At 52.9% G+C, this 197673-nt stretch carries 163 protein-coding genes and 1 tRNA gene; 74 read left to right on the top strand and 90 right to left on the bottom strand.

Annotated features, from left to right (window positions below):
• The first annotated feature begins 158 nt into the window (after nt 1-158).
• From H7U12_RS14575 to H7U12_RS22680, 4 genes are all read left to right on the top strand, one after another.
• Nucleotides 159-740 (top strand): Crp/Fnr family transcriptional regulator, encoded by a 582-nt coding sequence (locus H7U12_RS14575; RefSeq protein WP_186639257.1) that lies wholly within the window; start codon nt 159-161, stop codon nt 738-740.
• Nucleotides 741-896: 156 nt separating this feature from the next.
• Nucleotides 897-1772 carry a pirin family protein gene (locus H7U12_RS14570; protein ID WP_186639254.1) on the top strand — a complete coding sequence of 292 codons (876 nt, stop codon included), beginning with the start codon at nt 897-899 and terminating at the stop codon, nt 1770-1772.
• Nucleotides 1773-2236: 464 nt separating this feature from the next.
• Nucleotides 2237-2584 carry an NAD(P)-binding domain-containing protein gene (locus tag H7U12_RS22685; protein ID WP_241749401.1) on the top strand — a complete coding sequence of 116 codons (348 nt, stop codon included), beginning with the start codon at nt 2237-2239 and terminating at the stop codon, nt 2582-2584.
• Nucleotides 2585-2598: 14 nt separating this feature from the next.
• A complete protein-coding gene (locus tag H7U12_RS22680) occupies nt 2599-2817 on the top strand; it encodes an NAD(P)-binding domain-containing protein (protein WP_241749399.1) in 219 nt (72 codons plus the stop codon).
• A gap of 192 nt (nt 2818-3009) precedes the next feature.
• Here H7U12_RS22680 and H7U12_RS14560 read toward each other — a convergent pair whose 3' ends face one another.
• Together H7U12_RS14560 and H7U12_RS14555 are read right to left on the bottom strand one after the other, a co-directional pair.
• Nucleotides 3010-3810: an SDR family oxidoreductase gene (locus tag H7U12_RS14560; protein WP_186639252.1), complete on the bottom strand. Its 801-nt coding sequence runs from the start codon at nt 3808-3810 to the stop codon at nt 3010-3012.
• A 31-nt stretch (nt 3811-3841) separates the two neighbouring features.
• On the bottom strand, nt 3842-5650 hold the full coding sequence (locus H7U12_RS14555) for a glycoside hydrolase family 15 protein (RefSeq protein WP_186639250.1): 1809 nt from the start codon (nt 5648-5650) through the stop codon (nt 3842-3844).
• Between the two features lie 386 nt (nt 5651-6036).
• On the opposite strand from H7U12_RS14555, the gene H7U12_RS14550 reads away from it, so the two are divergent.
• The 7 genes from H7U12_RS14550 (at nt 6037) to H7U12_RS14520 (ending at nt 13360) form a co-directional block, all read left to right on the top strand.
• Complete coding sequence (locus tag H7U12_RS14550; RefSeq protein ID WP_186639247.1) at nt 6037-6627, top strand: hypothetical protein; 591 nt, start codon at nt 6037-6039, stop codon at nt 6625-6627.
• A 398-nt stretch (nt 6628-7025) separates the two neighbouring features.
• The gene (locus tag H7U12_RS14545; RefSeq protein ID WP_186639245.1) at nt 7026-8219 is read left to right on the top strand and encodes a serine hydrolase domain-containing protein; all 1194 of its coding nucleotides are present in this window, start codon (nt 7026-7028) and stop codon (nt 8217-8219) included.
• A 215-nt stretch (nt 8220-8434) separates the two neighbouring features.
• Nucleotides 8435-9829, top strand: coding sequence for an MATE family efflux transporter (locus H7U12_RS14540; protein ID WP_186639243.1), 1395 nt, complete (start codon nt 8435-8437; stop codon nt 9827-9829).
• A gap of 415 nt (nt 9830-10244) precedes the next feature.
• The gene (locus H7U12_RS14535; protein ID WP_186639241.1) at nt 10245-10592 is read left to right on the top strand and encodes a hypothetical protein; all 348 of its coding nucleotides are present in this window, start codon (nt 10245-10247) and stop codon (nt 10590-10592) included.
• Between the two features lie 250 nt (nt 10593-10842).
• Complete coding sequence (locus H7U12_RS14530; RefSeq protein ID WP_186639239.1) at nt 10843-11853, top strand: aldo/keto reductase; 1011 nt, start codon at nt 10843-10845, stop codon at nt 11851-11853.
• A 66-nt stretch (nt 11854-11919) separates the two neighbouring features.
• Complete coding sequence (locus tag H7U12_RS14525) at nt 11920-12840, top strand: helix-turn-helix domain-containing protein (RefSeq protein ID WP_186639237.1); 921 nt, start codon at nt 11920-11922, stop codon at nt 12838-12840.
• Nucleotides 12841-12964: 124 nt separating this feature from the next.
• Entirely contained in the window at nt 12965-13360 is a 396-nt protein-coding gene (locus H7U12_RS14520) for a glyoxalase superfamily protein (RefSeq protein WP_186639234.1), read from the top strand.
• 10 nt (nt 13361-13370) lie between these two features.
• Here H7U12_RS14520 and H7U12_RS14515 read toward each other — a convergent pair whose 3' ends face one another.
• Nucleotides 13371-14291, bottom strand: a complete 921-nt coding sequence (locus tag H7U12_RS14515; protein ID WP_186639232.1) for a M90 family metallopeptidase — start codon at nt 14289-14291, stop codon at nt 13371-13373.
• An 817-nt stretch (nt 14292-15108) separates the two neighbouring features.
• Here H7U12_RS14515 and H7U12_RS14510 point away from each other — a divergent pair.
• The 3 genes from H7U12_RS14510 to H7U12_RS14500 all read left to right on the top strand — a co-directional run bounded on the left by H7U12_RS14510 (nt 15109) and on the right by H7U12_RS14500 (nt 17520).
• On the top strand, nt 15109-16167 hold the full coding sequence (locus tag H7U12_RS14510; protein ID WP_186639230.1) for an SDR family oxidoreductase: 1059 nt from the start codon (nt 15109-15111) through the stop codon (nt 16165-16167).
• Between the two features lie 225 nt (nt 16168-16392).
• On the top strand, nt 16393-16848 hold the full coding sequence (locus H7U12_RS14505) for a DUF1801 domain-containing protein (RefSeq protein ID WP_186639228.1): 456 nt from the start codon (nt 16393-16395) through the stop codon (nt 16846-16848).
• Nucleotides 16849-16974: 126 nt separating this feature from the next.
• Nucleotides 16975-17520: a dihydrofolate reductase family protein gene (locus H7U12_RS14500; protein WP_186639225.1), complete on the top strand. Its 546-nt coding sequence runs from the start codon at nt 16975-16977 to the stop codon at nt 17518-17520.
• A 411-nt stretch (nt 17521-17931) separates the two neighbouring features.
• Here the strand turns inward: H7U12_RS14500 and H7U12_RS14495 are convergent, their stop codons facing one another.
• A complete protein-coding gene (locus tag H7U12_RS14495) occupies nt 17932-18810 on the bottom strand; it encodes a c-type cytochrome (protein WP_186639223.1) in 879 nt (292 codons plus the stop codon).
• A gap of 231 nt (nt 18811-19041) precedes the next feature.
• Between H7U12_RS14495 and H7U12_RS14490 the strand changes: the two genes are divergently transcribed.
• The 4 genes from H7U12_RS14490 to H7U12_RS14475 all read left to right on the top strand — a co-directional run bounded on the left by H7U12_RS14490 (nt 19042) and on the right by H7U12_RS14475 (nt 22403).
• Nucleotides 19042-19548: a GbsR/MarR family transcriptional regulator gene (locus H7U12_RS14490; protein ID WP_186639221.1), complete on the top strand. Its 507-nt coding sequence runs from the start codon at nt 19042-19044 to the stop codon at nt 19546-19548.
• 76 nt (nt 19549-19624) lie between these two features.
• Nucleotides 19625-20632: a TIGR01777 family oxidoreductase gene (locus tag H7U12_RS14485; protein ID WP_186639219.1), complete on the top strand. Its 1008-nt coding sequence runs from the start codon at nt 19625-19627 to the stop codon at nt 20630-20632.
• 5 nt (nt 20633-20637) lie between these two features.
• A complete protein-coding gene (locus tag H7U12_RS14480; RefSeq protein WP_186639216.1) occupies nt 20638-21612 on the top strand; it encodes a hypothetical protein in 975 nt (324 codons plus the stop codon).
• Complete coding sequence (locus H7U12_RS14475; protein ID WP_186639214.1) at nt 21609-22403, top strand: class I SAM-dependent methyltransferase; 795 nt, start codon at nt 21609-21611, stop codon at nt 22401-22403. Before H7U12_RS14480 ends, H7U12_RS14475 begins: the two co-directional genes overlap by 4 nt.
• A gap of 140 nt (nt 22404-22543) precedes the next feature.
• Here H7U12_RS14475 and H7U12_RS14470 read toward each other — a convergent pair whose 3' ends face one another.
• Nucleotides 22544-24649 carry a sensor histidine kinase gene (locus tag H7U12_RS14470; protein WP_241749391.1) on the bottom strand — a complete coding sequence of 702 codons (2106 nt, stop codon included), beginning with the start codon at nt 24647-24649 and terminating at the stop codon, nt 22544-22546.
• A 279-nt stretch (nt 24650-24928) separates the two neighbouring features.
• Entirely contained in the window at nt 24929-27724 is a 2796-nt protein-coding gene (locus H7U12_RS14465; RefSeq protein ID WP_186639212.1) for an outer membrane beta-barrel protein, read from the bottom strand.
• Between the two features lie 542 nt (nt 27725-28266).
• Between H7U12_RS14465 and H7U12_RS14460 the strand changes: the two genes are divergently transcribed.
• A complete protein-coding gene (locus H7U12_RS14460; protein ID WP_186639209.1) occupies nt 28267-31260 on the top strand; it encodes a M16 family metallopeptidase in 2994 nt (997 codons plus the stop codon).
• 545 nt (nt 31261-31805) lie between these two features.
• On the opposite strand, the gene H7U12_RS14455 is transcribed toward H7U12_RS14460, so the two are convergent.
• The 5 genes from H7U12_RS14455 to yjjX form a co-directional block, all read right to left on the bottom strand.
• Nucleotides 31806-32996 carry an NRAMP family divalent metal transporter gene (locus H7U12_RS14455; protein WP_186639207.1) on the bottom strand — a complete coding sequence of 397 codons (1191 nt, stop codon included), beginning with the start codon at nt 32994-32996 and terminating at the stop codon, nt 31806-31808.
• 4 nt (nt 32997-33000) lie between these two features.
• Nucleotides 33001-33771 carry a LamB/YcsF family protein gene (locus H7U12_RS14450; RefSeq protein WP_186639205.1) on the bottom strand — a complete coding sequence of 257 codons (771 nt, stop codon included), beginning with the start codon at nt 33769-33771 and terminating at the stop codon, nt 33001-33003.
• Nucleotides 33768-34769, bottom strand: coding sequence for a 5-oxoprolinase subunit C family protein (locus tag H7U12_RS14445; protein WP_186639202.1), 1002 nt, complete (start codon nt 34767-34769; stop codon nt 33768-33770). The genes H7U12_RS14450 and H7U12_RS14445 overlap by 4 nt, the downstream gene beginning before the upstream one ends.
• Nucleotides 34759-35490 carry a 5-oxoprolinase subunit PxpB gene (gene pxpB, locus H7U12_RS14440; protein ID WP_186639199.1) on the bottom strand — a complete coding sequence of 244 codons (732 nt, stop codon included), beginning with the start codon at nt 35488-35490 and terminating at the stop codon, nt 34759-34761. Before pxpB ends, H7U12_RS14445 begins: the two co-directional genes overlap by 11 nt.
• 80 nt (nt 35491-35570) lie before the next feature.
• Nucleotides 35571-36119, bottom strand: a complete 549-nt coding sequence (yjjX, locus tag H7U12_RS14435; RefSeq protein WP_186639196.1) for an inosine/xanthosine triphosphatase — start codon at nt 36117-36119, stop codon at nt 35571-35573.
• A gap of 178 nt (nt 36120-36297) precedes the next feature.
• Between yjjX and H7U12_RS14430 the strand changes: the two genes are divergently transcribed.
• Nucleotides 36298-38898: a M1 family metallopeptidase gene (locus H7U12_RS14430; protein WP_186639194.1), complete on the top strand. Its 2601-nt coding sequence runs from the start codon at nt 36298-36300 to the stop codon at nt 38896-38898.
• A gap of 161 nt (nt 38899-39059) precedes the next feature.
• Nucleotides 39060-39767, top strand: a complete 708-nt coding sequence (locus tag H7U12_RS14425) for a YceI family protein (RefSeq protein WP_186639192.1) — start codon at nt 39060-39062, stop codon at nt 39765-39767.
• A gap of 313 nt (nt 39768-40080) precedes the next feature.
• On the opposite strand, the gene H7U12_RS14420 is transcribed toward H7U12_RS14425, so the two are convergent.
• On the bottom strand, nt 40081-40989 hold the full coding sequence (locus H7U12_RS14420; RefSeq protein WP_186639190.1) for an alpha/beta hydrolase family protein: 909 nt from the start codon (nt 40987-40989) through the stop codon (nt 40081-40083).
• 220 nt (nt 40990-41209) lie between these two features.
• Between H7U12_RS14420 and fabF the strand changes: the two genes are divergently transcribed.
• Entirely contained in the window at nt 41210-42454 is a 1245-nt protein-coding gene (gene fabF, locus H7U12_RS14415; RefSeq protein ID WP_186639188.1) for a beta-ketoacyl-ACP synthase II, read from the top strand.
• 212 nt (nt 42455-42666) lie between these two features.
• On the opposite strand, the gene H7U12_RS14410 is transcribed toward fabF, so the two are convergent.
• Nucleotides 42667-43728: a proline iminopeptidase-family hydrolase gene (locus tag H7U12_RS14410; RefSeq protein WP_186639186.1), complete on the bottom strand. Its 1062-nt coding sequence runs from the start codon at nt 43726-43728 to the stop codon at nt 42667-42669.
• A gap of 514 nt (nt 43729-44242) precedes the next feature.
• Here H7U12_RS14410 and H7U12_RS14405 point away from each other — a divergent pair.
• The gene (locus H7U12_RS14405) at nt 44243-44761 is read left to right on the top strand and encodes a transposase (RefSeq protein WP_186639184.1); all 519 of its coding nucleotides are present in this window, start codon (nt 44243-44245) and stop codon (nt 44759-44761) included.
• A gap of 74 nt (nt 44762-44835) precedes the next feature.
• Here H7U12_RS14405 and H7U12_RS14400 read toward each other — a convergent pair whose 3' ends face one another.
• Nucleotides 44836-45675 carry a CPBP family intramembrane glutamic endopeptidase gene (locus tag H7U12_RS14400; RefSeq protein ID WP_186639182.1) on the bottom strand — a complete coding sequence of 280 codons (840 nt, stop codon included), beginning with the start codon at nt 45673-45675 and terminating at the stop codon, nt 44836-44838.
• A gap of 133 nt (nt 45676-45808) precedes the next feature.
• Nucleotides 45809-47476 carry an energy-dependent translational throttle protein EttA gene (ettA, locus tag H7U12_RS14395; RefSeq protein ID WP_186639180.1) on the bottom strand — a complete coding sequence of 556 codons (1668 nt, stop codon included), beginning with the start codon at nt 47474-47476 and terminating at the stop codon, nt 45809-45811.
• Nucleotides 47477-47730: 254 nt separating this feature from the next.
• On the opposite strand from ettA, the gene H7U12_RS14390 reads away from it, so the two are divergent.
• From H7U12_RS14390 to H7U12_RS14375, 4 genes are all read left to right on the top strand, one after another.
• Nucleotides 47731-49047, top strand: coding sequence for a DUF349 domain-containing protein (locus H7U12_RS14390; protein WP_186639178.1), 1317 nt, complete (start codon nt 47731-47733; stop codon nt 49045-49047).
• A 49-nt stretch (nt 49048-49096) separates the two neighbouring features.
• Entirely contained in the window at nt 49097-49885 is a 789-nt protein-coding gene (locus H7U12_RS14385; protein WP_186639176.1) for an outer membrane beta-barrel protein, read from the top strand.
• A 168-nt stretch (nt 49886-50053) separates the two neighbouring features.
• Nucleotides 50054-50275 (top strand): DUF2795 domain-containing protein, encoded by a 222-nt coding sequence (locus H7U12_RS14380; RefSeq protein WP_022821757.1) that lies wholly within the window; start codon nt 50054-50056, stop codon nt 50273-50275.
• A gap of 86 nt (nt 50276-50361) precedes the next feature.
• Entirely contained in the window at nt 50362-51087 is a 726-nt protein-coding gene (locus H7U12_RS14375) for an ABC transporter ATP-binding protein (protein WP_186639174.1), read from the top strand.
• 6 nt (nt 51088-51093) lie between these two features.
• Here H7U12_RS14375 and H7U12_RS14370 read toward each other — a convergent pair whose 3' ends face one another.
• The 4 genes from H7U12_RS14370 to queA all read right to left on the bottom strand — a co-directional run bounded on the left by H7U12_RS14370 (nt 51094) and on the right by queA (nt 56669).
• On the bottom strand, nt 51094-51702 hold the full coding sequence (locus H7U12_RS14370) for a hypothetical protein (protein WP_186639172.1): 609 nt from the start codon (nt 51700-51702) through the stop codon (nt 51094-51096).
• An 81-nt stretch (nt 51703-51783) separates the two neighbouring features.
• Complete coding sequence (locus H7U12_RS14365; RefSeq protein ID WP_317170778.1) at nt 51784-52527, bottom strand: 2-C-methyl-D-erythritol 4-phosphate cytidylyltransferase; 744 nt, start codon at nt 52525-52527, stop codon at nt 51784-51786.
• Between the two features lie 117 nt (nt 52528-52644).
• Nucleotides 52645-55221 carry a PAS domain S-box protein gene (locus tag H7U12_RS14360; protein WP_186639167.1) on the bottom strand — a complete coding sequence of 859 codons (2577 nt, stop codon included), beginning with the start codon at nt 55219-55221 and terminating at the stop codon, nt 52645-52647.
• Between the two features lie 401 nt (nt 55222-55622).
• Complete coding sequence (gene queA / locus H7U12_RS14355) at nt 55623-56669, bottom strand: tRNA preQ1(34) S-adenosylmethionine ribosyltransferase-isomerase QueA (RefSeq protein ID WP_186639165.1); 1047 nt, start codon at nt 56667-56669, stop codon at nt 55623-55625.
• Between the two features lie 235 nt (nt 56670-56904).
• Here queA and H7U12_RS14350 point away from each other — a divergent pair, with 235 nt between their 5' ends.
• The 8 genes from H7U12_RS14350 (at nt 56905) to uvrA (ending at nt 66338) form a co-directional block, all read left to right on the top strand.
• On the top strand, nt 56905-58161 hold the full coding sequence (locus H7U12_RS14350) for an ABC transporter permease (RefSeq protein ID WP_186639163.1): 1257 nt from the start codon (nt 56905-56907) through the stop codon (nt 58159-58161).
• Nucleotides 58162-58268: 107 nt separating this feature from the next.
• Nucleotides 58269-59132, top strand: coding sequence for an LOG family protein (locus H7U12_RS14345; RefSeq protein WP_186639160.1), 864 nt, complete (start codon nt 58269-58271; stop codon nt 59130-59132).
• A 222-nt stretch (nt 59133-59354) separates the two neighbouring features.
• Nucleotides 59355-59855, top strand: coding sequence for a hypothetical protein (locus H7U12_RS14340; RefSeq protein WP_186639158.1), 501 nt, complete (start codon nt 59355-59357; stop codon nt 59853-59855).
• A gap of 308 nt (nt 59856-60163) precedes the next feature.
• Nucleotides 60164-60691 (top strand): DUF2975 domain-containing protein, encoded by a 528-nt coding sequence (locus H7U12_RS14335; protein WP_186639156.1) that lies wholly within the window; start codon nt 60164-60166, stop codon nt 60689-60691.
• Nucleotides 60692-60694: 3 nt separating this feature from the next.
• Entirely contained in the window at nt 60695-60901 is a 207-nt protein-coding gene (locus H7U12_RS14330) for a helix-turn-helix domain-containing protein (RefSeq protein WP_123133250.1), read from the top strand.
• A gap of 92 nt (nt 60902-60993) precedes the next feature.
• Entirely contained in the window at nt 60994-61623 is a 630-nt protein-coding gene (locus H7U12_RS14325) for a PepSY-associated TM helix domain-containing protein (RefSeq protein WP_186639154.1), read from the top strand.
• A gap of 135 nt (nt 61624-61758) precedes the next feature.
• Nucleotides 61759-62877, top strand: a complete 1119-nt coding sequence (locus H7U12_RS14320; RefSeq protein WP_186639152.1) for an alanine racemase — start codon at nt 61759-61761, stop codon at nt 62875-62877.
• Between the two features lie 428 nt (nt 62878-63305).
• The gene (gene uvrA, locus H7U12_RS14315) at nt 63306-66338 is read left to right on the top strand and encodes an excinuclease ABC subunit UvrA (RefSeq protein ID WP_186639150.1); all 3033 of its coding nucleotides are present in this window, start codon (nt 63306-63308) and stop codon (nt 66336-66338) included.
• 141 nt (nt 66339-66479) lie between these two features.
• Here the strand turns inward: uvrA and H7U12_RS14310 are convergent, their stop codons facing one another.
• From H7U12_RS14310 to rpoN, 13 genes are all read right to left on the bottom strand, one after another.
• Nucleotides 66480-66734 carry a hypothetical protein gene (locus tag H7U12_RS14310; RefSeq protein WP_186639148.1) on the bottom strand — a complete coding sequence of 85 codons (255 nt, stop codon included), beginning with the start codon at nt 66732-66734 and terminating at the stop codon, nt 66480-66482.
• Between the two features lie 156 nt (nt 66735-66890).
• Entirely contained in the window at nt 66891-67610 is a 720-nt protein-coding gene (locus H7U12_RS14305) for a DUF4142 domain-containing protein (RefSeq protein WP_186639145.1), read from the bottom strand.
• Between the two features lie 280 nt (nt 67611-67890).
• Nucleotides 67891-68739: a DUF4142 domain-containing protein gene (locus H7U12_RS14300; RefSeq protein WP_186639143.1), complete on the bottom strand. Its 849-nt coding sequence runs from the start codon at nt 68737-68739 to the stop codon at nt 67891-67893.
• Nucleotides 68740-68867: 128 nt separating this feature from the next.
• On the bottom strand, nt 68868-69098 hold the full coding sequence (locus H7U12_RS14295) for a hypothetical protein (RefSeq protein ID WP_186639141.1): 231 nt from the start codon (nt 69096-69098) through the stop codon (nt 68868-68870).
• A gap of 93 nt (nt 69099-69191) precedes the next feature.
• A complete protein-coding gene (locus H7U12_RS14290; RefSeq protein ID WP_186639139.1) occupies nt 69192-69863 on the bottom strand; it encodes a DUF4142 domain-containing protein in 672 nt (223 codons plus the stop codon).
• 83 nt (nt 69864-69946) lie between these two features.
• Nucleotides 69947-70525: a DUF4142 domain-containing protein gene (locus H7U12_RS14285; RefSeq protein WP_186639137.1), complete on the bottom strand. Its 579-nt coding sequence runs from the start codon at nt 70523-70525 to the stop codon at nt 69947-69949.
• Between the two features lie 286 nt (nt 70526-70811).
• On the bottom strand, nt 70812-71282 hold the full coding sequence (locus H7U12_RS14280) for a hypothetical protein (RefSeq protein ID WP_186639135.1): 471 nt from the start codon (nt 71280-71282) through the stop codon (nt 70812-70814).
• Nucleotides 71283-71291: 9 nt separating this feature from the next.
• Nucleotides 71292-71477: a hypothetical protein gene (locus tag H7U12_RS14275; protein ID WP_186639133.1), complete on the bottom strand. Its 186-nt coding sequence runs from the start codon at nt 71475-71477 to the stop codon at nt 71292-71294.
• A 145-nt stretch (nt 71478-71622) separates the two neighbouring features.
• Complete coding sequence (locus H7U12_RS14270) at nt 71623-73281, bottom strand: beta-N-acetylhexosaminidase (RefSeq protein ID WP_241749389.1); 1659 nt, start codon at nt 73279-73281, stop codon at nt 71623-71625.
• 136 nt (nt 73282-73417) lie between these two features.
• Nucleotides 73418-74974 (bottom strand): M28 family metallopeptidase, encoded by a 1557-nt coding sequence (locus H7U12_RS14265; protein WP_186639130.1) that lies wholly within the window; start codon nt 74972-74974, stop codon nt 73418-73420.
• Nucleotides 74975-75081: 107 nt separating this feature from the next.
• A complete protein-coding gene (locus tag H7U12_RS14260) occupies nt 75082-75813 on the bottom strand; it encodes a hypothetical protein (protein WP_186639128.1) in 732 nt (243 codons plus the stop codon).
• Between the two features lie 155 nt (nt 75814-75968).
• Nucleotides 75969-76589 carry a hypothetical protein gene (locus tag H7U12_RS14255; protein WP_186639126.1) on the bottom strand — a complete coding sequence of 207 codons (621 nt, stop codon included), beginning with the start codon at nt 76587-76589 and terminating at the stop codon, nt 75969-75971.
• Between the two features lie 150 nt (nt 76590-76739).
• Nucleotides 76740-78221, bottom strand: coding sequence for an RNA polymerase factor sigma-54 (rpoN, locus tag H7U12_RS14250; RefSeq protein WP_186639124.1), 1482 nt, complete (start codon nt 78219-78221; stop codon nt 76740-76742).
• Between the two features lie 223 nt (nt 78222-78444).
• Between rpoN and asnS the strand changes: the two genes are divergently transcribed.
• The 5 genes from asnS (at nt 78445) to H7U12_RS14225 (ending at nt 83926) form a co-directional block, all read left to right on the top strand.
• Nucleotides 78445-79833, top strand: coding sequence for an asparagine--tRNA ligase (gene asnS, locus H7U12_RS14245; RefSeq protein ID WP_186639122.1), 1389 nt, complete (start codon nt 78445-78447; stop codon nt 79831-79833).
• Between the two features lie 583 nt (nt 79834-80416).
• Nucleotides 80417-80923: a hypothetical protein gene (locus tag H7U12_RS14240; RefSeq protein ID WP_186639119.1), complete on the top strand. Its 507-nt coding sequence runs from the start codon at nt 80417-80419 to the stop codon at nt 80921-80923.
• A gap of 571 nt (nt 80924-81494) precedes the next feature.
• Nucleotides 81495-82343 (top strand): hypothetical protein, encoded by an 849-nt coding sequence (locus H7U12_RS14235; protein WP_186639117.1) that lies wholly within the window; start codon nt 81495-81497, stop codon nt 82341-82343.
• Between the two features lie 446 nt (nt 82344-82789).
• Nucleotides 82790-83269 (top strand): GNAT family N-acetyltransferase, encoded by a 480-nt coding sequence (locus tag H7U12_RS14230; RefSeq protein ID WP_186639114.1) that lies wholly within the window; start codon nt 82790-82792, stop codon nt 83267-83269.
• Nucleotides 83270-83413: 144 nt separating this feature from the next.
• Nucleotides 83414-83926, top strand: coding sequence for a DUF4252 domain-containing protein (locus H7U12_RS14225; protein WP_241749414.1), 513 nt, complete (start codon nt 83414-83416; stop codon nt 83924-83926).
• Nucleotides 83927-84032: 106 nt separating this feature from the next.
• Here the strand turns inward: H7U12_RS14225 and H7U12_RS14220 are convergent, their stop codons facing one another.
• On the bottom strand, nt 84033-86906 hold the full coding sequence (locus tag H7U12_RS14220; RefSeq protein WP_186639110.1) for a CHASE domain-containing protein: 2874 nt from the start codon (nt 86904-86906) through the stop codon (nt 84033-84035).
• Between the two features lie 128 nt (nt 86907-87034).
• Nucleotides 87035-88384 carry an FAD-dependent oxidoreductase gene (locus H7U12_RS14215; RefSeq protein ID WP_186639107.1) on the bottom strand — a complete coding sequence of 450 codons (1350 nt, stop codon included), beginning with the start codon at nt 88382-88384 and terminating at the stop codon, nt 87035-87037.
• A 104-nt stretch (nt 88385-88488) separates the two neighbouring features.
• On the opposite strand from H7U12_RS14215, the gene H7U12_RS14210 reads away from it, so the two are divergent.
• Entirely contained in the window at nt 88489-88992 is a 504-nt protein-coding gene (locus tag H7U12_RS14210; RefSeq protein WP_194362547.1) for a methylated-DNA--[protein]-cysteine S-methyltransferase, read from the top strand.
• 332 nt (nt 88993-89324) lie between these two features.
• Here the strand turns inward: H7U12_RS14210 and H7U12_RS14205 are convergent, their stop codons facing one another.
• From H7U12_RS14205 to H7U12_RS14190, 4 genes are all read right to left on the bottom strand, one after another.
• On the bottom strand, nt 89325-89942 hold the full coding sequence (locus H7U12_RS14205; RefSeq protein ID WP_186639105.1) for an alpha-ketoglutarate-dependent dioxygenase AlkB family protein: 618 nt from the start codon (nt 89940-89942) through the stop codon (nt 89325-89327).
• A gap of 16 nt (nt 89943-89958) precedes the next feature.
• On the bottom strand, nt 89959-91275 hold the full coding sequence (locus H7U12_RS14200; RefSeq protein WP_186639103.1) for a cation:proton antiporter: 1317 nt from the start codon (nt 91273-91275) through the stop codon (nt 89959-89961).
• A 264-nt stretch (nt 91276-91539) separates the two neighbouring features.
• Complete coding sequence (gene kynU, locus H7U12_RS14195) at nt 91540-92811, bottom strand: kynureninase (RefSeq protein WP_186639101.1); 1272 nt, start codon at nt 92809-92811, stop codon at nt 91540-91542.
• 93 nt (nt 92812-92904) lie between these two features.
• Nucleotides 92905-93954, bottom strand: coding sequence for an amidohydrolase family protein (locus H7U12_RS14190; protein WP_186639099.1), 1050 nt, complete (start codon nt 93952-93954; stop codon nt 92905-92907).
• A gap of 230 nt (nt 93955-94184) precedes the next feature.
• Here H7U12_RS14190 and H7U12_RS14185 point away from each other — a divergent pair, with 230 nt between their 5' ends.
• Nucleotides 94185-94568: a RidA family protein gene (locus H7U12_RS14185; protein WP_186639097.1), complete on the top strand. Its 384-nt coding sequence runs from the start codon at nt 94185-94187 to the stop codon at nt 94566-94568.
• Nucleotides 94569-94992: 424 nt separating this feature from the next.
• On the top strand, nt 94993-95727 hold the full coding sequence (locus H7U12_RS14180; protein ID WP_186639095.1) for a YebC/PmpR family DNA-binding transcriptional regulator: 735 nt from the start codon (nt 94993-94995) through the stop codon (nt 95725-95727).
• Between the two features lie 178 nt (nt 95728-95905).
• Here the strand turns inward: H7U12_RS14180 and H7U12_RS14175 are convergent, their stop codons facing one another.
• Both H7U12_RS14175 and H7U12_RS14170 read right to left on the bottom strand, forming a co-directional pair.
• Nucleotides 95906-96403, bottom strand: a complete 498-nt coding sequence (locus H7U12_RS14175) for a YxiG-like protein (RefSeq protein WP_186639092.1) — start codon at nt 96401-96403, stop codon at nt 95906-95908.
• A gap of 98 nt (nt 96404-96501) precedes the next feature.
• Nucleotides 96502-97032, bottom strand: a complete 531-nt coding sequence (locus H7U12_RS14170; RefSeq protein ID WP_186639089.1) for a 3-hydroxyanthranilate 3,4-dioxygenase — start codon at nt 97030-97032, stop codon at nt 96502-96504.
• Between the two features lie 314 nt (nt 97033-97346).
• On the opposite strand from H7U12_RS14170, the gene H7U12_RS14165 reads away from it, so the two are divergent.
• The 3 genes from H7U12_RS14165 (at nt 97347) to H7U12_RS14155 (ending at nt 102680) form a co-directional block, all read left to right on the top strand.
• A complete protein-coding gene (locus H7U12_RS14165) occupies nt 97347-98135 on the top strand; it encodes an SDR family oxidoreductase (RefSeq protein WP_186639086.1) in 789 nt (262 codons plus the stop codon).
• 499 nt (nt 98136-98634) lie between these two features.
• On the top strand, nt 98635-100077 hold the full coding sequence (locus tag H7U12_RS14160) for an aldehyde dehydrogenase (RefSeq protein WP_186639083.1): 1443 nt from the start codon (nt 98635-98637) through the stop codon (nt 100075-100077).
• Between the two features lie 404 nt (nt 100078-100481).
• Nucleotides 100482-102680 (top strand): S9 family peptidase, encoded by a 2199-nt coding sequence (locus H7U12_RS14155; RefSeq protein WP_186639081.1) that lies wholly within the window; start codon nt 100482-100484, stop codon nt 102678-102680.
• 537 nt (nt 102681-103217) lie between these two features.
• Here H7U12_RS14155 and H7U12_RS14150 read toward each other — a convergent pair.
• From H7U12_RS14150 to glmM, 4 genes are all read right to left on the bottom strand, one after another.
• Nucleotides 103218-104180 carry an L-threonylcarbamoyladenylate synthase gene (locus tag H7U12_RS14150; protein WP_186639079.1) on the bottom strand — a complete coding sequence of 321 codons (963 nt, stop codon included), beginning with the start codon at nt 104178-104180 and terminating at the stop codon, nt 103218-103220.
• 116 nt (nt 104181-104296) lie between these two features.
• Entirely contained in the window at nt 104297-104740 is a 444-nt protein-coding gene (locus tag H7U12_RS14145) for a hypothetical protein (protein WP_186639076.1), read from the bottom strand.
• Nucleotides 104741-104775: 35 nt separating this feature from the next.
• Nucleotides 104776-105918 carry a cysteine desulfurase family protein gene (locus H7U12_RS14140; protein WP_186639073.1) on the bottom strand — a complete coding sequence of 381 codons (1143 nt, stop codon included), beginning with the start codon at nt 105916-105918 and terminating at the stop codon, nt 104776-104778.
• 179 nt (nt 105919-106097) lie between these two features.
• Nucleotides 106098-107492 carry a phosphoglucosamine mutase gene (glmM, locus tag H7U12_RS14135; RefSeq protein ID WP_186639071.1) on the bottom strand — a complete coding sequence of 465 codons (1395 nt, stop codon included), beginning with the start codon at nt 107490-107492 and terminating at the stop codon, nt 106098-106100.
• 693 nt (nt 107493-108185) lie between these two features.
• On the opposite strand from glmM, the gene mazG reads away from it, so the two are divergent.
• Entirely contained in the window at nt 108186-109010 is an 825-nt protein-coding gene (gene mazG, locus H7U12_RS14130) for a nucleoside triphosphate pyrophosphohydrolase (RefSeq protein WP_186639068.1), read from the top strand.
• Nucleotides 109011-109173: 163 nt separating this feature from the next.
• On the opposite strand, the gene H7U12_RS22675 is transcribed toward mazG, so the two are convergent.
• Nucleotides 109174-109356, bottom strand: coding sequence for a hypothetical protein (locus tag H7U12_RS22675; RefSeq protein ID WP_241749387.1), 183 nt, complete (start codon nt 109354-109356; stop codon nt 109174-109176).
• Here H7U12_RS22675 and H7U12_RS14125 point away from each other — a divergent pair.
• From H7U12_RS14125 to H7U12_RS14100, 6 genes are all read left to right on the top strand, one after another.
• Nucleotides 109325-110113 carry a MotA/TolQ/ExbB proton channel family protein gene (locus H7U12_RS14125; RefSeq protein WP_241749379.1) on the top strand — a complete coding sequence of 263 codons (789 nt, stop codon included), beginning with the start codon at nt 109325-109327 and terminating at the stop codon, nt 110111-110113. The two genes, H7U12_RS22675 and H7U12_RS14125, sit on opposite strands and share 32 nt — an antisense overlap.
• A 27-nt stretch (nt 110114-110140) precedes the next feature.
• On the top strand, nt 110141-110746 hold the full coding sequence (locus tag H7U12_RS14120) for an ExbD/TolR family protein (protein ID WP_186639062.1): 606 nt from the start codon (nt 110141-110143) through the stop codon (nt 110744-110746).
• Between the two features lie 15 nt (nt 110747-110761).
• Nucleotides 110762-111301 (top strand): ExbD/TolR family protein, encoded by a 540-nt coding sequence (locus tag H7U12_RS14115; protein ID WP_186639060.1) that lies wholly within the window; start codon nt 110762-110764, stop codon nt 111299-111301.
• Nucleotides 111301-112125 carry an energy transducer TonB gene (locus H7U12_RS14110; protein WP_186639058.1) on the top strand — a complete coding sequence of 275 codons (825 nt, stop codon included), beginning with the start codon at nt 111301-111303 and terminating at the stop codon, nt 112123-112125. The genes H7U12_RS14115 and H7U12_RS14110 overlap by 1 nt, the downstream gene beginning before the upstream one ends.
• A 385-nt stretch (nt 112126-112510) precedes the next feature.
• The gene (locus tag H7U12_RS14105; RefSeq protein WP_186639055.1) at nt 112511-113458 is read left to right on the top strand and encodes a PstS family phosphate ABC transporter substrate-binding protein; all 948 of its coding nucleotides are present in this window, start codon (nt 112511-112513) and stop codon (nt 113456-113458) included.
• A gap of 296 nt (nt 113459-113754) precedes the next feature.
• Nucleotides 113755-114993 carry a tetratricopeptide repeat protein gene (locus H7U12_RS14100; protein WP_241749378.1) on the top strand — a complete coding sequence of 413 codons (1239 nt, stop codon included), beginning with the start codon at nt 113755-113757 and terminating at the stop codon, nt 114991-114993.
• A 362-nt stretch (nt 114994-115355) separates the two neighbouring features.
• Here the strand turns inward: H7U12_RS14100 and H7U12_RS14095 are convergent, their stop codons facing one another.
• The 13 genes from H7U12_RS14095 to H7U12_RS14035 all read right to left on the bottom strand — a co-directional run bounded on the left by H7U12_RS14095 (nt 115356) and on the right by H7U12_RS14035 (nt 127371).
• A complete protein-coding gene (locus H7U12_RS14095) occupies nt 115356-116426 on the bottom strand; it encodes an RluA family pseudouridine synthase (protein WP_186639050.1) in 1071 nt (356 codons plus the stop codon).
• 93 nt (nt 116427-116519) lie between these two features.
• Entirely contained in the window at nt 116520-117134 is a 615-nt protein-coding gene (locus H7U12_RS14090) for an OmpH family outer membrane protein (RefSeq protein WP_186639047.1), read from the bottom strand.
• Nucleotides 117135-117153: 19 nt separating this feature from the next.
• A complete protein-coding gene (locus H7U12_RS14085) occupies nt 117154-117843 on the bottom strand; it encodes an OmpH family outer membrane protein (RefSeq protein WP_186639045.1) in 690 nt (229 codons plus the stop codon).
• Nucleotides 117844-117872: 29 nt separating this feature from the next.
• Complete coding sequence (locus H7U12_RS14080) at nt 117873-120455, bottom strand: BamA/OMP85 family outer membrane protein (protein ID WP_186639042.1); 2583 nt, start codon at nt 120453-120455, stop codon at nt 117873-117875.
• A complete protein-coding gene (locus H7U12_RS14075) occupies nt 120455-121201 on the bottom strand; it encodes an isoprenyl transferase (RefSeq protein WP_206683931.1) in 747 nt (248 codons plus the stop codon). Before H7U12_RS14075 ends, H7U12_RS14080 begins: the two co-directional genes overlap by 1 nt.
• Before the next feature lie 59 nt (nt 121202-121260).
• The gene (gene porG / locus H7U12_RS14070) at nt 121261-122058 is read right to left on the bottom strand and encodes a type IX secretion system protein PorG (RefSeq protein WP_186639038.1); all 798 of its coding nucleotides are present in this window, start codon (nt 122056-122058) and stop codon (nt 121261-121263) included.
• A 28-nt stretch (nt 122059-122086) separates the two neighbouring features.
• Entirely contained in the window at nt 122087-123049 is a 963-nt protein-coding gene (locus tag H7U12_RS14065; RefSeq protein ID WP_186639036.1) for a DUF6089 family protein, read from the bottom strand.
• A 150-nt stretch (nt 123050-123199) separates the two neighbouring features.
• Nucleotides 123200-124078: an NAD kinase gene (locus tag H7U12_RS14060; RefSeq protein ID WP_186639033.1), complete on the bottom strand. Its 879-nt coding sequence runs from the start codon at nt 124076-124078 to the stop codon at nt 123200-123202.
• Nucleotides 124079-124154: 76 nt separating this feature from the next.
• On the bottom strand, nt 124155-124820 hold the full coding sequence (locus H7U12_RS14055; RefSeq protein ID WP_186639030.1) for a CBS domain-containing protein: 666 nt from the start codon (nt 124818-124820) through the stop codon (nt 124155-124157).
• Nucleotides 124810-125580: an alpha/beta fold hydrolase gene (locus H7U12_RS14050; protein ID WP_186639027.1), complete on the bottom strand. Its 771-nt coding sequence runs from the start codon at nt 125578-125580 to the stop codon at nt 124810-124812. The genes H7U12_RS14055 and H7U12_RS14050 overlap by 11 nt, the downstream gene beginning before the upstream one ends.
• Before the next feature lie 35 nt (nt 125581-125615).
• Entirely contained in the window at nt 125616-126191 is a 576-nt protein-coding gene (locus H7U12_RS14045) for an anthranilate synthase component II (RefSeq protein ID WP_186639024.1), read from the bottom strand.
• 195 nt (nt 126192-126386) lie between these two features.
• Nucleotides 126387-126896, bottom strand: coding sequence for a CvpA family protein (locus H7U12_RS14040; RefSeq protein ID WP_186639021.1), 510 nt, complete (start codon nt 126894-126896; stop codon nt 126387-126389).
• Nucleotides 126897-126909: 13 nt separating this feature from the next.
• Nucleotides 126910-127371, bottom strand: a complete 462-nt coding sequence (locus H7U12_RS14035) for a GatB/YqeY domain-containing protein (protein ID WP_186639018.1) — start codon at nt 127369-127371, stop codon at nt 126910-126912.
• Nucleotides 127372-127489: 118 nt separating this feature from the next.
• On the opposite strand from H7U12_RS14035, the gene H7U12_RS14030 reads away from it, so the two are divergent.
• The 4 genes from H7U12_RS14030 to H7U12_RS14015 all read left to right on the top strand — a co-directional run bounded on the left by H7U12_RS14030 (nt 127490) and on the right by H7U12_RS14015 (nt 130709).
• Entirely contained in the window at nt 127490-128206 is a 717-nt protein-coding gene (locus H7U12_RS14030; RefSeq protein WP_186639016.1) for a pyridoxine 5'-phosphate synthase, read from the top strand.
• A 70-nt stretch (nt 128207-128276) separates the two neighbouring features.
• Entirely contained in the window at nt 128277-128855 is a 579-nt protein-coding gene (locus tag H7U12_RS14025; protein ID WP_186639014.1) for a hypothetical protein, read from the top strand.
• 42 nt (nt 128856-128897) lie between these two features.
• Nucleotides 128898-129665 carry an alpha/beta fold hydrolase gene (locus H7U12_RS14020; protein WP_186639012.1) on the top strand — a complete coding sequence of 256 codons (768 nt, stop codon included), beginning with the start codon at nt 128898-128900 and terminating at the stop codon, nt 129663-129665.
• Nucleotides 129666-129989: 324 nt separating this feature from the next.
• On the top strand, nt 129990-130709 hold the full coding sequence (locus tag H7U12_RS14015; protein WP_186639010.1) for an SAM-dependent methyltransferase: 720 nt from the start codon (nt 129990-129992) through the stop codon (nt 130707-130709).
• A gap of 380 nt (nt 130710-131089) precedes the next feature.
• Here H7U12_RS14015 and H7U12_RS14010 read toward each other — a convergent pair whose 3' ends face one another.
• The 8 genes from H7U12_RS14010 to H7U12_RS13975 all read right to left on the bottom strand — a co-directional run bounded on the left by H7U12_RS14010 (nt 131090) and on the right by H7U12_RS13975 (nt 139042).
• The gene (locus tag H7U12_RS14010; protein ID WP_186639007.1) at nt 131090-132490 is read right to left on the bottom strand and encodes a murein hydrolase activator EnvC family protein; all 1401 of its coding nucleotides are present in this window, start codon (nt 132488-132490) and stop codon (nt 131090-131092) included.
• Nucleotides 132477-133238, bottom strand: coding sequence for a DUF4292 domain-containing protein (locus H7U12_RS14005; RefSeq protein WP_186639005.1), 762 nt, complete (start codon nt 133236-133238; stop codon nt 132477-132479). The genes H7U12_RS14010 and H7U12_RS14005 overlap by 14 nt, the downstream gene beginning before the upstream one ends.
• Nucleotides 133231-134289 carry a tetratricopeptide repeat protein gene (locus tag H7U12_RS14000; protein WP_186639003.1) on the bottom strand — a complete coding sequence of 353 codons (1059 nt, stop codon included), beginning with the start codon at nt 134287-134289 and terminating at the stop codon, nt 133231-133233. The genes H7U12_RS14005 and H7U12_RS14000 overlap by 8 nt, the downstream gene beginning before the upstream one ends.
• A complete protein-coding gene (locus tag H7U12_RS13995; protein WP_186639001.1) occupies nt 134256-134987 on the bottom strand; it encodes a tetratricopeptide repeat protein in 732 nt (243 codons plus the stop codon). The genes H7U12_RS14000 and H7U12_RS13995 overlap by 34 nt, the downstream gene beginning before the upstream one ends.
• Nucleotides 134988-135004: 17 nt before the next feature.
• Nucleotides 135005-136012 carry a sugar phosphate nucleotidyltransferase gene (locus H7U12_RS13990; protein ID WP_186638999.1) on the bottom strand — a complete coding sequence of 336 codons (1008 nt, stop codon included), beginning with the start codon at nt 136010-136012 and terminating at the stop codon, nt 135005-135007.
• A 123-nt stretch (nt 136013-136135) separates the two neighbouring features.
• The gene (gene dut / locus H7U12_RS13985; protein ID WP_186638997.1) at nt 136136-136582 is read right to left on the bottom strand and encodes a dUTP diphosphatase; all 447 of its coding nucleotides are present in this window, start codon (nt 136580-136582) and stop codon (nt 136136-136138) included.
• A gap of 19 nt (nt 136583-136601) precedes the next feature.
• Complete coding sequence (locus H7U12_RS13980) at nt 136602-138101, bottom strand: lipopolysaccharide biosynthesis protein (protein ID WP_186638995.1); 1500 nt, start codon at nt 138099-138101, stop codon at nt 136602-136604.
• A 158-nt stretch (nt 138102-138259) separates the two neighbouring features.
• Entirely contained in the window at nt 138260-139042 is a 783-nt protein-coding gene (locus H7U12_RS13975; protein WP_186638993.1) for an enoyl-CoA hydratase/isomerase family protein, read from the bottom strand.
• Nucleotides 139043-139278: 236 nt separating this feature from the next.
• Between H7U12_RS13975 and H7U12_RS13970 the strand changes: the two genes are divergently transcribed.
• On the top strand, nt 139279-139707 hold the full coding sequence (locus tag H7U12_RS13970) for a hypothetical protein (protein WP_206683930.1): 429 nt from the start codon (nt 139279-139281) through the stop codon (nt 139705-139707).
• Nucleotides 139708-140417: 710 nt separating this feature from the next.
• Here the strand turns inward: H7U12_RS13970 and infB are convergent.
• The 5 genes from infB to H7U12_RS13945 all read right to left on the bottom strand — a co-directional run bounded on the left by infB (nt 140418) and on the right by H7U12_RS13945 (nt 148449).
• Nucleotides 140418-143693: a translation initiation factor IF-2 gene (infB, locus tag H7U12_RS13965; RefSeq protein WP_186638988.1), complete on the bottom strand. Its 3276-nt coding sequence runs from the start codon at nt 143691-143693 to the stop codon at nt 140418-140420.
• A 170-nt stretch (nt 143694-143863) separates the two neighbouring features.
• On the bottom strand, nt 143864-145126 hold the full coding sequence (gene nusA / locus H7U12_RS13960) for a transcription termination factor NusA (protein WP_186638986.1): 1263 nt from the start codon (nt 145124-145126) through the stop codon (nt 143864-143866).
• A gap of 7 nt (nt 145127-145133) precedes the next feature.
• Nucleotides 145134-145607 carry a ribosome maturation factor RimP gene (locus tag H7U12_RS13955; RefSeq protein WP_186638984.1) on the bottom strand — a complete coding sequence of 158 codons (474 nt, stop codon included), beginning with the start codon at nt 145605-145607 and terminating at the stop codon, nt 145134-145136.
• Nucleotides 145608-146049: 442 nt separating this feature from the next.
• On the bottom strand, nt 146050-148212 hold the full coding sequence (gene feoB, locus H7U12_RS13950; RefSeq protein ID WP_186638982.1) for a ferrous iron transport protein B: 2163 nt from the start codon (nt 148210-148212) through the stop codon (nt 146050-146052).
• Between the two features lie 3 nt (nt 148213-148215).
• The gene (locus H7U12_RS13945; protein WP_186638979.1) at nt 148216-148449 is read right to left on the bottom strand and encodes a FeoA family protein; all 234 of its coding nucleotides are present in this window, start codon (nt 148447-148449) and stop codon (nt 148216-148218) included.
• 165 nt (nt 148450-148614) lie between these two features.
• Between H7U12_RS13945 and H7U12_RS13940 the strand changes: the two genes are divergently transcribed.
• Nucleotides 148615-149364 (top strand): Bax inhibitor-1/YccA family protein, encoded by a 750-nt coding sequence (locus H7U12_RS13940; protein ID WP_186638977.1) that lies wholly within the window; start codon nt 148615-148617, stop codon nt 149362-149364.
• Between the two features lie 505 nt (nt 149365-149869).
• Here the strand turns inward: H7U12_RS13940 and H7U12_RS13935 are convergent.
• A complete protein-coding gene (locus tag H7U12_RS13935; protein WP_186638974.1) occupies nt 149870-152341 on the bottom strand; it encodes a bifunctional UDP-N-acetylmuramoyl-tripeptide:D-alanyl-D-alanine ligase/alanine racemase in 2472 nt (823 codons plus the stop codon).
• A gap of 246 nt (nt 152342-152587) precedes the next feature.
• On the opposite strand from H7U12_RS13935, the gene H7U12_RS13930 reads away from it, so the two are divergent.
• The 5 genes from H7U12_RS13930 (at nt 152588) to H7U12_RS13910 (ending at nt 160048) form a co-directional block, all read left to right on the top strand.
• Nucleotides 152588-153493 carry an EamA family transporter gene (locus H7U12_RS13930; protein ID WP_255897492.1) on the top strand — a complete coding sequence of 302 codons (906 nt, stop codon included), beginning with the start codon at nt 152588-152590 and terminating at the stop codon, nt 153491-153493.
• A 185-nt stretch (nt 153494-153678) separates the two neighbouring features.
• A complete protein-coding gene (locus H7U12_RS13925; protein ID WP_186638972.1) occupies nt 153679-154137 on the top strand; it encodes a hypothetical protein in 459 nt (152 codons plus the stop codon).
• Nucleotides 154138-154869: 732 nt separating this feature from the next.
• A complete protein-coding gene (locus tag H7U12_RS13920; protein ID WP_186638970.1) occupies nt 154870-157944 on the top strand; it encodes a SusC/RagA family TonB-linked outer membrane protein in 3075 nt (1024 codons plus the stop codon).
• Nucleotides 157945-157957: 13 nt separating this feature from the next.
• Entirely contained in the window at nt 157958-159481 is a 1524-nt protein-coding gene (locus tag H7U12_RS13915) for a RagB/SusD family nutrient uptake outer membrane protein (RefSeq protein WP_186638968.1), read from the top strand.
• Between the two features lie 147 nt (nt 159482-159628).
• On the top strand, nt 159629-160048 hold the full coding sequence (locus H7U12_RS13910; protein ID WP_186638965.1) for a hypothetical protein: 420 nt from the start codon (nt 159629-159631) through the stop codon (nt 160046-160048).
• Between the two features lie 109 nt (nt 160049-160157).
• On the opposite strand, the gene gloA2 is transcribed toward H7U12_RS13910, so the two are convergent.
• The 3 genes from gloA2 to H7U12_RS13895 all read right to left on the bottom strand — a co-directional run bounded on the left by gloA2 (nt 160158) and on the right by H7U12_RS13895 (nt 164317).
• Nucleotides 160158-160547 carry an SMU1112c/YaeR family gloxylase I-like metalloprotein gene (gene gloA2, locus H7U12_RS13905; protein ID WP_186638963.1) on the bottom strand — a complete coding sequence of 130 codons (390 nt, stop codon included), beginning with the start codon at nt 160545-160547 and terminating at the stop codon, nt 160158-160160.
• A 65-nt stretch (nt 160548-160612) separates the two neighbouring features.
• Entirely contained in the window at nt 160613-163279 is a 2667-nt protein-coding gene (locus H7U12_RS13900; RefSeq protein WP_241749376.1) for a DUF5686 and carboxypeptidase regulatory-like domain-containing protein, read from the bottom strand.
• 174 nt (nt 163280-163453) lie between these two features.
• On the bottom strand, nt 163454-164317 hold the full coding sequence (locus H7U12_RS13895; protein ID WP_241749374.1) for a DMT family transporter: 864 nt from the start codon (nt 164315-164317) through the stop codon (nt 163454-163456).
• 167 nt (nt 164318-164484) lie between these two features.
• Here H7U12_RS13895 and H7U12_RS13890 point away from each other — a divergent pair, with 167 nt between their 5' ends.
• Nucleotides 164485-164967 (top strand): regulatory protein RecX, encoded by a 483-nt coding sequence (locus tag H7U12_RS13890; protein ID WP_186638961.1) that lies wholly within the window; start codon nt 164485-164487, stop codon nt 164965-164967.
• Nucleotides 164968-165411: 444 nt separating this feature from the next.
• Here H7U12_RS13890 and H7U12_RS13885 read toward each other — a convergent pair whose 3' ends face one another.
• On the bottom strand, nt 165412-166050 hold the full coding sequence (locus tag H7U12_RS13885) for a DUF4230 domain-containing protein (protein WP_186638959.1): 639 nt from the start codon (nt 166048-166050) through the stop codon (nt 165412-165414).
• 154 nt (nt 166051-166204) lie between these two features.
• On the opposite strand from H7U12_RS13885, the gene H7U12_RS13880 reads away from it, so the two are divergent.
• From H7U12_RS13880 to H7U12_RS13870, 3 genes are all read left to right on the top strand, one after another.
• The gene (locus H7U12_RS13880) at nt 166205-167338 is read left to right on the top strand and encodes a hypothetical protein (protein ID WP_186638956.1); all 1134 of its coding nucleotides are present in this window, start codon (nt 166205-166207) and stop codon (nt 167336-167338) included.
• A 61-nt stretch (nt 167339-167399) separates the two neighbouring features.
• Nucleotides 167400-168056 (top strand): hypothetical protein, encoded by a 657-nt coding sequence (locus H7U12_RS13875; protein WP_206683929.1) that lies wholly within the window; start codon nt 167400-167402, stop codon nt 168054-168056.
• A gap of 77 nt (nt 168057-168133) precedes the next feature.
• Nucleotides 168134-168538, top strand: coding sequence for a hypothetical protein (locus tag H7U12_RS13870; protein ID WP_186638952.1), 405 nt, complete (start codon nt 168134-168136; stop codon nt 168536-168538).
• Here the strand turns inward: H7U12_RS13870 and H7U12_RS13865 are convergent.
• The 5 genes from H7U12_RS13865 to H7U12_RS13845 all read right to left on the bottom strand — a co-directional run bounded on the left by H7U12_RS13865 (nt 168535) and on the right by H7U12_RS13845 (nt 173916).
• On the bottom strand, nt 168535-169434 hold the full coding sequence (locus H7U12_RS13865) for a 1-aminocyclopropane-1-carboxylate deaminase/D-cysteine desulfhydrase (RefSeq protein ID WP_194362546.1): 900 nt from the start codon (nt 169432-169434) through the stop codon (nt 168535-168537). The two genes, H7U12_RS13870 and H7U12_RS13865, sit on opposite strands and share 4 nt — an antisense overlap.
• A gap of 26 nt (nt 169435-169460) precedes the next feature.
• Nucleotides 169461-170264: a cation transporter gene (locus H7U12_RS13860; RefSeq protein ID WP_186638946.1), complete on the bottom strand. Its 804-nt coding sequence runs from the start codon at nt 170262-170264 to the stop codon at nt 169461-169463.
• A gap of 121 nt (nt 170265-170385) precedes the next feature.
• Nucleotides 170386-172821: a YfhO family protein gene (locus H7U12_RS13855; RefSeq protein ID WP_241749372.1), complete on the bottom strand. Its 2436-nt coding sequence runs from the start codon at nt 172819-172821 to the stop codon at nt 170386-170388.
• A 46-nt stretch (nt 172822-172867) separates the two neighbouring features.
• On the bottom strand, nt 172868-173164 hold the full coding sequence (locus H7U12_RS13850; RefSeq protein WP_186638944.1) for a DUF4834 family protein: 297 nt from the start codon (nt 173162-173164) through the stop codon (nt 172868-172870).
• A complete protein-coding gene (locus H7U12_RS13845) occupies nt 173164-173916 on the bottom strand; it encodes an FkbM family methyltransferase (RefSeq protein WP_186638942.1) in 753 nt (250 codons plus the stop codon). The genes H7U12_RS13850 and H7U12_RS13845 overlap by 1 nt, the downstream gene beginning before the upstream one ends.
• 147 nt (nt 173917-174063) lie before the next feature.
• Between H7U12_RS13845 and H7U12_RS13840 the strand changes: the two genes are divergently transcribed.
• The 4 genes from H7U12_RS13840 to H7U12_RS13825 all read left to right on the top strand — a co-directional run bounded on the left by H7U12_RS13840 (nt 174064) and on the right by H7U12_RS13825 (nt 180947).
• A complete protein-coding gene (locus tag H7U12_RS13840; protein WP_186638940.1) occupies nt 174064-176526 on the top strand; it encodes a TIR domain-containing protein in 2463 nt (820 codons plus the stop codon).
• A gap of 129 nt (nt 176527-176655) precedes the next feature.
• Complete coding sequence (locus H7U12_RS13835; protein ID WP_186638937.1) at nt 176656-178209, top strand: glucuronyl esterase domain-containing protein; 1554 nt, start codon at nt 176656-176658, stop codon at nt 178207-178209.
• A gap of 471 nt (nt 178210-178680) precedes the next feature.
• The gene (locus H7U12_RS13830) at nt 178681-179916 is read left to right on the top strand and encodes a serine hydrolase domain-containing protein (RefSeq protein WP_186638935.1); all 1236 of its coding nucleotides are present in this window, start codon (nt 178681-178683) and stop codon (nt 179914-179916) included.
• Nucleotides 179917-180032: 116 nt separating this feature from the next.
• A complete protein-coding gene (locus tag H7U12_RS13825; RefSeq protein WP_186638933.1) occupies nt 180033-180947 on the top strand; it encodes a pirin family protein in 915 nt (304 codons plus the stop codon).
• 360 nt (nt 180948-181307) lie between these two features.
• Here the strand turns inward: H7U12_RS13825 and H7U12_RS13820 are convergent, their stop codons facing one another.
• From H7U12_RS13820 to H7U12_RS13790, 7 genes are all read right to left on the bottom strand, one after another.
• Nucleotides 181308-182786 carry a glycoside hydrolase family 30 protein gene (locus H7U12_RS13820; protein WP_186638931.1) on the bottom strand — a complete coding sequence of 493 codons (1479 nt, stop codon included), beginning with the start codon at nt 182784-182786 and terminating at the stop codon, nt 181308-181310.
• Between the two features lie 138 nt (nt 182787-182924).
• Nucleotides 182925-184358: a glycoside hydrolase family 30 protein gene (locus tag H7U12_RS13815; RefSeq protein WP_186638929.1), complete on the bottom strand. Its 1434-nt coding sequence runs from the start codon at nt 184356-184358 to the stop codon at nt 182925-182927.
• Between the two features lie 139 nt (nt 184359-184497).
• Nucleotides 184498-185967, bottom strand: a complete 1470-nt coding sequence (locus tag H7U12_RS13810; RefSeq protein ID WP_186638927.1) for a glycoside hydrolase family 30 protein — start codon at nt 185965-185967, stop codon at nt 184498-184500.
• 240 nt (nt 185968-186207) lie between these two features.
• Complete coding sequence (locus tag H7U12_RS13805; RefSeq protein WP_186638925.1) at nt 186208-187914, bottom strand: SusE domain-containing protein; 1707 nt, start codon at nt 187912-187914, stop codon at nt 186208-186210.
• A 171-nt stretch (nt 187915-188085) separates the two neighbouring features.
• On the bottom strand, nt 188086-189570 hold the full coding sequence (locus tag H7U12_RS13800; RefSeq protein WP_186638923.1) for a RagB/SusD family nutrient uptake outer membrane protein: 1485 nt from the start codon (nt 189568-189570) through the stop codon (nt 188086-188088).
• A gap of 11 nt (nt 189571-189581) precedes the next feature.
• Nucleotides 189582-192863 carry a TonB-dependent receptor gene (locus H7U12_RS13795; RefSeq protein WP_241749370.1) on the bottom strand — a complete coding sequence of 1094 codons (3282 nt, stop codon included), beginning with the start codon at nt 192861-192863 and terminating at the stop codon, nt 189582-189584.
• Nucleotides 192864-193000: 137 nt separating this feature from the next.
• Nucleotides 193001-194038, bottom strand: coding sequence for a FecR family protein (locus tag H7U12_RS13790; RefSeq protein ID WP_186638921.1), 1038 nt, complete (start codon nt 194036-194038; stop codon nt 193001-193003).
• A 258-nt stretch (nt 194039-194296) separates the two neighbouring features.
• Between H7U12_RS13790 and H7U12_RS13785 the strand changes: the two genes are divergently transcribed.
• Nucleotides 194297-194866, top strand: a complete 570-nt coding sequence (locus H7U12_RS13785; protein ID WP_206683928.1) for an RNA polymerase sigma-70 factor — start codon at nt 194297-194299, stop codon at nt 194864-194866.
• A gap of 142 nt (nt 194867-195008) precedes the next feature.
• Here H7U12_RS13785 and H7U12_RS13780 read toward each other — a convergent pair whose 3' ends face one another.
• Nucleotides 195009-195944 (bottom strand): hypothetical protein, encoded by a 936-nt coding sequence (locus H7U12_RS13780; protein ID WP_186638917.1) that lies wholly within the window; start codon nt 195942-195944, stop codon nt 195009-195011.
• A 42-nt stretch (nt 195945-195986) separates the two neighbouring features.
• Nucleotides 195987-196062, bottom strand: a tRNA-Gly gene (locus H7U12_RS13775).
• A 179-nt stretch (nt 196063-196241) separates the two neighbouring features.
• On the opposite strand from H7U12_RS13775, the gene H7U12_RS13770 reads away from it, so the two are divergent.
• Nucleotides 196242-197414: an alpha/beta hydrolase gene (locus tag H7U12_RS13770; protein ID WP_186638915.1), complete on the top strand. Its 1173-nt coding sequence runs from the start codon at nt 196242-196244 to the stop codon at nt 197412-197414.
• Nucleotides 197415-197673 lie beyond the last annotated feature (259 nt).

The following is a 197673-nucleotide window of genomic DNA, read 5'->3' as shown; positions in this document are numbered from 1 at the left end:
AAACCTATATAAACGTTTAGTTCTCCTCTCCCATTTCAAATATAGGAAATTGCACTCTCGCAGATGGGCAAATATAAAGGTGTAAACGCCAGCCTCGGCCGACGGCCTCCGCCGCCGTTACACGAGTCCGTTGACCATAACAATATCAAACTCTCCCTATGCACTCCTCTCTCTTCGCCTACATCGCCCAATACACCCAAACCACGCTCACCGAGGAGGAGCAGGAGTTGATTCAACGTGCCTTCCACCCGAAGAAGCTCCGGAAAAAGCAGTACCTGTTACAGGAGGGAGACATCTGCCGACACATGGGGTTCATCGTGCGCGGGGCCATGCGGCAGTACAGCGTGGACGATAAAGGCGCGGAGCACATCGTGCAGTTGGCCATAGAAAATTGGTGGGTGGGCGACCGCGAAAGCTACCTCATGCTCACGCCTTCTTTGTACAACATTGATGCCTGGGAAGACACCGAGGTCCTGCTCATTGAGAAAGCCGATCTGCTGAACCTCTACCAACAGGTACCCGCCATGATGCAAATGGCCCGGCAGATGGATGACCGCCATTCCATGGCTTCCCAGCGCAGAATCAATGCCGCCATCAGCTTCTCCGCAGAAAAGCGCTATGCAGAGTTTGTAGACTGCTACCCTGAGTTTCTGCAGCGCTTTCCGCAGCACCTCATTGCCTCGTACCTGGGCATCACCAAAGAAACCCTGAGCCGCATCCGGAAACAACAGGCCATGTAAGGTAGCCCGGCACTTCCCTGCCTTAAGGTTGTTGACATTTGTCAACGGTTTATTTTATTCTACATCATCGTCTGGCAGCAGGTCTTTGCCGCACCTTTGTATCGTTCGGAAGGGGAAAATAGCAAGCCCTTCTACCACCCTTAAAACGATACAGCCATGAAAAAAGAAGTAAGTTTCTCTACCAGAGGCCAACGCGCCGACATAGGCGATCTGACCATCTACCGCATTGTGCCTAACCGCTACGCCCAGGCCGTGGGACCCTTCGTGTTCCTGGACCACATTGCGCCCAAAGTGCACGCCGCAGATGCCCCCCGCATGAAAACCGGAACCGGTGCCCACCCGCACAGAGGCATTGCCACCCTCACCTATTTGCTGCAGGGTGAAGACGAGCATTTTGACAGCGCCGGCCACCACGCCAAAGTGACCTCGGGCGGTATTCAGTGGATGAAAGCGGGTAACGGCGTTATCCATGACGAGAATCTGAACCCCGATCCTCAAGATGAGAGCCGCACCACGCACGGACTGCAGTTCTGGGTGAACCTTCCATCCAAAAACAAAGCCGAAGCGCCGGAGTACCTCGCCATCCAGGCCGAAGACGTGCCGCAGAAAACGCTGGACCAGAACCGGGGCTGGATAAAGGTAGTGGCTGGCCAATATCAAGAGTTGGTTTCGCAGATCCCGAGCTATACGGAGCAGTTCATCTACCACCTACACCTGGAAACGGGCCAAACGTTCTCCCTGGACACCACGCCCGGCCTGGAGTACGCCGCCTTCTTACTGGAAAGCAACTCGGTGCTCAATGACACGCCTTACCACGCCGGCGAGTTCCTGGAATTTGACCGCAAAGAGGGCATCATTGAACTGACCAACCCATCTGCCCAGGCCATTGACGTGATCATCTTCGGCGGTGAGCGCTACCAGGAACCCATCGTGGCGGAAGGTCCCTTCGTGATGAACTCCAAAGCCGAGATCGCTGAAGCCTACCGCGATTTCTTCAACGGCAAGTACGGCCAGATTGTGTACCCTAACTAAGCCGTAGGCAAGGAATTTCTCCTAAATTCTACCCTCCTGAAGGATCACACGCTTCTGTCATACTGAAAGGAACTTGTGGGCGAACGGTAGTAGTGTCAAGCAGTGCTACTACCGTTCAACTCAGGTTCTTCGGACACGTATTCCGTCCCCCTTTGAAGGGGGTAGGGGATGAAAGGCCTGTACAATACAGGATCACAGTTCTAAGAGCAATACCGCTTCTGCCGCAAATGGAAATGCCATGATCAGTAAGAGTGGTCATCCCCCTACCCCCTTCAAAGGGGGACAATCTGATACAGTGGAAGTATTAATGGCTCATTCAGATATGGAGCAAACTGCAAGAGTGTTCAATTACTGCCTTTCTAGTTCGCGCACAAGATCTTTCCAAGATGACAAAAATAGAAATGCAGCTCGTTTCTGAGCCATTTTTACAAACAAACCATTAACCAAATCAAAAATCAGAAACCATGAAAACCATAGGAATAATAGGAGCCGGAAAAATAGGAAAAGCGTTTGCCCAGCACGTAGCCAAGGCGGGGTATAACGCCATCATCAGTAACAGCCGCGGGCCGGAATCTTTGCAGCCGGTAGTGGAGGCCATTGGTCACGGCATCAAAGCCGGAACGGTGACGGAAGCGGCCGCAGCAGACATCGTGTTTCTGGCGGTGCCGTGGAACAAACTGGAAGAAGCCGTTTCTGGCGTGGAGAGTTGGGAAAACCGTTTGGTCATAGACGCCACCAATGCGGTGTTACCCGGCTTTGTGCCCGCCGATCTAGGTGGCAGGCGGCTCTGCTGCCGGGCACCAAAGTGGTGAAGGCCTTTAACACCTTGCTAGCTGCCGTACTGGCGTCTAATCCCCAGGAAGAGGGAGGCAGTCGTGTAATTTTCTATTCCGGCAATGACGCGGAAGCAAAAAAGACGGTGCTGGAGGTGATCAACCGCATCGGGTTTGCGGGAGTTGACTTAGGCAGATTAGACGAAGGCGGACGTTTGCAGCAATTTCCGGGCGGACCGTTGCCAGCCTTGAATCTGGTGAAGCTGAAGTAAGTTAACCTAGGAACTGACCGAATCAGGAAGTAAGAATTCCAGATGAACGGAAGACCCTTTCCCTTTAATTTTAAAAACAAACTTTAAACCACAATCTGCTTCCTTAGCTAAAACAAACCCCAAATCGCCTCACCAGTACTCCTGATGAGGCGATTTGAGCTTCTTTTTCCAAAACTAGCCTGAAAACAGACCTCAGCCGTTGTCCACGAAACCGGGGTATAGGGTCATGCCGCCGTCAACGTAGATGGTGGTGCCGGTGATGTAGTCGCTCTCCGGCGAGGCCAGCCAGTTAGCGACTTTGGCCACGTCCTCGGGTCGGCCGATGCGCTTGTACGGGATCAGCTTCATCAGTTCCTTCTTCTTTTCCTCGTCCTGCCACACATCGGCGTTGATGTCCGTGGCGATGGCCCCCGGCGAGATGCCGTTCACGCGTATCTTTTTAGGGGCTACTTCCAGGGCCAGTGATTTCAGAAGCATGAGAATACCGCCTTTAGACGAGGCGTAGTTCACGTGCCCGGCCCAGGGAATGATGTCGTGCACCGAGCTCATGAAGATGATGTTGCCTTTGGCTTTGTCCTCGGGCGAGGGCGTGGGCTTCTGGTCGAAGATCTTGATGGCTTCGCGGGCGCACAGGAAATAGCCGGTGAGGTTGGTGGTCATCACCTTGTTCCATTGCTCCAGCGTCATCTCAGAAAAGGCACTGTCTTTCTGGATACCCGCGTTGCTCACCAGCACGTCTACGGTGCCAAAAGCGTCCAGGGCCTCCTGAAACATGCGGCGCACGTCTTCTTCCTTGCCTACATCGGCTTTGCAGATAATGCCTTTGCCGCCGCCGGCTTCTACCTGTTGCAAGGTATTGCGAGCCTCTTCTTCATCGCTGTGGTAATTGATGATGACGTTGGCGCCCTGCTGCCCGAAGGCGACGGCGATTCCTTGCCCGATACCCGAACTGGCGCCGGTCACTAATACGGTTTGTGCTGTCTGTGTTGCCATGGTTTTCTGTTTTATAGTGGAGGAAACTCTCTTACTCTTTTCGTTTATTTAACTGCCGGTCCAGGTTATAGGCCGCGCTGATGAGGCCCAGGTGCGTGAACGCCTGCGGAAAATTGCCCAGATGCTCGCCCTGAAAGCCCAATTGCTCGGCGTACAACCCCAGGTGGTTGGCATAGCCCAGCATCTTCTCAAAGTAGAACCGCGCCTTCTCTACCTGCCCCGCCCGCGACAGACATTCTACGTACCAGAAAGAGCACATAGAGAAAGTACCCTCGTGGCTCACAAACCCATCGGGCGCGGCCATGTCTTGCCGGTAGCGGTATACCAATGAGTCTGAGACCAGTTCTTCTTCAATGCGTTTGAGCGTAGACAGCCAGCGCGGGTCTGTGGGACTGATGAACCGCACCAAGGGCATTAAAAGCGTGGAAGCATCTACCGTCTGCGCCCCGGGGTACTGCATGAAGGCCTGCTTTTCCTCGTCCCAGAACTCGGTGAAGATGCTGTCAAAGATCTTGTCGCGCTCTATGCGCCATTCTTCCTTCAAGGGGAAAGACCGTTTCATGCCCATTCTAATGGCTCGGTCAAACGCCACCCAGCAGAGCAGCCGCGAATACAGGAACTTCTTCCGGCCGCCGCGCACTTCCCAAATACCCTCATCGGGCTGGTTCCAGTTGAGTACGAGCCAGTCCAGGTGTTTTTCCAGGCTTTTCCAGAAATCATATGAAATCGGGTCGCCGTACTTGTCTGAGAGATACACTGAGTCCAGCAGCTCGCCGTAGATGTCCAGCTGCAATTGGGCATAGGCATCGTTGCCTATGCGCACCGGCGAAGAGTTTCGGTAGCCTTCCAGATGCGGTAATTCTTCTTCCTTTAATTGCCGGTCGCCGTCCAGGGAATACATAATACCCAAACGGTCATCGGTTTTCATGCTCTGGCAAACGGCTTCCACCCAATGCATGAAGTTGCCCGCTTCTTTGGTGTACCCTAGCCTAATCAAGGCATACATGGAGAAAGAGGCATCCCTAATCCAGGTGAAGCGGTAATCAAAATTGCGGCCTCCCCCAATGCTCTCGGGCAGGCTGAAGGTAGGTGAGGCCACAATGGAGCCGTACTTGTGCGAGGTGAGCAGTTTCAAGACCAGCGCCGAGCGGTTCACCATGTCCAGCCAGCGGCCGGTGTAGGTAGACTGGGCTATCCAGTTCTTCCAGTAATTGACGGTCTCAAACAGACTCTGCGTCACGAAGCCTTCCAGATCCTGGCCTTTGGCGTGCTCCTGGCCCACGTGCTCCAGAATGAAATCGGCGGTTTGGCCCTGGCCCAGCGTGAACTCCATGCATACATCGGTGCCCGTCACCTGCAAAGGCACGGAGCTCAACAGGCGCAGCACCGTAGCGTTTTCGTCTTTACAGGCAAAGAGCACCTCCTGGTCAGAGACCTGCTCCACGGTATGCTCGCTGCGGCCGTAGTTGAAACGGGGCATGCATTTGATCTGGTACTTCACCTCGCCCCTTATGGTGGCCACCCGGCGCACCAGTTCCTTGCCGCTGTACAGTTCCTCTACAGGCATAAAATCGGTGATCTCGCCCACGCCTTCTTCTGACAGAAAGCGGGTCAGCAGTACGTTGGTGTCGGGCAGGTAGAGTTGTTTCGTTTTTCTTTCCTTGAACAGCGGCTCAATCAGGAAGCAGCCGCCTTTCTCCTTGTCCAGCAGGGCCGCAAACACACTGGGCGAATCAAAGTTGGGGAAGCACATGAAATCAATGGACCCGTTCAGGCCCACTAGGGCCACCGTGTTCAGGTCGCCAATGATCCCGTAATTCTCTATAGGCTGATAAGGCATGTAGGCTAGAATAGAAGGTACGCCACCCAGAAAGCAGAAGGACGGCAAGTGCTAGTAAATACTGTCATTGCCCCGCAAGTGTTCGGGTAGTCAGGTGATTTCTGCCTGAAGCCACCGGTCTGTTTTGGCCTTGCTTTCCAGAAAAGAGCCCTAAAACGTGCCCGTCAGGTTTCTTTGGCTAACCGGCAACCAGCACTTTCTCCAAGTATTTGAACTAACCTTTTGAAAGTCAATTAGATCTTGTAACTTGAATCTGTATAAACGAGACCTCCGTTGCTGCAAGCCTATCATTTTCTGGCTTGAGAAGATCACCCCTGGATTTTGCCTCTTCCGGGCTGATTCCATAAAATTCACGGCCAACTTTTTTACCGTCAAACCGCTCGCTCATGCGAAACAAATTCAACCCCGTTGCCGCTTTAGCCCTCTTTGCTTCTCTCTTGGTGGCCTCGTCCTGTGCGCCCGATGATGCGCCAGAAGATCAGTCACCCAGCATTGCAGGGCTCTACAGATTTGCCGCGATGAACTCAGCGGAAAAAGTTGATCTGAACAAAGACGGGAAAGCCTCCACCAACTTGCTGGAAGAAATAGACGATTATAACTTTCAGTACCCCGTCGCCAAACTGGAACTCCGGCCCACCAAGTACAACAACTCAGGTTATCAACTCATTGACATCTTCTTCCCGCATCCAAACCTCACCTCTTACACTGATTCAAACGCGCGGGCGATTGTTTTACACACCAACAACTCCCTTAACGGCACCGGCTACACCTATACTTTTGATGAACGCACCAAAGCTATTGAGATCGTGCGGCCCGCTCACCACCAGAAAACCGAGGAAGAATGGGGTAGATTAAACAGCCTTACCATTCTGGGCACCAATCAATTGACAGCAAACGTCACCAAAACCTATTATGATTTTCAGACGAACAACTGGCGGAAGTTGAACATCACCGTGGTGTATGAGAAAGTGGAATAAGGAAATAGGCCTGGCTAATGATGCCGAGTGCTGGTGATCTACTTTTTTATTTCCTCAAGTTGCACCTTATGCAGGCTGGATACATGTATAGCGCTCCTCAACCCACCCCTACCCCTCCCAGGAGGGGAATACCAGATTATGTAGAAGTCTCGCCAAGGCTTTCCCCAGTACGTTAGTAGAAAATCCCCTCCTCGGAGGGGTAGGGGTGGGTTGACTTTGAACGAAGTAAGTAAAGCGCAACTGGTATTATCTCGTCAGATGCATGCGTCATATATAATGAGTTATCGGCCTGTTTTCAGGAAAGTAGGGTAAAACAGGCAGTACTGGCCTGAGCTCCTGGAATGGCCTTTCATGTCCGGGTGCTTTTCTTGTAAGACGTTTACCAAAGCTCTGCTTCTATGCTGAAACAACTACTTCTTTTTTTCTGCTGTCTTTGTCTCAACTGGTCAGCCAATGCCCAAACCATTACCCGGCTAGACAAAAGCACCATTACCACCCAAACGCTGGAGGCCAAAGTGCAGCAGCTCATGCAGGCGGCGCAGGTGCAGGGTTTGGCGGTGGCGGTGTTTAACCAGAACAAGGCGGTGTACCAAAAAGCCTTCGGGTACAAGAATGCTGTCACCAAAGAACCGCTCACTCCTACCACCAACATTTACGGGGCCTCGTTGAGCAAAGCGGTGTTCGCGGTGCTGGTGATGGAACTGGTGCAGGAAGGCAAGCTGGACCTGGATAAGCCGCTGCAAAGCTACCTGCCCCAGCCCATCTACGCCTATCAACCCACCACCAAATGGCAAGACCATTATGAAGACCTGAAGCAGGACACATTGTACCACAAAATCACCGCCCGCATGTGCCTGGCGCATACCTCGGGGCTGCCTAACTGGCGCTGGGATTTACCAGATCAGAAGCTGCGGGTTCTCTTTCCGCCGGGGCTCAAGTACAGCTACTCCGGTGAGGGGTTGGTGTATTTGCAGACGGTGCTGGAGAAAATGCTGGGTTTACCGCTGGAAGAAATGATGCAGCAGCGCATTTTCAAACCGGTGGGCATGGCGAACTCCTCCTACACCTGGCAGCCCCGGTTTGAGCAAGACTACAGCCTGGGGCACCGATCTGACGGATCGCTCTATGAGAAAGACAAAGACAACGAGGCCCGCGCCGCCAGCACCCTGGAAACCACGCTGCAGGACTACACGCGGTTCTCCCAGGCCGTGCTGCAGAACCGCCTCCTGAAACCGGCCACTACCCAAGTCCTATTCACGCCGCAGATCCGCATCAAATCAAAACAGCAATTTGGGCCCTTGCGGCTTCAGGAAACCACGGACAATGACGCTATTCAGCTGAGCTACGGGTTGGGCTGGGTTTTATTAAAGTCACCGTACGGCACGGGCGCGTTCAAAGAAGGCCACGGCGACGGATTTCAGCATTACTCCATCCTGTTCCCCGAAACCGGCACCGGCATCCTGCTCATGAGCAACAGCGACAACGCCGAGAGCATCTTCCGGGAGTTGCTGGCCTTCGCCATCGGTGATACCTTCACACCCTGGTACTGGGAAAATTATCTGCCGTACTTGCAGAAAAAACCCGGCGAGTAGCCTTATCCCGCAAGCCGGGCAGAGACGTTTTGGGCCTGGTTTCAGGAAAATGCCCTAAAAGCAGGTCATGGTTCAGGCAAGAAACAGAAGGGCAGATTATGTCGTAAAACGCCCGCTAAATGTCGGGGTGGCACCATGCCGGGGGGGCGGTAAAAGTGTAGGTTTGTCTTATCGTCCCGACACTTCTTCTACTTCTATCCCGTATCTTCCCCCCTATGAATTCGCGTCAAGAGTTTTTTCGCCTGATCTGGGCCGCCGTGAAAGGCCAGGAGCAGGACTATACCCGCCTGAGGCTGAAAGAATCCATTGTGCTGCTGGCCACGCCCATGATTCTGGAGATGCTCATGGAGTCTCTGTTTGCTGTGGTGGACATCTTTCTGGTGGGCCGATTGGGCTCGTATGCGCTGGCCACGGTGGGCCTCACCGAGTCTATCCTGATGATTGTGTACTCCGTGGGCATGGGCCTGAGCATGGCCGGAACCGCTTTGGTGGCGCGGCGAGTGGGCGAAAAGAACTACCAGGCGGCGGGCACTACCACCTTCCAACTGCTGGCGACCGGCGGCATACTGGCGGTCATCGCCAGCGTGCTCACCTTTACCTTCGCCCCGGAGATTCTCCGCCTGATGGGGGCCGATGCCGAGGTGATCTCCAAAGGTGTGGGCTACGCCCGCATCATCTTCGCGAGCAACCTCATCATCATCCTGCTCTTCCTCAGCAACGGGGCTTTCCGGGGAGCCGGGCTCCCGCACCTGCCCATGCGCACGCTGTGGCTGGCCAACGGCATCAACATTGTGCTGGCGCCGCTCCTTATCTTCGGGTGGGGACCTTTCCCGGTTTTGGGGTTAGAAGGCGCAGCCTGGGCCACCAGCATCAGCCGGGGCATTGGTGTGCTCTATCAGTTGTACCACCTCTTCCATGGCAAGCACCTGCTCAAGATTACCCGCGATAACATGGTGCTCAGTGCTGCCGCCGTCCTTCGGATCTTGAAGGTATCGGTGGGGGGCATGGGCCAGTTCCTGATTGACTCGGCCAGCTGGATCTTTCTTACCCGCATTGTGTCTGAGTTTGGGAGCAATGCCCTGGCGGGGTACACCATCGCGTTCCGGGTGATCATGTTCACGCTGCTCCCGGCCTGGGGCCTGTCTTCGGCGGCGACCACGTTGGTGGGGCAGAACCTGGGGGCCGGGAAACCCCGCCGGGCCGAAATCTCCGTCTGGCTCACGGCCCGGTACAACATGACGTTTCTGGGGTTGGTGACGGCGGCCTTCTTTTTCTTCGGGGATCACGTGGCCAGCCTTTTCACCCAGGTACCCGAGGTGATTTCCATTGCTTCGGCGGGGCTGAAGATCATCACGCTGGGCTACATCTTCTTTGGGCTGGGCATGGTCATGGTGCAGGCCTTTAACGGCGCCGGTGATACCCGTACGCCCGCCTACATCAACATTGCGGTGCTCTGGCTCTTGGAGATTCCGCTGGCGTACGGGCTGGCCATTCACCTGGGCTACGCGCAGACCGGCATCTTTGTGACCATCGCTTTCTGCCACTCGCTGCACGCGCTCATCAGCTGGTGGCTGTTCCGGAAAGGCCGCTGGAAGACGGTGCAGGTGTAAGGCGCTCCTTCTGCGAACGTGCTGTGTTTTAGGGCTGTTTTCTGAAAATCGGGCTTAAAACATAAGAGCGCAATTGCTATAACATCCGCTTGCCTGGCTTCTCCGCCTGCTTTTCAGCGCTTGTCTCAAAGAATTTTTTCTTTGGCGTTCACCACCTCCGCCTTATTTTTCACAGGCGCTAAACAAGCGCGGGTTTCCGTGGTTTCCATCTCATGGGCTTTAGACGTTCTACTCGCTGGTGGTTAGCTCACTCCCCCGCTTACCGCATCCTCTCCCCCCTAGTTTGAACCTGTGCCCCATGGAAAAACTTAGCCAACCTAAGAAATAACCGCTCTCCTAAAGCCAGCCATCCGGCACTCGCGCGCATGATCTGATCTTAAGATTTACCCAACTCCATCCATCTGACTCCCACCTTATGAAAAACTTCTGTTTGGCCGCATTGACGCTCTTGGGCATAACCTCTTGCGCCTCCCTCAACTCCACTACTTTCCTCAAGCCCAACAACACCTTTGTCTTAGGCAAAAATGAGCACGGCGCTTTTCAGGTGAATTTGAAAAACACCTCTCCAAACACCCTGTCCATCTACCAGGCTCCTTTAAACGGAGGCAAACATTCTACGCTCCACATAAAGCCTAACCAAAGGGCCAGCCTTAAGGTAGACAAAAACACCGCACTGGTGATCAGCAACCCCTCCCCTGATACCGCTTCTGTGAGATTGAGGGTCACCGGCGATTTAGGTCTTTCCATGACGTACAACAAGTAAGGGCAGGGCGTTTCTGGGCTATTTTCCACAAAACGCCCCTAAAACGTACTTGACAAACACAGGCGCTTTACAAGAACACAAGCCAAACAAGAGAACCGTTGACCCTTCTCTTCTTCCTTACAACGCCTTACCGCCGGCAACCTTCCTTCTTTTGGATACAACCACCAGAGATTGGGTTACTTTTTTGGCGGCGGGCTTCCAGACCTTTGTCTTACTCAATCAAAGACACACGTTTAAAAAAGGTAAAAACATGGAAAGTTTGCGAAAAACCGCGTTAGGAAACCAAGGACTGGTGGTGCCGGTATTGGGCTTGGGTTGCATGGGCATGACCCAGATTGCCGGTGCCGATATTTATGGCCAAGCCAACGAAGCCGAATCCATTGCCACCATCCACCGGTCACTGGAACTGGGCGGCAACTTCTTAGATACCGCCGATCTTTACGGACCGCTGGAGAATGAACGGCTGATTTCCAGAGCCACCAAAGGGAACCGCGAGAAATACATCATTGCCACCAAGTTCGGATTTGAGATAGACGATCAGGGACAGATGACCTGGCAGATCAACGGTCGCCCCGACTACGTGCGGAAGGCGGTGGAACGCTCCCTCCGGAACCTGAACACCGACTACATCGATCTGTACTACCTGCACCGCCTGGACCCCAACACGCCCATTGAAGACACCGTAGGGGCCATGGCCGATCTGGTGAAGGAAGGCAAAATTGGGTACATCGGGCTCTCCGAGGTTTCGTCCGAGACCATTAGAAAAGCGCACGCCGTGCACCCGCTAACCGCCGTGCAAAGCGAGTATTCGCTGTTTGAGCGGGAAGTGGAAGAAGCCGGTGTTTTGGACACGTTGGCAGAACTGGGCATCGGGTTTGTGCCGTACTCGCCGCTGGGCCGCGGCTTTATCTCCGGTGACATTAAAAGTCCGGATGATTTCGCTCCGGATGATTTCAGGAGAGGCATGCCCCGTTTCCAAGGCGAGCAGTTCTACAAAAATCTGGAGCTGGTGCAGGCCATCAAAACCCTGGCAAATGAAAAGGAAATCACTTCTGCCCAACTGGCCCTGGCCTGGGTTCTGGCCAAAGGCTTCGTTCCCATTCCGGGCACTAAACGGGTAAAAAACCTGGAGCAGAACATCGCGGCCACGCACCTTACCTTAACCCCCAAGGACATGGCCCGTCTGGAGGAAATTATCCCGCTGGGGACTTCCACCGGCATGCGGTATGATGCCGTTTCCATGTCCATGATCAACCTCTAAAAGCAAAACGGTGCGGGAGGCTTTTCCAAAAACTTCCCGTACCTTTTCTTTCCATTTCTCCAGACGATGAAAAAGCAGACCAACCCGCCGTACATCATCCAATCCGTCTCTGAACTGCATCGGCTGCTGGGCATCCCACAGCCGGAACATCCGTTGGTGAGCATGATCCAACTGAGCGACCTGCACGACACCTGCCGCATCATGGAGGGTAGCTTTATGTACAGTTTCTACTCTGTCTCCATCAAGAAAGGCTTTCACGGGAAACTGAAGTACGGGCAGCACTACTATGATTTTGACGATGGCGTGATGACGTTTTTCTCGCCCGGCCAGGTAATCTCCACCGATGCCTCGGATGAAATGCCCCCCTCAGGTTGGTGGTTGGTCTTCCACCCGGATTTTATCCGAAACTATCCGCTAGGCAAGAAGATAAAGGAGTACGGGTTCTTCTCTTACGCGGTGAACGAGGCGCTGCACTTGTCTGAGAAGGAAGAGGCGGTGCTGGACAACATCCAGCAGAACATCGCCGCGGAATATACCTCGGTGATAGATGCTTTCAGTCAGGACGTGATGGTGTCCCACATAGAGGTACTGCTCAATTACGGCAACCGGTTCTACAACCGCCAGTTCCTTACCCGCAAAAGCACCCACCATGACCTGCTGGTGAAGCTGGAGACGGTGCTGGACGAGTACTTCCGGCAGGGCCAGGCCGAGGTGACGGGTTTGCCCACGGTGCAGTATGTCTCCGATAAACTGAACCTCTCGCCCAATTACCTCAGCGACATGCTGCGCAGCCTCACCGGCCAAAGCACGCAGCAGCACATCCAGCACAAACTGATTGAGAAAGCCAAGGAAAGCCTCAGCACCACGTCTTTGACGGTAAGCGAGATTGCCTACCAGCTGGGCTTTGAATATCCGCAGTCGTTCAGCAAATTGTTCAAGAGCAAAACCAAGGTGTCGCCGCTGGCGTTTCGGCACTCGTTTAATTAAACTGCACCAGAAACGCGTTTCGGCACTCGTTTAACTAAAACGCCCTCAAAACGCGTTTCTGTAACCGCACCTGCTCCGCTTGGCCTTGCCAGACGTGCCAGGGTGACACCTAATTCCTTTGCCCATGGCCATTGCAAGACCTATCTTCCGGATTTTCGATTATCAAAAGGCTACCGAGTTCTACATAGACTGGCTTGGATTCCGGGTAGAGAACGAGCACCGTTTCGGGGATAATTTCCCGGTTTACCTGCAGATTTCACGCGGCGATCTCAAACTGCATCTATCTGAGCACCACGGCGACTGCTCCCCGGGGGCCCGCATCCACATAGAGGATTTCACCGGCCTGGAAGAATACCATCAGAAACTCACCGCCAAAGACTACCGCTACAACAAACCCAGCCTGCAAAAAGCTTTCTGGAACCCCAACGTCATCTGCATGGAAGTAATTGATCCGTTTGGCAACCGGATGACGTTCACCGAGGAACTCAGCCAGGAACCTGCCCAAAACGAACTTGCCTGAGCGCCACAGCTTACGCCGCTGATTTCTTGGGCAGGCAGCAGTTCTTGTACTTCTCTCCGCTGCCGCAGGGGCAGGGTTCGTTGCGGCCCAGGCGCTTGCCGTAGGGGTTGAGCAGTTCCCTAAAGTTAAGCCCGAAACGCCGCTTGGGGTTCTGCTTAAAAATGCGGGTGAGCATGGCGTACAGGCGCGGGTGCTTTTCGGCCATCTGGCCCGGTTTCTCGAAGAAGTACTCGGTACTCACGGCGAAGAACTCGGCCTCGTTGGTAGCGCCGTACGGATTGATGTCTGATTCTCCCTTTTTGATTTGTTTGATCTTGCGGTCTACCAGTTGCTGCCAGGGCAAGACCATGTCTTCGGGAAGGTACGCGCCGGGCGTGCCGTTGATCTCGCCGTCGGCCTGGTCCAGCATGTGCGCGAACTCATGGATGCCCACGTTCTGGCGGTCGGCCATGTCGTTGAAGCCACGCTCCAGGGCGGGTTTGGAGAGCGTCACGTAATGGTCGTTCTGGAAGGGGTTCACGCGGCCCAATACCTCAGAAACCGCCTCGCTGTCTTCGTCCTTGAACCGCTGCAAACTGCCCGGGAACACCAGTACCTCGCCCAGATTCGTGTACTCCCAGTCCTGCAACCCGAACGTGGGGATGATGGCGCTGGCCGCCACCAATACCTTGGTGGTATCATCAATAACAGTCTCAATGCCCGTAATGCGCTTCTCTGACAGAAACAACTGTACCATCTTCTCGAAGCTCTGTTTTTCTTCGTCAGTTTTCAAGGTGTGGTAGAAACCTACGCGGTCGGTGAGGATCTTACGCCACTCCGCCGGAAACTCCTGCGCCATCACTTTCTTCCTTCTCCGGTTCTTGCGGGTAGCCCACCGGTAAAACACGCCGCACACCACTACCACCACTACTATAAAAGCGATCATTCCCATAGACGCTTCCAACGTGGAAACGGCAAGAAAGATGCTTGTTGTTGGTTGGAGTAAAATAGTGGATTGACGTGAATTTGAGAGTTCCCATGCCTTCCGTTTCTTGGGAAGGGAGATGATTACTTGTGCTGATGATGGATCTTCTATGGCGCAAGTCACGGAAGTAACTTCCGCGCCATAGAATGTGAAAGTTTACACGCATTCCGTCCCCCTTGGAAGGGGGTAGGGGGATGACCTTAGCGGAAGAAGAACCGACAGAAACAGCCATAGAACAATTTGTACCGATTCTCAGGAACGCCATGATCAGCACGAGTAGTCATCCCCCTACCCCCTTCCAAGGGGGACGAAATATGTGCCTCAGCCTGGAAGCACTTCTATAGCTGGTTCAAGTTTCCAACTTGGACCTAAAATGAGCTGAAGTTTTCAACTTCAGTGAGCCGCGAGGCTCAAAATATGCAGTAATGGCAATGCTTTCTTGAAGGAAACAAACCATCGAAATAGAACTTAACGGCCCTGCCTTCAAGGGGGACGGAATGCGTGCCTCAACTCTAACGTCTGTTTTGGCCTTGTTTTCAGAAAAACGGCTTCATAACGCGAACGGCAGATACGCTTCTTACATGCTTTTCTAGCTTGCCACAATATCCTTCCAGGATGACCGTAAAAACAATTAAAAAGGAAGAGATGCTTGTTTCTGACCTTGTACTGACTTCGTTTCAGAAATCTTTCTACCCAAAAGGAAACTGCTTTTCCTGCCGCGGAAATTGGTTAAATGGAACGCAGCCTCGTATTCTGAGGAAGTACGTTTTGAAAAGGAATCACTATGAAGCAGAGAAAAACAGCTTTGGTAGCCGGAGGCAACGGCATCATCGGCCGAAATCTAACCGAATACCTGACCCAGAAAGATGATTGGGAGGTCATTGTCACCTCCAGAACGCCGCTCAACTTTGACACCCCGGCAAAATTTGTGGCGCTGGACCTGCTGGACCCTAACGCCGTGCAGGCCCAGGCCGAGGCACTGAAAGCCGTTACCCACGTGTTTTTCGCCTCTTACATTGAAAACAAAACGCTGGCAGACCAAACCCGCGTGAACCTGGCTTTGATAGAAAACCTGGTGAACGGCATTGAACAGGTGGCCCCAGATTTTGAGCACGTCACGTTCATTCAGGGGGGCAAGGCGTATGGCGCGCATTTGGGCATCTATAAAACTCCGGCCAAGGAAACCGATTTACGCACCTTTCCGCCTAACTTTTACTTTAGCCAGGAAGATTTTCTGCGCACCGCCTCACAGGGCAAGAAGTGGAGCTGGACCGCCCTGCGCCCCGATATTGTGATTGGGTTCACCATTGGCAATCCTATGAACTTGTCTAACCTCATTGCCGTGTACGCCAGCCTCTGCAAAGAGCTGGGCGTGCCCATGCGTTTTCCGGGTCCGCCCAAAGCGTACAAGGTGGTGGTGAACGTGACCGGCGTGGATGTGCTTTCCAAGAGCATGGAATGGGCGGCGGTGAGCGAAAACACGCGGGAGGAAATCTTCAACATTACCAACGGCGATGTGTTCCGGTGGGAACAGGCCTGGAAGAAGTTCGGGGAGTTCTTTGGCGTGGAGATTGACGAGCCGCAAACCTTCTCGCTGCAGGAATATATGGCCGACAAAGGTCCGCTCTGGGACGAGATGGTGCAGAAATACGGTTTGGCGCCGCACCCGCTGGACAAGTTGGTGCAATGGGGTTTCGGGGATTTTATCTTCAACACCGTCTATGACGCCTTCATGGACGTGAACAAGGCCCGGCGCTTCGGCTTTCACGAGATGCACATAGACAGCATTGACCACATGCTCCACACGTTTCAGCAACTCAGAGACAATAAGATCATTCCGTAAACGATCAGCCTTCCCTGCTGCGAGTTGATGCGCTGAGCAAAGGCTCTGTTTCGGGCACGTTTTTCTGAAAACGTGCCCGAAACAGAGCCTTTCTATTATGGAAACACCAGAGCGCCGCCGCCTTTGGTGGCTGTGTACATTCTGCTAACTTTGAGAGGTGCCTCGGGATGTTCTTTTACTTCGGCCGGAGGCCTTTGTTTGTGTTCATTTTACTTCTACCAGCTTATGCAATCTACCGCTTTCAGCCCGCAAGAATACCTGGACACGCTTCCGGAAGACCGAAAACAGGCGCTTTCCGCGTTGCGGGAGGTGCTTTTGGACAACCTTCCGGCGGGCTTTTCTGAGGAGATGAGCTACGGCATGATTGGTTACGTGGTGCCGCATTCGCTGTACCCGGCCGGGTACCACTGCGACCCCAAATTGCCCCTGCCGTTTCTGAGCATCGCGTCGCAGAAGAATTTTATTGCCGTTTACCACATGGGCTTGTATGCCAACCCCGAACTGCTGGCGTGGTTCACCGATGAGTACCCCAAGCACAGCAAAACCAAGCTGGACATGGGCAAAAGCTGCATCCGGTTCAAGAAACCCAATCAGATTCCGCTGGCCTTGTTGGGCGAACTGGCCGCTAAAATGACGCCGCAGCAATGGATTGAACTCTATGAGGCGGTACTGAAAAAATAACGCGCGTTCCCCTTCCTGAAAGTATACAAAGCCGTTTTGAGGCACTTTTTAGGAAATCGGCCCTAAAACCGCGGGTGCGTTTTCCCCTTGAGCCCCTTTCTTTCACTTCTAACCCCCAAAATCTGCATGAGAAAAGTAGTTCTTTTTATCGCCATGAGCCTGGACGGGTACATTGCCAAAGAAGACGACAACATTGATTTCCTGAACCAGGTGGAAAGGCCCGGCGAGGATTACGGTTACGCGGCGTTTCAGCACACCGTAGACACGCTCATCTGGGGCCGCCGCACCTATGACAAAATCCAGTCTATGGGCCTGCCGGAATTCATGCACAAAGACAAGAAATGCTACGTGCTCTCCAAAACCAGAACTGGCCAGGACGAAAACGTGGAGTTCTACAACGGCCACCCGAAGGACCTGATCGCCTCCCTGAAACAGCAGACGGGCAAAAACATCTACTGTGACGGTGGTGGCGAAATAGTGGCCGCCCTGCTCCAGGAGCGCCTGATTGACCAGCTCATCGTCTCGGTGATTCCGCATTTGCTGGGCAGCGGCATCCGGTTGTTCAGAGACGGCCGGCCCGAGCAGCCAATCACGCTCACCAGAAGCAGCACGTTCCCGTCTGGGCTGGTGCAGCTGTGGTATGACTGCGTTCCCGAAAACCAGGCAAAGTAACCTTTGATGGGCAGATAGTCTCTGCGGCTTCAGGATAAAATTCCTCCTCTTGAGGCCAGAGCAGGCGCTTACTTTTAAAAGCACTTTTCGCGAAGAGAGGCACCCAATAATCCGGAGGCAGTTGCGTTTCTGGAATGGCTTCGGCCACCAAAGAGTTTGTTCATTGTGAGACGTCGTACGTTCCTGTCCGGCCCTCGCATTCTAAATAAGAGCCCGGAATGTTTCCGGGCTTTTTTTCTAAAAACAGGCTCAGAACTCCACTAACCATTACGCCTCCACCCTTTCCCAGAAATCTTTTCACCCAGCAAGCCCCGTTTTCGGCTGCTTTTTGGAGAAAGAAGCCGAAAACGGGACTTGTTCTGCTAACGCACTTTTACTCTAGGGCAGCCGTCTGAATGAAACAAGCCCTGCTTATTGCAGCGATAGGCAGTAGTGGTAAAGCGAGGCGAGTTCTTTGTCGGTGTACTGGGCGGTCATCTGCCAGGGCATGTTCTCGTTCTTCAACTGCTTGCCTTCGGGGGTTTTGCCGGTGCGCAGGGTCTGCATGAACTGCGCCTTGGACCACTTGCCCACGTGCCCGGCTCTGGTGATGTTAGGTACCGGCGGAAAACCGGGCGCGACCGGGTCACCTCCTTGCAGATTGGCTCCGTGGCAGCCGCTGCAGGACACCGCCAAGTATTTGCCCATGCCCACGCCCTCCAGGGTATCTACCTGGGTCACCATCGGCTTGCCGTGGTCAATCTTCTCTACTGAAAGCAGCGGCATCTTGTCTAAGTACGTCATCACTTTCACCACCGGCCCTAGCTCTGAGGCGGGCAATTGCCGGTGCACGGGGGCCAGGCTTTGGCAGTAGGCAATGATGGCGGCCATATCTGCGGCCGAAAGCAGGGTGGTTTCATGGGAAGGCATGAACAGCAGCGCCTGTCCGTTGGCATCTACCCCGTGCCGAAGGGCTCGTACCCAGTCGGTGGTGCTGTAACGGGCGGGCAAGCCTCCCTGCCCTTTGGTGAGGTTAGTGGCTACCAAGCGGCCCAGCGCCTTATCGTCTATCATCACTTTCCCGGCCAGGTCTGGCCCGTGGCAATCTTTACAGCCTTTGATGGCGGTGAGGTGCGCTCCTTTGGCCAACAAAGCTTTGTCCTGGCTTATTTCCAGCTTCTCCGGGGCAAAAGAATACTTCTTTTCTATGCGTTGCCCTATGTTCACCGAAACATAGAAGTAAAACAGGCCCAGCAAGAGGACCACGGAGCCGAGGACCAGCGCAGTCCATTTCAGGATTTTCTTAAACATGCTTTCGGTTGATTATCTGATACATGGCGATTAAAAACACAGTAAAACTGCTTTCTACCAAAGACCAGAAACCTGCGGACTTCCCCTACGTTCACCGGGTTTTTCCCGCCACCGCAGAAGTGCACCTGCCGGAATGGACATCAACCGATTGAAGCGAGAGAATAATCTTATCGACTGAAAAATATCTTTCAATAAATATTGAAAGTTTGAAAACTTACGTATATTTGACTCATGGAATTAGCAGAGGCGAAACAACGGTTCATTGAAGCCTGGGGAAAACTGGGGTCTGAGTGGGGCATCAACCGCACCATGGCCCAGGTACACGCCCTGCTCCTGATTTCGCCGGAGGCCCTCACCACCGAGCAGGTGATGGAGCAGCTGCAGATTTCGCGCGGCAACGCCAACATGACTCTGCGCGACCTGATCAACTGGGGCCTGATTGAGAAGCAGCACCGCAGCGGCGAGCGCAAGGAATATTTCTTCGCGGAGAAAGACGTCTGGACCATTGCCCGCCAGGTAGCCAAAGAACGCAAACGCCGGGAACTGGAACCGGTGCTCAAGTTGCTCACGCAGCTGCAGGAAGTGGAAGGCGATGCGCAGGATCCGGAATACACGACCTTCAAGAAATCAGTGACAGACATAAACAAGCTGGCCGGCAACGTAGATTCTACCTTGGAAACCATGCTGAAAGCGGAGGAAAACTGGTTCTTCGGGTCTATTTTCAAGCTGTTCAAGTAGCAGCTATTTTTTTGCCTTATATGTTTCAATTTTTACTGAAAATTCAAAACAAACTATCACTTAAAGAACCAGCAGCATGGCCAAGATTGTCTTAGCAGGCGGAAGCGGCTTTATCGGGCAGCTCCTCTCCCAACACTTCGTCGCCAAGGGCGATGAGGTAGTCATTCTCACCCGGAAACCCGCCGCAGGGCAAACTCCGGCCCGGCAAATCTACTGGGATGCCACTGCCCCCGGACCATGGACGCAGCACCTGGAACGCGCCGATGTCTTGATCAACCTCACGGGCAAAAGCGTGAACTGCCGCTATACCCAGAAGAACAAGCAGGAAATCATTTCTTCGCGGGTGAACGCTACCCAAGCCCTGGGAGACGCGGTGCGACAATTACAGCGTCCACCCCGCCTCTGGATCAACGCCGCCTCGGCCACCATCTATCGCCACGCGCAGGACGGTCCGCAAGACGAGTTGACCGGCGAGATTGGCACGGGTTTCTCCGTGGAGGTCTGCGGCAAATGGGAGAACGCCTTCTATGCCCAGCACACGCCCGGCATCCGTAAGGTTGCCTTGCGCCTGGCCATTGTCCTGGCCAAAGACGGCGGCGTCATGCCCTATTACCTGAACCTGGCCCGGGTTGGTTTGGGCGGCCGCCAGGGCAACGGCTTGCAGTGCTTCAGCTGGATTCACGCCCGAGATGTGATTGGCAGCATTGAGTTCCTGATGCAGCACGAAGAACTGGAAGGCGACTTTAACATTTCCTCTCCGCGCCCCGTGCCCAACCACCGCTTCATGCAGACCGTGCGGCAGGCCTTGGGAGTTTCCTTTGGACTGCGGGCCAGAAAATGGATGCTGGAGATAGGCGCCTGGTTCCTGAGAACAGAAACCGAACTGCTCCTTAAAAGCCGCTGGGTAGTGCCCACCCGTTTGCTGCAGGCCGGCTACCAGTTTCAGGTACAGACCATTGAAGAGGCCGTGCGGCTGTGCACCACCCAGGAAGAAAAACCTGTTTTGCGGCCATTTTTAGAAAAACAGGCCAAAAACAGCCGTCCTTCTTATCCGGCCCCTAACGGGCTTCCCCTAAACGCCTAAGTTCTATGGAAAAGCGTTACAAGTTCAGGAACGTGTATGGTATTGTTTTGGCAGCCTTGTACGGGATTGTCTTCCTGCTCATTATTTCAGAGAACCACACGCTCGTCTCTATTTCCTATGTCTTTATCCTGCCGCTCATCATCGGGACCATCCCGGTCCTCTTCAGCACCAAAGAGCAGCTCCTTACCTTCAAGTCGCTCATCCTGATTCCGTGGGGCAGCATCTTTCTGTTTGTGCTGCTGGCGTTCGCGCTTAAGCTGGAGGGCATCATCTGCCTGGTGATTATTGTGGCGCCGTTTATTCTGCTGGGCACTTTGGCCGCCTTCATTGTCCGGATTGTGCGCCTGTATTATCACGGGCCCAAAACGCCTCTGTATTCTACCCTTTTACTGCCCCTGGTTTTTCTGGTGGTAGAACAGAACATGACTCCAGCAGACGCCTTTCAAACGGTTACAACCACCCTGGAGATCAACGCGCCTCAGGCTACCGTCTGGGAGCACCTCAAGCAGGTAAAGAACATCCAGCCGCACGAGATTCAGCCGCACTTCATCCACCAGATCAATGTCCCTAAACCGGTAACGGGTTATTTAGACCACGAAGGAAAAGACGGTACCCGCTACATCTCCTGGGACAAAGGCATTCAGTTTAAGTTTGACATTCAGGAGTGGCACGAAGGGCAAGGGTTTACCTATCTGGTGAAGCTGGATGAACACTCCATTCCGCCCAATACCTTAGATGAGCATGTTATGCTGGGTGGCGAGTTCTTTGACGTGGTGAAAGGAGCCTACCACATCACCCCTCTTACCTCTGGTAAAAGCCTGCTTACCTTGACCTCCACCTACCGCGTCACCACCACGTTCAACTTTTACTGCACCTGGTGGGCAGACTTTCTCATGGATGACCTGCATAAGATGATTCTGGAGGTTATCAAAACCAGAAGCGAAACCACTACTCACTATGTAACTGCCGCCACGCAATGAGAGCCATTTCTCTACCCTTCTTTCCGACGGTCAAAGTGCAGCCGGTGAAAGAACAACGTTTTCAGAAAAGCTACCTCATGCAGCTCTTCAACCAGATGTCTGCGTCCTATGAGGGGATGAACTATCTCACCTCCTTCGGGTTTTCCTATCTCTGGCGGAAGCAATTTCTCCAACCCCTTCCAGACCAGGATACCCCCGTACAGGTCGCGGATTTGATGACCGGCATGGGCGAAACCTGGCCTCACATCTTCAAGAAGTGGAAGCAAGTCCAACTCACGGCCCTTGACTTTTCTCAGGGCATGCTGCAATGTGCCGCCCGCAGAAACGAATCTGCCTTCGGCAACCAGGTGCACCTGCTCCAGGAAGATGCTCTGAACAGCAGCCTCCCGGCTGAACAGTTTGATGTGGTCACCTGCGCGTTCGGGCTGAAGACTTTGGACCTAGCGCAAATGAGAGCCCTGGCAAAGGAGATCCACCGGATTTTAAAGCCAAACGGGACATTTACGTGCGTAGAAGTCTCTGAACCTTCCTCCTCCTTTCTGCAGGCAGCCTACCTGCCGTACATCAGGTACCTTATTCCGGCGCTCGGTTATCTTTTTGCGAGAGAGTACACTGCCTATAAAATGCTGGGGTATTATACCAAAGCCTTCGGGAATTCGAAAGAAGCCGCAGAGATCTTTAGGGCCGCAGGGTTTTCGGTCACTTACCAAAGCTTCTTCAAGGGCTGTGCCACCGGGTTTATAGCACTAAGTAGAAAAACGGATGAAAAAGACCTTCCGGCAAAGGCCTAACGTTCATAGCCCACGCTTTTGACCGAGGGTTCAGAAATTTGGGTGAAGGCAGGTGAATTCATCCCTGAAGAGTGTTCCTGCGTTTAGGGCCTCTTTTTAGAATAGCAGTGCCTAAACGCAGGAACACTCTCATGATATAGCTACCGCTTGAAATACACCTTGAACGTGGTCCCCTTGTTTTGTTCGCTTTCCACCTCAATGGAGCCGCCGGCGTTTTCCACAATGCGCTTGACAATGTAAAGGCCTATGCCCGTGCCTTCCACGTGGTCATGCAGGCGTTTGAACATGGAGAAGATCTTGTCCTTGTCTTCGGGCTTCATGCCTAAGCCGTTGTCCGTGACGGAAAGCACCGTAAAACCGGGAACGTGCTGGGTAGCGATGGTAATGTGAAGGGGCCGCTCTTTGGAACGGTATTTCAGCGAGTTGCTCAGCAGGTTGTAGACAATGCTGCGCACGTTCTTGGCCGAGAACTTCACCGTAGACCCGGGCGCGATCTGGAGGTCCAGGCGGGCGCCCACCGCCCTAATCATGTTCTCGAAATCCAGCTGCACATCGGCTACCACTTCGCCCAGATTGATGGAAGCGATGTCTTCCCCGGCTTCGCGCTGAATCTTGGCTACTTGGGTGAGGTCTGAGACGGCGCGTTTGAACCGGTTCACCGAGGCATCCATGAGCGCCAGCACCCGTTGCACCTCTTCGTGCTGCTGCACCTCCAGGGGCAAGTGCTCCACCAGGGTGGCAACCAGACCTTCTATATTGGAGATGGGCGCTTTTAAATCATGCGAGGCGGAGTACACAAAGTTGTCCAGATCGGCGTTGATGGCGCGCAGCTCGGTGTTCATGATTTCTATCTCCTGCCGGGCCTCCACCTGCTCGTTTACTCCAATGGCCACGGCAATCACCCCTATGATCTCTCTCTTGGCGTTGCGCATGGGGTGGTACACGAAGCTGAAGTACATGGGCTCCAGTGTTCCGCTACGCTCCAGCATGACCAGTAACTCATTATTCACATAGGGAATGCCAGTGGTGTACACCCCGTCCAGAAGTTCTATGATTCCCTGGCCTTTCACCTCGGGCAGAGCCTCCAAAATAGGTTTCCGGATGACATCTCCATACTGTTTGCCCCACAGTTCACAGATACCGGGGTTGGCCAGTTCCACCACATGCTCGGGCCCGCGCAAGATGCAGATGGCCACCGGGGCCTGCTCAAACAACGCAATTAGCTCTGCTTGCTGGCGGGCCGCTTCTTCCCGGGCCTGGATGCTGGCAATGGACGTGGCAATCTGGCTTACCAGCAGTTCATGGAAGTTCTGGTAATCTTTGTCATACTCCAGCTCATGGCTGATGCCTGACACGAAGAACCCGATCAGGTGGTTTTGCCCGGGCTGAAAAATGGGGTGTACCACGGCTTTCAGCGGCATTTGGACTTCCGGTCCAGCTCCCCGGAGGCTATGCAGGTCTTCTACCAGGTAAAGTTTTTTGGTGCGCTGCACTTCTGAGAAAGGCCACTTGCCTGCGGTTTCAGGAGTGGCCAACGGCACCCTTGGGGGCGCCTCTTCCTGCCCAGACGCGCCTAAGAGCACGGCTTCCGTCTCCTGCCGGTTTATGAGGTAAATTTGGTTAAAGGGAATATCGTTCTCGTTCTGGGCCAGTATCTGGGAAGCCGTCTCGCAGGCCTGGCTCAGCGTTTGAAGCTGGGCCATGGCATCGGCAATATCCTTCAGGGTTTTGAGGCGGCGCTGCCCAATAAGAGTACTGGTTACCTCGGTGCAGGCACAGAAAACCCCATTCACTTGCCCTTGGTCATCAAAGGCCGGGCTGTAGGAGAAGGTCCAGTACGTTTCCTCCGGAAAACCTTTCCGCTCCAGCAGCAGCCTTAACCCCTCGGCATAAAAAGAATCGCCGCCATTCAGGATATTTTCAGCAATGCCTCCAATGTCTTTCCAGATCTCGGCCCAGATCTTGCGGGCAGAGACCCCTAACGCAGCCGGGTGTTTATCGCCCAGGGCGGGAATGTAGGCATCGTTATGAAAAGCATACAGCTCCCTTGACCACCAGATAAACATGGGAAAATCTGAGTTCAGCAACAGCCTGATGTTCGCCTGCAGGCTTTGGGGCCAGGTAGCAGGTGGCCCCAGCGGATGCGCTTCCCAGTTGAAAGCCCTCATCATGGCCCCCATCTGTCCCTTCCCCTGGAAAATACGCAAGGCATCTGTGGCAACTTCATCTCTGTAGTTCTGTGGCATAAAGGAAGGTTAAAGGGCAATTGTTTTTTGAGCCTTGCAGCAGCACTGTTTCTGCCACACCAACGCACACCTTATACGGGCGGCTGCGGAAAATACGCAGCCGCCGCAGAAAGAAGTCAGCTATTTCCCGTTGGCGGGAGAAAACCCCTTCTAAAAAGGAAAAAGGAGCACCTGTTTTAGGGCTCCTTTTACAAAATGAAGGCTAAAATGGTTACAGTTCCCGCCGTAAGTTCTGCTGTTCAGGCAGACTTCTTTCACGAACCCCGTTGGGCCGCGGTTTTAGAACCGGAAGAAGCTGTTGGTGCCGCCCACTTTGCCCCCGAAGTTGCGGATGTTGTAAGTGAACGTGAGCATCGCGTAGCGGGTAAGCACCCGCGTCTGGAAGTCTTCCACAAAGTTCTCCCTAATGGCCCGGTACGCCCCAATGTTCTGGTCCAACAAATCATACACAGACAGCTTCAGCTGGGCCCGGTCGTTTTTCAGGAACAGGAAGGTCACGCCGGCATTCAGGCGGCTGATGTCTTTGCGCAAGCCCGGCGCCACGTTGGAGTTGTAGGTGTAGTCAAACGTGGCTTCCCAGACAATCTTCTTAGGCAGGCGCACCACTACGCCAGTACGGGAAGTGGTAGTGGAAAACCGGATGTCCTGGAACGCCTCGTCTTCATACACACTGCGGCGGCGACCCAGGGTAAACGACTCATTGAACTCAAACTTGTCATTTAGGTTCACGCGCGCGCTCAGGCTAGGGTTGAGGGAGATATTCTGCCCGTAGCTGCGCAGATTGTTGAGGATGATGAGCGTTTTCATGTAGTTCACCCACAGGGAGGCCGTGAGGGAGAACTGCCGCTGGCCGTCAAACTTCCAGTCCTTCGTGACTTCGGTGCTGCTGTTCAGTTGCCAGTTGCCGTCGGTGTTCACGGGGCGGGTGGTCTGCTGACCGGTGGTTTCGTCCAGGGTTCTGGCCCGCGTTACCGCGTCATTGCTGATGCTCCCCGACAGGTACGCCCAATAGTTGATGGACCGCTTGGTATCAAACTTCCGGAAATGCAGGTTCACCGAGTGCGAGATAGTGGGGGTGAGTTCCGGGTTGCCGTACTGGATGAACAAGGGGTTGGACTGATCGGTGACAGGCTGCAGATCGGCGGCTGAGGGTTCCCGCACGTTCACGTTGTAGCTGAAGTTGAAGCTTTTCCAGTTGACCGTCAATGACGGAAAGGCATAGAAGTAATCTTGGTTTATCGGCTGGAGTTTCTGGAACGTGTTCTCAATGTTGAGCAGCGTAAACCGGATGCCCGGTTGCAGGGTCAGGTCTTTGATCTTCCACTTCAGGCTGGTGGTCACGTAATTGCGCCAGCCGCTGCGCTCCACCTTGTCTGAGAGCGCCGGAAGCAAAAGGGGTGCTTCGGCTCCCTCGCCCGCCAAATCAAAAGTAGACACCCGGTTGCCGTCCTTGAAATATTCAGCGTTCAGCCTTACCACGCCACTCAGGTTTTTGCTGAAGGGCTCGGTATACGAGAAAGAGGTATTGATGGCGCGGTTGGTCACCACGTTGTCGCGCAGCTGATCCAGGAACTCAGAATAGGGGTTGAGGCCGTAGTAATAGCTTTCCACCTGGTAGAACTGGTCCTGGTCGCCGTCGTTGATGTTGTAGGTACCGTAGAAATTGAACTGGCGGCCTTTTTTCTTGCGGGAGCTTCGGTCAAACGACAGGTTACCGGAGAAGGTGGCGGTGGTATTGTCCAGTTGCTGCTGATTCTCGCTGCTGTTGAGTTGTTCAGAGGAACTTTTAAAGGTATTGGTGAACAGCCCCTGGTTGGAGGCGCTCCGGGCCAGCACCACGCTGGGCGAGAAACTGAGGTTGGTCACGGAGTCAATTTTCCAGTCAATCCGGCCACCAAACCGATGGCTTTGGTTGTCACTGTCCTGGTTTCTGGTGCGGCGCGAGACCAGTGTATCATTGGGGAGGCTTTGCGCGGAGTTCACCAGTTGGTTCAGGTCGGCGTCTATGCCGCCGTAGAAATATTGCAGGTTCACCTTCACGTCGCCTTTAAGCAGGGTGTTGAAGTTACCGCCCGCCCCGGTAGACCGCTGAATCCCGTCTTCGGTGCCGCCAAAGGAAATACCGTTCACGGCAAATCCGCCGTCGCTCCGCACCATGATGGAGTTCATGCCGCTGCGGTTAAAGCCCCCAATCCGGGAAATGTCCTCAAACCCGAAGGCCGGTTTGTTCAGGTTGTTGGAGTAGCCCAGCAAGCTGATCTGGGTGGTGTCCCGGAAGACGTTCAGGATGCCGCCGCCTTCGTAGCGCCGGTCTGAGCCGGTACCGGCATATACCTTCCCGAACGCGCCCTGCTTGATGCCTTTCTTCAGTTTGAGGTTAATCACCTGCGGAATCTCGTTCACCGGCAGATCGGGGTCTCTTCTGAGGGCATCGGGGTCGTTCACCACCTGCACCTTGTCAATCATGTCGGCGGGCAGGTTGCGGGAGGCTACTTTAGGGTCGTTCCCGAAAAACTCTTTGCCGTCTACCAGAATCTTGTTCACCGCCTTGCCGTTCACCGCAATGTTGCCCGAACCGTCTACCGTCACGCCCGGCAGTTTCTTCAGGAGATCTTCCAGCAAGGCCGTGGGCAGCGTTTTGAACGAGTTGGCGTTGAACTCCAGCGTGTCTTTGCGGACCACAATGGGCGGCGCCTCAGACATAATCACCACTTCGCCCAACAGGTGATCGGCCTGGGTCATTTCCACCTGCCCCAAGTCCAGGTCTGCGTTGCCGGCCGTCAAGGTAAACTCCTTGCGGTACACCTTGAACCCCGTCATGGTAATCACGATCCGGAAGGGCTTGTTCAGGGCCAGACCAGGCACCCTGAAATTGCCTTTCTCATCACTCACCCTAAACGTGACCAGCGTAGTGTCCTGGGCGGTATAAACCGCAATGGTGGCATACGGCAGGGCTTCTTTGTGGGTAGCGTCCCAGAGTTTGCCTTTCACCTCGCCTTTTTGGTTCTGGGCGAAAGCAGACCCGGGCAGGCCCATTAAAAACAACAGCAAGCAAATGAGTAAGGTTGATTTCATGCGGGGAGAATAGAGGTGAAACATGGATGAGAAAGCGCAGCGATCTGGCACTAATGTTATACATTTTCAGGCAGAGCATTCCTGCGGCCCCGGAACATTTAACAAACATTAACATTTGACCTGCTGGGCTTTAAGGGTCCTTTTCAGAAAACAGGCCTGAAATGAGATCTGTCTTTGCTCGGAGGTTTCCCGGACAAAAGAGCTTCGCCGAATCTCGGGCGTGCTGGCTTTTTCAGTAAGTGGCGCAGCTTCCGCAGAAAGTTGCACCGCGCTTTGTTTTCGGCGGGAGCCGGGAGTTTTCGGGTTAGGCGTTTCATAGGCGATTTGGGCCCGTTTTCAGGAAACAGGCTTAAAACCGGAAACCGCAGTCTGCTCCTTAAACAGACACCGCGCACCTTTCACATCCTTTTCACTACCAACTTTTTATCCCTTCCTAGGCTTAAATGTTAAAGTCTGTTAAGCTTGTGACTACACTTATAAAAAATCCACTAAAATTTAGTAACATTACTAAACCCTATTCCTATCACTAACTATCCAAGCGTATGTCAAAGAAGAGTACTTTAGCCGTATTGCTGGCGGCGGCGCTTATCTCCCAGGCGCAGGCGCAAGCCCCCAAAAAGACCTCCCCCACCAAGAAACCGGTAACCGTGGTCACGACTGCCCAACCAGCGGGCCAGACCAAACGGATTGAAAAGGTGACTCGCAAAGGATCAGAGCTGGTCATACCGTATGAGAAGTATGTGCTGCCCAACGGTCTCACGGTGGTAGTGCACGAAGACCACTCAGACCCTATCGTGCACGTGGACGTGACCTACCATGTGGGCTCGGCTCGGGAAGAGGTGGGCAAATCCGGCTTCGCGCACTTCTTTGAGCACATGATGTTCCAGGGATCGGACAACGTGGCCGATGAGGAGCACTTCAAGATTGTCTCGCAGGCAGGCGGCGATCTGAACGGCACCACCAACCGCGACCGTACCAACTACTTTGAGACCGTGCCTTCTAACCAACTGGAAACCGCCCTCTGGCTGGAGGCCGACCGCATGGGTTTCCTGCTGGATGCCGTGACCCAAAGGAAATTTGAGGTGCAGCGCGAGACCGTGAAGAACGAGCGCGGCCAGAACTATGACAACCGTCCGTACGGGCTGGTGTACGAGAAGAGCGCCCAGGCACTTTACCCGTACGGCCACCCGTACTCCTGGACTACCATTGGGTACATTGAAGACCTGAACCGGGTAAACGTGAATGACCTGAAAAACTTCTTCCTGCGCTGGTACGGGCCAAACAACGCCACGCTAACTGTGGGCGGTGACGTAACCCCGGCCCAGGTGGTGAAACTAGCGGAGAAGTACTTCGGTTCTATCCAGCGCGGCCCCGAGGTGAAGAACATGAAACTGGCGGCCCCGGTGCTTACCCAGGACCGCTATCTCTCCTACGAGGACAACGTGCGCTTCCCGATGCTGCAGATGACGTTCCCTACCGTGCCCAACTACCATCCAGACGAAGTTCCTTTGGATGTGCTGGCCGAGATCATTGGCGGCGGCAAAAACTCCATCCTGTACAAGAACCTGAACAAAACCCAGAAAGTAGTGCAGGCCAGCGCCGGGCACCCCTGCTCAGAACTGGCCGGCGAATTCACCCTCACGGTTCTGCCCCTGCCCGGCCACACCCTCGCCGACATGGAGAAAGAGATGCGCAACGCCTTCGCGGAGTTTGAGAAACGCGGCGTCACCGATGATGACCTGGAGCGCTTCAAGTCTTCCTATGAGGCCAACATCATCAACAGCTTGTCCAGCGTGGCGGGCAAAACCTCTACCCTGGCCTCGTACCAAACCTTCACCGGCAACCCCAATTTCCTCACCAACCAGTTGAAAGCGCACCGCGCCGTCACCAAAGCCGATGTCCTGCGCGTGTACAACCAGTACATCAAAGGCAAACCCGCCGTGCTCCTGAGTGTGGTCCCCAAGGGCAAGCCCGAGATGGTGGCCAAGGCCGATAACTTCAAAGTAGACCCCAGTGGCTACAAAGCCCCCGCTGACCAGTACGCCGGCCTGAAATACGTGAAGGCGAAAGACACCTTTGACCGCAGCAAGCGTCCGGCTCCTGGCCCCAACCCCACCATCACCGTGCCGCCGTTCTGGAAAGACACCTTCGCCAACGGCATCAAGGTGATCGGGGCGAAAAGCGAAGAGGTGCCTACGGTGACCATGCTCTTCTCGCTGCAAGGCGGCCACAAACTGGAGGCCCATGATCCGTCCAAAGCGGGCATCGCTTCGCTGACGGCGGCGCTCATGAACGAATCCTCGGTGAAATACACCGCCGAGGATCTCTCCAGCCAATTGCAGAAACTGGGCAGCTCCATCAACTTCGGGAGCAGCACCGAGAACATGACCATTCAGGTGCAGAGCCAGGTCAAAAACCTGGACGCCACGCTGGCGCTGCTGGAGGAGCGCATGCTGCACCCCCGCTTTGACCAGGCCGATTTTGACCGCCTGAAAAAACAACGGCTGGAGAACATCAAAAACCAGAGCACCCAGCCTACGGTAGTAGCCAACAACGTCTTCAACAAAATGCTCTATGGCGAAGGCCACATCAAGGCCATTCCGGTCATCGGGACCACGGCCACCGTGGAGAACATCTCGCTGGATGACGTGAAGAAGTTCTACAAAGACTACTTCTCGCCCTCGGTGACCAATCTCGTGATTGTGGGCGATGTGCAGCAGGCGCAGATCATGCCCAAGCTGGCGTTCCTGAACCAATGGACCGCCAAGCAGGTGACCATCCCCGCCGAGCCCAAAGTCGCCAATATAGACAAAACCAAAATCTACGTGGTAGACAAAGAAAAGGCGGCGCAGTCGGAGATCAGGATCGGGTACATGGCGCTGCCCTATGACGCCACCGGCGACTTCTACAAGGCCACCCTCATGAACTACGTCCTGGGCGATGCCTTCAACAGCCGCATCAACCTGAACCTGCGCGAAGACAAAGGCTACACCTACGGCGCCTGGTCATACTTCTCGGGCTCCGAGGCCGCCGGACCGTTCACCGCCGCCGCCGGGGTACGCACCAACGTCTCTGACAGCTCGGTGGTGGAGTTCATGAAAGAGATCAAGCGGTTCCGGGAAGAAGGCATCACCGATGAAGAATTAGCGTTCATGCGCAGCGCCATCGGCCAGGGCGATGCTCTCAAGTACGAGACGTCCTTCCAGAAAGCGTTTTTCCTCAACAACATGCTCCGCTACAACCTGGACGCCGACTACGTAGCCAAGCAGAACGAAATCCTGCAGAACATCACCAAGGAGGAAATTAACGCCCTGGCCAAGAAATACCTGCCCGTGGAGAAAATGAGCATCATGCTGGTGGGCGACAAAGCCTCGGTGAAACCGGGGCTGGAGAAACTGGGCTACGAGGTGGTGGAACTGGACTCAGACGGCGCGCAGATTCTGGCGCAGGCCACCACGCCGGCAGTGACCGCAGAACCCAAGAAAATCACCCCGCCCAAAGGCCGCAAGCCTCGCAAGGAAGGTCGCATTTTCTAAGCATACCGTTGAAGATTTGCGTAGGGGCAATCCCTTGTGGTTGCCCTTTACAGGAAGATGGCATCTAAGTTTAGGAGTAGTTCTTCTAATTTGAAGCGACTTGGTCATCCTCCTACCCCCTTCAAAGGCAGGGCCGTTAAGTTCTAAAAATATAGCTGGTTCAAGTTTTCAACTTGGACCTAAAATGAGCTGAAGTTTGCAACTTCAGTGAGGCGACAGCCTCAAACTATTCAAGGATGGCAATGGACCCCATCTCAGTTGAAGGCTGCAATGTAGAACTTAACGGCCCTACCCTTCAAAGGGGGACGGAATGCGTGCAGAACAAATAGGTGATCTATTCAGATGGAACAGGTAAGCTTCCCGGCTAATTTCTGAGTACCCGCTTTTCTGGCAGGTTACTTCTCCAGGAGACCAGTTTACCACATTTGAACCATCATTTTAAAGGCGTTTTCGGGAAAAGCCCCGGAAACGCCTTTTCGTTTTAAACGGCGTTTTCTGTTTTGGGCCCGTTTTCCGGAAAAGAGCCCCGAAACAGAAAACTCCGTTTATGCCAACAGACCGTTCACTTGCTGCCACAGCGTGGCCCCGGCCATCCAGGTCATCAGGAGCACCACCAGGACCCCGAACAGCGTCAAGAGCCACGGGTGGCGGTACGTCCCCATCAGGCTTTTCTTATGCGCCGCGATGAGCATGGTGCCCAGCGTCACGGGCAGCACGAAGCCATTCAGCAGCCCCGCCCACACCAGCAACGCCACCGGCTTCCCGATGAACACGAAAATGACCGTGGAAATAAAGATGAACCCGATGATAAACCAGTTCTCGTTTTGCGCGATGCGCGGATGAAACGACTTGATAAAGGAAACCGACGTGTACGCCGAGCCCACCACCGAAGTAACGGCCGCCGCCAGCATCATCACCCCGAACAGCTTGTACCCAAACGTGCCCGCGGCCAGCTCAAACACCGAGGCCGGCGGATTCTCCGGGTTCAGCACCTTTCCCTGCTGCAGCACGCCCAAGGTTGCCAGAAACAGCAGCACCCTAATCACGGAGGCCAGCGAAATACCTGACACCGCGCTGGTGGTCACCTGACCCAAGGCTTCCTTGCCTTTCACGCCCGCATCCAGCAACCGGTGCCCGCCCGCGAAGGTGATGTAACCGCCCACCGTGCCGCCCACCAGCGTGATGATGGCCGTGAAACTGATCTGCGCTGGGGCAAACGTCCGGATAGCGGCCTCGGTTAGCGGCGGCGAGGAAACCCAGGCCACGTACACAATCAACCCGATCATCAAGGCTCCCAGCAGCTGCGCGAAACGGTCCATGAGTTTGCCGGCCTCGCGCACCAGGAAAATCCCGATGGCAACGGCGGCGGAGATGACCGCGCCTGCCTCCACGGATAAACCGGTCAGCACATTCAGCCCTAAGCCGGCCCCGCCCACGTTCCCGATGTTGAAGGCGAAACCGCCCAGCACAATCAGAAACGCAATGAACGCGCCCAAGGCCGGCAACACGGCATTGGCAATGTCCTGCGCCCGTTTTTCGGAGATGGCAATCACGCGCCAGACGTTGAGCTGCACGCCAATATCCAGCAGAATGGAAAGCAGAATCACAAACCCGAAGCTGGCGCCCAGGCTCTGCGTGAAGACGGTGGTTTGGGTTAAAAAGCCGGGGCCTACGGCCGAGGTGGCCATCAGGAAAGCGGCGCCCAGCAGCACGCTCCAGTTTTGGGGTCGTTTCATAAAACTAACACGAAAACGGCTGAAGCGACACGTTCTCCTCGGTCAGTCTCCGGCGGATGAGCTGGGCAAACTCCACCGCATGGGTCCCATCGCCGTGCAGACAAATGGTATCTGCTTTAATGGGGACGTCTACGCCCTGCTGCGAGCGCACTTTTCCTTCTTTGACCATGCGCACCACCTGCTGCACGGCCTCGTGCGGATCAGTGATGAGGGCGTTGGGTTGTCTTCTGGAAGTGAGGGTGCCGTTTTCCTGGTACGTTCTATCCGCGAATACTTCATGGGCGGTTTTCAGGCCCAGTTTCTCGCCGGCCTGCACCAGGGCACTTCCGGCCAGGCCGTACAGAACCGCCTCGGGATTGACTTTGTAGACGGCTTCGGCGAGGGCCTCGGCCAGAGCGGGGTTCACGGCGGCCATGTTGTAGAGCGCGCCGTGCGGTTTTACGTGGTGCAACACGCCGCCCTCGGCGGTGATGAACGCCGTGAGCGCGCCTATCTGGTAAACGGTCAGGTTGAAGGCCTCCTCGGGAGAAACGGCCAGGTCTCGCCGCCCGAAACCAACCAGATCCTGAAACCCCGGATGCGCACCCAGTGCCACTCCGTTCTGCAGGGCCAGCCGCACGGTCTTCTTCATCACCGAAGGGTCACCGGCATGGAACCCGCAGGCGATGTTGGCCGAGGTCACCAGAGGCAGCAGGGCCTCGTCATGGCCCAGGCGGTACGCGCCAAAGCTTTCGCCTACATCACAGTTTACATCAACGGTCAAGGTGTTCGTCATCTTTTGGATTGAAGATGGATGGCCCGACTCAAGTGCTCCAGGGTGCGTTCCTGCTGATAATAGAGGGCGTGCGCCTCGGCCAGGGAAACCTCCCGGAACCGAACGCACTGCCCGGGCCGCACCTGCGCCAGCACCGGCAAATCAGCAGAAATCACCTGCCCTATGCGCGGATAACCACCCGTGGTTTGGTGTTCGGCCAGTAAGATAATAGGATTTCCGTTGGGAGTCACCTGCACCGTGCCAAAAGTGACCGCGCTGGAAAGCAACTCCACCGGTTCCTTCAGTTCCAGAGGAGGCCCTTCCAGGCGGAAGCCCATCCGGTCTGAGGCCGTGGCTATTTTGAACTCGCCTTGCCAGAAGGTTTCCTGCGCGTTTTCGGAAAACAGGTCATATTCCGGTCCCGGCAAAACGCGCACCGTGGGAGCATCAGTATACGCCGACAGCAAATCCGCCGCGATGCCCCAGCTAGCTACAGAAAAAAGCTCCTCTGGTTTACTTTTCCCGCTCCACGCGGATACCTGCTCTGAGACGAGGGACTTCATCGGCAGAACGTCTCCTTTCTGCAGCGCCCGGCCTTGCCAGCCTCCCAGCCCGGCGCGCGCGTACGTTGCCGCGCTGCCCATCACCAGAGGCACGTCAAAACCACCAGCTACGGACAGGTACGCTCGGCAGCCCAGCGCCGGGGCACCAAACGCCAGCAAGGCTCCTTTCTGCACATAGATGACCCGGTGGATAGGCACGGAGATTCCGTTCAGGGAAGGGGACAGATCGGCTCCGGCCAAGGCAATCAGGCAATCTTCCTGAAAAAGCAGACAGGGTCCGGCCAGCGTGATTTCCAGGGCGGCGGTATTCTGCGGATTGTTGACCAAAAGATTGGCCAAACGGAGGGCATACGCATCCATGGCACCGCTCACCACCATGCCTTGTTTCTGAAACCCGAAGCGGCCCAGATCCTGCACTGTGGTGAACAGCCCCGCTTTCTCTACCTTAATGCTCATGCGGGCGCTCCTTCCAGTTTAGGTACTCTTTCTCGGAAACGGGCACAAAACGCACCACATCGCCCATCTCCAGTAAACTGGGCGAAGCGCGGGCAGGATCAAACAGGGAGAGCGGCGTGCGGCCAATCAGTTGCCAACCGCCGGGGGTTTCCAGGGGGTACACACCGGTTTGCAAACCGGCAATGCCCACGGAACCGGCGGGAATGACCGCCCGGGGCACCTGCTTGCGGGGCGCGGCCAGACGCGGGTTCATGCCGCCCAGATACGGGAAACCGGGCGCAAACCCGATCATGTACACCAGGTACTCGGCCTGGGAATGGAGCGCGATGACTTCCTCGGCCCGGAGGCCCGTGTGTTGCGCCACCAGCTCCAGATCAGGGCCAAATGCGCCGCCGTACACCACCGGAATCTCTTTGACAGACGCTTGGGCGGCGGCCGGCGCGGTTTCCAGTTGTGCCAGCATCTGCCGCAGGTGCGTTTCCACCGCGGCGTACGCGTCTAATCGGCCCCAATCGCTGACGAGCCAGGGATCATAGTACACCGTCACGGTGGTAAAAGCCGGCACGTACTCCACCAGACCAGGAAACGGATGCTGGTCCAGGAACTGCGCGACGGCTTTTACCTGATGATGGGTCTCAACGGCTATCTCATCGCCCAGTTGCAGCACAAGGGCCGCGTCTCCCAGAGGAAACATCCGGACGGAGGATAGCTGAAAGGGCATGGTGGAGGGGTCTGTTTACGGGCTGTTTTCCGGAAAAGACGCGGAAAACGCTACTGCGGTTGGGGTAAAGCTGTTTCTATCTAATCTTGGATATAAAGGGTTTCGTTTTTAAAAGGCACCAGGGCCAGTTTCATGGTTTGCTCGTAGAGCGATTTCCGGTCTACCACGTTGTCGGTCAGAATCCCGATGGCACCGCCGTTCTGCTTGGAGTTGGCCTGCCCGAACACCCGGTCATCGGCCTCGCCCAGTTCCACGCCCTGGTGCACCAGATTTGCCACGGCGGGCGGCAAGAAGAACATCCCGGAACGGGCCTTCCCTACCAATCCTTGCGCACGAACCACAATCCAGGCGAAAGCCGCCAGCTCCTGGTGCAGGGCCTGCACACCGCCTTCAATGCCTACCCAGAAATCGGCCTGCGGATGTGCATCAAAGGCATTGCACATGCGGTTGAAAGCACCGGTCAGGGTTTCGGTATCAGACATGGGCTGGTCTGCCACGCCAGACGGAACCGAGATGGGCTCAACTTGAAATTCATGTTGGGGAAACATGGCCTGTAAACCACTCAGCGCTGCTTCAACTTTTACAGGGTTAGTGGATGCCACCACTACTTTTTGTACTACTTTGTTCATCTCTTATGTTTTCTTACTTACGAAGTAAAGCAAAATTTTTACATTTTTATGCAAGCTTCATACCAATAATATTTTTTGGACGTTTTTTAGGAAAATAAGATAAAAAACGATTATCACCAGAATACAAAACCTCTGAAAACTAGGGTAGAAAAGCGTAGGATTTGTAATTTTACCCAGAATGAAAAACAAGCGCTTTCAGCCTCTCAAAAAAGGCCTTCTCCTCCTCTCGCTGGGCACGTCACTTGCCTGCACCAGACACGGGCCCTCTTCCTTCCGTTCTATTCCCGTGGTGCCCGGGGTCTCCAAGTCGCTCGCCGATTTCAGGATCGCCCAGCTCAGCCAGATCGGGTACGACCTGCACCTGATCCTTCCGGCCCGGAAAGATGAACCAGTCCAAGCCTCGGAGGTCATTTCTTTCCACCTGAAAAGCACGGGGCAGCCGGTGCAGCTCGATTTCAAGGAAAGCGCAGACAAACTCAGGCAGGTCAAAGTGAATCAGCAGGCAGTGCCCGTTGAGCACACCCAGGAACACCTGATTATTCCGGCGCAGTACCTGAAGAAAGGCGAGAACCGGGTGGAGATTGACTTTATTGCGGGCAACCTGTCCTTGAACCGGCAACAGGATTTCCTCTACACGCTGCTGGTGCCCGACCGCGCCCGCACCGTGTTCCCCTGCTTTGACCAGCCCAGCCTGAAAGCCACCTTTACCCTCACGTTGACGATTCCGGAGGATTGGAAAGCCATCGCCAACGCGCCCTTGCAGGACTCAGTGCTGACCGCGGGGCAGAAGACCTACCGTTTCCAGAAATCAGACCTGATTCCCACGTACCTGTTCTCGTTTGCGGCCGGCAAATTTGACCATCTTGCCCAAACCGCCAACGGCCGCACCATGCACTTCCTGCACCGCGAGACCGACAAAGAAAAGCTGGCGCAGAGTGTAGCGCCCATTTTCCAGATTCACGCTGATGCGCTGCAGTTCATGGAGCAGTACACCGGCCTCAAGTACCCGTTCCAGAAGTTCGACTTCGTGTCCATCCCCGATTTCCAGTACGGCGGCATGGAGCACGTGGGCGCGATCCAGTACAAGGCCTCCACGCTGTTTCTGGACGAGGGCGCCACCCAGGACCAGAAGATCTCCCGCTCCAGCCTGATCTCCCACGAGACCGCGCACATGTGGTTTGGCGATCTGGTGACCATGGAGTGGTTCAACGATGTCTGGATGAAGGAAGTCTTCGCCAATTTCATGGCCGATAAAATCACGCAGGTAGCCGTGGCCAACTCCAACTATGACCTCAAGTTTGTGGTGGATCATTTGCCCGCCGCCTATGGCGTAGACCGCACCGCCGGGGCCAACCCCATCCGGCAGCAGCTGGACAACCTGCAAGACGCGGGCTCTATGTACGGCAACATCATTTACCACAAGGCTCCCGTGATGATGCGCCAGCTGGAACGGCTCATGGGCGAAGAAGCGTTCCGGAAAGGGCTGCAGCAGTACCTCAAGCAATACGCCTACGGTAACGCCACCTGGCCTGATCTCATCAAAATTCTGGATGACCTCACTCCCGCCGATCTACAGGCCTGGAACCAGGTGTGGGTGAACGAGCCGGGCCGTCCGCAGTTTGATTATAGCCTCAAATTTGAAAACAATGCCATTTCTGAACTGACCCTCCGGCAGAAAGGCGAAGACGGCTCCACTCGTTTCTGGCCGCAGTCTTTTGAGATTGCCTTGGTGTACCCAAATCGCATTCAGGAGCTGACCGTGAACATGAACCAGGCCGAAGTTACCCTGCCCCAGGCGGTAGGGCAAGAGAAGCCGCAGTTTGTGCTGTTTGACGTCACGGGCCAGGGTTACGGCGTGTTTCCGGTAGATGCGCAGATGCTTAGCGGATTGTACGGACTGAAGAACCCGGTCGCGCGGGCATCGGCTTACATTAACTTGTACGAGAACATGCAGAACGGCCGCAGCGTCTCTCCGCAGCAACTGCTGGACTTCTACCGCAGCGGCCTTTCCCGGGAGACCGAAGAACTTAACGTGAAGCTGATCACCGGCCAACTGAGTGACATTTTCTGGCGTTTCCTACCGGCTGCCCAACGTCCGGTCCTGGCGCCGCAACTGGAGCAGGAACTCTGGACGGCTATGGAGCGCGCCACCGCGGGCAACGTAAAGAAACTGCTGTTTAAGACGTACCAGAGCATTGCTTTAAGTGCCGCCGCGCAGAACCGTCTGTACCAGATCTGGGAGAAAGAACAGGCCCCCGCCGGAATCAAGCTGTCTGAAGATGATTACACCTCCCTGGCCTTAGCTTTAGCCGTGCGCGATTACCAGAACAGTCCGCAAATTCTAGCTCGGCAGATGGCGCGTATCCCTAACCCAGACCGTAAGAAACGGCTGCAGTTCATGTTGCCAGCATTGTCTGGCGACGCAAAGGAACGCGATGCCTTCTTCGCCTCCCTGAAAAAAGAAGAAAACCGCGAGGTGGAGTCCTGGGTGCTATCGGCGTTGGGGTATCTGCACCACCCGCTGCGGGCGGCTACCTCAGAGAAATACCTGAAGGAGAGCCTGGAGCTGCTGGCCGAGATCCAGCTCACCGGTGACATCTTCTTCCCGGCCTCCTGGCTTTCCGCCACGTTTGGATCGTACCAGAGCGCGGCGGCAGCGGCTACGGTGCGCACGTTTTTAGAGGCAAATCCAGAATACAACCCTAAACTGAAAGGCAAGATTCTGCAAGCCGCCGATGGCGTGTTCCGGGCCGAGAAACTGGTGCAGCAGGCGAAGTAACCGGGGCGGCACGTTCTTGCCAAAGCCGGAGGAGGACCGGGTTTCTGCTAGCGCTACTCGCCTCTGGTTTAGGTAGTAACCCCGACAAATAGAACAAATACGGATTTTCCTCGTTGAGAGTGTACTTTATGTAGCTACATAAACGAAAGCAATTTACGACTATGAAAAAAAGATTCACCCTCCAATCGGCTGGCCTGGCTTTAGTAGCGGGTCTGGCCTTCGCTTCCTGCAACGAGGCTCCCAAAGAAGGCGATCAGGCCACCATCACCGATGAAAAGGCCGCCGCCAGCGCCTCGGGCCAGACCTTTGTGGTAGACACGGCCGCCTCGGTGGTGCAGTTCACCGGCAACGGCGTGGGCAAAAACCACCCGGGCACCTTCCAGATGTCATCGGGCACCGTATCAGTGGCGAACGAGCAGATCACCGGGGGGCAGTTTACCATCAACATCAAATCGCTGAAGCTGAAAGAGCAGGAAGAGATGTTCCAGACCAAACTGAAACCCCACCTGCTGAGCGGCGACTTCTTTGACGTGGAGAAATTCGGCACGGCCACCTTTGAGATCACCAAGGTAGAGCCGTACAAATCTGACGGGAAAGACACCTCGCTGGTGGCGGGCGCGAACTTCAGCGTGAGCGGTAACTTCACCCTGAAAGGCGTGACCAAGAACATCACGTTCCCGGCTCGCATTGAACTGGACGATAACGCTCTGGAAGCCGAAGCCAACTTCAACATTGACCGCCGCCAGTGGCAGATGAACTACGGCAACGACAAAACCCTGGGCGACAAGTTCATCTCCGAGACTGTGAACATAGAACTGGACCTGGAAGCGAAAAGACAAGACGGCGCAGCCACCGCTTCTGCGCAATAACCAAAGCCAACCTCCCTTCAAGACAAGAGCCCGGAAACCTGCGTTTTCGGGCTCTTTTGGTAAAAACAGGCGCAAAAAGGGATGTAAGTACAAACCTGAAATGATGTTCTCATCTTTTACGCTGTCATCTGGGAAAATCTCGGGGGTGAACGGCAATGACGTTACTCAAAAGACTTTCTGGCTCTCCCACCAGATCCTTTTAGGATGACTCCATATAAGTAGGCTCAGGTTTCCGATTTGTACTTACCAGGATCTCAAGTTTTCAACTTCCAGACGTTGATCGCCTGAGGCGCGGCATTCCGGGTCTGTCGCCCTACCGTTTCAGTTTCTTCAGCATTTCCTGCACGGTTTCCACAATTGTGGGCCAAACCGGGGAAGTAGGCGCTACCAAGTCGAAATGGCCGGCATCGGGTAGCAGCACTACCTTCGCCTTGTTTTTCTGTCCCGCGGCCTGCTGCACGAAATTCAGGGCCTGGCTCACGGGCACAATCGGGTCGCGGGCTCCCTGCACCATCCGGACGGGCACTTTCAAGGTCAAGCGAGACGAAGGCGTAGCAGCGGCGTAGCGCTCGGGCACCGCCGTGGGCGAACCGCCCAGCAATTTTTCCACAGCGGTGTTGCAACTTCCTTTCTGGGTGCTGTAGGTGGCCAGATCTGGGATGCCGGCCAAGGAAACCACGCCTTTCACTTTCAATGGGTTTTTAGTGTACAGCGGACTCGTCTTGGGTACCTCTTTTCGGCCGGCGGCCCAGAGCGCCAGATGCCCGCCGGCGGAGTGGCCCATCACCATTACCTCTTTGCCTGAAACGGGGTAGTTCCTGGCCAGGTCGCGCACATAATCCACGGCTCGGGCCACATCCAGGAACGTGCCGGGGTAACCGCCGCCCACATCGCCCACGCGCCGAAACTCAATGTTCCAGGTGGCGTAGCCTTGCTGGGTCAGGGCCGCGCTCAGGTGGTTCATGTATTGGTAGTTGAATTGGTTCAGCCAGCAGCCGCCGTGGATCACCACCACCACCGGGAACGGCCCTTTGCCGGACGGCACCCGCAGCTCCCCAAACTGCAGGGAGTCGGGGCCATAGGCAATCCGGGTGCCGGTGGCCGGCGTGGGAAGCTGCGTCAGGTCTTGCCAGGTGATCAGCTTGGGGGCTGGCGTTTGGGCCCGTAGCGGATGCAGGGAGAAGAAAAGGCAGAGCAGCAGAACAGAGAAAAGACACTTCATGGGTTTAGGGCAGATTTTCTGAAAACAGGGCCAAAACGGCTTGGCTCCATTTGAAGAATGAAGGTACGAGAGGCTTTTCACTTTTGATCAAGTATCTTGCCCCCGCTTTCCTCCCCCGGGAAGAAAATTCGGCTGCAACGCCCGTGAATCAATTAAGAAACAGGCCTAGAAGTGAGCCACCGCCGGAGCGCAGCCGTACCACCGTAGAGACAAGAAGAACATGAAACGAGTAGTAATCACAGGCATGGGTGCCTTAACGCCCATCGGGAACACCGTACCAGAATATTGGCACTCCCTGATCAACGGCGTCAGCGGCGCGGGGCCCATCACCCGCTTCGATGCCTCCAAGTTCAAGACCCGTTTCGCCTGCGAGCTGAAGAACTTCGATCCGTTGGAGTTCATGCCGAAGAGCGAGGCCCGCAAGAACGATCTGTACACGCAGTACGCGCTCATTGCCGTGCAGGAAGCGGTGCAGATGGCCAACATCGACTTTGAACACCTGAACCGCAACCGCATTGGCGTAATCTGGGGCACCGGGCACGGCGGCATGATCACGTTCCAGGACCAGTTGCTGGAGTTCGCCGCCGGCGATGGCACCCCGCGGTTCAACCCCTACTTCGTGCCCAAGATGATTGTGGACATCGCGGCGGGCGTCATCTCCATGAAATACGGCTTGCGGGGCGTGAACTTCGCCACGGTCTCGGCCTGCGCCAGCTCCAACACCGCCATCCTGGAAGCCTTCAATCACATTAGATGGGGCAAAGCCGATATGATCATCACCGGCGGATCGGAGGCGTCTATCAACGAGACGGGCATTGGCGGTTTTGGGGCGCTCAAGGCCTTGTCTACCCTCAACGAGGACCCCGCCACCGCCTCGCGGCCCTTTGACGTAACCCGCAACGGCTTTGTGATGGGCGAAGGCGCGGGCGCGCTCATCCTGGAAAGCTACGAGAGCGCCCTGCAGCGCAACGCCCCCATTTTAGCCGAAGTAGTGGGCGGCGGGATGGCCGCCGATGCGTACCACCTCACCGGCACGCACCCCGAGGGCGAAGGCGCGTACCTGGGCATGCTGGAAGCCTTGGCCGAAGCCAACCTCTCCCCTTCTGACATTGATTACCTCAACTGCCACGCCACCTCCACCCCCATCGGCGATGCCAGTGAAGTGATTGCCGTGGAGCGGGTATTTGGCGCGAACACGCACCTGCACCTGAGCGCTACTAAATCCATGACGGGCCATTTACTGGGCGCGGCCGGGGCCATTGAAGCCATTGCGTGTATTAAAGCCGTGCAGGAGAACCTCATTCCGCCTACCATCAACGTGACCCAGCCGGAGCCGGAACTGGCCCAGAAGTTTAACCTCACCTTAGGCAAAGCCGTGCAGAAGGAAGTGAAATACACCATGAGCAACACCTTCGGGTTTGGGGGCCACATCGCCACGGCCATCTTCAAGAAGTTTGAGGGGTAAGGTTCTCCTGATTCTCTCCGGAAAGTGAATCTCGGAAGAACATTTGCGCTATAGAAGGATTGGGTTGAAGGAAAGTAGTCTTGGTTGTTGGTGATAACACTAACAACGGCGAAAAAAGAAAGAAAGTCACGGAAGTAACTTCCGCGCCATAGTGGGCCATCGAGGCCCTAGGAGCTTTAGGGCTCTTTTTGTTAAAACGCCTCCAAAGCACGTTAGGGCAGTTTTACTTCCTTCTGGCCTTCGTTCACGCCTTTCAGAAACGAAATCAGGCCCTTCATGTAGGTTTGCTGATCATCGTAAAAAGCCATGTGGCTGCCTTTGGGGCAATAGAGGTAGCTGCCGTTCTGCACCTGGGTGGCCATCCACTCCATGTGCTTGGGGTCCATGGTATCGAATTCGGCTCCGATGGACAGGGTGGGTACGGTGAGGTTCTTCAGGTCGGCTTTGCGGTCCCACTGCTCCAGTTTGCCCGAGATCCCGAACTCGCTGGGCCCCTGCATGGTCACGTAGAACGACTGGTTCATTTTAGCGAAGGAACGGTTCACGGGCTCGGGCCATTGCTCCAGGGGCAGGCGCAGGACGTGCTTCGCGTAGAAATGCGGCATGAGCAGCTCCATGTATTTGGGGTTCTGAAAGTCTTTACGAGCCTCAATGTCGCGTACCTGCGCCAGCACCTGAGGGTCCATCTGCTTGGCCAGGACTTCATCGGCGTACTTGCCGTAGTCAATGGCACTGGCCATCATGTTGGAGATGATGAGCCCTTTCAGGTTCTGCTGGTACTTGAGGGCGTACTCCAACCCCAGAATGCCGCCCCAGGAATGCCCCAGCAGATAGAAGTTATCGGGACCCAAGTTCAGCGCTTTTCTGACTTGCTCCACTTCCTCTACGTAGCGGGCCAGGTCCCACATAGTAGTGTCCTGGGGGTTGTCTGAGTTGCCGCAGCCCAGCTGGTCATAATAGATGAATTCGATGCCTTCGGCGGGCAGGAAGTTCTCCAGGCACTCAAAGTACTCGTGCGTGGCCCCGGGACCGCCGTTGAGCAACAACAGCTTTATCTTCGGGTTGTTGCCCACGCGCTTCGTCCAGACGTTGAACGTGCCTTTGCCGGTTTGGATGGGCACCATCTGCACGCCGCCGTCCTGCACGCCTTGCTCGGTAGGAGCGAAATAATCACTTGTTGGTGCCGCCGCTGTTTCTGCGGTGTTTTTCTGATTGGAGCAGGAAAACAACAGGGCCAGAAGCAGGAGGCAAGTGCTTTGTAAAAGTTTGTTCATGGGTGGTGTTTAGCTTGGATGTGATGCCTTTTCTTACAATAGCTGTATCACTTTCAGGGTTGTAAGGCTTTGCCCGTTTAAGATATAGACTTATCAGCATACTCCTGTGGAAAGCTGCTTCTTTTCTTTCCATTGGTGCAGTGCAGTCCATTCTATCTTGATTTAGGTTCTCTGTTCGTTTGAGAATTGTTTTCAGAAACCGAAGCAAAAACAGGTAGGCTATTCAACCTACTGTGGTGCTTGTTGGTGATAACACCAACAAGGGCGAAGGACAATAGGCAAGTATAAGCTATGGGTTTGCAATCTTTTCCAGGATTATCACTTCTTTATAGATCCAAGGGAAGAACTCAGGTTTGCTCGTCCACTTTGGCGCCTCTAAGCCGTATTTGTTTTTTACAAAGATCACTAGGTGACATTACGCATTCTTTCAAAATGCTCAATCGTGCCATTGTTGGTGTTATCACCAACAATTTCATTGCCCTTTCTGTAAAACAAGAAAGCAATCCACTTGTCAATGGAGGAACATCAGCATATCACCTTCTTCACGGCCACTATTCTGGAGTGGAAGCACTTGCTGAAACCTGACAAGTACAAGAATATCGTCTTAGACAGCCTCCAGTTTCTGGTGCGGGAAAAGCGAGTAAAGGTGTGTGGGTTTGTGCTGATGCCCAACCACCTGCACTTGCTCTGGAAGATGGTGGAACCGCACCTACGAAAAGATGTACAGCGGGACTTCCTGAAGTTCACGGGGCAGCAGTTAAAGTTTGATCTGGCACAGAACTACCCAGAAGTCCTGGAGCGGTTTCAGGCGGAGGCCAAGGACAGGCACTATCAGATATGGGAACGCAATCCCTTGTCTGTTCACTGTTACTCCGTTGCCGTGACGGAGCAGAAGTTGGAGTACATCCACCAAAACCCGGTGCAGGAGAAATGGAAACTGGCTGAACTGCCGGAAGGCTACTATTACTCGTCGGCTAGGTTTTATTTGGAGAACCAGGATGATTTCGGATTTCTAACACACTATCTTGAGTAGGAATCCGCAGTTTGGGTTGTTGGTGAGAACACCAACAACGGCGAAAAAAGGATTTATCCTGAAAAGCAGAACCCCTATGCCCATGCAGGCTCAGTTTTCTCTTTTGGCTTCCTCCAAAGAATGGCTATTATAAAGAAAACTATTCCATTGTAAAGCAGCAAAGGGGCATCTGAAGTTACAATGGTTAAATTAAAACTAGCCAAGGCATGGAAAAAGCTTACAAATATTATGTTTCTGGTCTTAAGATAGAGAACTGCATAGATGAGACCGCTCCAAAATAAATTGACTTGTGTGCTGAACAAAGCATCCATTGAGGTGACCTCATACCGGAATAAATCTCTTGGCAAATGGGAAAGGGCAAATAATATTTGAGTTATCAAGAGAGCAATCAATAGAGCGAATGATTTTCGCTCTACTTTTCTTTTCAGTAGCAAATAGACCTGAGGGATCAGGTAAGCCCTGTTCAAAACTTCTTCAATGAATGCTCCAATAAAAATATTAAAGGCAAAAATCCCGATTGCTTTAGAGAAGTTTCCAATTGAGGAGAAACTATTAGTCAGGGTTAAACTATGGCCAGAGAATACCAACTTCAGCATCACTCCTACTTGCACCACCGCATATGCGCAGAAGCCTAGGACAAGCCCTTTCTTTATTTCTGCACTTCCTAAACTAAGGTGACGCCAGTGCAAATCGTCATTTCTTTTTAACCAGACCAGAAATATAATCCAGAAAAGATAGACTACTACCCCCCATGCTAATAGATAAAGCTGATTCTTAAATAAATCTCGCCACCCAACAATAATGAATACCCAATTGGCCAGTACAGGAATTGAAGCCATGCTAAGTAAAACCAAGAGCATGACCCATTTTTTGCTAGCGGGAATATCTTCTAAATAATCAAACAGCTTGTTCACAGAAGAGTTATTATTTCTGTTTGAAGATAGCTCTTCCTATACATTTATATAAACATCCCGCTTCAACAAAACCAAAAGAGCCCGGCAACTTACGTTTCCGGGCTCTTTTCATAAAATCAGGCGCTAAATAGACTTAGTCCATCAGCTTCTTGTAGCGGATGCGTTTCGGTTCTACGTCGCCCAGGCGTTTCTTTTTGGCTTCTTCGTAATCAGAGAAGTTTCCTTCAAACCAAACTACTTGGGAGTCGCCTTCAAAGGCCAGGATGTGCGTGGCGATGCGATCCAGGAACCAGCGGTCGTGGCTGATGACCACGGCGCAACCGGCGAAGTTCTCCAGCGCGTCTTCCAGGGCCCGGATAGCATTTACGTCCAGGTCGTTGGTAGGCTCATCCAGCAGGAGCAGGTTGGCACCTTGCTTCAGGGTCATGGCCAGGTGCACACGGTTACGCTCTCCACCGGACAGCACACCTACTTTCTTCTCCTGGTCACCACCGGTGAAGTTGAACTTGCTCACGTAGGCGCGGGCGTTCACCTGACGACCCGCCAACAGCATGGTCTCGGTACCGCCGGAGATGGTTTCAAACACCGATTTGTTCGGGTCCAGGCTTTCGTGCTGCTGGTCTACGTACGCAGTTTCCACGGTGGGTCCTACGGTGATGTTCCCGGCATCGGCGGCTTCACGGCCGGTGATCAGGCGGAACAAGGTAGATTTACCCGCACCATTCGGCCCGATGATCCCCACAATGCCAGCGGGCGGTAAACTGAACGTCAGGTCTTCGAACAGCAATTTGTCCCCGAAGGCTTTGCTCAGACCCTCGGCCTCAATCACCACGTTCCCCAAACGCGGACCGTCTGGGATGAAGAGTTCCAGTTTCTGCTCTTTCTCTTTGGCTTCCTCAGAGGCCATTTTCTCGTAGTTTCCTAAACGGGCTTTGGACTTGGCCTGGCGGGCTTTGGGAGACATGCGGGCCCACTCCAGTTCGCGTTGTAGAGTTTTCTGGCGCTTGCTTTCGGTTTTCTCTTCTTTGGCCAAACGCTCGGCTTTCTGCTCCAGCCAGCTGGTGTAGTTTCCTTTCCACGGAATACCTTCGCCACGGTCCAGTTCCAGAATCCAACCGGCTACTTTGTCCAGGAAGTATCTATCGTGGGTAACGGCGATTACGGTGCCTTTGTATTGCTGCAAGTGTTGCTCCAGCCACAAGACAGACTCGGCATCTAAGTGGTTGGTAGGCTCATCCAGAAGCAATACATCGGGCTCCTGCAACAACAAGCGGCACAGGGCCACGCGGCGTTTCTCACCACCGGAGAGGTTGCCTACCACAGCATCGCCGGGCGGGGTGCGCAGGGCGTCCATGGCGCGTTCCAGTTTGCTGTCCAGGTCCCAGGCACCCAGGTGGTCCAGTTTCTCCTGCACTTCGCCCTGGCGGGCCATCAGCTTGTCAAAATCCGCATTTTCATCCGCGAAGGCTTCGTTGATTTCCTCAAATTCCTTTAAGAGGGCCACGGTCTCGGCGGCACCTTCCTGCACAATTTCCATCACGGTTTTGGAGGGGTCCAGCTGCGGCTCCTGCTCCAGGTAGCCCACGGAATACCCCGGCGAGAATGCCACCTCGCCCTGGAACTGCTTGTCTACGCCGGCAATCACTTTCAGAAGCGATGATTTACCCGAGCCGTTGAGACCCAACACGCCAATTTTGGCGCCGTAGAAGAAGGAAAGATAGATGTTCTTGAGAACTTGTTTCTGCGGCGGGTAAATTTTACTCACCCCCGCCATGGAGAAGATGATAGTTTCGTTGCTCATGAATTAGTAGATAGATTCAGGTCCGTCAATGGGCAGAAATCGTTTAGGAGGCGTTTTCCTAAAAACAGCCTCAAAACGAAACAGATAACCTTGTGCCCGGAAATCAGTATGCAAACTAACGCCGGGTTGCGCTTATTTTCTGCCAATGGGTACAAATATCGTAAATTTTGGCACGGTGGAGTTATGATAATTGGCGTTAATTCATAAACTTGTACCAAAAATAGACTTTAAATTTTACAGTAAATATCCAGTTGATGGAAACCAAAGATTTGTCTGAGGAGGCCCATAAGTACGGCTACATTGAGGGTAACCAGGTGTGGTTGAAGCCATTTATGCACTTTCCGGCCCGCCAGGTAGGCGATGTGAAGGAGGTCCCCGAGGAATCATTGCAATACTTCGCAAACCGATTTGAGAACTTCAAGCTGAAGGTGGACGGCCTGCTGGAGAAGATTGAGACCTCTGAGAACAAGGGTTCTTTCCTGATGAAGGTCCTGCACCTGAAGGAGCAGATTGAGAAATACGACGCCATTGGCGATTTTGAGTCGTTGCACCAGCGTCTCTCGGCCGCGGAGGAGGAGATCAAGGAAGCCATTGCCCGCAACCGCGACAAGAACCTGGCCACCAAGATCACGCTCATCCAACAGGCCGAGGCCCTGCAGGAAAGCATTGACTGGCAGGAAACCACCGACAAGCTGAAGGAGCTGCGCCAGAACTGGATCAAGACCGGCCCCATTGACAAAGCCCTGACCGAGGAACTGGAAGAGCGTTTCAAGACGGCCGTGGAGGTATTCTTCACCCGCAAGAAAGATTTCTTCCAGGACAAGAAGGACATGCTTTCCCGCACCGTGGACAAGTACAAGGCGCTGATTGCCCAGTCTGAGGCGGTGAAGAACTCTGAGGAGTGGGAAGAAACCAGCAAAAAGCTGAAAGACCTGCAGAACCAGTGGAAAGAGATTGGCGGCACCCTGCCCCGCAAGATGTCCAATGACCTCTGGAACAGCTTCAGGGCAGCCAACAACCACTTCTTTGAGCGCCTGAAAAAGCACATTAACAGCCAGAAAACCGAGTCCAAGGACAAGTACCTGGAAGACAACCTGGAGAAGAAACGCTCTTTGGTGGCCCAGGCCGAGGCTTTGCTGGACGAACCCGTTCAGCAGGCCGTGCCCAAAGCCAAGGAACTGCAGGCCGCCTGGAAAAAGGTAGGCCCGGTGAAACAGGAGGAGTCTGACGCCGTGTGGGAAAGTTTCCTGGTGGCGTGCGACAAAATCTTTGAACTGAGCAGCCTGGAGCACTTCATGCGCAAGCGCCCCTTGCCTGAAGGCAAAAACTCAGACAACGACCAACTGCACGCCCGCATCAACGCCCTGCGCGACTTCATCAAGTATGACAAGCAGGAGCTGGAAGTGCTGGAAACCAACCTGGGCCGGTTAAATCCAAATCCGGGGAATGAGGCGTTCCGGACCATGCTGGAAGGCAAAATCAAGAACTTCAACCGGAAAATCCGGACCAAAAACGAATTAATAGAGCTTTTGCGCAAAAAGTCTGGCGTACAAAGCAACAAAATTGCCTAACTCATGCGTAAGCCGTTAGAAATAGTCCTAAAATCTAACGGCTTACCCTATGAGAAGATACTTTTTACTACTTTTCCTTTCTCTTCCTTTCCTGGCCCAGTCCCAGAACATCAAAGGCCCGTACGTGGGGCTCACCACGCAGTTCCAGAACACCTGGATCATCAATGACGAGCAGTACGAAGACGTGAACTACAAACACCGGTTCACGACCAAATGGGCCCCCTTTGGCTTTGTGGCGGGCTATAAATTCAACGAGAACCACAACCTGCAGGCTGAGATCTACCGCTCCCACCAGGGCGAGAAATTTGACCTGATAGACAATGCCGGAAACAAAGCCGGCGAGAAAGAGATTGATCTGGTGTATTGGAATATTCCACTACTTTTCAAGTACACCACCACGGGTACCGTGCGGTTCAATTTTCAGGTAGGTCCGCAGTTGGGTATTCTGCAGAAAGGCACCGAGCGGAACACCTTCTCGCGCACCGCCTCTTACCAGGTTAAGGACAGAACCTTCTCCGTACCACAGGGAGATTACCTGCTGGCCAGCACCAACGAGAGCGACCGCAGCAAGGCCAACGCAGGCGAGTTCAACAAATATGATTTGGGTGTTTTATTAGGATTAGGAGCAGAATACAGCTTAACGGAGAACCTGAGCCTGACGGCCAACCTGCGCTACAGCTACAATTTTGTGAATATCCGGAAAGAGGAACACATTGAAGATTACCGCCGCGATACCGACTATTATGTGCTGCGCCAGAACATGGTAGCCGGCTTCCAGTTGGGCATCAATTATCTTTTCAATACCGGTGACGGCACCACCAGCGCGCGCCACCAGTAAAAAAGAAGACCGTAAGTAAACATTTTACTGTTTTCCCCGTTGTGTTTTAGCGTTGCAGGGGCGCAGCAATAAGAAGAAAAATTTGAATTGTCAATCAAAATCTTATTTTTGCGGCTCGGTTACCTCTGCAACTTGTTTGTATAGCTATACTTTAAAAGCGAATTTATTATGTATTGGACACTTGAACTTGCCTCCTATTTGGAAGATGCCCCTTGGCCAGCTACCAAAGATGAATTAATTGACTACTCTATCCGCTCGGGCGCGCCTATGGAAGTGGTAGAGAACTTACAGGCTCTGGAAGATGATGGACAGCCTTACGAGAGCATCGAAGAAGTTTGGCCAGACTATCCTACCAAAGAGGACTTCATGTTCAACGAAGACGAATACTAATATCAATTAGGAAGCAAGAAGTCACCGCAGGAGTCGCCGCACAGGCATTCCAGGCACAGCCTCCTCCTTCCTGATTCTTACGTACCTTGAGCGTCTTAGAAATAAAAGAACTGGTTGCGGGATACGACGAGCGCGTACTTCTCCGCAACCTTTCTTTTTTAGTACCCGAGCCCGCCTTTGTGGCCATCATTGGGCATAACGGCAGTGGCAAGTCCACGTTCCTGAAAACCCTGACTGGGCAGGTGCCCTACCAAGGACAGATTCTGGTGCAGGGGCAGCCGCTGGTGACCCGCGCCGGCGCCATGGCCCGCTCCCTCTCCTACCTACCGCAGAAAAACAACGTGGCCTTCCCCATTAAGGTGCGCGAGTTGGTGGTCATGGGCCTCTTCCGGCAGAAGCGACTGCTGGAACATTACACCGCGTCAGATTACGCCCGCGCCGAGGCCATGCTGGAGCACCTGCACATCGCGCACCTGAGCCAGCGCACCTTCACAGATTTATCCGGCGGAGAGCAGCAACTGGTCTGGCTCGCGCAACTGATGCTCCAAAACGCGCCCATTGCCCTGCTGGATGAACCCACCCAGCAGTTAGACGTCTACCACAAGAAAAGAGTCTTTGATCTGATGGCCGGTTGGGTGCGCGAAGAACAGAAAACCGTGCTGTGCATCACCCATGACTTACTCAACCTGCTGCCGCTGCAAGGCTATCTGCTGAATATCTCGCAGCCCCGGCCCACGCTGGAGAAAATCTCCCCGGAAGAAGTAATGGCGCAGCAACACTTCCTGGAAACGAAAGCACTGCGGAACGTGTAACCCGTCTTACAAAGCGGAAACTTCGGCTAATTGCCCGGTCGTCAGCTGGTACACGTAGAGCTTGGTCGAGTCCTTGGCGTCAAACTTTCGGTCTTGGTTGGTGTCTGGCCGGGTAATAAACGTAAGGGTATTGCTGTGCCGGTTCACCACCCACTCCACCAACACTTCCGCGGCGGGCGAGACTTGCTTCAGGTGCTGTCCGCTGGCAGTAGAAATGAACAGATAGCTTGGGTCTTCCCACTCGGTCTTCTCAGGGTTTCCCCAGCCCTTGTGCGTGCCACTGATCACCACCAATCTCTCCCCCTCATAGCGGCCGGCCACGTTCAGGAACGTTCTACCAATGACAAACCCGGCAGGAAGCTGTAGCTGCCGGGTTTCCCGGGTTCTGGTATTCAGGAACAGTAGTGTTTTCACTTCCCGTAAACTCAGGATGCTTTTCCCGCGCTCCTGCACTGACGCTACCACCATGTCTGTGGAGTCAATGGCGATGAGCTGGTCAAACCCCGCTGCCAACTTATCCTGCCCCCGCACCTCGCCCGACAGGTGAAACAGAAAACACGCCAAAAGGAACAGGGTTCCTCTTCCCGAGGATACCAGCGAATGAGTTGCAGCCATAGCTTCAGTTTAAATGATACGATTATTCAAAACCCGTTTTAGGCCTGATTTTCAGGAAAACTGCCTTAAAACAGACTTGGCCTAACTAGTCTTGGGGACCGAACTCTCTTGCAGTAGAAATGCCTCGGCTAAGACCAGATCTTCTGGGGTGGTGAGTTTGATGTTGCGGTAACTTCCCTCCACCAGCTCAATTTTATGCCCGAAACGCTCCACCACCGAGGCATCATCGGTGAACAGCGAACTTTCTGGCTGGGCGTAGGCGCGGCGCAGCAAAGGTAACCGGAAACACTGCGGCGTCTGCACCAACCGGTACGCGCTACGGTCTACCGCTTTGGAACTGCCCCCCCGTACCCGCCGGATGGATTCTTTCAAAGACACGGCCACCACGGCTGTCCCGCGCTGGGCAGCGGTAGAATACGCCGCGGTTAAGAGGACATTGTCAATGAAAGGCCGCACGCCGTCATGCACCGCCACTACCCCATCTTCCTCAGCTTCCAGCGCCGCTAGTCCGTTCTTCACCGATTGGAACCGGCTGCTGCCTCCCGTGACCACCCGATGCGGAATCGTGCACTGGTGCTGGCGACACAGGTCTTGCCAGGCGGCAATCTCGGTCTCCGGCAGCACCACCACCAGCGGCATCTCCGGGGAAAAAGCATGGAAGCGGCGCAACGTATGCAGGAGCACGGGCTCACCGGCAATCAGGAGGAACTGTTTAGGCCGGGCGGCCTGCATTCTGCTACCGGAACCTCCGGCGACAATGATGGCGTATTTCTTTAGATCAGGTGACAGCATGATGGCTGCAAGATACACATTCCGGTGCGCCAAGGCTAGTTCCGCTTTGGCGATGATTTTCAGAAAGTGGACCTTAAACGGAACAACGGAGCAGGTAGCCCCTAAGCCTCACTTGTCTTAAAACGACGGTGTCTCGGGCCTTGCTCCGGTTTAGAATTCCAGGATGAACGTGGTGCCTTTGTCCACCTCGCTGGTGACGCTCAGGTTTCCGCCCATGGCTTTGGCCTGCGAATGCGCAATGTACAGCCCCATGCCTTTGCTGTCTTTGTGCTGGTGGAAACGCTGGTACAATCCAAAGATGCGCTCGCCGTACCGCTTCAAGTCAATCCCCAGCCCGTTGTCTGAGAAGTATAATTTCTCGCAGCCGTTCACTTTCTCAGTGGTGATGTCTATGCGCAGGGGCCGGTCTGGCGAGCGGTACTTGATGGCGTTGGTGAGCAGGTTCAGCAGAATACTGTGCAGATATCCGGCGTTGTAATACACCTGGGGCACCTGGGAGAAATCAGTGGTGAGCCGGAAATCCTTCTCGGTGAGGAGGCCGTCTACGGATACAACCACCTTCTCAAAAGCCTCGGCCAGATCTACCTTCTCCTTGTTCGTGTGCGGATTGTCTTTGATGACTAGGACTTCGAGCAGATCATCGATGATGGTGTTCAACTGCACCGTTGACTCCTTGAACTTCTGGATCAGCACCCTGTTCCGGCCCTCAGGAATAGCGTCTGTTTCAATGAGGTTGGCAATGCCGGTGAGGTTCGCTAGCGGTGCCCGCAGGTTGTGTGAGGTAATGAAGGTGAATTGCTTGAGATCGGCGTTGTTCTGGGTTAGCTCAGAAATCAGCACTTCGCGCTCCTGTTCATAGTGCTTGCGGTTGGTGATGTCCCGCAGCATGGAGATCCAGTGGGTGATCTGTTGCTGCCGGTTGAACATAGGAATTAACAAAACCTGCGTCCAGAACTTGCTTCCGTCTTTCCGGTAGTTCTCCAACTCCGCCTCACAGGGTTGGCCTTGGGCCATATTCTGCTGCAACTCCCGCAGGGTGTCAACGTTTGTATCGGGTCCGTTTAAAAACACGGGCTTTCTGCCCAAGGCTTCTTCGGTCGCATACCCTGTTATCCGGGAGAAAGCGTCGTTCACAAAGATGATCTTCAGTTCCTGCGGATGATCAGAAGTAACCTCGTTGATGATGACGGCGTCTTTGGCATTGGTGATGACCGACTCCAACAGTCGCAGCTGTTGCTCTTCGGCCTTCAGTTGGGTGATGTCGGTAGAAAGCGCGAACACGCTCTCCAGCCGGCCCTCACTGTCAAACTGCGGCTGCACCAGCATCCTGATCCAGAGCTTATCGCCAGATTTAGAGTAGAGGGCAATGTCACACTCTGCGGGCTCAGAGCTCATCGCTTTGTTGTTCAACAAGTCAACGGACTCAGGATCTGTTTCAGGGCCGGGCAGGAAAGTGGCCGGTTTTTTCCCCACTACTTCCTCTAAGCTATAACCGAATGTTCTGGTAAATGCCGGGTTGATCCATTGGATGGAGAGATCAGGTTTCATAATGAGAATGCCATTCACCATCTCCCGGGCCACAACAGACAGCCGGCGCAGTTCCTGTTCCCTCAGGGTCTGTTCCGTCACGTCTTGAATAGCGCCGATAATTCGCACGGCTTTTCCTTCTTCATTCCGGAGCACGGTACCCTGGTCTATGACAATGGCATACTCCTCGTTTGATTTCCGGAAGCGGTATTCTTCGCGCCAAAACTCCTGGTCATCACTGGCGATGGCTTTGTCCAATGATGCGTTTACCCTCTCCAGATCATCTGGATGCACCTGCAGCGCCCAAAAATCCAGTTCAGGCCCAAACTCCTGTGCTTTGTAGCCGAACAGCCGCTCAAAACCGATTCCCCAGTTAATCTTGAAGTTGACCACGTCCAGGTCCCAGACCGCATCATGGGTGGCCATGGTGGCGTAATAAAACCGATCGTTGCTCTCACGCAGTTCCTTCTCTGACAGCTTGCTCTCCATGATGAGTAGCAACAGATTCCGGATGCTTTCCATGGTCTGTTCTTCTGCCGGGGTGGGCATTCTCACTTCATGGTAATACATGGCGACTGTGCCCAGCACTTTCCGGTTAGCTCCCAGCAAGGGGAAAGACCAACTGGCCCTAATGCCATAGGCCTGATAGAAGTGTGCATGATTCTTCCAGCGTGAGTCCGTGGTGATGTCGGCAGCGAACACCTTCTCGCCCAGAGAAGCCGCCGCACCGCAGGAGCCTATGCTATCGCCAATCTTCAGCCCATTAGTTTCCTGCCAGAACCCTTCTGGCAAGCTGGGAGCCGCCACCATATACAACCGGTCGCCTTCCAGCCGCATGCAGGAACAGAACATGCCTGGGTGGAGCTTTTCAATTCCTTCCAGGTAAAACGAGACCGTAGACTCCAGGGTACTGCCAGGCAGGGTGTTTTTCTCCAGGACTTGTTTGCCCAGTTGCTCCAATTCCATGACCCGTTTGTAGTCGCTTACCTCCGGGAGCGGCGCGGTATCCGTTTTCTCCGAGGCGAGTTGCCGGTTGTGCTCTCTGGCTTTCTCCAGTTCCTGGCGGGCGACCTGCAACTCGGCCTGCAAGGCCTCTACCTGCTTTTTCAAAGCCTCCTCTGCCTCGGCTGCGCGCGGCGTTTCCTGGTCATCCAACGGCTGTTTGCCCTCCGCTCGCCCCGCCGGCGTTCCCTGGTTCAAAGGCCCACGACTCTCTTGCGTTTCACCCTTCATTCACCTTAATAAACAAATCAGGATATTACTTCTTCAACGTCCTTATATCTCCCAGCCATTGGTAGGCCAGGAATCTCTTGCGTAGTCCTTGGGGCGGGGGACCCGATGGTTTTTACGCCAGCAACCGAGGTGGGTAGTACTGCCAATTAGCAGAATAAAGATAAGCCAATCCTTTATACTACCTATTCTGGAAAAGGATTTTGTCAATTTCTCTCCTATTTCTTCGCAGAACAGTCTAATTGTTTGCTCTGTCATAAGACATTTCGTTTTCCTTGGTGTGTTTCAGGGCTCTTTTGTTTAAAACGGCCCTAAAACAAAACGCCTCACCAGTAAGGTACTGGTGAGGCGTTTTGTTGACACTTTGGCTATTAGAGAATCAGCATCACGTCACCGTAGCTGAAGAACTTATATTTCTCTTTGATGGCGCTCTGGTACGCTTCCATGATCAGGTCATAGCCTCCAAAAGCGGCGGCCATCATCAGGAGCGTGGACTCCGGCATGTGGAAGTTGGTGATCAGGCTGTTCGCGATTTTGAAGTCATACGGAGGGAACACGAATTTATCGGTCCAGCCTTCGTTGGGCTTCAGGCGGCTGTTCGCTGACACGGAGGATTCCAGGGCGCGCATGGTGGTGGTACCTACCGCGCACACGCGTTTCTTGGCATCCAGAGCCTTGTTCACGACCTGGGCGGTTGTTTCGTTCACGAAGAACTGCTCAGAATCCATCTTGTGCTTGGTGAGGTCTTCCACGTCTACCTGACGGAACGTACCTAAACCTACGTGCAAGGTGACCGGGGCCACGTCTACGCCTTTCAGCTCCAGACGCTTCAGTACCTCACGGGTGAAGTGCAGACCGGCGGTGGGCGCGGCTACGGCACCGGTGATCTCGGCGTATACGGTTTGGTACCGCTCTTCGTCTTCGGGCTCTGGCTCGCGCTTGATGTATTTAGGCAGCGGGGTTTCGCCCAGGCTGTGCACTACTTTGTAGAACTCCTCGTCTGGTCCGTCATAGAGGAACTTGATGGTACGGCCGCGGGAAGTGGTGTTGTCAATTACCTCGGCTACCAGGTCGCTGTCCCCGAAGTAGAGTTTGTTGCCCACCCTGATCTTACGGGCCGGGTCTACCAGCACATCCCACAGGTGTATACGCTTGTCCAGCTCGCGCAACAGGAACACTTCAATCTTGGCGCCGGTTTTCTCCTTGTTTCCGTATAAACGGGCCGGAAACACTTTGGTGTTGTTGGTCACCACCACATCACCGTCATCAAAATAACCAATGATGTCTTTGAAGACTTTATGTTCTATCTTGCCGCTGTCGCGGTGGATGACCATCATTCTGGCTTCGTCACGGTTTGGGGCCGGATGGGTCGCCATCAGGTCATTGGGCAGGTCAAATTTAAACTCTGATAACTTCATTTTTAATATTACGGTATTAAAATATTCGCGAAATAGAGGGCAAAGGTAGGCAGTTTGCGCTAATTTCCTTTACTTTCCGCTAAATATAAGTATTGCTGCTCCCTGAATTTGCTTTTGTGGCAAGCAGGGCAGTGTAAGAAAACAACCCCTTTCGCTACTAATAAGTTTGTTGCATCCCTAAACTATTTCAGAAAGGGTTCTTTCTCTTTCTCACCCTTCAACGGTAGCTTTCTTCATGTTATACATCCGGCTGGTTTATGAGAGTTTTCAGTTTGCCTGGCAGGCCCTGCGGTCTAATCTGCTGCGCACCATCCTTTCGTTACTGGGCGTGACCATTGGCATTTTCGCCATCATCTCGGTGTTCACCATCGTGGACTCGCTGGAGCGCAGCATCCGGGAGAGCATGAGTTTTGTGGGCGAGCGCATTGTGTACGTGGAGAAATTCCCCTGGATTTTCAAAGACGGCTCTGACATCCCGTGGTGGAAGTTCATGCAGCGGCCCTCGCCCAACACGCGCGAGTTCAGGTACATGCACGAGAACCTGGAGAACGCCGAAGCCGTTGCCCTGGTGGCCCGGCGGGGCGGCAACACGTTCAAGCACCGCAACAACAGCATGGGCGGCATCATGCTGCAGGGCGTGACGCTGGATTTCAACAAAGTGGCCGAGGTGCCCATTGAAGAGGGCCGGTTCTTCACCCAGCAAGAGGTAGACGGCTCGCGCAACGTGATTGTGATCGGGAACGAGATCGCCGTGAATCTTTTCCCCTTCGGCTCTGCCGTGGGCGGCGACATCAGGATCAGCGGCCAGAAATTCACCGTGATTGGCGTGATGGAGAAGCAGGGCGCCGGTCTGTTTGAGGGCATGCCCACCAATGACAAGAACTCCTACGTGCCGTTTGGGGCTTTTGGGAAGATGTTTGCCGGCGGGCCGCGGGGCGTGCAGCCCACGCTCATGGTCAAAGGCAAGGTGGAAGACGTGGGCCTGCAGAACCTGGAGTACGAGGTGAAGGGCAAGATGCGCACCATCCGGGGCCTCAAGCCTTATGACGAGGACAACTTTGCCATTAACCGCTCAGAGATGATGGCCGACGCCATTGGCGAGATGTTCTCCATCATTGGCATTGCGGGCTGGGTGATTGGCGGCTTCTCCATTCTGGTGGGCGGCTTCGGCATTGCCAACATCATGTTCGTGTCTGTGAAGGAGCGCACCAACATCATCGGGATCCAGAAATCGCTGGGCGCGAAAAACTTTTTCATTCTCTTCCAGTTCCTCTTTGAGTCTGTGTTCCTGAGCCTGATAGGGGGCGGCGTGGGCATTCTGCTGGTGTCTTTGATCACCTTAATCCCCATGGGTACGCTGGATATTATTCTTACGCCCGGCAACATTCTGCTGGGCTTGGGCGTATCGGTCGTGATTGGCGTACTCTCAGGCATTATTCCGGCGGTCATTGCTTCCCATCTGGACCCCGTGATTGCCATCAGGTCTAAATAGCGTTTCCAGACCATCGGTTTACCCGGCACCCATTCAGATTTATTTTAAGATGACGTGCCTGTTTTCGGCCTCTTTTCCGTAAAACAGGCTAGAAATAAGAATGCTATATGACGAAGTTGAGAAAATCAAGCAAAACCAAGCTGCAAGACGAAACCACGAACGTGGGAAGCGGCACTACCATTATTCAGCCTGACGCGAATGACCGCAAGGTTGAATCTTTACAGGAAGCCAAGAAAATAGCCAAACGCGAGTCGCCGGCCATCAGCGAAGATGACAAGCGCATCCGGGAGGCGTTCACCGATAAAGACTGGAACGAAATCAAAATAGCTGACTCCTGGCAGATCTTCAAGGTGATGTCTGAGTTTGTGGAGGGTTTTGAGAAAATGGCCAAGATTGGGCCCTGCGTGTCCATCTTCGGCTCGGCCAGAACCAAACCCGATAACCCGTACTACATCATGGCCGAGGAGATTGCCGCCAAATTGGTGCGCCACGGCTACGGCGTGATCACCGGCGGCGGCCCCGGCATCATGGAGGCCGGCAACAAGGGCGCGCACTCTGAGGGCGGCCGCTCCGTGGGTCTGAACATCCAGTTGCCGTTTGAGCAGTTCAACAACATTTACATTGACCCAGACAAGCTCATCAACTTTGACTACTTCTTTGTGCGCAAGGTGATGTTTGTGAAATACGCGCAGGGCTTCATTGGCATGCCCGGCGGCTTCGGTACGCTGGACGAGCTGTTTGAGGCCATCACGTTGATTCAAACCAAGAAGATTGGCAAATTCCCGATTGTGCTGGTGGGCAAGAAGTACTGGCAGGGCATGTTTGACTGGATCAAAGACGTGATGCTCACCCAGGAAAGCAACATCAGCCCAGAGGATCTGGATCTGGTGCACCTGGTAGACAACGCCACCGATGCCGTCAAAGTCATTGATGATTTCTACAGCAAATACCTGCTGTCGCCCAACTTCTAGGAGCAAAACATATCCCGGGCCGTTTATGGCCTGCTTTTACCAAAAGAGCCCCGATACGCATCGGGGCTCTTTTGTTTTTACAGAGTAGCTGGTCCAACCCTCCTTTCGCTTTCCGGTCGCTTTCAGCGGTTTGTTATTCTTTGTCAACCAGTTATATTTATACAGTATACAGACAGCATCTATCGTCTCATTATATCTACCAGCTAACCTTTAATAATATCCATGAAAAAAATCTTTACTGTATTTCTGTGCGCGTCTACTTTGTTTGTTTCTGGCTGCGCGTCTATTGTCTCAGAATCTAAATACCCCATCAACCTTGCCAGTACGCCTGACGGGGCTTCCTTTACCATTGTGAACCGCAACGGGCAGGAAGTAGCCAGCGGCCAAACTCCCACTACGGTAGTGTTACCCGCCGGCAACGGTTTCTTCAAGAAAGGGATTTACGCCATCAAGTTCAGCAAAGCCGGCTACTCAGATAAAACCCTCACCTTAGAGGCTGGTGTAGACGGCTGGTACTTTGGCAACCTGTTGTTTGGCGGCCTTATTGGGATGCTCATTGTAGACCCTGCCACGGGTGCCATGTACAAATTCAACCAGAAAGACGTGAAGGCTATGCTTTCCCAAAACACCGCATTTGCCCCGCTGCAGGGCGAAGGACTCAAGATTGTTTCAGTGGAAGACATCCCCTTGGAACTGAGAGAAAAGTTAGTGGAACTGAAATAGCCGTTTCACCCCTGTTTTTAGAAAAAGAGCCCCGAAACGCAGCGGGGCTCTTTTGTTTTGACTCCGTATCAAGATGCCGGCCTTAGCAGCAGACTTCCTTCACTTATAGGCCTTTCAGCCCTTTCCATTTAGGGGCTGCTTTTCTAAAAACAGCCCCTAAATGGAAAGGGCTGAAAGATGATGGCAAAGCAACACTGTGTTTCTGGCTAACCAACATGCAATGCTTATTTTTAATTATCGGTAATTATTTATTGTTTATCAATAAATAATTACCGATAATTGTTTTCATCTTCAAACATGATGTCGCTATGGAAACCACTCCCTCTACCATTTTAAGAGTCATGAACGTTATCTTCTGGGTACTGTTTATTGGGCTCTGCATCAAAACAGGTGCTATTCTCGTCTCGTTTGCGGTAAGTCTTTTTGTGAATGCCGAGGGTGCCAAAGACTTGTACCAGGGGCTGGATTTGTCTGAACTTTACCACTTCAACAGATCACTCTACATTCAGACGGTGTCGCTGTTCATTGCCCTCACGGGTTTGAAAGCCTACATCGCCTACCTGGTGGTCAAGGTTTTTCTGAAATTTAAACTTGCAAGGCCGTTCAGTCAGCAGCTGGTGACTTTGTTTTCCAAGGTGAGTTACTACGCGGTGGGAGCTGGTATCATTGCCTTGATCGCCAGCGGGCACAGTAAATTCGTCCTGAAAAAGGGAATCGCCATTCCGCTCCATTGGGGCAGCGAGGAAATTTTATTTTTTGCAGGCGTGATTTATATCCTGGCGCTGATCTTCAAAAAAGGCGCTGAGCTGCAAGCCGAGAATGATTTAACCGTTTAACGAATGCCCATCATTGTAAACTTAGACGTTGTCATGGCCCAACGCAAAATCTCCCTGAATGAGTTGTCTGAAAAAGTTGGGGTAACTTTATCTAACCTTTCCATCTTGAAAACAGGAAAGGCTAAGGCCATCCGGTTTAGCACGTTGGAGGCCATTTGCAAAACGTTAAACTGCCAGCCGGGAGATATTTTAGAATATGTAGAGGATTAAAAAAACTCAAGTGATGCGCTTGGGCGAAGCTAGTGGCACCTTTTTCAACAACCCATGCCCAGCACTATCTCTTTAAAACCCTTTTGCCTTTCATGACTACTGCTACCAAAAGACAGAAACAAGCCCGCGTGCTGCGCGATTTCCGGAAAGTGCACCGGCTTACCGGGGCTTTGCTGTTCGTCTTTTTCTTCGTGATTTCTATCACCGGCCTGTTGCTGGGCTGGAAAAAGCACACCGGCGGCCTGATTCTGGCTAAAACCCACGCGGGCACGTCTACCAACCTGAAAGACTGGCTCCCCGTGGACAGCCTGACCGCCAACGCCTTTAAAGCCGTCAAAGACTCGCTGGGCCCAGAGGTTTCCCTTACCCTAGACCGCATTGACATGCGCCCCGACAAAGGCACCGTGAAATTCCTCTTCGTGGAAAAATACTTGGGTGTACAGTTAGACGCCGCTACCGGCCAGCTCCTGCACCTGGAAACCCGCCGCGCCGATTTTATTGAGAACCTCCACGATGGCACTATTCTGGACCGATGGTTTGGCGTAGACAGCGGCGTTCTGAAAGTGATGTACAGTACCATCATGGGCGTGGCCCTCCTCATCTTCACCATTACCGGTTTCTGGCTATGGTACGGCCCCAAACGCATGAAACAGGAAAAACCGGAGGTGGTCTCCAGACCCAACGGTGGCCCAAGACCGGCCAGACCTGTTCGGCCCGCCTGACCGGAAGCGCATTATTGCTCCTGCTTGTTTTTGCCGTTCTTCTGGAAAGTAGCCGCAAAACAGAAAACCGCTCCTGGCGGATCATTTCATGCCAGACTTACGTAATATTCCTCCTCTTTCCTTACTGCCCCAGCCATGCCTTTTCTTGACCAAATCACTGAACCTACCCTCCTGTTGAATGAAACTGTTGCCCGCGCTAACATCCGCCGGATGGCCGATAAAGCCCACAGGCACCACGTTACGCTGCGCCCGCACTTCAAAACGCATCAGTCCAGGCAAGTAGGTGAATGGTTCAAAGCCGAAGGCATCACTTCTATCACGGTTTCCTCGGTGAAGATGGCGCAGTACTTCGCCCGGCACGGCTGGCAAAACATCACTATTGCGTTTCCGTTGAACCGAAGACAACTGCCCCAACTAGCTGAACTGGCCCGTCAGATCACCTTAAACCTGACCGTCACCTCGGCAGATGATATAAGCTTCCTGCGGGAACACTTAACGGAACAAGTAAACGTGTGGGTGAAGGCAGATACCGGCTACGGACGCACCGGCATCAAAACCGAAGACACCGCCGCTTTGGATACCGTTTTACATGAACTGGCGCAAACCCCGCAGCACCCGTTTCTGGGATTCCTGGCCCACGCCGGCCATAGTTACAAAGCCAGAAATAAGGAAGCCATTGTGGCTATCCACCAGGAGACCCTTACCAAGATGAGAGCCTTGAAAGAACGGTATTCCGGGGCGTGGCCGGGGTTGCAACTTTCCATTGGGGATACGCCCAGCTGCAGCGTCACGGAAGATTTCTCTGGCATGAACGAGATCCGGCCGGGCAACTTCGTCTTCTATGACTTGATGCAAAACCTTATCAGTTCCTGCCGCTTGGAAGACATTGCCGTAGCCGTGGCTTGCCCTGTAGTCGCCCTGCACCCGGACCGCAACGAGATCATTCTCTACGGCGGCTCCGTGCATTTCTCCAAAGACGCCCTGCCGCAGGCGGATGGGGGCGTCATCTTCGGGCTGGTAGTACCGCTGACGGAGAATGGCTGGGGAGCGCCTTTGTCAGAAACAGCCTTGGTTTCGCTTTCGCAGGAACACGGCATCGTGCGCACCACGCCGGAACTGTTCTCACAGTTTGAGATTGGCGGTTTGGTGGGTGTGCTTCCGGTGCATTCCTGCCTGACCGCTGATTTGATGAAAGGCTATCTTACGTTGCAAGGCGAGCGGCTGGAGCATTTGAGCGGCATAAATGGCTTCTAGTCTGTTTTTGGGCTGTTTTAAGGAAAAGGGTAAGGAAACGGAACTGGCGTAGACACTCGTAGGAGCTGCGCACGCTACGAGGTCTTTTGCACAACGGTTTATTCTATTTCCGCTGGCGCGAGCGTCACGCTCGTGTCCGCAAGCATTCCAGATTAACCATCAACAAGGATCAGATAAAGAAGGCATGAGCGGGACGCTCGCGCCAGCAGGGGTTTATGCCAACATTCATTGAGTAACTCTCTACTTCCAACCCCCTTTTCCGAAAACAGCCCTGAAACGCTCCCACTAATGACTAGCAACTGACAACTAAAAACTCTCTTCCACCCCTAAACTATTCCCTTCCAAATTCGGTTAAGAAGAGATGGATTGCCCGCTCCTATTCTAGCGCGGGAATGCCTACCTTTGCTCTTTAAACCGAAACCGATCGGATGACGCCAAAAGATTCTGTTGCTACATCGGTAGCCAAAAATACTTCCTCCACCGTGGATGTGCCTTTCATTGAAGTGTACGGGGCCCGGGAACACAACCTCAAGAACATCTCGCTCAAGATACCGCGCAACCAGTTGGTGGTCTTCACGGGCATCAGCGGCAGCGGGAAATCTTCGCTGGCCTTTGACACCATCTACGCCGAGGGGCAGCGCAGGTACATGGAGACGTTCTCGGCTTACGCCCGCTCGTTCTTGGGCGGACTGGAACGCCCCAATGTAGACAAGATTGAGGGGCTTTCGCCGGTGATCTCCATTGAGCAGAAAACCACCTCGCGCAACCCGCGCTCTACCGTGGGCACCATCACCGAGATTTACGACTTTCTGCGTTTGCTCTACGCCCGTACCGCCGAGGCCTTCAGCTATGTGACCGGCGAGAAGATGATGAAGCAGTCTGATGACCAGATTGTGCAACACATCATGGAGCATTTCAGCGGCAAGCGCACCATCATTCTGGCCCCCGTGGTAAAAGGCCGGAAAGGCCATTACCGCGAGTTGTTTGAGCAGATCCGGAAGATGGGCTTTCTGCGTGCCCGCATTGATGGCGAGTTGGTGGAACTGACGCCCAAGATGCAGGTAGACCGCTACAAGATCCACGACATCGAGATTGTGATTGATAAGCTGGTACCCTCGGCCGAAGACCGTTACCGCTTGTCTACGTCTATCCAGAACGCGCTGCAACACGGCAAGGGCACGGCCCTGGCCATGGACGCCGATACCAATGAGACGCAGTTCTATTCCCGTCACTTGATGGACCCGGCCACCGGCATCGCCTATGATGATCCGGCGCCGAATACGTTCTCGTTCAACTCGCCGTACGGTGCTTGCCCGGTGTGTAACGGCTTAGGTGAGATCGAGGAACTGACCGAGGAATCCATTGTGCCGGACAAAACCGTGAGTATCAGCCGCGGCGGCATTGCGCCGCTGGGCGAGTACCGCGACATCTGGATTTTCTCGCAGATCACGGCCTTACTCAAACGCCACAAAACGGCCCTCACTGTTCCCATTCAGGACATCCCCGAGGAGGCCTGGAACCATTTACTGCACGGTTTTGAGGAAGAAGATCCTAAAGGCAAGAAAGAACCGTTCGTGTTTGAGGGCGTGCTCAACTTCCTGAAGAAACAACTGGAGTCTGACTCGGAGAACGTGCGCAACTGGGTGCAGGAATACACGCAGCAAAGCACTTGCCCCGAGTGCAACGGCTACCGCCTGAAAAAGGAATCGCTCCACTTCAAGCTGGACAACAAACATATTGGCGAACTGTCTGAGATGGACATCCAGGAACTGGCCGGTTGGGTCGCCAACCTGGAAGAACGCCTGAACGAACGCCAGAACCTGATTGCCCGCGAGTTGCTGAAGGAGATCCGGAAACGGATTGGCTTCCTGGTAGACGTTGGATTGGAATACCTGCACCTGCACCGTTCTGTGCGCACTTTGTCCGGCGGCGAAAGCCAACGGATTCGTCTGGCTACGCAGATTGGGACGCAGTTGGTGGGCGTGCTGTACATCATGGACGAACCCAGCATCGGGCTGCACCAACGCGACAATGAGAAGCTGATAAAGGCTTTGCAAGACCTTCGGGACTTAGGTAACTCCGTGGTTGTGGTGGAGCACGACAAAGACATGATTTTAGCTGCCGACTACGTAGTGGACATTGGTCCGGGCGCGGGCGTACATGGTGGGCAGGTCGTGACCGCCGGCACGCCGAAGGAGATGATGGAAAGCGGCACGACGACATCGGATTACCTGAGTTACAGAAGAGGTATTCCGGTGCGGAAGCAGAAGCGCGAAGGAAACGGCAAGAGCCTGATTCTGCGCGGTGCTACCGGCCACAACCTGAAAGACGTGACCTTGGAACTGCCCTTGGGTAAGTTGATTTGCGTGACGGGCGTATCGGGGAGCGGAAAATCGTCATTGATCCATGACACACTGTACCCGATCCTGAACAAGTACTTCTTCAATGCCAAGCGCGAGCCACTTCCGTTCAAAGCTATTGAAGGCCTGGAGCACATTGATAAAGTAATTGAGGTGGACCAAAGCCCAATCGGTCGGACGCCACGCTCTAACCCAGCCACGTATACCGGCGTGTTCACCGAGATCCGAAGTCTGTTTGCGTCTATGCCTGAGGCGAAAATCAGAGGCTATGCGGCCGGCCGGTTCTCGTTCAACGTGAAAGGCGGACGATGCGAGACGTGCGAGGGCGCGGGAATGCGGACCATTGAGATGAACTTCATGCCCGATGTGTACGTGCCCTGCGAGACCTGCAAAGGCAAACGCTACAACCGCGAAACGCTGGAAGTGCGCTTCAAAGGCAAATCCATTACTGATGTACTGGACATGACCGTGGAAGCCGCCGTGGAGTTCTTTGAGCACCAACCGCGTATCCTGCGCAAAATCCAGACCTTGAACCAGGTGGGCCTCGGCTACATTACCTTGGGCCAGCAAGCCACTACCTTGTCTGGTGGTGAGGCGCAGCGGGTGAAACTGGCGACGGAGCTTTCCAAGAAAGACACCGGCCGCACGCTCTACATTCTGGATGAGCCTACCACGGGCCTGCACTTCCAGGACATCCAGCACTTGTCTGATGTATTGAACAAGCTGGTAGACAAAGGCAACTCGGTGCTGATCATCGAGCATAACATGGACCTGATCAAAGTCGCGGATCACGTGATTGACATCGGGGCCGAAGGTGGAGCCAAGGGCGGGATGATTGTGGCCCAGGGAACGCCGGAGCACGTCGCGGAGCTGAATTTGGGTTATACGGCCCGCTTCCTGAAAGAGGAACTGAGTACCAGCCATTACGTAGATGCACCGGTGTATGTGGAGGAACCGGAGTTAGAAGAGGAAGCGCCGGAAGCGGCAGTACCGGAGAAGAAAACCCGGGGCCGAAAGAAAAAAGAAACCACGGAAGCCAGCACTTCAACCGCCGTCGTGAAAGAAAAGAAAACGCCGGGCCGGAAGAAGAAAACAGAATAAGGTTTTAGGGCTGTTTTAGAGAAAACAGCCCCAAAACCCAGAAACAGAAAAGCCTTGCTCCAGAGCAAGGCTTTTCTGTTTTAACGGCAGTTTGAAGAAAATCGGCAGAAAACGGGTTCTGGATGGTCTCCTTCCTGAGTTTTAGTGAGCGGCTTCTGTGGAATGCGCGGCAGTGTCTGTTTTCGCGGCAGTAGCGGTGTCAGCTTTCGCGGGGGCAGCGGCTTCGTGGGTGGCTGGAGCCGTATGGGCTTCGGCGGCTGGAGCCGAAGTTACTACTTCCGCGTCCAGCGCAGTCCCTGAACCTGTATCGTTAGGATCAGTGGAAGAAGTATAGGTGGAACAGGCAGTACCGGCCAGCAGAGCGCAAGCCGCAAAGAAAGGCATGATAGATTTCATCGGTTTCAGAAAGTTTGGCGCAAAGGTACTGAATCCAAGCTTTCAAAAACAACCCGCATTTTTATCTATCCGAGAGGGCTTGCCTGTTCTGTTTTAGGGCTCTTTTCCGGAAAACGGCTCAAAAAAGCCTGCCTGTGGCAAGGCAGGCTTCCTGGTTTACTTTGAACCTCCGCCCGAAGCTCCGCCGTTGGCAGGGGCGGCATTGGCCTCGGTGTTGGAAGCGCCGCTTCGGTTTACCTTCTCATAGATGGGCTGTACCAGTTTGCGGTGCTCGCGCAGGATAGGCAAGTTCTTGGCCGCGAAAGCTTTCAGGTCGGCATCAGTGCCACTTTTGGCCTGACGGTCAAACTCCGCGATGTCTTTGTCGTGGGCCTGCACCATGTGCTGGGTGTAAGATCGATCAAACTCGGCGTCGCTTAACTGGGTAAGCATATCCAGATGCTGCTGGTGCTCCGGTAGCAGGGCGGTTGGCAGCGTCACTCCTTTTTTGGCCGCGATGGCTTTCAGCTCTGTGTTGGCCTTGGTGTGGTCGGTGACCATGCGCTGCCCAAATTGCTTCACCGCTGGGTCCTGCCCCTTGGTAGAGGCCAGCTTGCCGGCGGCCACTTCCATCATTCCGCCACTGGCGGCTTTCATCATGAAGAGCTGGTCTGGGTTCTGGGTCGCGTTGAGGCTGTCTGTATTGGAGCCGGTGGCCGGATTGTCCAGGGTGGCGTTGTTGTTGGCCTCGGCCACGCCCATGCTGCTATTGTGGCCGGTACCTACTTTCTCATCGGTGAGGCCATAGCCGGTGCCGTAGTTGTCTGGGTCTGTACTGGAAGTATAGGTGCTACAGGCAGCGCCCGTCAATAGAATGGCGGCTGCGAAGAGGGGCATTGTTTTTTTCATAGTGGTAGGTGCTCGCTTAGGACTTATTTATATTCAGAATGTTTTTATACGCAGGGCTTGGGCGGGAGTTAAAGTTCTTCTGGCCGCAAATCATGCAGAAGCAGCTCTACGGGTTGAAAATGGATTCTCCAGTGCTTCCTGCTGACCGGCATTCTGGGTTCTGGTAGCGGGCTGCGCATAAAAAGAGTGTCTGGGTTTTGCGGACGTTTTCGTTAAACCATCCGCAAAACCCAGACACTCACTTGTTTTTTCTCTCAGGAAGACTGGTTTAATCTACCGTGTCCTCCAGTTTGGTGGCCATGTCTTGGTGTGACTTTAACATGGGCAGTGTTTTGGTAGCCAAGGCCTTCACGGAAGGTGTCTCGGCATTGTCGCTCTTTAATTGGAACATGGCGATGTCCATTTTATGGGCGGCTTCCATGGCATCCATGTAGTCTTCGTCAAAGCCTTTGCCGGTTTTGCCTTTCAGCCGGTCCAGCATAGTCTGATGCACGGGCATTAAGGTAGTGGGCAAGGTGATTTTCATCTGAGAAGCCAGGGTCATCTGCTCTTTGCTGGCTCTGGTATGGTGGTCTACCATCATCTGGGCAAATTTCTTCACCTCGGCATGGGAGGCATTCTGCGCGGCCAACTTGCCGGCCTGAATTTCAAACAGGTTGCTGCTGGCGGCGGTCATCATGAACATGGCATCGGTCATGTTGGTCAGGTCCATGGTGGCTCCTGCCATTCCGGTAGCGCCAGCCCCGCCAGTGGTGCCGGTTGTACCAGTTCCAGTGGTACCGGTTGTTCCGGTAGTGGTACCCGTAGTTCCGGTAGTAGTGCCTGTACCCGTAGTTCCGGTGCCGGTAGTGGTGCCCATGGTACCTGAGCCAGTGGTTGTACCCGTGGTGCCGGTAGTAGTACCGCTGGTGGTTCCCATTGTTGTTCCGCTAGTGGTGGTTCCTCCTGAACCAGACATTGTTCCAGACCCGGACATGGTTCCGGAGGCGGTACCTGTTCCGGCGTTTGTGGACGAGGTTGTTCCTCCGGAGGTGGAATCGGAGCCGGTATTGGTGCTGGTACACGCTGTCCCCGCGACCATTGCGCCGGCTACCAGTAGTGACATGACTTTCTTCATAGCTTTGTTTTTCGTTCAGTTCGTTCTGACCTGTATACGCACTAATAATGAAGCAGTTAACGAATTTATTCCGGAAGAAATACTGAATTTATGCTGGCAGCAGGGCATAACTACGAGGGAGACCGCTCTTAAGGCCTACGGGCCGAGTCTGAGGGCACCGTGTCAGAAGCGATGGCGTGGGTGGATACCGCCCCGCCCATGCCGCTGCTGCCAGCGCTACTGGTCGCCGCCGTCGGGCTGGCGGCACCTTCGGTATTGGTGTCTGTGTCTGTGGTGGGATTGGTGCCTTTCTGCTCTGGGCTGCAAGCGGAACTCATGCCGAGGAACAGGAGAAGCCCGCCGTAGAAAAGTAATTTCATGGTCTGAACAGTTAATGGTGATGCCTGAAAGAACGGTCCCGTTTACAACGAAAAAGCCTGCAAGAGCAGGCTTTTTCGTTGTAAACGGGTGGCTTATTGACTCACTTGTGATTCCAGTTTATCAGCTTCGTGTTCATGGATACGCAGCACCGGCAGCGCTCTGATGGCAAAGGCTTTGACCGAAGTGGTCTGCGCTCCGTTGCTCACCACATCATACAAGGCGATGTCGCTTTCGTGCACGTCTTCAATCTTGTCTATGTATTTCTTGTCAAACGCACTTCCCGTCAATTTTGACAGCTCGTCCACCAGTTCCTGGTGCATGGGCAGCAGCGTGGTGGAAAGCGTCACGTTCATGCCCGAGGCAAGGGACATGAGTTCCTGATTGGCTTTGGAGTGGTGGTCTACCAGCATCTGAGCAAACTTCTTCACGTCTGAGTTGGCGCTCCGCTCCAGGGCCAATTTACCCAGCTGCACTTCCATCAGGCCGCTGCTGGCGGCCTCCATCAGGAAAGTGGCCTCGGTGATGCTCCGGGTGCCGTACCGCATGGTGCCAGCCCCGGCCACGCTGCTGGTGCCCACGTAGGCATCGGCGGCGGTGCCGGAAGTTCCGGTGCCGGCAGTTCCTGTGGCCGCATGGGTGGCGGTGACAGTAGCCTCATAGGCATCTGTGGTGGGGACGCTGTTAGACGTATTGGCGTCAATTCTGCTGCATGCTGACCCGGCTACCACGGCCAGGGCTGCGATCAGGTATAGTCTCTTTTTCATAGGTTCTTCTGTTTAGGATCAGTTTCCTTTCCTTCTGCACAGGGCTAAGGATACCTCTTTGTACTGGTGGGCAGCGGCCTGGGTTACTGTTTGGCGTTCAGGTCATCTTCCAGTTGCTCTGCCTGTGAGAGGTGGGCCCGTAACGTGGGCAGGGCTTTGCCCGCGAACGCCCGCAGTTCCATGTCCTTCCCTTCTTCTGACATCTCCTCAAACTTGTCAATGGTTTCTTTGTGGTCTTTCACCATGGCTTCCATGTACGCTTTATCAAAGGCCGCCCCGGAGTTGCTCATGATGGCGTTAAAAGTTTCCTGATGCTCCTCCCCCAGGCTGGTGGGCACAATCAGGTTCTTCAAATCGGCGATCTGCTTCAGTTGAGCATTGGTCTGCGTATGGTGGTCCAGCATGAGCTGCCCGAACTGCTTCACTCTGGGGTCAGAGGCTTTGCTGCTGGCCAGCCGGCCCAACTCCACCTCAAACAGTCCGCCACTGGCTGCCTCGGCCACGAACCATCCTCCCTTTTCGTCTTTGCCGGTGCTTTCCAGCAACTCTTCATTGTGCTTGCCCGCCGCGTCAACAGAAGTGGCCTCTGATGAAGAGCCACCACAACCGGAGACCAAAGAAACGGAGACGGCAAGCAGTAGGTAGAACAGGTGATTTTTCATAGTATAGATCTTGTACTGATGGCAAATGGATAGAACCAGTATGTTCTTATTACGGCGGAGCCCGCCCAGGGTTAACAATGCCCTCAGAAAAGTCCAACTATGAGGTCTAGATTGAGGCTTCGTCTGCGCTTTACGTGGCAGGAAAGCACAGAAGAGAAAACAGCCTGCTTCCCCCACGTCCCCCTTTTCCCACAGGAACAGAAAAGCCGAAGGGCGTTTTGGGCTGCTTTTCCTGAAAACAGCTCCAAAACGCCCTTCGGCCAGAAATGATACTTGGTTGATTCGCTTACAGACTCACGCCTTTGCTTCGGCCGGCTTGCCGGATGGCATCACGCACGGTCTCTTCGTATTCTTCGGGGATCGAGTCAAACTCAATTTGCCCGGTCTGCCCCGAGGTTAACCGGTACAGCAGTTTATCGGTTTGCACCCGCAGCAAACTGATGGTGCTCCAGGGCAAGGTAACCGGCTCCTGCGTCTGCGACAGTTTCAGTTCCAGGTGTTCTTCGGTGACCTGCACATAACTGGTGCCGCTTGGCTTGCGGCGGCGCCAGGCCACAATCAGGTACGAGATGGCCAACGCCAGTTGCAGCAAAGGCAGAAAATAGACACCCAGGGCTACCTGTTCTTCGGCGGTGTAGTGCCGGTACACGCCAAGACCGCCCAATATACAAAACACCACCGCCATGAACAGATACAGCTTGGCAAGCGGGGCCCCGTTCTGGTTGGCTGGCGAAAGGTTCAAGAAGAAGGATTCCATATAGTACAGCTATTTAGAGGATTTGCTTTTCCGGTCCCGTAACACCAGGATGATCTTCAAGACCACAAACATCATAAACCCGATGAAAGCGGCAAGGGTCACCAGGATATTGGGGTCTTCTAAGCGCCACATCAAGATCAGGAACGAGATGGTGAGCATGAAATTGAGTAACAGACTGGAGTGGCGTGAAATCATTAGGTAAAAGCCAGTTGATAATCAGTAAAGGTACGAAGATGTACCCAGCACTCAAGTCTTTACCTGTTTCCGGGCTTCTTTTTTGAAACGAGGCCCGAAACAGATTAGTGCCCGGTTTTCACCAAAAGAAACAGAGGAAACGGCATTATTTATCGGCGACGGTCCAGCGTTCAAAATCCTTGAAATACGCGCTTCCCCAGAACGCGTAGCGGGGCAGCATGGCGGTTTTCAGCCTCCGCTTGAAATCCTGGAAGTCTTTCTGCTGAGGATCGGTCCAGAGCACCTCACTGAGGGCCGTCATGCGCGGGAACACCATGTACTCCACCTTAGCCGGATTGCCCATGTACTCGGTCCAGACGTTGGCCTGGGCACCCAGAATGTACTTGTCCAGCTTGAGCTGCTGCAGTTCCGCGGGCACCGGGTTGAAGTTGTAGACGGCATCCAGCGGATTATACCCGTGAATGGCCAAACTGTCTTTGGGGTCTTTGGACTGGTAGGCATCAAAGTACAGCGGCTTACCGGGCGACATGATCACCGGGTGCCGCCGCTGAGCCGCCGCAATGCCTTCTTTGGCCCCGCCCCAGTTCATGATCACCGCCGTGGTGTCCAGGTCTCCCTCCAGAATCTCGTGCCAGCCAATGACTTTCTTGTTCTTCTGGGCCAGGTAGCCAGATACCTGTTGGATGAAGTAGGTCTGCAGCTCTTTCTCGTCTTTGAGGTGGTTGGCCTTCATGAACGCCTGCGTGGCAGGATCGGCTTTCCACCACATTTTGCTGCACTCATCGCCGCCAATATGCACGTACTCCGACGGAAACAGATCCGCTACCTCCTGGAACACCGTCTCCAAGAATTTGAAGGTAGCGGGATGCGGCGCGAGCACGTTGTTCTGGCGGTTGTACATGCCCCAGGTATTGGCCACTTGCCAGGCCGAGTCTGGCCGGGTGCTGAACTCTGGGTAAGCGGCAATGATGGCGCGGCTGTGCCCCGGAATGTCAATCTCCGGAACGATGTTGATGCCTCTCACCGCCGCGTATTTAACCAGTTCCCGCACCTGTTCCTGGGTGTAAAACCCGCCGTAGCGGGTAGAATCATAGCGGGCGGGCGTGTCTTTGAAATGCCCGATGAGCGTGGAGTTGCGCCAGGCGCCCACCTGGGTGAGTTTCGGATAACTTTTGATCTCCAGACGCCAGCCCTGGTCATCGGTGAGGTGCCAGTGGAAGGTGTTGAACTTATGGAACGCCAGGTAATCAATGTACTTCTTCAGGAAATCCAGCGGAAAGATGTGCCGGCTCACGTCCAGGTGCATGCCCCGGTAGGCGAAGCGCGGATAATCCTTGATTTCTACCGTAGGAAACGCCACCTCCTTGGTTTTGCCCAGCGGCAGTAGCTGCAGCAAAGTCTGTATCCCGTGCACCATGCCCGCCACATCGCGCGCCTTGATCCGGATGACGGGCCCACCTGCTTCCAGCCAGTACATCTCGGGCCGGTTGGCTTCCAGAGTGTCATGCAGCAGCTGAATTCTGCTGTGTCTCCCAAGCTTGGTCTTTGGCGTAGCAATGCCCAGGGCCAGGTCACACTGCTGCAACAACAGGCCTTGCAGGTATTCTGCCTGCTGCTGGTAAGGGGCATCGGCTTGGATGATGGTATTCTTGTTGAGCGTGACGGGTCGTTCGCCGGTAGCTTTGAAGGAGACAGGCTTGGGAAGGATGTTATTCACGTCAACGGCCTGCCCCTGGCAATGGAAAGAGAGGAAGACCCAGAGGCCCAGCAGAAAGGAAAGGCAGCATTTCTTCATGGAATTCATGTTGTATTTTGATCCTAGTTTACAGAAAATCGGCTTAAAACACACCCATACAGGTGGGCGTGCAACTACTTCAACACAGAACGGCCTTTCTTCCGGTTCTGGAAGAAAGGCCGTTCTGTGTTGTGAAAAATTCAGGTTATGACTGCGGCTTCACCTGCGGAAGCGCTTTGCGCGGCAATTTGTCTTTTCTAATAGCCGATTGGTACACGAATGACGCCACAATCACTGACGCCTGCTTCAGGTCATCGGCCTGGAGGCGGTCATAGGTGTCCATGTTGGTGTGGTGGGTGCGGGTGTCGTACTCCAGCTCATCTTGGATGAACTGGAAGCCCGGCAGACCCAAACCGTCGAAGGAAAGGTGATCGGTGCCGCCGGTGTTGCGGTTGGTCACGGTGGTAGCGCCCAGGTCATGGAACGGTTTCAGCCACTCTTTGAACAACGGAGCCACGGCCTCGTTACCTTGCGTGTAAATGCCTCTGATCTTGCCGGAGCCGTTGTCCAGGTTGTAGTAGGCGGCAATCTTGGCGTGCTCAGGCAACAGTTTCATGGTAGCCGGGTCACCCAAGTGCTTTTTGGCGTAGCCGCGCGAGCCGTGCAGGCCCTGCTCTTCACCACCCCACAGGGCAATCCAGATAGTTCTTTTCGGCTGCAGGTTCAAGGCTTTGATAATGCGAACGGCTTCCATCATCACGGCCACACCAGCGGCGTTGTCAGTAGCGCCGGTGGCGGCGTGCCAGGAGTCAATGTGCCCGCCCAGCATCACCACCTCTGACTTCAGTTTCTTGTCGGTACCCGGAATCTCGGCGATCACGTTGTAGCCCTGCTGGTCATCGGTGAGGAAACGGGTTTTGCTTTCCAGCTCCACTTCCACGGGAATACCGGCAGTCAGCAGGCGGCTCATGCGGGCCAGGTCTTCCTGCGCCATCTCAAACTCGGGCAGTACGGGCTTGGCATCCATGGCGTACGAGGCACCGTTGCTGGTAAAATACGTCCCGTGCGATCCGCTGCGGCCGCTGAACACAGCCACGGCCCCTTCCTGCAGGAACATCTCGCTCATTTTGGTCATCAAGGCGCGGCGCGCCATAAAGGCTGCTCTTTGCTCATCGGTCATGGGCGTGCGGCCCGCGGTAGGCTGCACCGGCTCGGCCATTTTCTGGAGCTGCTCGTCGGTATAGCGGTTGGCATCGGCGGTGAAGGTGGTTTTAATGGGGTTGGTCACCTGCATCATCACTACTTTGCCTTTCAGTTTGCCGGCGTACTGGGCCAGGTCTTCTTCTTTGGTGGCTTTCACCAGCATCACCTGCGCTTTCACGGGCCCGTTGGTGCTGGGCGTCCAGGCTTTGGGCGACCCGATCATGGGCTGGTAATACGGTTTGGTGAGTGCCAGATAGGATTTCTCCACATCCCAGCCTTTGCCAAACGTGCCCCAGGGCTCAATTACCGCGTTTTTCAGACCCCAGGAGGTGAGTTTCTCCTTGGTCCATTGGTTGGCTTTGGCCAGACCAGTGGAGCCGGACAGACGAGGTCCGTTCACATCGGTGAGGTAAAAGGCGATGTCCATCACCTGGGAGTTCTTCAGCCCTTCCTGACGGATTTTCTCCACCACGGCCGCATCCAGCGGCTCAACTTGTTGGGCAAAAGCGGGCATCGCCAGAAAAGCGGCACCTAAGGCTAATTGAAAGGCTTTGTTCATTAGAGAGTTTGTGTGCTAGGGGTTAAGGATGTGTGCCGTAAATATAGGAAAACGTCTATAATCAAACCAACCGAAAGGTAAAAACCTCTGGATGAGAAACCTAGATGCTACCGTCTGGACGAACCTGTGCCGCCGGTTCTCTGGTAGCAGTTCTCCAGCTGGAAATCGCCGGACTTGGTGATGCGGTAGACCTCCAGGCAAGACCAGCGGTTGAAGGCTTTATCGGCGTGGAAATATTTCTTCACCAGTACCAGGTTTCGGGAAAGCAGCACCACCGGCTGCGAGTAAGCGTAGTAAGAAGCGGGCGCTAGGCTGAGTTGCTCCACCAGTGTGATGTTCTCCGGGAAATCGTCCTTTGTCCACTCAGTCTTTTCCTGTTGCTTTATCCTGTTCTTGATCCGTTCGAAATCCTGCTGGTTGAGGCGGTAATCCAGCTTGAGCTGCGGCCCGGCGCCGTAAAGTCCGCGCTGCGCCGCCACGCGGCTGTCATCCGAGATGTTGACTTTGGCCCACAGCGAGTCATTCACGTAGATCTCGGTCAGTTTCCAGGGCCGGATGTTTTTGTCGATGCGGTTGTGGCGGCCGTTCTGGGAAGCCAGATAGTGCAGGAAACGCTGCGTCACCTGCGCCTCGGTCTTGCCGGCCTGCGCGATGCCATCAGAAGAAAGAAACAGGAAAAAACAAAAGAGGGAAAGGGCAAAAAACTTCAAACGCATGAGCAGGTAAACCAGTAATTCTTCAACAATATCCGCAAAAGCCGGCTGAATCACAACCTGCGCCTTAGTAGCGGTAGCCTGCGTTCTGCAGGCACAGAAGCCTGATAGAGAAAACCTTGCCATTTAGGGGCTGTTTTTGGAAAAAGAGGCGAAAAACGCGCGCCCAGGTTCCGGGGCAGGGAGGCGGCTCCAAAATCGCATCTTGTAACGTGGCTGTGAGCGCAGAAATCCGCTTTCCTGTTTCAGGGCCTTTTTGCTGAAAACGGCCTCAAAACACCTTAGAACGATGCTCCCCAGAGGCAGATGCCCAGCAAAAAACCCAGGCCAAAACCGGTGTACACTTGCTTGGAGTTATGCGCCCCCAACGCCAACCGCGCCGAGATAACCGCGCCGCTGATGAGGCAGCCCAGCACCACCGGGTACAGCAGGTACGCCTCGGGCAGCCAGCCGTGCAGCAGCACCAGAATCCCCATCATGCCGCCCACCCCAATGCTGTGCGCACTGATCTTCCAGAACTGGTTGATGGTGAGCGTCAGAAAGATGGAGGCGGTGATCAGGCCCATGATGAGGTAGAACAGGCTGTCAAAGAAGGAAATCTGGTAGAACACCACCGTGAGCACCGTGTAGCAGGTGGCCGCTATCAGCAGCGGCCAGCGCCGGTCTGTGCGGGCATCTAAGGTGATGGACGTGACCAATCCGGCCTGCTGCAAAAGCAACGTGCCCAGCGTGGGCAGCAGAAACGTGAGGATGAACACCAGCAGCACAATCAGCCGCCGACCCTCCGGCGGATACGAGAACACCTCGGGCGGCAGGTAATACAGCAGCAGACTGAACAGGTACGTGGGAAGTAACAACGGGTGGAAAAGCACTGAAAGCACCGTTGCGAGGCGGGGGTTCACTTTTTAAGCAGAAATTAAGGAGTGTAGAATTAGAAATGCGCTCTTAGCTGAACAGATTCCTTTCACGCGTACGCTGACATAAGGTTAAATCATACTTCCATAAAATGTTTCCTTCCTGCTTCCTGCTAATTCCTTCAACCGCTGCTCTTATTACAGTTCTTTGCGCAGACGGGCCACCGGAATATTAAGTTGCTCACGGTATTTGGCCACGGTGCGGCGCGCGATATTGTAGCCTTTCTCGTTGAGCATCTTCTCAATCTTATCATCAGACAGCGGCTTGCGCTTGTTTTCGGCTTCAATGATGTCTTTGAGGATGGCTTTCACCTCACGGCTACTGGCGTCTTCGCCGGCATCGGTGGCAATGCCTTCTGAGAAGAAGAACTTCAGCGGAATGATCCCAAACTCGGTCTGCACGCTTTTGCTGTTGGCCACGCGGCTCACGGTGGAGATGTCCATGCCAATGTCCTCGGCAATGTCTTTCAGGATCATGGGCCGCAGCTTGCTTTCGTCGCCCTCCAGAAAATAGTCGTACTGGCGGCGCAGAATGGCTTCCATGGTGCGCAGGAGCGTGTTCTGGCGCTGTTTGATGGCGTCAATGAACCATTTGGCGGCATCCAGCTTCTGCTTCACAAACGTGACGGTCTCCTTCAGCTTTTTGTCTTTTTTGGAGCCTTTGTCATAGGCATCGAACATGTCGGCGTAGGAGCGGGAGATGCGCAGGTCTGGGGCGTTGCGGGCGTTGAGCGAGAGTTGCAGCTGGCCGTCTTCATTGGTGATGATGAAGTCTGGGATCACGTACTGCACCCGCGTAGCGCCGCCGGTTCCGCCGGGCTTGGGGTTCAGTTTCAGGATCAGGTCGATGGCCGCTTTCAGCTCGTAATCCTCCAGCTCCAGTTTCTGCTGGATTTTGGGGTAGTGCTTCTTGGTGAACTCGTCAAAGCAGTCGTGGATGATCTGCTCGGCCACCTCGGTGATCTCATCGGGGTCGCGGCGCTCCAGTTGCAGCAGGAGGCATTCCTGCAGGTCACGGGCGGCAATGCCGGGCGGGTCAAACGCCTGAATGCGGCGCAGCACGTCTTCAATCTCCTGCTCAGAGGCGTCTATGTTCTGCGAGAAAGCCAGGTCATTGGAAATAGCCTGCAGCTCACGCCGGATGTAGCCATCCTGGTCAATGGACCCGATGAGCTGTTCCCCGATGGCCATTTGCTTGGTATCCAGGTTCAGGAACCCGAGCTGGTCCATGAGGGCATCGGTGAGAGAGCCGGTGAACGCGATGGGCATTTCACGGTCTTCTTCCTCGCCGGGGCCATCGCCCTGCATCTTATAGCCGGCTACTTCGTCATCGTTGAGATAATCGCCCAGATCCACGTCGTCATCGTCGCGGCGCACTTCGTCTTCGGCAAAGTCGTCCTCGGTGTTGTCGAAATCTTCATCGGCATCACTGTTGGCATCGTCATTATCGGTCGCGGGCTCATCAGCGGCATCTCCCTCTTCCAGAGCGGGGTTTACCTCCAGTTCTTCTTTGATGCGGGCCTCCAGCTCAGCGGTGGGCACCTGCAGCAACTTGATGAACTGGATCTGCTGCGGCGATAATTTCTGGGATAAAAGCTGTTTTAAATCTAGTCTCTGCATACATAAACGGCGCCGGCCACTCACGTGCGGTCTAGCCCAAAGTTATGGTTTTTTACTACTGGTTTGCAAAAAAGGTTGATGGCCGCGGCGCGCGAGGCACCAAGTAGCCGGTATCCTGCAGCAAGTCTCTTTTATAAACTAAAATTTTTTGCCGTTCTCTACTTACTTTTGCACCAGTAGCATACGTGCTACGTGATACTTGCTACCCGATACGAGAAAGAACATGAAAAGAACCAAAGTGAATGCCCTGCTCCAGACGCCGGCCAGCGGCCAGGAGGTGTTGGTAAAAGGTTGGGTGCGCACCAAGCGCGGCAACAAATACGTGACCTTTATCGCCGTGAACGACGGCTCTACGATAAACAACATCCAGGTGGTGGCCGACATGACTGTGTTCTCTGAGGAGAGCCTGAAAGAGGTGACCACCGGGGCCAGCGTATCTGTGCTGGGTACTTTGGTGCAGAGCCAGGGCAAAGGCCAGACCGTGGAGATTCAGGCCACCTCCATTGAGGTGCTGGGCGTAGCCGATCCTGAGACGTATCCTTTGCAGAAAAAAGGCCACTCTCTGGAGTTCCTGCGCGAGATTGCCCACTTGCGCCCGCGCACCAACACGTTTGGGGCGGTGCTGCGCATACGGCACGCCATGGCCTTCGCTGTGCACCAGTATTTCAACAGCAAAGGGTTCTTTTACATTCATACGCCCATCATTACCGCTTCAGACGCTGAGGGCGCCGGCGAGATGTTCCGGGTGACCACCTTAGATCCGGTGAACCCGCCCCGCACCGAGGCGGGCGAAGTGGATTTCTCAGAGGATTTCTTCGGGAAATCTACCAACCTGACCGTTTCGGGCCAGTTGGAGGGCGAGGTAACCGCCATGGCGTTGTCTGAGATTTATACCTTCGGGCCTACGTTCCGGGCCGAGAACTCGAACACCAGCCGTCACTTAGCCGAGTTCTGGATGATTGAGCCCGAGATGGCTTTCTATGAACTGGAAGACAACATGGAACTGGCCGAAGACTTCCTGAAGTACCTGGTGCGCTACGCCTTGGAAAACTGCCAGGATGACCTTCAGTTCCTCAACGAGATGTATGACAAGGAACTGCTCGGTCGCCTGAACTTTGTGGTGGAGAATGATTTCCAGCGCCTGACGTACACTGAGGCCGTGGAGATCCTGAAAACCGCGAAGCAGAAGTTTGAATACAAAGTAGACTGGGGCACCGACCTGCAAAGCGAGCACGAGCGTTACCTGGTGGAGAAACACTTCAAGAAGCCGGTGATTCTGACCAACTACCCCAAAGACATCAAGAGTTTCTACATGAAGCTGAACGATGACGGCAAAACCGTTCGGGCCATGGACGTTCTGTTCCCGGGCATCGGGGAGATCATTGGGGGTTCGCAGCGTGAGGAAAGCTACGAGAAGCTGGTGACCCGCATGCGGGAAATGGGCGTGCCGGAGAAAGAGATGTGGTGGTTCCTGGATACGCGCCGTTTCGGGACGGTGCCGCACAGCGGTTTCGGGTTAGGTTTTGAGCGGTTGCTGCTGTTTGTGACCGGCATGGGCAACATCAGAGACGTGATTCCTTTCCCACGCTTCCCTAAAAGCGCCGAGTTTTAGAAAACAGATCAGAAACTACCTCTGATTGGCCACGGCCCCGCTGTACTGCACAGCGGGGCCGTTTCGTTTTAGGCCTGTTTTCCAGAAAACGCCTCGTAATCGCTTCCTGGCTTTTACTACCGGCTTACACTCCCACGTAACTTCCAGCGCCTGCCGTGCAGCCGGACTAGCTTTCGTGCGCATGGTTGTTCTTAATGACCAATTGCCTTTTAGCTGATTTCTCCTGCCGGCGTTACCTATGGAAGCCTTCTTTCTATGACTTAACGCAGTTATTTTCTGCAAAATCCCTGTCCTCTACCTGCAGAGGACATATGGCTGCCTCCTGAAAGTCCAACTATCTTTATCCTTCTTTTCAGATGTTACGTATTGCCTTTATTCGGCCGTTTTTCCGTTTGAACGGCATTTTTAACCAGTAAACAAGTTAACATCCATCAAATACTATATATAAAATAATGGATTAAATAATTACTTTAATCATATTTAAAATACACAAATACAAATTATATATGCATATTTTGTATTTTAAAAATAAACTATTTTACTTTGCAGAGACACAAAGAAGACAACCCACAACTCTAAAACTATGTTGAAACGTTTTACTCTCCTCCTGTTTACCATTGCTTTGGCACTGGGTTCTGCTCAAGCACAAAGCACCGCACAGAAAAACAAAGAGCGCGCTGCTCAGATGAAGCAGAAAGAAAAAGAGCGCGCTGAATTAGCCAAACAGAAAGCGAAAGAGCGCAAAGAGTTAGCCAAGCAAAAGCAGATTGCCCGCGAGGCCCTGATCGACGCGAAATATGAAGCTTTGGATGAGGCTCTGGCGCAAAAAGAAGAAGCCCGGAAAATAGCCGAGCGGGAAAGAGAAGCAGCTTTGAAACAGAAGGAAGAGGAAAGAGAAGCCGCCCTGAAAGAGAAAGAGGAAGCCGCCAAGGAAAAAGAGCGCCAGGCGAAACTAGCCTTGAAAGAAAAAGAGGAGGCCAGAAAACTGGCGGCCAAGGAACGCGCCCAGGCCCTGAAAGAAAAAGAAGCCGCCCGCAAAATGGCGGCCAAGGAAAAAGAAGCCAACAAAAAGATAGCCGCCAATAAATAACCAGAAGCATCTTTCTTATAGATGAGCTTGTTTAGTAATGCAGAAAGGAAGCGAGACTAGCCGCCATTGTTGGTGTTCTCACCAACAATCCAAGCACAGGAGCCGTCCCACTTGCTGGTGAGAACACACAGCAAGGGTAAAAGCTAATCGCTGTTTCTTTACTAAACAGGTTAAATATCTCACAGCAAGCGCCCGCCGTTGCGGGCGCTTGCTGTGACTAGACCTTCCGCCTCTCTCTAAGTAAATAAAGAAGCACTTCGTTTTAAGGCTGTTTTCCTGAAATAGGCCCCGAAACGATAATCTGGTACCTCAACCTTAGCGGCTGGGAAAATACCTCGCCCAATCACCTTCCTCTGCTTTCTGTAACGCTTTCCCGCCGGCATCACTGTGTAGGAGGCAATCATTCGGCGACTCGTGTTTCAGAATGCTTCAGCCTTGTGGCGACATCACCTATCCCGATATTAAATAAGTTTAATTTATTCTGATAATTATTTTACAATAAGATAATATATAATTATTATTGGTAAAAATAGAACATCCAATACACCCAACTTCTATCTACCGCTAATAAATGGAAAATCTCTACACCATTAAACCCTCGGGAGTACTCCGGTTTCAGGTGAAAATACTCCTCGTTTTACTCGTTTTGGATTTATGCGCCATCTCCCTGGAATATTACCTCCGGGAACACGGCAATACCTCCCTCACCGGAACATATTCCTTCAAGTACTACGTAACCGGGATGTTTGCCTTTGACGGGGAAAGAAACTTACCCGCCTATTTCTCCACGATTAACTTACTGGTGAGCGCTTTTCTGCTTTTCCTGATCTCGCAACATGTGAAGTACAGCGCCCGGCGGGAGCATTACAAAAAGTGGTTCTTCATGGGCTGCATCTTTGCCTGGCTGGGGATGGATGAGTTGTTCTCCATCCACGAACTTCTGGTGAAACCGTCCAGAATGTTTCTGAAGCAGTCGCTGGAACAAGACAATCTGGGCCTCCTGAACTTTGCCTGGTTTGTCCCTTATGTGCTCCTATTCATGGTCGTAGGGCTTTATTTCGTGAAATTCATTCTGGGGCTTCCCAAGAAAACCTTGTATAGCTTCATGGGCGCGGGCACTCTCTTTATCTCCGGGGCGGTAGGCATGGAGATGGTTGGCGGCGACTTTATTGCGAACCAAGGGCACGGGCTGAGCCTGGTGTACAAACTCTGCACTTCGGTGGAGGAGGTTCTGGAAATGACAGGGATTATCTTCTTCATCTATTCGCTTCTGCAGCACATGGAGCAGCAGCTTGGCATGGACAACATCTTCGCCCTGACTCTCCCCCGGAACAAATCCCAGAACACGCCTTCGCTTCGCGTCATCAAAGAAGAACCGGCCCTGTCGGCCACTCCCGTTCTGCCTTCCCAACTTGGCTAGCCACGGGTCCGGATGGTCAGGACTCCCTTACCGGATCTTGACCATCCGCTCAGGTTCAACTAACGCGATGAAGAACCGTGGCTGCCTTCAGCTCTAACTTGAACATCTTCCCTTCTCTCTAATTTGCCATAACAAAGGTCTTTAGTAGCTATAATGCGGCTTTTAGCGGGAAGATGCTATCTGTTTAATCCAAAACAGCGGCTAAAGCTTGGGGACCACTGATCGCCTCCTTCTTCTTGGCACAGCTTCCTTTTCGTTCCCCTTTGTGAGAGCGATTGGCTGAGCTGGAACGAGAAACTTGTTGTCAGATTCACCATTCGCACACCAAGAACATTCTCAGCCCCCTTCAAGACACTTGCATTTAACCGAGTAATTCTATAACTTAAAATCACCTTCATTTCTATTCTTGCAAAAGACTCAGACGGCAAACAATTAAATCAGCAATTATGCCTTTCCCCATTCCTTATCCCGAAGCCGATAAAAGTGGCTTCTTTTTGAGTTTCGATAAAGACTTACTGCAACTAGAGACCATCCATGGCTTTCTGCGCCAGGTGTACTGGTCAAAGGATATTCCCCGGCAAGTGGTGAAAAGAGCCATTGACCATTCTTTGTGCGTGGGCGTGTACTTTGAAGGAAAACAGGTCGCGTTTGCCCGCCTCATCACCGACTACACCACGTTTGCCTACCTCTGCGATGTCTTCGTGTTGGAAGACTACCGAGGCAATGGCTTATCCAAATGGATGATCAAGGCGTTCAGGGCGCATCCTGAGCTGCAAAAGCTGCGCCGCTGGATGCTGGCCACCCAGGACGCCCATGACCTGTACAGCCAGTTCGGGTTTGAACCGCTGCCGCACCCAGAACGGTTCATGCAGCTGCACAGCCCCGATGTGTACCAGCGGCAGCCGCAAAGAACCGAAGAAGTATAGCCCCCGGCCCCGGCACAAATGAACCGATGTGAGCGTTTTTAGCCTCTTTCCCGTAAAAGAGGCTAAAAACAGACTCAGCGTATGCATACTCACTTTAATGCTAGTTTTCAGAAATCGGTCGCAAAACGGATTTTTCCGTTTTTGATGGTAGTTGTTTTAAGTGCCATTCAGGCTTGCAGCAGCACAAGCAAGTTGCCTGCGGCCCAGTCAACGGGAGAGTTTTTCCAGAAGTACAGAAACGAGGCGGGGTTCAAAGGAACCACGGTTCCGGTGGGCTTGGTCTCCCGGTATATTTCCAAAGAAATCACTGACACTACCCTGCAGGCCGCCCTGAAGAACATCTCCTCGGTGCGCGTGCTCTCCTTTACTCCCACCACCCGGCAATCCAGACGGTTGCTGGAACGGGGCCTTACCCAGGAGCTGGACCAGGTGCTGCAGAAAGACAACTATACGGCCATTCCCTTGCTGGACGAGGCACCCGGCATGCTGCAGTTCAGGATGAGACAGTCCAATGAGCAGGTGCAGGAGCTGGTAGGCTACCGCAAACACGGCAACTCGTTCCTGATGCTTCAGGTCAATGGCCGCTTCACCCGCCAGCAGGTAGAGCTGATGTTGCAGAAAATAGACCCAGATTTGTTGATCTCCCTGCTCGGATAAAGAATATTCGTCCAAGAGACCTCTACAGAAAGAGCCGTTTCAAGCCTGTTTTCTATAAAACAGGCCCGAAACGGCTCTTTCTTTCTAAGGAACTGCTGCCGGAGGTTTAGTGGCCCATTTCCCTGAAGTATACGGTAAACGTACTGCCCAACCCCTGTCTGCTGCTCACCTCAATGTACCCGCCATTGTTCTCAATGATGCGTTTCACAATGTAGAGACCAATACCAGTGCCCTCCACGTGCGAGTGGAACCGCCGGAACATGGTGAACAGTTTTTCCTGCTGATCTTCCCGAATGCCCAACCCGTTGTCCTGCACGGTGAGTACCACATACTCTCCCTGCCGGAACGTATTGATGGTGACGGTAAGCTTCCGGACCGGATCACGGTACTTGACGGCGTTAGACACCAGGTTATAGAGAATGCTCCGGAGGTTCTTGCGCGCAAACCGCACTTGTTTCACGTCAAAGGAAGTCTGCAGCTGCACCTCGGCCTCATGGATCAAAGGCGCGATGTCCTCCTCCACTCCCGCCAGAACTTCCGCAAAAGTCAGCACCTCGGCCTGTGACTCCAGGTCTTTCTGCACCTTGGTAATCTCCGTGAGGTCATGGATGGTGCCCTTCAGCTTGGCGATGGAGGAAGCCACCATCTGCAGCAGAATGTGCTCCTCGCCCTCTTCTTTGCCTTCCACGGTTTCCAGCAGAGCGGTGGTGAGCCCCTCCAGATTGGCCAGCGGCGAGCGCAGGTCATGGGAGGCGGTGTACACAAAGTTATCCAGGTCATTGTTGATCCGGATGAGTTCCTGGTTTTTCTGGTTCAGCTCATCGTTGATCACCGACAGCTGCTCGCGGCTTTTCACCTGCTCGGTTACCTCCACCGCAAACGTCAGCACCGACTCCACTTCGCCCCGGCTATTCCGGATGGGCTCGTACACCATATTGAAGAACCGCACTGTTTCACCTCCCTCTTCCTCTGGATTATCAAAAGCGATAGGCACCTCCTGCCCAATATAAGGTTCCCCGGTTTGGGCGATGCGCTGGATCACGGCTTTGAATCCTTCACGTCGTGAGGCCTGCAAAGAAGCGGTAACACTCTCTCCCACTCTCGCCTCGCCGCCATATAATTGGCTGAGGTAAGGATTCACCAAGGTGTACTGCAGATCTTTCACCTGCACCAGCCCTACAATGGCCGGCACCTGCATAAAAATCTTCTGCAGCGTATCGGCGCTGTCCTTCAGGCGCTGCTCCATCTTGATCCGGTCACTGATGTCAATGGTGGACCCGATGTAGCCCATGAACTCCCCTTCGGCACTGAACCTTGGGATGCCCATGGTTACCATTCCGCGGTATTCCCCGTCATGGCGGCGCAGGCGGTATTCTACCTTGAATTCGCTTTTCACGTGGAATGCGTGGCTGTAAGAATGCATTGCCTTGTCTACATCTTCCGGGTGCATGAACTGGAGCCACTTTTTGTCCATGTTCTCTTCCAGAGTGGAGCCCGTAAACTTAAGCCACTGCCGGTTCACGTAAGTGCAGTTATTGTCTTCGTCGGTGATCCAGATCATTACGGGCGCGCTGTCGGCCATGATCCGGAAGCGGGCCTCGCTTTCCAGCAGCGCCTGCTGGGCTTTTTTCTCCTCGGTGACATCGCGCACTTCCAGGATATGCCCCACCACTTCGCCCCGCTGTTTCACAAAGCGGGTAGAGCACATCACCGGAATCTGGTTGCCGTCGCGGCAGAGGAAGATGTCTTCAAAGGTGAAGGACTTCTGGGAAACCAGCTCCGGGGCCAGGTTACCCGGCTCCTGACCCCGGTGAACCAACTCGTACAAAGGCCGGCTTTTGAGTTCCTCCAAGGAGAAACCCAGCAACTTCTCGGCCGCCGGGTTTTGGAAACTACAGTACCCGCGGTCATCCAGCATGAAAAGACCGGCGGTGGTGTTCTTGGTGATAAGCTCGGTGAGCTGGTTAGACAGCAGGTAGCGCTGCAAGGACCACACCACGAAGAAGATAAGCAAGCTGATGATGCTGCCGCCCAGCAAGATCAGGTCATGCTGGTCTATGCCTGAGGCTTCCCTGAAGCTGCGGGTGGCCTTGTAGCGCAGGGTCCAGGTACGGCCCGCCACCCGTATGACGTCGGTGGCCAGCAGCAGACTATCGGTATTCTCAGAGGGGTCTATCTGGGCGGCGTTCCGGTACAGCAGCGCTTCTTCCTTGACCGCTTTCCCGTCATAGATGGAGATACTAATGTCATTGAACTCATCGCCTATGGTATTGAAGAAAAGGTCATTGGCCCGGAAAGGCGCGTACACAAAACCCCGTAACCGGTTGCGGCGCTCCATGAGATCCACCGGGTCTTTGCCCCGGTAATACACTGGCATGTAAATCAACAGGCCGGGCTGCACGTTGTCGCCGCCTTCCTGCACCAGCTTCACTTTCCCGGTCATGGCGGGCAGGTTGAAGTCACGGGCAGCCTCCATGGCTTCACGGCGAGTAGGGTCCTGGAACATGTCAAACCCGAACGCCCGCTTGTTCAAGGCGTTCATGGGTTCTATGAACACAATAGAAGAGTACTCGGTCCGTGGGCCCTCGGGCCAAACCTTGAAGTTCGGGAAACCCTCGGCCCGGACCCGCTCCTCCAGCTGGGGCACCTGCTCTGGTGTGCTCATGACGGCGAACCCGATGCCCTGCACCCCCGGATAGTTTTTAATGATCTGCAGCGAGCTCAGGTAGCTCTGGAAGTCAGCGCGGGTGACGGTGTCTGAGGCGACAAACAAGCCGTTTACGCCGTGCAGAATCTGCAGGTAGTACCCCATGCGGCGTTCCAACGTGGCTTTGACCTGCACCTGCCGGATCTTAAAGCTCTGCGCATCCTCCAGCTGGTCATTGGTCCTGGACACGTAAAAAGCATATAAGGTCATCCCCAGCACCAGTACAAAGGAGCCAAAGGCCAGATAGTAATCTTTTAAGCGGGAAAATATCATGTATGATCAGTTCGCTAGCACCCGTTGCCACGCGGCAGTATGGGTGTCAATAGTTAGGTCCACAAAGACACGGCAGCGGGGGAGTTTGCGGCGTCTTTTCCTCAAAACCAGCGGAAAACAGAAGCAAGCTATGCCAAATGCGCTTGCAGATACTGCTGAACCTCAGGTTTGTTATAATCTTCCTCCGTCTGGATATGCGCCATCAAGTCGCGCATGATCTCTTCCTGCCGCTGGCCATTGGCCAATGCCTCGGCATACGGTAAATCGGGGGAAAAGGTGACCATAGAATACAAAGGTAACCAAGCATCTGGATATTGGGCCGTAATTTTGGCTTCTACCTTCTTCTGCAGCAGGAACCGCGGATCGGCTACCTTGTCGCGCATCTCAATAAAATTATAAACGGCCAAGTCTGCGATCGCATCGGTGTTGGGCTTGCGCAAGTCCTGGAACGTCTGGAAGATCGTTTCCCAATCGTCCTGGTGTTGTTCCAGCAGGCCGCGCAGGACGGTGCAGTCTTCAAAACCGGCGTTCATGCCCTGGCCGTAGAACGGTACAATGGCGTGGGCGGCATCGCCTAAGAGCAGAATCTTGCCGCTGTGGTGCCAGGGCAGACATTTGATGGTTACCAGCGAGCCGATGGGGTTTTCGAAGAATTCCTGCGCCAGATCAGGCATGAGGGCGGCGGCATCGGGGAAGATTTCTTGGAAAAAAGCGTTTAGTTCGGCCTCAGTCTGCACCGATTTAAACGAAGGATCGCCTTCGTAGGGGAAGAACATGGTGCAGGTGAAGGAACCGTCTATGTTGGGCAGCGCGATCATCATGTACTGCCCGCGGGGCCAGATGTGGAGCGCGTTTTTCTCCAGCTGCCAACCGCCGTCCTGGGCGGGCGGAATGGTGAGCTCTTTGTACCCGTAGTCCAGGTAGCTTTGCTCGTAGTTGAACCGATCGGTCTTCTGCAAAGAAAGCCGCACCATGGAATAGGCGCCATCGGCGGCAAAAATCACGTCTGGCTGCACGTGGTGCTCCTGCCCCGAGACGGTTTCCAGCATGGTCACTTTGTTCGTGGCTACTTCCACCTCCAGCACCTGCTGCTGAAAATGCAGCGAGATGGTGGGCTCGGCCTCGGCCAAGTCCAGCAGCGCCTGGTTCAGGCCGCCCCGTGAAACCGAGTAGATGGCCTGCCCCTCCTGCCCGTACGGCTGAAACGAGAGATTCCCGTTTTTGTCATGCATCACCCGCCGGTACATGGGAATGGCCACTTTCTTGATGTCCTCGGCAATGCCGATGGTCTCCAAGGCCCGCCAGCCGCGGTCACTCAAGGCCAGGTTGATGGAGCGCCCCCCGCCAAGATCGGTGCGGCGCAGGTCGGGCCTTCGCTCGTACACATCCACGCGGTATCCTTGTTTGGCCAGATACAAAGACAGCAGGCAGCCTACCAGGCCCCCGCCCATGACACTTAGTTGGGTGGTTTTCTCCATCAAGGTACGTTCATAAGATCCGCTGGCGCAAAAACCGCCGTGGAGTAGTGCTTTCTACGGAAAGAAGCGGTAAACTTAGGTTAATTTTTGAGAAAAGCCCTGCTATGTCTGCTCCTTCGGCGCTCTTTGTGCTTCATGTGCCTTCTCCCCTGGGTACCCTTCAGCTCACCTCTACGGAAAATACCCTGTTTAAGGCTTGTTTTCTGGAAAACGGCCCCGAAACGGACAGCTCTACCCTTCCGGCTTGCCTAACACAAGCCGCCAAACAGTTAGAGGAATATTTCGCCGGCCAACGACATTCTTTCGATGTTCCGTTACACGCGCAGGGCACCGCGTTCCAGCAACAGGTCTGGCAGGCGCTACAGCAAATCCCACTGGGCCGCACCGATCATTACTTGGGTCTGGCGAAACGGATGAACAACCCCGGCGCGGTGCGGGCGGTGGGCGTGGCCAATGGCGCCAACCCCTGGATGATTCTGGTGCCCTGCCACCGCGTCATTGGCGCACAAGGCCAGTTAACCGGTTATGCCGGCGGCCTCAGGCGCAAGCAATGGCTCCTGGAGCATGAAGCCAAGATGGCTGGCACCTACCAAACGACGCTTTTCTAAAGGATTTAGAGATGGGGAGATTTGAAAATTAGGAGATTGTTTGATTTGAAGAGGTGAAGATTTGAAGATGTGGGAATGGCTTTTCCCTTCTATGCCGCAGATTTACTTCCGTGCCTTACAGATCCTCTCTAAAACGCAAGTCACGGAAGTAACTTCCGCGCCATAGAGGAGGGTTATCGAAAAACAGAGAGAGCACTACTCAACTTACTTTTCCCTGTCTATTATTTCCTTCTCTACATACTTCCCAATCCTCCCACGAATCATCACATCCACCAATTCTTAAATCTCCACATCCCCTAATTCTCACATCTCCTAATCTCCAAATCTTCAAATCACTCAATAAACCTGAACGTGAGGTTGATTCTGGGTTGCAGGGGTCTGGTGGTTTTGGGGATTTGGTGGTGCCAGAAGTGCTGGGTGGGGCCGGCCATCAGGAGTAAACTGCCGGAGGGCAGGATCAGTTGGTTTTTGAGGTCTTTTTTGAAACGGTGCCGAAAACTGAACGTGCGCTCCTGGCCCAGGCTGAGGGAGGCGATAACGGGGTTCTGGCCTAGTTCTGGCTCATCATCGGCGTGCCAGCCCATGCTGTCTTGCCCGTGACGGTAGAGGTTGAGCAGCACACTGTTGAAGGCGGCCCCGGTGAGCGTTTCCAGTTGCGTTTTCAAGGCAGCCAGTTCAGGCAGCCACGGCAGCGGCTCCCACGTTAGGCCGGAATATGTGTAGGCTTTGCCGGCATCGGCGTACCAGGCAGTGAGCCGAGGCTGGTCTATCTGCTTGCCAAATAGCCTGATCTTCTCCTGCCGCCATGCTACGTTTTCTTCCAGGGCTTGCTGCAAGGGAATCTGTTTTTCTTGGGGAGTGAAGTGGGGTAGCAAGTACACCTCAGCGTCTGGCATGGGTAGTTTAACAGAAGCAAACCGCTCCCGGAAGTCTGTGGTTAGTTCCTGCATTCAAGTAAATCGGTCCCTACTCGTCTATATTTGAGGGTTGCGGACGGCTCTCTTCTTTTCCTTCTGACATCTCCTGAGCGGCCTGGTCTGGGTCAATGAAATCATCCGGTTTCCGGACTTTGTCTAAGTAGCCCATGACCGGGGTAGCCAGAATGCCGTGCATGAAAATGGAAAGCAGAATGGTGAATCCTACTATGGCCCAAATCTCCTCTGGGTTCACAAATTTGGCTTCGCTCAAGGCAAAGGAAACATAAAAGATTGACCCAATGCCCCTAATCCCGAAAAAGCTGATGGCCCATTTCTCGCGTGTTTTCACCGGAACACCCAATAACCCGATGTATCCGGCCAGTGGCCGGATGATTATCAAAAACATAATGCCTACCACCGCTCCTTGCCAGGTAAGCGCATCCAATAATCCCCGGCTGATGCTCCCGCCCAGCAGAATCAAGACAATCACCACCAGAATCCGCTCAATCTGATCCGTGAAATCATGCAGTTCGCGGTGGTAGCTATGTCCTTTTTCGTAGTGTTTGAGGGTAAGCCCCGTGACAAAGACGGCAATGAACCCGTACCCGTGCACCATTTCAGTGAGCCCGTACACCAGCAAAGTAGCGGAGATGGCGACAAACCCGTCCTGCGTTTCAGGAATTTTGCCTTTTTTTGGCAGTTTGAACAGAAAGTACTGTAATACTTTGCCCAGCAGAAAACCCACGCCTACTCCCACCACAATGCGGTACAGCAGATCATAGGAGAGCCAATGCCCCAGCCAGTTCTCGGGGTCTAACCCGTGCAGGGCCAAGCCAACGGCTAACCAGGTAAACGGGAAGGCCATGCCGTCGTTGAGACCGGCCTCGGCGGTAAGCGCGAACCGGGTGGCGTCTTCCACTTCTTCGCTGGGCGGACCTACCTGCACATCAGAGGCCAGTACGGGGTCTGTGGGAGCCAGCGCCGCCGCCAGCAGCACCGCAGAGGCCACAGGAAAGCCCAGCCACCACCAGGCCATGAAAGCCAAGGCCCCAATGCAGAGCAGCATGGTCCAGCTGACCAGCCGCAACGGCACCTGCCAGCTGAACAAGGAAAACCGACGGTTGATTTTAATGCCCGTGCCCATGAGCGTGATGATGACGCACAGTTCAGAGAGGCGCAAGGCCATGTCATTCTGCCGCAGCGGATCTGGCTCGGGCAAGCCCAAGGGCAGTTTGTACAACAGGAACCCCACCCCAATGAACAACATGGCATAGGAAAAAGGCACGTTCTTAAACCAGGTAGGCAACCAGGCCATGGCCAAGGCGGCAATTCCTATCACCACAAAAGAAATCAGGTATATGTCCATAGCCGCTGCCGTTTCTGAGAGGATGAGTCTGTATCTCGTACAAATACGTATCTAGTACGGAAACTTCGCTCTTGTTTCTGTTCTGTTTTTAGAAAAAGACTTAAAAAACAGCCGAAGAAGGAAATTGTTTCTTTCTCTTTCTTCCAGAAACCCGCTAAACAGCTGCGGGTCTTTCCTGAAGCTTCCGTTTAGGGGCTATTTTTCTATAAATGCCTCTAAACGAAATCGTTCAGAAAAGACCCGCAGGGAAATGGCTCAGGGAATTTATTTGTTGAAATGCGCCACGAGGAACTGCCCGAACCGGTACACGTCTTCAAAGGTGTTGTACAGCGGCGTTGGGGCTACCCTAATCACGTTGGGCTCGCGCCAGTCCAGGATAAAACCGTTGGCCATGAGCGTTTCAAACAACTGGCGGCCATTCTGGTGCACCAGCAACGAAAGCTGACATCCCCGCGCCGCCGGCTCAGACGGGGTAATGACCTCCAATGCCTCCTTGGGCTGCTGCAATCCGTTGATCAGGAACGCCAGATAGCCCGTGAGCTGCTCGCTTTTAGCCCGCAGATTAGCCATGCCGGCTTGGTCGAAGAGCTCCAGCGAGGCTTTGTGCACAGCCATGGGCAGAATCTGACCATTGGACACCTGCCACCCCTCGGCTCCCGGCATGGGAATGAACCCCTTTTTCATCTGGAAACGCACGCTCTGGTCATGCCCCCACCAACCGGCAAACCGGGGCAAGTCTGGATTCTGAGCATGTCGCTCGTGCACAAACACCCCAGACGTTCCGCCCGGGCCCGAGTTCATGTATTTATAGGTACACCACACGGCAAAGTCCACGCTCCAGCCGTGTAGTTGCAAGGGCACGTTTCCGGCGGCGTGCGCTAAGTCAAACCCGCAGATGGCGCCTACGTCATGGGCCTCGCGGGTGATGGCCGCCATGTCAAACACCTGACCGGTATAGTAATTGACGCCGCCCATCATCACCAGGGCCAGTTCGGCCCCGTTTTCCCGGATGGCCGCCAAAATGTCTTCGGTGCGCAGGGTGTGTTCGCCGGCTCTGGGCGCTACTTCTATGATGGCCTCGTCGGGATTGAACCCGTGGAATTTCACCTGGCTTTCCAGGGCGTACTGATCTGAGGGGAACGCTCCCGCCTCCATCAGGATTTTATAACGGCTTCTTTGCGGCCGGTAAAAAGAGACCAGCAGGAGGTGCAGGTTCACGGTGAGCTGGTTCATGACCACCACTTCCTGGGGGTTGGCTCCTACAATACGGGCGGTGGGTCCGGCTAGCGCCGCATGGTACGTGAACCATTGGTTTTCGCCGGTAAAGTGGCCTTCCACGCCCAGCTCCGCCCATTTGGTCATCTCGGCCTCCAGCGCGAGGCGGGCACCTTTGGGCTGCAACCCCAGGGAGTTTCCGCAGAGGTAGACGGTGTCTTTGCCGTTCTGCTGCGGAATATAGAATTGGTCTCGGAAAGAACGAAGCGGGTCTGCCTGGTCCAAGGCCTGGGCAAAGGCAAGGGTATTTTGAAAAGACATGAAATGCGAATACGTTGAGAAAACAAATTTAAGAAGAAGCCGATGCAAACCGCTCCTCCGCAGGGTACTTTCTACACCAACAGAAAATCAGGGTTATAGTTTAGTCTGCTGCAGTTTCTGCACCAGAAACCGCTCTTTCTCCAGCCCCAACCACTGCAAGGCTGAGCCGCTGAGCAGCAGTTCCTTCACGTCATCTGAATACGGCATGGATTCAATGAGTTTGCCCGGCTCCTGCTCGCCCAGCGGGAACGGATAATCAGAGCCCAACGCCACCTTGTCCGCGCCGAACTGCTTGACCACGTAATCTAAGGTATTGCGGCAATGCACCAGCGAATCGATCCAGAATTTGCCCACGTAATTCTCCGGCGGAAACGGGTTGTCCACGGCGCAGAGATCGGGGCGCACGTCAAAGCCGTGCTGGATGCGGCCCAGCGTGAACGGAAAAGAACCGCCGCCGTGCGCAAAGGCGACTCTCAATTTAGGCAGGCGCTCCAGCACTCCCCCGAAGATGAGGGAACAGATGGCGCGGGAGGTTTCGGCGGGCATGCTCACGAGCCACGGAAGCCAGTATTTGCGCATCTTCTTCTCGCCCATCATGTCCCAGGGGTGCACAAAAATGGCGGCGCCCAGGTCTGCAGCGGCCTCAAAGATGGGAAACAGCGCGGCATCGTCCAGGTTGGTGTCGTTCACGTTGGAGCCAATCTGCACCCCGGCCAGCCCCAGCTCTTTGACGCAGCGCTCCAGTTCCTTGATAGCCAGATCGGTGTCTTGCATGGGCAGGGTACCCAGGCCCACAAACCGCGTCGGGTACCGAGCCACCACGCTGGCAATATGGTCGTTCAGGATTTTGGAGAGGTCCCAGGTGTGCTCGGGCTTGGCCCAGTAACTGAACATAACGGGCACGGTACTGATCACCTGCACGTGCACGCCGTGGTGGTCGCACTCGCGTAGGCGGGCGGCGGGGTCCCAGCTGTTTTCCTGGATCTCGCGGAAGAACCGGTCGTCCAGCATCATGCGGGCGCAGCAGGGCTTGTGATGCTCCAGCCGGATGAAGCCGCCGTACCCGTACCGTTCCCGCAGATCGGGCCACCGCTCCGGCAGAATATGGGTGTGGATGTCTATTTTAAGGGGCTGGTTCAACATAAGCGCAAGACAAAAACTAAGAACGGTTGCTCAACTTACGAAAACTCTCTCAGATTGTCTTGCTCTAGAAATGACCACAGCTGTTTTTGCCCTTGTTTCAGGAAAACGGGCCTGAAACCGAAGCAAGCTGCCCCATCGGCTTCAGTAACTCTACTTGAAACCGCCTCATTTCTGGCAGGTTTGCCTAAGGTTCTGTATTCTTGCATTGTACACCTTTCAACCCGATACTTATGGAACGTCAGTTATTCTCTTCCGGGGCTCCCTGGGAAAACCGCGTGGGCTACTCCCGGGCGGTACGGGTGGGACCGCTCATTGAAGTAGCCGGCACCACGGCCGTGGAAAACGGGCAGGTAGTGGGCCCCGGCGATGTCTACGCCCAAACCGTTTGCATCCTGCAGAAGATTGAACGGGTTCTGCAGGAAGCCGGTGCCTCCCTGCAAGACGTAGTCCGGACGCGCCTCTTTGTCACCGACATCAGCCAATGGGAGGAAGTGGGCCGGGCACACGGGGAGTTCTTCCAGCACATCCGGCCGGCAACGTCCATGGTGGAGGTGAAGGCCCTGATTGACCCGGCGCTTCTTGTGGAAATAGAAGTCACGGCCTACTGTGCCTAACGCGTTTTGGGCCTGTTTTCAGGAAATCGACCGTAAAATGGAGTGGGCCGTTTTTGCGTTGGTTTCTGGGGAAGGGCTGGTTTTCACCAAGGGAAGTGCACCGGCATCTCACGAAAGGAAAAGCTACCAATGACGTACTTTTGCCGGGATGGGTGCCGATGAAGGCAAGATCCTGGACACACCAAAACCGTTTTCAGGGAGCAGCACGGGATAGGACACTCGTTTTTACCGGCTGTCTGGCTGGCGAGAACGTCTTTTCACGAGCCAGCGGCGTACTTTGAGTAGGCCCCGAACGGGGCGGCATGGCTCCTTTCACGGGAAAGCGCCCGCGAGATGATTTTTTACCTGAACATGTCATACAACCTGCTTGGGGCATCCGCCGTTTTTCCCGATATTTGCCTACACTTCGAATTAGACTAACCGCATGGGAAGAGCATTTGAGTTCCGGAAAGCCCGGAAAATGAAACGCTGGGACATGATGTCCAAGCAGTTCACCCGCATAGGGAAAGAGATTGTGATGGCCGTGAAATCCGGAGGTCCTGACCCAGACACCAACGCCCGTCTGCGCGTGTGCATCCAGAACGCCAAAGGGGTGAACATGCCCAAAGACCGCGTGGAAGCCGCCATTAAACGGGCCCAAGGCAAGGAAGAAAGCGATTACTCAGAGGTAGTATATGAAGGGTATGGCCCGCACGGCGTGGCGGTACTGGTGGAAACCGCTACCGATAACGTGAACCGCACCGTGGCCAACGTACGCATGCACTTCAACCGCACCGGCGGGGAGCTGGGCCGCACCGGCCAGTTCGACTTCATCTTTGAGCGCAAAGGCGTGTTCCACCTCAACGGTGAAGGCCTGGACATGGAAGAACTGGAACTGGACCTGATTGACTTTGGGCTGGAAAGCATTGACAAAGACGAGGAGGAGAACGAAATCATCATCCAAACCTCTTTCGGTGATTTTGGGGCCATGCAGAAAGCCCTGGAAGAGCGCGGCCTCCACGTGAAAACCTCTGAGTTGCAACGTTACCCTACCGTCCTCAAAGAACTCACGCCCGAGCAGCAGGAAGACATGACCAAACTCCTAGACCGCCTGGAAGAGGACGATGACGTACAGGCCGTGTACCACAACATGAAAGAAGACGCCGGAGACGACGAATAACCTGCGTTTAGCGCCTGTTTTCTGAAAAACGGCCCCTAAACGGAAATAACGGCAAAGGCCCGCTTTCTTTGGAGAAGGCGGGCCTTTGCCGTTATTTCTGGCAGACAGTTGGTGAATCTGAATTTTTCTGATTCACCATTCAAGATATATTTAGCTAAAAGCTTTGTTGTGTGTTGATTTAGTCTCCAAAAGGGAACAGGACATGGCTTATCAGACCTGTTTCATTATTTAGCTTCTTCAAGGTCCAGTCAAAGAAAACAAAGTTGAATTTCATAATTTCTGCTTCAAGCTGAACCTCCTGCATGGGTTTGCTAAGCTTCAGCGCCCAGTCCTGAGCCCTCCTTGAATTCTCTAAAACTGAAAAGCCTGGATAAGCATTCGCCCAATTAGTACCCCAGACATAGCCTTCAGGTTCACCAGCCTTTTCATACTCTTCCATGTTTGTGAAGCAGTCATCCCAAGATTGGAGCAGAGTTTCACCTCCTGTTATGATTTGGAAGTTCATTTCATAACAGTGTCTGAATACCAATAGATACTGCCCTGCGAGCGGCTCCCGCCAAAGTGTCTCAATATGGAAAAAATAGTCTCTCTTGTAAGGAAGAAAACCATGAGACAAGATTGCACCATCAATAAAGTCATCCAAAGTTATTGATGAAAGGTCTGGTTGCTCAAGCATAAAATCACAATGTTTACTGTTAGAAGCAACGCCAAAGCTACTCTAGTTCGCCCACAAGATTCGATTCTTTCAAGATGATATGGAAGAGGACTAACCCTTTAGTGTTGTGCCACCACCGGCTTCGCCATGACCTCGCCGCAATTGCTGCAGGTGCGTTTCTCGTCTGAGGCCCAGAAGGCGTTCATGACCACGGGTAACTGGCCCACAATGTCTGAGACCGGGATAAACTCTTCGTACAGTTTGGTGTTGCAGTTCTCGCAGTACCACTGGAAGCCGTCCAGTTCAGATTCATCGCGGTAGCGTTCCATCACCAAACCTACGGTGTTGGGGCCGCGACGCGGAGAATGCGGCACGTTGGGCGGAAGCAGGAAAATATCGCCTTCGTTGATGTGGATGTCTTTGAACTCGCCGTTGTCAATGACCTTGAGCACAATGTCGCCCTCCAGCTGGAAGAAGAATTCCTCGCCGTTGTTGATGTGGTAGTCTTTGCGCGAGTTGGGGCCGCCCACCACCATCACGATAAAGTCTTTGTTGTCTTTGTAGACCTGTTGGTTGCCCACCGGTGGCTTGAGCAGGTGACGGTGTTCCTCTATCCATTTCTTGAAGTTGAAGGCAGGTTGTAAGGCCATAGGAGTTGCGTTTGCGTAGAAGATGCGCCTCTGGTTCAGGCCAGCGGCTGCTCCAAGGTACGAAACCGCCACGAAAAAGGTAAATCCTGTTTAGGGGCTCTTTTTCTGAAAATCGGCCGAAAACATTCCGTTGAAAGAGGTAGATACCGAAAGCTCTTTGGCATTCTGCAAGTATCTTGTCGTTTCCGTAAGCACTATTACTACTTATTCACAAGATCTTTCCAAGATGACAAGGACGGAAAAGAGCAGGTCACCTCAATATTTCCTATTTTGCTTACTCAGAACTCTAGACTCAAGACTCAGAACTCTTTATAATGGATTTGAATTTACAGCATAAGTACGCCGTGGTCTGCGGCAGTACACAGGGCATCGGGAAAGCGGTGGCTCTGGAGTTAGCGCAATTAGGTGCCACGGTGACCTTAGTAGCCCGAAACGAAGAACGCCTGCAGGAAACCGTAAAAGCACTTTCCACCCAGGCTGGTCAGCAGCACCAGTACGTGGTGGCAGATTTCAGCCGTCCGCGCGAGGTGCAGGAGCGTTTAGAGGCTCATTTGGCAAAAATTGGCAAAAATCATATTCTAATCAATAACACCGGCGGCCCGGCGGGCGGACCAGCCTTGGATGCGGCGCTGGAAGAGTTTGAGAACGCCTTCGCGGCGCATTTGCTGTCTAACCACGTGCTGGTGCAGGCGGTAGTACCGTACATGCAGGAAGCAGGCTACGGCCGTATCATCAACATTATCTCCACCTCGGTGAAGCAGCCTATCAAAGGTCTAGGCGTGTCCAATACCATCAGGGGCGCGGTGGCCAACTGGGCGAAGACGCTTTCCTTTGAACTGGCCCCTTTCGGGATTACAGTGAATAACGTGCTGCCCGGCGCCACCCTCACGGCCCGGCACCACTCGCTCATTGAGACCAAAATGAAGAAAACCGGCCTCCGCCGGGAAGAGATTGAAAAGGAGATGCTGGCAGGCATACCGACCAACCGCTTCGCGGAGCCTGCCGAAGTAGCAGCAGTTGCGGCGTTCCTGGCCTCGCCCGCCGCGGGTTACATCAACGGCATCAACGTGCCCGTGGACGGCGGACGGCTGGGAAATCTGTAACGAAAAAGATATAACTGATTTCGATGCAGCTACCAAGGATAAACCTCTGTTTAAGTTTATATCAAGCCATTGGGTTTCCTTTATCATTCTTAACACTGGCTATCTCCTGGGCTGACGATGGTGGAATGGATGTATTCCTTTTGTTCTCCATCGCTCTGTTATTTTTTCCATTCCTTTTCTTGTCTGTTTCCTATCTACTACACTTGATATATGGACATACAGGTCTAGAGTTCTCTATAGGTATTGCGTTGGGAACAATTGTTATTCTGTCCTTAACCTTGTTCATGTTGTATGAATGGCACGGCTTCATCATTTCTTTATTTGGCATTGCCATAGCCAGCATTACATGGTACCTTAAAGACATCAACAAAAAATTAGTACTAGTAAACTCAGTTGGAGCACTCCTACTCTCCGCTGTCATTGCATTTTTGATTTGGAGTTGGTCAAATCACCAGTTCCAAGCTCTTTAAGGGATAAACAAATCACTAACGCCATTCCCATGCTGCACCTCCAGAACTTCGTCAACGGTACTTTCCAAGCCCCAACTTCCGGCGCGTATTTGCCCAACATTAATCCGGCTACCGGCGAGGTGTATTCGCAGATTCCGGATTCTGACGAGCGGGATGTGCAGGCGGCGGTAGAGGCGGCGCAGGCGGCGTTCCCGGCGTGGGCGGCACTTTCGGCGGAGAAAAGGGGCCGTTTTCTGATAAAGCTCTCCGAACTGATAGACCGGGATCTGGAGCGTTTGGCCGAAGCCGAGACCACCGATAACGGTAAGCCGCTTTCGCTCTCCCGCACCGTAGACATCCCTAGGGCCAGCAGCAACCTGTACTTCTTCGGGACGGGCGTGCAACATTTCGCCTCCGAGGCGCACCACATGGAAGGCGTGGCGGTGAACTACACGGTGCGCAAGCCGCTAGGCGTGGTGGCCTGCATTTCCCCGTGGAACCTGCCACTGTATCTGTTCACCTGGAAGATTGCCCCCGCCCTGGCCGCCGGAAATTGTGTGGTGGCCAAACCCTCTGAGATTACGCCTTACACCGCCCATCTACTGGCAGAACTCTGCGTGGAGGCCGGCTTGCCCGCGGGTGTGCTGAACATCGTGCACGGCACCGGTCCTAAAGTTGGCGCGGCCATGTGCGAACACCCCGAAGTCAAAGCCATTTCCTTCACCGGCGGCACTCAGACCGGCAAAACCATCGCCCGCGCGACGGCCCCGATGTTCAAGAAACTCTCGCTGGAACTGGGCGGCAAGAACGCCACCGTCATCTTCGCTGATTGTGACTTCGAGAAAACCGTCGCAACTGCGGTGCAGGCTGCTTTCGCCAACCAGGGACAAATCTGTCTCTGTGGCTCGCGCATTCTGGTGGAGCGTTCATTATACGCGCGTTTCAAGGCTGCTTTTCTGGAAAAGGTCGAAAACCTGACGGTGGGCGATCCGCTAGAAGCGGGTTCCAACATGGGTGCGTTGGTTTCAGCCGCGCATTTGCAAAAAGTACAGCAGTACATCGCGCTGGCACAGGAAGAAGGCGGCACGCTGCTCACCGGAGGCGAACGCGTGCACCTGCAAGGCCGCTGCGCCAACGGCTATTTCCTGCAACCCACCGTTTTTGAGAATCTTCCCCACACCTGCCGCACCAATACCGAGGAAATCTTCGGGCCGGTGGTCACGCTGATGCCGTTCGACACCGAGGAAGAAGCCCTCACCTACGCCAACCACACGCAATATGGCCTCGCCGCCTCCGTCTGGACCCAGGACCTCACCCGCGCCCACCGCGTGGCGCACGCCCTGCAAGCCGGCATTGTGTGGGTGAACACTTGGCTTCTTCGGGATTTGCGCACGCCCTTCGGGGGCACCAAACAGAGCGGCGTGGGCCGGGAAGGTGGCTGGGAAGCCCTGCGTTTCTTTACTGAGCCGCAGAATGTCTGCGTGAAGCTTTAGCGTAGTTTGGGCCTGATTTCAGAAAAAGAGCCGCTAAACGGCGGAGACGCTTGCAGCGCGAATGAGTTTTAAGTCCTGAGTCTTGGTCTACTGGCAGAAACTGGCGCGAGACTGAAGTCTCGTGACATAGGATGTTGCGAGTCTCCAGACTCGCCGGGAACCACGATCAGAAAACCCTCATAAGGGAGTCTGGAGACTCCCTTCATCCATCGGCACGAGTCTGGAGACTCGCGCCAGCGGAAGGGCAGTTTTGTCTGTTGCCAGACTCAGGACTTCGAACTCAGAACTCTTTTCCGTTTAGCGGCTCTTTTTTCCAAATCTGGCCTAAAACGAACGTTCCTTCGGCGGGGGCCATCTTAAAATAAATGCCTATTTTTAAGGCTACAAACTTTCTAACAAACCGAATGAGACATACCATTAACCGCTGGATGATAGCGGCTAGCTGCCTGGTGTTGGCCGTGAGCGCCCATGCCCAGCAGAAACGAGACTTTGATTTAGACGACATTTTCCGGAAAGGCACGTTTCAGGCCAGATCGGTGTACGGCGTGAACTGGATGCGCAACGGCCAGTTCTACTCCAGCCAGGTGGCCGATGACAAGAACAAGGCCGTGGACATTGTGCAGGTAGATGTGACCACCGGTCAGCCGGTGAGCACCATCATTGAGGGCGAGGCCATCAAGGTAAACGGCAAGACGCTGGAGTACGATGATTACAGCTTCAGCGCAGATGAGACCAAAATCCTGTTCGAGACGGAGCACGAGCCCATCTACCGCCGCAGCAGCAAGGGCCATTTCTACGTGTATGACCGCGCCAGCAAGAAGTTGCAGAAGTTGAGCCAGGGTGGCAAGCAGAGCTACGCCACCTTTTCGCCGGATAATAAGTACGTAGCCTTCGTGCGCGACAACAACCTGTTCTACGTGGACCTGGCTTCCATGCAGGAGCGCCAGATTACGAATGACGGCAAGTGGAACTTCATCATCAACGGCGGCACCGACTGGGTGTACGAAGAGGAATTCGGCTTCGCGCAGGCGTTTTTCTGGTCGCCGCAAGGGAACCAGATTGCGTTCTACAAGTTTGATGAGAGCCAGGTACCCGAGTACAACATGCAGATGTGGGGCCCGCTGTATCCGCAGGACTACAAGTTCAAGTACCCGAAGGCCGGCGAGAAAAACGCCACCGTGGCCATCTACACCTTCGACCTGGGCTCTGGCAAAACCACCAAGATGGAAACTGGCACCGAGGCCGACCAGTACATCCCGCGCATCAACTGGACGAACACGCCTAACTTATTGTCCATCCGGAGAATGAACCGTTTGCAGAACACCCTGGAGATTCTGCACGCCAACACCCAGACCGGCCAAAGCAAAGTGGTGCTGAAGGAGACCGACAAAGCGTACATTGACATCACCGATGATTTGACGTATTTGGCCAACGGCAAGCAGTTTGTGCACAGCTCAGAGAAAGACGGGTTTAACCACCTGTACCTCTATGACATGAACGGCAAACTGGTGCGTCAAATCACAAAGGGCAAGTGGGAAGTGAGCAGCTTCTACGGCGTAGACGAGAAAAACGGCACCATTTATTTCACGTCTACGGAGGCTTCACCTATGGAGCGTCACCTGTACAGCATGGGCCTGAACGGCAAGAACAAGAAAAGCCTCACGCCCGCCAAAGGCACGCACACCATCAACCTGAGTCGCGACTTCAAATACTACCTGGACTACTACTCCACCATCACCACGCCTACGGTGGTGAGCCTGCACACCTCAGACGGTAAGCAGATCAAGGTCTTGGAGAGCAACGAGAACCTGAAGAGCACGCTGGCTACCTACAACATGCCTAAACCGGAGTTCTTCCAGTTCAAAACCTCTGAGAACGTGACCCTGAACGGCTACACCATCAAACCCACTGACTTCGACCCGAACAAAAAGTACCCGGTACTCATGTTCCAGTACAGCGGTCCGGGCAGCCAGGAAGTGGTAGATAGCTGGAGAGGCCGCAATTACCTGTGGCACAGCTACCTCACCAAGCAAGGCTACATCATTGCCGTGATTGATAACCGAGGGACTGGCGGACGTGGTGCCGAGTTCAAGAAAATGACCTACGGCAACCTGGGCCACTATGAAGTGATTGACCAGATTGAAGGCGCGAAGCACCTGGGCAACCTGCCGTACGTAGACAAAGGCCGCATTGGCATCTGGGGTTGGAGCTTCGGGGGCTACATGAGCTCGCTGGCCATCACCAAAGGCGCCGATGTGTTCAAAGCCGCCATCGCGGTAGCTCCGGTGATTAACTGGCGTTTCTATGACTCCATCTACACCGAGCGCTTCCTGAAATTGCCGCAGGACAACGCCAAAGGCTACGACGACAACTCCCCCATCACCCACGCGAACAAACTGCGCGGCAAGTACCTGCTCATCCACGGCACCGGCGATGACAACGTGCATTTCCAGAACGCGGTGGAGATGGTCAACGCCTTGGTGAAAGCCAACATCCCGTTCGAGAGCGCCTACTACCCTAACCGGAACCACGGCATCAGCGGCGGCAACACCAGCATCCACCTGTTCACCAAAATGACTGAGTTCATCCAGCGGAACCTGTAGTCTGAACTTACCTAAGAATAGAAAACGCCAGCCTTTTTGAAGGGCTGGCGTTTTTGTTTTGGGGCAGTTTTCAGAAAAAGAGCCGCTAAATGGAAAAGCTTCTGCAAATGACTACCCCCGAATAGCGATAGCCTAAGTTATAGGCCCCAATAAATACTGACTGCACTTTCTTCAGCAAGATACTTCTTCTACCTTTTCTATTCGCATTCCGTCCCCCTTTGAAGGGGGTAGGGGGATGACAAGGCAATCTAAAGAACAAATAGCTTTCACTACGAAGCTTGGGAACCACGGTGAATTCCCCTACATCCATGAGAACAGCAAGAGCAGTCATCCCCCTACCCCCTTCAAAGGGGGACGGAATGCGTGGAATCAATGGGTTCATTATAACCCGAATTTCCACTTTAAGCCTGTTTCCAGAAAAAGAGCCGCTAAATGCACCTTACTTCCGCGAGTCTGGAGACTCGCTTCATCCCATGTCACGAGACTGAAGTCTCGCGCCAGGTAAAGTCACTTTGTCGTGCTACTTGATACTTAAAACTATCCTTGGAAACTGGCGCGTTGCAGGCGGTCGTTGATGGCGCGACCTAAGCCTTGCTCCGGCATCGGCTCTGCCAAGATAAGATCGATGGGCTGTTCATCCAGGGAACGGAGGGCGGAGAACAGGGCGCGGGCGGCTTCGCCGAGGTCACCGCTGGCGGAAAGCTGGATTTGCCGAGAAATAGGAACCTGCGGAAAGTTCTTTTGCAGGGAGATGGTACCTACTCTTTCAGTATCTACCAGTTTCAGGTTCTCTTCAATGGAGCCCAACAACACTTTCTTGCGCGGCGAGTAATGGCTGCTGAGCATACCCGGTGCCGCGGGATTGGACGATGACGTTTTGATGCGGGCTTTGGAAATCTGTACCACATCCTCCAGTTCCTCCAGAGCCAGACCGCCTAACCGAAGCACCTCCACCTCGTCTCCGTTCAGGGCCAGAATGGTGGACTCGATGCCCACGGCGCAGGCACCTCCGTCTAGAATATACGGAATGCGGCTGCCTAACTGGTCCTGTACGTGCTGGGCGGTGGTAGGGCTCACGTACCCGAACGGATTGGCGCTGGGCGCGGCCACCGGAAACGGCAACTGGCGCAGCAAGTCCAGCGTGAGCGGGTGGCGCGGAATGCGCACGCCCACGGAGTCATGGCCCGAGGTCACCAGCAGCGGCACGTGTTCGGCCTTGGGCAAAATGAGCGTGAGCGGACCGGGCCAGAAACGCTCGGCCAGCAGATACGCTACATCGGGCACTTCGCGGGCAATGGTTTTCACCTCAGACACGGCATGGGTGTGCACAATGAGCGGGTCGAACGCGGGGCGGTTCTTCGCCTCAAAAATTTTGACTACGGCGACCTCATCGTAGGCATTGGCGGCTAAGCCGTACACGGTTTCGGTGGGGATGGCGACCAGTTCGCCCTGGGTGAGATATGCGGCGGCGCGTTGTACCTCTTTGCCTATGTCTGCCATGTCTGTCAAATGATGCTGCAAAGCTACTACGATATAGGCTCATTTTCAGCCACCCGCCGGTTAAGTTTCTGTTTAGTGGCCGTTTTTCCCAAAACAAGGCTAAATGTATTCTTACTTTACAGATCTACCAGGAAATTGAGATACACTGCCACAGTACATGCTCCACATAATATTACTGCCAAGAAATTCTGGATTCGATTTTTTATAGTGCTGTTCCTTCCTTTTTGAGACAGTGTTGTGAAGGCGTAAATGAGCAAACTTACTGTGCAAAGCACAAACGCGGACGTGGATAAAAGCATGACCCAAGCTTTCCCTTCTTGATCATGGGTACCACCAGCATACACTCTTACTAGAATATCATTCAGAAGGACAATGCTGTAACCGTAAAGCACCGCTCCAAAGAAATTTATTCTATAAAGTTGATAATTAACAACTGCTACAATGATGAAAGGAATCACTGCGGTAGCAAACATAGAGAAAGGAGGTTTATAGTGACCATTAATATTACTGATCACTAATAAACCAAGACCTGTGAGTACTGCTGTTACTGCTTTTTGCATTACTCTTTTCCCAGCCTCTATATTTCTATCCTTTACTACACCGTCTCTTTCTGATACAACTTGGCCAGCGTGGCCACGGCGTAGTCAATCTCCTCTATGGTATTGTACTTGCTGAACGAGAACCGAACATTGCCGCGCTCCATATCGGCACCGATGCCGCGGAGCACGTGCGAGCCTAGGTCCACGCCGCTGGTGCAAGCGCTGCCGCCCGAGGCGGAAATTTTGTTGATGTCCAGGTTGAAGAGCAGCATCTCGTTCATCTCAGAGGCCGGCAGGCTCACGTTGAGGACGGTGTACAGACTCTTGTCGCCTTCGGCCGAGAGGCCGTTGAACTGCACGTCTTCAATCTGCTCGCGCAACTTAGAGATCATGCGGTCTTTGAGGCTCTGGATGTGGCGGTGATGCTCGTCCATGTCGCGGTAGGCAATCTCCAAGGCTTTGGCCAACCCAATGATGCCGTACACGTTCTCAGTGCCGCCGCGCATGTTGCGCTCCTGCGAGCCTCCCTGAATCAAAGGATGGATTTTCACCGAGGAATCTACGTAAATAAAGCCTACGCCTTTAGGACCGTGGAATTTGTGCGCCGAACCCACCAAGAAATTCAGCCCCAGCGCCTGCACATCGTGGCGGTAGTGGCCCATGGTCTGCACCGTGTCTGAGTGGAAGATGGCGTCATATTTTTTGCAGAGCTCGGCAATGGCCTGGATGTCATTGAGATTGCCAATCTCGTTGTTGGCGTGCATCACAGACACAAACGTACGCGGCTTGGAGACCAGCGTCTCTTCCAGGTGCTGCAGGTCCAGTGTTCCGTCAGGGGAAACGCGTAGCATGGTGAGTTCAATCTCGCCGTTCTTCTCCAGCACTTCCAAAGAATGCAGCACCGCGTGGTGCTCCAGCGGCGAAGAGATGGCGTGCTTCAGACCCAAACTGCGGATGGTGCAGATGATGGCCAGGTTATCGGCCTCGGTGCCGCCCGAGGTGAAGAAGACTTCTGAGGGCGAGGCGTTGATTAAGCCCGCCACTGTTTTCCGGGCGCCTTCCAGGGCCGCCCGCACCTGCCTACCGTGTGCGTGTATAGAGGAGGGGTTTCCGTAATGCTCCAGCATGAAGGGAGCCATTACCTCAAAAACTTCTTTGTCTAGCGGGGTGGTAGCCGCATTGTCTAAATATACACGCATGGGAATTTTACTTTTTACAGCAACAACAGGTGAAACAGATCTGGTTCATCTTCTTCAGGCTTTACGAAGGTAGAAGCTAGGTTTATAGAATTTGACTGGCCCGAAAGCTGGGCCGAAAGTATTGCGTCCTTTCCGTTTCGGGGCCGATTTTCTAAAAACAGCCCCGAAACGGAAAATGACTATTCAGATTTCTCTGAGATAATTTCTTTGATGTCTCCGATGATCTTGTTGGCCAGGTGGTCAGCGGTGGAAAGGCTGTCCGACTCGGCGTAGATCCGGATGATGGGCTCGGTGTTGGACTTGCGCAGGTGCACCCACTCTTTGTTGAACTCGATCTTGACGCCATCAATGGTGTTGATGGGCTGCTTGGCATACTGTTTCTGCACTTTAGCTAGCACCGCGTCTACGTCAATGTCTTTGGTGAGCTCGATCTTGTTCTTGGAGATGTAATAATTAGGGTACTTGGCGCGCAGGCGGGAAATGCTCAACCCGGTTTTGGCTAAATGCGTCAAGAACAGCGCAATTCCCACTAAGGCATCACGGCCGTAATGCAGTTCTGGATAAATGATGCCTCCGTTGCCTTCGCCGCCAATGATGGCGTTCTGGGCCTTCATCATGTTCACCACGTTTACCTCGCCCACGGCGGCGGCAAAATACTGTCCGCCGGCTTTCTCGGTCACGTCGCGCAGGGCGCGGGTAGAGGAAAGGTTGGAGACGGTGTTTCCGGGCTGGTTTTGCAAAACGTAGTCAGAAACAGCTACCAGCGTATATTCCTCGCCGAACATGCTGCCGTCTTCGTTGATAAAGGCAAGACGGTCCACGTCTGGATCAACTACGATACCCAAATCGAATTTACCTTTCTCCAGCACGCGGGCGATCTCGCCCAGGTTCTCGGGAAGGGGCTCGGGGTTATGGGCGAAATGACCGGTTGGGTCACAGTTCAGTTTCTCTATGTGCTCCACGCCCAGTGCTTCCAGCAGCATAGGCACGGCAAACCCACCACTGGAGTTCACGGCGTCTACCACTACCTTGAAGTTCTTGGCTTTGATGGCCTCCACGTCTACCAATGGCAGATCCAGGATGGCCTTGATGTGCTTCTTCAGGAATTTATCAGACTGGGTGTATTTGCCCAGTTTGGTCACCTCCGCGAACTGGAAAGCCTCCTGCTCGGCGATGTCCAGCACCAGTTTGCCTTCGGCGTCATTGATGAACTCGCCGTGCTGGTTCAACAGCTTGAGGGCGTTCCACTGCTTGGGGTTGTGGCTGGCCGTGAGGATGATTCCGCCGCCGGCTTTCTTGGCCGGCACCGCCATCTCTACCGTGGGCGTGGTGGAAAGACCCAGATCGATGACGTTGATGCCCAGCCCTTGCAGGGTAGCCACCACCAATCGGTTCACCATCTCGCCAGACAGACGGGCATCACGCCCGATGACGATAGTGTCGTTCTTAGTTGTCTGTAAAACCCAGGTTCCGAATGCCGCTGCAAATTTCACTACATCCACAGGCGTGAGGGCTTCCCCTACTTCTCCCCCAATTGTACCTCTTATTCCTGAAATTGATTTTATAAGTGCCACTGATTCCTAATTTTGAACACGCAAAAGTAGTAAAATAGAAGTGATTCAACACAATGAAGAATACAAAGGTGTTGGGTTGGTGCGCCAGGCAGCTCTTACGCTCCGCTTAAATCCAGCAGGTGCTCCTTTATTACTATAGAGTGCTCGACCTCAAAGAATTCCAGACACAAGATTCAAACTAGGGCTACCATTGGCTCACAGGGCAAAATAAGCTTGGGAGAAAGCACCCCGCGTTTACAGGGTAGTTTTGCAAAACGGGCCTTAAAACCCGAGGGAAACGGTTCTATAAAAGCGGAGCTGACATATTTCTTCTATAAAATCCAATAATTCTTCCGGATCAAAGAACCTAACGCGTTTTTAGGCGTTGGTGCAAAGCAAAGAGCTATTCTGCGCTTACGGCAAGGGGTGGGAAAGGCATTCACAAAAAAATAAATCTTTAAATAAATCTTTTTTTGTGCCCCTCTTATGGAATCAGGAAGACGCATGCATCATGGTAGTAAATAAATCGTTCTGTGCCAGGGCAAGGTCTTCGCCGGAACGTAATCTGTTTACTGGCCATTTTCAGATAAGTGGCTCTAAAACAGATTGGCCAATGCACCTGCACTTGTGTAGTTTATGGTTTATTGTGTTACTGTTTTATTAAGAATGTCAGCAAAGCTCATGAATTGTTAACAATACATTTATCTTTGTTAAATGGAAACCCCCGTAGTACCCGCTTACACCCGCCAAGCCCAGTTGGCAGCCTTCAACCGCCTGCTGGATATCCTAGATGAATTGCGAGAGAAATGCCCCTGGGACCGGAAACAAACCATGGAAAGCCTGCGGCACCTCACCATTGAGGAAACGTATGAACTTTCTGAGGCCATTCTCACCCAGGACCTGCCGGAAATCAAAAAGGAGTTAGGCGATGTAATGCTGCATCTGGTTTTCTATGCGAAGATTGCTTCTGAACAAGGGGAATTTGACCTGGCCGAGGTGCTCAACGCCCAATGTGACAAGCTGGTTTTCCGGCATCCGCACATTTACGGAGACACCAAAGCAGAGACAGAGGAAGAGGTGAAAAGAAACTGGGAGAGCCTGAAGCTGCGGGAGGGCAATAAATCGGTTTTGGCCGGCGTTCCTTCTTCGCTTCCTTCCATGGTGAAGGCCATGCGTATCCAGGAGAAGGCCCGCGGCGTTGGATTTGATTGGGATGAGCCCGCCAAAGTGTGGGAAAAGGTAGAGGAAGAAATGGCTGAGTTCAAGGCTGAATTTGACAAGCCCCACCTCAGCGAAGCCGACAAAGCCAAAGCCACCGACGAACTGGGGGATGTGTTCTTCTCCCTGATCAACTTCGCCCGCTTTCTGGACCTTAACCCTGAAGAGGCTCTGGCCAAGACTAACCTAAAGTTCATCCAGCGGTTCCAGTACCTTGAGAAAGCAGCTGCCACCCAGGGGAAAAAGCTCAGCGAAATGACTTTGGCCGAAATGGACGTCTATTGGAACGAAGCAAAAACAAAAAGCCAGCCGGGAGAGTAATAGTAAAATTCTTAAGTATACCCCAAAATGATTGTACTTTTGTAATAAAATATCCGGGATAATTTGATATTTTGCGTTTAAATCCCTAGGCTTGTATTTAGGTTGCTCCTAGCCAGATGTAACTCTCTTGCTTCATTAGCAGTTGAAAGGGAATTATTAACGATCAAAGAGCATTTAACTTTTTAACAACCAATTCATTATCAACAACTAACACAGTAACACAAACAACTAAACCTAAATTTTTAGAAAAAATGGAAAAAAAGAGTGTACCTGCAACTGCAAAACCAGTACAAAATGAAGGCAAGGCAGGCTCAATGTTCGCAAGCATCGTAATTCCGGTAGCCATTATCGCTGCGGTTTGTATTTATCTGTTTATCCTTGGTAACGGAGCTAACTTTGAAGGTGGAGACAACGCCAATCACCCACTGCCAGGCAACATGCTGGGCCAGGTGTACAAAGGTGGTTTCATCGTGCCAATCCTGATCGCGATCAACATTCTGGTAATCACTTTCTCAATTGAGCGTTTCCTGACCATCAACAAAGCCAAAGGTGGTAAAGGTCTGGAGTCTTTCGTGAGAAGCGTGCGTCAGAAAATGAACAATAATGACATCAACGGCGCTATCGCTATCTGCGACCAACAAAAAGGTTCAGTAGGTAACGTAGTGAAAGCTGGCTTGCTGAAGTACCAAGAAATGCACAACGAGCACGGCATGACCAAAGATCAGCGTATCCTGGCTATCCAGAAAGAAATTGAAGAAGCTACTGCTCTTGAATTGCCAATCCTGGAGAAAAACCTGGTGATCATCTCTACTATCGCCTCTATCTCTACTCTGGTAGGTCTGATTGGAACGGTATTGGGTATGATTAAAGCGTTCGCGGCTCTTGCAACTGCAAGTGGTGCTCCAGATGCTACTCAGCTGGCAAACGGTATCTCTGAGGCCTTGATCAACACAGCCCTTGGTATCACAGGTTCTGCTATCGCTATCATTGCTTACAACTTCTTCACCAGCAAAATTGATGAGTTGACGTACAGCATTGATGAGGCTTCTTACAGCATCATCCAGACGTATGCCGCTCAGCACACTGAAAACAACAGAATCTAATTTGAACTTCTAGCCTAGAAGGAAAAAATGCCTAAAGTAAAAGTACACAGAACCTCTCCATCCCTGGACATGACGCCCATGGTGGACCTGGCATTCCTTCTGGTAACGTTCTTCATGCTTATTTCGAAGTTCGCGCCAGAGGAAGTGCTGGTAGTGGATACGCCGTCTGCAACAACAGAAATTAAAGCCCCAGATGCCAACGTTATCACCATTAGCATTGGTAACGATGAGCGGGTTTTCTTTGGAGTAGATGACAAAAACACTAAACTGAGACTGATAGATAAAATAAGTGAGAAATATGGAGTAGGCTTCACCCAGCCAGAAAAAGAAGTATTCGCTTCTCTGGCTTCTTTTGGAGTTCCTATTTCACAGCTTAAATCGTATCTGGCTCTGAAACCCGAAGATCAGAAAAAGGTAAACCAACCCGGTATTCCAATTGATTCTACCAGAAATGAGTTAGGTGACTGGGTGCAGTTAGCCCGTTATTCTAATCCCCAGTCTATCGTAGCCATCAAAGGAGACCAAACTGCAGGCTACCCAACCGCTGGTCGTGTGATTGAGATCTTACAGGAGAAAAACGTAAACCGTTTCAATCTTGTGACGGATATGGAAGTTAAACCTGTTATTAAATAACGAAAGGGAAACGACATGGCAGAAATACAACAGTCCGGCGGCGACGAAGGCGGTAAAAAACGGGCCAAGAAAGGCTCTACCAAGGTGGACATGACCCCCATGGTAGACTTAGGCTTCCTGTTGCTTACATTCTTCGTTATGACCACCACGCTGGCCAAGCCGCAGATCATGGAGATCAACATGCCGGTGAAGCCTAAGACCGAAGAAGAGCGGAATGAACTGAAGGCATCTAATGCATTCACCATTCTTCTAGGTGGCGACAACCGCATCTTCTACTACCGCGGCCTTCACCAGCCTAACGTGGGAGTAATTCCAACGGTAGAGGAAAGCAACTGGTCAGCAAAAGGCATCAGACAAACGGTACTTGAATCTACCAGAGCTAATAAAAACTTGGTTATTCTGATCAAGGCTGATGAAACCTCATCTTACAAGAATCTTGTAGATATTTTAGATGAGATGGCGATCACCAGTACTCAGAAATACGCCATTGTGGAGTTAGACAACGCTGACGCAACGTTACTTAGAAACGCAGAAAAAGGAGGAGGAGCGCAATAATGGATAATCAACGTTTAGCAACCGCCTCTTTGGACGACATGGTCTTTGAAGGCCGTAACAAAGAGTATGGGGCGTACATGCTTCGTAAACTTTATACGAAGCACGTTAACCGGGCCATTGTCATTGCAATTGTTCTCTTCGTACTCTTTTTGAGTATTCCTTTGATTCAGTCAATGTTCAAAGACGACGAAGAAGTTTCAGTGGCACCGGTAGTAAAAGTAGTGGACTTGGCTGCACCGCCTTCCGTTGAGAAGATAGTGCCCCCACCACCACCACCACCAGATGCACCACCACCCCCACCACCCGTACGTTCTACCGTTAAATTTACCCCTCCGGTAGTAAAGAAAGACGAAGAAGTACGGAAAGAGGAGATTCCGGATGTGAAAGAGCTTCAGAAGACCGATGCCGGTACATCAACCGTGAAAGGCGACCCAACTGCACCACCAACACTGGAAGGTATTGAGAATGGTACAGGCCCAACTGGTCCGGTACAAGAGGTTTTCGAAGACAAGGTATACATTGCAGTAGAGAAAATGCCTGAGTTCCCAGGCGGAATGGCAGCCATGATGAAATACATGGGTGAGAAATTCCGGATTCCGTCAGCCGCTCAGCGTGCTGGTGCCGAAGGAAACGTGGTATTGTCTTTCGTAGTGGGCCCAACCGGGGAAATCACGAACATTGAAGTACTAAAAGGCCTGGGTTATGGTCTGGATGAGGAAGCGGTACGTGTAATCAAGGGTATGCCGAAATGGAGCCCAGGAGAGCAGAACGGCCGTAAAGTATCTGTAAAATATACAGTTCCTTACCGCATCGTGATCAAATAACCAGAAGTCAATTTGCTTCTTTCCCATAAAAACTCCGGAGACAGACATTCAGTTATGAGTGGTTTGTCTTCGGAGTTCTTTTTTACCAGAGACGGCTCTTGATTGACGTATTATCCTCAGAAGACAAACGGTAGCAGCACCATGAATTACTCTAGAAGACCACCGCGCAACGAGCAGCAAAGCACCTACAGCAATGTCATGAAGTATGTGTCATTACTAATGGTTCTTTTATACTTTGGCTTTGGTTTGTACGTTCTATTCTCTAGTCCAAAGCAAGTACCGTTTCCAAGGGAATATAAATTTATATTCGGTGGACTGCTCCTTTTCTATGGTTTGATTAGATTTGTGCGAGCGTACCAACAGTATTTTAAAAAAACCAGACGAAATGAAGAAGATTAACCTCTTACCTTTTCTGTTCTCAGCGAGCGTAGCCTTTGCTACAGTCTCCTGCGGTCAGTCTGGCACTAAGAATATAGACACGGCCACCACTGGCACAATCAAAATCAGTGTGGATGAGTCATACGCCCCTATCATAGACGCCCAGATACAGACTTTCCAGGGTATCTACAAGTATGCGAATGTGCAGGCTGTGTATAAGCCGGAAGTTCAGGTGGTACATGACCTCCTGAATGACACCATTCGGTTCGCCATCATGGCCCGGCAACTGAACGATCGCGAAAAAGCGGAATTTGAGAAGTTTAAGATCACCCCAAGGGTTAATAAGATTGCCGTAGACGGTATAGCCCTTATCTTAAACAAAGAGAATACAGACACCACGCTGACGCTCCAGCAGGTGAGAGATATCTTTACCGGTAAAACCACTTCCTGGGGTCAACTGGATCCAAGTGCCAAAGAGGGCAAGATCACCATTGTCTTTGATAACAGTAACTCCAGCACGGCCCGGTTCATCATAGATTCCATTAACCTGAAGAAACCGTTGCCGCCCAACACCTATGCTTCTACCTCCAACTCTAATCTGGTGGATTACGTAGCACAAAATAGGAACGCAATAGGAGTAATTGGGGTTAACTGGATAAGTGACCGCCATGATAGTACCGCCATCAGCTTCCTCAATAGAGTAAACGTGGTTGGTATCAGCCGGAAAGAGAATCCAACATCAGAAGATGATTTTATACAGCCGTATCAAGGCTACTTGGCACAAGGAACTTATCCGCTACGGAGAGAGGTTTTTATAGTGAGTAAGGAAGCACGGGCAGGACTTGGCACAGGTTTTGCATCCTTCATTACCGGAGATAAGGGCCAACGGATCATATTAAAATCAGGATTAGTGCCCGCCTCTATGCCGGTACGGATAGTAGGATTTAGAGAGTAACATAAACCAGAGTTTCACTAATACTAACAACAGACCAAATGATTAAGAACTGGAAGACGTATGGAGTTTTAGCGGCCGCTTTCTTTACCGCCGCTGGAGCCTCAGCACATAACAATGGGCTGCGTTCTGGTAAGATTGAACAACACGTCTCAACGCCATCCTCCCAGGCGCAACAGGCATTCGCTTCTTATGCGGTACAGGATAACTCCGCCGCTGGCTTGGTAAAACAAGGGAAAGATGCTCTTGCCCAAAATAAAACCGCAGAAGCACAGCAATTCTTTGATAAAGCATTGTCCATGACTAAAAACAAGGACAACAATGTTAAGATCATGATTGGTGAAGCCTATGTAACTTCAGGAGTAAAGGATCTTACACCAGCCATCAAGGTTTTAGAAGAAGCCACTAGCAAAGACACCAAAAACGCCAATGCCTTTGTTCTGTTAGGTGATGCGTACCTGCACAACAAAACCGTTGACGGTGGTAAAGCCATGGCCAACTATGACAAAGCTCTTGCCGCTGACAGCAAATTTGCGAAAGCGCACTTGCGTAAAGGTCAGCTGTACGTGCAGTCTCGTAACTTCACGCAAGCCAAAGAAGCCTTAGATGCAGCTGTAGCAGCAGATCCAAACTTCGCCCCTACTTATCTTGAGTTAGCAGAACTTTATTACCGCGCAGAGCAGTATCCTAAGAGTTCTGAGTACATCAAGAAATATGTGTCAATGGCTGAAAACACGCCAGAAACACGGGCAAAGTACGCTTCTATCCTTTACCTGACGAAGGATTACGCGAACGCCATGACAGAAATCCAGTCTGTTCTGAAGAGCGATCCTAACAACATTGCCATGAACCGCTTGTTGGCATACAACTACTATGACACCAAGCAGTATGACAAAGCGTTGGAAGCCATTACGGCGTACTTCAACAAGTACGATGAGTCTAAGCGTATTCCTTCTGACTACGAGTACTATGCTAATATTCTGGTAGAGAACAAGAAGCCCCAGGAGGCGGTAGCAGTAATTGAGCAGGCAAAAAAGGTTGACCCTAAGAATCCTCTGTATGATGATCTTTTGGCCAAACAATACTTAAACCTGAAGAACTACCCTAAAGCAATTGAAGCCTACAAAGCTAAATTTGCGGTGACTCCTCCCAACAACACAGATCTCTTCTACTATGGCTATGCCCATGAGTTGAATGACGATTTCAAAACGGCAGACAGTGTGTACACGATCATCACCACCAATAACCCTACCTATGCGTACGGTCACTTCTGGAGAGCGCGTGTCAACTACAGCTTAGACCCTGAGACCAAAGCTGGTTTAGCGAAGCCTCACTACGAGGAGTTCATTAAACTTACCTCAGGTGATAAGGAGAAGTATAAGAAAGATCTGATCACGGCCAACAACTACTTAGGCTACTACTATTATCTGAAAAAAGATAAAGCGAACGCCACCAAACACTGGCAAGAGGTAAAAACGTTGGATCCTACCAACGCTGATGCCGCCAATGGTCTGAATGGATTGAAGGCAATGAAATAGTCTGATCAACGAGCATGAAAAAAGGCGCTTCTTAAAAGGAGCGCCTTTTTTCATGCTCGTTGATTAAAGTTTGGAAGGTTTTTAAAGCCTAAATGCACTCCATCATTAGCCGTTTTGAGTCTCTTTTCTAAAAAGAGACCTAAAACCAGAATCAGGCATAAACTGGAATAATTTCATTCGAGTTATAGAGATCTGTGAGTTAATTCTACTGGAAGATTAACAGCCCTTTTCTGAAGCTATCCAGAGCCCCTGCGCGTCTCACTTTCAACCAAATTTATCTAGTCTCTCCTCCTCAGTCGCTTAATATTTCTAATAAGTTCACAAGAGCTAACCACAGAAGAAAGAAGGATAATACCTCTCAATTATGCTTGTATCCTATCCTGCAGCACTTGCCCGTATTGACGCCATCTTTCCAAGGCAGCTACAAAATCATCTGGGAGATCAGACTCGAAGAACACAAACTCATGGGAGGTGGGGTGTTGGAACCCTAATGACTTCGCATGCAGCGCTTGCCTGGGCAACACATCAAAGGTATTTTGGACAAAGGCTTTGTAAGAGCCCGTTTGCTGCCCTTTCAGTATCTTATCTCCACCGTAAGTAGCATCATTGAACAGAGGATGACCTAAGTACTTCATATGCGCCCTAATCTGGTGGGTACGGCCGGTTTCCAGATTACACTTAATTAAGCTACAGTAGGTGAAAGACTCTAACACCTCATAATGTGTAACAGCTGGTTTGCCAAACTCACCATCCGGGTAAACGGCCATGATTTTCCTATCCTTCGCGCTACGGCCAATATGGCCTACGATAGTGCCTTTGGGCTGTGCCGGCACTCCCCACACCAGGGCATAATAGGTTCTTTCAATAGAGTGGTCGAAAAACTGACGCGCCAGGTAAGACATAGCTAACTCCGTTTTGGCTATCACCAACAAACCAGACGTGTCTTTGTCGATGCGGTGTACCAAACCTGGCCGTATTTCCCCGTTACGTGAAGTAGGCAGGTTCTGCAGATAATACACCAATCCGTTCACCAAGGTGCCGGACCAGTTATTATAGGCCGGATGCACCACCATACCAGGCGGCTTGTTGATCATCATCAGTTCCTCATCTTCATACACGATGTTGAGCGGAAGATTCTCAGGAATGATATCCGTATCTCGGGGAGGCGTAGCCAGAGTAACCGTAATCACATCCAGAGGCTTCACCTTATAGCTCGCTTTGGTAGCTTTCCCGTTGATGCGTACCGACTCTGCTTTAATCGCCTCCTGTAGCTTATTGCGGGTGACGTTCGGCAACCGATCCATCAGGAACTTGTCAAGCCGCAGCAGCGCCTGTCCTTTGTCTACCTGAATGCGGTGATGCTCATACAACTCGTCTGAATCAGCACCGGTTTCGTCTTCAAAGTCGTCTTCTCTGGCTTCGGGTAGCTCCATGCGTTTTGAGGGTGTTTTCTAAAATATAGCACAAAAATAAAGAGCCGGTAACGATAAACGTCACCGGCTCTTTATTTTTAAACAGGTTAATCCTTATTTCTTCTTCTTAACTGGGGCAGCGTTTTGAACGGCTGGCTTAGGTGAAGTAGTGGCACCTGGCGTAGCAGTAGAAGCAGCTGGCGAGCCTTTAGGAGCTGGCGTTACACCAAGATCTTTCAAAACCAGATCAGTGAAGCCGTTTCCATCTTCCGGGCCGTATAACAAAGCCTCAGCAGTAAAGATGTGAGTAAAGCCATTCTCTTTGGCTACTTTGTCAATTGACTTCTGGATCTTGTTCATCACAGGTTCCAAAGCAGCCTGCTCTTTTTTCTGCAAAGAAGCATCGGCGTTACGCTGAAACTCTTCAATAGAGGCTTGCAACGTAGTCAGTTCTTTCTCTCTGTCTGCTCTTACGACATCGGTCATAGTAGGGGCACCTTTTTTGTAAACCTCTACTTTCTCCTGATACGTTTTGTATTTGTTCTGAAGCTCTTTCTCCAACTGGCTGCTGTGCGCTTTCAGATCAGACTCAATCTGACGGCTCTCAGGTAATTGGCTGATAATGTAGTTGGCGTTTGTATAACCAATTTTCACTGTTCCTGTCTGTGCAAAAGAAGCTACGCTTACAAGTAAAAAGGCAGCTACTAACAGAGATTTCAATTTGTTCATTGTAGGTTACTTAGTTTGTTTAATTGTTTTTCTTTTTAACCGGGGTTGTTGCTTTGCGGGTTGGCGCGGCTTTCTTTGTTGTGTTGGTTGGGTTTGCAGGAGTGACGGCTCCTTCAGGAAGCGGCGGTACATCGGCTGGATCGTCTTTCAACGCATCGGCCGGACGGGCACCAGCGGTATTCTGCTCTTTAGAAGCCAGCCCCAGTTCTTCCAACACAAACTCTGTATAATCGTGCCGAGGATCGGTGTATAACATGACCACATCACCAGACTTATCAAACATAAAGTTCAGTCCCCGTTGCCGAACAATCTTCTCTACTGCTTCAAACAACTGGTCCTGGGCCGGTCTGATCAGTTCTTGCCTTCTTTTGAATAAAGAGCCTTCAAACCCAAACATCTTCCGCTGAAACTCCCGCAACTCGGTTTCTTTACGGCTCAGTTCTTCCTGACGCTTCACTTTCATGTCCGGCGTAAGAAGAATCTCCTCAGCCTGATAACTCTTTTGAAGCTTCTCTAGTTCCACCCGCATGCCTTCAATATCCTTTTGCCACGCCTGTGAGAGTTTTTCCACTTCGGCCTGGGCATTGGCGTATGCCGGCATTTTCTGCAAGATAAAACCAGAATCTATATAGCCAAAGCGCTGTGCATTGACTTCCTTCCCAAACAGGAAGAAAAAAGACATCAATAGAAAGCACCCTAACTTCTTCATCACGCTAAACTTATCAAATACTGTTCCAATTATCTGATTTGCTGACCTATGATAAAGTGGAACTGTCCACCACTGGCTCCTGGGTTACCAGGTACCGTATCAAGTCCCCAACCATAGTCAAAGCCTAACAGACCGAAGGCTGCCATGAACACCCTCGCGCCAACGCCTACAGAACGATACAATTTGAATGGATCGTATTCACGGTAGCTACCAAAGTTATTACCGGCTTCGGCAAAGCCCAGTACAAACACGGTGGCTGCAGGGTTCAAAGAAACAGGGTAACGCAGCTCAGCCACATATTTGTTGAAAGCGATACCACCAGCTCCGTTTGGTGAAATACTCTCATCCTCGTAACCTCTCAAACCAACGTAGTCGGTAGCGATGATGTAAGAACCACCTCCAAGACCGGAACCACCTAGTTTGAATCGTTCAAATGGCCCGATTGTTCTGTTAGGACCGTAGGTTCCGATAAACCCAAAGTGGGCTCTTGTGTTCAGGACGAGCTTTCCGTTTCCGTCTAAAGAATGGAACCACGAAGCATCGAACATCCATTTATGGTATTCAATCCACTGGAAGTTGTTGACCGCGCTTCTGAACAAAGAGTAAGGCGGTGTAAAGGTTACGTTCAAGCCAATGGAAGATCCTGAGCGGGTATAGGTTGGGTTATCAATACTAGACCGCGCAAAGGAGGTGGTGAACGAGATGTTGTTCGCATCCCTTATTTTGTCCGCATCTGGGTAGCCCTGGAAAATGTTAGAGCCATTGCTCATGTTGTACCGGAAGTAAGACAGTGAGTTACTTAAATTGAAGTAATCATCTGGCCACCGCAGTCTTCTACCTAAGTTCACGCTCGCACCTGTGATGTCTATATAGGCATCCTGGGTCTGATTGAACTCATCCCGCTGATTGTACCGTTGGATGGATTTGCTCAAACTTACCGTCAAGGAGTTAGGTCTGCGCCCTCCTAACCAAGGCTCAGTGAAGGAAAGGGAATAGGACTGGTATCTTTTTCCGTTGGCCTGAACGTTAAGCGCTAATCGTTGCCCATCACCAGACGGAACCGGTCTCCACTCTTTCCAGCTAGTCGCCTTCCGTAAGGAGAAGTTATTCAAAACTAAACCTACCGTACCCGTCACACCTAAGCCCCCCCCGTAACCACCGGATAAGGTAATCTGGTCATTTGGCCGTTCCTCTACGGTGTACTGAATATCCACCGTTCCATTCTCTGGGTTCGGGATTGGGTTCATTCCAATTTTCTCGGGGTCAAAATATCCTAAGTTGGAAAGCTCCCGCTGCGAACGGATCAAAGCAGCCCTGCTGAAGTTCTGGCCTGGCAATGTGCGTAGCTCCCGAAGCACCACGTGGTCACTGGTTTTGGTGTTCCCGGTCACAGAAATAGAGTTGATGGTAGCTTGTGAGCCTTCACTCAAGCGCATCTCAATGTCTATAGAATCGCCTTCTACCGCTACTTCAACTGGTTCAATCTGGAAGAACAGGTAACCATCATCCATGTATAAGGAGGTAATATCATTCCCGCTCGGGTTATAGTTCAGGCGTTTATCCAGTTCTTCTCGGTTATAAACGTCACCTTTGCTCAAGCCTAGCACTCTGGCGAGCATGGCATCATCATAGAGGTAGTTTCCGCTCCAGGTGATGTTCCGGTAATAATATCTCTGGCCTTCATCTACCACCAACTTCACGCCAATACGATCTTCGCTGATTTTATAAATAGAGTCAGAGATGATAGCCGCATCCCGGAAACCTTCTGAATTGTAGAAATCAATCAGGAGCTTTTTGTCTTCTTCAAACTCGCTCTTGTTGAATTTGGCACCCGTGAATATCTTATAGAATTTCTTTTCTTTGGTCTTCTTGAGTTTTCGTTTCAGTTGGCTCTCGCTAAAAACGACATCGTCATCACTGCTCCACAAGCCAGAGATAAACCCACTAATGCCGCCTTTGCTGCTTTTTCCAGTAGCAGGATTGATTCTTTCGATATCCAGTTGACCAATCCGGACCTTTTCGCCTTTGTCCACTCTAACTTCCAGGGCCACGCTGTTGGCAATAACAGAATCTGGAATCTGCCTGATGACCACTTGGGCATTCATGTAGCCTTTGTCCTGATAGAACTTCAGGACAGTGGTACGGGTTGAATTCAACAAAGCGTCCGTCACTACTTTCCCTTTGTTCAAGGCGATTGACTTCTGCAGATCCTCGGCCTGTGACTTTGAAGTCCCTGCAAAGTCAAACCGGGACAGACGCGGACGCTCCGTCAAAAAGAAATCAAGGAAGATAGCATCTCCCTCAATCTTAGTGGCCCGCACATCTACCCCGCCCAGGATACCCTGATCCCAGAGTTTCTGGATAGCTCTACTGATGGCATCACCCGGAACATCAATTTCATCCCCAATCTTTAACCCCGTAAGGGAAATTAACGTATTAGGGTCTAAGAACTTGGCACCGCTGACCGTGATGCCACCAATTGTGTATTTCCGGGGATTTGCATAATCTACGGAAGTGGCTGCATTGGTGCCACCAACCCCTAATCTGATTTGCGCAGTGGCAGTTATACCAGATGTCACTAAAAGGCATAACAGCCAAAAGTACTTACTCATTAAGATTGTGCTTTTTGTAATTGTTCGCTTGTCTTCCCAAAGCGGCGTTCACGCTGCTGAAAGGCAAGTATGGCTTCATAAAGATGTTCTTTCCTGAAATCAGGCCAGAGCAAGTCTGTAATATACAATTCTGTATAAGCAAGTTGCCAAAGCAAAAAGTTACTAATGCGCTGCTCCCCGCTGGTTCTGATTAAAAGTTCTGGATCTGGTATGCCAGCCGTATTGAGACAGCCCTTCACAATATCCTCATTGATCTCGTCTGGCTCCAACTCTCCTGCCTTTACCTGCGCCGCCAGCTTTTTCATAGCACTTGTCAACTCCCATCGGCCACTGTAGCTTAAGGCCAGGACTAATGTCATCCGGGTATTTTGGCTGGTAATCTGAATTGCTTCCTCTAGCTGCTTTCTACACGCCTGAGGCAACGCCTCTACATCACCAATTGACTGCAACCTGATGTTGTTTTTGTTCAACGTCTCCGTCTCTTTACGGATAGTGCTCACGAGCAACTGCATCAAAGCCTCCACCTCATATTTTGGCCGCGACCAATTTTCTGTGGAGAAAGCGTAGAGGGTTAAATATTTCACCCCTATCTCTGCCGCCGCTTCTACCGTTTCACGCACAGCAGTAATAGCATTTTGGTGACCGAAAATCCGAAGGTTGCCCTTCTTCTTCGCCCACCTGCCATTCCCGTCCATGATAACGGCAATATGCTGGGGTAAATTGCCTATGTCTATCTTTTCCTTCAGACTCATTAAAAAAGAAATTTCAATGCAATTTAGGAAAAGCTTAGCACATTATGTTTAAATTACTTACCCTTCCCATTTTTACCTGAGCCAATGGGGCAGTTAATTTTATAGAAGGTATAAGAGAGGCTTACTCCGTTATAGAAGTACAAGTCCCTGCTGTTGGGGTTCATGACCTTCTCGTTCTGATCAGTAAGGTTATCAAAATCATCGGTCAGCAGCACTCTAACCCCAGCATCAAAGCCCAGGTTCCAATGCTCAGACAAGGCAAACTTGGCTCCTACCCCTACAGGTATGGCTAAAGCAAAGGCAGTCCGGTAAGTTTGTTCATTGTCTGTATTTTCAGGATAGATAATCTTGGGATCTTTTGCCGTGGTTTTGTTATTGTACACTAAACCAGCCACCCCTACGGTGAAGTAAGGAGTCCATCTCAGATTACGCCTGAAATCATAGTAATCCATGAAGTTGTAGTCCAGGGCGGCACTCAATTCCAGAAAACTAGTCTTGACCGTTGCCTGTCTATACATGGACAAGGGTAATTCCTTCGCTAGAAAAGAAGGATTATCAGTAAAGTCTTCATCTTCTGCCTTCACGCGGCCAATCAGCAAACCTACTTTCCAGGCTAACGCATTGGAAACATCTTTTCTGTAGAACAGATTAAGGGCGGGCCTGTTGCTTCTGAGGCGATATCTGGGCGCTATTTCGCCCTTATACACTACTCCTCCAATGCCAATCCCTAACTCGCTGGTTGTTCTTGGCTGGCCTGTCTGCTGCTGCCCTTTTGCAGGTAATACAAAAAAAACACTCCCTATTTGTACCAAAGTGCAAATAAGGAGTGCGCGTACTGTTTTTAAACTCATTTACTCAAAATCAGAAGGTGTTTCCGTATTAACGGAATTTAGGTCCTCTTCGTGCAGGGGTTAAGATATAATTCAGAGAAAAACCGGTAGTGATGTACCAGTCATCATCAGACGTATCACCTCTTTGATCTCCTTTGCGACCATAACCAGCTAAGTTTTTGTAGCCGTTTGCATCGGTTTCAATCACATAGTTTCCTGCTCTTGAGTTATCAGCGCTTCTATCAGACAAGATAGCTGCTGTATTACTCAAGTCGCCTTTGTCAGCATAGGTGGTACTCACGTCATCTAGATAATCTGTGAAGGTCTTGCGCCAGGTGATCTCGAAGCCAAGGTCCCAGTATCTGGCAAGCTTGTATTTCACCCCAAAACCGAACGGAATAGCGAACTGGATCTTTTTATAAGGTTCTGGATAGCCATCTGCATTTGAATACTGGCCTTCAGTACCTAAAGGTTGCAATTCATACCAACCTGCTGGAATATTTTCGGGCACGTCTGCGTTGCCGTCATAGTAAGCTTTCGGGTTGTGGTGCAATACAGCGACTCCCACGAAGGCATAAGGGGTGAAGTCAGGACGGCGCATGAATGTTCTGCGGTTCTCAAATAAATCAACGATACCTTGTACGCTTAACTCTTTGATGTCATTTCTGAAGCTCAGGTTACGCTTGAATCTTGGTTCATTCTCTGGTTCAGAGAAATCGGCGCTTTTGCTATCATCACCGGTGATTCTACCCCAGGAGAGGGCAGCACGACCGTAGATTCTGGGAGTGAACTTGCGGGTGAAGTGCACGGACACGCTTGGCCGGGTGGAGTTCAGGCGTAAACTGGTAAAATCAGATTCAGGGGTTACATCGCCAAAGTAATTCATGGCGTTTAAACTGATCCCTACACTGTTGTAAAGATTTCTCCTACTGAAACGCTGGGCTTCTGCCGTAGGGGCAGCCGCCATAAAGAGAACAAACAAAATTAAAGAAGTAGAGAAAAATTTTTTCATGCCATCAACTGTTACTGTATTTACTTTTTATTTGCAAGGCGCACTTGCCCTGCAGTGGACAAAATTATACCTTTTTTTATTACCACAAAGAGGTATATAGGACTTTTTTATATTTAACTTTTACTTAATCATTCTAATCATCCGGTTTCCCTATCCATTTCGTTGATCCAGGCCCCAGTGCATCTTCGTTCTCAAGGTAGTTAAAAAATTAACCTGGTTCAATTTCACCAGCCTTGCATTAAAATCCTCGCGCCTTACCGCCAACTGAATGGAAGCATCTACTGGTCTAGACCTGGAATCCAAAGAAACCAAATATCTGGTGCTTCGGCCCTCAATCTCAAAAGAAATTATACTTTTATCAGAGACTACCAGAGGCCGTACGTTCAAGTTATGAGGGCATACGGGAGAGATTACAAAATTGTTTGTCTGGGGCATCATTACAGGACCTCCGCAGGAAAGTGAATATCCCGTGGAACCCGTGGGTGTTGCCACAATCAGGCCGTCTGCCCAATAAGAATTTAAATATTCCCCGTCGATATACGTATGAACGGCAATCATGGAGGAAGTATCGCGCTTTAAAATTGAAAATTCATTCAACCCAAAGTTTTTCCCCTCAAACACGTCCTGATCGCTGTCCAAGTGGATCAGGGACCTATCTTCTAAGGTAAAATGTCCTTTCAGAAGGGAATCAAGCGCCATTTCCAAGTGGGCGTAGGGTACGGAGGCCAAGAACCCCAGCCGCCCCATGTTGATCCCCATAATAGGAATTTGCAAAGCGCCCACGTAGGTCACCGCATCCAGCAAAGTACCGTCGCCCCCTAAACTCAGCATATAGGTAACGTCCTGTAAACTGGTGTTCCGGAAGAAGACATCGGCCTCGGCAGGAATGGCCATGAAAGGCGCCAAAGACTCAGCGAAATGATCTGCGACCGTGACCGAAACGCCTTGCTGGATCAGAATATCAAATAGCCGGCGCACAAAAGGAATGACTTCCTCTTTGACTGGTTTACCGACTATTGCTATTTTCATGATAGGGGCTGCTCAAAGATACTGCAATACATTCAATATCAGCGCAAAGATATACGAGCTTTCTTATATAAGAAATTTAAATATTTAAGTACCTAAGCAGTAGATCCAGTCTATCCTGATCTTCTGGGGCACCGGAAACGTCTTGGAATTGAGCCGTGATCTTATAGCCAAACCGCTCCAGGGTAGCTACAATCCGGCTGAGGTCCATGGTATTTATCTTGAGGGTAAGCTTGATCCGGAAGATATCGGCCTCGTCTGGCGACACGTTCGCACTCAGGATTTTGGCGTTGTTAGACTCCACCAACCGGCTGATCTCACTTAGGGAGTAATCGCGTTCTGCCATGCAGAGCACCAAAATACCGCCTTGGCCCTGTATGGCAGACATCTGCCCGAAGGCCGAGATAGTGTCATTCACGGTAATCACGCCCAGGTATTCCTGCAGATCATCCAGCACGGGTACAACCTGCACTTTGTTTTTGATCGCTAACTCCATCACGTTGTAAAAGTGTTGGTTCTGCTGCACGTGCACGTGTTCATAATCAAAGGGAATGTTCTCCAGCACCATTTCAGGGCTTTGGGCTTCCATCACATTCTCCTCGGTCACCAAGCCCAGGTATTTGCGGTTCTTTACCACGGGCAGTTGATTCAGCCGGAACTCATCCATCCAACGCACGGCTTTTTCACCGGTGTCTGATGGTTTAAGAGGCGGCACCATCTGGTTTATCAATTCTTCAGCGATCATACACAGCAGTCTTTAACAGGAATTCTTCTAAGATACTGTTAAAAGCCTCCGGATGTTCCATCATTGGCGCGTGGCAGCAATGATCAATAAAACGCAACTCAGAATTCTGGATCAATCTATTGAACTCATGCGCCACCATGGGCGGCGTGATGGTGTCGTTCAGGCCCCAGATAAGCAGGGTGGGCGCAGTTATCCCGCCCAGGTCTTTGCCCAGGTTATTCCGCTGCGCGGATTTTGCGATGGAGATGATCCTTAACACCTTGGGGTTGCTGTTGGTGATGTCAAACACCTCGTCTACCAGATCCTGGGTAGCCACGGCGGGGTCATAAAAGGTGTATTCTATGCGCTCTTTCACAAAGGCGTAGTTTCCGCGCTTGGGGAACGAACCACCCATGGAGTCTTCAAACAAGCCGGAGCTGCCCGTCAATACCAACCGCTTCACGTGCTCGGGGCGCTTTAAGGCAAACTCCAGGGCCACGTGTCCGCCCAGGGAGTTGCCGAGGAGCGTTAGGTCCGTTAACTGTTTATAGCTCACAAAATCTTCCACAAACTCTACCAGGCCCGGCACGCTGGCCTGCGGCAAAGGCATCTCATACAACGGCATCAATGGAATAACCACGCGGTAGTTCTTATGGAAATAAGAGACCACCCCCTGCCAGTTACTCAGCGCGCCAAACAGACCATGCAAGAGCAAAAGCACTTCGCCCTGGCCTTCATCTATGTATTCAAACCCGCCTTCCTTCTTGATTTCCAAGTCCATGTGAGAAAATCGCTTGTATTGATAGTAAGTAGAAACTAGTATAGAGTTGTAATATTAGCAATATTCACCCAATTTCTGAGCATTTCCAGTCCGTGTTGGGTCAAGGCGGCCTCTGGGTGGAATTGCAGGGCGTACAGCGGCAGGTGCGCGTGCCGGAACGCCATCAACTCCCCCTGGGCGGTTTGCGCCAAGGGCACCAGATCGGCCGGAAACTCCCGCACCACCAGCGAATGGTAGCGCACCACCGGAATCCTGGCCGGAAGTCCCGCAAAAATAGGATCGGGCACACAGTCAATCTCAGAGACTTTACCGTGCATGGGTTTAAGGCCTTTCTCCACTTTCGCCCCGAAAAACTGCCCCAGCGCCTGATGCCCCAGGCAAATCCCCAACATGGGCAACCGGTCATGGTAATAGTCAATGACGGTGGGCATCACCCCGGCCCGCTCTGGGGTGCCCGGCCCCGGCGACAAGACAATCCCCTCCAGCGGCAGCTTTTTGAGCTCCTCCAGCGGCACGTCGTTACGGCGAACCTCTACCTCCACCCCCAACTGCCGGAAATAATCATAGAGGTTATAGGTGAACGAATCAAAGTTGTCTAAGAGCAGCAGCACAGAGAAGAAAACGCAGGTCTACGAAAAAAGATATTCCTGTTTTAGGCGTGTTTTCAGGAAAACCAGCCTAAAACAGGAACTAAAACATTAGTAACAAAGCGGATACGAAAGCTGTTGAGCCCGTTACGATCTCCGTTTCGGGCCTGTTTTAAGGAAAGAGAGCCTAAAACGGAACCGAAGATTCTGGCCTAACTTTTACGCGAAAGACTCCAGCGCTTCCCGCCCAAACGGGATAACCCACTGCACAAACGCCCAGGCGCTAGGCGCGGCATCCAGGTAATACGGGTACACTTCTGAGGCGCGCACGGTTTGCAGCGCCACGTCTAAGCCGGTGGCATTGGCGAAGTACACCAGCAGGCAGATGGCGAATCCCCACTTGGCCGCTCCTATCAACGCGCCCATGACGTTATCCATCAGCCCGAGGGGCGTCAGGTGCACGCCTTTCTTGATGATCATCCCGATGGACCTTACCGCAAACCCGATGCCGATGAACACCACCAGATACGGAAGGAACGGCAGAAAACCGGCGTTGTCGCCCAGCCACTCATGGATGGGCGGCGTCACCAAGCCCACCAGCTTCATCCCGAAAACGGTCAAGATCACCAGGGAAACCAGGGAGGCGATTTCCAGCACCAGCCCCTTGAAGAACCCTTTGAAGGCTCCGTAGGCGACCGGCAACAGCAGGAAAAGATCAAACGTGCTCACGCTGGGGTTGGGTTTACGCGTTGGTGTTGTTCAGGAGGGCATTCACGGCGTTGGAGATAGCCCGGCCATCGGCTTGGCCCGCCAGTTCACGGGAAGCCACGCCCATCACCTTGCCCATGTCAGAGGGTCCTAAGGCACCTACGCGTTGGATGATCTCCAGCAGACGCTCGCGCAGATCTCCCTCGTCCAGCTGCTGGGGCAGGAACTCCTCAATAATGGCCAGCTCAGCTAATTCTACTTCCTCCAGATCGGGGCGCGACTGGGTGCGGTACACCTCCGCTGACTCGCGGCGCTGTTTGGCGGCTTTGGTCAGGAGTTTCAGCTCGGTGTCTGGGGTAAGGGCGGTCACGCCACCTTTCTCGGTCTCGGCCAGCAGAATCTGGGACTTAATGCCGCGCAGGGCTTGCAGACGGGTCTTATCTTTGGCCAACATGGCTTGTTTGATGCCGGCTTCTACTTTTTCTTTCAGGCTCATAGTTTATACAGGTGTAAAGGTGCGGTGGCACCCGGGTCAGAAATCATTTAGGAAAGTGACGGCAAGTTTCTTTTATCTTTGCCTGCAGCTAAGGCAGAAACGCAAACGTAAGAGCAACATGACGAAACTGAGCGTAAATATAAATAAAATAGCCACGCTACGGAACGCGCGCGGCGGCAACCGGCCAAATGTAGTGCAAACGGCGCTGGACTGCGAACGATTTGGCGCGCAGGGCATCACCGTGCACCCCCGGCCCGACGAGCGGCACATCCGGTTTCAGGATGTATACGACCTGAAGGAAGTTGTGACCACCGAGTTCAACATAGAAGGCAATCCCACCCCAGATTTCATCAAACTGGTGCTGGCGGTGAAACCCGAGCAGGTGACGCTGGTGCCCGATGCGCCCGACGCCATCACCTCCAACGCCGGCTGGGACACGCTTAAGCACAAGGATTTTCTGGTGGACGTGATCGCCCAGTTCAAAGCCGAAGGCATCCGGACTTCCATCTTCGTGGACCCCATCACCGCGCAGGTGGAAGGCGCCGCCCTTACCGGCACCGACCGCATTGAGCTGTACACTGAGGCCTACGCCCATGACTACCTAGCCAACCGCGAAGCCGCCGTGAAACCCTATGCCGAGGCCGCCCGCGTGGCCCAGCAGTGCAGCCTGGGTTTGAACGCTGGCCATGACCTGGACTTGGACAACCTCCGTTACCTGAAAGAGCAGCTGCCCAACCTGGCCGAGGTATCAATTGGCCACGCGCTGGTCTGTGACGCGATTTACCTGGGTCTGGAGAACACCATCCAGTTGTACCTGCGCCAACTCAACTCCTAATGCGGCATTTTCCGTTTTCGGCCCGTTTCCTGAAAAACAGCTTCAAAACACAGGCAACCATCCTCCTGCCATGTTAGGGATGCTGCTGAAAATAGCGGCCTTGGTGATTGCGGCGCAGTACGGCGTGCGGTTCTTTTCGTGGCTGTTCCGGAAACAGCAGCGCGTGTATTTCCTCTCGCCCATGCGGCAGTTCAAGATGGTGTTCTGGTCTTTGCTGAGCTTCTGGCTGGGCGGCACCATGCTGGGCATGCTGCTGCGCGACCAGAACGTGACGCCGCTGGAAAGAGGCATCGCCATTGGGCTGGGCACGGTGTTATTTCTGTTCGCCTTGCCCACGCTGCTGGTGCATTTCCAGTACTGGCGCCACGAACGCGAAAATGCCCTGGAATTGGAGAAAGAAACCCAAACCGCCTTGCTTCTGCAGCCCGGTGGCCGGTATCTGCTGAACCAACAGCTCATCAGGGAAATCACGCAGACGGTTTGCCCGTCCAAACGCTTTTTCTGGAGCTCGTACCAGTACCTCACCATCACCCTCACCAATGGCCAGCAGGTCAAAATCACGTCTTTGCTCATTGACCTGGAGCAACTGAAGGCGCTTTGGCCCCGCGTGCCGTATCATACCAAAACGAAATGGGTCTGTTTTCTGTAAAACAGGTCAAAAACATAACCTCGCACTCAACCCCTCCAGACAATGGAATTAAATTATAAAGTATTAGGCGAAGGCCAGCCGCTCCTCATTCTGCACGGCCTCTTCGGGACGCTGGACAACTGGCAGACCCTGGGCAAGGAGTTCTCCAAAACCTACCAGGTCTATCTGATTGACCTGCGCAACCACGGCCGTTCGCCGCACTCGTCGGAGTTCAGTTACCAGTTGATGACCGATGACCTGCTGGAGTTCTTGGAGCAGCACCAATTACAGGATGCGATGATCATCGGGCACTCCATGGGCGGCAAAGTAGCCATGAACTTCGCGCTGCAGCACCCGGAGAAACTCGCCAAACTGCTGGTCGCCGATATCGCCCCGAAGGCCTATCCGCCGCATCATGACGAAATCATCGCCGGTTTCCGATCCATAGACCTGAATTCGATCCAGAACCGCCAGGCCGCCGATGACCAGCTGGCCCAGAAAGTCCCCGATTTTGGCACCCGCATGTTCCTGCTCAAAAACCTGTACCGCACCGAAGACAACACCTTTGCATGGCGCCTGAACCTGGACTCCATTGAGCAGAACCTGGAGCAGATTCTGGGCAACATTGAATCAGAGACACCTTTCACCAAGCCCACGCTGTTTCTGCGTGGCGCTAATTCCCGTTACATCAAACCAGACCAGGATCTGCCGCAGATTCAGTCGCTGTTCCCCAACGCCAGAGTAGAAACCATTGAAAACGCCGGCCATTGGCTCCACGCCGAGCAACCCCAGGAGTTCTACCGCCTCACCATGGACTTCCTGCAAAGCTGAAAAGCCACTGTTCAGACCTGACATGTATTCAAGCCTTCGGCGATGCCACTGAACTTTCGTCATTTGGAAGAGCTTTGGCTCGGAACGATTATGAGGTTTGAACCAAAGGCTATCTAGTTCGCCCACAAGATCCTTCCAGGATGACAAAGGGGGAAGGAGCCGGATGACGAAGGAAAATAGTCCAGGATGACAAAAGGAAGAAGGAGCAGGATGACTAATTGGACAGGAAAAGGATAAAAAGAAGGCAATAATCAAGATGATAAAAGGGGAATACAAGGCATCGCGCCTATTTTGAGCCTCTTTTAGATAAAACACCCAAGAAACATGAGCACACCGGCCAAAGGCACCCTTTTCCTGATTCCCACGGTACTGGCCGACGACACGTCGGCAGCGGTGATTTGCCGGCAGGTGGCCGAGGTCACGGCGCAACTGAAGTACTTTCTGGTGGAGAATGCCCGCACCGCCCGCCGCTACATTAAATCCATTGCCCCCAGCCAGACCATAGAAGAACTGCAGATCACCGTCATCGATAAAAACTCCTCTGATGCCGAGCTGTCCGCCGCCCTGAAGCCCTTGCTGGCCGGTCAGGATGCCGGCGTGATCTCGGAGGCGGGTTGCCCCGGCGTAGCCGATCCCGGCGCGGAGCTGGCGCGGCTGGCGCATCAACACGGCATTAAGGTAGTGCCGCTGGTGGGTCCGTCGGCGATTCTCATGGGGTTGATGGCCTCTGGCTTCAACGGCCAATCGTTCGCCTTCCACGGCTACCTGCCCATTGAGAAGCGCGACCGTATTCAGGCCCTGAAGGGGTTGGAGAAAGAAATGGCGACGAAAGACCAGACGCAGATTTTCATGGAGACGCCCTACCGCAACAAGCAGATGATAGAAGACCTGCTCCAGCACCTGAATAAAGACACCAAACTCTGCATCGCGGCCAACATCACCGGCCCCAATGAGTTCATCAGAACCCTGCGCGTAGCCGACTGGAAAGGCAAAGTGCCGGACCTGCACAAACAACCCGCCGTCTTCCTGATCTACAAACGCTGATACCCCGGTTGTTTTAGCGCTGTTTTCAGGAAATCGGCCTTAAAACGGGTGAGGCAAAGCAGTTTTCATCAACTCGCTGGCGCGAGTCTCCAGACTCGTGACCAAAGGATGAAGCGAGTCTCCAGACTCGCCGGAAACCACGAGCGAAAAACCAGGAAGCAACTTGAGCCGGCGCTGCCAATAAAAAGGGCAACCACAAGGGATTGCCCCTACAACAAAAAGAGTTTCGGGCCTGATTTTTGAAAACCAGGCTCGAAACACGTGAGACGCTCCCATCCTTCCTCTTAAAACTACTCTGACACTCAGGGCAACCACAAGAGTTGCCCCTACTAAAACGTGTTTTAAGCCCGATTTCTGAAAATCGGGCTTAAAACACGTTTTTATTTTGGCATGAGCCAGCCTTGCGGGTTCAGGTTGGTTTGGTTTTTCCAGATCTGGAACTGCAGTTCAGAAGTGCCCTCGGCGTCGGTATAAACGGTCCCGATGGTTTGTTTCGTGCTGATCTCCTGGCCTTCGGACACGTTCACGGTCCGGAGTTTGGCATAGACGGTGAAGTACTCGCCGTGCTGCACCATGACAATGTTGTTCATGCCCGGGATGGTCTGCACCGCCAGCACTTTGCCTCCGAAGATGGCCCGCACGTTCTCATTGGCCCCGGTCTGGATGTCGATGCCGCGGTTCTCCACCACTACGCCTTTCAGGACCGGGTGCGCCTGCCGCCCGAACCGCTGCGAGATAAATCCGCGCTCTACGGGCCAGGAGAAACGTCCTTTGTTTCCGGCGAAGTTAGACGACAGGGCGGCGGCCTCCGGGGTAAGGGTCACGCGGTCAGTGCGGGAGACGGTGGCTTTGGTCTTGGCCGGGGCGTTGGCAGTGGCTGCCGGTTCTGGGGCTGGTTTCCCGGCCGCGGCGGCGGCCCGGGCAGCAGCAGCGGCTTCGCGGGCGGCTTTGGCGCGGGCAGCGGCCTCGGCGGCTCTGGCGGCACGGGCAATTTCCTCGCGCACAATGTTGGCGATCAAGCGGTCCAGCTGCTGAACGGCTTTCTGGCGCTGCTCCAGCTCCTGTTTCAAAGACTGCTCCTGCAAGCTGAGTTGCTGAATCACCTGATCCTGCTGGTCATGCATGGAAAGCAAGTTCTTGTTCTCGTTCAGCTGCACGTTCAACAGACTTTTCTTCTGCTTCTTCTGCGAGGTAAGGGTATTGAGCTGGCTGTTGAGGTTTTGCTGCACGGCTTCAATGGCAGCGGCCTGGTTTTTACGGGCCTCGGTGTACTGGCGCAGGTAGCGCATGCGGCGCATCATCTGGTTGAAAGAATCAGCGGCGAACAGGAACATGAGCTTGTTGTAACTGTTCGCTGATTTGGAGGCGGCGTAGATCAGGCGGGAATATTCTTTCTTCAGCCGCTGCAGATCCGCCTGGGCATCGGCTACCTTCTCTTCGGTGGTGCGCAGGTCACGGTTGAGGTAGACAATTTCCGAGGAAATGTTCTTGATCACACCTTTCTGGACGGTGATTTTTTCTTTGATGACGTTGAGTTGGCCCAAAGAAGCTTGTTTCTTCTGGGCGGTTTGCTGCAGAATGCGGTTGGCTTCCTGAATGCGCTTTAGGTTAGCGTTCTTCTCGCGCTCCAGCTGCGCCTTGCTTTTAACGGGCGCTTTTTTGGCGGTGCTCTTTTTGGCAGGGGTACGGGTTGTCTTTTTCTGCTGAGCCTCAGCAGAATTGAACCCTATCAAGAAAAAGAATAATAAAAGATAAAGTAGCCCCGCCCTATTTTCGTTCATAGTTCGAAGGTACTGAAAAAGGGAAATCGAGGGAAGTTTCAGACGTAGAAACCTGTCTGTGCTTCACGGCCACCACCGTGGTTTTAGCGGCATTCCCCTCGGGCTGCTGGATGGAAAGCAGCAGGGCCATGGCAAAAGGCTTCCCGTTCAGATCCTCAAAATCCTGGTAATCAACGGTCATATAGTCTTTGGTCTGCAGATTCCGGACTTCGGTGCGTTTCAGTTTGAACTTGGTGGTGTCCACGAACTGGTCTATCTGCAAGTTGGTCCGCAAAGAACGTAAGTGCTGCACCGGACCTTCCTGCTCCAGTTTCTCCCTGTCGGTGTTGCCGGGTACAAAATTGCCCACCAGTATGTCTTGCAGCGTATTGAAGTCCACGTCTACGTTGTAGCGCTCGCGCAGCATGTTGTAAGACCCCACAAAGTACTCGTCTTTAAGCCGATTCACGACATACACCGAGTCTGGCGTCACTTTCAGGCGGGCCGCCTCAAACCCGAAGGCCTGCACCGAAGCCCAGATGACTTCGTTTTTCTTCATGCGCAACGTCAGGTTCGCATTGATTTTGGTGCCTTCACTCTGCACCTTGCCCTTTGCCGAGAAGAAGGTGTAATCTGTGTTTACGACGTTTACTTTGTTGATGCTCTCCGGGGCGACGGCTCCAGACGCGCCGGGCGCTGCTTTCTTCGCACATCCTACCAACACCAATAAACTCAAGCCAAACGCGTATATATAACTTTTACTATTCATAAAGTTTCTTGTCTTTGATCTTTTTGCTGATGGCCTCTGAGGCGCCGCCTACTTGGTTGGCGCGCACCCACTGTTTCAGGGCCAGATCTCGCTGCCCCAGTTGATAGAGAACATCGCCGTAGTGTTCTATGATGGTAGCGTCTGAAGAAGCTGCCACTGCTTTTTCCAGTAATTTCTTCGCCCCCTGGTAGTCTTTCAGTTTGTACAGCACCCACGCATATGTATCTAGGTACGTAGGATTATCAGGGAACTGCGCCACCAGCATACTGGCCAGGGCTTTTGCTTTGGTTAGGTTCTGCCCCCTCACTGACAGAAAATAGCTGTAGTTGTTTAAGGCATGCGGGTTGTTGGGCTCCAGAGCCAGCACAGACTCAAAAGCCTGGTCTGAGAGCGCGTATTGCTCCTGAGAGTGGTAGGCATCTCCCAACTGCAGGTTGAACTGCAACTGCAGCTCGCGGTTATTACCGGCCAACCGACGCCCGTACTCCAACGCTTTGGTGGCTTTGGGGTAGTTTTTATTGATGAGGTGAGCGGTACCGTTGTAGAACCAGAACATAGGCTGGTTAGGGAAAAACTCAATGGCTTGTTCAGAATGGATAATCAGGGAATCGTTCTGATTCATTTCCCCATCCAAGAGCACAATCTGCTGCCATATTTTATAGTGCCCGGGGTCTAAGGCTACGGCTTTCACGTAACTGTCGCGGGCGGGTAATTTCTTGCCGGCATTCACGTAGATATCACCGGCCACGGCAAAAGCTTTGGCTTCGCGTGGGTGGGCGGTGGTGGTCAGTTCGGCTAGCTTGATGGCTTGCGCCGCTACTTTCTCATCTGGCAAGCGCCGGATGTAGTCGATCAGTATCTTTACTTTGGAGTCAATGTCCAAGCTGGGGTTCCCGAAGGCCAGTTCCAGTTGGGCATCGGCTTCGGTGGTTTTCCCTTGCTGCTGAAGCAGATCGGCTAACATGAGGCGGCCATAAGCATTGTCTGGTGCCACGCTCAGGGCGCGCTGGGCCATCTTCACGGCCTCGGCAATTTTCTTATTGGCCGCCAATATCTCGGCCTGGGCCAGTAAATACCGGATCTCCTCGGGCTTGGAGGGATCAGGTTCTCGCCTTCCTGCAGGGCTTTGCTGAGGTTGTTCTGCTTGAGGTAGATCTGCTGCTTTTTGAAGGAGATTTCCTCAATAAGGCCGTATTTCTCTTCAATCAGGCCTAAGGTGCGCAAGGCATCATCCAGGCGGTTTTTAGCCAGGTAGAGATCGGTTAGGTTGAAAAGGTACTGCTCGGTGCGGGGCAGCTCCTGGGTAAGCCGCGCGTAGACTTTGATGGCATTGTCATACTCCTGCTGGTTTGTGTAAATCTGGGCCAGCAACAGATGATAGTATATGTTTTTGGGTTCCAGCTCCAGGGCGGCTTTGGCAAAGGGCAACGCCCCTCGCACATTGCCCAACAACAGGCTGGTTTCCGCTAATTTGTAATTGACGGCAGCATTGCCGGGACTAATGGCATAAGCCCGCTGAAAACGGTCTAAGGCTTTGTTATACTCTTCTAGCAGGAAGAACTTCATGCCTTCCAGAAAATAGGACTCACTTAGCTGCTGCTCCTGTGGGTTCAGGACAAGGGAAGGAGCACCGGTTGCCTCGGTGGCAGTGCCCTTCTCTTTTTTGCGCTCAGATTGGGCATAGCTTTTCTCACCTGCCACCACCATTCCGCACAAAGCAGCCACTATCGTGAGTCCTCTCTTCAGCATAAAGTTAATTCTCCTGTCTAGCCACGCAGGGTGTTGTAGTCGCCTAAGCTCAGGTCAGAAGGCACCCCTTCGTATACAACGTAATTCCCTACCATTGAGTTAGATACCAGCGCATGGTTTACTTTGCTGTTTTCCTGTACAATGGAGTTACTGATCACAGAACCGCTTACCTGCGTGTTGTTTCCAATGGAAACGTGCGGACCTACCACTGAATTGTTCAGCACCACGTTTTCGCCTAAATAAACCGGCGGAATCACCACGCTGTTGTTCAGCTGCGCCGAGGCCGACACTAGTCCTTCCTCGTCTCTGATGTACTCCAGGTAGCGCTGGTTCGTGAACACGGTAGAATCTTTGTTTCCGCAGTCCAGCCACTCAGAGATCTGGCCCGGGATGAACACCGATCCTTTGCTCTTCATGTTCTCCAGGGCGTTGGTGATCTGGTATTCGCCTTTGTCTTTGATGTCGTTGTCCAGCAGGTACTGCAGCTCACTGCGCAGGTACTCGCCGTCTTTAAAGTAATAAATCCCGATGATGGCCAAGTCAGACACGAACTCCTGTGGTTTCTCCACAAATTCAGTAATCTGGCCTTGCTCGTTCAGCTTCACCACGCCAAACGGACGCGGGTCTTCTACTTTCTGCACCCAGATAGTTCCCTCAGCGGAAGTATCCAGTTTAAAATCGGCTTTGAAGAGGGTATCGGCGAACGCCACTACCACATTGCCTTTCAGGGCGCTCTGGGCGCACAGGATGGCGTGGGCGGTACCCAGCGGCTGATCCTGGTAATGGATGGAACCAACGGCCCCAACAGACTCGGCAATCTTCAACAGCTTTGCCTCAACCTCAGCCCCAAACCTTCCAATGATAAAGGCTACTTCTTCAATGGGCTCCTGGCACACCTTGGCGATATCTTCCACCAACCGTTGCACGATTGGCTTCCCCGCGATAGGAATAAGGGGTTTAGGAACAGTTAGGGTGTGTGGGCGCATCCGTTTGCCCATGCCAGCCATTGGTACAATGATTCTCATAGTGTCTCTTAAAAAGGTTGCTTAAGTAAGGCCTACCTACGGGTATTTCTATTTTTAGATATAGATACTTTCCGTTTTCAGGCTATTTCTTGTAAAATATAGCAAAAACCGAAGATAATCAACTTAAAGTTTACCCGTGCTGCCGTATCCGCCGGCTCCGCGCTGGGTTTCGGTGAGTTCCTCCACAGTCTGCCAGGCCACGCGCTCGTAGCGGGCCACCACCATCTGCGCGATGCGCTCGCCGTCCTCCACCACAAAATCGGTGTCAGAGAGGTTTACCAGCAGGACCTTGATCTCTCCGCGGTAATCGGCGTCAATGGTGCCGGGGCTGTTCACAATGGAAATGCCGTGTTTAAATGCCAGTCCGCTGCGGGGCCTGATCTGCGCCTCGTGGCCCTCGGGCAGTTCAATGCAAAGCCCCGTGGGAATGAGCGTACGCTGCAAAGGTTTCAGGGTCACAGAAGCCTCCAGATTAGCCCGTAAGTCTAACCCAGCGGAGTGTTCTGTGGCGTAAGCGGGCAGCGGGTGCTTGCCCAGGTTGATTACTTTAACTGGAAGTGTGGTGTTCATAGACAGCTAATATACGGATTTATCTATTTATCTGCCGCTGCATGGGCTTTTCCACGATCCAAACCACGGCCAGAAAAACGCCGCACAACGCAAAATGGTACACCTGCCGCAGCCAGAAGTTCTCCATCTCAAACGCGTTCGCCAACCAGATCAGGACCGAGGCCAGGAGTAAATACCCAAAGATGGCCTTCAGCGGATACGGCACCGGGAAATACTTCTGCCCGATGGCGTAACACACCACACTCATGGAAAAGTAGCACAGGAACGCCGCAATGGCGCTACCCATGTAGCCCAGCACCGGAATGAGCAGAAAGTTGGCGACCACCGTGACAATAGCCCCGAAGATGGTGATGTACGTGCCGTACTGGGTTTTATCCGTCAGCTTGAACCAGACTGTGAGGTTGTAGTAGACGCCGTTGAAGAGATAGGCGAGCAACAGCAACGGCACCACCTCCATGCCCGTGCGGTACGCTTTCTGCCCCAAAAAGTACTGAAACAGGTCCAGGTTGGCACTGATGCCCAGATACGCCAGGGCGCATACAATCACAAACCACCGCATCACCACGGCAAACGTGGCCGGCGAGTTCTTGTCCTGCGACTGCGAAAAGAAGAACGGCTCCGCCGAGTACCGAAACGCTTGGATCATGAGGCTCATCATGATGGCCAGTTTGTAGTTGGCGCCAAAGATCCCCAGGGCGTCTTCATTGCTCACGCCGGGGTAAAAATTCTCCGGTAGCCAGTCTTCCAGCATCAGCCGCGACAGCATTTCGTTAGTGGCTCCGGCCAGCCCCATGATCAGGATGGGGAAAGCGTACACCAGCATTGGGCGCATTTCGGTGAAATCGAGCTTAAAACGGAAATCAGAGAATTCGCGCCACAGCATGGGAATGAAGAGCAGGTTGGCTACCATGTTCACCAGAAAAATGTAGCCCACCCCCAACTCGGGATCATAGATCGCCTCTACCATCGGCCGCAGTTCGGTCAGGTATTTTCCTTCGTACACGTGGCGGCAGAAAAGCAGGAAGAACAAGTTCCCCCCAATCACCAGAAAAATATTGGTCAGCCGGATGACGGCGAACCGCACCGCCTTGTTCTCCAGCCGCAACCGGGCAAACGGAATTGCCGAGATGGCATCTACCGCCATGGTGATGGCCAGCCAGATGATGTATTTCTCCCGTCCCGGATAATCCAGTGCCGTAGCAATGGGTGCGGAAAACAGCACCATTATCGCGGTAAACAGCAGGCTGGTGGTGAGCACCAGCGTCTGTACTTTGTGGTACAGTTCCCGGCGGTCTACCCCGGGCTTATTGGCGTACCGGAAGAACGCCGTCTCCATGCCGTAGGTGTACACAATGTTCAGGAAAGCGACAATGGCGTAGAGCTTGGTCACCACCCCGTACTCGGCGGGCGCGAACACCCCCGTATACAGCGGCACCAGCAGGTAGTTTAACGCCCGGCCCACAATGCTGCTGAGGCCGTACGCCGCAGTCTGCCCTACCAGTTTCTTTGCAATACTCATATCAGGGGGATTACCGGAGAAGGATGGAGAGAGGTTGGATACATGCTACCTATTGACACCTACTCCCGTTTTGGGCCTGTTTTCTGAAAAACAGGTCCAAAACGGGAGTAGGCTTAAAGGAATAAGATAACGATCTAATTTGTGACGAGAACGAGAGGCTACTCGCCTTTGAAGGCTGGCTTGCGCTTCTCCAGGAACGCCGAGGTGCCTTCTTTGAAGTCCTCAGATCCGCAGCAGCGACTGAACGAGTTGGCCTCGGTCTGGTAGCCGTTCTCCTCTTTGTCATACCAGGCGTTCACGCAGTCTACAATCATGCCCACGGCCAGCGGCGCTTTGGCCACAATCTTCTGCATGATCTCCAGGCACTTGTCTTGCAGAGCTTCTGGCGAGGTGACATGGTTCACCAGGCCTATTTCTTTGGCTTCGGCGGCCGAGATCATATCGCCGGTCATCATGAGTTCCATGGCTTTGCCCTTGCCCACCAACTGAGTCAGGCGCTGGGTTCCGCCGTACCCGGGGATAATACCCAGGTTCACCTCGGGCTGCCCGAAACGGGCGTTCTCACTGGCGACTCTGATGTGGCAGGCCATGGCCAGCTCACACCCGCCGCCCAGCGCAAAGCCGTTCACGGCGGCAATCACCGGTTTGGGGCTTTCCTCAATCATGGAAAAGACATCCTGCCCCCGCTCGGCAAACCGACGGCCGTTCACTTCATTCAGCTCCGCGATCTCGGCAATGTCCGCGCCGGCTACAAAGGCCTTCTCCCCGCTCCCAGTCAGGATCACGCCTCGAACCTCTGGGTCATCGTACACTTCCTGCATGGCGTTGTTGATCTCCTTGACCGTCTCAATATTGAGGGCGTTCATCTTGCTCGGCCGATTTATCGTGATAAACAAAATGCCGCCTTTGTTCTCCAGCAGAAGGTTATTGTAGTTGACCATGTTCTAACTTCTAAACGTGAGTTTCTCCAAAATTAAGAGGCGCAAATATAAAGAAATCCACACAGAATATTCTGCCTCCCCTCTACCCTTTAAAAATACTGTTCAGAGCAACTTTTTTGGCCGAAAAACTTAGGAAAGTATATTTTTTTTCTCAAATTTATAGCAGCTCACCGGAACAGTTCCCCCACGTTCAGCGTTACACGGCATATTCAGACTTCTCTTCGCATCAAATCAATATGACCAACTTTTTCAGATATGCTGTGTTTGCCATGGCGCTTGTCCTTTTTGGAGCAAACGTGTCTGAGGCATCGGCCCAAAAGCCGCGGAAAACGAAACGCGAAGGCAGTCGCCGGGGCCCCGAGGGCATCAAAAAAGGCCAGGTAGGCACCGGCAACATAGACCGGGAGATGCTCCTGGACCGGCAAAAGGCAGTGGCCTCGGCCAAAACCAGCGGCGGCATGTACTCCGGCCCCCGTTACTCCATGCCCGATAATAAATACGATACCGGCAAAGGCGCTTTTACCCTAGGTTCTTATAAAAACAAGGTGAAGGGCGGCCGAGTGAAACAGCGGAAATCGAAACGCCTGATTGACCAGGACAACCCGAACGGCAAACTGTACCAGCAAAGCCTGAACCGGCGCAACCGCAAGTTCCTGATCTTCTAATGACTTAGATCAATCTATCAAATAACAAGAGCCTCTCTCACCTTGGTGAGGGAGGCTCTTTTGCTTACAAAGCCTGCGAGCTGTTTCAAGCCTCTTTTCTGTAAAACAGCCTGAAAACGTCCGTTCACCTGTGGCCTGAAAAGCTGGTTGCCCAGTTTTTTTCAACAGAAGAAACCTGGGCAACCAGCTTGGAGGGAGCGAAGTAACTTACGTGGTCTACTAGAAAGGCAAAGAAATACAGAAAGGCACAGAAGTAAATCCGCGCCATAGAAGGGAGAAGAAGCCACAGAAGGGCCGAGGACCATAGTGGGTTTTGAAGCCCTTTTCAGAAAAGAAGGCAAAAAGAACCTTGTACCTGGCGCAAGTCTCCAGACTTGTGACATGAGATGAAGGGAGTCTCCAGACTCCCGACGCATGGCTGGCCTTGCATCTATCTACCCGTGGTTCCCGGCGAGTCTGGAGACTCGCATCATCCTTTGGCACGAGACTTCAGTCTCGCGCCAGCCGAACAACGCTGACCAATTGACCTCGTAGTGTCCGGAGGTCCTACGAGTGTCTCCGCAATGGCCTTACCAGTACAACGCATCCTCCATTCATTTCGCCAGCACTGCGTTTTCAGTCTGCTTTTCAGAAACTAGGCTGAAAACAAAAGCCCCACCTTTTCGGGTGGGGCTCTCTTTATAGATCGATGCACTGTTTCCTTCTCGGGATTACAGCGTCCGTTTGATCTCGCGCTCTTCGTACGCTTCAATGATATCGCCTTGGTTCAGGTCATTGAAGTTCTTGATGCTGATACCGCACTCGTAGCCTTGGCGTACTTCGGAGGCATCGTCTTTGAAGCGTTTCAGGGCCAGGATCTCGCCGGAGTGGACCACAATACCATCGCGCACCAGACGAATCTTGGAGTTTCTGGTAATGGTACCATCCGTCACCATACAGCCGGCAATGGTGCCCACTTTGGTGATCTTGAACACCTCGCGGACTTCTACATTGGCAACCACCACTTCTTGTACAGTTGGGGCCAACATACCTTCCATGGCGTCTTTCACCTCGTTGATGGCGTTGTAGATGATGGAGTACAGGCGGATGTCAATCTGCTCGTTCTCCGCCAACTTACGCGCACTGGCCGAAGGACGTACCTGGAAACCGATGATGATCGCGTCTGACGCGGAGGCCAACATAACGTCTGTCTCGGAGATCTGCCCCACCCCTTTGGACAGGATATTCACCTGTACCTCTTCGGTAGACAGTTTCAGTAACGAGTCAGAAAGGGCCTCTACGGAACCATCCACGTCACCACGCACAATCACATTCAGCTCCTTGAACGTACCGATGGCCAAACGACGACCGATCTCATCCAGGGTGATGTGTTTCTTGGTCCGCATGCTCTGCTCACGCTGCAACTGCTGGCGGCTCACGGCAATTTCGCGGGCTTCACGCTCCGTCTCCATTACCACAAACTTGTCACCGGCCTGCGGCGCGCCGTCAATACCCAATACCTGGATCGGCATGGATGGTCCGGCTTTCTTATGGCGCTTGCCTAACACGTCGGTCATCGCTTTCACACGACCGTAGTGCGAGCCCGCTACCAGAATATCGCCAATCTCCAGCGTACCAGTCTGTACCAGTACGGTAGCCACGTAACCACGGCCTTTGTCCAGGGCGGCTTCAATCACGGTACCTACGGCACGGCGATCTGGGTTCGCTTTCAGTTCCAGTAATTCGGCTTCCAGCAATACTTTCTCCAACAGCTCGTCAATTCCTTGTCCGGTTTTGGCCGAGATCTCCTGAGATTGGTATTTACCACCCCATTCTTCCACCAGTACGTTCAACTGGGCCAATTCCTCGCGGATCTTATCTGGGTTAGCGGTTGGCTTATCCACTTTGTTGATCGCAATCACGATAGGCGAACCGGCCGCTTGCGCGTGGTTCAGGGCTTCCTTCGTCTGCGGCATCACGCTGTCGTCAGCGGCTACCACAATGATAACCACGTCAGTCACTTTGGCACCACGGGCACGCATGGCGGTAAAGGCCTCGTGACCCGGTGTATCCAAGAAGGTGATGTCTTTCCCGGCTTCGGTGGTTACCTGGTAGGCGCCAATGTGCTGGGTGATTCCCCCGGCCTCACCGGCGGTTACTTTGGTTCTTCTGATATAATCCAGCAACGAGGTTTTACCGTGGTCAACGTGACCCATGATGGTCACAATTGGGGCGCGTGGTAACAGATCCTCTTCAGCATCTACCTCCTCAACGCCGCGGTTTTCTTCGTCCTCCGTCGTCGCGAACTGGATTTCGTATCCGAATTCATCGGCGATGATGGTGATGGCTTCCGCATCCAGACGCTGGTTGATGGACACGAACATGCCCAGGTTCATACAGGTCTTGATCACGTCGTTCACGCTCACATCCATCAGGGCCGCCAGGTCATTCGCTGACACGAACTCGGTTACGCGTAGAATCTTAGACTCCAGCTGCTCCTGCATTCTGCGCTCATCGGCGGCATCTGCCACGGCAGAACGTTTCTCACGGCGGTACTTGGCACGGTTTCCTTGGTTACCGCCTTTTCCTCCGCTCAGACGGGCCAAAGTAGCCTTGATCTGATCCTGGATTTCTTTATCCGTTAACTCGGCACGTGGGGCATTTGGCGCTCCGGTACGTTGTCCTGGTCCGCCCGGACGTTGGCCTGGGCCGCCCGCTGGACGATTTCCCTGGTAACCTCCGCCACCACCCGGACGCTGTCCCTGGCCTGGTCCACCAGCTCCGCCCTGGCGGTTAGCCGCCTGGCCGGTTCCTAACGGACGAGTACTGGTGGCTCTGTCGCCGGCGCGGTGTCCTTGCGGAGCTGCGGTTGCATTTCCGCCGGCTGCACCCTGAGCACCGGTTTTAGGTACTTCAATGCGTTTGCGTTTCTTTTTGTCGCCTCCGCCTTGGCCTTGCTGACCTGGGGCACCGGGCTGGTTTCCACGGCGACGCTCGTCTGAAGACGCCACTGGTTTTCCGCCTTTGCCGCGGCCACCGCTTACCGGCAATTCAATCTTACCTAGTACCGTCAAGCCTTTCAGCTGATCTGCCTGGGCTTTGATGATGGTTTGCGGTGCTTCTGGCGCAGTTGGTTCAGCAGGTTGCTGGGGTGCCGCCGGAGTGGCCGCAACTGGAGCAGCGGGAGCAGCTGGCTTTGGTGCTTCCACGGGAGCCGGAGCTGCTGGTTTAGGAGTCTCTGCCACCGGAGCCGGAGCGGGTGCTGGAGTAGGTGCCGGGGCCGGAGCGGCGGCAGGCTTCTCAGCTACCGGAGCTTCTGGGGCCTTAGCTTCTACCGGAGCAGGCGCTGGCGCAGCTGGCTTTGGTGTTTCCACCGGAGCCGGAGCGGCTGGCTTAGGAGTCTCTGCTACGGGAGCAGGAGTAGGCGCAGGAGCTGGTTTCTCCACCGCCGGGGCCTCTGGCGCTTTGGCTTCTACCGGAGCGGGCGCGGGTGCCTGAGCGGCCGGAGCCGGTGCAGGGGTTGGCGCAGCAGCCGGTGCGGGTGCTGGTTTTGGTACCGGTCTTCCTTTGGCATCCAGGTCAATTTTGCCCAGGATCTTGATGCCGGGCAAAGAGGCACTGGCCGCTACTGCGGGCTCAGGAGCCGGGGCTGGAGCTGGTGCCTGTGGAGCAGGAGCGGCTGGTTTCGGCTGCTCGGCTGGCTGCGTTCTCACCTGGTTGGATTTGATAAACATCTCCTGTTCAGGTTCAGCCTGCTTCTTAGGCTCAGGACGCTCCTCGGGTTGGGGCTTTTTCCCAGGAAGGTTCAGATCTGCCGCCTCGGCCTTGGCCTGCATAGAGGAAGCAAACTCTTTCGACAGCATATTGAACTGCTCCGGGGTAATTTTTGAAGTAGGTTTATTCTCGATCTCAACCCCTTTCTTGCCCAGGAAGTCCACTACCGTGGTCAGGCTGATGTTTAGGGTGGTTGCGACCTGTTTAAGCCTCATCGTTCTTTCTTCTGACATGTTCAAATATGCTGTTATGATTTACTTTTAGTAGTTACTTGTTTCTTACTCATTCATAAGGATGGGTGGCCTTGACGACTTCGCGTTTTTGCCCTGTTTCCCGGAAAATAGGCCAAAAATGGCACCCACCCTCCAGTAAGGTCAAATAACCCGGCACATAAAGCGCACCACTAGTTGTTATTGTTGCTTTCTTCTGAATCAAACTCTTGGCGGATGATGTTGAGCAGGTCTTCCACGGTTTCTTCTTCAAGCTCCGTTCTGCGCACCAGATCTTCCTTGCTGACGGCCATCACGCTGCGGGCTGTGTCCAGACCAATGCGCTTCAGTTCGTCAATCACCCAACCTTCAATCTCGTCAGAGAACTCGGTCAGGTCAATATCTTCTTCAAACCCTTCGGTTTCGCGGAACACGTCAATCTCCAGACCCACCAGCTTACTCGCCAGTTTGATGTTCTGGCCACCTTTCCCGATGGCCAACGACACTTGGTCTGGCTTCAGGAACACGGAGGCGCGCCCCGATTCTTCGTTTATCTTGATGCTGCTGATCTTGGCAGGGCTCAGCGCCCGCTGGATGTACAGCTCCACGTTATCGGTGTAGTTGATCACGTCAATGTTCTCGTTCTCCAGCTCGCGTACGATGGTATGGATACGGGAACCTTTCATGCCCACGCAGGCACCTACCGGGTCAATACGGTCATCATACGATTCTACCGCTACCTTGGCGCGCTCGCCGGGCTCCCGCACAATTTTCTTGATGGTGATGAGGCCGTCAAAGATCTCGGGCACTTCGCCTTCAAACAAACGCTCCAGGAATTGAGGAGAAGTACGGGAAAGAATGATTTTTGGGTTACCGTTGATGATCTCCACCCGCTGCACTACCGCCCGCACTACGTCACCTTTGCGGTAACGGTCTTTGGGGATCTGCTCAGACTTAGGAATCAACAGCTCGTTGTCTTCCGAGTCCAGGATCAACACTTCGCGGTTCCACACCTGGTAGACCTCGCCGGAGATGATTTCCCCTACCTGGTCTTTGTACTTCTGGTACAGCAGGTCTTTCTCCAAATCCTTCACGCGCTGGATCAACGTCTGACGCGCCGTCAATACCGCGCGCCGACCGAAGTCTTCCAGTTTCACCAGTTCAGATACTTCTTCGCCTACTTCAAAGTCTGGCTCAATCTTACGGGCATCAGACAAAGCAATTTTATCGTCATCCCAGATGTCTTCCGAGTTATCGTCTACAATTTCGCGGTTACGCCAAATCTCCAGGTCGCCTTTTTCTACGTTCAGGATGATGTCAAAATTCTCATCTGTCGTCCACTTCTTCCGGATCATAGTGCGGAACACGTCCTCCAAGATCCGCATCATGGTAGGGCGGTCAATGTTCTTGAATTTAGCGAACTCCGCAAACGACTCGATTAATATTGAACTATCCATGTCTTTCTTATTTAAAAGAGATTACAATCTGCGCTTTCACAATATCTAAGTAGGGCACTTTCACGGGCTCCTGCAAAGACACCTTATGTTTCTGTTTTACCTCTTCGGCAAATAAAATTCCGTCTTCCACTACTTCCTGCAGCACACCCACTTTTTCTCCGCCTGCCGCCAGGTTGATCTTGATGTTGCGGCCTACGTTCTTGGCGTACTGGCGAGCCTCCGTGAGGGGATAGTCTACGCCGGGTGAGGAAACTTCAATAGAATACTCTATCTCTTCGCCGTACACCTCCTCAATTCTCTTGGACACCCTACGGCTGATCTTGGCGCACTGCTGGATGGTAATGCCCTGATCGCCATCGGCTAGAATGGTCACCTTGGGCCGCACCGGTGTGTCTGACACATGTACAGACACCAGGAACAAGTCTGGCTCCGGCAATGCTTCCTGCGCAAAATCTGTTATTGTTTTCTGATCTAAGGCCATGCGTGCTCTGGATAACAAATAAAAAGGGGGACTCTCTCGTCCCCTCCAATTCACTTTAATCGCACAAATGTACAAACAAATCCACTGAAACACAAGCAACAGGGCATTATGTACGCTTTAAGATATTGTAAAAGAAAATTGGCGCCGGGGAAAGCAGCCTTTCTCCCGCCTCCAGATTGCCCTGGAGCCAGGACCGCTTACCTGAGAATTAACCAAGCGAATGCCTAAATAGTTCAAGCAGCTAAAATTGCGTTTCAGGGCCATTTGCGCGAAAACAAGCCCAAAGCGCAGCGAAACCACGGGAAACACCATCACCGTTGCCGTCAAGGCACTGATAGCCGCACCGCCTCAAAAAGAAAGGCAACCCTGGGTGGGTTGCCTTGATAATGTGCTGGTTGCTTCAGGCCTGCTTTTCTGAAAACAGACCTGAAACGGAAAAGCGTTATGAGAACAAACGGAACACCACAAACGCCGAGGCATAGGCCAGGCCCGTCATGTAGAGCATCTGCAGGATAGGCCATTTCCAGCCTTTGGTCTCGCGGTACACCACCGCGACGGTGCTCATGCACTGCATGGCGAACACGTAGAAAATAAGCAGCGAGAACGCGCGCGCCGGCGTGAAGAACGGCTGCCCGAACTCGTCTTTCTCGGCCATCAGTTTTTCTTTGACGGTGGAGATGTTTTCAGAATCGCCTACGCTGTAGATGGTGGAAATAGTGCCCACGAACACCTCGCGCGCGGCGAAGGAAGTGAGTAGCGCGATGCCTACTTTCCAGTCATAACCCAGCGGCCGGATGGCGGGCTCAATGAACTTCCCGAACTGCCCGGCATAGGATGCCTCCAGTTTCTGACCGGCGATGTGCGCCTCGGCATCAGCGTCGTTCAGGTGCAGGGAAGTTAGTTCAGAAGTGGCGCGTTCCTCGGCTTGCTGCATGGCGTTGCCGGGCCCGTAGGAAGACAGCACCCAGAGAATCACCGAGATGGCCAGAATTACTTTACCGGCCTGGAACACAAACGCTTTCACCTTCTCCACAATGGTGAGGCCCACGTTTTTCCAGCGCGGCATTTTGTAGGTGGGAAACTCCATGATGAAGTAGCTGCGCTCTTTCGTTTTGAGCACCCATTTCAGCAAAGCCGCCGAAAAAATAGCAGCCAGGAACCCGATCAGGTACAGCCCCATGAGCACCAGCCCCTGCAAACTCAGGAAGCCCAGGAAATACGTCTCCGGCACTACCAACGCAATCATGACGGTGTAGATGGGCAGACGCGCCGAGCAGCTCATGAGCGGCGTCACGAAAATAGTGATCATGCGGTCTTTCCAGGAGTCAATGGTACGCGTGGCCATGATGGCCGGCACCGCGCAGGCCACGCCCGAAATAAGCGGCACCACACTCTTCCCATTCAGCCCGAATTTGCGCATGATTTTGTCCATCAGGAAAGTCACGCGGGCCATGTACCCGGTCTCCTCCAGCACCGCGATGAACGCAAACAGCAAGGCGATCTGCGGAATGAAAATCAGCACGCCGCCCAAACCAGCCAGCACGCCGTCGGTGAGCAGGTCAATGAGCGGCCCATCGGCTTGGGTGTGCACCCAGGCGTTGATGGTGGCCACGCCCTGGTCAATCAGATCCATGGGGTAAGCGGCCCACGCGAAGATCGCCTGGAACATCATGAACAGCACCCCGAAGAAAATGAGGTACCCGAAGATTTTGTGCGTGAGAATCTGGTCCAGTTTGTTGCTGAACTGTTCGTTGTTCTCAGCTTTGGTCACGCGCATGGCATCCAGCAGCAACCCGTTGATGCGGGTGTACCGGTCTACGGTTTCAGATGCCTGCTGCGCGTTGGAATGGAAGTCGTATTTCTTGACCAGCTCGCCAATGTACGCTTTGTCATCCTCAGAAAGGAAAGACAGCTTGTGGTATTGGTGAGCGTAATGCCAGGCCAGATAATCGTTGCTCAGTTCAAAGTAGTACCGGATCTGGCGCACCATCACCAGCAGATTCTCCGGAATGGGGAAGAATGTAGTCTCGGAGACTTCCAGTTCCTGCGAGAGGAGAATCTTCAGGGCGGCCAGGCCGCTGCCGGTACGGGCGTTCACCGGAATCACGGGCACGCCCAGGGCCTGCTGCAACTCGGCTACGTCAATCTTAATGCCGTGCTTCTCGGCCACATCCATCATGTTCAGGGCCAGCACCGCCGGAATCTTCAGGTCGGCGAGCTGGGTGAACAGCAACAGGTTCCGCTTCAGGTTGGAGGCATCGGCAGTGATGATGAGCACGTCTGGGTAAGAGGATGATTTCTTGTCGTGGAGCAGGTCAATGATGACCTTCTCGTCCAGCGATTTGGGGTACAGGCTGTAGGTACCCGGCAAGTCGATGACCTGCGCCTTGAGGTTGGGCGTTAGTTGGCTGACGCCGGTTTTCTTGTCCACGGTCACGCCCGGGAAGTTCCCTACCTTCTGGTTCAGACCGGTCAGGTGGTTGAACAACGATGATTTACCGGAGTTAGGATTCCCGATGAGGGCGATCTTCGCCGCCTTACGGGGAGTAGAACCGGAAATGGAGTATGGAACGGAGGCGGGGGCCGGCGCAAGAACTTCAGACATAGACTAAGCCTTTAACTTGATGGTAGCAGCTTCGTCTAAACGCAAGGAAAGGGTGTAATCGTTCACAATGATGGTAATGGGGTCGCCCAGAGGGGCGCGGCTGTTGAGTTTCACCTCCTCGCCGGGAATGCAACCCATCTCCAGCAGTTTCAAAGACATCTCAGGATCAGTAAGGCAACAGATGACGCCTTTCTCCCCTATCTTCAAATCCCGCACACTCTTCTGTTCTTGTTGCACCTTTCTTTTCTTATTTAGACTTTTTATAAACAGTTGCAAGGTACAAGGTGTTCCTTGTGAATCCAAAAAGATGCGGATGTTTTGCGTTTCCGATGCTTGCTTCGCCCGTTTGCCCTTGTATTTCTACTGATTTTTGCTTAATTTTCGTGAAAACAATCTAAAAACATGTCACTTTTCAGTTCAAACAATCCCGCCCTGAAAGAAGAGGCGTTTACCCAACCCGCCACGCTCCAGACCCTGGACGGACCGGCCATGACCCTGACCGGCACCATGGCCAAGTCAGCGTTGCTGTTGGGCATTGTGCTGGTTTTTGCGGTTTTCTCCTGGGATCTGTTCGCGTTGATAGGAGTTCCCCTGCCTTTCCTCATCTCCATTCCGCTGGTGGGTGTGGGGCTGGCTTTCCTGATCGTCTTCAAGAAGCACCTGGCGGCGTACATCGCGCCCGTTTATTGCGCTTTGCAGGGCTTGTTCCTGGGAGGCATCTCGGGCATTCTGGAGATGAAGTTCCCGGGCATCGCCACGCAGGCCATGCTGTTAACCTTCACGGTGTTTGGCGGCATGCTGCTGCTCTACAGCACCCGCGTGATCAGAGCCACTGAGCGCTTCAAATCCATTATCCTGACCGCCACCTTCGGGATTTTCTGTTATTACATGATCTCGTTTGCGCTACAGTTCTTCGGCGTGGAAATGGCCTTGATCCATAGCAGCGGCACGGCTGGCATCATTTTCAGCGTGCTGGTAGTGATCATTGCCGCCATGAACCTGATCCTGGACTTTGACACCATTGAACAAGGCGTGACCCACGGCGCGCCCAAGCACATGGAATGGTATGCCGCCTTCGGCTTGGCCGTCACCTTGATTTGGCTATACATCGAGATCCTGCGCTTGCTTTCTAAGCTCAACAGCCGCAACTAACCGTAGAACTTCCGCCTTTGGCACCCGTACATACCTCTATATCAACTTTGTACGAACATGCCGAAGACGAAAAAGCCCACCAAGAAAGAGGACCCGTGCTGGAACGGCTATGAGCAGGCCGGCATGAAAGATAAGGACGGCAAAAAAGTGCCTAACTGCATCAAGAAGAAAGACTGACCCTTTTCATAGCAAAAACGCCACCGGGAGCCGGTGGCGTTTTTGTTTATAAGCTGGCATTACTGCTTGATGTAAACCTATGAGGCCTTGAAGAACTCACAAGTTGCTTCGTTTTGAGCTTGTTTTCAGAAAACAGCCTCAAAACGATATCATTCAAGAACGATGGCGCGGAAGTTACTCCCGTGACTTCCGCGCCATCGTTCTGAAGTCACGGGAGTAAATCCGCGCCATAGTGGAGCATTACTGCTTGATGTAAACCTATGAGGCCTTGAAGACCTCACAGGTTTCTGCGCTTTAGGCCCGTTTTCCTGATAACACCCCTAAAACGCTATTCATTGAAAAACACCCGCTTCACCCGCGTGCTTACATTGGTAAGCAGCTCATACGGAATGGTACCGATGCGAGCCGCCAGGTAGGTGAGCGGCAGTTCCTGGCCAAAGATGAGCACCTCGTCGCCGGCCTGCACGTCTAGGCCCGTCACGTCTACCATGCACATGTCCATGCATACGTTCCCAATGATGGGCGCTTTCTGCCCGTTGATGAGCACCTCGCCCACCCCATTCCCAAAACGGCGGTCATACCCATCGGCGTAGCCAATGGCAATGGTGGCGGTCTGTTTAGCCGCCTCGGCTACTCCGCGACGGCTGTAGCCCACGGTATCACCGGCTTTGATGGCTTTCACCTGCGAAACGGTGGTTTTGAGTTGGCCTACTGTCTGCAGGTTGCCCTGCTCCTGCCCAGCTGATTCCACGCCGTACAACCCTATGCCCAGGCGCACCATGTCAAAGGCGGCCTCCTCGCCAAAGCGCACAATGCCCGCGGAGTTGAGGATGTGCTTGGTCACGGGATACCCCAGCTCTTTCTCCACCAGGCTGGCCATCTGTTTGAAAGCGGATATCTGCTCCCGGGAAAAATCATTGTACAAGGATTCATCGGCCCCGGCCAGGTGACTGAACACGCTTTGCACCCGCACGTGCGGCACCTGGTCCAGCACCTGCAGGGCCTCGGCCAGTTCAGCGGCATCAAACCCCAGGCGGTGCATGCCGGTGTCCAGCTTCAGGTGGATGCGGGGCGTTTTGAGGCTCTTTTCCGGGAAATAGTCCAGAAACCGGTGCAGCAGGTCTGGGGAGTAGATCTCAGGTTCCAGGCTGTACTGCTGCATTTTCAGGAAAGAATCAGGGCTGGGGTTCATGACCATGATGGGCAGCGTGATGCCATGCTCGCGCAGGGAAATACCTTCGTCGGCGTACGCCACGGCCAGGTAATCCACACGGTGGAACTGCAACAGGTTGGCGATCTCGTAGGCTCCCGCGCCGTAGGCGAAGGCTTTCACCATGACCATGATCTTGACTTGCGTCGGCACTTTGGTACGGTAGTAGTTGAGGTTGTGCACCAAGGCATCCAGGTTCACTTCCAGCTTGGTGCCGTGAATCTGCTGCTGCAGGGCGGCCACAATCTTCTCGAACTGGAACACGCGCGCGCCCTTCACCAGAATAGTCTCCTGCCGGAAGGTCTCGGAACGGAGCTGGCCCAGAAATGAATCGGTGCCCAGGTAGAACTCGCTGCCCGCCGGGAACAGGTCCTGGTGCCGCGTGATGATGTCGCCGATGCCGATGACGCGGTCCACGCCCCGGGCGGTGATTTCCTGCGCCACCTGCTGGTAAAGGGCCGTTTCTTCCATGCCGGCTTCCAGCAGATCAGAGACAATCAGGGTTTTCCGGCCGCGGCGGGCCTGCTGGCCCAGCACATCCAGCGCGATACGCAGACCGGCCAGATCATTGTTATAGGTGTCATCAATGACGTAGCAGCCGTTGATGGCTTCTTTGCGCTCCAGACGCATGGCCACCGGATGCAGGCGCTCAAAACGGCCGGCCAGTTCCTCGGGTTTCACGCCCAGGTACAGCAGCACAGCCAGGCAATGCAGCGCGTTCTCCAGCGAAGCTTCATCAGAGAAGGGCAGCGTGAGGTCCTGGCCTTTGCCCTGGTACCGGAACCGGATTTTCGTTTGGCCGTGGTGCATCTCCAGCACGGTCAACTGCACCTGCGCCGAGGGATGTTCCTGCGTGCTCCAGGCAAACCCCGGCAACCCGGCGGCCTGAATCGTTTCCTGCACGTTTTTCTGATCGGCACAATAAACCAGCTGGTTCACGTGCTCAAAGAGCTTCAGCTTTTCCTCCAGTTTCTGGGCCGAAGAACTGAACCCTTCATCGTGCGCCGGTCCCAGATTGGTGAACACGCCAATGGTAGGTTGCAGCACGCTGGCTAGGTGCTCCATTTCAGCTGGTTTGGAAATTCCGGCCTCGAAAACGCCGATGGTATGGCTCTCGTTGATCTGCCACACCGAGAGCGGCACGCCAATCTGGGAATTGTAACTGCGAGGGCTTTTCACCACCCGCTCAGAGACGCTCAGCAGCTGCGCCAGCCACTCCTTCACAATGGTTTTGCCGTTGCTGCCCGTGATCCCGATGACCGGAATGCTGAATTTGCGCCGGTGGTAGGCCGCCAGCCGCTGCATGGCCTGGATGCTATCGCTGACCAGGAGCACGTTGGCCTCGGGCAGTGCGGAAAGATCCATCACCCCGGAGGCGTCTTCCACCACAAACTGCCGCACGCCGGCCGCATAGAGCTCTGGGATATATTGGTGACCGTCATGGAATTCGCCCCGGATGGCGAAAAACACCGAGGAAACGGCGTTGGCTATTTTACGGCTATCAGTGAGCAGGTGCTGCACGGGATACGTTCCGTTGCACTGCACCAGCATGCCTCCCATTACCTGGGCAATCTCTTTAAAAGTAAACATGATGCGGCTATCTGTTAATCAAATATACAACAGAAGAAATACCAGCGCACCTTGTCCCGTGAAACGGACACGCAACCAGCAAAAAGCATTTTGGGGGTATTTTCCGGAAAAGAGGTTAAAAACAGCTTATCAGAGATTCAGATGCGTCATTTTAAACGGCACGGCAGATGATTATGGCCCGAAATAGCTGGGCATTAGGCAGTACGCGAGGCAAGCTCTACCTTTGTGCTCCTGAAAAAAATTCCTGTGAAATTTAGTCGTTACCACATTGCCGCCGTCAGTGCTTTTCTTATCTGGGGATTCATCCCGTTCCCGCTGAAAGCCTTAACGGCGTTCCCCAGCAGCCAGATTCTCTACTTCCGGATTCTGGTGGCGGTGCTCACGCTGCTGCTCATCTCGGGCACCACCCGGCGCGAACAGTGGCGCCAGACGCTGGCCTTGTATAAAAGCAAAAATCCGGTGGAGAAGCGGAGATTGCTGCTTTTCACTTTGCTGGGCGGCGCTTTGCTCACCATTAACTGGCTCGCGTTCATTTACGTGGTAAACCACCTGGACATTCAGACCGGTTCTTTCTCGTATCTGCTGTGTCCTATCTTAACGGCCGCGCTCGGCTTCCTGATTCTGCGCGAGCACCTGCGGGTGAACCAGTGGGTGTCGGTTGGGTTGAGTTTGATGAGCTGCCTGCTGGTGGGCACCGATTCGGTTTACAACCTGCTGTTCAGTCTCCTCATTGCGGCTTCTTACGCGTTTTATTTGATTACCCAGCGCCTGCTCAAGGAGTACGACAAGATTGTGCTGCTCACCTTGCAGTTGCTTTTGGCGTTCACGTTCATCGGGCCGAGTTATCCGTGGTTTGTGGGGGCTGACGCGCAGCCCATTACCGGGCATTTCGTGGGGCAGATTGTGCTGCTCAGCTGGCTGTTTACCGTGATCCCGTTATTTTTGAACCTGTATGCGCTCAAAGAGCTGAAATCGGCGACGGTGGGTGTACTCATGTACCTGAACCCGATCATCAACTTCACCATGGCGTTTCTATACTTCGGGGAAGTGGCCAGCCAGCAGAAGGTGATTGCGTACGCGGTGATCTTTGCCTCAGTGGTGCTCTACAACCTGCCCATCGGGAAGAAGAGGGAAGCTCCCATCTCAGCCTGATTTCTTTCAGCCGGTGCAACGTTCAGGCATTCGTCAGGCTCTTTCTTATATAAAGCTGATTGAACGCCTGATGAAAAGAAAATATTTCTCGCCACTCCTTTTGGTTCTGGTTTTCAGCTGCGCTTGGCCTGAGTTGATTTCTCTGGAACCCTGCCTCTGACCGCCTAAACTCGCTATTTATTACGATGAAAAGCACCACGTATCTAGCATTCTTCGGCCTTCTGCTGATGGGTTGCCGCTCTACCGAGCAGCTGCCTCAGGAGAAAAAGGAAACCATATCGCACGAGCTAGGCGCCTGCTCCCTGGAGCTGCACAAACCTGTAACGGTGGGAGAACTTACGGTAAACCTGCTGAAAGTGGAGGAAAGCCGCTGCCCGCTTAACGTCAACTGCATCCGGGCGGGATCAGCGGTCACGCACGTACAGCTGCAGGACGCCCGCGGAAATAGCGCCACCAAGATCCTGTATCTGGGCGATGCCCTGGCCGCGCCGGAGAACCGGGGACCGCGCTCCGCCGATACGGTGCACGTTTCCATGACCAACAAAGTCTACCGGTTGATCTTAACGGAAGTGCTTCCTCTCCCCAACGCCTCTGACCCGAGCCCCGCCCCTGTCACCGCGAAAATGTCAGTAGTGGCTTTATAGCTGAATTGAAACTTATATAAAAGACACGAGCCCGTGGCGAAAGCTGCGGGCTCGTGTCTTTTTTTAAGCGGGTGTTTCAGGCCTGCTTTCAGGAAAATAAGGTTAAAACGGAAAGGCCGCCTTTAAACCGCCATAAAGCTAAGTTTTCAAAACTTGCAAAGGAGGCACAAGCCGCTTTAAGCTTGAGAGAATTCACTTACGCTGTTTTCCCTACCCGGTCCTTTTGCAGCAGGCACTTCCATCGTGAAATCTGCTAGTATCTCCTACTGGATCGGCTGCTCCACGGGCCAACATTCCCAATGGGAAACCCTTCCATGCTTCGCTCCTTTCTCCAAAGAATACAACTGATGCCCCTTCCCTCCGGCTAGGCCAGCACTTCCTCTCTCTTAACCGGAATGCAACTCCTGTTCACATGCTGTCAGGGTACCCAATCCTATCTTCAACCCGAAAGAGCAAGCAATCCTGACCGCCACACAGGGGTATAAAATATTAATTTGTCAGAAACACACTTAAAAAATAGCCATTCTTTGATAAAAAAATATTTTCAGACAGGCTATTCTAAAATATCCCTTTACACGTGAGAAAAGGCGCTTTTTGGATCATTGATGTATTCCTGATGTATTCTCACAGGGGCTCTGATGTATTCATGATGTAGTACAGTTCACCCTTGTTTTAGGGTTAATGGTTACATTAGAACTAAAAAACAGAATATTATTTAACGAGATTCTATCTATGAAGAGAAACTTACTCATTTTCCTTCTCCTCCATTTATGGGGAGTAGCGCTGGCTCAAACCACTATAAACGGTCGGGTTACCTCGGCCAAGGGTGGTGAGGGCTTACCAGGTGTGAGCGTGGTAGTGAAAGGTACTACATCGGGTACTACCACAGATGTGGATGGCAGATACCAACTGCAAGCGCCTGCCAATGCCGGCACTCTAGTAGTTAGCTACATCGGGTTCGCGAACCAGGAATTACCTATCAATGGACGCACTACTATTAACGTGACCTTGCAAGAAGACCAACAGGCTTTAGAGGAAATAGTAGTCATCGGGTACGGTACGCAGCAGAAGAGCTTGGTTACCGGGGCCATTTCTTCGGTGAAAGCAGCGGAGATCGCCACGGTCTCCTCCAGCCGGATAGAGCAGGCCCTGCAGGGCCGTACCGCCGGCGTTACCGTATTGCCAGCATCGGGGTCACCGGGTAGCGGCATGCGGGTACGGGTGAGGGGTACCGGATCAAATCAATCCTCAGAACCGCTTTACATTGTAGACGGGGTAAGAACTGGGGGCATTGAGTATTTAGATCCCTCAGAAATCGCCTCTATTGAAGTATTGAAAGACGCGGCTTCTGCTGCCATCTATGGTTCTGAAGGAGCAAACGGCGTAGTGATCATCAGTACCAAAACCGGGAAGACCAATACTTCTGATATTAGTTACGGCTTCCAATACGGGGTGCAATCGGTAGGCAAGTTAATGCCGATGATGAATGCGCAGCAATACCAGCAATATCAGGAAGAAGCAAAGTCTACACCTCGCCCTACCGCTGCTGAAGCCGCTGCAGTAGGAAAGGGAACAGACTGGTTTGATGAAGTCTTCCAGTCTGCTCCTCAGCAACGCCATACCATCAATTTCAGCGGGGGAACGGAAAATTCAACCTATTTGGTGGGCGGTAGTTATTTTACCCAGAAAGGAATTGTGGGGGATGACAAATCTAAATTTGACCGCTACACTGTTCGCATCAACTCTGACCACAAAATCAAACCATGGCTGAATATAGGTCAACGCCTGTCGTATTCTAACTTCAGCAGAAGCTCATTAGCTGAAAACGATGAGTTTGGAGGGCTAATCACCAGTGCGTTGTCGCTGGATCCGCTTACTCCTGTCATTTACTCCGGACAACTACCGGCCCATGCACAAGCGGCCCTTGAGGCGGGGCATCCTCTCGCCAGAGATGAAAATGGGAATTATTACGGCATTTCTAACTTCATTAGAGGAGAATACGGGAACCCGGTAGCTAGAATTGCCTTAGCACACGGCAATACTGTCCAGAACAAATTAGTGGGCAACATATATGCTGACATTGAGCCTCTCAAAGGCCTGAAGTTCACTTCCCGTTTTGGTATTGACGGTGCTTTCCAGAAGCAACACGCCTGGACCCCCACGTATTGGTTCTCCAGTGAAAGCCAAAACAGCATAGCAAGCGGTTCTGACAATCAGAACAACTGGTACACCTGGCAATGGGAAAATTTTGCCACTTACAACAAAACCATTGGGCAACATAACTTTACCGTTTTAGCCGGTACCTCTGCCATCAAAAGCACTTCCAATTTTGTGGGAGGAAGCTATTCTGGCCTATTCAGGGAAGATGATAACTTCTCGTATGCAGATGGAACTCCAGATGACAATGATAGAATCGGGAGCAATACTACCATTAGCACGTTAGGCTCTTTCTACGGCAGGTTAGCTTACAACTACGCAGAGAAATACCTTTTGAATGCGACGTTCAGGAGAGATGGTTCTTCCAGGTTTGCCCAAGGGAATCAGTGGGGAAATTATCCGTCCGTCTCTTTAGGCTGGGTGGTTTCCAATGAAGATTTCTTCCCAGACACCAACATCAATCATTTAAAATTACGAGCCAGCTGGGGCCAAAATGGTTCTACGGGTAATATCAGACCCGGCCAGTGGTTTGCTGCCATCACCCCTTCAGGTAAATACCTGGATGCCAACGGCAACTATCTGGTAGGCGCTTCGCCTGATATTATCTCCAACCCGAATCTGAAATGGGAGACAAGCGAACAAGTGGATTTCGGCCTTGACTTGGGCATGTTCAACAACCGCTTAACGTTCACAACTGACTTCTATAATAAAAAGACCAAAGACCTGATCACCGCCGGGGTTGCTCCCGGGTTTGCCGGAAACCCGGCCGGAGATGTCAACGGAGGCAATGTGACCAACAGAGGTTGGGAGTTTGAGTTAACGTACCGTAGTGATGCCGCCAGTACGTTCCAGTATGAAGTTTCAGGAAACATAACCACCGTTAAAAACGAGGTTACTTTCCTGAACCCTAATGTAAACGAGATTCTTGGCGCCAACATTGGCACCACCTGGCCCGGAGCAACCGTCTTTGATGTAGGCTACCCTATCTGGTACCTACGGGGGTACAAAACAGATGGCATTCTACAGAATGTAGAAGAAGTCAACCTGTACAAAGCCAACATTACCGGAGGAGGGTACTCGCCACAACCTGGTGATCCCAGAATTGTGGACCTGAACGGTGACAAACAGATCTCCTCAGCTGACTTCACCATGATCGGTAATCCTCACCCAGATGTCATCTTTGGGGCCCGCGTTAACCTGGCGTATAAAGGATTTGACCTGTTAGCCTTTTTACAAGGCCAGATAGGCAATGACCTGATCATGGGCTTTAACCGGACTGACCGCGCTACTGCCAATAAACCCGCTTTCTTCTTTGAAGACAGATGGACCGGGCCAGGCAGCACTAATTCCTGGTTTAGAGCAAACACCAATGACGGTGCCGTTTACTCCAGCGATCTGATGGTCTTTGACGGTTCTTATGCCCGAGTACGCCAGTTGCAACTGGGTTATACCCTACCCAACACGTTGACCAGCAGAATAAAGATCAAGAGTGCCAGACTATATGTGTCCCTTGACAACTACTTCACCTTCACAGATTACCCAGGGTTAGATCCAGAGGCTGGCAGTAACAACGCCAACAGCCTGGGTATTGATAGAGGTACTTATCCAGTTCCAAGATTGGCAATGTTTGGTCTAAACTTCAACTTCTAAGAATTTTTTATCGATGAAAAAGTCATATATAAAATGTGCTCTATTAAGTCTGGCCATCACCACCTTCTCTACTGGTTGTGAGGATTTCCTGGACAGAGAGGTGCCTGGTAAACTATCGGAAGAAGGCTTTTATCTGACAGATTCAGATGCATTACAAGCCACCACGTCCATCTATGACATCATGCAGGCGCACTACAATACCGCCTGGACCAGTATCTACATGGTGAAGCTGATGCCTTCTGATGAAAGCAATGCGGCCGGCAGCGGCCCCGGTGATCAGCCGGCCTACCAAAACCTGGACGATTTCAACTTTGACAGCGAAAACGCCGCCGTGAAAGCTGCTTGGGACTTAACTTATAGAGCCATCTTCCGGGCAAACAAAGTCATCAACAAGGTGCAGCCGGAGAACGCCCTACGCAAGAGACTGATTGCCGAAGCCAAGTTCCTGCGCGCCTTCAACTACCTGGAACTGGTTTCGCTTTGGGGAGATGTTCCGTTGGTACTGGACGAAATACCGGCAGAACAATTTACCAGCACCAGCCGCTCGCCCAAAGCTGCTGTCTATGCGCAAATGGAAAAAGACTTAACGGAGGCCATTGTGGACCTGCCGCTGAAGAGCGCCTACTCCGGCGGAGACCGGTTCAGGGTTTCCAAAGGAACCGCCCAGGCTCTACTTGGCAAAATCCATCTGTATCAGGAAAAATGGGCCGATGCCGCTACTCAGTTCGAAACCGTCATTTCCTCCAATGAATATGGCTTGGAGTCTTCCGTTGGAAGGGTTTTCTCCAAAGCCGGTGAGTTTGGCAAAGAGTCGCTCTTCGAGATCTCTTATTCTTCTATAGAGGGCTATAACTGGGGGAACTTTCCCTGGGGAAGTCAGCCGGAGAGCAACATTCACCTGCAGTTAATGGGCCCAAGAAGCGATTACTATGTGAAAGCTCCCACAGATTCATTGATTGGCGGCTGGGGTTTCAACTCGCCTAAAGCAAAGTTATTTGATGCTTTTGTAGCTGCCGGAGACACCAAAAGAAGAGCGACCACCATCATGTCGCAGCCTGAGCTGGAAGCCAAAGGAGGCAAGTGGACAACAGATTCCGGTTACGAATACGAAGGATTCTTCCAGCGCAAGTACGGCACTTACCTTTCACAAACTTCCTCGGAAGAAGGCGACACCCCTGAACTCAACTACGGCACCAACTGGCGCATGATGCGGTACGCAGACGTTCTCTTGATGGCGGCAGAGGCCAACTACCGCACCGGTAGCGTAGGAAAAGCACAGCAGTACCTGAACATGGTGAGGCTGAGATCAGAATTACCCGCTGTCTTGGCAGGAGGAACGGATCTCTTCAATGCCATTGTAAGAGAAAGGCAATTAGAGCTTGCTTTTGAAGGTTTCCGTTACCAGGATCTGGTACGCTGGGGTCTTGCCGCGCAAGAACTTGGCCCTTTGGGTTATAAGCAAGGCACGCATAACCTACTCCCTATCCCGGGCACCGATGTGAGAGTGGCCGGTTTATCGCAGAACCCAGGGTATTAGAAGCATTTACTCTCCAAGGGAAAGGCCAGCCAAATTTTGGTTGGCCTTTTTCATCCCAGTCCGCCTGCCGGCGAAGCAACTTTTGGTTTGGTTTCCGGCTCTTTCTTATAGACGGCCAGATTCGGCCTTTCTTTTCCAAAAACGGCCATGAAACGCAAAAGCAGCTTCGTCCTTCTCGTAACGCTTCTCCTGCTCGGGTGCGCGCCCAGCAAAAAGCAAGCTGCCATGGCCCCGCTGGCACCGGTACAACCCGTCACACTTTATACATTGGTCTGGCAGAGACCTGTCTCCGTAGAGCAGCTCACCTTGACCCTTCAGAAAGTGGAAGACACCCGGTGCCCCAAAGATGTGCGGTGCATCTGGGCGGGAGTGGCCGTGGCGCAGGTGCGGCTGGAAGATTCTGCCGGGGCCAGCGTAGCCCAAACGCTCTCCGTGGGCAAAATGGTGAACGTCCCGCTGGGCGCTAAAAAATACGGCTTGACCTTGCGCGAAATCACTCCCTATCCCCAAGTCTCTGACCTGAACCCGGAAGAGAAAGCGGCCCTAGTTTCGCTCACTGCCTTTTAATCTCTGATGAAATAGTGAATGGGACGAGCCCGCGGCGAAAGCTGCGGGTTTGTTTTGGTTTCAGTTTCAGGCCTACTTTTAAAAACCGGCTCTGAAACAGAACTTCTTTTCAGCGCTCGTAGAGCTCCAGGGGCAAGCCATCGGGGTCAGAGAAAAAGCAGAAGCGTTTGCCGGTGTGCTCATCTACCCGTATTTCCTGCACGTCCACGCCTTGCTGTTGCAGCTCCTGGCGGGCGGTTTCCACGTTCTCTACCTCAAAGGCCAGGTGCCGCAGACCGGCGGCCTCGGGGAAAGACAGGCGGGCGGGCACGTCCGGGAAAGAGAACAGTTCCAGCACATACGTCCCGTTCAGGGCCAGATCGGCTTTGTAGGAATTCCGCTCGGCGCGGAAGATTTCCTGCTGCAACTCAAGCCCCAGCACCTGGGTGTAAAAAGCCTTGGAAACGGCGTAATCGGTGCAGATGACGGCAATGTGGTGGATGCTTTTCAACTGGATCATGACACAAAGGTAGGCACTCCCGCCGTTTTAGGCCTGAAAAATAAAAATTGCCCGAAAACCACGGTCTAGAAACCATACCCGATCCGGATGCCGGAGCTCACTTTCTGGCGCTCCTGGAAACCCGTCACGAAATCGACCCGGAACACCTTGAACAGGTGCTCCAACCCCACGCCCACCTCCAGGTAATGGCCGGCGGCATCGGTGTGGAGGTAGTTCAGGCTGCCCACTTCCTGCCATTTCAGCTTGCGGATAAGCGGGATTTTGTTCAGGATGAAGCCGTTAAAATGGTGGCTGTAGTGGGCTTCGATGTAGGTTTTCTGGGTGCTGTAGCGGTAATAATCCAGGAGCTGGAATCCGCTGAAATCGCCGGACAGAATGGTGCGGTTGCCCGAGAAATGCCGGAAATCCATGAAGTACAGCTGCTTTTTGCGCCAGAACGTGCCCACACTAACCGAGTAGTCACTGGTTCCTACCAGCCCCAGTTGCAACTCATCGCTCACGCCCAGCGAGACAAAATCATAGTTTACATCGCTGCCCAACACATTGGCGATTCCCTTCCGATAATTCAGGTTAAACGTAGGCCACTTGGACCCCAGGTTGATCTTGCGGTCTGGGTGCGAGATGTACTCCGCGCCGGGCCGGTAAGAAAGCGACAGGGCCGCGGTGAGCGCCTGGTGCCGGGGGAAAGCGGTAGACGCGACCTCGGCGTTTTGGGGCTCGTTTGGCGTAAACACCCTGGAATCGCGGTCGCGCAACACGAAATCGGTGGTGTTGAAAAGCATCTCGCGCTGGGCGTAATCTACCATAAACGTGGCCGCCAAGCCGTTTACCAGTTCGCGGTTATGCCACAGGCGCAGGTAGTTCCGTTGGTAGAGTTTCTCGTAGTTTTCCTTAAATAGCAGCGTGTACACGGTGTTCACGAAGGGCGTGATCGGCTCGGCCGCGTTGAATTGACTGACGAACCGGCCTCCCTCAAACCCCACGGCGCGGCGCTTGAGCAGATCATAGGTGTAGGTGCCCTGCAGTTTGGCCTGCGCTTTCTCGTTGCTGAACCCGTAGCGCAGCGTAGGCGCGATGTAGAAGCTGCGACGGTCTTCAAACTGTTTGGTGTAGCCAACGCGCAGGTTAGCCACCAGACCTTCCACGGTGTTGTACTGCCAGATGCGGGTGATGGGCTCAATGCTGAAACGGGTGCGCTCAAACGTGTTCCGGTACGAGTAGCCCGACAGCAGCAGCCCCGTCACGCTAAATTTGTTGTTCTTCCGGTCCAGTGAGTCTTTGTAGGGCTTGGATTCCTTGATGACCTGCAGGCTGTCTTTGGTGTGGTAATCCACCACCTCTTCCTCGGTGAGGGGTACGGGCCGCATCTCGGCCCAATAAGCGCTGTCACGGGTGTTGGCTTCCTGTTCAATGAGCAGCACCTCCTTCTTCTTGAAGTACTCGGCATCGGGGACGCCGTTGGTTGGGGGAGCATCGCGCTGGGCGCGGCGTTCTTTTCGGGTGGGCTTGGCTTTGGGCTGGGCCGCCACAATGGGAGGGCTCACGGCCGGGGCCGCAATCTCGGGGGCTACCGGCGTAGGCACGGGCGCTTGCTTCACGAACGAGGCGGGTTTTACGCGGTATTTGCTGTAAACGGCCGTAAAATAGCCGTTGCCCTTGAAGCCGTAACCCTCCACGTCAAAGGTGAATTTCTGCGATTGCAACACCCACACGTTGCCCGCCGCAGGCGTGAACTGCTGCGTGATGCGCAGGGTATCTACAAACTCAATCTGCTGGTCTTTGGTCACGTACAGATTCAGGCTTTGCAGCCGCCAGGAACCGTCCACGATGTACAGGTAGCCGGTGACCACCGGATCGCTTTTGCGTTTGGGGATGACTTTGATGCGGTGGATGAGGTGGCCGTTGTTCTGGCTGCTGCCCATCAGCTCGTACTTGTAGAAGAACATGGCGTTGTTGGCCAGCGGCGAGACAAAGCCGCGCTCGTTCACGCCTTTGGCCTTCACCAGGTTCTGGTAGAAGTTGACGTTGAACTCGGAGGCTTGGTTGAAGCTGAAGGCCCGGCTGTTGCCGCTCACTTTGGAGGAGATCATCCGCTCGCGGTACTTGCCGGGCTGCATGAAATTCAGCTCCGAGACCGACTCTGACAGGTACAGAATTCCCGGTTTAAGCCCGGCCGGCACTTTCATAATGCCCAGCACGCGCTTGGGAACGTTGATGAGCCGCTGCAGCCCTTTCACGTATACCTGGGCCGTGTACGCCTGCACTTCCTTCAGGTGATAATCACGCCGGGCGATGACCTGCTCCATGATGCCATAGGCCGGGTTCTTGCCACTGAGGCTCACCCGCACCTCGTTCAGGTTGTAGACATCGGGGAGCAGCTGCGCGTTGAGCACCAGCGGAGTGGGCTTTTCCTCGTCGGGCACGTCAATCGTCTTGGTCTGGGTTTTATAGCCCACGTACTGAAACACCACCGTGTGCTGCCCGGGCTCTACGCTGAACTGGTAATTGCCTTGCTCGTTGGTGGTGGACCCTACGGTGGAGCCCTGCAAATACACCGTCGCGAAGGCCAGGCCAGCTCCCTTCTCATCGGTCACTTTCCCTTTCAGGATGCCCGCCTGGGCGCAGAGGGTCAGGAGGCAGAGCCAGCCGCACAGCAAAAAGGCACGTTTACCGGACTTCAGGGGAAACAGACGCTTGAACAAGGAAAGCATGGGCGAAGGGTTTGACGTCATAACGAAACAGGCTTCCGTTAGCACTTACACATATTCAAAAAACTTTATATTTAAACCTGATGCCACCCTTTCCGGCAGCAGCCCAAGTCTTTTAAAGGTAAGGAGAAGATGTGGAAGGATGCAAAAGCCATTGGCCGTTTTGGGCCGGTTTCACAGAAAAGATGCCTAAAACGGTCAGGAGGTTGCTTGAGCCGCCTCTTGTTTCCGCAACTTCCTGCTATACTGCATGTTCAGCACCACGCCCAGGAGCACCAACGCGATGCCCAGATACGAATACAGGTGAAACGTCTCCCCGAAGAACACAAACCCCAGCCCCAGCGCGTACAGAATACCAATGTAGTTGAGGCTGGCCACCCGCGCCAGTTTCTCTACCTGGTACGACCGCGTCATGAAGTACTGGCCCAACTGCGTGAGAATACCGGTCAGGCCCAGCCACAGCCAGTCATTTCCGCGCAGCGGTACCCAATCAAAGAAGCAGAAGACAAGGGAAAGCGGCAGCGAGACCAGTGGAAAGTAAAAGACAATCACCAGCGGATGCTCGGTCTCGCTCAGCTTCCGGACGGAATTATACGCCACACCCGAGAGAAACGCACTGCCAATGCCAATGAGCAGGTAATACAGCGAGATGCGCGTGTCTACGCCCTCAATCACCAGCACGCCCGAGAACGACACCAGGAAAAACACCCACTGCCACGGCGCCACTTTCTCTTTGGCAATGAACACGCCCAGCAAAGCCGTAAAGATGGGCGCTAGGTACTGGATAGTCACTGCTCCCGCCAGCGGAATGTTCTGCAGCGTGGTATAGAACATGAGCAGCGAAAAGCCACCGGCCAGGCCGCGCATCACCAGAATAGGTTTGCGGTTGCCCCACGGCGAGACGTTCGCCTGCCGGATCATGCCATAACTTAACAGCAGCGAGATGATAGACCGGAACAGCACCACTTCCATGGGCGGCAGATGCGACAGAAACTTGACGCACACGTTCATCAGCGCGAAAAAGAACGTGGAAAGCAGCATGAACTGAACCCCTTTGGTCATGGCGGGAAGCGGATAAGAAATGAGGCCGCAAAGGTCGGGCTTTTTAGGTTAGCAAGCGCACCTGCCGCCAGATTTCCCGCCCAGACAGCCCCTCAGAGCAAACTGTTTTTGCGTATTTTGGTTTATAGAAGAGACCTGCATCGGCAATTCACTTAATCCAGAAATCCGTGTTCCAGCCAAAGAAAAAGAGAGTCTACACCAAGAAGGAGGCCCTGCCAAAGATTGCCGCGTACTGCGCCTACCAGGAGCGCACCCAGAATGAGGTACGCGCCAAACTGCTGGACTACGGCCTGGACCTGGAAGAAGCCGATGACCTGGTGATTCTGCTCACGCAGGAAAAACTGCTGGACGAGGAACGCTATGCCCAAGCCTTCGTGCGGGGCAAGTACGGCCTCAAGCGCTGGGGCCGCCGCAAAATTCAGCTGGGCCTCAAAGCCAAAGGCCTCTCGGAGTACTGCATCCGGAAGGGAATGCAAGAGATTGATCCCGATGTCTACTGGGAGAACCTGCTGCACCTGCTGGAAAAGAAAAACGCTACCGAAGGCGAACGCAACCCCCTGGCCCGCCGCCAGAAAATCCAGTACTTCCTGCAAAGCAAAGGCTATGAACTGGACCTCATCCAGGATGCCTGGCGGGAACTGGGTTTGTAGATGGGCAGATGTGAAGATGTGGAAATTTGGAGATGTGAAGATTTGGGAATGTGCTATTTCCTAATGTGCTGATGTGCTATTTCTCTAAATTGGGAATTTGAAGAAGCGGCTATGTTGTGAAAGGGGCTTTGGGGCTGTTTTCTAAAAAGAACCTCAAAACTACCTAAACATTTCTGGCGCGAGACTCCAGTCTCGTGACTTAGGATGCAGCGAGTCTCCAGACTCGCTAGGAATCATCGCTTTCCTCCCGCTGTTTCTACATGTTTTTCCTCTTTCAATATGGCGTGGATTTACTTCCGTGACTTTATGGTTTGGCAAGTTCTGGAACTAACTTCCGCGCCATCGCAGGCTTTAATCAGCTTTATTATCCCTGTCTACCTCCACGAGTACGCACTAGCACACTCGCTCATCCGCACATCTACAAATTTTCACATCTACAGAGAATCAGCGTTTCTTTGGCACCGGCGGAGGCGCGATGATCTGGCGCGGCATGAGGTACACTTTGCGGCCGGTCATGTTCTCCAGCATGGGCTTCAGGATTTTCTCCGCATTCACGGAGGTTTGCTGGAGAATGCCGCTGTTCAAGGCTGCCTGCTTCACATTTTCCTCGGCGTATTTGTAGCCCTCGTCTACTAGATCAGCATCCCGGAAATACGTGTTCTCCTTGCTGAAAACCTTGGATTGCGTGTGGTCTATGCGGTAGTAACAAATCTCGGGAGCAGGCAAGCTCACGTGCAGCACGGAGTCGCCGATGAATTGCACATCGGTTGCCTGCAACTTCTGCAGGTCAATGCAGCCCACGGCCTCTCCGCCCACAATCAGCGCCACTTTGGAATCAGGTAGAAACTTGGAGACTTCTTTTTTGTACTCCACCACGTCTTTGAAGTTGAAGCGCACCAGCTCCAGCTTGCCCATTTCCTCGATCTTGGTGAGAATGGTGTTGTGTGTCACTTCCACCGCCGGTTCTTTCTCCGGATTGAGGAAATTACGCACCGGCGCCAGCAGGAAGCGCCAGGCCAAACCCGCCAAAATCAAAACCAGGAGCCACGGAACGAGCTTACGAAGAATATAGAGGAGTCGCATGTAGTAAAGGTAGTTCTAGCCCTTTATATGCGAAAACCGCACCGAAAGTTATTCTCGCCAGTTTTGACCTGTTTTCAGAAATCCGGATTGAAAACGTGACTTTCGTGCCTTCCTATAGAATCTGTATCTTTGGAATCTTTCAGAGGATTTTTCCATGAACAAATCAACAGGCGTGAAGGCGCTGCTCGTACTTGGTTGGCTGTTGCTGCAGATGATGCTGTATCAGCACCATGGCGTGAGGATAGTGTATGACAGTCATCGGTTCATCCTTTTCACCAGTGAAATTCTGGCGGACCAGCCCGTCACGTACCCACAAGTCTGGCGCTACCTGGGTTATCCGCTCCTTCTTTTCCCTTTCTTCAAAGCTGGGCTGGCCCTCAGCTATGTGGTCTGGGCACAAATGGCCGTATCTGGGGTAGCGGCAATTGCTCTTTACAAAGCTGCTAAGCAAATCACCGGTAAAGAAGGACTGGCCTTGCTTACCGTTTCCCTCTTCGCCTTCAACCCAGATTTACAGGCCTGGAACTGCTACATTCTCACAGACTCTTTGTTCACCAGCCTTTTGACCATTACGCTTTCCCTGGCACTGTTGCCCAAGACCCGCCTTCTCTGGATAGGGTTTGTTCTGGCAATCAGCTGGACTACTTTGGCTCGCCCTAATGGTTTTATCATCCTACTAGCCTTGACTGCTTACTTTGTCGTTCTATACAAACCTTTTTCCAAATTCAACAAGTGGGCCATAGGCCTAACCACCATGCTGTTGCTCCTGGGGTTGTATTTGGCCCTGGACAAATTCATGCTGAAGGCTTTCACCTTGATGATTCCCTATGAAAGGGGGGATCTGATCTATGGTTATTTTGAATTTGTTCTCACCGATTTTCACCAACCCCAGATTCCCTCTTCTTCTCTTACTCCTTTAGGGCAGGTTCTTTGGTTTATTTGGGTGAATCCCATTTACTTCTTAGCAATGGCCCTGTTGAAAGGCCTCTTCTTCTTGATTCACGTCAAACCCTTTTACTCGCTTGCCCATAACCTAGCCATTCTGGCATATCTTCTCCCCATCTATGCGTTCGCTTGGATAGGATGGAAACGCGGACAGCTTTCTGCCTCAAATAAGGCGCTGCTGTTAACTCCGGTTCTACTGCAGGTAGGCATCACCATGCTTACCATTGAAGATTGGGACGGACGCTGGTTGTATCCGGCTTTACCTTGTTTTCTTCTTTTAGCGGGCGCAGGTATCAGTTCCAGGCTTTCACCTTCACCAAAGCTGCCCAACCTTGCCAGATAGACCTTTCTTCACCTACACAGCTTCCTCACTGAGGCCCACTTATCTGAGGCTAATCCCGGTATTGGCTTGGGGAATTCTCCAGTATTTCCTCTATTGTAAACTAGGTGTCAAGGTCACGGCTGATGCCGCATTCCGGTTTCTGCCTTATGCAAGAGACATCGCCACTGATTTCCATTTCGGTATGGGGCAGGACATCCGCTACGCGGGTTACACTTCCATTCTGGCGGTCTTCCTAAAAGCCAATGCTCCTCTTTTTTACCTGGTAGCCTTCCAAGCGGTGCTTTCCCTGGTGGCCTTGGTGCTGATCCAAAGGATTGTAGAAACTTTAACCAACAGCCACTTATGTGCCTTTGTTGCGGCGCTGTTAGTGGCCACGTGTCAGGATATTCAGCAATGGAACTACTATGTCCTCACGGAATCGGTTTTCACCAGTGCTATGGTCTTTTGTTTCGCGGTCCTCATCCTGTGCAAGAACCGCATCCTGCAGCTATTGTCACTCCCACTTTGGCTCTTTACTTCCATGATCAGGCCGAATGGCTTTATCATGATTGCCGCGGCTCTTCTTTACTTCTTCCAGCTTTACTATCCCAAGATGCCTGCAAGCACCCGCCGGAAGATGTGGTATGCGGCTGGGGCTAGCTTTGTCCTACTTTTGGCACTCATCAATCAACTACTAGGCCTTTCACCCTCGTTGAAGCGTATGCGCGCGGAGAAATAATTTACGGCACCGCCTTCTCAAGCCTTACCCCAGCCGGCTCTTCCATCTACCGGATCTTACCGCCCGACAACCTCCAGATGCCTCCCCCAGATGCTCCTGCTCTACAGAAACTGCTTCTCTTTTTCTGGTATAATTCCGTCTTCTTCCTAAAACTGGCGCTAGTAAAAGGTGCCGTGTTCATTGCTTTTGCAAAACCGCATTTTTCCAAAGCGCATAACCTGTTCATTCTTTTAACGGTGTACCCTTGCTATCTTTTGGCCTACCAAACCCTCAGGAACTGCAAGTTACAACCCATCGTTTTCACCCTTTTTTCCATTATCGGGCTACAAACCCTGATGATCATGTTTACTGTTGAAGACTGGGATTGCCGGTTTACGGCTCCTATCCTTCCCTTCCTCTTTATATTGGGGGCTTTAGGATTAAAAGAAGCACTACAAGCACGGTTCCCGGTTTGGGACAGAGTAGATACACAGAGAAACTAAATGAGAAAGTCGAGGGTCAACCCATACCGCTGCGCGTACCCGGCCCAGCCTTGCTGCCCTCCCGTATGCACCGCCACTACTTTAGTGCCAACCGGAAAGTAGTCTTGCCGGATGAGGTCAAACACGCCATGGAGCATTTTGCCGGTGTATACCGGGTCCAGCAGAATAGCGTGCTTTTGGTAAAACTGCCGGATAAACGTGAGCAATTCCGGAGTGTGTTTGGCGTACCCGCCGAAGTGGTAGCCGGTTTGCAGTTCCCAGTTGGTGTAGGTCTGTCCGGTGTAAGCCTGCACGAGCTCTGTTACCTCCTTCGCCAGGAACTCCCCTCCTTTCAGGGCCGGAAAACCGATGATCTTGCCTTTTCCAGCTGCGCCGGCTACTATTCCGGCCAGGGTTCCGCCGGTGCCGGCGGCGACGCAGAGCACATCCCACGGCTCTTGGATTCCAGTCACAATCTCCGTGCAGCCTTTCACGGCTAGCAGGTTGGTTCCGCCCTCGGGTAGTAAGTAGGGTTTTGGGGCTGTTTTCAGGATTTCGGCGTGAAACCGGGCCTCCGCGCGGAGGCGGTACTCAGCGCGGGAAAGATAGCGGAGGTGCATGCCGCAGTCTGTAGCAAACTGCAAAGTGGGGTTCAAAGGCCGCGTTTCCTCGCCCCGGATGTAGCCGATGGTGGCGAAGCCGAACTCTTTGCCGGCCACCGCCACGGCCGCAATGTGGTTCGAGAAAGCGCCGCCGAAGGTCACCAGCGTCTCGGCTCCTTGCGCCCGGGCGGCCTGCAGGTTGTAGTGGAGTTTGCGCCACTTGTTGCCCGGAATGCCAGGGTGCAGCAGATCCTCGCGCAGCACTGCCACCTCAACGCCTTTTTGGGTGAGCAGCGGGTCTTGGAGGATTTGCAAGGGAGATACTTCGGGCACGGGTAGAACTAAGATTTCGCCAGACTCAGAATCCGGAAGGCGCCGCGGATGACCAGCAGGAACACCAGAACCCCAATCACCAGATCAGGCATGGGCGACTGGGTGAAATAGACCAGCCCCCCGGCCATGATGACGCCCAGGTTGGCGATGACATCGTTGGAGGTGAAGATCATGCTGGCTTTCATGTGGGCTCCTTTGCTTTGCGATTTCTGCAGCAGGTACAAAGAAACAGAATTCCCGATCAGGGCAAAAGCAGAAACGCCCACCATGGTCCAGAAATCGGGGAGGGTCTCAGAGCTCAGGAACCGGCGCACCACTTCGGCGAAGCCCAGCACAGCCAAGCCCAACTGCAGGTAGCCGCTCATTTTGGCAATGTTCTTCTGGCGCGCCAACGTGCTGCCCACGGCCCATAGACTGAGGCCATACACCAGGGCATCGGCGAGCATGTCCAGCGAATCCGCAATTAATCCCATGGAGTTGGCCAGAAAACCCGCCGTGATTTCCAGCAGGAAGAAAGCCGCGTTGATGCCCAGCACCAGCAGCAGGAGTTTGCGTTCGTCTCCGGCCGAGGCCGATGGCGTTCTTTCTGCTTTGTCTGAGTATTCGGTGTTGAGCAGCCGGGCCCCCAGCCCCAGGGTAGACAGCGTGGCGGAGATGGGCCGCACCTCCCCGCTATGCCAGATGTCTACTTGCCGGGCCGCCAGGTCAAAGGCCAGCCGGTTCACCGATGGCTGCCCCTGTAGCTTCATCCTGACCATCTGCTCCTCAGCGGCGCAATCCATCTGCGCGATATAGAAGGTTGATTTCTGCATAGGCTTTATAACGGCTGGCTGGGCCAGAGCAATATAGCCGAGGGCAAAAAAAGAAGCTGCCGTTTTGAGGCTGTTTCTGTTAAAACAGCCTCAAAACGGCAGCTTCCCGAAAGAGGACGAATTAAACCGCCGCCGGTCTGTTCCGGCGGAAACCGTACACCACGGCACCCACCAAACCAGCCATCAAGAGCAGGGAGGAAACCAGCGCAACGGTGTTGCCCAGGCTGTACTCCTTCGGTTCAAACTTGAACTCCACGGAATGGTTACCGGCGGGCATGTTCATGGCGCGCAGGATGTAGTTTACCCGGAAATGGTCTACCGGTTTGCCATCAATGTAGGCTTGCCAGCCGTCTTTGTAGTAAATCTCGGAGAAAACCACCGGACCCGGCTGGGCCGCGTTGGCCACGTATTTCAGGTAATTCGGCTGATACTCCACCAGGGTGATGATGGAACCCGCGGTGCGGTACGTCTGCGGCTTGATGTCCGGGAACTTGGAAACGTCAACAATGGCCTCGTGCTTCGCGTCAATGCCTTTGAGCGCGGCCAGTTCCTCGTCTGGGGAGTTCACCGCCCTGATCTCGTCTACGTACCAGGCGTTGCCCAGATACCCCGGAATCAACTGCACCGGTTGTTCGGCCTGACCCGTGATGGCGTACTTGGTGTTAAGCATGTTCAGCACCTGGATGTTGCCCTGCGCGATGTGCTGCTCAATGACATCCTGGTAGCGGCGCAGCTTGGCCCCGTGGTACCCGCCAATGGATTTATGGAAGTAGGAAGTACGGGCATCGCCGAAGGGATTGGGCACGTTGTACACTCGGAAGCTCAGTTGCTTGTCTTGCAGAATGGCTAAGTCAGCGGGCGTGGGCTGGAAGTACGTACGGCTGTAGTCTTTCTGGAAATCGTCGTTGTTGAGGTAACGCTTGTCTACGGTCCAGAGGTCCACCAAAATCAACAAGCCAATCACGGCGATAGCCATGAACGAGGTCACTTTCCGGTTGATGTAGAGATACAGGGTACCGGCGGCCAGCACAATGAAGATAAGCGAACGCAGGGCATCGCCCCGCAGCATAGACGCTCTATCGGCCCGGATGGCCTCCAGCGGATACTGGTATTGGGCCAACTGCTCGTCTACCGCTCCTACGTAATCAAAGGTTCCGCTGAATACCACTAGCAGCAGGCAGAGTCCGCCCGTGATGCCCAGCGCAGTGAAGAGTTTCTTCTGGAGGTTCTCAACGGGTTCGTTCTGGAGCACGCGGCACAAAGCCAGCACCGCCAGCAGCACCATGGTCACCTGCGCAATCACCAGCGCCATGCTCACCGCCCTGAACTTGTTGTAGCCCGGGAAGAAGTCAAACATGAAGTAGTTGAACGCCTCAAAGTTCTTTCCCCAGCTCAGGAAGAAAGACAAGATGGTGGCGCTCAAGAGCCAGATCCAGAGGCGGCGCGGGGTCACCAGCAAGCCCAGCACAAACAGGAAGCAGATAATAGCGCCCATGTACACCGGCCCACCCACAAACGACTGATCGCCCCAGTAGAACGGCATGGTGGCGTTCTGCAACTGTGACTCGGGTACGCCGCCCTGCACCAACTGCTTGTAGGTCTCCGAGTCTTTCTCCAATGGCCCCTGTGAGGCCCCGCCGTAGAAATTAGGGATCAGCAGGGTCATGGTCTCGCCCACGCCGTAGCTCCACTGGAAGGCATAGTCGCGGTCTAAGCCGGACCCTATCTCCGAAGCGTCTTTGCCCTGAGTCAGTTCAGAAGCGCCCCGGATGGAATATTTGCCGTACTCGGCGGTGGTGTAGATACGTCCGAAACTCACGCCCGCGGCCAGCGCGGCCCCGATGGCCAGGATTAAAGTCCGTTTAAAGAAATCTGCCACGCGGCCTTCCTTGGCCCAGGTTACCAGCTCCACAAGGCCAAAGATGAGCACGATGAACAGCAGGTAATAGGTGATCTGCAAGTGGTTCATGCGGATGTGCATGGTCAACCCGAAGGCGAACAGCGCGGCTCCCAGCCACAGGTTCTTGCGGTACGCGTACCAGAGCCCGCCCAGCACCAGCGGCAGGTAGGCAATGGCCAAGGATTTGGTGTTGTGCCCGGCTTCCAGAATGGCGAAGTTATAGGACACAAACGCGTACGCCACCGCTCCTACGGCCGCCAACATCGGCCGCAGGCCAAAGATGAGGAACATGATATAGGCGCACACCAGCGTGATGAAGATGTTAGAAGCCACCAGCGGCAAACCGGCAGTGAAAAGCGAGTGCACGTACTGGAACAAATCTCCGGAGAACTGCACGCTGATGAGGTAGGCGGGCATGCCGCTGAACATGGAGTTGGTCCAGAGAGCTTCGTCGCCGGTTTTCTCCCGGAAATCGGCTATCTCTTTGGCGCCGCCCTGGAACTGCACCACGTCGTGCTGCATGAGGGTTTTGCCGTCAAAGAAAATGGGCGAGAAATACGCTACTACCAGCAGCAGGAAAAACAGAAGCACCAGCAGGTGCGGCAACACGTGGCGGTTGAAATCGATTTTAGAAGAGGCCATGGTGAGGAATTGCAATAAAAAAGCCCGATGCGTTAGGCATCGGGCTTGAAAGATACTCAGTTTATTTCACTTCTTCATAATCTACGTACTCGCCGCCGGGGAAGTCTTTGCGCGGTCGCTTGTCATCGGGCACGTACTCTACCCGCACTTTGCCGCCACCTCCCGTCGCCTGGCTTCGGGTTTGGCCCTGCGCCTGCTGGTAACGGGGCTGCTGGTGCGGCTGCCCCTGGAAGGAGGCGTACTCCTGGGCCTTGCGCATCTGCTTCTGGACAAACGTTTTAAGAAGAAAGCGGATGATGTACGGCATGAGGTACCGCATCAAAAACATCACCGCCAGCATGATCAAAAAGAATTTCACTAGGCGTATGGGTTTGGTTTAAAGTAAAAGTCGCCGCCCTGGTACTGGTCTATCTCCTGCGGGCTACAGGCAGATAACGTCTGTTTGGCTGTTAACGTGTACACGCCGTACCCTAAACCGGCCATGATCTCTACCACGGCCCGGCGGTTTTCAGCGCCGTTCAGCTCTGTCTGAATCAACGGTCTGAACTTCTTTATAGTTTCCTGCAGGTGGGCAAACACCTGGTGTTCATAGCCTTCCACGTCGCATTTGATAAAGTCCAGGCGGTCCAGATCGGCGAATAACTCATCGGGCACGCGCATTTCCACCTGGTAGGTTTGGGCGTATTCTTCTTTCGCCGAGCTCGCGATTTTGGTCATGCCGTGGTGCACCAGGCCGTCGCGCATGGGCGTGCCCATCTCAATGGTGGTGTTCTCTCCACCCAAGGCATACGGCAGTAGCGTGAGGTTGTCTACCCCGCTGGCCCGCACATTGTCTTGCCAGATGCGCCCGAACAGCGGCACCGGCTCCACGGCCAGCACTTTGCCATTGGGCCCGGCCAGCCTGGACAGGAACGTGGAATAATAGCCCAGATTCGCGCCGATGTCTATACAGGTAGCCCCCGGACGGATGATTTTGCGCAGGAAGAACAGCTCTGGGTACTTTTCACGGCCCCGGCCCGAGCCCACCATGATGATGTACATCCGGCTGACCAGACGCAGATAGCCCTCAAACCCGAGCGCCTTGACCAATATTTTGCGGAGAAGTTTCACGCGGTAAAGTTCAGGAATCTGGGGGGAGAAAACAAAGGGGTGCGTTTTGGGGGTGTTTTGGGGAAAGGGGGTGAGAAAGATGGAAGCACATCAAAAATATCTTTGCTTTTACCTATATTTACCTTACTGAATTTAATAAAACAAATAATGACAAAAATTTTCTTATCCCATAGCAGCAAACAGAAAGGTTATGTCGAAGTTATTGCCAATAGATTAGGAAAAGCTCATATTGTATATGATGCGTGGACTTTTGAAGCCGGAAACAAAACGCTCGATGAGATTTATCAAGGAATTGACTCTAGCGGAATCTTTGTTTATTTTATTTCTAATGAATCTTTAGAAAGCATATGGGTTGAAAAAGAAATTAATAAAGCAGAAGAATACCTCAAAAATGGAAATCTTAAAAAGTTCTTACCTATACTTATAGATCAAAATATAAAACACTCAGACAACAGAATACCCCAATGGATAAAAGATGAATACAATATTAAATACATTTCAAAACCCACTAAAACCAGTGACCTTATCAAACAAGCTCTACGGCTTGTAAGTTGGGATCTTTACCCAAAGAGGAAACAAGCAGATCAACTATTCATTGGAAGAACTCAGCAAATAAAACAATACGAGGAGAGAATTTATAATTTTGATTTACCAACCCCTTCAAGTATAATTATTAGCGGACTAAATTCAATCGGAAGAAGAAAATTCATTAAACACGTTTTAGTAAATTCTAATAAAATAAGGGCTCATTATGCTCCACACTCTATTTATCTAGACAGCCGAAGTTCAATCGAAGACTTAATCATTAAATTATATGGTCTTGGATATTCCCAGCATTCCAAGAATTTAATTGAGAACCTTTCCATAAAAACGATATCAGAAAAGATAAATATTGTTACCGAGTTAATTAAAGAGCTTAACAGCAATAACGAGATTGTCTTTATTATAGACAACTTGGCTATTGTTAATAGAGAGGGATATCTTGTTGATTGGTTCTTACCAATCAATGAAGTTTTAAACAGTCTAGATGCACTAACAATGTGTATCATTAGCCAATCAAGAACAAGAGCAAGAAATCTTTTAAAAACCCCCTCTATTTTTGCAATTGAGATTCCAGAGCTTGAACCATACGAGCGTAAAGCATTTTTTAAATCTTTGCTTGACATTGAAGGAATAAAGCTTAACCAAGAAGACTTCAAGATTATATCTAACCAGTTTTCAGGATTCCCTGAACAAATTATTTACACTTCATCATTATTAATACATGAAGGCAAGGACTATGTTATTAATAATCCACACGAAGTAATTGAATATAACACTGAAAAAGTAGCGAAGATTATCCGTAATCATGAAAGCAATCAATTAGCTCTGCAAATATTAAAGATTTTATCAGAATCAGAATTCTTAAGTTTTAATATTCTTGAAAGCATTTTAAAAGAAGATTTTAACGATGCTAAAAGTTTAATAACACAATTTAGCAACGAATTCATAATTGAATATCTAGGAAACACAAAGGAATACTTAAGGTTAAATGATTCTGTAAAAGATTATATCCAAAGACTAGGCTATAAGCTTATTGAGAAATATAGCTCTAACTTACAACTACATGCTCAAAAAGCATTTGAAGATTACGATATAGTTGACCGGGATATCTCAGACTATGTTATATCATTCAAAGAAGCATTAAAGTTTGGCTATCAAGTTCCAAAAGAACTTTTGATTCCCTCGCATTATGTCAATGCAATGAGAGAACTTTACAATTATGATAGGAGATACAAAGATGTCATTGTTCTTGCAGATAGAATCCTTCAAAATGAAGACTATCTAGATGCAAGAATCATTAAAGAAATCCGTTACTGGCTTTGTCTTTCATTAATTAGACGGAGAGATAGAAGGCTTTTAGAAGAAGTCCAAAAAGTTGATGGGGCCGATCACAACTTCCTTCTGGGGTTTTATTACAGGATAATAGGAAGAAATGAAGATGCTATTCAAAGATTCAATAAAGTTTTAGAAGATGCTCCAAACTTTTATAGAGCAAAACGTGAACTTGTCCAAGTATATCTCAATACGGAGCAATACGAAGAAGCATTTGCGTTAGCTCGTGACAACTATTATCTTGATAAAAATAATCCTTACAACCTTCAAAGTTACTTTAGATGTCTTATCAAGCTTGAAGGTGCCAAACAAAAGGAAGAATTGAATAACCTACTAAATGGACTAGAAAAGAACCCTCACGAGAAGGCACGCGAAATGTATATGACCGCTCAAGCACAATATTATGCATTTGCAGAAAACAATGACGCAAGTGCTTTAAGAATTACTGATGACGCAATTGCATCATTCCCAAAAAACATCTATCCATATTTAACTAAACTTGAGTTATTAAAAAGAAATTCAAACTTAGAAGAAATGAAAAAAACTATAAGTGAAATTGAATCAAAATACGATAGCGACTCAGACATATTCTCTAAACTACCTTACCTTTCTTGCAAATGCATAATTCTAATACATAATGGTCAGAAAGAGCATGCCTTACGAATAATCAACAAAGAAATAAAACCAAACTTCTCAAATACCATTTACCAAAATATTTTAGCCACAATTGGGTAAACTACTTCTAAACAATACCTTGTATAACTTTATAAAACTATTTTCTTGCATTGCAATTCCTAATTTTCTAACCAGAAAGCCTAAGCTCTTTAGACTGATATTATTATCTTAATACATAGTGAGCTTATTATGAAAAAAGTCCTCTACCTCCTACTGGCCTTTACTTTTTCCTCTGCCTCCGCGCAGCAGGCAACCACCGCTACTTCCGGCAACTATCCCGCCCCCATCAACTTCACCGCCGAGCAGGACCATCAGCAGATGATGAAGCAGTTGGGCATCAAGGCGCTTCGGCCGGGTCCTAGCGGCGATGCGAAAGCACCCAATGCGGCCAATTATGACGAAACCAAGGCCAACCCTAACCCTAACCTGCCGGAGCTGCTCACCCTTAAAAACGGCAAGAAGGTGACCACGCCCGCCCAGTGGTGGAACCAGCGGCGGCCCGAGATAGTGGAGGAGTTTGAGCGGGAGATTTACGGCCGAATTCCGAAAAACGTGCCTAAAGTGACGTGGAAGACGCTGATCTCTGAGCGGGAGATGGTGGGCTGGATTCCGGTGAACGCGAAGCAACTGGTGGGTAAGGTAGACAATAGCCAGTACCCGTTGCTGGAGGTGAACATCAACATGACGGTGGTCACGCCCGCCAACGCCAAAGGCCCGGTGCCGGTCTTGATGATGTTCAGCCGCAGCGCGCTGCCTGCTCCGGCGCAGCCACCCAAAGAAAGCGTGGAGAAGATCAACGCCGCTTTCAAGAAACTACTGGTAGAACAAGATCCATCGCTCAAAGCGGTGTTTGAGCAGTACCCGGCTTATACGCCCATTGTAGCGGCCATGCCTTCCTTCGGTCCGCCGCCCGCCGGCGACCTGCCGCCTACCCACCAGTTACTGGCCGCCGGGTGGGGCTATGTCTTGATTGAACCCGGCAGCATCCAGGCCGATAACGGGGCGGGGCTGACCAAAGGCATTATTGGCCTGGTGAACAAGGGCCAGACCCGGAAACCCGATGACTGGGGAGCCTTACGCGCCTGGGCCTGGGGAGCCTCCCGTGGCCTAGACTACCTGGAGACTGACCCCATGGTAGATGCCAAACGGGTGGGCATAGAAGGCGTATCGCGGTTCGGGAAAGCGGCTTTGGTGGCGCAGGCGTTTGACCAGCGCTTTGCCGTGGGCCTCATCGGCTCCTCCGGCGAGGGTGGGGCCAAGCTGCACCGCCGCAACTTCGGCGAAGCCGTGGAAAGCCTCACTAGCAGCGGCGAATACCACTGGATGGCGGGCAACTTCCTCAAATACGGAGCCTCTGATGCTACTTTCGGCGCTAAAACGGCCAATGACATTCCCGTAGACGCGCACCAACTCATTGCCTTGTGCGCGCCGCGTCCTACGTTCATCAGTTACGGCATTCCGGAGCAGGGCGATGCCAAATGGCTGGACCAGCAGGGCAGCTACATGGCTACCTTAGCGGCCGGACCGGTGTTCAAACTGCTGGGCGCGCGCGATCTTGGGGTAGGAAATGACTACAAAACGGCCAAAATGCCCGGCGTGAACGTGAGTTTACTAGACGGCGAACTGGCCTGGCGTCAGCACGACGGCGGCCACACCGATGCTCCCAACTTTAAGTTCTTCATTCCCTGGGCCGATAAAATGCTGAAGCAAAAAACTTCTGCGGGAGGACAGGCTGGTAAGTAAGTGACTGGACAAAGTAAATTCCCAAAATTATCCTTCTAAAAGGATCTTGTAGGCGAGCGAAGTGCTAAGACATCAATAAACCTATCTTCTTTTTCATGTCATCCTGGAAGGATCTTGGTGGCGAACGGCAGTTGCGCTAAAAAACGGCTTTCCAGTTCGCCCACAAGATCCTTTCAGGATGACAAAAGGAGATGATGTGCTCACAAAAGGAGGTGGTGTATCGATGAAATAAGTGGTATATAGACAAAATGGAATATTGCGTTTTATTTCTGTCTCAGTAGTAGCTCCTGGACTTTTCTGTCTTTGCAAATGAGCTGCGGCACCTCTTCCTGTTTTCCGTTTTAAGGCTACTTTCCGGAAAACGGCCCCAAAACGGATTAGAATACTTCCGCTATTTTGCCCTGGCATGTAGCGAGATTTTCTCCCGATGCCTTATCTTTATAGTCCATTTTCGCGTTGGCAGTTTCAGGTATGGCATTTCTCAAAATCAACTTTTCCCTTTTTAGATGTCTGGTAGCATCGGTTTTCTGTGTGTTCCTGCTCGGTTGTGAAAAATCAGGGAAAAAGAACAAGCTGTGGGGCGCCGATGACGAAACCAAAGAGGAAATTGCCATTCCAGCCTCGTTTACCGCTGACAGCGTCAAGAAACTGACGCACCAACTAGATTCCGTTTTCAGGCACTTTCACAAAAAACGGGGCTTTAACGGCACCGTGCTGGTCACCAAATACGACCAGGTCATCTACAAAAACGCCTTCGGGCTCGCCGATTTTTACAAGAAAGACTCGCTCACCGTAGAGACCGCTTTCCAGTTGGCCTCGGTGTCTAAGCAGTTCACGGCCATGGCCATCATGATGCTGAAGGAAGACGAGAAGCTCAGCTATGATGACAGTGTGCAGCAGTACATCCCTGAGTTTCCGTACCACGGCATCACCATCCGGCAGCTGCTGACCCACCAGAGCGGCCTTTCCAATTACACCTATTTCAGCGACAAGCTGTGGCCCAACCGCAACCAGAACCTCACCAACGAGGATGTCATCAAACTGATGGTGGCGCACCGTCCGCAACCATACTATCCGCCTAACACGCACTTTGACTACAGCAACACCGGCTACAGCCTTTTGGCCTCCATTGTGGAAAAGGTATCGGAAACGCCTTTCGCCACGTTCCTGCGTGAGCGCATCTTTGAGCCGCTGGAGATGAAACACACCTTCACCTACAGCCCCGATGTAGCCACGCTCACCGGCAAGATCGCCACGGGCCACACCCGCTATCGCCAGAAACGCACCACCGACTACCTGGACACCGTACTGGGCGACAAAGGCATTTACTCTACCGTAGAAGACCTCTACAAATGGGACCAAGCGCTCTACACTCAGAAACTGGTGAGCAAAGAAACCCTGCACGAAGCGTTTACCGGCGCAATTCTGAAAAAGAAGAAAAACCAGGAAGAGGACTATGGCTTCGGCTGGCGCATCCGTCCGCTGGACAATGGCGATACGGCCGTGTACCACGGCGGTTTGTGGCACGGCTTCTCTACCTACCTGCTCAGAAACCCCAAAGAGCACAGCGCGCTCATCATCCTCAGCAACCTGCCCAACGGCAGCTTCAGTTACCTGCAGGAACTCCGCAAGTTCCTGTACCCCGCCCATCCAGATAGCACGGCTAAATCGCAAGGGCCAAAGATGGCAACAAGGAGCCGGAGATAGGATTCTGGCCAACGGCTGATACCCCGTCCTCCTTCACCGCCTTCCCGCTTTGCGGAAAAGTCTTTGTATGCTTCTGTTTTTCAGCTATCTTCATAAAAACACACCTAAAACAGAACATGCTGGACATTGTCATAGAAGCCCGAAAAGCCTCCCTGGCCCCCGGAATGGATGTGCGCCGGATTCTGCCTTTCCGCCAACGCCGCATGGTGGGCCCTTTCATTTTCATGGACCACGCCGGTCCGGTAGACCTGCAGCCGCCCTTGATTACCAATCTGGACGTATTGCCGCATCCGCACATTGGTTTGTCTACGGTCAGTTACCTGTTTGGCGGCCAGGTCATGCACCGCGACAGTCTGGGCGTGGAGCAGATCATCCGCCCCGGCGAGGTGAACTGGATGACGGCGGGCAGCGGCATTGCCCACTCAGAACGTTTTGAAGACCCGGCCACTTTGGCGGGCGGAGAGTTGGAAATGATTCAGACCTGGGTGGCCCTACCCGAGAAAGACGAGGAAGCCGCCCCCGCCTTCGACAACTACAAACCTGAACAACTTCCTATTTACACCGATGCCGGTGTCTGGATGCGCCTGATTGCTGGCGATGCCTATGGTCTGCGAAACGGCGTCAAAACGCACTCCCCGCTCTTCTACCTGCACGTGGTGCTGGACCAGGGCGCCCGCTTCGGGTTACCCAAAGAGCATCCGGAGCGGGGCATTTACGTGGCCAAAGGAAGCGTGGAAGTCTCCGGCCGCACCTATTCCGCGGGCCAGATGCTTGTGTTCACCAAAGGCGTGGATCCTATCATTCTGGCCAAAGAGCCCACCACCCTCATGCTGCTGGGCGGCGAACCGCTGGGCGAACGCTTCATCTGGTGGAATTTCGTCTCCAGCCGGAAAGAGCGCATTGAACAAGCCAAAGCCGACTGGAAAGAAGGCCGCATCCTGTTGCCGCCCACGGATAACCAAGAATACGTACCGCTCCCCGAAGACAAATCACGGCCCGCCGGTAGCCCTTCGCCGCAGGCGCTTTCCTGAGGGAGAAGCCGCTTTTTTGCTGCCCAGGAGATTATCTGTGAAATTAAAGGAAAGCGATTCAGGTCCACTTTCAGAAAAACAGCTTTAAAACAAAACAGACGCAGGCAAAAGCCTGCGTCTGTTTTGTTTTAAAGCTTCTGCCGTTGTTGGTATTATCACCACCAACTACTACCTAATTCAGTCCAAGGCAATTTTGAGAAGGTAGCCAATAGGGTGGTTGGTGATAACACCAACAATGGCACTGAATTACCGGTGCTACCATAAAAGAGATTCAGTCCTACTTTCAGGAAAACGGTCCTAAACAGGAAGACGCAGGCTTTCACCCGCGTCTTCCTGAAAAGCATTCCTGAAGCAGATTCCTTACAGCACCAGCGTAGCGATGGAGTGCGGCAGGCTCTTGGCATCGGCGGCTTTGCCGTTGATCCAGAGCTTGTAGTCCAGCGGTTTGTCGGTGGTGTTGAGCACGATCACGGCTACCTTTCCGTCTGGGTTCAGGAAGGCGGTGGTTTGCAGGGCATCGCGGTTAGAGGAACTGATGATGCGCTTGGCCCCCGGCTTCACGAACTTGGAGAAATGGCCCAGGTAGTAGTAGCTGTTGGTGTAGTGCACCTTGCCGGTGCGGGTGTCGGCGTGGATGGGCGCGAAGCAGAAGTTGCCCACGTGGTTGGGGCCACCTTTCTCGTCCAGCACCATGTTCCAATCGGTCCAGGCCACGGTGCCGGCGTTGAAGTCGTTTACCATGGAGTAACCGTAGCGCTCGCCCAAAGACCAGTCGTTGATCCGGTTAAAATCGAACTTCTCGATGCAACCTTCGGTGAAGATAAGGTTGGTCTCCGGGAAGGTCTCTTTCACTTTCCGAAGGTTATCAAACAGCATGTCGGAGCCGGTCCAGGTCTCGTACCAGTGGTACCCGATGCCCCACACGTACTTGGCGGCCTCGGGATCGTTCAAGACGGTGCTGGCGCGTTGGTAGATGAGGTCGCGGTTGTGGTCCCAGGCAATCAGCTTTTTGTCTTTCATGCCGCTTTTGTGCAGCGTTGGTCCCAGATACTCCTTGATGAAATCGCGTTCTTCCTCGCCGGTGAAGATGCAGGATTCCCAAGTTTGCTTCGCCATGGGTTCGTTCTGCACACTCAAGCCCCAGATAGGAATACCCGCCTGCTCATACGCGTTGATGAACTTGATGTAATAGTTCGCCCAGTTCTGACGATACTCGGGCAGCAGTTTCCCGCCCTTCAACATGGTTTTGGTGTCTTTCATGAAGGCGGGTGGGCTCCAGGGGCTCACGTACATGGTCAGTTTTCCGCCGGCGGCCGTAATGGCTTGCTTGATAAACGGAATACGGTACTGCTCGTCGTGCTTCACGCTGAAGGTCTTCAGGTCTTTGTCGCCCTCTTCTATGTAGGTGTAAGAGCCGCTGGCGAAGTCACTGCTGTGGATGGTGGTTCTACCCAGCGTGTACCCGATGCCGTTGGTAGGGTCATAGTACGCCTTCATGATCTCCTGCTGCTTGTCCTTCGGTATTCTGGCGAAGGTCTCCGCAGTGGCATCGGTGATGGCTCCGCCGATGCCCACCATCGTCTGGAACGTCTTGTTCGGGTCCACGAACACGCAGACCTGCGTCTCCAACGGCTGCCCGAAGTCCTGGAACCGCAGCGTTCCGTTCTGCGACAGGCGCAGATCGGTGTCTTTAGCCGTGGTGTAGACCGTCACGCTTCGGTTGTCTACCTGAAAGTTGTTGCTGCTGCTTTTGCTTTGGCTGGTTTTGATCTGCGAGCAGGAAACGGCGAGGCCCGCTGCCAGCAGGGTGAAAGATGCAAGGGAATGTATTTTCTTCATTTCTGTCAATGAATGATTGGAGTGATTGAATAATGGAGAGCAGGAGCGAAAAGCGGCTTCTTGCTCTCTGAAGTAACGCTGTTTTGGGCATCCTTTCCTTAAAACGGCCCCAAAACAGAACGATGGCGCTTTTCAGGTTTACCAGACGTACGTGCCTACCGCACCCGCCGCCAACGTAGCCGAAACCGCTTTGCCTTTATGCCGGATGTGGAATGTTTCACTGGCCTCGCCGTTGTTCAGCACGATGACCACGCGCTCGCCCTTCGGAGTTTTGAAAGCGACGTTCGGCAGGTTGGTTGGAATATTGGAAGCAATCCGCACGGAGCCCGGACGCACAAACTTTGACGCGTGCGCGATGATGTAATAAGCCGGGTTCCGGATCACCTTGTCGCCATCGATGGTCAGGGCACCCAGGCACTCGGTGCAACCGCCGGGCGTGTGGGGTTTCTGCTGCGGATCGGCGGCCAGGTTCCATTCCAGCACGTTGCGGGACCAGTTGCGCGGTGCCCCGATGATCAGTTCGCGCACGTGCCATTTCAGGTCGCCGGGGAACTTGCCGGGCGCGCCAATCCACTGCTCGGTGAAGTACACGTTTTTATCGGGGTGGGCATTGTGCACCTCAGACATCGCCTCAATCTTACCGCCGTACAGGTGGAACGCCGAGCCGTCAATGTATTTCTTCGCCTCCGGATCGTTCAGAATAGAGATCGGGTAATCCGGACGGTCCAGGTTGTGGTCGTAGAGGATGATCTTGGTTTTTACGTTCGCTTTCTGAAAAGCAGGCCCTAAATGGTTCTTCACGAACACCGCCTGATCAGGCGCGAGCATGAGCAGACTGGGGTTGTTGCCCGGGTGCAGCGGCTCGTTTTGCACCGTGATGGCATCAATGGTAATGCCTTCTTTCTGCATTTCCTGCACGTATTTCACGAAGTACTTGGCGTAGGCATCGTACCACTCCGGCTTCAGGGAACCGCCTTTGGAGTTGTTGTTCGTCTTCATCCAGGTGGGCGGCGACCACGGCGAGCCCAGAATCATGATCTTGGGGTTAATGGCCAGAATCTCCTTCAAAACGGGAAGCAGGAACTCGCGGTCCGGCGCCAGGCTGAACTTCTCCAGGTTAGGGTCGGTCTGGCCCTCCGGTAGGTCATTGTAGGAGAATACCTTCTCATCCAGGTCAGACGCGCCGATGCTCACGCGCAGGTAACTCACGCCAATGTTGTTTCCGTCCGTCGCGAAGAGTTCTTTCAGGATGGCCGCCCGCGCGGCTGGTGTCATTTTGTGCAGGTGGTACGCGCTGCCGCCGGTCAAAGTGTAGCCAAACCCATCCATGGTCTGGAACGTCTGCTGGTCATCAATGTCAATCACGGAGGTAGCCGAAGCCGCCGCATCTGTGAACGTCAGGGGCTGCGTTTGTTTCTGGAAAAGCGCTGATTTGTCAGGGGTGGTCAGCCAAAGATCGGCCTCATTTTTAGAGAAAAGGCTTTTGTTAGAGGTACAGCTTACCGCACCGCTTAGGCATAGCCCACCGATGAGTAGAGTGTGCACCCACTGTTTTTTGAGGGAATGAATCATGAATTTGAAATAAAAAGAGTCTAACCTCTAAGAAGCTACTTGATTGAGCAGCTCCTAGGAAGAGGAAGAAGTTCACAAACTTAGATAATTCTGTTTAGCGGCCGTTTTACCAAAAACAGCCGCTAAACAGTGAATTGGTTTACCAAACGTAGGTACCCACTGCACCGCCTCTCAAGGTTGAAGAGACAATCTGACCACGGTATCTAATGTTGAAGGTCTGGTCTGCTCCGGTTTCATTCTGCACCAGTAATACCTTTTTGCCCTCTGAGTTCTTGAAGGCTACGTGTTGCAGAGTATTGAACACCTCTGTGTTCTGTGCATTTAGGAGCGTGGTTTTCACCCGCACCGAGCCCGGACGCACAAACTTGGACGCGTGCGCGATGGTGTAGTAGGCTACGTTACGGGTCACATTGTTCCCGTTCACCGTTACGGCTGGTAGACAGGTGTTACAACCTCCATCGGTGTATGGCCGGTTGTTGGCATCGGCGGTCAGGTTCCACTCCAAGGCGTTCCTGCTCCAGTTGCGCATAGAGCCAATGATTACGTTGGTCATGTGCCATTTGAGGTTGGAGGCAAAGTCCCCGTCGTTGGCCCCCACCCATTGCTCGGTGAAGTACACGTTCTTGTCTGGGTGCGCATTGTGCACCGTGGTCATAGCTGCAATGTTTCCGGCGTACAGGTGAAAAGCCGACCCGTCCACGTATTGCTTCGCCGCCGGGTCATTCATAATGCTGATGGGGTAATCCACATGGTCTAGGTTGTGGTCGTACAGGATGATTTTGGTAGCCAGATTCGCGGCCCTTAACGCCGGCCCAATGTTGTTCTTCACAAAATCCGCCTGGTCTTGCGCCGACATGTACATGCTGGGGTTGTTACCGTCATGCAGAGGCTCATTCTGAATGGTGATGGCGTCAATGGTGATACCAGCCGCTTTCATGTCCTGGATGTAGTTCACTAAATACTCGGCGTAGTCATCATAGTACTCAGCCCTCAACGAACCACCTTTGGGGCTGTTGTTGGTTTTCATCCAGGCCGGGGCCGACCACGGCGAGGCCAGGAGCTTGATAGCCGGGTTGATGGCCAGAATCTCCTTGAGCACCGGAATGTAATAGGCCTGGTCAGGTGCCAGGCTAAACGCGGTGCCCATCACATCTTGATACGAATACACTGTAGGGCTTAGGTCAGAGGCACCCACGTTCAGGCGCAGGTAACTCACGCCAATGGTGTTTTCCTCGCTGTCATCCGCGAACAACTCTTTCAGCAAATCGGCCCGGCTGGTTGAGGCCATCTGGTTGAGCACGTAGGCGCTGCCGGTGGTTAAGGTGTACCCAAAGCCGTCCACAGTCTGGTAGGTCTGCGTGGTGTCAAGGTCAATGGTGAGGTTGTTATTGGTCTCGGTTTTGAAGTTGAGCGCCACGCCTTGCTTCTTAAACTGCACAGACCTGTCTGGGTTAGTTAACCAGAACGCTACTTGGCTAGGACCAGACACCACGGGTGGCGGTGGCGGGGCAGGCGCTGGGTCAGACTTCTCGCCGCAGCCGCTCAGCCAACCGCCTAATATTGCCAGGCTTAAAAATTTAGCTACTTTGTTTGAAAAAGGTACTCGCATAATTCCTTAGGTATTTGGCGACTTCATCAGAAAGGCTCTTTCCAGAAGCCGCAGTTTCAATTTTTACTCCTCCTACATCTGCCGCAAAACCAGCCGCTCTCCTCCACAGACCGAGAAAGGCAATAAGTCTCTCCCCGTTTTTGCCTTCGTTTCACGAAACCAGGCCAGAAACAGGAACTTCATTCCCTACACTAAAAAAGTCGGGTACCCGGTGTATCACCTTAGGCACCCGACTTCATGTTATTGTTTCACGAAGGAATATTCAGCGGTTTTGTAATCATTGGCCACCGTGATAGTTGCCTTGTAAGTACCTGCCTGGGTAATGCCTTTGTAGTTAGCCCCTTTGTGGGTCATGGTGCCGCTCAACGCAGTACTGTTAGTACCAAATTCCACATCCCAAGGCGAGTTGAACTTCATCTCATAGTTCGCTTGCAGCGCATGAGTGCCCTCAAAGATGTACGGATGCTTGTAAGTCATGACAAACTCATCACGCGTATCCCAATTGCTCCAGTGGAATAGCTTCATGTTGTAGTACTTCCAGGTAAGTTTGTTTGTATCAAAATCCAGATTGATCTGGTAGGCTTGGTCACGGCTTACGGCAATGGCCCCGTTACCGGTCGCAAAGTTCACCGTTGCTGTCACGGCATCTGCATTGGGAGAGGTAGTCTCCCCTATTTTAGCTGATGTGGTGAAAGCAGTACCAGAACCGTCTCTCTTTGAATTAAGGGTATAGGTTTTGCCGCTCTCCAGTGCCAGGAACACATTTGACTTGAAGACGCCCCCATCTGCGCTAAATTCAGCTACCACCGTATTGCCTTGCAACAAGAATAGGTTATCAGGCATGGAAGCAGGCCGGTTGGTTTTCACCAAAGAATAGGTGTACTGGTCGCCAGACAGGTTTAAGGTAACCACATGTTTGCCTGTGGCGGTGACCGGAATGTTTTCAAATTCCTTTCCTTCAGCGGCCGCCTGAGACTCTTGCACCAATTGATTGGTAGTGCCTTTTACTCGTTTCATCACCATGTCCCAGCCACTGTTGGCCCTAAAAATGAAATCTTCTGCTTTTTCAATACTAAGCGTGGCCGACCAAATGCCATTCCCTTTGTATTCTAGGGGCTCCTCTCCGCTCCAACCGGCCGCAAAAGCGCCGCCTATGACCGCCCATTTATCAATTTTAGTGAAGCTGTAGGTGTTGTTGCTCAGGTTAACCGTTACACGGTAGGTACCAGCACCAGGTGCGGCAATGGGCGTTCCTTTTTTACGCAAGGTCCCATTGCCAGCGCCTCCGAATACGATTGAGTTGGCGTTCGGCTGGCTGTAGAACTGGAAAGTGCCGCCGTCAGTAAACCTGGTGTAGGCTTCAAATACATTAGTTAGTTTGCCATTGCTGTCTTTGCGCGGGCGCATCATGATGGCTTGGTTCACGTCTGTTCCTTTCTCAGTGGCTGAGCCAGAAATGTACAGGGTGGTGGTTTCATTTTGGAAGCGCTTTAAAGAAAGTAGCTTGCCGGTAGAAATCATCTCTTTGCTCAGTGACTGCGCCACTACTCCCCATTTTAAAGAGACGGTGGTATTGGCGTCATAACCTGCCAAAGACAAGGCTTGGTCTATTTGAGCCGCTGTAGGCTCAATGAATGTATTTTTACCACCATTCCCGGTAGCCATGCTTAAGATAGGCGTGCTAAAATCTGCATTGGCGGCAGAGTCTATCACAAACTTATAGGTTACGCCATAGTTCTTGCTAGACACGGCAGGGCTCCACTCAAAACGGGTAGCGGCGTTTGGCGCGCTTTGGTCTAACGTAACGGTGGCATTCTCTGCCGGACCAGCCAGCACCGGAGCACTCAGCTCCCAGTTCCCGATGGGTTCAATGTTATCTTGCTCCTCGCAGGCACCTACCACAAACAGTAGGGCCAGAAGCTTAAAGAATATATTTAGTTTTTTCATGATGACGATTTTTTGGAATTGCGTTCTTTTGGAGAATCAGCTGGATACACCTGTCTTCCCAGTTCCACCGAAAACTCAACTGAGGCTGGTTGTTTCGGGGCTGCATTTGTAAAAACAGCCCCGAAACGAAAACGGGTTAAATATTAGTCGTGCTGACTTGCGTCTGAAGGCTTAGTTATAGCCTGGGGTTTGCACCAACTGCGGATTCCGGTTAATCTCTGACTGCGGAATTGGAAGGAACAGTTCATGCGTTGCCACATTATAGTCCTTTTTGGTATTGGTGCGCAGGTCTATCTCGTTGAGGTTGTTCATTGTTTCAACAGCTACCCCGTAGCGGCGCAAATCATCCCAACGGTGTCCTTCCTGAGCCAGCTCCAGACGGCGCTCCTTCAGGATAGCCATTCGCATCTCCTCTTTATTGGCAGAGGTATTTGGCCCCAAATTCACTCTTCTGCGCACGGTGTTCAACACGGTTCTAGCTTCTTCCAGGCGGTTGAGCTCATTCAAAGCTTCGGCTTTCAGGAGCATGATGTCTCCTAACCGGAAGATGTACTGGCGGTTAGTACTGGCCCAGCCGTTTGCGCTTTTCCAACGGTACGCAAACGGTACGCTACCTCCGGTGCTCACTGACCAGAACTCATCTGACCAAGGTGCGTTCTCAAAGAGAATAGTTGTGTTTTTTCTGACATTATCACCTTCAGAGTCATAGGCATTTACCAAATTACGAGATGGTGTCATGAATTTGCGCCAGGTATCACCACTCAAAGAAGGAGGTAGCAGCATCTGTGGTCCCCAGTTGGCTTCATTGCCGCCAATAAACTGGATTTCCATGATAGACTCGGCGTTGTTATAGTGTGTGCCATCAAACAAATGGTTGAAGTTGGGGAGCAACTCGTATCCGGCAGGGCTGTTGATTACCGCGTCTGCGTATTGCAGCACTTTGGTATAATCACGGTCAGGACGTTGCGCCCAGGCTTTGGCCAGAAGCGCATTGGCAGCCCCACGGGTAGCACGGGCTTTGTTCACGTTGGCTTCTCCGCCGTAGGTATCTGGCAAGCGATTATCCAAGGCAAAAGTCAAATCTGCCACAATCTGGTTGTAGACTTCTATCTCCGTAGCGCGAGGCTTCTGGGTAACGGCAGGGTCAAGCGAGGTCACTGGCTCCAATACCAACGGCACGCCGCCCCATAGTTTCACCAGTTGGAAGTAATGGTACGCGCGCAGGAAAGACGCTTCGCCCAGAATCTGTGCCTTGCGGGTTTCTGACAGCTGCGGGTCTGTGATTAACGGAACCTTCTGTAGTACCACGTTCGCTTTCGCGATGGCATTGTAGATTTGGCTCCAGTTGTTCCAAAGACGGCTGTTGGTTGGTGTAATAGCAATGTTATCTACCGCGAAAATCTCCGCATTATCGCCCCCGGCATAGTAGTTATCAGAGAGAATCTCGCTGAACACCAGGTTATCCCAGATGTAGTATTCTGCCTGGAAAGATTCATACACACCTACCAAGGCCGCCTCTGCATCTGTGGCAGATTTATAGGCGTTTTCTGTGGTCGCTTCTGAAATGGGCTCCAGTTCCAGAAACTCATCACAAGCGGGGGCTCCCATTAAGAGAGCGCCTGCTAAAGTATAAATGGCTATTTTATTCAGTTTCATGACTTACTAGATTAGAAGGAAAGGTTCAGACCTAAGATTAAGTTGCGGGTCTGCGGATAGGTACCAAAGTCAATGCCTTGGGCACGGTTGCTTCCGCCGAAGGCGTTCACCTCTGGATCAAAGCCTGAATAGTCTGTAATAGTGAAGAGGTTCTCACCGGTAGCGTACACGCGGAGAGAGTTCATCTTGAGTTTAGACAGTAAGGCAGAAGGCAGATTATAGCTAAGCGTAAGGGTTTTCAGACGCACATAAGAACCATCTTCCACAAAACGGGTGGAGATACGGGAGTTGTCTGTGCTGGCCCAAACCGCTCTAGGGATATCAGTCACATCACCTGGGTTTCTCCAACGATTCAACACCGCTATTCCCTGGTTTTTAGGGTCTGACATGCCTTCCATCTCAATGCGGGTAGCGTTGAAGATGTCATTGCCTTGCGTGCCTTGCAGGAAGATGCTTAAGCCAAAGTTCTTGTAAGAGAAGGTATTGGTAACGCCGTAAATGAAGTCAGGATTAGGATTTCCAATGACCACGCGGTCATCTGCTGAAGGCGTGAAAGTGCTTTCCCCGTTTCTGTTGATGTAGTAGGCCATACCCGTTGCCGGGTCTACGCCACCCCACTGATAACCATAGAATAGCGCTAATGGAGAACCTTCTCTAGACAAGCTTACATCTCCTCTACCAGCCACTCCGCCGCCATAGAAGTTCTGCCCCAGAATGTTCACTACTTTGTTGCGGTTAAAGGATAAGTTCAGGTCTGTAGCCCAGGTGAAATCACCCACCAGGTTCTGGGAACTGATCAGGAATTCAAGCCCTTTGTTTTGCAGGCTTCCTACGTTGGCATCGCCGCCGTTGAAACCGGTTGATCTGGGTACTTCAATGGGTAACAGCAGGTCAGTGGTTTTCTTCAGGTAAGCGTCAATGGTAACGGCAATACGGGAGTTTAGGAAAGCCAAATCCAGACCTACGTTTGTCTGCTCAGATGCTTCCCAACCTAATTGGTTGTTCCCGATGGAAGAGGGATAACTACCTGGCTGGGCGGTGCCGCCAATTGGATAGTTAGCTCCGTACCCTACGCGTGGCAAATAAGCATAGGCTCCTAAGCCGGTATCATTTCCAACCAATCCCCAACCAACCCGCAGTTTTACATCATTTAACGCGTTGGTTTTAGGGAAGAACGCTTCTTCAGAGATTCTCCAACCCACGGAAGCCGATGGGAAATAGCCCCAACGTACCTCAGGGCCGAACACAGAAGAAGCATCTGCCCTGAAATTGGCGGTCAATAGATATTTGCTGGCAAAGTCATAGGTAACCCGGCTAATGAATGAGGTGTTGGTTCTCTCAGATTTGTTTGCGTCTGCTACCTGAATCACTGCTCCGGCTCCGGGCGTTGTCACCGCGGTACCAGAAAACTCTGTGCGTTCAATGTTGTTGTTTTCCCATCTGAATTTTTGCTGCACAGAACCCACCATGGCGCTAAAATTGTGCTGACCCAACGTTTTAGTGTAAGAAAGGGTGTTGTCCAGAATCCAGTAGTTGGTCAGGTTGGTGCTGTTGCGGCTTATGCCTTTTCTGGCGCGGCCGTAGCTGGTTCTGAATGGGTCCAGAAAGTAGTCATTGATGGCACTGATGTAATCAATCCCTAAGCTGGCGCGGTACTTTAACTCAGGAAGCAGTTTCACCTCTCCGTATACATTTCCTAAAAGGCGCTGATTTCTGTAGTTTCTATCAGAACCGTCTGTGCTGGAGATAGGGTTTTCCCAATCCTGAAAAGGGTTGCTGGTGAAGGTTCCGTTGGGGTTATACACGCCAATCAATGGCGGCGTAGACAACACGCCCAAAATAACCCCGCCTTGGTTTACAGACTGGTTATCTGCGACGTCTACGTCATGGTAACGGGTGTAGCCCATGTTGGTACCAATCGTTAACCATTTAGAAAGCTTCTGCTCTAGATTCACTTTGAAGCTGGCGCGGTCCATGGTGGAGCTGCGTACGGCACCATTTTGTTTCATCCAACCACCCGAAATATAGTAGTTGGTATTTTCTGTTTTGCCAGAAACGGCCAACTGGTAGTTCAAAGAACTTCCGTTCTGGAAAACTTCTTTCTGCCAGTCGGTATTTTCAGTGTAACGGCTCCAGTTTGTGTTCTGGCCTAGTTCGGTCATCAGGTCACGGTACTGCTCCGCATTCAAAACATCCAATGTATTCCAAACCTGCGAAACTCCGGTGTAGGTGCTGAATTCAAAGGTTGGTTTCTCGGTTCTACCGCGTTTGGTGGTAATCAACACAACCCCGTTAGCACCTTGGGCTCCATAAATAGCGGCCGAAGAAGCGTCTTTTAGAATTGAAATGCTCTCAATATCTGCGGGGTTAATGGAACGGGTATCTGAAGAAGGAACGCCGTCTACCACGTACAAAGGGTCACTGTTGGCGGTGATAGAGCTGGTACCTCTAATACGGATGTTAAATCCCGCCGATGGTTTACCAGAATTGGTTAACACCTGCACCCCAGCCGTTTTTCCCTGAATGAGGTTACCAATCTGGGTGTTAGGGCGGGCATCAAAAGCTTCATTGTCAATCACAGATACAGAGCCTGTGATATCTTCTTTCTCCTGAGTACCATATCCTATGACCACAACTTCCTGCAATGATTTGGTATCTGGCGCCAAGGCAACATTAAGGGTAGACCGGTTTTCAATGGCTACCTCTCTGGTTTGATAACCGATATAAGTCAGCACCAGGGTTCCTGTTCCGTTCGGGACACTTAAGGAGAAACTTCCGTTCACGTCTGTGGACGTGGCGTTGGTAGTACCCATCAGAGAAACGGTAACGCCCGGAAGGCCGGCCCCATTCTCATCTGTCACTTTCCCAGACACTCGAAAACCGTCCTGTGGCATCACCTCTGCGTTGGCTTTAGGCTGAACCTCTGTCACTTTCCTGGAGCGCACGTGAATATTATTATTCACTTGTTTGAACTCCAGATTGGTAGTGGCTCCTACTTTTTCCAGCACCTTGTCCAAGGGTTCGTTTTTCGCCTGAACAGAAACTTTGGCCCGATCAGGCAGCTCATTTTCATCGAAGGTGAATTTGTAGAGCGTGGCAGCCTCTACTTTCCGGAAGAACTCCTGAAGCGTGCCATTGGTGATGGAGAGGGTGATTTTAGTTTTTTGGATAGTGCTCACCGGGGCTTTGCCGGGTGCGGCAAAACCAGATGAGAAGAAAGCCAGGTGCAGCAACAGTACCGCCAAAGCCTTCCAGGACATTCCTTTCAGGACGCCGTAAACGTTTTTTTCCATATCTTGGGAGTGTTTAGTATTTAGTGTTTGAATTGCCTCCTGGAGCTGGATGCGCCAACATCCGGTCTCCGGAGGTAGTTGACAGGTAGGCCACCCAGTGGCTTACCTGTTTAAAGAGCCCGTCATTTTTTCATAGGCTATGGTCTTTTGAAGGTTATCCGAACTTGGTTCTGGTTCATTTCATAAGTAAACTGCTTCACGAAGCTGATGCCTTCCAGTACCTGGGGCAGGCTTTGCTGCCGGTACTCACCGGTATAGCTCCATTCTTCTAAATTGGCTGGTGTCGCTCCGGCTACTTCAATCCGTACGCCGTACCAATTTTCAATTTTATCCACTACTTCTTCTAAGCTGGCTTTCTTGAAATACAGCACGCCGTCTTTCCAACCAAGCACTTCCTGCCTTTCATAAGCAGCCACAGCATGTTGCTGGTTCTTGCGGTTGAACACCAATTGCTGGCCCGGCTCCAGGTTGGCCAGGGTGGCTTCCTCTTTTGCCTCACCTTTGCTGATCTTCACCAAACCGGTAGCCAGTGCCACGGAGATGGCGGTGTCTTTGGGCTGGTATCTGATGTTAAAGGAGGTGCCCAGGGCCTGCGTAGAGATAGCGCCGGATTTCACCACGAAGGGGCGGTTTTTGTCTTTGGCTACCTGGAAGAAAGCCTCGCCCTCCAGCGTGATGTCTCTTCGGTGTTGGGCGAAAGGCACCAGGTACGTCACTTTACTGCCCGGCCGCAGCACCACCGAGGACCCGTCTTCCAGTTGAATGGTTTTCCACTCGCCGGGAGCGGTATGTACGGCCATCATTTTGCCGGCGGCAGACTCCTGTTGGAAGTATTGGCTAGCCACAAACCAGATCAACCCCAGAGGCAGTAAGACAGCGGCCGCCACCTTTGTCCAGTTGCGCCAGGTAGAGGCCGGCAGCGGCAGAACTTTGGTTTCTCTCTGGATACCTGTACTCTCTTCCTGGATGAGCGCTGCTAACTTGCTCCATGTTTTATCTGCGTCATGGGTGGCTGCGGTTTCAGTTTGGCGCTCTCCGGCCTGGGCCCACCACTGTTCCAACTGACGCTCTTGTTCAGGGGTAAGGTTCTGATTCTTAAACCACTCTAATACCGTCTTTACCTCTTCGGGAGTACAGGCTCCATTGTAAAATCGGTTTAGCAGATGTTGATCCATGGGTACTTAGGTAGTTGTGCTTTCCCTTACTACACATGACACCCCGCCAGCACCACTTCCCCGTTGGGATATTTTTAACAAAATCTCATCTTTTTGTTTTTTATATAAATTCATCTACATTTATCATGAGTATTTTAGGTTTTTTTAAACTACATCGGGCAGAGAAATAAGAAGGTGTTGGAAGAGAAAAGTTGTAGCAGCGTGAAAGTCAAGCACTTTGAACCAGAACCCATGCAGGCAAAAGGCACGGAAAGTTTCATGGCAGACATTGAGGCCCTCACCACCGGTGACGTGGCCGCTTTTGAACGCCTGTACCGGGGGCTGGAGCCCAAGCTGTATGCCTTTGCCATGAAACTGGTCCGGAACCGCGAGGATGCGGAGGAAATTGTGCAGGAGGTTTTTATGAAGGTGTGGGAGCGCCGGGCCTTTCTGGACCCAACCCAGAACCTGGACGGGTATCTGTTTACCACCGCCAAAAACCTGGTTTACAACAAAGCCCGGCACCGGGTGTATGAATTCGCGTTCGCCCAGTACCTAGCTGATTATGGGGCCGTTTCTGAAAACTCGACCCAAACCGCCCTGGAGCACCAGGAGTTGGTGCAGCTCTACGAAGAAGTCTGCGCCTCCATGCCGCCCGTCCGGCGCCAGGTCTTTGTGATGAGCCGCGCCCAAGGTCTAAGCACCAGCGAGATCGCCGCGGCTTTAGACACCAGCAACAGCAACATCGAGAACCATATCAACAAGGCCCTGAAGATGCTCCGCGAGAAATTCAAGCGTTATGACATTGTCTATGGGTTCCTGCTGGCTTACGCGTACCTGCTGCGCTAGATTGGGCCTCATTTCCTGAAAACAAGCCATAAACGAGGAAGCCCGTTGGGGTTGGTGCAAAGACCAACTCCAACGGGCTTTAACTATTTAATGGTGTTCTGTTTTGAGGCCGATTTACCAGAAACAGGTGTAAAACGGAAGCTTATCTTCTGGCCGCCTTGCCCTGGCCCAAACCAATCTGGACGCCCAAGGAAGGAACGATGGTGATGCCGGAGAACTCTACCCGCTCTGCTTTCAGCAACTCATAGGTGCCGTACTTCTGGTAGAACATGGAGAGGGCCGGCAACAGGAAAATGCGTCGGGCGCCCACCTTGGCGTTCACAAAAAGACCATACGAAGGAAAGCTTTCCTTTCTGGTGAGGCCTTCTATCTGCACGGCTTTTCCGCCGCCCACTTTTTCGTAGAGCCTGCCCGGAATCAGGCCGTACTCCACAAAGGTATGGTTGTAAGCCAGCCCAAAGGAGATGTTCCCGAATTCCTCATCGGCCCCGAACGAACGGCTGAACACCAGCGGCACCAGCACGTCTCTGCGTTTGGCGGTGAATTCCAGCACCGGGGCCAGTTTGTCCAGGAAAATCTTGGACAAGATATCAGAGCTCTGCCCGGCGTACTGCAGGCCCAGGCTGCCGTACCACCGCTCATTGCTGCTTTTGGACACGCCGGCCACCGGACCCAGGAACTGGTACATGGCATCCAGCACGTGCACCCCCGAGGCATATTTGTAGCCCACGTCTACCCGGGGCACTACCCCGTAGCGCACATAGAAATCAAAGGTGGGCCCCACCGGGTCAAGGGAATACGCGATGGCCGCTTTGGTGGCAGATTTCACAAACCCGTCATAATACACAGAGTCGCGGTTGGCGAGCGCCTCAATGGCATCTTCGGTCACGTCTTTGAGCTGCGAAATGGGCTCAGTGGCCACATTGCCCCCAAAGTTGGCGCCCACTTTGAATTCGCCGTGGGGCGTCACGCGGCCCGAGTGGATCACGGAACGCGGGGCCGAGCAACTCACCAGCAAGGCCAATAATACAAAAGAAAGACTTCGGGCAGAACGGCCGAAACCCAGAACACGACACATACCCATCTTATGGAACCGGAAAGTAAAATGAGGGAAAAGACCTGGAGCGAGAAACGGGATTCGAACCCGCGGCCCTCAGCTTGGGAAGCTGATGCTCTACCAACTGAGCTACTCTCGCTGATAATCGCCTTATCAAAGCAAAGATAACTCCTTTTCGCTTAGACACAAGCCTGAAATCGGCCCGCAGAGCATAGATTTTGCCCTTCTGAGGCTTGTTGAGCAATCCGTATTTAATCTGCCCTCGTATGTGTTATACCACATATCGTTCCTATTGGCACCTACACAAAAACTATGAAAATGAAGACATTATCCCTGATCCGCCAAGGCGGAATCACCTTTGCCGCCGCCTGCCTCTTCCTGGCCAGTTCCTGTGAGAGCAAACGCCCCGTAGAATCCGAGGCAGAAACCTCTGATGCCGCCGCCGTGGACACCGCATCCACCACGCCGCTCACAGACTCCGCCGATATGGTAGCTTCCAGCCTGAAACCTACCGGTCCCAAACCGGCCTGGGCCGATGAGATTACCGGCCCCATGCAAGCCATCACCGACAAACTGGCCAGCTATGGCGCCAAGCCCATTCCGCAGTTAACGGCGAAACAGGCCCGGCAGAACCCCACGCCTACCACGGCCGTGATGGACCTGATGAAAGAGAACAACATTCCCGTGCCGCCTTCCAACGTGGACACCGTCGGCAAGAAGATTCCGGTGAACGGGGGCCAGATCCACGCCCGGGTGTACACGCCCAAAACCGGCAAGGCATCTTACCCGGTCATTGTCTACTACCACGGCGGCGGCTGGGTTATCGCGGATCTGGACACGTATGATGCCTCGGCCAAAGGACTGGCAGAGCAAGCCGATGCCGTCGTGATCTCGGTGGCGTACCGGCAAGCTCCGGAAAACAAATTCCCCACGGCGCACAATGATTCTTTTGCGGCCTATAAATGGGCCCTCAAAAACGCCGCTTCTATAAAAGGCGATCCAAAGAGAGTAGCCGTGGTAGGCGAAAGCGCCGGCGGCAACCTGGCCACTGCCGTGAGCATGATGGCCCGCGACCAGAAAGTACAGATGCCGCTGCACCAGGTGCTGGTGTACCCCATTGCCGGGTACGCGACCAACACAGCGTCTTACCAGAAATACGCGGCCGCCAAGCCCCTGGACAAGCCCATGATGGAGTGGTTCTTCCAACAGTACCTGCGCACACCCGCCGATGGCAAAAACCCCTGGATCAATCTGGTGGCCGCTGACTTGAAGAACTTACCTCCTACCACCATCATCAACGCCCAACTGGACCCACTTCAAGCTGAAGGTGAGCAATTGGCGGAGAAACTGGAGGCGGCCGGCGTCACGGTAAACCACAAACTGTACAACGGCGTCACCCATGAGTTCTTCGGGATGGCAGCGGTGCTGAGCGAGGCGAAGGAAGCCCAGAAATTGGCGGCGGACAATTTGAAAGCTGCGTTTGCGAAGTAAGGGGTTTTAGCCCTGGTTTTCAGAAAACAGCCTTGAAACGCGTGAGTGGTTCAAGGCTGTTTTTTTATGCAATTGTAGTCTGTTGGTGCTGGCGAAGGACTGCTGTTTTCGTGGGTGCAGGAGCGGGGTTGTTGCATGGTATCTCTTCGTGCGCTCACGCCCGCGGGGCCTCGTCTTCCGGGTTCGCGCTGTTGTTTTAGCCTTGGCCAGCAGGCCTGCCGCATGCGCGGCACCAGGTCTAAAACAAAGGCGCTCTCCC

It is taken from the genome of Rufibacter sediminis (assembly GCF_014269285.1).
Lineage (GTDB): Bacteria > Bacteroidota > Bacteroidia > Cytophagales > Hymenobacteraceae > Nibribacter > Nibribacter sediminis.
This window is presented reverse-complemented; position numbering and strand designations above follow the sequence as displayed.

Excerpts from the sequence above, each read along its gene's own strand:
- H7U12_RS14575 (WP_186639257.1), top strand. The coding sequence starts at position 159 with ATGCACTCCTCTCTCTTCGCCTACATCGCCCAATACACCCAAACCACG.
- H7U12_RS14570 (WP_186639254.1), top strand. The coding sequence starts at position 897 with ATGAAAAAAGAAGTAAGTTTCTCTACCAGAGGCCAACGCGCCGACATA.
- H7U12_RS22685 (WP_241749401.1), top strand. The coding sequence starts at position 2,237 with ATGAAAACCATAGGAATAATAGGAGCCGGAAAAATAGGAAAAGCGTTT.
- H7U12_RS14560 (WP_186639252.1), bottom strand. The coding sequence starts at position 3,810 with ATGGCAACACAGACAGCACAAACCGTATTAGTGACCGGCGCCAGTTCG.
- H7U12_RS14555 (WP_186639250.1), bottom strand. The coding sequence starts at position 5,650 with ATGCCTTATCAGCCTATAGAGAATTACGGGATCATTGGCGACCTGAAC.
- H7U12_RS14550 (WP_186639247.1), top strand. The coding sequence starts at position 6,037 with ATGCGAAACAAATTCAACCCCGTTGCCGCTTTAGCCCTCTTTGCTTCT.
- H7U12_RS14545 (WP_186639245.1), top strand. The coding sequence starts at position 7,026 with ATGCTGAAACAACTACTTCTTTTTTTCTGCTGTCTTTGTCTCAACTGG.
- H7U12_RS14540 (WP_186639243.1), top strand. The coding sequence starts at position 8,435 with ATGAATTCGCGTCAAGAGTTTTTTCGCCTGATCTGGGCCGCCGTGAAA.
- H7U12_RS14535 (WP_186639241.1), top strand. The coding sequence starts at position 10,245 with ATGAAAAACTTCTGTTTGGCCGCATTGACGCTCTTGGGCATAACCTCT.
- H7U12_RS14530 (WP_186639239.1), top strand. The coding sequence starts at position 10,843 with ATGGAAAGTTTGCGAAAAACCGCGTTAGGAAACCAAGGACTGGTGGTG.
- H7U12_RS14525 (WP_186639237.1), top strand. The coding sequence starts at position 11,920 with ATGAAAAAGCAGACCAACCCGCCGTACATCATCCAATCCGTCTCTGAA.
- H7U12_RS14520 (WP_186639234.1), top strand. The coding sequence starts at position 12,965 with ATGGCCATTGCAAGACCTATCTTCCGGATTTTCGATTATCAAAAGGCT.
- H7U12_RS14515 (WP_186639232.1), bottom strand. The coding sequence starts at position 14,291 with ATGGGAATGATCGCTTTTATAGTAGTGGTGGTAGTGGTGTGCGGCGTG.
- H7U12_RS14510 (WP_186639230.1), top strand. The coding sequence starts at position 15,109 with ATGAAGCAGAGAAAAACAGCTTTGGTAGCCGGAGGCAACGGCATCATC.
- H7U12_RS14505 (WP_186639228.1), top strand. The coding sequence starts at position 16,393 with ATGCAATCTACCGCTTTCAGCCCGCAAGAATACCTGGACACGCTTCCG.
- H7U12_RS14500 (WP_186639225.1), top strand. The coding sequence starts at position 16,975 with ATGAGAAAAGTAGTTCTTTTTATCGCCATGAGCCTGGACGGGTACATT.
- H7U12_RS14495 (WP_186639223.1), bottom strand. The coding sequence starts at position 18,810 with ATGTTTAAGAAAATCCTGAAATGGACTGCGCTGGTCCTCGGCTCCGTG.
- H7U12_RS14490 (WP_186639221.1), top strand. The coding sequence starts at position 19,042 with ATGGAATTAGCAGAGGCGAAACAACGGTTCATTGAAGCCTGGGGAAAA.
- H7U12_RS14485 (WP_186639219.1), top strand. The coding sequence starts at position 19,625 with ATGGCCAAGATTGTCTTAGCAGGCGGAAGCGGCTTTATCGGGCAGCTC.
- H7U12_RS14480 (WP_186639216.1), top strand. The coding sequence starts at position 20,638 with ATGGAAAAGCGTTACAAGTTCAGGAACGTGTATGGTATTGTTTTGGCA.
- H7U12_RS14475 (WP_186639214.1), top strand. The coding sequence starts at position 21,609 with ATGAGAGCCATTTCTCTACCCTTCTTTCCGACGGTCAAAGTGCAGCCG.
- H7U12_RS14470 (WP_241749391.1), bottom strand. The coding sequence starts at position 24,649 with ATGCCACAGAACTACAGAGATGAAGTTGCCACAGATGCCTTGCGTATT.
- H7U12_RS14465 (WP_186639212.1), bottom strand. The coding sequence starts at position 27,724 with ATGAAATCAACCTTACTCATTTGCTTGCTGTTGTTTTTAATGGGCCTG.
- H7U12_RS14460 (WP_186639209.1), top strand. The coding sequence starts at position 28,267 with ATGTCAAAGAAGAGTACTTTAGCCGTATTGCTGGCGGCGGCGCTTATC.
- H7U12_RS14455 (WP_186639207.1), bottom strand. The coding sequence starts at position 32,996 with ATGAAACGACCCCAAAACTGGAGCGTGCTGCTGGGCGCCGCTTTCCTG.
- H7U12_RS14450 (WP_186639205.1), bottom strand. The coding sequence starts at position 33,771 with ATGACGAACACCTTGACCGTTGATGTAAACTGTGATGTAGGCGAAAGC.
- H7U12_RS14445 (WP_186639202.1), bottom strand. The coding sequence starts at position 34,769 with ATGAGCATTAAGGTAGAGAAAGCGGGGCTGTTCACCACAGTGCAGGAT.
- pxpB (WP_186639199.1), bottom strand. The coding sequence starts at position 35,490 with ATGCCCTTTCAGCTATCCTCCGTCCGGATGTTTCCTCTGGGAGACGCG.
- yjjX (WP_186639196.1), bottom strand. The coding sequence starts at position 36,119 with ATGAACAAAGTAGTACAAAAAGTAGTGGTGGCATCCACTAACCCTGTA.
- H7U12_RS14430 (WP_186639194.1), top strand. The coding sequence starts at position 36,298 with ATGAAAAACAAGCGCTTTCAGCCTCTCAAAAAAGGCCTTCTCCTCCTC.
- H7U12_RS14425 (WP_186639192.1), top strand. The coding sequence starts at position 39,060 with ATGAAAAAAAGATTCACCCTCCAATCGGCTGGCCTGGCTTTAGTAGCG.
- H7U12_RS14420 (WP_186639190.1), bottom strand. The coding sequence starts at position 40,989 with ATGAAGTGTCTTTTCTCTGTTCTGCTGCTCTGCCTTTTCTTCTCCCTG.
- fabF (WP_186639188.1), top strand. The coding sequence starts at position 41,210 with ATGAAACGAGTAGTAATCACAGGCATGGGTGCCTTAACGCCCATCGGG.
- H7U12_RS14410 (WP_186639186.1), bottom strand. The coding sequence starts at position 43,728 with ATGAACAAACTTTTACAAAGCACTTGCCTCCTGCTTCTGGCCCTGTTG.
- H7U12_RS14405 (WP_186639184.1), top strand. The coding sequence starts at position 44,243 with ATGGAGGAACATCAGCATATCACCTTCTTCACGGCCACTATTCTGGAG.
- ettA (WP_186639180.1), bottom strand. The coding sequence starts at position 47,476 with ATGAGCAACGAAACTATCATCTTCTCCATGGCGGGGGTGAGTAAAATT.
- H7U12_RS14390 (WP_186639178.1), top strand. The coding sequence starts at position 47,731 with ATGGAAACCAAAGATTTGTCTGAGGAGGCCCATAAGTACGGCTACATT.
- H7U12_RS14385 (WP_186639176.1), top strand. The coding sequence starts at position 49,097 with ATGAGAAGATACTTTTTACTACTTTTCCTTTCTCTTCCTTTCCTGGCC.
- H7U12_RS14380 (WP_022821757.1), top strand. The coding sequence starts at position 50,054 with ATGTATTGGACACTTGAACTTGCCTCCTATTTGGAAGATGCCCCTTGG.
- H7U12_RS14370 (WP_186639172.1), bottom strand. The coding sequence starts at position 51,702 with ATGGCTGCAACTCATTCGCTGGTATCCTCGGGAAGAGGAACCCTGTTC.
- queA (WP_186639165.1), bottom strand. The coding sequence starts at position 56,669 with ATGAAGTTATCAGAGTTTAAATTTGACCTGCCCAATGACCTGATGGCG.
- H7U12_RS14350 (WP_186639163.1), top strand. The coding sequence starts at position 56,905 with ATGTTATACATCCGGCTGGTTTATGAGAGTTTTCAGTTTGCCTGGCAG.
- H7U12_RS14345 (WP_186639160.1), top strand. The coding sequence starts at position 58,269 with ATGACGAAGTTGAGAAAATCAAGCAAAACCAAGCTGCAAGACGAAACC.
- H7U12_RS14340 (WP_186639158.1), top strand. The coding sequence starts at position 59,355 with ATGAAAAAAATCTTTACTGTATTTCTGTGCGCGTCTACTTTGTTTGTT.
- H7U12_RS14335 (WP_186639156.1), top strand. The coding sequence starts at position 60,164 with ATGGAAACCACTCCCTCTACCATTTTAAGAGTCATGAACGTTATCTTC.
- H7U12_RS14330 (WP_123133250.1), top strand. The coding sequence starts at position 60,695 with ATGCCCATCATTGTAAACTTAGACGTTGTCATGGCCCAACGCAAAATC.
- H7U12_RS14325 (WP_186639154.1), top strand. The coding sequence starts at position 60,994 with ATGACTACTGCTACCAAAAGACAGAAACAAGCCCGCGTGCTGCGCGAT.
- H7U12_RS14320 (WP_186639152.1), top strand. The coding sequence starts at position 61,759 with ATGCCTTTTCTTGACCAAATCACTGAACCTACCCTCCTGTTGAATGAA.
- uvrA (WP_186639150.1), top strand. The coding sequence starts at position 63,306 with ATGACGCCAAAAGATTCTGTTGCTACATCGGTAGCCAAAAATACTTCC.
- H7U12_RS14310 (WP_186639148.1), bottom strand. The coding sequence starts at position 66,734 with ATGAAATCTATCATGCCTTTCTTTGCGGCTTGCGCTCTGCTGGCCGGT.
- H7U12_RS14305 (WP_186639145.1), bottom strand. The coding sequence starts at position 67,610 with ATGCCCCTCTTCGCAGCCGCCATTCTATTGACGGGCGCTGCCTGTAGC.
- H7U12_RS14300 (WP_186639143.1), bottom strand. The coding sequence starts at position 68,739 with ATGAAGAAAGTCATGTCACTACTGGTAGCCGGCGCAATGGTCGCGGGG.
- H7U12_RS14295 (WP_186639141.1), bottom strand. The coding sequence starts at position 69,098 with ATGAAATTACTTTTCTACGGCGGGCTTCTCCTGTTCCTCGGCATGAGT.
- H7U12_RS14290 (WP_186639139.1), bottom strand. The coding sequence starts at position 69,863 with ATGAAAAAGAGACTATACCTGATCGCAGCCCTGGCCGTGGTAGCCGGG.
- H7U12_RS14285 (WP_186639137.1), bottom strand. The coding sequence starts at position 70,525 with ATGAAAAATCACCTGTTCTACCTACTGCTTGCCGTCTCCGTTTCTTTG.
- H7U12_RS14280 (WP_186639135.1), bottom strand. The coding sequence starts at position 71,282 with ATGGAATCCTTCTTCTTGAACCTTTCGCCAGCCAACCAGAACGGGGCC.
- H7U12_RS14275 (WP_186639133.1), bottom strand. The coding sequence starts at position 71,477 with ATGATTTCACGCCACTCCAGTCTGTTACTCAATTTCATGCTCACCATC.
- H7U12_RS14270 (WP_241749389.1), bottom strand. The coding sequence starts at position 73,281 with ATGAATTCCATGAAGAAATGCTGCCTTTCCTTTCTGCTGGGCCTCTGG.
- H7U12_RS14265 (WP_186639130.1), bottom strand. The coding sequence starts at position 74,974 with ATGAACAAAGCCTTTCAATTAGCCTTAGGTGCCGCTTTTCTGGCGATG.
- H7U12_RS14260 (WP_186639128.1), bottom strand. The coding sequence starts at position 75,813 with ATGGCAAGGTTTTCTCTATCAGGCTTCTGTGCCTGCAGAACGCAGGCT.
- rpoN (WP_186639124.1), bottom strand. The coding sequence starts at position 78,221 with ATGCAGAGACTAGATTTAAAACAGCTTTTATCCCAGAAATTATCGCCG.
- asnS (WP_186639122.1), top strand. The coding sequence starts at position 78,445 with ATGAAAAGAACCAAAGTGAATGCCCTGCTCCAGACGCCGGCCAGCGGC.
- H7U12_RS14240 (WP_186639119.1), top strand. The coding sequence starts at position 80,417 with ATGTTGAAACGTTTTACTCTCCTCCTGTTTACCATTGCTTTGGCACTG.
- H7U12_RS14235 (WP_186639117.1), top strand. The coding sequence starts at position 81,495 with ATGGAAAATCTCTACACCATTAAACCCTCGGGAGTACTCCGGTTTCAG.
- H7U12_RS14230 (WP_186639114.1), top strand. The coding sequence starts at position 82,790 with ATGCCTTTCCCCATTCCTTATCCCGAAGCCGATAAAAGTGGCTTCTTT.
- H7U12_RS14225 (WP_241749414.1), top strand. The coding sequence starts at position 83,414 with ATGGTAGTTGTTTTAAGTGCCATTCAGGCTTGCAGCAGCACAAGCAAG.
- H7U12_RS14220 (WP_186639110.1), bottom strand. The coding sequence starts at position 86,906 with ATGATATTTTCCCGCTTAAAAGATTACTATCTGGCCTTTGGCTCCTTT.
- H7U12_RS14215 (WP_186639107.1), bottom strand. The coding sequence starts at position 88,384 with ATGGAGAAAACCACCCAACTAAGTGTCATGGGCGGGGGCCTGGTAGGC.
- H7U12_RS14210 (WP_194362547.1), top strand. The coding sequence starts at position 88,489 with ATGTCTGCTCCTTCGGCGCTCTTTGTGCTTCATGTGCCTTCTCCCCTG.
- H7U12_RS14205 (WP_186639105.1), bottom strand. The coding sequence starts at position 89,942 with ATGCAGGAACTAACCACAGACTTCCGGGAGCGGTTTGCTTCTGTTAAA.
- H7U12_RS14200 (WP_186639103.1), bottom strand. The coding sequence starts at position 91,275 with ATGGACATATACCTGATTTCTTTTGTGGTGATAGGAATTGCCGCCTTG.
- kynU (WP_186639101.1), bottom strand. The coding sequence starts at position 92,811 with ATGTCTTTTCAAAATACCCTTGCCTTTGCCCAGGCCTTGGACCAGGCA.
- H7U12_RS14190 (WP_186639099.1), bottom strand. The coding sequence starts at position 93,954 with ATGTTGAACCAGCCCCTTAAAATAGACATCCACACCCATATTCTGCCG.
- H7U12_RS14185 (WP_186639097.1), top strand. The coding sequence starts at position 94,185 with ATGGAACGTCAGTTATTCTCTTCCGGGGCTCCCTGGGAAAACCGCGTG.
- H7U12_RS14180 (WP_186639095.1), top strand. The coding sequence starts at position 94,993 with ATGGGAAGAGCATTTGAGTTCCGGAAAGCCCGGAAAATGAAACGCTGG.
- H7U12_RS14175 (WP_186639092.1), bottom strand. The coding sequence starts at position 96,403 with ATGCTTGAGCAACCAGACCTTTCATCAATAACTTTGGATGACTTTATT.
- H7U12_RS14170 (WP_186639089.1), bottom strand. The coding sequence starts at position 97,032 with ATGGCCTTACAACCTGCCTTCAACTTCAAGAAATGGATAGAGGAACAC.
- H7U12_RS14165 (WP_186639086.1), top strand. The coding sequence starts at position 97,347 with ATGGATTTGAATTTACAGCATAAGTACGCCGTGGTCTGCGGCAGTACA.
- H7U12_RS14160 (WP_186639083.1), top strand. The coding sequence starts at position 98,635 with ATGCTGCACCTCCAGAACTTCGTCAACGGTACTTTCCAAGCCCCAACT.
- H7U12_RS14155 (WP_186639081.1), top strand. The coding sequence starts at position 100,482 with ATGAGACATACCATTAACCGCTGGATGATAGCGGCTAGCTGCCTGGTG.
- H7U12_RS14150 (WP_186639079.1), bottom strand. The coding sequence starts at position 104,180 with ATGGCAGACATAGGCAAAGAGGTACAACGCGCCGCCGCATATCTCACC.
- H7U12_RS14145 (WP_186639076.1), bottom strand. The coding sequence starts at position 104,740 with ATGCAAAAAGCAGTAACAGCAGTACTCACAGGTCTTGGTTTATTAGTG.
- H7U12_RS14140 (WP_186639073.1), bottom strand. The coding sequence starts at position 105,918 with ATGCGTGTATATTTAGACAATGCGGCTACCACCCCGCTAGACAAAGAA.
- mazG (WP_186639068.1), top strand. The coding sequence starts at position 108,186 with ATGGAAACCCCCGTAGTACCCGCTTACACCCGCCAAGCCCAGTTGGCA.
- H7U12_RS14125 (WP_241749379.1), top strand. The coding sequence starts at position 109,325 with ATGTTCGCAAGCATCGTAATTCCGGTAGCCATTATCGCTGCGGTTTGT.
- H7U12_RS22675 (WP_241749387.1), bottom strand. The coding sequence starts at position 109,356 with ATGGCTACCGGAATTACGATGCTTGCGAACATTGAGCCTGCCTTGCCT.
- H7U12_RS14120 (WP_186639062.1), top strand. The coding sequence starts at position 110,141 with ATGCCTAAAGTAAAAGTACACAGAACCTCTCCATCCCTGGACATGACG.
- H7U12_RS14115 (WP_186639060.1), top strand. The coding sequence starts at position 110,762 with ATGGCAGAAATACAACAGTCCGGCGGCGACGAAGGCGGTAAAAAACGG.
- H7U12_RS14110 (WP_186639058.1), top strand. The coding sequence starts at position 111,301 with ATGGATAATCAACGTTTAGCAACCGCCTCTTTGGACGACATGGTCTTT.
- H7U12_RS14105 (WP_186639055.1), top strand. The coding sequence starts at position 112,511 with ATGAAGAAGATTAACCTCTTACCTTTTCTGTTCTCAGCGAGCGTAGCC.
- H7U12_RS14100 (WP_241749378.1), top strand. The coding sequence starts at position 113,755 with ATGACTAAAAACAAGGACAACAATGTTAAGATCATGATTGGTGAAGCC.
- H7U12_RS14095 (WP_186639050.1), bottom strand. The coding sequence starts at position 116,426 with ATGGAGCTACCCGAAGCCAGAGAAGACGACTTTGAAGACGAAACCGGT.
- H7U12_RS14090 (WP_186639047.1), bottom strand. The coding sequence starts at position 117,134 with ATGAACAAATTGAAATCTCTGTTAGTAGCTGCCTTTTTACTTGTAAGC.
- H7U12_RS14085 (WP_186639045.1), bottom strand. The coding sequence starts at position 117,843 with ATGAAGAAGTTAGGGTGCTTTCTATTGATGTCTTTTTTCTTCCTGTTT.
- H7U12_RS14080 (WP_186639042.1), bottom strand. The coding sequence starts at position 120,455 with ATGAGTAAGTACTTTTGGCTGTTATGCCTTTTAGTGACATCTGGTATA.
- porG (WP_186639038.1), bottom strand. The coding sequence starts at position 122,058 with ATGAGTTTAAAAACAGTACGCGCACTCCTTATTTGCACTTTGGTACAA.
- H7U12_RS14065 (WP_186639036.1), bottom strand. The coding sequence starts at position 123,049 with ATGAAAAAATTTTTCTCTACTTCTTTAATTTTGTTTGTTCTCTTTATG.
- H7U12_RS14060 (WP_186639033.1), bottom strand. The coding sequence starts at position 124,078 with ATGAAAATAGCAATAGTCGGTAAACCAGTCAAAGAGGAAGTCATTCCT.
- H7U12_RS14055 (WP_186639030.1), bottom strand. The coding sequence starts at position 124,820 with ATGATCGCTGAAGAATTGATAAACCAGATGGTGCCGCCTCTTAAACCA.
- H7U12_RS14050 (WP_186639027.1), bottom strand. The coding sequence starts at position 125,580 with ATGGACTTGGAAATCAAGAAGGAAGGCGGGTTTGAATACATAGATGAA.
- H7U12_RS14035 (WP_186639018.1), bottom strand. The coding sequence starts at position 127,371 with ATGAGCCTGAAAGAAAAAGTAGAAGCCGGCATCAAACAAGCCATGTTG.
- H7U12_RS14030 (WP_186639016.1), top strand. The coding sequence starts at position 127,490 with ATGACGAAACTGAGCGTAAATATAAATAAAATAGCCACGCTACGGAAC.
- H7U12_RS14025 (WP_186639014.1), top strand. The coding sequence starts at position 128,277 with ATGTTAGGGATGCTGCTGAAAATAGCGGCCTTGGTGATTGCGGCGCAG.
- H7U12_RS14020 (WP_186639012.1), top strand. The coding sequence starts at position 128,898 with ATGGAATTAAATTATAAAGTATTAGGCGAAGGCCAGCCGCTCCTCATT.
- H7U12_RS14015 (WP_186639010.1), top strand. The coding sequence starts at position 129,990 with ATGAGCACACCGGCCAAAGGCACCCTTTTCCTGATTCCCACGGTACTG.
- H7U12_RS14010 (WP_186639007.1), bottom strand. The coding sequence starts at position 132,490 with ATGAACGAAAATAGGGCGGGGCTACTTTATCTTTTATTATTCTTTTTC.
- H7U12_RS14005 (WP_186639005.1), bottom strand. The coding sequence starts at position 133,238 with ATGAATAGTAAAAGTTATATATACGCGTTTGGCTTGAGTTTATTGGTG.
- H7U12_RS13995 (WP_186639001.1), bottom strand. The coding sequence starts at position 134,987 with ATGCTGAAGAGAGGACTCACGATAGTGGCTGCTTTGTGCGGAATGGTG.
- H7U12_RS13990 (WP_186638999.1), bottom strand. The coding sequence starts at position 136,012 with ATGAGAATCATTGTACCAATGGCTGGCATGGGCAAACGGATGCGCCCA.
- dut (WP_186638997.1), bottom strand. The coding sequence starts at position 136,582 with ATGAACACCACACTTCCAGTTAAAGTAATCAACCTGGGCAAGCACCCG.
- H7U12_RS13980 (WP_186638995.1), bottom strand. The coding sequence starts at position 138,101 with ATGAGTATTGCAAAGAAACTGGTAGGGCAGACTGCGGCGTACGGCCTC.
- H7U12_RS13975 (WP_186638993.1), bottom strand. The coding sequence starts at position 139,042 with ATGGTCAACTACAATAACCTTCTGCTGGAGAACAAAGGCGGCATTTTG.
- H7U12_RS13970 (WP_206683930.1), top strand. The coding sequence starts at position 139,279 with ATGACCAACTTTTTCAGATATGCTGTGTTTGCCATGGCGCTTGTCCTT.
- infB (WP_186638988.1), bottom strand. The coding sequence starts at position 143,693 with ATGTCAGAAGAAAGAACGATGAGGCTTAAACAGGTCGCAACCACCCTA.
- nusA (WP_186638986.1), bottom strand. The coding sequence starts at position 145,126 with ATGGATAGTTCAATATTAATCGAGTCGTTTGCGGAGTTCGCTAAATTC.
- H7U12_RS13955 (WP_186638984.1), bottom strand. The coding sequence starts at position 145,607 with ATGGCCTTAGATCAGAAAACAATAACAGATTTTGCGCAGGAAGCATTG.
- feoB (WP_186638982.1), bottom strand. The coding sequence starts at position 148,212 with ATGTCTGAAGTTCTTGCGCCGGCCCCCGCCTCCGTTCCATACTCCATT.
- H7U12_RS13940 (WP_186638977.1), top strand. The coding sequence starts at position 148,615 with ATGTCACTTTTCAGTTCAAACAATCCCGCCCTGAAAGAAGAGGCGTTT.
- H7U12_RS13935 (WP_186638974.1), bottom strand. The coding sequence starts at position 152,341 with ATGTTTACTTTTAAAGAGATTGCCCAGGTAATGGGAGGCATGCTGGTG.
- H7U12_RS13925 (WP_186638972.1), top strand. The coding sequence starts at position 153,679 with ATGAAAAGCACCACGTATCTAGCATTCTTCGGCCTTCTGCTGATGGGT.
- H7U12_RS13920 (WP_186638970.1), top strand. The coding sequence starts at position 154,870 with ATGAAGAGAAACTTACTCATTTTCCTTCTCCTCCATTTATGGGGAGTA.
- H7U12_RS13915 (WP_186638968.1), top strand. The coding sequence starts at position 157,958 with ATGAAAAAGTCATATATAAAATGTGCTCTATTAAGTCTGGCCATCACC.
- H7U12_RS13910 (WP_186638965.1), top strand. The coding sequence starts at position 159,629 with ATGAAACGCAAAAGCAGCTTCGTCCTTCTCGTAACGCTTCTCCTGCTC.
- gloA2 (WP_186638963.1), bottom strand. The coding sequence starts at position 160,547 with ATGATCCAGTTGAAAAGCATCCACCACATTGCCGTCATCTGCACCGAT.
- H7U12_RS13900 (WP_241749376.1), bottom strand. The coding sequence starts at position 163,279 with ATGACGTCAAACCCTTCGCCCATGCTTTCCTTGTTCAAGCGTCTGTTT.
- H7U12_RS13895 (WP_241749374.1), bottom strand. The coding sequence starts at position 164,317 with ATGACCAAAGGGGTTCAGTTCATGCTGCTTTCCACGTTCTTTTTCGCG.
- H7U12_RS13885 (WP_186638959.1), bottom strand. The coding sequence starts at position 166,050 with ATGCGACTCCTCTATATTCTTCGTAAGCTCGTTCCGTGGCTCCTGGTT.
- H7U12_RS13880 (WP_186638956.1), top strand. The coding sequence starts at position 166,205 with ATGAACAAATCAACAGGCGTGAAGGCGCTGCTCGTACTTGGTTGGCTG.
- H7U12_RS13870 (WP_186638952.1), top strand. The coding sequence starts at position 168,134 with ATGCCTCCCCCAGATGCTCCTGCTCTACAGAAACTGCTTCTCTTTTTC.
- H7U12_RS13860 (WP_186638946.1), bottom strand. The coding sequence starts at position 170,264 with ATGCAGAAATCAACCTTCTATATCGCGCAGATGGATTGCGCCGCTGAG.
- H7U12_RS13840 (WP_186638940.1), top strand. The coding sequence starts at position 174,064 with ATGACAAAAATTTTCTTATCCCATAGCAGCAAACAGAAAGGTTATGTC.
- H7U12_RS13835 (WP_186638937.1), top strand. The coding sequence starts at position 176,656 with ATGAAAAAAGTCCTCTACCTCCTACTGGCCTTTACTTTTTCCTCTGCC.
- H7U12_RS13830 (WP_186638935.1), top strand. The coding sequence starts at position 178,681 with ATGGCATTTCTCAAAATCAACTTTTCCCTTTTTAGATGTCTGGTAGCA.
- H7U12_RS13825 (WP_186638933.1), top strand. The coding sequence starts at position 180,033 with ATGCTGGACATTGTCATAGAAGCCCGAAAAGCCTCCCTGGCCCCCGGA.
- H7U12_RS13820 (WP_186638931.1), bottom strand. The coding sequence starts at position 182,786 with ATGAAGAAAATACATTCCCTTGCATCTTTCACCCTGCTGGCAGCGGGC.
- H7U12_RS13815 (WP_186638929.1), bottom strand. The coding sequence starts at position 184,358 with ATGATTCATTCCCTCAAAAAACAGTGGGTGCACACTCTACTCATCGGT.
- H7U12_RS13810 (WP_186638927.1), bottom strand. The coding sequence starts at position 185,967 with ATGCGAGTACCTTTTTCAAACAAAGTAGCTAAATTTTTAAGCCTGGCA.
- H7U12_RS13805 (WP_186638925.1), bottom strand. The coding sequence starts at position 187,914 with ATGAAAAAACTAAATATATTCTTTAAGCTTCTGGCCCTACTGTTTGTG.
- H7U12_RS13800 (WP_186638923.1), bottom strand. The coding sequence starts at position 189,570 with ATGAAACTGAATAAAATAGCCATTTATACTTTAGCAGGCGCTCTCTTA.
- H7U12_RS13795 (WP_241749370.1), bottom strand. The coding sequence starts at position 192,863 with ATGGAAAAAAACGTTTACGGCGTCCTGAAAGGAATGTCCTGGAAGGCT.
- H7U12_RS13790 (WP_186638921.1), bottom strand. The coding sequence starts at position 194,038 with ATGGATCAACATCTGCTAAACCGATTTTACAATGGAGCCTGTACTCCC.
- H7U12_RS13785 (WP_206683928.1), top strand. The coding sequence starts at position 194,297 with ATGGCAGACATTGAGGCCCTCACCACCGGTGACGTGGCCGCTTTTGAA.
- H7U12_RS13780 (WP_186638917.1), bottom strand. The coding sequence starts at position 195,944 with ATGTGTCGTGTTCTGGGTTTCGGCCGTTCTGCCCGAAGTCTTTCTTTT.
- H7U12_RS13770 (WP_186638915.1), top strand. The coding sequence starts at position 196,242 with ATGAAGACATTATCCCTGATCCGCCAAGGCGGAATCACCTTTGCCGCC.